General features: G+C 71.8%; 207 protein-coding genes and 3 pseudogenes (1 of these 210 running past the window's edge). 99 read left to right on the top strand and 111 right to left on the bottom strand.

From position 1 onward, the window contains the following. From AB0I79_RS11110 to AB0I79_RS11100, 3 genes are all read right to left on the bottom strand, one after another. On the bottom strand, nt 1–1,061 hold the 5' portion of the coding sequence (locus AB0I79_RS11110; RefSeq protein WP_357870261.1) for a ribonuclease J. The gene continues 625 nt to the left of window position 1, outside the view; 1,061 of the gene's 1,686 nt are visible here — the first part of the coding sequence; its start codon is at nt 1,059–1,061; its stop codon lies beyond the left edge, outside the window. A gap of 54 nt (nt 1,062–1,115) precedes the next feature. Next, nucleotides 1,116–2,033, bottom strand: coding sequence for a 4-hydroxy-tetrahydrodipicolinate synthase (dapA, locus tag AB0I79_RS11105; protein ID WP_357870258.1), 918 nt, complete (start codon nt 2,031–2,033; stop codon nt 1,116–1,118). 239 nt (nt 2,034–2,272) lie between these two features. After that, nucleotides 2,273–2,803, bottom strand: coding sequence for a GNAT family N-acetyltransferase (locus AB0I79_RS11100; protein ID WP_357870255.1), 531 nt, complete (start codon nt 2,801–2,803; stop codon nt 2,273–2,275). Nucleotides 2,804–3,778: 975 nt separating this feature from the next. On the opposite strand from AB0I79_RS11100, the gene AB0I79_RS11095 reads away from it, so the two are divergent. From AB0I79_RS11095 to AB0I79_RS11075, 5 genes are all read left to right on the top strand, one after another. Beyond that, a complete protein-coding gene (locus AB0I79_RS11095; protein ID WP_357870252.1) occupies nt 3,779–4,495 on the top strand; it encodes a GntR family transcriptional regulator in 717 nt (238 codons plus the stop codon). 398 nt (nt 4,496–4,893) lie between these two features. Next, on the top strand, nt 4,894–5,214 hold the full coding sequence (locus AB0I79_RS11090) for a hypothetical protein (RefSeq protein WP_357870250.1): 321 nt from the start codon (nt 4,894–4,896) through the stop codon (nt 5,212–5,214). A gap of 379 nt (nt 5,215–5,593) precedes the next feature. Further along, the gene (radC, locus tag AB0I79_RS11085) at nt 5,594–6,250 is read left to right on the top strand and encodes a DNA repair protein RadC (protein ID WP_357870247.1); all 657 of its coding nucleotides are present in this window, start codon (nt 5,594–5,596) and stop codon (nt 6,248–6,250) included. Nucleotides 6,251–7,937: 1,687 nt separating this feature from the next. After that, on the top strand, nt 7,938–8,426 hold the full coding sequence (locus AB0I79_RS11080; RefSeq protein WP_357870245.1) for a winged helix-turn-helix domain-containing protein: 489 nt from the start codon (nt 7,938–7,940) through the stop codon (nt 8,424–8,426). A gap of 40 nt (nt 8,427–8,466) precedes the next feature. Beyond that, nucleotides 8,467–8,943: a GntR family transcriptional regulator gene (locus tag AB0I79_RS11075; protein ID WP_357870242.1), complete on the top strand. Its 477-nt coding sequence runs from the start codon at nt 8,467–8,469 to the stop codon at nt 8,941–8,943. A 492-nt stretch (nt 8,944–9,435) separates the two neighbouring features. Here the strand turns inward: AB0I79_RS11075 and AB0I79_RS11070 are convergent, their stop codons facing one another. From AB0I79_RS11070 to AB0I79_RS11060, 3 genes are read right to left on the bottom strand one after another with little or no spacing between them, the layout of a single operon-like run. Then, nucleotides 9,436–9,849, bottom strand: coding sequence for an ASCH domain-containing protein (locus tag AB0I79_RS11070; protein WP_357870240.1), 414 nt, complete (start codon nt 9,847–9,849; stop codon nt 9,436–9,438). A 9-nt stretch (nt 9,850–9,858) separates the two neighbouring features. Then, nucleotides 9,859–10,881, bottom strand: coding sequence for a hypothetical protein (locus tag AB0I79_RS11065; protein ID WP_357870237.1), 1,023 nt, complete (start codon nt 10,879–10,881; stop codon nt 9,859–9,861). Nucleotides 10,882–10,927: 46 nt separating this feature from the next. After that, nucleotides 10,928–11,770, bottom strand: a complete 843-nt coding sequence (locus tag AB0I79_RS11060) for a DMT family transporter (protein WP_357871624.1) — start codon at nt 11,768–11,770, stop codon at nt 10,928–10,930. A gap of 379 nt (nt 11,771–12,149) precedes the next feature. Between AB0I79_RS11060 and AB0I79_RS11055 the strand changes: the two genes are divergently transcribed. Genes AB0I79_RS11055 through AB0I79_RS11030 form a run of 6 tightly spaced genes read left to right on the top strand, consistent with a single transcriptional unit; the run spans nt 12,150 to nt 17,400 of the window. Next, nucleotides 12,150–13,550 carry a PLP-dependent aminotransferase family protein gene (locus AB0I79_RS11055; RefSeq protein WP_357870235.1) on the top strand — a complete coding sequence of 467 codons (1,401 nt, stop codon included), beginning with the start codon at nt 12,150–12,152 and terminating at the stop codon, nt 13,548–13,550. 9 nt (nt 13,551–13,559) lie between these two features. Then, nucleotides 13,560–14,072 carry a CGNR zinc finger domain-containing protein gene (locus AB0I79_RS11050; RefSeq protein WP_357870232.1) on the top strand — a complete coding sequence of 171 codons (513 nt, stop codon included), beginning with the start codon at nt 13,560–13,562 and terminating at the stop codon, nt 14,070–14,072. 44 nt (nt 14,073–14,116) lie between these two features. Continuing rightward, nucleotides 14,117–14,725: a GNAT family N-acetyltransferase gene (locus AB0I79_RS11045; RefSeq protein ID WP_168018118.1), complete on the top strand. Its 609-nt coding sequence runs from the start codon at nt 14,117–14,119 to the stop codon at nt 14,723–14,725. A gap of 15 nt (nt 14,726–14,740) precedes the next feature. Next, entirely contained in the window at nt 14,741–15,616 is an 876-nt protein-coding gene (locus AB0I79_RS11040) for a 1,4-dihydroxy-2-naphthoate polyprenyltransferase (protein WP_357870229.1), read from the top strand. 9 nt (nt 15,617–15,625) lie between these two features. Beyond that, nucleotides 15,626–16,624, top strand: a complete 999-nt coding sequence (locus AB0I79_RS11035) for an adenosine deaminase (RefSeq protein WP_357870226.1) — start codon at nt 15,626–15,628, stop codon at nt 16,622–16,624. Between the two features lie 56 nt (nt 16,625–16,680). Then, on the top strand, nt 16,681–17,400 hold the full coding sequence (locus AB0I79_RS11030) for a GAF and ANTAR domain-containing protein (protein ID WP_357870224.1): 720 nt from the start codon (nt 16,681–16,683) through the stop codon (nt 17,398–17,400). Between the two features lie 147 nt (nt 17,401–17,547). On the opposite strand, the gene AB0I79_RS11025 is transcribed toward AB0I79_RS11030, so the two are convergent. The 6 genes from AB0I79_RS11025 to AB0I79_RS11000 all read right to left on the bottom strand — a co-directional run bounded on the left by AB0I79_RS11025 (nt 17,548) and on the right by AB0I79_RS11000 (nt 23,736). After that, nucleotides 17,548–18,027: a GNAT family N-acetyltransferase gene (locus tag AB0I79_RS11025; protein WP_357870221.1), complete on the bottom strand. Its 480-nt coding sequence runs from the start codon at nt 18,025–18,027 to the stop codon at nt 17,548–17,550. Between the two features lie 146 nt (nt 18,028–18,173). Continuing rightward, nucleotides 18,174–18,911 carry a 4-hydroxy-tetrahydrodipicolinate reductase gene (gene dapB / locus AB0I79_RS11020; protein ID WP_357870218.1) on the bottom strand — a complete coding sequence of 246 codons (738 nt, stop codon included), beginning with the start codon at nt 18,909–18,911 and terminating at the stop codon, nt 18,174–18,176. A 51-nt stretch (nt 18,912–18,962) separates the two neighbouring features. Next, on the bottom strand, nt 18,963–20,273 hold the full coding sequence (locus AB0I79_RS11015; RefSeq protein WP_357870215.1) for a pitrilysin family protein: 1,311 nt from the start codon (nt 20,271–20,273) through the stop codon (nt 18,963–18,965). Continuing rightward, a complete protein-coding gene (locus AB0I79_RS11010; protein ID WP_357870212.1) occupies nt 20,270–22,603 on the bottom strand; it encodes a polyribonucleotide nucleotidyltransferase in 2,334 nt (777 codons plus the stop codon). Before AB0I79_RS11010 ends, AB0I79_RS11015 begins: the two co-directional genes overlap by 4 nt. Nucleotides 22,604–22,900: 297 nt before the next feature. Beyond that, complete coding sequence (rpsO, locus tag AB0I79_RS11005) at nt 22,901–23,170, bottom strand: 30S ribosomal protein S15 (RefSeq protein WP_043640874.1); 270 nt, start codon at nt 23,168–23,170, stop codon at nt 22,901–22,903. Between the two features lie 158 nt (nt 23,171–23,328). Next, a complete protein-coding gene (locus AB0I79_RS11000; RefSeq protein WP_357870208.1) occupies nt 23,329–23,736 on the bottom strand; it encodes a VOC family protein in 408 nt (135 codons plus the stop codon). A 79-nt stretch (nt 23,737–23,815) separates the two neighbouring features. Between AB0I79_RS11000 and AB0I79_RS10995 the strand changes: the two genes are divergently transcribed. Continuing rightward, nucleotides 23,816–24,502, top strand: coding sequence for a TetR/AcrR family transcriptional regulator (locus AB0I79_RS10995; protein WP_357870206.1), 687 nt, complete (start codon nt 23,816–23,818; stop codon nt 24,500–24,502). Here AB0I79_RS10995 and AB0I79_RS10990 read toward each other — a convergent pair. After that, a complete protein-coding gene (locus AB0I79_RS10990) occupies nt 24,492–25,418 on the bottom strand; it encodes a bifunctional riboflavin kinase/FAD synthetase (protein WP_357870203.1) in 927 nt (308 codons plus the stop codon). The two genes, AB0I79_RS10995 and AB0I79_RS10990, sit on opposite strands and share 11 nt — an antisense overlap. Before the next feature lie 92 nt (nt 25,419–25,510). Between AB0I79_RS10990 and AB0I79_RS10985 the strand changes: the two genes are divergently transcribed. After that, nucleotides 25,511–26,530: an SAM-dependent methyltransferase gene (locus AB0I79_RS10985; RefSeq protein ID WP_357870200.1), complete on the top strand. Its 1,020-nt coding sequence runs from the start codon at nt 25,511–25,513 to the stop codon at nt 26,528–26,530. Between the two features lie 58 nt (nt 26,531–26,588). Here AB0I79_RS10985 and truB read toward each other — a convergent pair whose 3' ends face one another. The 8 genes from truB to rimP form a co-directional block, all read right to left on the bottom strand. After that, nucleotides 26,589–27,461 carry a tRNA pseudouridine(55) synthase TruB gene (gene truB / locus AB0I79_RS10980; protein ID WP_357870197.1) on the bottom strand — a complete coding sequence of 291 codons (873 nt, stop codon included), beginning with the start codon at nt 27,459–27,461 and terminating at the stop codon, nt 26,589–26,591. Continuing rightward, the gene (locus AB0I79_RS10975; RefSeq protein ID WP_357870195.1) at nt 27,462–28,502 is read right to left on the bottom strand and encodes a bifunctional oligoribonuclease/PAP phosphatase NrnA; all 1,041 of its coding nucleotides are present in this window, start codon (nt 28,500–28,502) and stop codon (nt 27,462–27,464) included. Next, complete coding sequence (rbfA, locus tag AB0I79_RS10970; RefSeq protein WP_357870192.1) at nt 28,499–28,957, bottom strand: 30S ribosome-binding factor RbfA; 459 nt, start codon at nt 28,955–28,957, stop codon at nt 28,499–28,501. Before rbfA ends, AB0I79_RS10975 begins: the two co-directional genes overlap by 4 nt. A gap of 42 nt (nt 28,958–28,999) precedes the next feature. Then, complete coding sequence (locus AB0I79_RS10965) at nt 29,000–29,296, bottom strand: DUF503 domain-containing protein (RefSeq protein WP_357870189.1); 297 nt, start codon at nt 29,294–29,296, stop codon at nt 29,000–29,002. Between the two features lie 117 nt (nt 29,297–29,413). After that, nucleotides 29,414–32,572 (bottom strand): translation initiation factor IF-2, encoded by a 3,159-nt coding sequence (gene infB / locus AB0I79_RS10960; RefSeq protein ID WP_357870186.1) that lies wholly within the window; start codon nt 32,570–32,572, stop codon nt 29,414–29,416. 112 nt (nt 32,573–32,684) lie between these two features. Continuing rightward, nucleotides 32,685–32,996, bottom strand: a complete 312-nt coding sequence (locus AB0I79_RS10955) for a YlxR family protein (protein ID WP_357870183.1) — start codon at nt 32,994–32,996, stop codon at nt 32,685–32,687. Next, the gene (nusA, locus tag AB0I79_RS10950) at nt 32,980–33,984 is read right to left on the bottom strand and encodes a transcription termination factor NusA (RefSeq protein WP_357870180.1); all 1,005 of its coding nucleotides are present in this window, start codon (nt 33,982–33,984) and stop codon (nt 32,980–32,982) included. Before nusA ends, AB0I79_RS10955 begins: the two co-directional genes overlap by 17 nt. A gap of 12 nt (nt 33,985–33,996) precedes the next feature. Then, complete coding sequence (gene rimP / locus AB0I79_RS10945) at nt 33,997–34,482, bottom strand: ribosome maturation factor RimP (protein WP_357870177.1); 486 nt, start codon at nt 34,480–34,482, stop codon at nt 33,997–33,999. A gap of 233 nt (nt 34,483–34,715) precedes the next feature. Here rimP and AB0I79_RS10940 point away from each other — a divergent pair, with 233 nt between their 5' ends. Beyond that, a complete protein-coding gene (locus AB0I79_RS10940) occupies nt 34,716–35,219 on the top strand; it encodes a hypothetical protein (RefSeq protein ID WP_357870174.1) in 504 nt (167 codons plus the stop codon). A gap of 23 nt (nt 35,220–35,242) precedes the next feature. Continuing rightward, complete coding sequence (locus AB0I79_RS10935; RefSeq protein ID WP_357870172.1) at nt 35,243–35,719, top strand: ferritin-like domain-containing protein; 477 nt, start codon at nt 35,243–35,245, stop codon at nt 35,717–35,719. 322 nt (nt 35,720–36,041) lie between these two features. Here the strand turns inward: AB0I79_RS10935 and AB0I79_RS10930 are convergent, their stop codons facing one another. Together AB0I79_RS10930 and AB0I79_RS10925 are read right to left on the bottom strand one after the other, a co-directional pair. Next, entirely contained in the window at nt 36,042–37,787 is a 1,746-nt protein-coding gene (locus AB0I79_RS10930) for a proline--tRNA ligase (protein WP_357870169.1), read from the bottom strand. Between the two features lie 104 nt (nt 37,788–37,891). Beyond that, nucleotides 37,892–38,563 (bottom strand): hypothetical protein, encoded by a 672-nt coding sequence (locus tag AB0I79_RS10925; protein WP_357870167.1) that lies wholly within the window; start codon nt 38,561–38,563, stop codon nt 37,892–37,894. Nucleotides 38,564–38,698: 135 nt separating this feature from the next. On the opposite strand from AB0I79_RS10925, the gene AB0I79_RS10920 reads away from it, so the two are divergent. After that, entirely contained in the window at nt 38,699–39,637 is a 939-nt protein-coding gene (locus tag AB0I79_RS10920) for an acyl-CoA dehydrogenase family protein (protein ID WP_357870165.1), read from the top strand. Between the two features lie 35 nt (nt 39,638–39,672). Here AB0I79_RS10920 and AB0I79_RS10915 read toward each other — a convergent pair whose 3' ends face one another. Next, on the bottom strand, nt 39,673–40,155 hold the full coding sequence (locus AB0I79_RS10915) for a hypothetical protein (RefSeq protein ID WP_357870162.1): 483 nt from the start codon (nt 40,153–40,155) through the stop codon (nt 39,673–39,675). A 94-nt stretch (nt 40,156–40,249) separates the two neighbouring features. On the opposite strand from AB0I79_RS10915, the gene AB0I79_RS10910 reads away from it, so the two are divergent. The 5 genes from AB0I79_RS10910 (at nt 40,250) to AB0I79_RS10890 (ending at nt 46,517) form a co-directional block, all read left to right on the top strand. Further along, nucleotides 40,250–41,320, top strand: coding sequence for an LLM class flavin-dependent oxidoreductase (locus AB0I79_RS10910; RefSeq protein ID WP_357870159.1), 1,071 nt, complete (start codon nt 40,250–40,252; stop codon nt 41,318–41,320). Beyond that, nucleotides 41,320–42,381, top strand: coding sequence for a hypothetical protein (locus tag AB0I79_RS10905; RefSeq protein WP_357870157.1), 1,062 nt, complete (start codon nt 41,320–41,322; stop codon nt 42,379–42,381). Before AB0I79_RS10910 ends, AB0I79_RS10905 begins: the two co-directional genes overlap by 1 nt. An 11-nt stretch (nt 42,382–42,392) precedes the next feature. Further along, entirely contained in the window at nt 42,393–43,901 is a 1,509-nt protein-coding gene (locus tag AB0I79_RS10900; RefSeq protein WP_357870154.1) for an AMP-binding protein, read from the top strand. A gap of 188 nt (nt 43,902–44,089) precedes the next feature. Next, nucleotides 44,090–45,391 (top strand): FAD-dependent oxidoreductase, encoded by a 1,302-nt coding sequence (locus AB0I79_RS10895; RefSeq protein WP_357870152.1) that lies wholly within the window; start codon nt 44,090–44,092, stop codon nt 45,389–45,391. After that, entirely contained in the window at nt 45,375–46,517 is a 1,143-nt protein-coding gene (locus AB0I79_RS10890) for an aldolase (protein WP_357870150.1), read from the top strand. The genes AB0I79_RS10895 and AB0I79_RS10890 overlap by 17 nt, the downstream gene beginning before the upstream one ends. Nucleotides 46,518–46,533: 16 nt before the next feature. Here the strand turns inward: AB0I79_RS10890 and AB0I79_RS10885 are convergent, their stop codons facing one another. From AB0I79_RS10885 to AB0I79_RS10855, 7 genes are all read right to left on the bottom strand, one after another. After that, on the bottom strand, nt 46,534–47,214 hold the full coding sequence (locus AB0I79_RS10885) for a copper homeostasis protein CutC (RefSeq protein ID WP_357870147.1): 681 nt from the start codon (nt 47,212–47,214) through the stop codon (nt 46,534–46,536). Between the two features lie 131 nt (nt 47,215–47,345). Next, the gene (locus tag AB0I79_RS10880) at nt 47,346–47,825 is read right to left on the bottom strand and encodes a peptidoglycan-binding protein (RefSeq protein WP_357870145.1); all 480 of its coding nucleotides are present in this window, start codon (nt 47,823–47,825) and stop codon (nt 47,346–47,348) included. Between the two features lie 269 nt (nt 47,826–48,094). After that, on the bottom strand, nt 48,095–48,310 hold the full coding sequence (locus tag AB0I79_RS10875; RefSeq protein WP_357870143.1) for a hypothetical protein: 216 nt from the start codon (nt 48,308–48,310) through the stop codon (nt 48,095–48,097). A 46-nt stretch (nt 48,311–48,356) separates the two neighbouring features. Further along, on the bottom strand, nt 48,357–49,574 hold the full coding sequence (locus AB0I79_RS10870; RefSeq protein WP_357870141.1) for a S8 family serine peptidase: 1,218 nt from the start codon (nt 49,572–49,574) through the stop codon (nt 48,357–48,359). 145 nt (nt 49,575–49,719) lie between these two features. Next, nucleotides 49,720–51,804 (bottom strand): NACHT domain-containing protein, encoded by a 2,085-nt coding sequence (locus tag AB0I79_RS10865; RefSeq protein ID WP_357870139.1) that lies wholly within the window; start codon nt 51,802–51,804, stop codon nt 49,720–49,722. Nucleotides 51,805–51,990: 186 nt separating this feature from the next. Next, nucleotides 51,991–53,226, bottom strand: a complete 1,236-nt coding sequence (locus AB0I79_RS10860; protein WP_357870136.1) for a YcaO-like family protein — start codon at nt 53,224–53,226, stop codon at nt 51,991–51,993. A 37-nt stretch (nt 53,227–53,263) separates the two neighbouring features. Then, a complete protein-coding gene (locus AB0I79_RS10855) occupies nt 53,264–53,386 on the bottom strand; it encodes a hypothetical protein (protein WP_357870134.1) in 123 nt (40 codons plus the stop codon). A gap of 284 nt (nt 53,387–53,670) precedes the next feature. Between AB0I79_RS10855 and AB0I79_RS10850 the strand changes: the two genes are divergently transcribed. After that, nucleotides 53,671–55,674, top strand: coding sequence for a serine protease (locus AB0I79_RS10850; RefSeq protein ID WP_357870131.1), 2,004 nt, complete (start codon nt 53,671–53,673; stop codon nt 55,672–55,674). A gap of 121 nt (nt 55,675–55,795) precedes the next feature. Here the strand turns inward: AB0I79_RS10850 and AB0I79_RS10845 are convergent, their stop codons facing one another. From AB0I79_RS10845 to AB0I79_RS10810, 8 genes are all read right to left on the bottom strand, one after another. Further along, nucleotides 55,796–57,508 (bottom strand): thiamine pyrophosphate-binding protein, encoded by a 1,713-nt coding sequence (locus AB0I79_RS10845; protein ID WP_357870129.1) that lies wholly within the window; start codon nt 57,506–57,508, stop codon nt 55,796–55,798. Beyond that, complete coding sequence (locus AB0I79_RS10840; protein WP_357870126.1) at nt 57,505–58,893, bottom strand: hypothetical protein; 1,389 nt, start codon at nt 58,891–58,893, stop codon at nt 57,505–57,507. Before AB0I79_RS10840 ends, AB0I79_RS10845 begins: the two co-directional genes overlap by 4 nt. A 14-nt stretch (nt 58,894–58,907) precedes the next feature. Then, nucleotides 58,908–61,823, bottom strand: a complete 2,916-nt coding sequence (locus tag AB0I79_RS10835; protein ID WP_357870123.1) for a peroxidase family protein — start codon at nt 61,821–61,823, stop codon at nt 58,908–58,910. A gap of 144 nt (nt 61,824–61,967) precedes the next feature. Further along, on the bottom strand, nt 61,968–62,942 hold the full coding sequence (locus tag AB0I79_RS10830; RefSeq protein WP_357870120.1) for a hypothetical protein: 975 nt from the start codon (nt 62,940–62,942) through the stop codon (nt 61,968–61,970). Between the two features lie 186 nt (nt 62,943–63,128). After that, nucleotides 63,129–63,731 (bottom strand): GNAT family N-acetyltransferase, encoded by a 603-nt coding sequence (locus AB0I79_RS10825; RefSeq protein ID WP_357870117.1) that lies wholly within the window; start codon nt 63,729–63,731, stop codon nt 63,129–63,131. 203 nt (nt 63,732–63,934) lie between these two features. Continuing rightward, on the bottom strand, nt 63,935–64,672 hold the full coding sequence (locus tag AB0I79_RS10820; RefSeq protein ID WP_080042121.1) for a GntR family transcriptional regulator: 738 nt from the start codon (nt 64,670–64,672) through the stop codon (nt 63,935–63,937). An 820-nt stretch (nt 64,673–65,492) separates the two neighbouring features. Further along, nucleotides 65,493–65,927: a zinc ribbon domain-containing protein gene (locus AB0I79_RS10815; RefSeq protein WP_357870114.1), complete on the bottom strand. Its 435-nt coding sequence runs from the start codon at nt 65,925–65,927 to the stop codon at nt 65,493–65,495. Next, nucleotides 65,927–67,090: an acetyl-CoA acetyltransferase gene (locus tag AB0I79_RS10810; protein ID WP_357870111.1), complete on the bottom strand. Its 1,164-nt coding sequence runs from the start codon at nt 67,088–67,090 to the stop codon at nt 65,927–65,929. The genes AB0I79_RS10815 and AB0I79_RS10810 overlap by 1 nt, the downstream gene beginning before the upstream one ends. Before the next feature lie 230 nt (nt 67,091–67,320). Between AB0I79_RS10810 and AB0I79_RS10805 the strand changes: the two genes are divergently transcribed. The 7 genes from AB0I79_RS10805 (at nt 67,321) to AB0I79_RS10775 (ending at nt 73,291) form a co-directional block, all read left to right on the top strand. Next, nucleotides 67,321–67,842 (top strand): flavin reductase family protein, encoded by a 522-nt coding sequence (locus tag AB0I79_RS10805; protein WP_357870108.1) that lies wholly within the window; start codon nt 67,321–67,323, stop codon nt 67,840–67,842. After that, nucleotides 67,829–68,998 carry an acyl-CoA dehydrogenase family protein gene (locus tag AB0I79_RS10800; RefSeq protein WP_357870105.1) on the top strand — a complete coding sequence of 390 codons (1,170 nt, stop codon included), beginning with the start codon at nt 67,829–67,831 and terminating at the stop codon, nt 68,996–68,998. Before AB0I79_RS10805 ends, AB0I79_RS10800 begins: the two co-directional genes overlap by 14 nt. Before the next feature lie 12 nt (nt 68,999–69,010). Next, nucleotides 69,011–69,784 (top strand): SDR family oxidoreductase, encoded by a 774-nt coding sequence (locus tag AB0I79_RS10795; protein ID WP_357870102.1) that lies wholly within the window; start codon nt 69,011–69,013, stop codon nt 69,782–69,784. A gap of 32 nt (nt 69,785–69,816) precedes the next feature. Continuing rightward, nucleotides 69,817–70,146, top strand: a complete 330-nt coding sequence (locus AB0I79_RS10790) for a PadR family transcriptional regulator (protein WP_357870099.1) — start codon at nt 69,817–69,819, stop codon at nt 70,144–70,146. Beyond that, on the top strand, nt 70,143–71,144 hold the full coding sequence (locus AB0I79_RS10785; protein ID WP_357870096.1) for a hypothetical protein: 1,002 nt from the start codon (nt 70,143–70,145) through the stop codon (nt 71,142–71,144). The genes AB0I79_RS10790 and AB0I79_RS10785 overlap by 4 nt, the downstream gene beginning before the upstream one ends. 64 nt (nt 71,145–71,208) lie before the next feature. Further along, nucleotides 71,209–72,504 carry a DUF2252 domain-containing protein gene (locus AB0I79_RS10780; protein ID WP_357870093.1) on the top strand — a complete coding sequence of 432 codons (1,296 nt, stop codon included), beginning with the start codon at nt 71,209–71,211 and terminating at the stop codon, nt 72,502–72,504. Nucleotides 72,505–72,544: 40 nt separating this feature from the next. Beyond that, the gene (locus tag AB0I79_RS10775; RefSeq protein WP_357870090.1) at nt 72,545–73,291 is read left to right on the top strand and encodes an SDR family oxidoreductase; all 747 of its coding nucleotides are present in this window, start codon (nt 72,545–72,547) and stop codon (nt 73,289–73,291) included. Here the strand turns inward: AB0I79_RS10775 and AB0I79_RS10770 are convergent, their stop codons facing one another. The 3 genes from AB0I79_RS10770 to AB0I79_RS10760 all read right to left on the bottom strand — a co-directional run bounded on the left by AB0I79_RS10770 (nt 73,292) and on the right by AB0I79_RS10760 (nt 74,809). Further along, on the bottom strand, nt 73,292–74,086 hold the full coding sequence (locus AB0I79_RS10770) for a hypothetical protein (protein ID WP_357870087.1): 795 nt from the start codon (nt 74,084–74,086) through the stop codon (nt 73,292–73,294). Nucleotides 74,087–74,222: 136 nt separating this feature from the next. Continuing rightward, nucleotides 74,223–74,480, bottom strand: a complete 258-nt coding sequence (locus tag AB0I79_RS10765) for a hypothetical protein (RefSeq protein ID WP_357870084.1) — start codon at nt 74,478–74,480, stop codon at nt 74,223–74,225. A 41-nt stretch (nt 74,481–74,521) separates the two neighbouring features. Further along, a complete protein-coding gene (locus tag AB0I79_RS10760; RefSeq protein WP_357870081.1) occupies nt 74,522–74,809 on the bottom strand; it encodes a hypothetical protein in 288 nt (95 codons plus the stop codon). Between the two features lie 212 nt (nt 74,810–75,021). On the opposite strand from AB0I79_RS10760, the gene AB0I79_RS10755 reads away from it, so the two are divergent. Next, nucleotides 75,022–75,675, top strand: coding sequence for an NIPSNAP family protein (locus tag AB0I79_RS10755; RefSeq protein ID WP_357870077.1), 654 nt, complete (start codon nt 75,022–75,024; stop codon nt 75,673–75,675). Between the two features lie 50 nt (nt 75,676–75,725). Here AB0I79_RS10755 and AB0I79_RS10750 read toward each other — a convergent pair whose 3' ends face one another. Continuing rightward, nucleotides 75,726–76,442: an SDR family oxidoreductase gene (locus tag AB0I79_RS10750; RefSeq protein WP_357870074.1), complete on the bottom strand. Its 717-nt coding sequence runs from the start codon at nt 76,440–76,442 to the stop codon at nt 75,726–75,728. Nucleotides 76,443–76,479: 37 nt separating this feature from the next. Here AB0I79_RS10750 and AB0I79_RS10745 point away from each other — a divergent pair, with 37 nt between their 5' ends. Genes AB0I79_RS10745 through AB0I79_RS10730 form a run of 4 tightly spaced genes read left to right on the top strand, consistent with a single transcriptional unit; the run spans nt 76,480 to nt 79,722 of the window. After that, nucleotides 76,480–77,208, top strand: a complete 729-nt coding sequence (locus AB0I79_RS10745; RefSeq protein ID WP_357870071.1) for an enoyl-CoA hydratase family protein — start codon at nt 76,480–76,482, stop codon at nt 77,206–77,208. Beyond that, nucleotides 77,205–77,972 (top strand): CoA-transferase, encoded by a 768-nt coding sequence (locus tag AB0I79_RS10740; protein ID WP_357870068.1) that lies wholly within the window; start codon nt 77,205–77,207, stop codon nt 77,970–77,972. Before AB0I79_RS10745 ends, AB0I79_RS10740 begins: the two co-directional genes overlap by 4 nt. Beyond that, the gene (locus tag AB0I79_RS10735; RefSeq protein ID WP_357870065.1) at nt 77,969–78,691 is read left to right on the top strand and encodes a CoA-transferase; all 723 of its coding nucleotides are present in this window, start codon (nt 77,969–77,971) and stop codon (nt 78,689–78,691) included. The genes AB0I79_RS10740 and AB0I79_RS10735 overlap by 4 nt, the downstream gene beginning before the upstream one ends. Next, the gene (locus AB0I79_RS10730; RefSeq protein ID WP_357870062.1) at nt 78,688–79,722 is read left to right on the top strand and encodes a nitronate monooxygenase; all 1,035 of its coding nucleotides are present in this window, start codon (nt 78,688–78,690) and stop codon (nt 79,720–79,722) included. Before AB0I79_RS10735 ends, AB0I79_RS10730 begins: the two co-directional genes overlap by 4 nt. Here AB0I79_RS10730 and AB0I79_RS10725 read toward each other — a convergent pair. Genes AB0I79_RS10725 through AB0I79_RS10710 form a run of 4 tightly spaced genes read right to left on the bottom strand, consistent with a single transcriptional unit; the run spans nt 79,709 to nt 84,421 of the window. After that, nucleotides 79,709–80,380, bottom strand: coding sequence for a pentapeptide repeat-containing protein (locus AB0I79_RS10725; protein WP_357870060.1), 672 nt, complete (start codon nt 80,378–80,380; stop codon nt 79,709–79,711). The genes AB0I79_RS10730 and AB0I79_RS10725 overlap by 14 nt on opposite strands. A gap of 3 nt (nt 80,381–80,383) precedes the next feature. Beyond that, entirely contained in the window at nt 80,384–81,862 is a 1,479-nt protein-coding gene (locus tag AB0I79_RS10720; protein ID WP_357870057.1) for a glycoside hydrolase family 3 N-terminal domain-containing protein, read from the bottom strand. A 26-nt stretch (nt 81,863–81,888) separates the two neighbouring features. Continuing rightward, nucleotides 81,889–83,253 (bottom strand): alkaline phosphatase D family protein, encoded by a 1,365-nt coding sequence (locus AB0I79_RS10715; protein WP_357870054.1) that lies wholly within the window; start codon nt 83,251–83,253, stop codon nt 81,889–81,891. Between the two features lie 4 nt (nt 83,254–83,257). Continuing rightward, nucleotides 83,258–84,421 carry an acetyl-CoA C-acetyltransferase gene (locus AB0I79_RS10710; protein ID WP_357870051.1) on the bottom strand — a complete coding sequence of 388 codons (1,164 nt, stop codon included), beginning with the start codon at nt 84,419–84,421 and terminating at the stop codon, nt 83,258–83,260. A 97-nt stretch (nt 84,422–84,518) separates the two neighbouring features. Here AB0I79_RS10710 and AB0I79_RS10705 point away from each other — a divergent pair, with 97 nt between their 5' ends. Continuing rightward, a complete protein-coding gene (locus tag AB0I79_RS10705; RefSeq protein ID WP_357870048.1) occupies nt 84,519–85,187 on the top strand; it encodes a TetR/AcrR family transcriptional regulator in 669 nt (222 codons plus the stop codon). Further along, nucleotides 85,184–85,864, top strand: coding sequence for a DNA alkylation repair protein (locus AB0I79_RS10700; RefSeq protein ID WP_357870046.1), 681 nt, complete (start codon nt 85,184–85,186; stop codon nt 85,862–85,864). The genes AB0I79_RS10705 and AB0I79_RS10700 overlap by 4 nt, the downstream gene beginning before the upstream one ends. Here AB0I79_RS10700 and AB0I79_RS10695 read toward each other — a convergent pair. Further along, the gene (locus AB0I79_RS10695) at nt 85,857–86,696 is read right to left on the bottom strand and encodes a LysR family transcriptional regulator (RefSeq protein WP_357871622.1); all 840 of its coding nucleotides are present in this window, start codon (nt 86,694–86,696) and stop codon (nt 85,857–85,859) included. The genes AB0I79_RS10700 and AB0I79_RS10695 overlap by 8 nt on opposite strands. A gap of 85 nt (nt 86,697–86,781) precedes the next feature. On the opposite strand from AB0I79_RS10695, the gene metE reads away from it, so the two are divergent. After that, a complete protein-coding gene (gene metE, locus AB0I79_RS10690) occupies nt 86,782–88,980 on the top strand; it encodes a 5-methyltetrahydropteroyltriglutamate--homocysteine S-methyltransferase (RefSeq protein WP_357870043.1) in 2,199 nt (732 codons plus the stop codon). Here the strand turns inward: metE and AB0I79_RS10685 are convergent. Further along, nucleotides 88,974–89,429 carry a MarR family transcriptional regulator gene (locus AB0I79_RS10685; RefSeq protein ID WP_357870040.1) on the bottom strand — a complete coding sequence of 152 codons (456 nt, stop codon included), beginning with the start codon at nt 89,427–89,429 and terminating at the stop codon, nt 88,974–88,976. The genes metE and AB0I79_RS10685 overlap by 7 nt on opposite strands. A gap of 98 nt (nt 89,430–89,527) precedes the next feature. Here AB0I79_RS10685 and AB0I79_RS10680 point away from each other — a divergent pair, with 98 nt between their 5' ends. Next, a complete protein-coding gene (locus AB0I79_RS10680; RefSeq protein WP_357870037.1) occupies nt 89,528–89,974 on the top strand; it encodes a nuclear transport factor 2 family protein in 447 nt (148 codons plus the stop codon). A 137-nt stretch (nt 89,975–90,111) separates the two neighbouring features. Here the strand turns inward: AB0I79_RS10680 and AB0I79_RS10675 are convergent, their stop codons facing one another. Next, nucleotides 90,112–90,870 (bottom strand): ABC transporter permease, encoded by a 759-nt coding sequence (locus AB0I79_RS10675; protein ID WP_357870035.1) that lies wholly within the window; start codon nt 90,868–90,870, stop codon nt 90,112–90,114. Then, nucleotides 90,867–91,829: an ATP-binding cassette domain-containing protein gene (locus AB0I79_RS10670; protein ID WP_357870032.1), complete on the bottom strand. Its 963-nt coding sequence runs from the start codon at nt 91,827–91,829 to the stop codon at nt 90,867–90,869. The genes AB0I79_RS10675 and AB0I79_RS10670 overlap by 4 nt, the downstream gene beginning before the upstream one ends. Before the next feature lie 215 nt (nt 91,830–92,044). Here AB0I79_RS10670 and AB0I79_RS10665 point away from each other — a divergent pair. The 3 genes and pseudogenes from AB0I79_RS10665 to AB0I79_RS10655 form a co-directional block, all read left to right on the top strand. Beyond that, nucleotides 92,045–92,242 (top strand): annotated as a pseudogene (locus AB0I79_RS10665) (helix-turn-helix domain-containing protein); the annotation flags it as partial. 69 nt (nt 92,243–92,311) lie between these two features. Continuing rightward, entirely contained in the window at nt 92,312–92,722 is a 411-nt protein-coding gene (locus tag AB0I79_RS10660; protein ID WP_357871619.1) for a MarR family transcriptional regulator, read from the top strand. 173 nt (nt 92,723–92,895) lie between these two features. Next, a complete protein-coding gene (locus AB0I79_RS10655) occupies nt 92,896–93,654 on the top strand; it encodes a hemerythrin domain-containing protein (RefSeq protein ID WP_357870029.1) in 759 nt (252 codons plus the stop codon). Nucleotides 93,655–94,054: 400 nt separating this feature from the next. On the opposite strand, the gene AB0I79_RS10650 is transcribed toward AB0I79_RS10655, so the two are convergent. Genes AB0I79_RS10650 through AB0I79_RS10625 form a run of 6 tightly spaced genes read right to left on the bottom strand, consistent with a single transcriptional unit; the run spans nt 94,055 to nt 99,820 of the window. Continuing rightward, nucleotides 94,055–94,909, bottom strand: coding sequence for a phosphotransferase (locus AB0I79_RS10650; protein WP_357870026.1), 855 nt, complete (start codon nt 94,907–94,909; stop codon nt 94,055–94,057). 37 nt (nt 94,910–94,946) lie between these two features. Next, nucleotides 94,947–95,861 carry a carbohydrate ABC transporter permease gene (locus AB0I79_RS10645; protein ID WP_357870024.1) on the bottom strand — a complete coding sequence of 305 codons (915 nt, stop codon included), beginning with the start codon at nt 95,859–95,861 and terminating at the stop codon, nt 94,947–94,949. A gap of 12 nt (nt 95,862–95,873) precedes the next feature. Then, on the bottom strand, nt 95,874–96,785 hold the full coding sequence (locus AB0I79_RS10640) for a sugar ABC transporter permease (protein ID WP_357870021.1): 912 nt from the start codon (nt 96,783–96,785) through the stop codon (nt 95,874–95,876). After that, nucleotides 96,785–98,197, bottom strand: a complete 1,413-nt coding sequence (ngcE, locus tag AB0I79_RS10635) for an N-acetylglucosamine/diacetylchitobiose ABC transporter substrate-binding protein (RefSeq protein ID WP_357870018.1) — start codon at nt 98,195–98,197, stop codon at nt 96,785–96,787. Before ngcE ends, AB0I79_RS10640 begins: the two co-directional genes overlap by 1 nt. Before the next feature lie 19 nt (nt 98,198–98,216). Beyond that, complete coding sequence (locus AB0I79_RS10630) at nt 98,217–98,951, bottom strand: SIS domain-containing protein (RefSeq protein ID WP_357870015.1); 735 nt, start codon at nt 98,949–98,951, stop codon at nt 98,217–98,219. Further along, nucleotides 98,948–99,820: a MurR/RpiR family transcriptional regulator gene (locus AB0I79_RS10625; RefSeq protein ID WP_357870011.1), complete on the bottom strand. Its 873-nt coding sequence runs from the start codon at nt 99,818–99,820 to the stop codon at nt 98,948–98,950. Before AB0I79_RS10625 ends, AB0I79_RS10630 begins: the two co-directional genes overlap by 4 nt. A gap of 79 nt (nt 99,821–99,899) precedes the next feature. Between AB0I79_RS10625 and AB0I79_RS10620 the strand changes: the two genes are divergently transcribed. Further along, complete coding sequence (locus AB0I79_RS10620; protein WP_357870007.1) at nt 99,900–100,907, top strand: BadF/BadG/BcrA/BcrD ATPase family protein; 1,008 nt, start codon at nt 99,900–99,902, stop codon at nt 100,905–100,907. Here the strand turns inward: AB0I79_RS10620 and AB0I79_RS10615 are convergent. Continuing rightward, nucleotides 100,860–101,537 (bottom strand): hypothetical protein, encoded by a 678-nt coding sequence (locus AB0I79_RS10615; RefSeq protein WP_357870005.1) that lies wholly within the window; start codon nt 101,535–101,537, stop codon nt 100,860–100,862. The genes AB0I79_RS10620 and AB0I79_RS10615 overlap by 48 nt on opposite strands. A 122-nt stretch (nt 101,538–101,659) precedes the next feature. Between AB0I79_RS10615 and AB0I79_RS10610 the strand changes: the two genes are divergently transcribed. Continuing rightward, entirely contained in the window at nt 101,660–102,136 is a 477-nt protein-coding gene (locus tag AB0I79_RS10610) for a GntR family transcriptional regulator (RefSeq protein WP_357870002.1), read from the top strand. A gap of 25 nt (nt 102,137–102,161) precedes the next feature. On the opposite strand, the gene AB0I79_RS10605 is transcribed toward AB0I79_RS10610, so the two are convergent. From AB0I79_RS10605 to AB0I79_RS10580, 6 genes are all read right to left on the bottom strand, one after another. Beyond that, nucleotides 102,162–102,980 carry a carbohydrate ABC transporter permease gene (locus tag AB0I79_RS10605; RefSeq protein ID WP_357869999.1) on the bottom strand — a complete coding sequence of 273 codons (819 nt, stop codon included), beginning with the start codon at nt 102,978–102,980 and terminating at the stop codon, nt 102,162–102,164. Next, nucleotides 102,977–103,855, bottom strand: coding sequence for a sugar ABC transporter permease (locus tag AB0I79_RS10600; RefSeq protein ID WP_357869996.1), 879 nt, complete (start codon nt 103,853–103,855; stop codon nt 102,977–102,979). The genes AB0I79_RS10605 and AB0I79_RS10600 overlap by 4 nt, the downstream gene beginning before the upstream one ends. Continuing rightward, complete coding sequence (locus tag AB0I79_RS10595; RefSeq protein WP_357869993.1) at nt 103,855–105,102, bottom strand: extracellular solute-binding protein; 1,248 nt, start codon at nt 105,100–105,102, stop codon at nt 103,855–103,857. The genes AB0I79_RS10600 and AB0I79_RS10595 overlap by 1 nt, the downstream gene beginning before the upstream one ends. A 56-nt stretch (nt 105,103–105,158) precedes the next feature. Continuing rightward, nucleotides 105,159–106,514: a cellulose binding domain-containing protein gene (locus AB0I79_RS10590; RefSeq protein WP_357869990.1), complete on the bottom strand. Its 1,356-nt coding sequence runs from the start codon at nt 106,512–106,514 to the stop codon at nt 105,159–105,161. Between the two features lie 77 nt (nt 106,515–106,591). Next, nucleotides 106,592–107,338, bottom strand: coding sequence for an SIS domain-containing protein (locus AB0I79_RS10585; protein ID WP_357869987.1), 747 nt, complete (start codon nt 107,336–107,338; stop codon nt 106,592–106,594). A 22-nt stretch (nt 107,339–107,360) separates the two neighbouring features. Next, nucleotides 107,361–108,227: a MurR/RpiR family transcriptional regulator gene (locus AB0I79_RS10580; RefSeq protein ID WP_357869984.1), complete on the bottom strand. Its 867-nt coding sequence runs from the start codon at nt 108,225–108,227 to the stop codon at nt 107,361–107,363. Between the two features lie 60 nt (nt 108,228–108,287). Between AB0I79_RS10580 and AB0I79_RS10575 the strand changes: the two genes are divergently transcribed. Further along, nucleotides 108,288–109,616 carry a BadF/BadG/BcrA/BcrD ATPase family protein gene (locus AB0I79_RS10575; RefSeq protein ID WP_357869981.1) on the top strand — a complete coding sequence of 443 codons (1,329 nt, stop codon included), beginning with the start codon at nt 108,288–108,290 and terminating at the stop codon, nt 109,614–109,616. A gap of 37 nt (nt 109,617–109,653) precedes the next feature. Here AB0I79_RS10575 and AB0I79_RS10570 read toward each other — a convergent pair whose 3' ends face one another. The 3 genes from AB0I79_RS10570 to AB0I79_RS10560 form a co-directional block, all read right to left on the bottom strand. Continuing rightward, nucleotides 109,654–110,517, bottom strand: a complete 864-nt coding sequence (locus AB0I79_RS10570) for a hypothetical protein (protein WP_357869978.1) — start codon at nt 110,515–110,517, stop codon at nt 109,654–109,656. Next, nucleotides 110,514–111,047, bottom strand: coding sequence for an RNA polymerase sigma factor (locus AB0I79_RS10565; RefSeq protein WP_357869975.1), 534 nt, complete (start codon nt 111,045–111,047; stop codon nt 110,514–110,516). The genes AB0I79_RS10570 and AB0I79_RS10565 overlap by 4 nt, the downstream gene beginning before the upstream one ends. 85 nt (nt 111,048–111,132) lie before the next feature. Continuing rightward, complete coding sequence (locus AB0I79_RS10560) at nt 111,133–112,203, bottom strand: acetyl-CoA acetyltransferase (protein WP_357869972.1); 1,071 nt, start codon at nt 112,201–112,203, stop codon at nt 111,133–111,135. A gap of 342 nt (nt 112,204–112,545) precedes the next feature. Between AB0I79_RS10560 and AB0I79_RS10555 the strand changes: the two genes are divergently transcribed. Together AB0I79_RS10555 and AB0I79_RS10550 are read left to right on the top strand one after the other, a co-directional pair. After that, nucleotides 112,546–113,394: a LysR family transcriptional regulator gene (locus AB0I79_RS10555; protein ID WP_357869969.1), complete on the top strand. Its 849-nt coding sequence runs from the start codon at nt 112,546–112,548 to the stop codon at nt 113,392–113,394. Between the two features lie 15 nt (nt 113,395–113,409). After that, nucleotides 113,410–114,030 (top strand): MerR family transcriptional regulator, encoded by a 621-nt coding sequence (locus tag AB0I79_RS10550; protein ID WP_357869966.1) that lies wholly within the window; start codon nt 113,410–113,412, stop codon nt 114,028–114,030. Nucleotides 114,031–114,116: 86 nt separating this feature from the next. Here AB0I79_RS10550 and AB0I79_RS10545 read toward each other — a convergent pair whose 3' ends face one another. Next, entirely contained in the window at nt 114,117–115,004 is an 888-nt protein-coding gene (locus AB0I79_RS10545; protein WP_357869963.1) for a hypothetical protein, read from the bottom strand. 74 nt (nt 115,005–115,078) lie between these two features. Between AB0I79_RS10545 and AB0I79_RS10540 the strand changes: the two genes are divergently transcribed. Continuing rightward, nucleotides 115,079–115,486, top strand: a complete 408-nt coding sequence (locus AB0I79_RS10540; protein WP_357869960.1) for a TIGR03668 family PPOX class F420-dependent oxidoreductase — start codon at nt 115,079–115,081, stop codon at nt 115,484–115,486. Here AB0I79_RS10540 and AB0I79_RS10535 read toward each other — a convergent pair. Beyond that, complete coding sequence (locus AB0I79_RS10535; protein WP_357869957.1) at nt 115,476–116,150, bottom strand: ThuA domain-containing protein; 675 nt, start codon at nt 116,148–116,150, stop codon at nt 115,476–115,478. The two genes, AB0I79_RS10540 and AB0I79_RS10535, sit on opposite strands and share 11 nt — an antisense overlap. An 89-nt stretch (nt 116,151–116,239) precedes the next feature. On the opposite strand from AB0I79_RS10535, the gene AB0I79_RS10530 reads away from it, so the two are divergent. Then, nucleotides 116,240–117,100, top strand: coding sequence for an RNA polymerase sigma-70 factor (locus AB0I79_RS10530; protein ID WP_357869954.1), 861 nt, complete (start codon nt 116,240–116,242; stop codon nt 117,098–117,100). A 23-nt stretch (nt 117,101–117,123) separates the two neighbouring features. Next, nucleotides 117,124–117,885: an SDR family oxidoreductase gene (locus AB0I79_RS10525; RefSeq protein ID WP_357869952.1), complete on the top strand. Its 762-nt coding sequence runs from the start codon at nt 117,124–117,126 to the stop codon at nt 117,883–117,885. Here AB0I79_RS10525 and AB0I79_RS10520 read toward each other — a convergent pair. Further along, on the bottom strand, nt 117,875–118,447 hold the full coding sequence (locus AB0I79_RS10520) for a TetR/AcrR family transcriptional regulator (RefSeq protein ID WP_357869949.1): 573 nt from the start codon (nt 118,445–118,447) through the stop codon (nt 117,875–117,877). The two genes, AB0I79_RS10525 and AB0I79_RS10520, sit on opposite strands and share 11 nt — an antisense overlap. Nucleotides 118,448–118,532: 85 nt before the next feature. Between AB0I79_RS10520 and AB0I79_RS10515 the strand changes: the two genes are divergently transcribed. The 4 genes from AB0I79_RS10515 (at nt 118,533) to AB0I79_RS10500 (ending at nt 124,386) form a co-directional block, all read left to right on the top strand. Next, nucleotides 118,533–120,182 (top strand): FAD-dependent oxidoreductase, encoded by a 1,650-nt coding sequence (locus AB0I79_RS10515; RefSeq protein WP_357869946.1) that lies wholly within the window; start codon nt 118,533–118,535, stop codon nt 120,180–120,182. Next, complete coding sequence (locus AB0I79_RS10510; protein WP_357869943.1) at nt 120,179–121,600, top strand: ATP-binding protein; 1,422 nt, start codon at nt 120,179–120,181, stop codon at nt 121,598–121,600. Before AB0I79_RS10515 ends, AB0I79_RS10510 begins: the two co-directional genes overlap by 4 nt. Nucleotides 121,601–121,688: 88 nt before the next feature. Continuing rightward, nucleotides 121,689–123,233: an AbgT family transporter gene (locus tag AB0I79_RS10505; protein WP_357869940.1), complete on the top strand. Its 1,545-nt coding sequence runs from the start codon at nt 121,689–121,691 to the stop codon at nt 123,231–123,233. A 19-nt stretch (nt 123,234–123,252) separates the two neighbouring features. Beyond that, complete coding sequence (locus AB0I79_RS10500; protein WP_357869937.1) at nt 123,253–124,386, top strand: M20 family metallopeptidase; 1,134 nt, start codon at nt 123,253–123,255, stop codon at nt 124,384–124,386. A 24-nt stretch (nt 124,387–124,410) separates the two neighbouring features. Here the strand turns inward: AB0I79_RS10500 and AB0I79_RS10495 are convergent, their stop codons facing one another. Continuing rightward, nucleotides 124,411–125,427 (bottom strand): ROK family transcriptional regulator, encoded by a 1,017-nt coding sequence (locus tag AB0I79_RS10495; protein ID WP_357869934.1) that lies wholly within the window; start codon nt 125,425–125,427, stop codon nt 124,411–124,413. A 75-nt stretch (nt 125,428–125,502) separates the two neighbouring features. Between AB0I79_RS10495 and AB0I79_RS10490 the strand changes: the two genes are divergently transcribed. Continuing rightward, nucleotides 125,503–126,690: an MFS transporter gene (locus AB0I79_RS10490; RefSeq protein ID WP_357869931.1), complete on the top strand. Its 1,188-nt coding sequence runs from the start codon at nt 125,503–125,505 to the stop codon at nt 126,688–126,690. A 3-nt stretch (nt 126,691–126,693) separates the two neighbouring features. Here AB0I79_RS10490 and cpt read toward each other — a convergent pair whose 3' ends face one another. Further along, nucleotides 126,694–127,224 (bottom strand): chloramphenicol phosphotransferase CPT, encoded by a 531-nt coding sequence (gene cpt, locus AB0I79_RS10485; RefSeq protein ID WP_357869928.1) that lies wholly within the window; start codon nt 127,222–127,224, stop codon nt 126,694–126,696. A 97-nt stretch (nt 127,225–127,321) separates the two neighbouring features. Between cpt and AB0I79_RS10480 the strand changes: the two genes are divergently transcribed. Beyond that, entirely contained in the window at nt 127,322–128,398 is a 1,077-nt protein-coding gene (locus AB0I79_RS10480) for an LLM class flavin-dependent oxidoreductase (protein WP_357869925.1), read from the top strand. Next, entirely contained in the window at nt 128,395–129,879 is a 1,485-nt protein-coding gene (locus tag AB0I79_RS10475; protein WP_357869922.1) for an AMP-binding protein, read from the top strand. Before AB0I79_RS10480 ends, AB0I79_RS10475 begins: the two co-directional genes overlap by 4 nt. Nucleotides 129,880–129,895: 16 nt before the next feature. Here AB0I79_RS10475 and AB0I79_RS10470 read toward each other — a convergent pair whose 3' ends face one another. Next, nucleotides 129,896–130,489 (bottom strand): TetR family transcriptional regulator, encoded by a 594-nt coding sequence (locus AB0I79_RS10470; protein ID WP_357869919.1) that lies wholly within the window; start codon nt 130,487–130,489, stop codon nt 129,896–129,898. Nucleotides 130,490–130,587: 98 nt separating this feature from the next. Here AB0I79_RS10470 and AB0I79_RS10465 point away from each other — a divergent pair, with 98 nt between their 5' ends. Beyond that, on the top strand, nt 130,588–131,727 hold the full coding sequence (locus tag AB0I79_RS10465) for a cytochrome P450 (RefSeq protein WP_357869917.1): 1,140 nt from the start codon (nt 130,588–130,590) through the stop codon (nt 131,725–131,727). 9 nt (nt 131,728–131,736) lie between these two features. On the opposite strand, the gene AB0I79_RS10460 is transcribed toward AB0I79_RS10465, so the two are convergent. Then, entirely contained in the window at nt 131,737–132,645 is a 909-nt protein-coding gene (locus tag AB0I79_RS10460; RefSeq protein WP_357869913.1) for a cyclase family protein, read from the bottom strand. 30 nt (nt 132,646–132,675) lie between these two features. On the opposite strand from AB0I79_RS10460, the gene AB0I79_RS10455 reads away from it, so the two are divergent. Further along, the gene (locus AB0I79_RS10455) at nt 132,676–133,974 is read left to right on the top strand and encodes a serine hydrolase domain-containing protein (RefSeq protein WP_357869910.1); all 1,299 of its coding nucleotides are present in this window, start codon (nt 132,676–132,678) and stop codon (nt 133,972–133,974) included. Nucleotides 133,975–133,986: 12 nt separating this feature from the next. Here AB0I79_RS10455 and AB0I79_RS10450 read toward each other — a convergent pair whose 3' ends face one another. Together AB0I79_RS10450 and AB0I79_RS10445 are read right to left on the bottom strand one after the other, a co-directional pair. After that, nucleotides 133,987–134,736 carry an SDR family NAD(P)-dependent oxidoreductase gene (locus tag AB0I79_RS10450; protein ID WP_357871616.1) on the bottom strand — a complete coding sequence of 250 codons (750 nt, stop codon included), beginning with the start codon at nt 134,734–134,736 and terminating at the stop codon, nt 133,987–133,989. Next, on the bottom strand, nt 134,736–135,329 hold the full coding sequence (locus AB0I79_RS10445) for an isochorismatase family cysteine hydrolase (protein WP_357869908.1): 594 nt from the start codon (nt 135,327–135,329) through the stop codon (nt 134,736–134,738). Before AB0I79_RS10445 ends, AB0I79_RS10450 begins: the two co-directional genes overlap by 1 nt. A 141-nt stretch (nt 135,330–135,470) precedes the next feature. Between AB0I79_RS10445 and AB0I79_RS10440 the strand changes: the two genes are divergently transcribed. The 8 genes from AB0I79_RS10440 (at nt 135,471) to AB0I79_RS10405 (ending at nt 146,183) form a co-directional block, all read left to right on the top strand. Continuing rightward, entirely contained in the window at nt 135,471–137,492 is a 2,022-nt protein-coding gene (locus AB0I79_RS10440) for a protein kinase (RefSeq protein WP_357869905.1), read from the top strand. Between the two features lie 283 nt (nt 137,493–137,775). Continuing rightward, nucleotides 137,776–138,138, top strand: a complete 363-nt coding sequence (locus AB0I79_RS10435; protein WP_357869902.1) for an OB-fold domain-containing protein — start codon at nt 137,776–137,778, stop codon at nt 138,136–138,138. Nucleotides 138,139–138,140: 2 nt separating this feature from the next. Beyond that, entirely contained in the window at nt 138,141–138,458 is a 318-nt protein-coding gene (locus tag AB0I79_RS10430; protein ID WP_357871614.1) for a VOC family protein, read from the top strand. Between the two features lie 21 nt (nt 138,459–138,479). Next, the gene (locus AB0I79_RS10425; protein WP_357869899.1) at nt 138,480–139,988 is read left to right on the top strand and encodes a class I adenylate-forming enzyme family protein; all 1,509 of its coding nucleotides are present in this window, start codon (nt 138,480–138,482) and stop codon (nt 139,986–139,988) included. Further along, nucleotides 139,985–142,324 (top strand): acetate--CoA ligase family protein, encoded by a 2,340-nt coding sequence (locus tag AB0I79_RS10420; protein ID WP_357869897.1) that lies wholly within the window; start codon nt 139,985–139,987, stop codon nt 142,322–142,324. The genes AB0I79_RS10425 and AB0I79_RS10420 overlap by 4 nt, the downstream gene beginning before the upstream one ends. After that, nucleotides 142,311–143,060, top strand: a complete 750-nt coding sequence (locus AB0I79_RS10415) for a glucose 1-dehydrogenase (protein ID WP_357869894.1) — start codon at nt 142,311–142,313, stop codon at nt 143,058–143,060. The genes AB0I79_RS10420 and AB0I79_RS10415 overlap by 14 nt, the downstream gene beginning before the upstream one ends. Before the next feature lie 262 nt (nt 143,061–143,322). Continuing rightward, a complete protein-coding gene (locus AB0I79_RS10410; protein WP_357869891.1) occupies nt 143,323–145,335 on the top strand; it encodes a CHAP domain-containing protein in 2,013 nt (670 codons plus the stop codon). 80 nt (nt 145,336–145,415) lie between these two features. Continuing rightward, nucleotides 145,416–146,183 carry a hypothetical protein gene (locus tag AB0I79_RS10405; protein ID WP_357869888.1) on the top strand — a complete coding sequence of 256 codons (768 nt, stop codon included), beginning with the start codon at nt 145,416–145,418 and terminating at the stop codon, nt 146,181–146,183. Here AB0I79_RS10405 and AB0I79_RS10400 read toward each other — a convergent pair. The 3 genes from AB0I79_RS10400 to AB0I79_RS10390 are packed head-to-tail and all read right to left on the bottom strand — an operon-like array spanning nt 146,167 to nt 149,020. Then, a complete protein-coding gene (locus tag AB0I79_RS10400) occupies nt 146,167–146,988 on the bottom strand; it encodes a TIGR03619 family F420-dependent LLM class oxidoreductase (RefSeq protein WP_357869885.1) in 822 nt (273 codons plus the stop codon). The two genes, AB0I79_RS10405 and AB0I79_RS10400, sit on opposite strands and share 17 nt — an antisense overlap. Continuing rightward, nucleotides 146,985–147,929 (bottom strand): acyl-CoA dehydrogenase family protein, encoded by a 945-nt coding sequence (locus AB0I79_RS10395; protein WP_357869882.1) that lies wholly within the window; start codon nt 147,927–147,929, stop codon nt 146,985–146,987. Before AB0I79_RS10395 ends, AB0I79_RS10400 begins: the two co-directional genes overlap by 4 nt. After that, nucleotides 147,926–149,020 (bottom strand): acyl-CoA dehydrogenase family protein, encoded by a 1,095-nt coding sequence (locus AB0I79_RS10390; protein WP_357869879.1) that lies wholly within the window; start codon nt 149,018–149,020, stop codon nt 147,926–147,928. The genes AB0I79_RS10395 and AB0I79_RS10390 overlap by 4 nt, the downstream gene beginning before the upstream one ends. Before the next feature lie 52 nt (nt 149,021–149,072). Between AB0I79_RS10390 and AB0I79_RS10385 the strand changes: the two genes are divergently transcribed. After that, a complete protein-coding gene (locus AB0I79_RS10385; protein WP_357869876.1) occupies nt 149,073–150,134 on the top strand; it encodes a helix-turn-helix domain-containing protein in 1,062 nt (353 codons plus the stop codon). Here AB0I79_RS10385 and AB0I79_RS10380 read toward each other — a convergent pair. Both AB0I79_RS10380 and AB0I79_RS10375 read right to left on the bottom strand, forming a co-directional pair. Continuing rightward, nucleotides 150,131–151,105 (bottom strand): alpha/beta hydrolase, encoded by a 975-nt coding sequence (locus AB0I79_RS10380; protein WP_357869874.1) that lies wholly within the window; start codon nt 151,103–151,105, stop codon nt 150,131–150,133. The genes AB0I79_RS10385 and AB0I79_RS10380 overlap by 4 nt on opposite strands. Nucleotides 151,106–151,183: 78 nt before the next feature. Then, entirely contained in the window at nt 151,184–151,852 is a 669-nt protein-coding gene (locus tag AB0I79_RS10375) for a type 1 glutamine amidotransferase domain-containing protein (protein ID WP_357869872.1), read from the bottom strand. 72 nt (nt 151,853–151,924) lie between these two features. Here AB0I79_RS10375 and AB0I79_RS10370 point away from each other — a divergent pair, with 72 nt between their 5' ends. Further along, on the top strand, nt 151,925–152,782 hold the full coding sequence (locus AB0I79_RS10370; RefSeq protein WP_357869870.1) for a LysR family transcriptional regulator: 858 nt from the start codon (nt 151,925–151,927) through the stop codon (nt 152,780–152,782). On the opposite strand, the gene AB0I79_RS10365 is transcribed toward AB0I79_RS10370, so the two are convergent. After that, a complete protein-coding gene (locus tag AB0I79_RS10365; protein WP_357869867.1) occupies nt 152,779–152,910 on the bottom strand; it encodes a hypothetical protein in 132 nt (43 codons plus the stop codon). The two genes, AB0I79_RS10370 and AB0I79_RS10365, sit on opposite strands and share 4 nt — an antisense overlap. On the opposite strand from AB0I79_RS10365, the gene AB0I79_RS10360 reads away from it, so the two are divergent. Beyond that, nucleotides 152,902–153,630 carry a dienelactone hydrolase family protein gene (locus AB0I79_RS10360; RefSeq protein ID WP_357869864.1) on the top strand — a complete coding sequence of 243 codons (729 nt, stop codon included), beginning with the start codon at nt 152,902–152,904 and terminating at the stop codon, nt 153,628–153,630. The two genes, AB0I79_RS10365 and AB0I79_RS10360, sit on opposite strands and share 9 nt — an antisense overlap. A gap of 13 nt (nt 153,631–153,643) precedes the next feature. Here AB0I79_RS10360 and AB0I79_RS10355 read toward each other — a convergent pair whose 3' ends face one another. Genes AB0I79_RS10355 through AB0I79_RS10345 form a run of 3 tightly spaced genes read right to left on the bottom strand, consistent with a single transcriptional unit; the run spans nt 153,644 to nt 158,219 of the window. Next, nucleotides 153,644–154,384, bottom strand: a complete 741-nt coding sequence (locus AB0I79_RS10355; RefSeq protein WP_357871611.1) for an ABC transporter ATP-binding protein — start codon at nt 154,382–154,384, stop codon at nt 153,644–153,646. A gap of 2 nt (nt 154,385–154,386) precedes the next feature. Then, nucleotides 154,387–156,978 (bottom strand): ATP-binding cassette domain-containing protein, encoded by a 2,592-nt coding sequence (locus AB0I79_RS10350; RefSeq protein WP_357869862.1) that lies wholly within the window; start codon nt 156,976–156,978, stop codon nt 154,387–154,389. Beyond that, a complete protein-coding gene (locus AB0I79_RS10345; protein ID WP_357869859.1) occupies nt 156,975–158,219 on the bottom strand; it encodes an ABC transporter substrate-binding protein in 1,245 nt (414 codons plus the stop codon). The genes AB0I79_RS10350 and AB0I79_RS10345 overlap by 4 nt, the downstream gene beginning before the upstream one ends. Nucleotides 158,220–158,481: 262 nt before the next feature. Between AB0I79_RS10345 and AB0I79_RS10340 the strand changes: the two genes are divergently transcribed. The 8 genes and pseudogenes from AB0I79_RS10340 to AB0I79_RS10305 all read left to right on the top strand — a co-directional run bounded on the left by AB0I79_RS10340 (nt 158,482) and on the right by AB0I79_RS10305 (nt 163,799). After that, entirely contained in the window at nt 158,482–159,570 is a 1,089-nt protein-coding gene (locus tag AB0I79_RS10340; RefSeq protein WP_357869856.1) for an alcohol dehydrogenase catalytic domain-containing protein, read from the top strand. A 286-nt stretch (nt 159,571–159,856) separates the two neighbouring features. Continuing rightward, complete coding sequence (locus tag AB0I79_RS10335; protein WP_357869853.1) at nt 159,857–160,753, top strand: hypothetical protein; 897 nt, start codon at nt 159,857–159,859, stop codon at nt 160,751–160,753. Between the two features lie 236 nt (nt 160,754–160,989). After that, nucleotides 160,990–161,115, top strand: a pseudogene (locus AB0I79_RS10330) (LLM class flavin-dependent oxidoreductase); the annotation flags it as partial. A 34-nt stretch (nt 161,116–161,149) separates the two neighbouring features. Continuing rightward, nucleotides 161,150–161,635: pseudogene (locus tag AB0I79_RS10325) on the top strand (LLM class flavin-dependent oxidoreductase); the annotation flags it as partial. 156 nt (nt 161,636–161,791) lie between these two features. Next, nucleotides 161,792–162,283, top strand: coding sequence for a cupin domain-containing protein (locus AB0I79_RS10320; RefSeq protein ID WP_357869851.1), 492 nt, complete (start codon nt 161,792–161,794; stop codon nt 162,281–162,283). Then, nucleotides 162,283–162,933, top strand: coding sequence for a metalloregulator ArsR/SmtB family transcription factor (locus tag AB0I79_RS10315; RefSeq protein WP_357869849.1), 651 nt, complete (start codon nt 162,283–162,285; stop codon nt 162,931–162,933). Before AB0I79_RS10320 ends, AB0I79_RS10315 begins: the two co-directional genes overlap by 1 nt. Before the next feature lie 44 nt (nt 162,934–162,977). Further along, nucleotides 162,978–163,301 (top strand): hypothetical protein, encoded by a 324-nt coding sequence (locus AB0I79_RS10310; RefSeq protein ID WP_357869846.1) that lies wholly within the window; start codon nt 162,978–162,980, stop codon nt 163,299–163,301. A 159-nt stretch (nt 163,302–163,460) separates the two neighbouring features. After that, the gene (locus AB0I79_RS10305) at nt 163,461–163,799 is read left to right on the top strand and encodes a hypothetical protein (protein ID WP_357869843.1); all 339 of its coding nucleotides are present in this window, start codon (nt 163,461–163,463) and stop codon (nt 163,797–163,799) included. Nucleotides 163,800–163,890: 91 nt separating this feature from the next. Here the strand turns inward: AB0I79_RS10305 and AB0I79_RS10300 are convergent, their stop codons facing one another. After that, nucleotides 163,891–166,116 (bottom strand): MMPL family transporter, encoded by a 2,226-nt coding sequence (locus AB0I79_RS10300; RefSeq protein WP_357869840.1) that lies wholly within the window; start codon nt 166,114–166,116, stop codon nt 163,891–163,893. A gap of 99 nt (nt 166,117–166,215) precedes the next feature. On the opposite strand from AB0I79_RS10300, the gene AB0I79_RS10295 reads away from it, so the two are divergent. From AB0I79_RS10295 to AB0I79_RS10285, 3 genes are all read left to right on the top strand, one after another. Then, complete coding sequence (locus AB0I79_RS10295; RefSeq protein WP_357869837.1) at nt 166,216–166,743, top strand: helix-turn-helix domain-containing protein; 528 nt, start codon at nt 166,216–166,218, stop codon at nt 166,741–166,743. Between the two features lie 58 nt (nt 166,744–166,801). Then, on the top strand, nt 166,802–168,052 hold the full coding sequence (locus tag AB0I79_RS10290; protein ID WP_357869834.1) for a Gfo/Idh/MocA family oxidoreductase: 1,251 nt from the start codon (nt 166,802–166,804) through the stop codon (nt 168,050–168,052). Nucleotides 168,053–168,132: 80 nt separating this feature from the next. Beyond that, nucleotides 168,133–170,118, top strand: coding sequence for a hypothetical protein (locus tag AB0I79_RS10285; RefSeq protein WP_357869832.1), 1,986 nt, complete (start codon nt 168,133–168,135; stop codon nt 170,116–170,118). On the opposite strand, the gene AB0I79_RS10280 is transcribed toward AB0I79_RS10285, so the two are convergent. Further along, the gene (locus tag AB0I79_RS10280) at nt 170,115–170,291 is read right to left on the bottom strand and encodes a hypothetical protein (protein ID WP_357869829.1); all 177 of its coding nucleotides are present in this window, start codon (nt 170,289–170,291) and stop codon (nt 170,115–170,117) included. The genes AB0I79_RS10285 and AB0I79_RS10280 overlap by 4 nt on opposite strands. A gap of 67 nt (nt 170,292–170,358) precedes the next feature. After that, nucleotides 170,359–171,291 (bottom strand): alpha/beta hydrolase, encoded by a 933-nt coding sequence (locus AB0I79_RS10275; protein WP_357869826.1) that lies wholly within the window; start codon nt 171,289–171,291, stop codon nt 170,359–170,361. Nucleotides 171,292–171,351: 60 nt separating this feature from the next. Between AB0I79_RS10275 and AB0I79_RS10270 the strand changes: the two genes are divergently transcribed. Continuing rightward, complete coding sequence (locus tag AB0I79_RS10270) at nt 171,352–172,389, top strand: helix-turn-helix domain-containing protein (protein ID WP_357869823.1); 1,038 nt, start codon at nt 171,352–171,354, stop codon at nt 172,387–172,389. Nucleotides 172,390–172,393: 4 nt separating this feature from the next. On the opposite strand, the gene AB0I79_RS10265 is transcribed toward AB0I79_RS10270, so the two are convergent. The 7 genes from AB0I79_RS10265 to AB0I79_RS10235 form a co-directional block, all read right to left on the bottom strand. Further along, nucleotides 172,394–173,398 (bottom strand): NAD(P)-dependent alcohol dehydrogenase, encoded by a 1,005-nt coding sequence (locus AB0I79_RS10265; RefSeq protein ID WP_357869820.1) that lies wholly within the window; start codon nt 173,396–173,398, stop codon nt 172,394–172,396. 57 nt (nt 173,399–173,455) lie between these two features. Next, nucleotides 173,456–174,661: an FAD-dependent oxidoreductase gene (locus tag AB0I79_RS10260; RefSeq protein ID WP_357869817.1), complete on the bottom strand. Its 1,206-nt coding sequence runs from the start codon at nt 174,659–174,661 to the stop codon at nt 173,456–173,458. 93 nt (nt 174,662–174,754) lie between these two features. Beyond that, nucleotides 174,755–175,699: an RNA polymerase sigma-70 factor gene (locus AB0I79_RS10255; protein ID WP_357869814.1), complete on the bottom strand. Its 945-nt coding sequence runs from the start codon at nt 175,697–175,699 to the stop codon at nt 174,755–174,757. 38 nt (nt 175,700–175,737) lie between these two features. Continuing rightward, nucleotides 175,738–175,950 (bottom strand): DUF6203 family protein, encoded by a 213-nt coding sequence (locus tag AB0I79_RS10250; RefSeq protein WP_357869811.1) that lies wholly within the window; start codon nt 175,948–175,950, stop codon nt 175,738–175,740. Between the two features lie 56 nt (nt 175,951–176,006). Then, a complete protein-coding gene (locus AB0I79_RS10245; protein WP_357869809.1) occupies nt 176,007–177,935 on the bottom strand; it encodes a PASTA domain-containing protein in 1,929 nt (642 codons plus the stop codon). Nucleotides 177,936–178,134: 199 nt separating this feature from the next. Then, nucleotides 178,135–179,604, bottom strand: coding sequence for a serine/threonine-protein kinase (locus tag AB0I79_RS10240; protein ID WP_357869807.1), 1,470 nt, complete (start codon nt 179,602–179,604; stop codon nt 178,135–178,137). A gap of 102 nt (nt 179,605–179,706) precedes the next feature. Beyond that, nucleotides 179,707–180,516, bottom strand: a complete 810-nt coding sequence (locus AB0I79_RS10235) for an LLM class F420-dependent oxidoreductase (RefSeq protein ID WP_357869804.1) — start codon at nt 180,514–180,516, stop codon at nt 179,707–179,709. Between the two features lie 89 nt (nt 180,517–180,605). Between AB0I79_RS10235 and AB0I79_RS10230 the strand changes: the two genes are divergently transcribed. Both AB0I79_RS10230 and AB0I79_RS10225 read left to right on the top strand, forming a co-directional pair. Further along, the gene (locus AB0I79_RS10230; RefSeq protein WP_357869801.1) at nt 180,606–181,853 is read left to right on the top strand and encodes an LLM class flavin-dependent oxidoreductase; all 1,248 of its coding nucleotides are present in this window, start codon (nt 180,606–180,608) and stop codon (nt 181,851–181,853) included. Continuing rightward, nucleotides 181,850–182,722, top strand: a complete 873-nt coding sequence (locus AB0I79_RS10225) for a TIGR03619 family F420-dependent LLM class oxidoreductase (RefSeq protein WP_357869798.1) — start codon at nt 181,850–181,852, stop codon at nt 182,720–182,722. The genes AB0I79_RS10230 and AB0I79_RS10225 overlap by 4 nt, the downstream gene beginning before the upstream one ends. 179 nt (nt 182,723–182,901) lie before the next feature. On the opposite strand, the gene AB0I79_RS10220 is transcribed toward AB0I79_RS10225, so the two are convergent. After that, entirely contained in the window at nt 182,902–183,867 is a 966-nt protein-coding gene (locus AB0I79_RS10220; protein ID WP_357869795.1) for a winged helix-turn-helix domain-containing protein, read from the bottom strand. A 114-nt stretch (nt 183,868–183,981) separates the two neighbouring features. Between AB0I79_RS10220 and AB0I79_RS10215 the strand changes: the two genes are divergently transcribed. The 3 genes from AB0I79_RS10215 to AB0I79_RS10205 all read left to right on the top strand — a co-directional run bounded on the left by AB0I79_RS10215 (nt 183,982) and on the right by AB0I79_RS10205 (nt 186,967). Then, a complete protein-coding gene (locus AB0I79_RS10215) occupies nt 183,982–184,794 on the top strand; it encodes a HipA family kinase (protein ID WP_357869792.1) in 813 nt (270 codons plus the stop codon). After that, nucleotides 184,791–185,168, top strand: coding sequence for a DUF3037 domain-containing protein (locus AB0I79_RS10210; RefSeq protein WP_357869789.1), 378 nt, complete (start codon nt 184,791–184,793; stop codon nt 185,166–185,168). Before AB0I79_RS10215 ends, AB0I79_RS10210 begins: the two co-directional genes overlap by 4 nt. Before the next feature lie 116 nt (nt 185,169–185,284). Beyond that, nucleotides 185,285–186,967 carry a SpoIIE family protein phosphatase gene (locus tag AB0I79_RS10205; RefSeq protein WP_357869786.1) on the top strand — a complete coding sequence of 561 codons (1,683 nt, stop codon included), beginning with the start codon at nt 185,285–185,287 and terminating at the stop codon, nt 186,965–186,967. 89 nt (nt 186,968–187,056) lie between these two features. Here AB0I79_RS10205 and AB0I79_RS10200 read toward each other — a convergent pair whose 3' ends face one another. The 3 genes from AB0I79_RS10200 to AB0I79_RS10190 all read right to left on the bottom strand — a co-directional run bounded on the left by AB0I79_RS10200 (nt 187,057) and on the right by AB0I79_RS10190 (nt 190,375). Next, the gene (locus AB0I79_RS10200) at nt 187,057–187,878 is read right to left on the bottom strand and encodes an NmrA family NAD(P)-binding protein (protein WP_357869783.1); all 822 of its coding nucleotides are present in this window, start codon (nt 187,876–187,878) and stop codon (nt 187,057–187,059) included. A gap of 10 nt (nt 187,879–187,888) precedes the next feature. Then, a complete protein-coding gene (locus AB0I79_RS10195) occupies nt 187,889–188,731 on the bottom strand; it encodes a GNAT family N-acetyltransferase (protein ID WP_357871608.1) in 843 nt (280 codons plus the stop codon). Nucleotides 188,732–188,803: 72 nt separating this feature from the next. Further along, nucleotides 188,804–190,375, bottom strand: a complete 1,572-nt coding sequence (locus AB0I79_RS10190; RefSeq protein WP_357869780.1) for an alpha/beta hydrolase — start codon at nt 190,373–190,375, stop codon at nt 188,804–188,806. Nucleotides 190,376–190,718: 343 nt separating this feature from the next. Here AB0I79_RS10190 and AB0I79_RS10185 point away from each other — a divergent pair, with 343 nt between their 5' ends. After that, entirely contained in the window at nt 190,719–192,887 is a 2,169-nt protein-coding gene (locus AB0I79_RS10185) for a fibronectin type III domain-containing protein (protein ID WP_357869777.1), read from the top strand. Between the two features lie 50 nt (nt 192,888–192,937). Here the strand turns inward: AB0I79_RS10185 and AB0I79_RS10180 are convergent, their stop codons facing one another. The 3 genes from AB0I79_RS10180 to dxr form a co-directional block, all read right to left on the bottom strand. Beyond that, nucleotides 192,938–194,506: an integrase gene (locus AB0I79_RS10180; RefSeq protein ID WP_357869775.1), complete on the bottom strand. Its 1,569-nt coding sequence runs from the start codon at nt 194,504–194,506 to the stop codon at nt 192,938–192,940. A 352-nt stretch (nt 194,507–194,858) separates the two neighbouring features. Continuing rightward, a complete protein-coding gene (gene ispG / locus AB0I79_RS10175) occupies nt 194,859–196,025 on the bottom strand; it encodes a flavodoxin-dependent (E)-4-hydroxy-3-methylbut-2-enyl-diphosphate synthase (RefSeq protein ID WP_357869773.1) in 1,167 nt (388 codons plus the stop codon). Nucleotides 196,026–196,064: 39 nt separating this feature from the next. After that, the gene (gene dxr, locus AB0I79_RS10170; protein ID WP_357869770.1) at nt 196,065–197,255 is read right to left on the bottom strand and encodes a 1-deoxy-D-xylulose-5-phosphate reductoisomerase; all 1,191 of its coding nucleotides are present in this window, start codon (nt 197,253–197,255) and stop codon (nt 196,065–196,067) included. 196 nt (nt 197,256–197,451) lie between these two features. On the opposite strand from dxr, the gene AB0I79_RS10165 reads away from it, so the two are divergent. Together AB0I79_RS10165 and AB0I79_RS10160 are read left to right on the top strand one after the other, a co-directional pair. Then, entirely contained in the window at nt 197,452–198,447 is a 996-nt protein-coding gene (locus AB0I79_RS10165) for a peptidase (protein WP_357869768.1), read from the top strand. Nucleotides 198,448–198,502: 55 nt separating this feature from the next. Next, nucleotides 198,503–199,594, top strand: coding sequence for a trypsin-like serine protease (locus AB0I79_RS10160; RefSeq protein WP_357869765.1), 1,092 nt, complete (start codon nt 198,503–198,505; stop codon nt 199,592–199,594). A gap of 130 nt (nt 199,595–199,724) precedes the next feature. On the opposite strand, the gene AB0I79_RS10155 is transcribed toward AB0I79_RS10160, so the two are convergent. Then, the gene (locus AB0I79_RS10155; RefSeq protein ID WP_357869762.1) at nt 199,725–201,152 is read right to left on the bottom strand and encodes an aldehyde dehydrogenase family protein; all 1,428 of its coding nucleotides are present in this window, start codon (nt 201,150–201,152) and stop codon (nt 199,725–199,727) included. Nucleotides 201,153–201,444: 292 nt separating this feature from the next. Between AB0I79_RS10155 and AB0I79_RS10150 the strand changes: the two genes are divergently transcribed. Then, nucleotides 201,445–202,071 carry a TetR/AcrR family transcriptional regulator gene (locus tag AB0I79_RS10150; protein WP_357869759.1) on the top strand — a complete coding sequence of 209 codons (627 nt, stop codon included), beginning with the start codon at nt 201,445–201,447 and terminating at the stop codon, nt 202,069–202,071. On the opposite strand, the gene AB0I79_RS10145 is transcribed toward AB0I79_RS10150, so the two are convergent. Next, nucleotides 202,028–203,752: a PucR family transcriptional regulator gene (locus AB0I79_RS10145; protein WP_357871605.1), complete on the bottom strand. Its 1,725-nt coding sequence runs from the start codon at nt 203,750–203,752 to the stop codon at nt 202,028–202,030. The two genes, AB0I79_RS10150 and AB0I79_RS10145, sit on opposite strands and share 44 nt — an antisense overlap. A 92-nt stretch (nt 203,753–203,844) precedes the next feature. On the opposite strand from AB0I79_RS10145, the gene gabT reads away from it, so the two are divergent. Then, nucleotides 203,845–205,173, top strand: a complete 1,329-nt coding sequence (gene gabT / locus AB0I79_RS10140; protein WP_357869756.1) for a 4-aminobutyrate--2-oxoglutarate transaminase — start codon at nt 203,845–203,847, stop codon at nt 205,171–205,173. A 203-nt stretch (nt 205,174–205,376) separates the two neighbouring features. Next, entirely contained in the window at nt 205,377–205,577 is a 201-nt protein-coding gene (locus tag AB0I79_RS10135) for a hypothetical protein (protein WP_357869753.1), read from the top strand. 135 nt (nt 205,578–205,712) lie between these two features. Here AB0I79_RS10135 and AB0I79_RS10130 read toward each other — a convergent pair whose 3' ends face one another. From AB0I79_RS10130 to AB0I79_RS10115, 4 genes are all read right to left on the bottom strand, one after another. Continuing rightward, complete coding sequence (locus AB0I79_RS10130; protein WP_357869750.1) at nt 205,713–206,873, bottom strand: hypothetical protein; 1,161 nt, start codon at nt 206,871–206,873, stop codon at nt 205,713–205,715. A 73-nt stretch (nt 206,874–206,946) separates the two neighbouring features. Next, nucleotides 206,947–208,455, bottom strand: coding sequence for a CoA-acylating methylmalonate-semialdehyde dehydrogenase (locus tag AB0I79_RS10125; RefSeq protein WP_357869747.1), 1,509 nt, complete (start codon nt 208,453–208,455; stop codon nt 206,947–206,949). After that, nucleotides 208,452–209,732: an aspartate aminotransferase family protein gene (locus AB0I79_RS10120; RefSeq protein WP_357869745.1), complete on the bottom strand. Its 1,281-nt coding sequence runs from the start codon at nt 209,730–209,732 to the stop codon at nt 208,452–208,454. The genes AB0I79_RS10125 and AB0I79_RS10120 overlap by 4 nt, the downstream gene beginning before the upstream one ends. 86 nt (nt 209,733–209,818) lie before the next feature. Next, entirely contained in the window at nt 209,819–211,267 is a 1,449-nt protein-coding gene (locus tag AB0I79_RS10115; protein ID WP_357869742.1) for an MFS transporter, read from the bottom strand. Between the two features lie 55 nt (nt 211,268–211,322). Here AB0I79_RS10115 and AB0I79_RS10110 point away from each other — a divergent pair, with 55 nt between their 5' ends. The 5 genes from AB0I79_RS10110 to AB0I79_RS10090 all read left to right on the top strand — a co-directional run bounded on the left by AB0I79_RS10110 (nt 211,323) and on the right by AB0I79_RS10090 (nt 216,827). After that, complete coding sequence (locus AB0I79_RS10110) at nt 211,323–212,024, top strand: TetR/AcrR family transcriptional regulator C-terminal domain-containing protein (RefSeq protein WP_357869739.1); 702 nt, start codon at nt 211,323–211,325, stop codon at nt 212,022–212,024. 13 nt (nt 212,025–212,037) lie between these two features. After that, the gene (locus tag AB0I79_RS10105; protein WP_357869736.1) at nt 212,038–213,666 is read left to right on the top strand and encodes an AMP-binding protein; all 1,629 of its coding nucleotides are present in this window, start codon (nt 212,038–212,040) and stop codon (nt 213,664–213,666) included. Between the two features lie 66 nt (nt 213,667–213,732). Next, nucleotides 213,733–215,349: a PucR family transcriptional regulator ligand-binding domain-containing protein gene (locus AB0I79_RS10100; protein WP_357869734.1), complete on the top strand. Its 1,617-nt coding sequence runs from the start codon at nt 213,733–213,735 to the stop codon at nt 215,347–215,349. Between the two features lie 18 nt (nt 215,350–215,367). After that, nucleotides 215,368–215,754, top strand: coding sequence for a cupin domain-containing protein (locus AB0I79_RS10095; protein WP_357869731.1), 387 nt, complete (start codon nt 215,368–215,370; stop codon nt 215,752–215,754). A gap of 41 nt (nt 215,755–215,795) precedes the next feature. After that, entirely contained in the window at nt 215,796–216,827 is a 1,032-nt protein-coding gene (locus AB0I79_RS10090; RefSeq protein WP_357869728.1) for a class I SAM-dependent methyltransferase, read from the top strand. On the opposite strand, the gene trpS is transcribed toward AB0I79_RS10090, so the two are convergent. Beyond that, complete coding sequence (gene trpS, locus AB0I79_RS10085) at nt 216,824–217,786, bottom strand: tryptophan--tRNA ligase (protein WP_357869724.1); 963 nt, start codon at nt 217,784–217,786, stop codon at nt 216,824–216,826. The genes AB0I79_RS10090 and trpS overlap by 4 nt on opposite strands. 262 nt (nt 217,787–218,048) lie before the next feature. Here trpS and AB0I79_RS10080 point away from each other — a divergent pair, with 262 nt between their 5' ends. Further along, nucleotides 218,049–219,518: a phosphodiester glycosidase family protein gene (locus AB0I79_RS10080; RefSeq protein WP_357869721.1), complete on the top strand. Its 1,470-nt coding sequence runs from the start codon at nt 218,049–218,051 to the stop codon at nt 219,516–219,518. 58 nt (nt 219,519–219,576) lie between these two features. On the opposite strand, the gene AB0I79_RS10075 is transcribed toward AB0I79_RS10080, so the two are convergent. Then, entirely contained in the window at nt 219,577–220,035 is a 459-nt protein-coding gene (locus AB0I79_RS10075) for an Lrp/AsnC family transcriptional regulator (RefSeq protein ID WP_357869718.1), read from the bottom strand. 98 nt (nt 220,036–220,133) lie between these two features. Between AB0I79_RS10075 and AB0I79_RS10070 the strand changes: the two genes are divergently transcribed. Next, nucleotides 220,134–220,763, top strand: a complete 630-nt coding sequence (locus AB0I79_RS10070) for a LysE family translocator (RefSeq protein ID WP_357869715.1) — start codon at nt 220,134–220,136, stop codon at nt 220,761–220,763. Nucleotides 220,764–220,926: 163 nt separating this feature from the next. On the opposite strand, the gene fxsT is transcribed toward AB0I79_RS10070, so the two are convergent. After that, entirely contained in the window at nt 220,927–223,929 is a 3,003-nt protein-coding gene (fxsT, locus tag AB0I79_RS10065) for an FxSxx-COOH system tetratricopeptide repeat protein (protein ID WP_357869712.1), read from the bottom strand. Nucleotides 223,930–224,921: the final 992 nt, after the last annotated feature.

Raw genomic sequence — 224,921 nt, 5'->3', positions numbered from 1 at the left:
ATGACCTTGTTGACCGCGGTCTCGTTGCCCGGCACCAGCGACGATGCCAGCAGGACGGTGTCGCCCTCGGCGATGCGGATCGGATGATCGCGGTTGGCCATCCTCGACAGCGCCGCCATCGGCTCGCCCTGGGAGCCGGTGCAGACCAGCACCACGTCCTGAGGCGGCCACTCCTCGATGTCGCGCGAGTCGACGATCAACTCCGGCGGCACCTTCAGGTAACCCAGGTCTCGGGCCACCCCCATGTTCCGCACCATGGAGCGGCCGACCAGGGCCACCTTGCGACCGTGCTTGGCTGCGGCGTCCATGACCTGCTGGATGCGGTGGACGTGCGAGGCGAAGCTCGCCACGATGACGCGCTGTTCGGAGGTGCGGATCACCTCGTCGATGACCGGCCCGATCTCCCGCTCGCTGGTGACGAATCCCGGCACCTCGGCGTTGGTGGAGTCGGACATCAGCAGGTCGACGCCCTCGGTGCCGAGCCTGGCGAAGCCGCCGAGGTCGGTGAGGCGGCCGTCGCTCGGCAACTGGTCCATCCGGAAGTCACCGGTGTGCAGGACTATGCCCGCCGGCGTCCGGATGGCGACAGCCAAGGCGTCGGGGATGGAGTGGTTGACCGCGAGGAACTCGCAGTCGAAAGGCCCGAATACGTGCCTTTCTCCCTCGACGACCTCGTGCTTGGTCGGTTGGATCCTGTGCTCGGTCAGCTTGGCCTCGATCAAGGCAAGCGTGAGCTTGGAGCCGATGAGCGGAATATCGCGCCGCTCGCGCAGAAGGTACGGCACCGCCCCGATATGGTCTTCGTGGGCGTGCGTCAGCACCACGGCTTCGATGTCGTCGAGCCGGTCCCTGATGTATTCGAAGTCGGGCAGGATGAGGTCGACACCCGGCTGGTCGGGCTCGGGGAACAGTACCCCGCAGTCGACGACCAGCAGGCGACCGTCATATTCGAAGACGGCCATGTTCCTGCCGATTTCCCCCAACCCGCCCAGCGCGACGATGCGCAGGCCGCCTTCAGGCAGCACCGGCGGGGGGCCAAGCTCAGGATGCGGATGGCTCATGCCTGGCCCCCACGGTCAGATCTTGTTCTCAAAACTCCCGGTTCCTCCCCGTTCCTATGCGTCTGTCAACTTCACCCCGCCGGCTACCAGGCAAGCACGCAGCTCGGCGATTTGCTTCTCTGTGGCGTCCACCAGTGGCAGCCGTACTGGACCGACCGGCAGCCCCACCATGCTCAACGCGGCCTTCGCCATGATCGCGCCGCCCGCACGCAGCATGATCCCGTCCACCACGGGGGCCACCTGGCTGTGTACGGCCAGGGCCTGGGCGACGTCTCCGTTCTTGTGCAGGTGGATCATGCGTGCCAGCTCGGCACCTACGACATGTCCGACGACGCTGACGAACCCGGCCGCGCCGAGAGAGAGCCAGGCCAGGTTGAGCAGGTCGTCGCCGGAGTAGAAGGCGAGATCGGTCGCGGCCATCACCTGGCTGGCTGCGAACAGATCGCCCTTGGCATCCTTCACGGCCACGATGCGCTCGTGCTGCGCCAGCCGGAGCAGGGTCTCGGTCTTGATCGGTACGCCGCTACGTCCGGGAATGTCGTACAGCATCACCGGAAGGTCGGTTGCATCGGCCACCGCGGTGAAGTGCTGGTACAGCCCCTCTTGCGGAGGCTTGTTGTAGTAAGGCGTCACCACCAGCAGGCCATGGGCACCGGCACGTGCCGCCTGCTTCGCGAGCTCGACGCTGTGGCGGGTGTCGTTGGTGCCGGCCCCGGCCACCACGGTCGCGCGGTCGCCGACCGCATCGAGGACGGCGCTGACGATGCGCTGCTTCTCCTCGTCCGAGGTGGTGGGCGACTCGCCGGTCGTCCCGTTGACGATCAGTCCGTCATTGCGCTGCTCGTCCACCAGATAGGTGGCAAGACGCCGCACAGCCACATAATCGACCTCGCCGTCGGATGTGAACGGCGTGACCATCGCGGTCAGCATACGGCCGAAGGGTGCGTCGGTGGTTCCAGTTGGCGATGCCATAGTGCGAACGCTACCTGGATTCGGAAATCCGTTGGACGTCGCCACCCCGCTTCGCCTGCCTGGAGCCGCTTTTTGCCCGCCTCCACCAGTCTCCGGATGCCCGGCCGGACCACACGAATCGACTCGCGTGAGCTGGATGGATCAAGCCGATGCGGGTGTCGTCGGCACGATGGGGCGTTCCGTTCCGGCTTCAGGGATGCCTCGCATGGCCCAAACGCCCGAATTCCTTATCGCCGAGGTCACATAAACACCACGGGTTCGACTCGCACGCAGCCGAGATCGGCTCGGCCGCCTCCGGAGCCATCGAGCGCCACCTGGCGATCCCGGTTAGCGCAGTTCGATCTGGTAACGGATGAAGCCACGGTTCTCCGCGACCTTGTCGTAGAGCTGCCGTGCCGTGCTGTTCGACTCATGGGTGTTCCAGTACACGCGCGAGCAGCCGCGCCCCCGGCCCAGTCGGCGACAGCCGCGATCAACGCGCGCCCGACACCCTTGCCCCGGACGTCCGGAGCGGCGAACAGATCTTGCAGGTAGCAGACATCGGTGTCGGGCGCGGAAGTGCTCCCGTGGGTCAGGAAGTGGGTGATGCCGACCAGCCGGCCGTCCAGCCTCGCCCCCAGAGCGTGCAAGCGGGTATCCGCCTGGAATTCCTGCCACGCCCGGTCGTACATTTCGTCCGGCTCGACGCGCTCGTAGAAGTCGATGTACGCGCGGAACAAGCCCTCCCATGCGTTCCGGTCAGCGGGGAGGAGCTTGCCGATGTCGATCATGTTGTCCTCTTGGTGGTGCATCCCGGCCCGACACGAGACAGGCCTGGACTTGTACGGAATGGCAAGGATCTGGTCTGGCGGGCGGGAGGAACGGGGTCGATGTCACAACTTAGGGAGGGGTGGCTGGACGAGGTACGGCCACTCGGCTGCGATATCGGGTGACCACTTGCGCGCCTCGCAGTGCCGGTGTTGGCCAGGGGCGTCGCATAGGGCAGAGGCATCAAGAGACGGGAGCTTGGTGTTGATCACAGGCGGTTTCCGACCGGGAACAGCGCGCCCAGGAAAGTGCTGCGATCCGATGATCGGATAGTGATCACGAGCGTTGTCACGCGACCGCAGCGGCCGCCCACAGTGGCGAGGCCAGGGCTACGCGACTGATGCGGAGGCATGGCGCCGCAAGGAGCGAGGCGACGGTACGGAAAACCGGCGGCGCCAGGGCAAAGCCGGAGCGCGTGGCACCACCAGGACGAGGCAACGACGCGGAAGCCCTCAGGACCACAGCGGGGGGTGACTGACGGGAGAGCGCGACAGGGCCAGGACGAGGCGACTGGCCGCAGCGCGTGGCGCCGCCGGGAAGCGGCGACGATGCGGAAGCCAGCAGGGCCAGAGCGGGGGTGACTGACGGGAGAGTGCGGCGGGGGGCCGGGGCGAAGCGGCTGGTGGCGGTGTGGTTCGCAGTTGAGGATGCTTCGGATTCCGAAGCGAACCGGGCCTCCGACCTGGGCCTTCGGAGCCGTCACAGGCGGCGGTCCAGGTGGGCGGCCGTGGAAGAGGTCGCCGATATGTGCTCGGGGGTACACACATCGACGACCTCTACCGGAGAATCGCCACCCCTTACATCGGCGTTACAAGGTTTCTCCGATAATTTTCCGCCATCGCAAAGTTGGGGCTCCAGCGGTCATCGATGACGGTCGGTTACCTGCCGAATACGGCAACATGGGGCAACGCCTCACACGAACCCCCAGGGATGGACTAGTGGCCACCTCAGATCCGGTCTACCTGCGTGTCGTCGAAGACATCCGGCGTCAGATCACCGACGGCACCCTTCCCCCCGGCGCGCCTATCCCCTCACGCGCGCAACTGACCCGCAAGTATCAGGTCGGCGAGACCGCCGCCCGCCACGCGCTACGCGTGCTCGCGGGCGAAGGCCTCATCATCGGCCGCGTGGGCTCGGGCCATTACGTCAGGGAACGCCCCGACCTAACACCGCTGCACCGATGGCGTTTTCTCGATCACCCTGCCCCGTTCGCCGCCGACCTGCAATCCCAAGGCAGGCGAGTGACATGGGACTGGCACAGCGAGCCCACCGAAGCAGGCCCCGACATCGGCAAACGGCTGCGGCTGCCCGAGTCGGCCACGCTGACCAAGACGCATTACGTCTTCCGCGGGGACGGCAGGCCGCTCCAACTCGCCACGTCCTATGAGCTGCGGGAGTTCACTCCTCACACGGAGGAGGAGCGGCGGAGCCTGGTGGCGCGCATGTACGCGCACGGCATAAAGATCACGGAGATCGTGGAGAGCGTTCACACTCGCATCCCCCGGCCGGTGGAGAGCGATGCGTTGGATCTGGCGGCGGGTGTGCACGTTCTGCATGTGGAACGTACTCATTGGGCGGGCGATCGACCGGTGGAGACCAGCGACATCGTGATCCCCGGCGACCGCTTCCGGATCATGTACAGCATGCCCGTCTAGGGCGGAAAGCTCCGGGTGAGCATCAACTTGCCCGGAGCTTCCCAGCCCGACGAATTCGTACCGTTCGGGGTGTGGAAACTGGCCGCTCAGGCTTGGTGATGTGTGCGCGGCCACCTCGTCACACCCGGCGCGTAGGACTCCGAGACCACCCGGGTCGCCGTTCAACGGCACACATCCTCACGGGATTTTCCGATGCGTCCAGCGACGTGCACCTTCACGAAACCGCCCCTGTCGCGCCGGGGGACGGGCACGTGACGGGGCCGCCCTCCTCTTCATGCACGAGTGGGCACGCCTGGTCAGGCCCCCATCGCGCACGACGACGAGCACACCCCCCCGGAGCCACCTCCTCTGGTGCACACACCGCGCCCCTCGCGGCGCCGTTCCGCACGATCGCGACGATGCCTTACCGCGACGCTTCTGCGGGAGAGATCCCGCTATGCCCGGCCGGCGTCGCCGAGACGATGACAGCGACCGATGGGATCGGCCAACATGCCATCGATTATGTGTGCGTGATTGTCGGAAGTGCGAACTACGAACCCCAGCACTCCTCGAAACCGCGCCTGGCGCGCGTATGCTCGCTCAACTGGCTGCGCCAGGAGCTCACGTACCTGCTGGGAGAGACCTACTGGCCCGCGACGCCGGCCCTCGCTCAGCCCGCCGCAGCCCGCCACAGCTCACGGCGCGCATCGCCCGCACCTGAGGCGCCTCGTTTGAACTGACCACCTGTGTTCGTCAGGTCACCAGGCCGCCGCGCTGATCCGCGCCTCCGCCAGACTTGGCATGCCTCGATCGGCCCCCTGCCGCACTGGCTCACGCGGCCGCCATGGTTTCGCGCTCCGCCGACCCACCGGCTTGCCGACCGGCCAGACATCATCGCGGAAGATTGCCGGAACATGACAATTCACCGACTACATCAGATATCTCTCCCTCTCTTTCTGCTGCCCTCTCCCGACTCAACACAAAGGGAGCACATAACGTCCTTTATGGCACTTCCGGAAATTAGTCATATACGACCGCAAAGAGACGAGCGAGTGCACCGCGAATCTGCAAGTCGAAGATTGTCGGTGCGCGTTGATACAACGGTTGCGGAGGTTGCCGATGCGAGTCAAAGACCTGTCCGAACGTGACCGGCCGCGCGAACGGCTCATGTCCAACGGTGCCGCCGCGCTGGCGGACCGGGAACTGCTGGCCGTGCTGCTCGGCTCGGGATTTCGTGGGGCGAGCGCCCTCGACCTGGCCACACAGGTGATCGAGACCTGTGGAGACCTCGATGGTCTCGGCCGTTCCGACCCGCACCGGTTACTCACCATGCGCGGCATCGGTCCCGCCAAGGCCGCTCGAGTTGCCGCGGCCTTCCATCTCGTACGCCGTGCGGAGGCCTGGCCCGAGCGGGAACGCATCACCAGCACGTCGGATCTGGCCCATGCGTGCGCTCCGCTGCTGCGCGACCGGAAGCACGAGCGGCTGGTCATGGTGGTGTGCGACACCCGCGGGCGGATCCTGAAGCGTGCGGTGCTGACCGAGGGCGGAAGCGATCACACCGTGATGCCCATCCGGGAGGTGATCACTGAAGTGCTCACCGCCGGCGGGGCGATGTTCGGCCTTGCCCACAATCACCCTGGCGGGTCCCTCGACCCCAGCCAGGAGGACCTGGAGGCGACGGCCAAGCTCCTCGAGGCCGCGCAGACGGTCGAGTTGCGGCTGCTCGATCACCTCATCATCGCGAACGAGTCCTGGAGGCGGATTCCCCTGTAAATCCATTCCATGGCGGATCATGAACGCAGCGACCTACAAAGGGCATCATCCCGCTTATAGCGCCGAACAGCAGTTTTCCAAGAGACGGCCATGAGAACCTAATGCCCGCGGGTAGGCCGTTACGGACGTCAGCCGGCCACAACTCGTCGTGACGTGGCCCCATGCCTCGTGGAAGCAAGGGGCCACGTCCATGGTCTCGCGCAGGTTCCGGGTGCAGCCCATGCCTTGTATCGAGGCTTGGGCAGGCGCGTCGCTCGGAGTTCTGCGCGAACGCAGGGTGCGTTGATCGTACTTACCCTGATCGTGCCGTCGCCAGCGGTGTCCGGTTCGCATAAGCGGTGGCATAGCGCGAACAGGACGTTCGACGCACCTTGTCGCCGGGCGGGAGGCGACACCCGTCCGGCGACAGCGCGTTCCCTCCTTCGCTAGGGAGTCTTCGGCGAAAGTCGGAGCCACCGGTTATGAAGCACTTCACTGAGTGGAGTGCGGGCGTCACAATGTTACGTGCGGCCATCGCGCTCGGTGTCCTCCAGAACTGCGTCTTCGGAGGACCGCGATGGCCGTCACCATTTCTCGTGGCTGAGTTTCTCTTCGCAGCATGCGCATGTCCCGGGCATGTCGATGACGTTCGGCGGTTTCGGGTAGCTTCACTTACCCCTTGATGACTCTGGCCGTCGGGGCAAATGCCTTGTTTGCAATACCAGGAAGTCTGCACGTCTGCAGTTACGCACACTTCGTGGTATTTGTGCCGCGTCGACCAATGACGGCGCATGTTTTTTCGTCATCCTGCTGGATCTGCTGCGCCGGACCCTCTGCAGGCAGCAGACTTAGGCCTGCGGCCGCCGCCATTCTCCTTCACCTGGAATCGTTGCTTGAAGGGGAGTGCGCGGTGGCCGCATCGGCACAGACCCGGTGGGGCTTGCCTGCGAGGGTGTGACCGGATCGGGCGCCTGTGGTAGCGGCACTGCAGGCGCCCGCGTCATTCACGGAAGTCGCGTGCACGGACACATGGTGACGGCCATCGCGCTTCCCTTCGAGGGCCTGGTCGAGATCGAAGAAGAAGCCAAACGATGGCCGCAGGATCGATTCTGACGCCTGGGACCAGGGTTGGCAGGGGAATGCGGCATCGGGGACTCCGACTTTCATGACGGCCCCTCCTTAGAGGTCGCAGCTCGTGAGAGGTCGCAACTCGTGCTCCTCGGTCGAGCCTGGGCTTGGGACGGGCGGGGCGCGGGCTTCGTGGAGGCCAGAGCTGGGAGGCGTGGAGCGCGGCGTGCGCGGCGGGGACAGCCCCGGCGCGGCGTGGGCAACATGGCGGCCAGAGCTGGGAGGCGTGGAGCGCGGCGTGGGCAACATGGCGGCCAGAGCCTGCAAGGCGTGGAGTGCAGGGAGCGTGGCGCGCGGCCTGCACGGCTTGTCGCCTGCGTGGCGTGGGCGATGTGGGCAGTGTGGGCGAAATGTGCGGCGTGGGGAGCGTTGAGGCCACCACGTGGCTGGCGCGGGGCACAACGTGGTGCAGGGCACTGGGGTCGGGTGTCGCGCGGTTTGCGCGGCAGGCGTGGCGTGTGCAGCGTGGATGCCATGATGTGGCTCGAGTGGAGCTGTGTGCGTGTCTGCTGGTCTATAGGCCGTGTCTAGACACTCGTTATGCGTGCAGGCGGGTGCGGGGTTCCTCTAGAATCCCGGCGTGCTACATCGCGAGGGCCCTGTGCCCCTCTACAAGCAGGTCGCCGATCTGGTCCGCGATCAGATCGCACGCGGTGAGCTCAAGGCCGGCGATCCCCTGCCCAGCGAGGCGACCTTCGAGAAGACGTACGAGATCGCCCGGACCACTGCCCGACGGGTCGCGCGGGACCTGCGGGCGCAGGGGCTGGTGTACACGATTCAGGGTGAGGGCTCATACGTGGGGTCGCTTGGAACGCCTCGGTCGCCCAGAAAGGTGCCCATTTATCAGAAGATCGCCGCAGAGGTCATCGAACGTATCCAGCGCGGCGAGATCCCGCCGAACAAGCCTATCCCCGGCGAGAAAGCGATGATGCGGCAATATGGCGTTGCAAAGGTAACCGCGCGGCAGGCTGTTGCTCATCTCAGGGAGTTGGGATGGGTGTTCACGGTGCCATATCGGGGCACATACGTAACCGACCGCGAAAAATGGCCCATAAATCCCGGCCCTTGATTTCCCTTCCTTTGACCACGCCGTTGGATATCCTTGGGGCGTGCTGAATCGCGAGGGCGACACCTACCTTTATCTCCAGATCAGTGAGGTCCTCAGATCACGTATCGCCGCAGAGCTCTCGCCGGGAGATCCCGTGATCAGCGAGGCGGAGATCCAGCGGGAGTTCAAGGTCGCGCGTACGACTGCGCGCCGGGCGATCCGGGTGCTGCGAAACCAAGGGCTGGTCCATACGCGGCAGGGAGAGGGAACGTTTGTCAACGCTCCCGGGCAGCCAGGGCCCTTGGGGCGGCAGGCGCCGTTCTACCGGCACATCGCCGGGGAAATCCGGGAGCGGATAAGGCGGCATGAGTTCGTTTCACGGCAGCAGATCCCGAGTGAGGTCGAGCTGGTGCGTGAGTACGGCGCTGCCCGCGAGACCGTGCGGCGCGCCATCGCGCTGCTGCGCGAGGAGGGGTGGGTGTACAGCATCCCGCATCGAGGGAGTTATGTCTCACCCGAGGAGCAATGGCCTGTTTGAGGCGGCTCGCGGCAAGGACTCAAATGCCGGGGCAAGGTTCTGTTCGTGAGAGCGGGGGGCCAAGGCCCTGCTCATGGGAGCGCGCGGAGGCACAGGCCCCGGTCGTGGGAGCGGGCGGGTGGGGGCCAAGGCCCTGCTCATGGGAGGGCGTGGAGGCCAAGGTCTCGGTCGTGGGAGCGCGCGGAGGCACAGGCCCCGGTCGTGGGAGCGCATGGGGGCACAGGTCCCGGTCGTGGGAGCGCGCGGAGGCCAAGGGCCCTTTGTGAGGGGGGCGGGCAGAGTTCCGCGAGCGGGAGCGGGCGGGGCGACGGTTCGGGGCGGCGACGGTGGCGGCCGTGGCGAGGTGAACTCGTTCCTGGACGGGTTCCGTTCGCGGGCCGGCCGGTGAGCTGCGGTGCGGGAGAGGTGGCGGCGGCGACGCTGGGTGTGCTCGATGCGCCGGATGGGTGATGGCGCCGGCGGTGTTGCGGTGCTGGTGGCGTGCCGCCGTGGTCACGGAGTTGTCGGGGTGGGTGGCACGAGGCGGAACCAGAGGCAGACCACCGTCGTGCTGTCCTCGACCTCGTACCCCAGCTCCGCCCAATAACGCCGATGCGTTTCCCGCCACTCAGCCGTTGATTTGTATCCCTCCCCCTCCGCCTCGGCGAACTCCCAGCCGACTTGCGCGAACGGCGTCAGCTCCACCCGGGTTATTTCTATTTCCGCCACCCGGGCACCGGCGTCGTCCACGAGGACGAGGTGTTCGCCGACGTGCTCCACTTCCTCGCCCTCGGGCTCGTAATCGAGCGGCAATATACCGGCCGTGGCTCTTTTCGCGCCCGACAGCGCCAGGTCGGTGAGCAAGGTACGGACCCTGCCGGGGGTGCCGAGTTCCAGAACCCTGAGTCCGTCGATGCGTGGCCACATGGTGCCATGTTAGAAGACCGGAATGATTTCCTCGGGGTCGATGAAGTCGACGGGCACACCCTCCAGATCCAGCTCGGGAATGGCCGGGAACGCGATCCCCCAGCGCTCCACGATGGCGCGGATGTGGGCCATCGCCACGCGCCAGTTCTCCGCCTGTTCCTCGTAGGAGAGCACGCCGAGGCCGGCCTGCCTGGCGTGGTCCATGAGGACGCGGTGGTTGTTCAGGAAGTACGGCGGAAGCTCCCAGAAGCCCTCGGGCGGCTCCCAGAGAATCATGCTGAGGAAGACGAAGCCGGCCCTGAGCTGGCGGGTGATGAGGGCACGGGTCTCGTCCGTGAGGCCCGGCCATTCGTTCTCGAGGATCGTCATGCAGATCTTCAGGTGGCGCGCCTCGTCGCGGCCGATGCGCTCGAACATCTTGCTGAAGACCGGATGCTCCGTGCCCGACGACATGCCCCTGAACAGGGTCGACGCGGCCATCTCGCCCATCATGAAGCTGGTGAACAGCACCGGGAGCGAGTATCTGCCGACGGCCGCGTTGTAACCGTTCCAGTAGCGGCCGCCGTTGTGGTAGAGCCAGCCGATGTTGTTGTGGGCGGCCGATTCGAGGTCGTCGGCCGGGGTCCAGTCGAGCGGGCCGCCCGGCCAGAGCTTGGCGATGGTGCGCTGGCAACATTCCTCGTGGTTCATCTCGTCACGGGTGATCGAGAAGAAGCACTTCCTGACCGGGTCCTCTTCGTGCTTCTCGAACGCCTGGATGGTGGCGCGGGCGAACACCGCCGGCCCCGAGGCGTCGAAGTTCGCCAGCACCGCGAACCAGTACATGATGCCCAGGCGCTGTTCCCTGGTGAAATCGTCCGGATCGAGGCCGTCCCAGGGCAGGTCGGCCGGGTTCCAGAGCTCGCGCTTGGACTTCTCGTAGATGGCGGCGAGCTTCTCCGTCTCCACGCGCCATTCCATCGGATAGATATTGGGCAGCGGGATCTCCGGCGCAGGCCAGAAGCCGCCCTCTGGGATCGTGAGGTCCGCCATGGTTGTGACACCTCCTCTGCCATCCTGCGGGGCGGCGTCACGGCTTTCAAGTACGGGCACGCTGGGTGACGGCCACGCACACCAGTACGGCCAGCGCCGCCACCACTGTCGACGGCCCGAACCGCTCGCCCATCAGCGCCCAGGCCCAGGTGAGGGTCAGGAGGGGCTGGGTGAGCTGGGTCTGGCCGGCTCTGGCGATCCCGCCCCTGGCGAGGCCCGCGTACCACGGAATGAAGCCGACGAACATGGAGATCACCGACACGTACGCGAAGCCCGCCGCGGCTTCGCCGGTGAGGGTGATCGGGGTGGTGAGGGCGAGGAACGCCGTGATGGGGACCGTCAGGGGGAGGGAGAGGACGAGGGCGTGGGAGATGACCCGCCAGCCCGGGGTGTGCCTGGCGAGGCGGCCGCCCTCCGTGTAGCCGATCGCCGCCGAGAGGAGGGCGCCGAGGAGGAGCAGGTCGGGCCAGGAGGGTTTGCCCTGGTGCTGGATGAGGGTGAAGGTGGTGATGGCGGCGGCGCCGGCCGTACAGGCTGCCCAGAAGAGGGGGCGCGGGCGCTCCGAGGCTCGCAGGACGGCGCAGACGGCCGTGGCGGCCGGGAGCAGGCCGACGATCACTGCTGAGTGGGCGGCGCTGGCGCCCAGGGCGAGGGCGAGGCTGCTGAAGACGGGGAAGCCGATGACCACGCCCAGGACGATCAGGGCGTAGGCGGGCCACTCCGATCTGGGCGGGAGGAGGGGGTGTCTGGCGGCTTTCAGGCAGATCAGGGCGATGGCGCCCGCGATGGTGGCGCGGCCCACGGCCACCAGCCACGGGTCGAAGCCTCGCATCGCGTACACAGTGGCGGGGATGGAGCCGGAGAACGCCAGGACGCCGAGGAACGCCAGACCTGTTCCCCCGCCGCCCGTGCCACGGTCGCGCCATACCCGAAGGCGTCCTCGGGGGGAGCGCACCTGCTCGCCCACCCGACGACTGCCATCCCGGGGCGCGCCGCCACGGAGATCGTTGTCGTGAAGGTGGCTGTCGCCACGCGCACCGCCGAGAAGGGCGCTGTCCTGAAGCTCGCCACCGACAGGGGCGCTGTTCCGTAGCGCGCCGCGGGAAAGCTCGCCACCGCGAACGTCGCCGTCCCCTAGCGCGCCACCGCGAGGGCTGATCGGCGCGTGGCGATGGTGGCCGTCTGGCTGGTGCTGCCGTCCGGGCTGGTAGCCGGTCTCCGGCGGGACCGCTACTCCCCCGACCTCAGTAGCGCTATTCTTACCTTTCATGGACAACGATAGCAGTATCGCCCAGATCGCCGCGATACTGCGCAAAGAGGCCGACCGCCTGGGCCCAGGCGCCCGCCTCCCCTCCAGCCGCGAGCTGATGCGCCGCCACAACGTCAGCCCCGTCACCGTCTCCAGAGCCATCGGCCAGCTCGCGGCCGAGGGCCGGGTCGTCACGAAGCCGGGCAGCGGAGCCTTCGTGACCCAACGGTCGAGCCACGCCCAGGACGCCCCCGACCTGTCCTGGCAGACCGTCGCCCTGGGCGACCGGGTGGTGGACGAGGGCCCCGTGTCGGCGCTGCTGGCATCGCCCCCCGAGGGTGTGGTGCCGCTGACCGGCGGATACCTGCGGCCGGGCCTGCGCCCGGACAAGCAGCTCGCCGCCGCCGCGGCGCGGGCCGTGCGGAGGCCGGACGCCTGGGCCATGTCGCCGCTGACGGGCCTGCGGGAGCTGCGGCGGTGGTTCGCGACGCAGGCGGGCAGCGACGTGACGGAGGCCGACGCGCTGGTCGTGAGCGGCGGCCAGGCGGCGCTCACGCACGCGTTCAGGGCGCTGGCGGCCCCGGGGACGCCCATCCTGGTCGAGACGCCCACGTACCCGGGCGCGCTGGCGGCGGCCAAGGCGGCCGGGCTGCGGGCCACGGCCGTGCCGATGGACCGCGAAGGCGTACGTCCCGACCTGCTGGCCGAGGCGTTCGCGGTCACCGGGGCGCGGGTGTTCTTCTGCCAGCCCACCCTGCACAACCCCACGGGCGCCACCCTGCCGCCGGAGCGCAGGAAGCAGGTGCTGGAGGTGGCCAGGGCGGCGGGGGCGTTCGTGGTGGAGGACGACTTCGCCCGGTACCTGACCCCGCAGCCGCCCCCGTCCCTGGCCTCGATGGACCGGCACGGCACCGTGGTGCACATCGTCTCGCTGACGAAGATCCTGTCGCCGAGCATGCGGGTGGCGGCCGTCATCGCCAGGGGGCCGGCCGCGCACCGGCTGCGGGCCGCCCAGCTCGTGGAGTCGTTCTTCGTGGCGCGGCCCCTGCAGGAGACGGCGCTGGAGTTCGTGGGGTCGCCGGCCTGGCGGCGGCATCTGGCGGCGGTGCACGCCGAGATCGCGACCCGCCGCGACGCGCTGGCGGCGGCCCTGGCCGAGCGCATGCCGGACGCCGAGCCGCACCTGCTGCCGGCGGGCGGGATGCACCTGTGGGTACGGCTGCCCGCCGGCGTGGACGAGGCCGCCCTGGTGGAGACCGCCAGGCGGAACGGGGTGCTGGTCAGCCCCGGCCGGCTGTACTACCCGTCGGAGCCGCCGGGGCCGCGGATCAGGGTGACGCACATGGCCGCCGCCCACGTGGCGGAGCTGCGGGAGGGCGTGCGGAGGCTCGCCGAGGCACTGGCGATCATCGGCCAGTAGAGTGACGGCATGCCGTTCCCCGCGGAGCTCGTACGAGACTTCGTGAACACCTTCGACGTCGAAGCGCAGTCGGACGAGCTGTCCTCCCCCGCCGAGCTGGCGGTGTGGCTGCGCGAGCGCGACCTCATCGGTCCTCGCGACCGCGCCACCGACGACGACCTGCAGACCGCGCACGCCCTGCGCGAGGGCCTGCGGGCCGCGCTCAGACGCGAGCGGGTGGACCTGCCGGACCTGCCGCTGCGGGTCGAGGTGCGGGAGGAGGGGCCCGAGCTGGTCCCGGCCGTGGACGGCGTGCGCGGCGGGCTGGCGCGGGTCGCGGCGGCGGCCCTGGGCGCGTCGTGGGACCGGCTCAAGGTGTGCGCGGAGGGAACCTGTCAGTGGGCGTTCATCGATCTGTCGAAGAACCGTTCCCGCTCGTGGTGTTCCATGCGGGTATGCGGCAACCGCACCAAGACACGGGCTTACCGGGCGAGGAAGCGGGGTTCGCGTCATCTACAAGGCTCAAACACCGATACGGTGTAACTCGTGCCTTGTGGCATGAACGGCAGGCGAAGGAGCGGGCCGAGATGGCAGACGTAGGCGTCCGGGCGGCCCGGCGCGAGGATGTTCTCCAGGTTGCGAATTGTCAGATCCGCGCCTGGCGCTACGGCTACCGGGATTTCCTCCCGGAAGGCCCACTCGAGCAGATGACCGGCGCGGCGGCTGAGAAGATGTGGCTGCGCCAGTGGGACGAGGCGATCGTCGCCCCGCCCAGCCCCATGCACCGGGTGCTGGTGGCGGTGGAGACCATCCTCGACACCGAGGGCTTTCCCGCCCTCGGCGCGGGCGGCAGCGCCGCCCTGGTCACACCGCGCGGCGGGGAGCGCGTGGTCGGGCTCGTCTCGCACGCGCCCGCCGAGGACCCCGATCTCGACCCCGGCCGGGTGGCGGAGATGCTGACGCTGCTGGTCGATCCCGACTTCGTCCGCCGGGGCCACGGCAGCCGCCTGCTCAACGCCACCGTCGACTACATGCGCGAGGACGGCTTCCGCCAGATCGTCACCTGGGTGTTCGCGGAGAACTACGCGATGCTCGGATTCCTGGAGTCGGCCGGCTGGGGCGAGGACATGGCCGAGCGCGTCCTCGACATGGGCCGTCCGGTCCGGATGATCAGGCTCACGACCGACATCAGCTAGAGGTAGAACGACAACATGGCAACTCCCGCCCAGTGGATCGCCGGAGCCCGCCCGCGCACGCTGCCCAACGCCGTCGTGCCCGTCATGGTGGGCACCGGCGTGGCGATCGGCGAAGGCGGCTTCGTGTGGTGGCGGGCGGTCCTGGCACTGCTCGTGGCGCTGTCGCTGCAGATCGGCGTCAACTACGCCAACGACTACAGCGACGGCATCCGCGGCACCGACGACCAGCGGGTCGGCCCGATGCGGCTGGTCGGCTCGCGCGTGGCCACGCCGCGCGAGGTGCTGACGGCGGCCCTGGCCTGCTTCGCGCTCGCCGCGGTGCTGGGCCTGGTCCTGGTGCTGGTCACGCAGGCGTGGTGGGTGCTGCTGGTGGGCGCGGCGGCGATCGCGGCCGCGTGGTTCTACACCGGCGGCAAGCACCCGTACGGTTACCGCGGCCTGGGCGAGGTGGCCGTGTTCGTGTTCTTCGGGGTCGTGCCCGTGGTCGGCACGGCGTACGTGCAGACGGAGCAGCTGAGCTGGGCGGCGCTGCTGGCCTCGGTCCCGGTGGGGCTGCTGTCGTGCTCGATGCTGGTGGTCAACAACCTGCGCGACGTCGGCACGGACGGCCGGTCGGGCAAGCGCACGCTGGCGGTGCTGCTGGGGGCCGAGCGCACTCGTACGCTGTACGTGGCCTGCCAGGTGGTGCCGTTCGCGGTGGCGCTGGCGATGGTGCCGATCACGCCGTGGGCGGCGCTGGTGCTGCTGGCCGCGCCGCTGGCGATCGCCCCCATCAGGGCGGTGCTGGGCAAGGCCGTGGGCCCGGCGCTGATCGCGGTGCTGCAGCAGACGGGCAAGCTGCAGATGGCCTACGGCACTCTCTTCGCGGTGGGCCTGGCGATCATCTTCTAGGGTGGGACGGTGAAGGATTTCATCGCCGGTCTGCCCAAGTGCGAGCTGCACCTGCACATCGAGGGCACGCTGGAGCCCGAGCTCAAGTTCGAGCTGGCCGCGCGCAACGGTCTGGAGCTGCCCTACGCGAGCGTGGCGGAGATGCGGGCCGCCTACACCTTCGACAGCCTGTCCTCCTTCCTCACGATCTACTACGAGGGCATGAAGGTGTTGCGCACCGAGCCCGACTTCTACGACCTCGCCATGGCCTACCTGCGCAAGGCCGCCGAGCAGAACGTGCGTTACGCGGAGATCTTCTTCGACCCGCAGGCGCACACGTCGCGCGGGGTGCCGTTCGACGTGGTGGTCAGGGGGCTGCGGCGGGCGCTGATGGACGCGCACGCGCAGCTCGGGGTGCGGGCCCAGCTCATCATGTGCTTCCTGCGCGACTTCCAGGCCGAGTACGCGATGGCGACGTTGCTGGAGTCGCTGCCGTACAGGGAGTGGATCGCCGGCGTCGGGCTCGACTCCGACGAGAAGGGCAACCCGCCGCGCAAGTTCGCGGCCGTCTACGAGCGGGCCAGGCAGGAGGGTTACCTGCTGACCATGCACTGCGACGTCGACCAGGACGACGCGATCGAGCACATCCGGCAGGCCATCGAGGAGATCGGCGTCGACCGGATCGACCACGGCGTCAACATCCTGGAGGACCAGCGGCTGGTCGAGGTGGTGCTGGCGCGCGGCACGGGGCTGACCTGCTGCCCGATCTCCAACGGCTTCGTCACCGAGTCGATGAAGGCCGAGGGCATCCGCAAGCTGATGGACCTGGGCGTGCGGGTGACGATCAACTCCGACGACCCGGCCTACTTCGACGGCTACGTGCAGGAGAACCTCCTCGCCCTGCAGGAGGCGCTCCAGCTCACCCGCGAGGAGCTGGCCCGGCTCCAGCGCAACGCCTTCGAGATCACCTGGCTGCCCAGGCACCTCAAGGATGCCTATCTGGCCGAGATCGACGCTTACATCTCGTGACGGCGTCGCCGAGCGGCTAGCCTGAAGGGAACCAGCAGCGATCGCGAGGGATCGTGGTGAACCGGCCGAGCATTCCGACGGACATCGAGGAGTTCGAACGGGCGCTCACTGACTGTGTCACCATCGCCGGGCAGGCGATGCCCGACTGCGCGATGGTCAGCATCGCCCTGTGCGGGGATGACGACATCCACACTGCCGCCTGCTCGCATGCGCGGGCCGAGCTGCTCGACGGGCTGCAGCAGGCCACCGGGCAGGGTCCGGTGCTCGACGCGATCGACACCGGGAGGCCGGTGACGGTCTCCGACCTGGCCGCCGACTCGCGGTGGCCGCGCTTCGCGGCCGGGGCTCCCGAGGTGCGCGGGGTGCACTGCGAGCCACTGGAGTACGAGGACGTGCTGCTCGGCGTGCTGACCGTCTACTCCGGCCGCGCCGCGGGGTTGCCCGAGGAGGCGTGGGTGGCCTTACGCATCACGGCCGCGCACGTTCCCGTGCTGTTCCGTACGGCGCTGGACGCGGCCCGCATGCGGGAGGTCGCGGTGCAGCTCAAGGAGGCGCTCACCACCCGCGCGATCATCGATCAGGCGCTCGGCATCGTCATGGCGCAGCGGCGGTGCACGGCGCGGGAGGCGTTCGAGACTCTCCGGCAGGTCTCCCAGGACAGGAACGTCAAGCTGCACCAGCTCGCGGCCTCCATCGTGGAGAAGGTCAGCGGCCGGCCGCCCCAGCGCTCCCGCTTCGAGGAACCGCCGCAACGTACCTCCAGCCGCAGGCCGTAATGGCCCCTGTGCCCGGCTCAGGGCGCCGCTGCGGGCCTCGCCCGCACTGTCGCGCCTGAATGCATGGACGGCCCAGGTGAGGGCCGCAGCGGGCAGCATGGAGTGAGTGGACCCGAGGAAGGGCCTGCCGCACGTGGTCCGGTGGTGTCACGGGGCGCGGTGCATGACGACGCGGGGCGCGACCTCGATCCCCAGGTCGCGCTCGTGCCGCACGAGCGCCCGCAGCTCCGGCCCCCACTCCGCCTCCCCCATCACGGAGAACCCGTGCCGCTCGTACCACGGCGCGTTCCAGGGCACATCGCGGAAGGTCGTCAGCGTCACGGCGGGAGCCCCGGCAGCTGCGGCGTGGTCGATCACGGCGGCCATCAGCCGCCCGCCGGCCCCCTGCCGCATGTTGTCCGGCCGCACGGCGAGCTGTTCCAGGTGAAGGTTCCCGTCCACCCACCCGACCAGCGCGAACCCGACCGGCGGCTCGCCCTCGACCAGCACCGCCCCGGGGTCGTCCACCTCTTCGATCTGCGTGGTGCCGGGCGGGAAGACGATACCCACCTGTTCGAACAGTCCATCGGCGGCCAGCTCGATGGCGATCAGCCCCGGCAGCTCGTTCTTCTCGGCCCATCGCACCATGGCGACACGATCTCACGTGCCGGGCGGATCCCGCCTCACGTTATTAGGGTTGATGATCGTAGGCCCGGCTGTGCGGAGCCGGGACCCTCTCCTCACGACGTGCCCACGCCCGCACGGGTGTGGGCGTGGGCACGTCGTGTGCGGCTTCAGAGGTCGAGCAGCGGCTCGAGGCCGACCGTGAGGCCGGGCAGCTCGCCCACCCTGCGCACGCCGAGCAGCACGCCCGGGGTGAACGCCGCCCTGCTCATCGTGTCGTGCCTGATCGTGAGGATCTCACCGTCGCCGCCGAGCAGCACCTCCTGGTGCGCGATCAGCCCGGACAGGCGCACCGCGTGCACGTGCACGCCGCCGACGTCGGCTCCGCGGGAGCCGTCGAGCGCGGTGGTGGTCGCGTCGGGCATGGCGTCGAGCCCCGCCTTGGCGCGGGCCTGCGACACCAGCTCGGCCGTGCGCCGGGCGGTGCCGGACGGCGCGTCTGCCTTGTTGGGGTGGTGCAGCTCCACGATCTCGACGGACTCGAAGTGCCGGGCCGCCTGCTGCGCGAAGTGCATCATGAGCACGGCCGCGATGCCGAAGTTGGGGGCGATCAGGCAGTTGGTGCCGGGGCTGCCGGCCAGCCAGCCGCGTACGGTCTCCAGGCGCCCCTCGTCGAACCCGGTCGTGCCCACCACGGGGTGGACACCGTGGCCGATGGCCCATTCGAGGTTGCCCATGACCACGTCGGGATGGGTGAAGTCGACCACCACCTCGGCGCCTGCCAGGCCCTCGATGGGGTCGTCCTTGTCGAGCGCGGCCACCAGCGCCATGTCGCCGGCCGCCTCGACCGCCTTGCACACCTCGACGCCCACGCGCCCCCGGGCGCCGAGCACACCTACCCTGATCACAGGCTGAGCCTATCGTGCTGCCGCACCGGCGGGCCCGGGCGGCAGCACGACTCAGCGGATGGCGTCGCTGAAATCCTTGTCGCCGTACGGCCCGATCACGGCCAGCGTGAGCGGCCGGTTGAGCACGTCGTGCGCGACCTCGGAGATCTCGTCGGGCGTGACGGACTCGATGCGTGCCAGCACCTCGTCCACCGACATGAGCTCGTCGTAGACCAGCTCGTTCTTGCCGATGCGGGACATGCGGGAGCCGGTGTCCTCCAGGCCGAGCACGAGCCCGCCCCGCATCTGGCCCTTGCCCCGCATGATCTCGTCGGCGCTGAGACCCTTGGCGACCACCCTGGACACCTCGTCCCGGCAGATCTTGAGCACGTCGTCGATCTTCGACGGCAGGCAGCCCACGTAGATGCCGAACTGCCCGGTGTCGGCGTAGGCCGAGGTGTAGCTGTAGGCGGAGTACGCCAGGCCGCGCTTCTCCCTGATCTCCTGGAAGAGCCTGGACGACATGCCGCCGCCCAGCGCCGCGTTGAGCACGCCGAGCGCGAACCTGCGCTCGTCCGTACGGGCCAGGCCGGTCGTGCCGAGCACCAGGTTGGCCTGCTCGGTGGGCCGGTCGAGCACCGCGACGCCGGAGCGCGACTCGGCGCCGGGGCCGCTGGTGCGCGGGGGCGCGAACTCGGCGGGGCCGCTCAGCGCGCCCGCCCGCTCGTACGCCCTGGCCACCAGCTCGACGACCTCCTCGTGCCGGACGTTGCCCGCGACGGACACGACCGTGGTGCGGGGCCGGTAGTAGCGGTGGTAGTACTCCGCGATCCGCTCCTGCCCGAGGGCGTTGATCGAATCGACCGTTCCCAGGATGGGCCGGCCGATCGGCGAGTCGCCGTAGAGCGCGGCGGCGAACTGCTCGTGCACCACGTCGGACGGGTCGTCGTCGTGCATGGCGATCTCTTCGAGGATCACGCCCCGCTCGGACTCGACGTCGTCCTCGGTCACCAGCGAGCTGGTCACCACGTCGGCGAGCACGTCGACCGCGATCGGCAGGTCCTCGTCGAGGACCCGCGCGTAGTAGCAGGTGTACTCCTTGGCGGTGAAGGCGTTGATCTCACCGCCGATGCCCTCGATCGAGGCGGAGATCTCCATCGCGTCCCGCGTGGGCGTGCCCTTGAACAGCAGGTGTTCGAGGAAATGGGTGGCCCCCATGTGCTCGGGGGCCTCGTCACGCGAGCCGATGCCGACCCACATGCCGACCGCGACGCTCCGCACGGTCGGCATGGTCTCGGTCACCACGCGCAGCCCACCCGGGAGGACGGTGCGCCTTACCACCCCGGCTCCGTCCTTGCCGGGGTGCAGCGTGGTCGTCGTCACGAGTTCCGGTCGTCTCCCTCGGAGGAGCCGCGGGTGCGCACGCGGGTGCGGGTGCGGCGGGGCCGCTCGGGCCTGTCCTCGTCGCCGGGGGCGGCGGACTCGGGCTGCTCGGAAGCCTCGGCCGGAGCCGTCTCTCCCGCGGCGGCCTTCTCCGCGGCCTCCTTCTCGATGACCTCGACGGGCACCAGGGAGAGCTTGCCGCGGCCGTCGATCTCGGCGATCTCGACCTGGATCTTCTCTCCGACGCTCATGACGTCCTCGACGTTCTCGATCCGCTTGCCGCCGTGCAGCTTGCGGATCTGGGAGACGTGCAGCAGGCCGTCCTTGCCGGGCATGAGCGAGATGAACGCGCCGAAGGCCGCGATCTTGACGACCGTGCCCAGGTAACGCTCGCCCACCTCAGGCATGTGCGGGTTGGCGATGGCGTTGATCGCCGAGCGGGCGGCCTCGGCGGAGGGCCCGTCGGTGGCGCCGATGTAGATCGTGCCGTCGTCCTCGATGGTGATCTCGGCGCCCGTGTCGTCCTGGATCTGGTTGATCATCTTGCCCTTCGGGCCGATGACCTCGCCGATCTTGTCGACCGGGACCTTGATGGTGATGATGCGCGGCGCCGTCGGGTTCATCTCCGCCGGGGAGTTGATGGCCTCCTGCATCACGTCGAGGATCGCCAGGCGGGCGCCCTTGGCCTGCTTGAGCGCGCCGGCCAGCACGCTGGCGGGGATGCCGTCGAGCTTGGTGTCGAGCTGCAGGGCGGTGATGACGTCCTTGGTGCCTGCGACCTTGAAGTCCATGTCGCCCATGGCGTCCTCGGCGCCGAGGATGTCGGTCAGGGTGACGTACGTGTCGCCCTCGCCGATCAGGCCCATCGCGATGCCCGCGACCATCTCCTTGAGCGGCACACCGGCGTCGAGCAGCGCCATCGTGGAGGCGCAGACCGAGCCCATCGAGGTGGAGCCGTTGGAGCCGAGGGCCTCGGAGACCTGCCGGATCGCGTACGGGAACTCCTCGCGCGTGGGCAGCACGGGGATCAGCGCCCGCTCGGCCAGCGCGCCGTGACCGATCTCGCGGCGCTTGGGCGAGCCCACCCGGCCGGTCTCACCGGTGGAGTAGGGCGGGAAGTTGTAGTTGTGCATGTAGCGCTTGGTCCGCTCGGGGTTGAGCGTGTCGATGACCTGCTCCATGCGCAGCATGTTCAGGGTCGTGATGCCGAGGATCTGGGTCTCGCCGCGCTCGAACAGCGCCGAGCCGTGCACCCGGGGCACCACGTGCACCTCGGCCGACAGGGCGCGGATGTCCTTGGTGCCGCGGCCGTCGATACGGATGCCCTCGTTGATGACCCGCTCACGCATGAGCTTCTTCATGACCGAGCGGAACGCGGCGCTGATCTCCTTCTCGCGCCCCTCGAACTCGGGCAGGAGCTTCTCGGCGGCCAGCGCCTTGACCTTCTCCAGCTCGTTCTCGCGCTCCTGCTTGCCGGCGATGGTCAGCGCGCCGGCCAGCTCGGTCTTGATCGCGGCCTCGACGGCGGCGTAGACGTCGTCCTGGTAGTCGAGGAAGACCGGGTACTCGGCCGTCTCCTTGGCCGCGACCCGCGCGATGCGCGACTGCGCCTCGCACAGCACCTTGATGAAGGGCTTGGCGGCCTCCAGGCCCTGCGCGACCGTCTCCTCGGTCGGCGCGACGGCGCCCTCGGCGACCAGCTTCAGCGTGTCCTTGGTGGACTCGGCCTCGACCATCATGATCGCGACGTCGCCGTCGTCGAGCACGCGGCCCGCCACGACCATGTCGAACGTGGCGCGCTCCAGCTCGGGGTGCGTCGGGAAGGCGACCCACTGGCCGTCGATCAGCGCCACCCGCACGCCGCCGATCGGCCCGGAGAAGGGCAGGCCGGCGAGCTGGGTGGACAGCGACGCGGCGTTGATGGCGACCACGTCGTAGAGGTGCTCGGGGTTGAGCGCCATGATCGTGGCGACGACCTGGATCTCGTTGCGCAGCCCCTTGACGAACGACGGGCGCAGCGGCCGGTCGATCAGGCGGCAGGTGAGGATGGCGTCCTCGGAGGGACGGCCCTCGCGCCGGAAGAACGAGCCGGGGATGCGGCCCGCGGCGTACATGCGCTCCTCGACGTCCACCGTCAGCGGGAAGAAGTCGAACTGTTCCTTCGGCGTCTTCGAGGCCGTCGTGGCCGAGAGCACCATCGTGTCGTTGTCGAGATAGGCGACGGCGGAACCCGCCGCCTGGCGCGCGAGACGACCGGTCTCGAACCGGATCGTACGCGTGCCGAAAGAGCCGTTGTCTATGACGGCTTCAGCAGTGTGGACACCCTCCACGGGGGACCTCCTTGTGGTCGGTCTCCCGCGCCCTTTTCTCACCGGCACCCTCGTTAGGTGCAGCGCCGGTCTTCGATCGAAGCGCCCGGTCAAGTGCGTTCTTACCGGAAGCCACTACCGAGGACCGGCCCGCAGGCGTCGCGGGTCGCATGGTGCTGAGCGGACGCGGGGGCTGTGTGTCTCGGAATATTAAGTTTTACGTCAGGCGCGGGGGCGATTCACGCCGCCACGCGTCCGACCGTATGGGGTCCTACCCCATATGAGAAGGGAGCGGCGCGGACGCCGCTCCCTTTCATGCTATCGGCGCAGGCCGAGCCGCTCGATGAGCGAACGGTAGCGCTGGATGTCGACCTTCTGCAGGTACTTCAGCAGGCGGCGCCGGCGACCGACGAGCAGCAGCAGACCACGACGGCTGTGGTGGTCGTGCTTGTGCGTCTTCAGGTGCTCGGTGAGCTCGCTGATGCGCTTGCTGAGCAGCGCGATCTGCACCTCGGGCGAACCGGTGTCGCCCTCGGTCGTCGCGTACTCGCTGATGATGGTCTTCTTGGCAGCGGTGTCGAGGGACACGGCTCTCCTTCAATCTACGGACACGCGCGAATGAGATTGGGAGCGCGAACGACCGTGCGTGCCTACAGTCGCCGCGTGAAGGCCGTCATGGGCAGCGCGCAGCGCCGCCGCTACAGAGCCGACATGCAAGGTTACCACCTCATGTCCAATGCGCGGACTCACGCCGAAACGTGGTCGCCCGCGAACTCGCCGGACGGCGGGATGGGCGTGATGACGTCCACCAGCACGCCGTTGGGGTCGGCGACGATGAAGTGGCGCTGCCCGAAGTCCTCGTCGCGCAGGGTCAGTTCGGGGACCAGCCCTTCGCCTCCCACCAGTCTGCCCCATTCCGCGTCCACGTCGTCCACCTCGAAGTTGAGCAGCAGGCCCGTGACCGGCCTGCGGTAGGCGGCGGGCAGGGTCGGGTGCGCGTGGTCGAGCAGGGCCAGCTCGTGGGGGCCGCGGCGCAGGCTCACGTACCAGTCGGCCTCGAACGTCACCTCGAACCCGAACAGCCGCACGTAGAAGTCCTTGGATTCGGCGACCTTGGCGGTGCAGATCACCGGATAGAAGCTGCTCAGCCGCATGCGCTCTCCTTTTCGCATACCAACGGTATGTGAAGGTAGGCTAGTTCGCCTACCATCGGTATGTCAAAGGGGGCGCGGGTTGAGCAGGGCCGAGCAGAAGGAACGCACCAGGCAGACGCTCGTGGCGACGAGCAGGCGGCTGTTCGCGTCCAGGGGTTACGCGGGGGTGGGCCTGGCGGAGATCGTGCGCGAGTCCGGAGTGACCAAGGGGGCCCTCTACCACCACTTCGAGGGCGGCAAGACGGCGCTGTTCCGCGCGGTGCTGGAGGAGGTGCAGCAGGAGGTGGCCGCGCGGGTGGTGGCCGCTGCGGAGGCGGCCGGCGACCCGTGGCAGCGGCTCAAGGCGGGCTGCGCGGCGTTCGTCGAGGCGAGCGCGGACCCGGAGGCGCAGCGCATCATGCTGATCGACGGCCCGGCGGTGCTGGGCTGGGCCGAGTGGCGCGCCATCGACGAGGCCGCCTCGGCTTCCCACCTGGCGGAGGCGCTGACGGAGCTGGTGGACGGCGGCGTGATCCCGCCCCGGCCGGTGGCGCCGCTCACCCGGCTGCTGTCGGGCGCGATGAACGAGGCGGCCCTGTGGCTGGCCCAGTCCACCGCCCCGGCCGACCTGCCCGACACGCTGTCCGCGCTGTCAGCCCTGCTGGAAGGGCTCCGGCCGGAAGGGCTCGGGCAGGAAGGGCTCGGGCAGGAAGGGCTCGGGCAGGAAGGGCTCGGGCAGGAAGGGCTCGGGCAGGAAGGGCTCGGGCAGGAAGGGCTCAGCTCGTGAGGCGGCGGGTCGCGGCCACGTCGGCGTGGATCTGGGCGATGAGCGCGTCGATCGAGTCGAAGCGCGTGTTGCCGCGCAGCCGCGCCGCGAACTCCACCGCCACGTGCACCCCGTACAGCTCCAGGTCATCACGGTCCAGCGCGTACGCCTCGACCGTGCGCGGCACCCCCTCGAACGTCGGGTTCGTGCCCACCGAGATCGCTGCCGGCCACCGCTCCCCCGCGTACACGGCGGGCAGGTTGGCCACCGGCACGCACTCCATCCATCCCGCGTAGACCCCGTCCGCCGGGATCGCGGTGTACTGCGGCGTCTCGACGTTCGCGGTGGGGAAGCCGAGCTGGCGCCCGCGCTGGTAGCCGCGCACGACCACGCCCTCCACCCGGTGCGGCCGGCCGAGCAGCTCCCTGGCCCGCGCCGCGTCCCCCTCGGCCAGCAGTTCCCGGATCAGGGTCGAGGAGACGCCGTCGAGGAGGGGCACGGCCTCCACCTCGAAGCCGTACACCTCGCCCAGCGTCCGCAAGGTCTCGACGTCGCCCTTGGCGCCCTGCCCGAACGCGAAGTTCTCCCCCACCACCACGACGGCGGCCCGCAGCCGCTCGGCCAGCACGCCGTGCGCGAACTCCTCGGGCGTCGAACGCGACAGCCCCAGCGTGAACTCCACCACGTCGACCTCGTCCACCCCGAGCCCCGCCAGCAGCTCGCTCCTGCGCCGCGCGCTGCCCAGCCGGTACGGATGCGACCCAGGCCGCACCACCTCGTCGGGATGCGGCTCGAACGTCACGGCCACGCTGCGCAGCCCCCGCTCACGGGCGACGGCCACGGCGCGCTCGACCACCCGCTGGTGCCCGCGGTGGACCCCGTCGTACACGCCGATGGTGACGACGGACCTCTCCGAACCCTGCACGCCAGGCCCCATTCGCTCGTCATGTGCTCGTCCAGGAACAACCCGTACAAGCCTGCCATGCGCCGCGGCCTTCCCTCCAATCGAGGGGACTATCATCGGGCATCATGCCTCGTTACGCGCTTCTGATCCTGCCTGCCTTCAACCGGGTCTACGGTGAGAGCTCCATCCGGCTGACCCGCCATGAGCTGGCCGTCTTCAGCGCGCGGGCCCTCGACGGCGAGATCCTGGGCAGCGAGGAGACGCGCATCGGCGGCGTGCCGTACGTGACGTTCGAGACGGCGAGCCCGCTGAGCGAGCCCGACGTCCACCTGCTGTCGAACCTGTCCTCCGTCTACGCGGTGTTCGGCCTCGAAGGCGACCTGCTCAGGCCCCTCGGCATGCGCTCGCGCGACAGGCTGAGCAGCGACCTGATCACGATCCAGAAGTACGCGGGCAAGACCAACGAGCACTTCACCAAGCTGCTGCTCAACGTCACCGCGCTGGCGGGCGACAAGGGGCTGGGCGACGGGCTGCAGGTGTTCGACCCGATGTGCGGCCGCGGCACCACCCTCAACCAGGCCCTCATGTACGGCTACGACGCCTACGGCATGGACGTGGACGGCAAGGACTTCGAGGCCTACACCGGCTTCATCAAGACCTGGCTGCGCAACAAGCGGCTCAAGCACACCGCCGAGACCGTGCCGGTGCGCCGCGAGCGTGCCCTGATCGGGCGGCGGCTCAACGTCACGTTCGGCCTGTCGAAGGAGGCCGTCAAGGCCGGCGACGTACAGCACCTGACCGTGGTGAACGCCGACACGCTCAGGAGCCGCGAGTTCTTCAAGCCGCGCTCGTTCGACGTCCTGGCCACCGACGCCCCCTACGGCGTCCAGCACGGCAGCAAGGGCGGCGCCGGCCTGTCCCGCAGCCCACTGGAGCTGCTGGCCGAGGCCGTGCCCGGCTGGGCCGAGCTGCTGCGCCCGGGTGGCGCCATGGGCATCGCCTGGAACACCTACGGCGGCAAGAGCACGGAGCTGGCCAGGATCCTCACGGACGCCGGCCTCCAGGTGATGGACTACCCCGACTTCGAGCACTGGGTGGACCAGGCGATCGTCCGCGACATCATCGTGGCCAGGAAGCCCGGCTAGCGCTCCCGACGCGCCGAGCCGGCCGGCTGGCCGCGGCCGGATACAGGGCCGGATACGGCTAACCGACGAAGACGGCGATGGGCTTGGCCACCCGGCCCTGCTCCTCCACCAGCGCCAGCAGTTCACCCTCCGGCCCGAACACCCCGATCGGCCCCGTGCCGAGCCCCGCGGACGGCAGCCGCCCGCCGTGCCCGATGACGCGGGCCTCCTCGGCCGTGACGTCCCTGCGCGGGAACGCGGCGGCGACGGCCTGCCCGATCGGCAGGATCACGCACTCCTCGGCGAGCTGCTCGATGCTCCTGGCCAGCGACAGGTCGTACGGCCCCACCCGGGTGCGCCGGAGGCTCGTCAGGTGGCCGCCGACCCCGAGCGCGGCGCCCAGGTCACGGGCCAGCGACCGGATGTAGGTGCCGCTGGAGCAGGTCACGACCGCGTCCACGTCCACGACGTCGCCGCCGGCCCGGATGTCGAGCACGTCGAACTGCCGCACCGTGACCGGCCTGGCCACCAGCGCGACCTCCTCGCCGGCGCGGGCCTTCTTGTAGGCCCGTTCGCCGTTCACCTTGATCGCGCTGACCTGCGGCGGGACCTGCATGATCTCTCCGGTCAGCGCCGCGACGCCCTTGTGGACCTCGGCCGCGGTGACGCCGGCCGCCGAGGCGGTGGCGACGACCTCGCCCTCGGCGTCGTCGGTGTTGGTGCTCACGCCGAGCCGGATCGTGGTCTCGTACACCTTCTCGGTCAGCGTCAGGTGCCCCAGCAGCCTGGTCGCCTTCTCCACGCCGACCACCAGCACGCCCGTCGCCATCGGGTCGAGCGTGCCCGCGTGCCCCACCCGGCGGGTGCCCGCGATGCGCCGCATCTTGGCCACCACGTCGTGGGAGGTCCACTCGCCGGGCTTGTCGACGATGATCAGACCGCTCTCGGCCATCTAGGAAACCCTCCGCAGCTCGCGCCGGAACTTCGCCATGGTCTCCTCCACGGTCTCGTACGAGGTGTAGCCGGCCGCGTTGTGATGTCCGCCGCCACCGAGCGCCGCGCACACGGCCGCCACGTCCACGGTGCCCTTGGACCTGGTCGAGACCTGCCAGTCGCCGTGGTCGTCCTCCTTGAGCACGACCGCCACCTCGGCCTCGTCGGCGCGGCGCACGATGTCGATGATGCCTTCGAGCTCGGAGTACGGCAGCCCGTACGCGGCCCGGTCCACCCGCGACACGTACGTCCACACCAGCTCGCCCTCCAGCGTCACCCGCTCCAGCGCGTGCGCCAGCACCTTGAGGTAGCCGAACGGCGAGCGGTCCCACAGCTCGCGGGCGATCTCGTCGGTACGCAGCCCGGTCGCCACGAGCCTGGCCGCCATCTGGTGCACGGCAGGCGTGGTCGAGGAGTACCGGAACGAGCCGGTGTCGGTCACCAGCCCCGCGTACAGGCAGGTGGCGATGTCGCGGTCGAGCCGCCCGCCGAGCCGGTGGACGAGCTGCTCGGCCAGCATGGCCGTGGCCGCCGCCTTGGCGTCGATCAGGTCGAGCGTGCCGAACCCCGTGTTCGACGGGTGGTGGTCCACCACGATGACCTCGCGCGCCGAGGCCGCGTTGGCGCCCAGCAGCCCCACCCGCTCGAACGTCGAGCAGTCGAACACGATCATCAGCTCGGGCGCGGGCGGATACTCCTCCGGCGGCACCAGCATCTCCTGCCCGGGCAGGAACCCCAGCAGCCTCGGCACCGCGAAATGCCGGTCGCCGAACGAGGCCACGACGCGCTTGCCCAACGAGCGCAGCACGAACGCCACGGCCAGCATCGACCCGAGCGCGTCGCCGTCGGGGTTCACGTGGCAGGCCAGCGCGATCTCGTCGTGCCGGCCGATCAGCCGCAACGCCCGATCCCACGAGGCCTCGGGGATCGGGCAGCCCTCCGCAGGAAGCCGCTCCAGGCTCGCCGGGCGGTCCGTCCTGTCGCGTACGTCGGGCGTCACGCCTGATCGTCCCTGACGACCTCGGAGTCTTCCTCCTCTTCGGGCTTGCGGTAGGGATCGGCCTCGCCGGCGTACGAGGCGGTCTGCGCCTGCCGCGCCACCTCGGCGTCGCGTGCCCTGGCGGCGTTGATCAGGTCGTCCAGGTGGCGCGCGTTGTCGGGCAGCGGGTCGTGCTTGAACGTCAGCGTCGGGGCGAACCGCACCCCGGTCTGGCGGCCCACCTCGGAGCGGATGATCCCCTTGGCGCTTTCGAGGGCGGCGGCGCTGTCGGCCCGCTCGGCTTCGGAGCCGAACACCGTGTAGAACACCGTGGCGTCGCGCAGGTCAGCGGTGACGCGCGTGTCGGTCACGGTGACGAAGCCCAGGCGTGGATCCTTGATCCGGCGCTCCAGCATCTCGGCGACGATCTGCTGGATGCGGTCGGCGAGCTTACGCGCTCGTGCGGCATCCACCATGTTTGCCCCCCTCATCCACGACCGGCGTGGCCGTGCAGTCGTTCAATCTTCGTCGTTGTAGAGCCGCTGCCGGGCCGACAGCAGCTCGATCTCGGGGCGGAAGGCCACCATGCGCTCGCAGGCGTCCAGCACCTCCTTGCAGTTACCCGAGGAGGCGGAGACCACCGCCACACCGACCTCCGCTCTGCGATGCAGATCGAGATGGCCGGTCTCAGCCACCGCGATGCTGGGATAACGGCGCTGCAGCTCGGCGATCAGCGGCCGTACGACAGAGCGCTTCTGCTTCAGCGATCTGACGTCGCCGAGCAGGATGTCCAGGGTCAGAGCACCCACATACATCGTTGGCAACCACCGCTTGACCTGGTGTCAGAGCACGACCGGCCTGCTGCGGTGGGAACCAGGCCAGGGCGTGCGAGAGGCGCCCGGCGGATGTCCCGCCGGGCGCCCGGCCGCGCGTCACACGCGCGGCTTCTCCCGCATCTCGAACGTCTCGATGACGTCGTCGATCCTGATGTCGTTGTAGCCGACACCGATACCGCACTCGAAGCCCTCGCGGACCTCGGTCGCGTCATCCTTGAAGCGACGCAGGGACGAGACGGTCAGGTTGTCCGCGATGACGACGCCGTCGCGGATGACCCTGGCCTTGCTGTTGCGGACGATCAGGCCGGAGCGGACCAGCGAACCGGCGACGTTGCCGATCTTCGGCACCTTGAAGACCTCGCGGACTTCGGCGGTGCCCATCTGGACCTCTTCGAACTCGGGCTTGAGCATGCCCTTGAGCGCCGCTTCGATCTCCTCGATCGCCTGGTAGATGACCGAGTAGTAGCGGATGTCGACGCCCTCGCGCTCGGCCAGGTCGCGTGCCCGGGGCTCGGGACGGACGTTGAAGCCGATGATGACCGCGTTGTCGTCGGCGACGGCCAGGTTGACGTCGTACTCGGTGATCGCGCCGACCGCGCGGTGCAGGACACGGAGCCTGACCTCGTCGCCGACATCGATCTTGAGCAGGGCGTCTTCCAGAGCCTCCACCGAACCGGACACGTCACCCTTGATGATGAGCTTGAGCTCGTCGACGCGGCCCTTCTCGAGGTCGCTGAACAGCTCCTCGAGGGTGCGGCGACGGCTCGACTTCGCCATGTCGGCGCTGCGCTTGCGCGCCGCGCGCTGCTGGGCGATCTGCCGGGCCATCCGGTCGTCGGTGACCACGATGAAGTTGTCACCGGCGCTCGGCACCGCGGTCAGACCCATCACCAGGACCGGACGCGACGGCGTGGCCTCCTCGACCGGCTCGCCGTTGTCGTCGAGCATCGCGCGGACGCGGCCGAAGGCCTCGCCACACACGATGGAGTCGCCGACGCGCAGCGTGCCGCGCTGGACCAGGACGGTCGCGACGGGGCCGCGGCCGCGGTCGAGGTGCGCCTCGATCGCGATGCCCTGGGCGTCCATCGTCGGGTTGGCGCGCAGGTCGAGCTCGGCGTCCGCGGTCAGCAGGATGGCCTCGAGGAGGTTGTCGATGCCCGTGCCGTTCTTCGCCGAGATGTCGACGAACAGCGTCGAGCCGCCGTACTCCTCCGCCACCAGGCCGTACTCGGTGAGCTGGGCCCGGACCTTGTTCGGGTCGGCGCCCTCCTTGTCGACCTTGTTGACCGCGACCACGACCGGCACCTCGGCCGCCTGGGCGTGGTTGAGCGCCTCGATCGTCTGCGGCTTCACACCGTCGTCGGCCGCGACCACCAGCACCGCGATGTCGGTGGACTTGGCGCCTCGGGCACGCATGGCGGTGAACGCCTCGTGACCCGGGGTGTCGATGAAGGTGATCTTCCGGTCTTCGCCCTCGTGCTCGGCGGCGACCTGGTAAGCGCCGATGTGCTGGGTGATGCCACCCGCCTCGCGCGCCACCACGTTGGTCTTGCGGATGGCGTCGAGCAGCTTGGTCTTACCGTGGTCGACGTGACCCATGACGGTCACGACCGGCGGACGCGCGGCCAGGTCGGCCTCGTCGCCGTCGTTCTCGCCGAACTCGATGTCGAAGGCCTCGAGAAGCTCGCGGTCCTCCTCCTCCGGGCTGACGACCTGGATGTCGTAGTCGAGCTCCTGGCCGAGGATCTGCAGCGTGTCCTCGCTCACCGACTGCGTCGCGGTCACCATCTCGCCCAGGTGCAGCATGATCTGCACGAGCGAGGCGGGGTTCGCGCCGATGCGGTCGGCGAAGTCGGACAGCGACGCGCCGCGCGGCAGGCGGATCGTCGCGCCGTTGCCGCGAGCGACCTGCACACCGCCGATCGCCGGCGCCGACATGTTGTCGAACTCCTGGCGCCTCTGACGCTTCGACTTGCGGCCACGCGCGGGACGGCCGCCGGGACGCCCGAAGGCTCCCGCGGTGCCGCCGCCACGGCCACGACCGCCGCCACCGGGACGGCCGCCGAAGCCACCGCCGCCGCCACCGGGACCACCGGTGCCGGTGCGCTGACCGGTGCCGCCGCCGCCACCCGGGCGACCGGCGAAACCGCCGCCACCACCGGGACGACCGCCGCCGCCACCACCAGGACGGCCACCGCCGCCACCGCCGGGACGACCGCCGCCGCCACCGCCACCCGGACGGCCACCGCCGCCGGGACCGGCAGGGCGACCCTGCGGCATCATCATCGGGTTGGGACGCGGGCCACCCGGACGGGGACCGCCCGCACCGCCACCGGCGCCGGGACCCGGACGCGGGCCGCCGGGCGGCGGGCCGGGACGCGGGCCTGGCGTGGGCCTGTCGCCACCGGGACGAGCCTGCGGCGGACGCGGCATCCCGCCGTCACGCGGCGGACCGTCACGACGCTCGCGCTGGCCGGGACCGCCGCCGTCGCCGCGGTTGCCGCCCGGACGCGGCGGACGGGACTGGCCCATGCCGCTGGCGTTGGACGAGAACGGGTTGTTGCCCGGACGCGGGCCACGCGGGCCCGGCCTCGGACCGGGGCCGGGACGCGGGCCGCCACCGGCCGGCGCGCCGGGGCGCGGCGCCTGCGTGGAACCACCGCGCTCGCCACGGTCACCGCGGTCACCACGGTCGCCGCGCTCACCACCGCGCTCGCCGCCGGCGGGGCCGGGACGAGGGCCGGGCTTGGGACCGGGACCCGGACGCGGGCCGCCACCGGCGGGGCCGGGACGCGGGCCAGGGGCCGCCGGACGAGCGGGCGCGCCGCTCTCGAAACGCGCCTGCGGGGCACCAGAGGTCTCACCGCGCGCAGCCTCGGGCTGCTGCGGCGCCTGGTGCGGCATCGGCACCGGCGGGCGCGGCTGGCCGCCGCCCGCGGGGCCGGGACGCGGACCGGGCTTGGGGCCCGGACGCGGTGGAACTGGAGCCGGCGCCTGGGCGCCGTTACCGGCCTGGCCTTCAGCCGGCCGGGGCGCAGCCCTCGGCGGCTGCGGCTTGTTGGACGGCTGACCGCCGCCCCTGGAGGGGCCACCCTTGGATGCCCCCAGCGCTTCGGTGAGCCTGCGGACCACCGGCGCCTCGATGGTGGAGGACGCCGAACGGACGAACTCCCCCATCTCTTGGAGCTTGGCCATGACGACCTTGCTCTCGACGCCGAACTCCTTAGCGAGCTCGTATACCCGGACCTTCGCCACTGCACTCCCTTACTCGGCCCGGGAGGCTGGCTGTGCCGTCCGGACCGTCGCTACCTTGACGTCTTCATCGCCGCGTGCTCATCAGGCGCTCATAGCAATCTGACTCCGCCCATCAACTCGGCGTCCTACATGACATTTCTTGGTCTCCCTCCAGGTGCGCTCGCACGGGCGAGCTGTCAAGCGGCCCCGGCACGCGGAACGCGCGCGGGAACGCTCGGCGCCGCTCGGCAAGCTCCAGACAGCTCAGGGACGGATGCAGCGATGCACCTCGCCCCGGGAGCCGTCCTCGCAGGTCAGGGACCACTTGGTCCTCGACCCGCACCAGACGGAGCAGCTCGGACTTAGCCTCGCGAGCCCTGCAGCCCACACAGGTGCGCTGCGGGACCGCTTGGCCACCATATTCCAGCTTACCGTGTTGACGCATCTACGGAACCGGCGGCGTCCTCGGCTTGGGTGTCAGGCCGGATGTCGATCCGCCATCCCGTGAGTCGCGCGGCAAGCCGGGCGTTCTGTCCCTCTTTGCCGATGGCCAGCGAGAGCTGGTAGTCGGGCACCGTGACCCGCGCGACACGACCTTCGAGGTCGAGAACCTCGACGTGGGAAACGCGCGCGGGCGACAGGGCATTCCCCACGAACTCGTCCGGCTCCTCCGACCAGTCGATGATGTCGATCTTCTCGCCGTGCAGCTCGGTCATCACGTTGCGGACGCGCGAGCCCATCGGCCCGATGCACGCGCCCTTGGCGTTCACGCCCTGCTTGCGCGACCTGACGGCGATCTTCGTCCGGTGGCCCGCCTCGCGCGCCACCGCCGCGATCTCCACGGTGCCGTCGGCGATCTCCGGCACCTCCAGCGCGAAGAGCTTCTTGACCAGCCCGGGATGCGTGCGCGAGAGGGTGACCGAGGGGCCCTTGTGGCCCTTCTTCACCTGCACCACGTAGGCGCGGATGCGCTCGCCGTGCACGTACTCCTCACCGGGCACCTGCTCGGCGTGGGGCAGCACGGCCTCGATCTTGCCCAGGTCGACCAGCACCACGCGCGGGTCCTTGCCCTGCTGGATCACGCCGGAGACCAGCTCGCCCTCGCGGCTGGCGAACTCACCGAAGTTGATCTCGTCCTCGGCGTCGCGCAACTGCTGCAGGATGACCTGCTTGGCGGTGGTCGCGGCGATCCTGCTGAAGTTGCTGGGCGTGTCGTCGTACTCCCTGACGACCTCGCCCTCCTCGTCGAGCTCGGCCGCCCAGATCGTGACGTGACCGCTACCGCGGTCGAGCTCCGCCCGCGCCTTGGAGGCCGCGCCGTCGGTGCGGAAGTACGCGATCAGCAGCGCGTCTTCGATCGCCTTGACGACCAGGTCGAAGGAGATGTCCTTCTCCCGCTCCAGGCTGCGCAGGACGCTCATGTCGATGTCCACGACGGCTCCCCCCTAGCCTTCGTCGCCGTCGACGTCGTCGAAGCGGCGGAATTCCACCTGCACCCTTCCGCGGGTGAGGTCCTCGTAACCAAGCCTGCGCGGCGCGCCCGAGACGTCGAGGTCGACGCCGCTCTCATCGGCGGCCGTGATGCGGCCCTCCACCACGGATCCGTCCTTCAGCTCCGCCTTCACCAGCCGCTTGGCCGCACGGCGCCAGTGGCGCGGCTCGGTGAGCGGGCGATCGACGCCCGGCGAGGACACCTCCAGCGTGTAAGCGGCCTGGCCCATCGCGTCGTCGTCGTCCAGCGCCGTGGAGACGGCCTGGCTCACATCGGCGACGTCGTCGAGGCTCACACCGCCGTCGCGATCGACGATCACGCGCAACAGCCGTCTCTTGCCCGCCTGGGTGACCGTGATGTCCTCCAGGTCGAGGCCCTCCGCGCTGACCACGGGCTCCAGGAGCTTCAGCAGGTGGTCGCGGGGTGATGCGCTGCCCATATCGACCTCCCCTATTGTCATGTCTCAGCCGGGCGGACCTCGCCTCTGGCTCTCCCGCCGTCTGGCCGCTCAGCCAGCGACGACAGTTGACACCCTATCCGTATGAGGGCACGGAAAGAGCGCCACTCGTCACGGTCGAATGGCGGAGCGTCGCCGGACGGCGATCCCGGGCACTGGCCGTACGATGCTACCGAGGCCCCACCGAGGCCGGTGACACCAGGAGGTTCGAGTCCGTGCGCGCGCGTCAGCTGTCCCGTCGGACCTTTCTGGCGGGCGGGGGAGCCTTGCTGGCGAGCGGGACGGCCGCGCTGACCGCCTGCACCGCCTCCGGGCCGCCGCAGCAGCCCGCCGCGCCCCCTTCCGACTCGCCCGAGACCGTCCTGCTGAAGGGTCTCATCGCGGAGAAGGAGCGCACGATCGCGCTCTACTCGTCGCTGATCGCCGGCGGGGCCGAGAAGCTGGCGCCGTTCCGCGACCGCCACCAGGCCCATCTGGACGAGCTGCGCAAGCACGTTCCCTCCGGTTCCGCGCCCCCCTCGCCCAGCCCGTCGCCCAGTTCGTCGCCCACGGCTTCGGCGGGCAAGGCGTCGCTGTCGCGGCTGCGCGAGCTCGAGCGCGAGGCCGCCGCCGAGCGGCCACGCCAGCTCGACGGCGTCTCGCCCGGGGTGGCCCAGCTCATCGCCAGCATCGGCGCGTGCGAGGCCGCCCACGCCATCGCCCTTCCGAGGTCCCTGTGAGGCCCCTGTGAGGTGCTTGTGAGGTGCTTGTGAGTTCCGCCGACGACATCGAGAAGCTGCGCAAGGCGCTGGCCGCCGAGCACGCGGCGCTGTTCGCGTACGGGCTGCTGGCGGCGCGCACGTCGGGGATGGTGCGGCGGCGGATGAGCGAGGCCTTCGAGGCGCACCGGGCGCACCGCGACCAGCTCCGCACGCTCATCACGGCGCGGGGCGGGCGGCCGGCCGAGCCCGACGCGTCGTACGCGCTGCCGTTCTTCCCCTCCAACGCGACGCTGGCCGTCAAGCTGGCGGTGCAACTGGAGAACGGGGTGGCGGCGGCCTACCTGGAGCTGGTGTCGGCGCAGGACCAGAAGCTGCGGGAGCATGCGGCGCTGGCCATGCAGGAGGCCGTGAAGCGGTCGTACGCGTTCCGGCCCGATCCGCCGGCGGCGTTCCCCGGCATGCCCGCCGCCGCGGCGTCACCGCCGGCCTCGCCCTCGGCGGGGCAGGCGGGCGGCTGACGCCCGCCCGGCGCGTCACCGTCCCGCCGTACTCCGGCTGGGTCCTTCTCGGAGGGAAGGCAGCGGGCAAAGCCGGCCTGCGGCGGCCGGACCGCCGTACCCGGGGCTGCGCCGGCCACACGGACCAGGGCCCTGCCCGTGGCGGCTGGGCCGCCCGAACCGCCCCTGGCATGCCTGTGACGGGCTGGGCTGCCCGGACCGACCAGGGCATGCCCATGGCGCGCTGGGTCGCCCGACCGGACCCCGGGGTGGCCCGTGGCGGGGCCTGGGCCGTCCGAACGGGTCAAGGCCGGGCCCCGGTCGGCGGAGGAGGGCTCCGCTCTCAGGCGTTGACGGCGGCCATGATGCGGTCGGCGGCCTCGGCGAGGGGGATCTCCGACTTCTCGCCGGAGACCCGGTCGCGCAGCTCCACGACGCCCTGCGACAGCCCGCGCCCGACGACCACGATCGTCGGCAGGCCGAGCAGCTCGGCGTCCTTGAACTTCACGCCGGGCGAGACCTGCGGCCGGTCGTCCACCAGGACCCGCAGGCCGCGCGACTCCAGCTCGGCCCCCAGCTCCAGGGCGGCCTCCACCTGGTTCTCCTTGCCGGTGCCGACGATGTGCACGTCGGCGGGCGCGACCTCGCGCGGCCACACCAGCCCCAGCTTGTCGTGGGCCTGCTCGGCGATGACCGCGACCGCGCGGGACACGCCGATGCCGTAGGAGCCCATGGTGATGCGGATGGGCTTGCCGTCGGGGCCGAGCGCGTCGAGGCCGGCGGCGTCGGCGTACTTGCGGCCGAGCTGGAAGATGTGGCCGATCTCGATGCCGCGGTCGATGGACAGCTCGGCGCCGCAGCGGGGGCAGGGGTCGCCGGCGCGCACCTCGGCGGCCTCGATGGTGCCGTCGGGGGTGAAGTCGCGGCCCGCGACCACGTTGGCGGCGTGCTTGCCGGGCTCGTTGGCGCCCGTGACCCAGGACGTGCCGTCGACGACGCGGGGGTCGACGAGGTAGCGGATGCCGAGCTCGCGCAGGATCTGCGGGCCGATGTAGCCGCGGACGAGGCCGGGGTGCTTGGCGAAGTCGGCGGCCTCGAAGATGGCGGGCTCGCCGGGCGCCAGCGACGCCTCCAGGCGCTTGAAGTCGACCTCGCGGTCGCCGGGCACGCCGACGATCAGGGTCTCGACCTTGTCGGAGCCCGGCGTGGTCACCTTGACGACGACGTTCTTGAGCGTGTCGGCGGCGGTGACGGACAGGCCGTGGTGCTCGTTGACGTACGACACCAGCGACTCGATGGTCGGGGTGTCGGGGGTGTCGAGCACCTGCAGCGCGGGCAGGTCGCCGGTCGGACGCGCGGCGGGGGCGGGCGTGACGACGGCCTCGGCGTTGGCCGCGTAACCGCAGGAGTGGCAGGCCACGAACGTGTCCTCGCCGGTGGGCGTGGGGGCCAGGAACTCCTCCGACGCGGAGCCGCCCATCGCGCCCGACGTCGCGAACACGATCTTGTACTTGATGCCGAGGCGGTCGAAGGTCCTGATGTAGGTCTCGCGGTGCTGCTCGTAGGAGCGCTTGAGGCCGTCGTCGTCGAGGTCGAAGGAGTAGGAGTCCTTCATCAGGAACTCGCGGCCCCGCAGGATGCCGGCCCTGGGCCGCGCCTCGTCGCGGTATTTGGTCTGGATTTGGTAAAGGGTGACCGGATAGTCCTTGTAGGAGGAGTATTCGCCCTTGACCATGTCGGTGAAGAGCTCCTCGTGCGTGGGACCGAGGAGGTAGTCGGCGCCCTTGCGGTCCTGCAGCCGGAAGAGGGTGTCGCCGTATTCCGTCCAGCGGCCGGTCGCCTCGTAGTATTCGCGGGGCAGCAGGGCGGGGAAGAGCACTTCCTGGCCGCCCATGCGGTTCATTTCCTCGCGGACGATCCTTGCGACGTTCTCCAGGACCATTTTGCCGAGGGGGAGCCAGGAGTAGATGCCGGGCGCGACCCGGCGGACGTAGCCGGCGCGGACGAGGAGCTTGTGGCTCGGCACTTCCGCGTCTGCCGGGTCGTCCCGCAGGGTGCGAAGAAACAACGACGACATGCGCAGCAACACGGCTACTCCTTGCTCGAACCCGGATGTGGAGGCCTGCAGAGGACTACAGAGGTCTACAGGCTATCGAGTCGGAGGAGCACCGCGCTCGGGCTTATTCCGGCGGCTCAGACGGCCAGCGGGATCCAGCCCGCGACGAAGGCGGCCAGGCAGACCGTGAACAGGCCGGCGAACACCGCCGACATCGCCAGCGCGCGCACCCGCCCGCGCGCGCTCCTGCGCAGCGCCAGCACCAGGGCCACGGACGCCAGGCCGACCACCATCGCGGGCCACGGCCAGAACGACTGCTCGCTGTCGATGAACCCGGGGGTCGCCCGGTCCACCACGTCGGCGATCAGCGCCGCGCCGACCGCGCCCGCCGCCACGTCGCCCCAGCCGTCCTGCCTGCGGGTGGCGTACGCCAGCAGGCCCAGGCCCACGAGCAGGGCGAGCGTCCAGTTGAGGCCGGCGGGACTGCCGCCGATCACGTCGAAGGCCTCGTCGCCGGTCAGCGCGCTCGCGCCCAGCGCGGAGACGAGCGTGGACACCGCCGCCAGGAACGTCGTCACCAGCGCCCATCCGAACCCCGACGCGGTGGCGCCGACGGTCAGCGAGAGGGCGAGATAGGCGTACGGGTCGTAGATCTGGCCGAGCCAGCCGGGGCCGTTTCCGGAAATGAGCATGCCGATCAGGCCGACGGCCAGTCCACCCAGGAAGGCCGCCACCAAATGGCGTTCGATGGCGCGCTGACGCCGGTCGTATTCGGCGAAGTCGGCGTAGTCGATGGTGATGTTGTTCATGTCCATTTCCCTGGTCAACCCCTCCCCCGGAATGGTCTGGGGATGACCACATCCAGATTATGTGACCCTACAAAAAAGGCAAATTTCGGTCATGTCCATACTAAAACAAGCAATCGCTTGGTTATAATCGGTCGCGTGTCACTCGCCGATGAGCTTCGCGCCGCCGTCCGCGACTATCTGGCCGGGCGTCCCGGCGCGTCGTGGCAGGCGTTCGCGCGGGACGTGGGGATCGCCGGGCTGCTCGTGCCCGGCAAGCACGGCGGAGCGGGATGCGGGCCCGCCGAGATGGCGGCCGTGGCGGAGGAGCTGGGGCGGGTCCTGTCACCCCACCCCTTCCTCCAGTCGGCGGTCATGGCGGTCGAGGCGGCCACGGCCTGCGGGGCGGACGAGCTGCTGGAGGCGCTGGCGGGCGGGGTGAGCGCGACCGTGGTGCTGCCGGGTGACGGGGAGCTGCGCCTCGACGGGGAGCGGCTCACGGGGGTGGCGCCGTACGCGCTGGAGGGGGAGCTGGTGCTGGTCTACGCCGGCGGCGCGCTGGTGGAGGCCGTGCCTTCGCGGCGGGTGAGGCACGTGACGATGGACGAGAGCCGGCCGTTGCAGCGGCTCGACTTCGACGGCGTCCCGGTGCGGCGGCTGGGCGACGGCGCGGGGTGGGCGCGCGTGCGGGACCTCGGGATCGCCGCGCTGGCGGCCGAGCAGGTGGGCGGGGCGCAGCGGTGCCTGGAGATGGCGGTGGAGCACGCCAAGCGGCGGCACCAGTTCGGGCGGCCGATCGGGGCGTTCCAGGCGATCAAGCACAAGCTGGCGGATCTGCTGCTGCTCGTGGAGTCGGCCAGGTCCGCGGCGGGGGCGGCGGCGGAGGACGCGGTGGCGGCGGCGGTCGCGGGGTCGTACTGCACGGAGGCGTATCTGGCGGTGGCCGGGGAGAACATCCAGGTGCACGGGGGGATCGGGATCACGTGGGAGCATCCCGCGCACCGGTACTTCAAGCGGGCCACCTCGGACGCGCAGCTCTTCGGGCCGCCGCAAGCCCATCGCGCCCGGCTCGCCACGCACGTCCTCGGCACGGGCTGAGGTCCGCACGCTTCCCGGGGCGGGCGGGGTGCGGGTCAGCCGCCGAGGAGTTCTTCCCAGGGGTGGCGGGTGTTGGTGCGGCGGGTGGTGTCGAGGGCTTCGGCCAGGCGCCAGAAGCCCGGACGGGCACGGACGGTGGCCCGCCCGATCGGGTCGATCGCGCGCAGCTCGAAGCGCACGCCCATCACGTCGAGCACCGCCGAGCCGCCGTCGCCCGGCCCGGCCTGGGTGACGAGGGAGCCGTCGTAGTCGGGGTCGCGGACCTGCTCGGCCAGCAGGGTGGCCACCTCCGACGCGTACGGCCCGTCGCGCCACTCGACGTGCCAGCTGTGGTCGGCCCCGCGCCACCACGTCAGGTCGCGGCACGACTCGATGAAGTCGGCCTCGGAGGCCAGCGCGGCCATCACCCGGCCGAACGCCTCGTACCGGCGGGCGCTGGTGAGCGAGAGTTCGCCGCCTTGGTCCGGAGACGCGCCGCTCTTCGGCCGCCGCAACGCGTGCTTTCGCTTCACAGGCATCCACTCTGATCGCCGCCGCGCCCTTCCCGCAAGTCTTTGCCGCTGATACGCTCTACCAAGCGAGCGCTTGGTTTCCTATTACGCCGGAGGCGCGATGACGTCGTCCCTACGGATCAGCCTGGGGTATGAGCTGGAGGTCCGCGGTCGCACCCGCGAGGTCGAGCAGCAGGCGTTCCAGAACGTGATCGACCAGGTCGTCCTGGGCGACCGGCTGGGCTGCGAGGCCGCCTGGTTCGTGGAGCACCACTTCACCAGGGGCTTCTCCCACTCCTCAGCACCCGACCTGGTCCTGGCCGCCATCTCGCAGCGCACCGAACGCATCCGCCTGGGGCTCGGGGTGGTGCTGCTGCCGTTCCAGTCCCCGATCCGTACGGCGGAACGCGTCGCCACGCTCGACATCCTGAGCAGCGGCCGGGTCGAGTTCGGCACGGGGCGGGGCGCGTCACCGCTGGAGTACCAGGCGTTCCAGCGGCCGTTCGAGAAGTCGCGGCAGATCTGGGAGGACTCGCTGGAGGCCACGCTGGCCATCTGGCAGGCCGACGGCGAGCCGGTCAGCCGGTCGAACGAGTTCTTCGAGATCCCCGACGTGGCCGTCTACCCGCGCCCGGCCCAGCGGCCGCACCCTCCGGTCTGGGTGGCCTCGACCTCCCTGGAGGGCTATCTCGCCGCCGCCAGGCACGGGTACAACCTGCTCGGCATGACCATGCTCAAGGGCATCGACGACGTCGCCGCCGACATCGCGAGATATCGGGAATGTCTGAGCGAGCATGGCTTCGACCCCGCCACCCGGCGCGTCGCGCTGATGATCCCCTGGTACGTCGCCCCCACCCGCGACGAGGCCAACGTCACGGCCGCCGATCCGGTTCTGTGGTACATCCGCCGCCAGGTCAACCTCGTCACCCCGCCCGACTACTACGACGCCCGCCACGCCACCCACCGCGTGCTCGGGCAGCTCGCCGCCGGGCTGCCGCCCGAGGAGGCCATGGCCACGCTCCGCGAGCACCTGATGGTCGTCGTGGACGACGTGGAGGGCTCACGCAAGGCCCTGGCCAGGATCGCCGAGGCGGGCGCGACGGACCTGATCATCCAGGCGCAGGTGGGCGGCCTGGCGCACGAGCGGGTGTGCGAGTCGATCTCCCTGTTCATGAAGGACGTGATGCGTTGATGGCGCGCTGGCTGACCCGGGACGACCTGGGGGCCGCGGCGGGCTCCGCCACCGGGCTGCTGCTGGTCTCCCCCGACGTGTCCAGCGTCTTCCCGCTGTCCCCCGAGGACCGTACGGCCGCGGCGGGGCTGACGGGGGCGGCGCTGCGGGAGTCGGGGGTCGGCGAGCGCGACCGCGTCGTGGTGGCCCTGGCGGAACCGGCCGGCGCGCTGTGGGCGTCGGCGGCGGCGGACGTGGCGCAGGCGGCGGCCTGCGTGGGCCCGCGCGGCCGGATGCGCCTGCACCACGCGCTGAGCGCGCTGAAGGCCACCACGCTGGTCGCGACCCCCACGGGCGCGATGGACCTGCTGGCCCGCCTGCACCTGGAGTTCCTGCTGGACCCGCTGGACCTCGGGCTCAGGACCATCGTGCTGACCGGCGAGATCGCCTCCAAGCGCACGCTCGGGCACCTGGCCGGCGAGTTCGGGGCCACGGTCACGGAGGTGCTGGCCAGCCCGTTCAGCGGTGGCGCGCTGGCCTGGCACGCGGCCGAGGACGATCCCCTCCGGCCGCTCGCGGACGGTGTGCTGGGGCTGGCGGCGCTGGACAAGGACGTCCCCGCCACGGCGGACGGGCCGGCCGAGCTGGTCGTCACCCCGTCCGCGCACTCGGCGCTCGGCGACGCCGTGCTCAGGACCGGGCTGGTCGCCAGGACCGCGGGAGGCGGGGACATCCCCGCGCCCGCCCACACGGTGGGCGAGCACGTGCTGGTCAGGGGCGTGTGGCTGGCGCTGCCGCGGATCGAGAGGGCGCTGTCGCGGATCGACGGCGTGGCGGGGTGGGAGCTGGCGGTCAGCCGGCAGGGGACGCTGGACACGGCGGCGCTCAAGGTCACGTTCGCCAGGCAGAGCCTGATCGGCAACCCCATGTGGAAGGGGCGGATCGAGCAGGCCGTCCGGGCGCTGACCCCCGTGTCGGTGACCGTGGAGATCGCCCAGGAGGTCTCCGAGACCCCCGTGCCCGGCACCGTGAACGACCTGCGCGGCCACCACCTCGGAAGGGACAGAGCGCTCATCACCTGAAGGGGCAGCCGATGGGATCGATGCCGGACTGGGGGACGCTCCCCCGCATGCTTCGTGACCAGGCCGAACGCCATCCCGACGAGCTCGTCGTGGCCAATCCCGCGGGCCCGCGGCTGACGCTGGCCGGGCTGCGCGAGGCGGCGTCCGGGGTCGCGCGCGGCCTCGTCGCACTCGGTGTGCGGCCGGGTGACCGGGTGGCGATGTGGGGGGTGAACTCGGCCCGCTGGGTGACCCACGCGTTCGGGATCTGGGACGCGGGGGCGGCGATCGTGCCGCTGTCGTCCCGGTGCAAGGGCATCGAGGCCGCCCAGCTCATCGAGAAGACGGGCGCGCAGGTGCTGATCGCCGAAAGCTCCCTGGCCGGGCTGCTGCCGCCGCTGCCCGGCCTGCGGCACGCCGTGCCCGAGGTGCCCGCCGCCGCGGAGGTGCCCGTGCGGGAGGCCGAGGAGCGGGCGCTCGCCGTACGGCCCGGCGACCTGTGCGAGATCATGTCCACCTCCGGCACCACCGGTACGCCCAAGGGCGTGATGATCGACCACTCCCAGGTGCTGCGCGGCTACTGGGACTGGTCGGAGATCGTCACGCTGGACGAGCACGACCGCTACCCGGTGATCGCGCCGTTCAGCCACGGGTTCGGCCTCAACGCCGGGCTCGTCGCCTGCGTGCTGCGCCGGGCCACGATGATCCCGGTCGCGGTCTTCACGCCGGACGCGCTGATGTCGCTGATCTCCGAGGAGCGGGTCACGGTGCTGGCCGGGCCGCCCACGCTGTTCCACCGGCTGCTGGACGAACTCGACCGCGGAGCCTGGGACGTGTCGTCGCTGCGGGTGGCCATCTGCGGGGCCGCCGCCGTGCCGGCCCGCCTGATCACGCGGCTGGTCGAGCGGGTCGGCCTGGAGCGCATGATCAACGCGTACGGGCTCATGGAGGGCACGGTCGTCTCCATGACCAGGGCGGGCGACCCCATCGACGTGATCGCGAACACCACCGGCAGGCCCGTGCCCGGCATCGAGGTGAAGGTGGTGGACGACGACGGCAAGCCGGTCGCGGCCGGCGAGCGCGGCGAGATCCTGCAGCGCGGCTACGGCGTGATGCGCGGCTACTGGGGCGAGCCCGCACGGACGGCCGAGGTGATCGACGCGGACGGCTGGCTGCACACCGGCGACGTCGGCGTGCTGGACGAGGCGGGCAACCTGGCCATCGTGGACCGCAAGAAGGACCTGTACATCGTCAACGGGTTCAACGTCTCCCCCGCCGAGGTCGAGTCGCTGCTGCTGCGGGAGGGCTCGCTGGCGCAGGCCGCGGTCGTGGGCGTGCCGGATCCGGTCTCCGGGGAGTCGGGGCTGGCCTACGTCGTGCCCCGCCCGGGGATGGCGGCCGATCCCGAGGCCCTGGCGGCGTGGGCGCGCGCCAACATGTCCGGCTACAAGGTGCCCAAGCGGATCGTCGTGGTGGACGCCCTGCCGACCAACGCCAACGGCAAGGTGGACAAGGTGGCCCTGCGCCATCGCCCGGCGTAGCGGAGTAGCGTGGAGGCACGCGCCTCCGCTCAGAAGCCGTCATGAGCGGTTACGTTGGCAGGAGCACCGATCATGCGGTATTCGCCGGGGACGGGTTCATCCGCACCGGCGACCGGGGATACATCGATCACACTGGCCGGTCGCGTCCAGTGGGGCGTGTCGCACGTGGACCGGCGTAGGGAGGCGGCGTGACGTTGCACGTGGCGGTCATCGGGTCGGGCCCTGCCGGGATCTACACGGCCGAGGCGCTGGTCAAGCAGTCGGCCGAGCCGGTCGAGGTCGATGTGATCGAGCGGTTGCCGACCCCGTACGGGCTGGTCCGGTACGGCGTGGCGCCCGACCACACCTCGATCAAGTCCATCGCGAACTACCTGCGCAAGGTGCTGGAGCTGCCCCAGGTGCGCTTCCTCGGCGGCGTCACGCTCGGCTCCGACGTGTCGGTCGAGGACCTGCTGGGCGTCTACGACGCGGTGGTCTACTGCACGGGCGCGATGGTCGACAGGAAGCTCGGCATCCCGGGCGAGGACCTGCCGGGCAGCGTGGCCGCGACCGACTTCGTGAACTGGTACTGCGGGCACCCCGACGTCGACCCCGGCCGGTTCACGCTCGACACCTCCGAGGTCGCCGTGATCGGGGTCGGGAACGTCGCCGTGGACGTCGTCCGCGTCCTGGCCAAGACCGCCGAGGAGCTGCGCGCCACCGACGTGCCGCACGAGGTGCTGCACCGGCTCGGCGAGAGCGAGGTGAAGGCCATCCACATGGTCGGGCGGCGCGGGCCCGAGCACGCCAAGTTCACCCTGAAGGAGCTGCGCGAGCTGGGCGAGCTGGTCAACGCCGACGTGTGCGTGCGCCCGGACGAGGCCGTCGTCCTGGGCGGCGACTTCCCGCGCCAGGTGCAGGGCAACATCAAGGTCCTGCAGGGGTGGGCGGACCGCGAGCCGGTGGGCCGCCCGCGCCGCCTCGACGTGCGCTTCTGGCTGCGGCCCGTCGAGATCCTCGGCACGGAGCGGGTGGAGGGGCTCAGGCTCGAGCGCACCCGGCTGTCGGAGGAGGGGCGCGTGGTCGGCACCGGCGAGTACGAGACGCTGCCGGTCGGCATGGTGCTGCGCTCGGTCGGCTACCAGAGCGTCCCGCTGCCCGGGGTGCCGTTCTCGGACCGGACCATGACCGTGCCGAACGAGGCCGGGCGAGTGCGCGATCGCGAATACGTCGCAGGCTGGCTCAAACGCGGGCCCACCGGGGTGATCGGCACCAACAAGTCCGACGCGGCGGAGACCGTCCGCACGCTGCTGGCCGACCTCGAGGGCGGCGCGCGCGTGGGGTCGGGCGGCATCGACCTGCTGCTGGCCGGGCGCGGGGTGCGGCCGATCACGTACGCGGAGTGGCTGGCCATCGAGGCGGCCGAGGCGGAGCTCGCCCAGTCGCTCAACCGTGGCGAACGCGTCAAGCTCGTCGGGCTGGAGGCCATGCTCCGTGCCTGCCGTCCCTGAGGGTTTCGCCGGGACGTACCGGCTGCAGCAGGCCCGCTACCCCGAGGCGCGTCCCGGCTGGCAGCCCGTCCACACCGTGTACGTGCCGGCCGACCGCTTCTCGGCCCGCACCGTCGCCGAGTGGGGCGAGCGGGCGCTGTCGCTGCTCAAGGCTCACCTGGCGGGCCCCGACGAGGTGGCCGAGGTCTTCGGCGTGCCCTCCGGGCTCGCCGCCGTCGTGCACGAGATGTTACTGCGCAAGTTGTCCACCGAGCCGGTCGAGGATCTGCGCGTCGACTTCGAGGACGGGTACGGCGTGCGGCCCGGCCCCGTCGAGGACGGCCACGTGAGGCAGGCCGTCGAGGCGGTCGCCGCGATGCACGCGGCCGGAGCGCTGCCCCGGCGGTGGGGTCCCCGGGTGAAGTCGTTCGCCGACGGGGATCCCGAGCGGTCGGTGCGCACGCTGCGCGGCTTCGTGACCGGGGTGGTGGAGCGGGCCGGTGAGCTGCCGGGCGGGTTCACGGTGACCTTTCCCAAGGTGCTGATGGAGGCCTACCTCGGGCAGTTCGCGGGCGTGCTGGCGGAGCTGGAGGCGGAGCTCGGGGTGCGACTGCGGTTCGAGATGCAGGTGGAGGCGCCGCAGACGCTGCCGTTCCTGCGCGGCGAGCTGAACGAGGCGCTGGGCGGGCGGCTGGCGGCGGCGCACTTCGGGGTCTTCGACTACACGGCCGCGCTGGGGCTGCCGCCGCACGAGCAGCGGCTCGACCATCCGGCCTGCGACCACGCGCGGCACGTCATGCAGACGGCGTTCGCGGGGACGGGGGTGGAGCTGTCGGACGGCTCGCTGGCCGCCTCGCCCGCCTCCGACCGCGCGGGGGACGTGCACGGGCTGTGGCGGCGGCACGCCGAGCTGGTCCGCCACTCGCTGCGGCACGGCTTCTACCAGGGGTGGGACATGCACCCGTCCCACCTGGTGAGCCGGTTCGCCACCGTCTACGCCTTCCACCTGGCCCGCTACGACTCCTACAGGGAGCGGGTGCTGGCCTGGGAGGAGCGGCGCTCGGCCGGGGGTGGCGTGATGGACGAGCCCGCCACGATCCGCACCCTGGCGGCCGCCCTGCGCCGCGCCGACATGGCCCTGCCGTGAACCTCAGGGAGGGTGGTCAGTCGCGCTCGACCAGGGCCCGCCACTGGCGTACCAGGCGCCACTCGACCGGGTCCGACCAGCTCGACCGCACGGCCGAGCCGACGTGGAAGGCGCGGATGCCGTAGTCGAGCAGGGCGGGCACGTGCGCGGGCCGCAGACCGCCACCGGCCAGCACGATCGAGCCGTCGCCGGCGTCGGCGCGCGCCTTGAGCACGGGCAGCCCGTCCCCCACGCCGGTGGGCGCGCCGGAGCTGAGCACGGTGGCCAGGTTCGGCAGCAGCCGCACGGCGCGCCAGGCCGCGTGGACGTCGGCGGCGTGGTCGACGGCGCGGTGGAACGTCCACGGCAGCGGCGAGACCGCGTGGATGAGCGCCTCGGTGGCGGTCAGGTCGACGGCTCCCGCGCCGTCGAGGAACCCGAACACGAACCCGGCCGCCCCGGCCTGCTTGAGGGCCTTGGCGTCGCGGCTGAGCCGCTCGACGACGTCGGGGTCGGCGGCGAAGCTCGCGTCGCAGCGCAGCATGACCATCTGGGGGAGCGGGCACTCGGCGGCGATCGCGGCGACCGTCTCCGGTGAGGGGGTCAGCCCGTCGGCCGCCATGTCGGCCACGACCTCGAGTCGGTCGGCTCCGCCTTGTTCGGCGGCGACGGCGTCGCGCACGTTGAGCGCGATCACCTCAAGGAGGGATCCGGTCATGGGGAGAGGTTATATGGCGCTTTGCGCCCTTGTGCCAGAAGGTTGACCCTGGCCCTCGGCCTGGGACCGACCCGAAGCGTCAGCGGGCCGGCACCCCTGGACGGGGGCACCGGCCGGCGTGGAGAAGGCGCCTACATGGCGGCTACCGGCGTCTTCTCCAGCCATGCCTCCTTCCACGTGTCCTCGTCGACCTTGCCGGTCACCGGCAGGCCCTCGAACTCCTGGAACTCCTTGCAGATCCGCTCCGTCTGGTCGCCGAAGTCGCCGTCGACCTTGAGCTCCGGCCAGCCGCGGTTGTTGACCTGCCGCTGCCACTTCCGGACGTCCTCGCCCGTGTCGCCCTTCTTCAGGATGCGGCCGGGCGTCGGCTGCGGCTTCGTGCTGCCGGCCTCCCAGGTGGCGTCCCACGTGGCCTTGTCGACGTCGCCGTTCGAGGTCAGGCCGTGCTCCATCTCGAAGTTGGCGCACAGACGCCTGCTCTCCTTGCCGTAGATGCCGTCGACCTCGATGTGCCAGCCACGGTTCCTGAGCTGTTGCTGCCACTTCTTGACGAGCTCGCGCCTGTCGTCCCCGATGTCCAGAGGAGGGGGACGGTATTCCGGAGCCTTCATGGCTACCTCCTGATGCCGATGAGGGTGGATCCCACGATCGTGGGCCGTCCATTTGTGCGGGCACCTTGTAGTGGTGCCCACGTCTCCAGGACATCACAGGAAATCCGGAAAGACGCCCTACCTAGATGCCTTTTGGGTAGCCTGTTTAGCACATTTGGGGTTAAAAACCTAAGCCCTTCAAAAAAGCGACAATACCCAATTTTCGGACAGGTGTCGGCAGGCAAGAGGGCGCGCCGGACAGCGGCCGGCGCGCCCTCCCGATGAACGGCCTACAGGTAGTAGTACACGTCCACCGTGCCGTCAGCGCAGTTGGAGAAGACAGCCTCTCCCGGGCCCTGCGCAGGCTCATAGTTGACGAACTGCGCAGCCTCGTCACGAGTCGGATAGTTGGTTACGTTCCAGATCTTTGTGGTCTGGTCCAGACCTTGTTCCCTTTTTGCATTGTTCGCCTGGGAACGCTTGTCGACAGCAGTGGTGAATGACATATACGGAACCTCTCCCTTTTCTTACATGAATGCGCGGGCCCGCCTTCTACGGAGCCCGCACCAGACCCACGCCCCGGTCGGCCACGTCGACGCCGGACGCCAGCGGGCTGACCGCGGCGCCGGCGAGCAGGCGCGCGGTGACCGTGGACGAGGCCGCCGGCAGCGGCGACTTCATCACGTCCTCCCACCACAGCGCCGCCACGCCCGCGACGTGCGGCGTGGCCATGCTCGTACCGCTCAGGGAGCGCAGGCCGCCCCCGCTCCGCGCGGAGACCACGCCCACCCCCGGGGCGCTGATCTGCGGGAAGGTATTGGAGAAGGGCGCGACGACCAGGCCGTTGCCCGTGGGTGACTGTGCCAGCGCGCCGACCGCGATGACGCCCTCCGCGGCGGCGGGCAGCGACACGGCGATCTCGAAATCCGGCCCGTGCTGGCGCTCGCTCTCGTTGCCGGCCGCCGCCACGACGACGGTGCCGGGGCCGACCGCCCCCCGGGCGGCCACCATCCGCATGAGCGCGTCGAAGAGCCGCAGGTTCGCCCGGTACGCCTCCAGGGCGAGCGATGTGGCGAACCTCGGCTGCCGTCCCATGTCCACCAGTCGCTGGACCATGCCGGGGAAGTCGAACCCCAGGGACATCGAGATCACCTGGGCGCCCTGGTGCAGCGCCCATTCCATGCCGCGCAGCAGCCCCTCGGTGTCGCCGCTCCCGTCGTCGGCGAGCACCTTGGCGATCAGCGCCCGGCTCACGCCGGGCGCGACGCCGATCCGCGTGCCCTCGACCGGCCGGCCGAAGATCGTGCCGGCGCAGTGCGTGCCGTGCCCCTGCTTGTCGCCCACGCCTGAGCCGCTGAAGTCCTCCTGGATGAGGGTCACCCCGGTAAAGGCGGGGTGGGTGGCGTCGATGCCGGTGTCGAGGACGGCCACGACGGTGTCCGCTCCCGTCCGCGTCGTGACGTCGGCGCCCACGGCCTTGACGCCCCACGTGGCCGCGGCGGCGGTCGCCTCGGCCTCCGCCCGCCCGTCGGCCCCGTCCTCGATCGGCTGGATGAGCGTGGTCGGCATGACCGGCGCCACCGCCCGCACCTCCGGGTCGCGTGACACGTCGCGCAGCTCGCGCTTGCCGAGCTCGACCACTTCCACGTGCGGTTCGCTGCCCACGCCGAGCGCCGGCGGCGGCATCGGACCGCCCGCCCGCGCCGACTCCAGCGGACTCGCTGTGCGCACGCCGCTCATGTCGCGCAACACGCTGTATCTCTCACCCATGGCCTTCAGCCCCCGCTCGACGCCGTCCTCCGGACGTGGCGCCGGTCCTCCGGCCCCAGGGGAACATGCCCCCGACCGGTTCCGCTGGTTGCCAAGCCACGCTGAAATGCCGCCCAACAGGGCACGCCCTTCCGCCACCCCCCGTTCAAGTGAGCGGGGTGGGCTCCCGGTGCCTGCTCTTCTTCGCCGCCAGCTCGCGGGCGAGGTGTTGCTGGAGCTCGACGTGCCGGAACTGGTAGTACGGCCCCTCCGTGCGCAGCAGGCCCAGGCGGTGGGCGTCGTCGAGGAAGTTCATCGCCCGCAGCGGCAGGCTGCCCCTGGTGGCCAGGCGGGGAACGGTCAGGTTGTAGGCGAGCCAGGCGTGGTGGCTGCCCAGCATGAGCCCGAACAGCAGCCCCAGCAGCCCGACGACGATGCCCATGCCCCAGCTGAGCTGTGCCTTCCACGCGATGGTCGCGCCGATCGCCCCGAGAACGAGCCCGCTCACGATGCGGATCACGGTCAGGTTGCGGTCGGCCTGCCAGGTCGAGCGCGGGGACCGCGCACTGGCGTCCGTGGCCGGACGCTCGACCCACCGCACGAGGCCGAACACGAAAATGAAGCCGATGCCTGACAGCAGCCCGACCTGTACGGCGGCCGCCACGCCGGCCGCCGTGCTGCGCATGAACACGGCGCCCGTCACCCAGCCGACGAGCGCCCCCAGGGCACCGAAGAGGAGCGCGGCACCCATCATCCGGACCAGATCAGACAGCCTGCCGCGCAGCCGGAAGTCCGCGTGCCCCGGTGCCTCGGTGAACCAGGAACCGGTCATGAACACGATCGCGAGCGTGGCCAGCACGCCGACCGCGGCACCGGCAATCAGATCGCCGCCCGCGAAGGCGAAGAGCCCGCATATCACCGCCCCGGCCCCGATGCCGCTCCACCACCGCACCGATCGGTTGGGGGCGTGGCGAGCCAGGTGCCACCATGCCAGGTCCCGCGTGTCCTCCTCGTTCTTCGCGAGCTGGCGGCACAGGTACGTCAGCCACCGGTTGACCTGCTCCGGCGTCCACGCGTGCTGCGGGCGGAAGAGCTGGGCCGGCGCGTCGGCCGGTGGACGCGTGCTGACCAGGGCGGGGATCAGCTCGTCGCACAGGTGGTCCTGCAACGCGGCGGCGCTGCCCCGCCCCAGCTGCAGCAGCGGCGCAGGATCCGCGCGCGTGGCGATGTAGGTGGCGCGGACCAGCCACAGCCCCAAGGACGTCGAGGTCACCTCGGCCAACGCGGGGGCGGTCCCCGTACGCAGCGAATCCAGCACCTCGGACCAGGCCGGCCGCGGCACCGAGGGCAGGCATGCCTGCAGGTAGTCGGCCGCGGCGGCGGGACACATGGGCTGCGGCTCGATGACCGCCGCGCCCCTGAGGACGTCGCCGAGCTCATCGACCGATTCGGCGAACTGCTCCGTACGGCAGGTGAGGATGAGCTGGTCGTTCTCGCACATCGAACGGTTCAGCGCGCGCAGCATGTCGATGCGGGCGTGTTCGGGCAGCTCGTCGAGCCCGTCGATCACGGGCAGCAGTTCGCCACGGGACACCAGCGCCTCGGGGATGCCGGGGCCGAGCGCTTCCGCGCGCAACGCTGGATAGTCCGTCGCCACACTCGATGCCAGCCAGTCCTGCACCCGTGGATGGACGCGGTCGTCCCAGCGGGCGGCCGACACCAGCACCGGCACGTGCTCCTCCGGCCGCCGCGTACGGAGCAGTTCGAGCACCAGTTCCACGGCCAACGTCGTCTTCCCCGTCCCCGGGCCTCCTAGGATGACCAGCCGCCTGCAGTCCAGGGCCCTGAAGTTGCGCGCCATGTCCTCGATGTGCATCCCCAGACCGGGGAAGGCCACGGTCCCCTTGGCGATGATCTCGGGACGATCGACGAGCTCACGCCGCTCGGTCGATCGCCAGGGCAACGGCATGGGCTCCGGATCGCACAGCGAGCGCAGGACCGGTTCCTCACGCCACTGCTGGGCCACCAGGCCGGCGAGGATGTCCTTCGCGGTGTCGATGTCGGCGGAGGTCGGCGCACGCCTGGGCGCACGGCTCGTACGCCACGAGGACCACAGCTGCACCAGGCCGTTCCCCAGCATGATCACGCTGCTGACCGCCGCGAGCATCTGGAGGAACGGCGCTGCCCCGCCGGACGCACCGGGCTGGTTCGCCGCGATGGTGACGAGCGCGAAGCCTACGGCCAAGAGCACGCCGCCCCAGAGGAGCGCCCACCCGGCCACACGATTCCGCTGCCAGGAATGACCAGACATAAGTCCATTATCTTCGCCATACAGCTAGAAATGGGACTGATAAATTCATGCCCGAGGTCGATTGATCGGAAAAACGAGCGGGGCAATTCAGCGAAATTCCCATCGCGCGGCAGCGATCCGGAAACATCACCACACGGGTGAAAGGCCATGGCGTGTCCCTCCCGCCGCCTCCCTGCCCCGGGGCCCGGGGACGACGAGGTTGCCGTCCGTGACGAGCATGAATCGCTCCAGGCCCGGCACCATCACGTGCACGGCGACCACACCTCCCGGCAGGGCGCGCACCGGCCGGGCGTAGGCCCTGAAGCCCCGTGCCGTCAGCGTCGCGGACACCGCCCGCAGTTGCGTGGCGGGCGTTCCCGGCACCGGCCCGGCGGCGGGAAAGGGCACCACGCGCGCCTGACGCAGGGCCTCGGTGAGCTCGAACCGCCCGCAGGCGGCCAGGGCCGGGTGCGCGTCCAGCGCGGCCGGATCGCGGCGGGCACCGCCTGCCAGCTCCTCGCCCAGCGTGGTCTGGACGAGCTCGGTGAGGGCGCGCCAGGCGGCATGGGCCGGGCTCAGCGAGGTGCCCGTGCCGCGCCGGTGCGGATGGCGGGAGCTGGGCGCCGTGTACGCCAGCATGGTCGGCACCCCGAGATCGCTGGTGATGTCCAGCAGGTGCACCGGGGATCCGGTCAGCTCCTCGGCCGCCGCGTGCGCCCGGGCGGCGTCGGGCGGCAGCGTCCCCGGGTCGATGAGCGTGGGCCGGAACCGGCGCCCGCCGAGGAAGGCCCGTACCAGCAGCAGGGACAGGGCGTCGCGCTCGATCGCCTCGTTGAGGGCGTGCAGCACCGCCTCTGCGGCGGTGACGCCGACGGCCGAGCCGCTGTTGCAGCTGTAGCGCATGAGGTGGGTGTAGTCGCTGTCGTCACCGGCCCGCTCGCGCAGGGGCGCGGCCTCCGTCTCCAGGTACCAGGGCGCGGACAGGAACAGCGGTACGAGCGCGTCGCCCGCGCCGGCGAGGGCGTGGTAACGCCGGCAGGCCATCCGGCGTCCGGGCATGGGGGCCAGCAGCGGCGCGCAGGCGTCCGAGCGCAGCGGCCCCGCGGCGATCGCGGCGGGGGCGGCGGGCTCCACGGCGCCCGGGTCGAATCCGGCGGGTCCCGTCAGGTGATGCTCGATGGCCTCGAAGAGCGCGCCCAGCCGAGCCTCGTCCGGGCCGCCCTTGCCCATCCCGCACGCGACCGGCGCTGGGCCCGCCCGGCTCACGAGCCCGCACCACCAGGCGGCCGGATCACGACCCCCGCCCACGTCGGCGAGCTCGGCCCGCAGGCCCAGCGCGGCAAGTGCCGCCACCGAGCGCCGTCCGGCCTCGGCGAGCGGCACCTCCCGCTCCGTCGGACAGCGCGCGGGACGGGCGGATCTACTCCTCGTCATCCCCGGCCGCCGCCGTCAGCTCCTCCAGACGGTCGAGCTCGGCCTCGGTGAGGTGCTGGCTGCGCCTGTCCAGGGATGCGACAGAGACGTAGTCGACGACGTTACCCATGAGGCTCCCCTTTCTCCTCGCTTCTCACGGTAGCCATGACCCGCCGGAAGACCAGAAAAGAAGAAATAAGCCATCTCAATGACATTTTTAATGACCTAACTTGACTTCCCGTGAGCGGCGGACACGGGCACCGGATGCCGAAAGATGGGTCAACAAGCGGTCAATTACCTGCCGGACATCTGGACGGCCACGCGACCCGGCGCACACATTCGAGATGAGATGCCTGCTTTATATGGGAGCGGCGGACGATTATGGAAATATCCACGGAAGTCAGCGAAAGCAGGGTGCGGCAGACCAGGGCCGCCGCCGAACGGTACCGCTGGAGCGGTGCCGAACGCGACGAGGCCTGGCGCAGGCACGAACGGGGCGAGGCCTTCCCCGACTCCCCGGAGATGCTGGCCGCCCGTACCGCCCGCCTCATCCAGCGCAACGGCCTCCCGGTCGAAGCCGCGCTGGAGGCCACCAGGACCGACGCCCTCGACCAGCCCCAGATGTACGAGCGCATCCTCGGGGTGGCCAAGGACCTGCAGTCGTGGAGTTTCCTGCCCCGCGGCGCGCGGGCCGCGCGCACGGTCGCCCGGATCTGCGTCGCCGAGAACGGCCGGGAGCTCCCGATCGGCACCGGGTTCCTGGTCTCCCCCCGGCTCCTGCTCACCAACCATCACGTGCTGCCCGACGCCACGGCGGCCGGCGCGGTGATCGTGGAGTTCGACGCCCAGGTCACCGTGGACAACATCCCCGAGGTCTCCCGGCGGTTCACCCTGGCTCCCGACGCGTTCTTCGTCGCCGACGCCGCCCTCGACTTCGCCCTCGTGCTCGTGAGCCCCGACGCCGACGGCCGCCAGGCCGGGCAGACGTTCGGCTGGAACCGGCTCAGTGTCCAGACGGGCAAGCTGGTCATCGGCGAGCCGGTCAACATCATCGGTCATCCCAGCGGCCGGTTGAAGGAGATCTCCATCCGGGAGAACCGGCTGGAGGCGCGCCTGGACGACTTCCTGCAGTACCAGACCGACACCGAGCCGGGCAGCTCCGGGTCCCCGGTGTTCAACGACCAGTGGGAGGTCACGGCGCTGCACCACAGCGGCGTGCCCAGAACCGACGACCAGGGACGTATCCTGCGCCGCGACGGGCAGCCCTGGCGGGAGGGAGACGGCGACGACGCCGTCGACTGGGTCTCCAACGAGGGCGTGCGGATCAGCGTCATCCTCAAGCACCTCGCCGCCCTGCCCCTGGACGAGGCCCGGCGGGCGTACCTGACGGAGATGGGGCCGGAGTCCGGCCTCGCGGACGCCACCGCCCCGCGGGCGGCCGTCACCGTCCCGCCGCCTGCCTCTCCGGTGGACGGGCTGGTCATCGAGACGGACGCGCGGAGCACGCCGCTCCGCGCCGGCGTGCCCGCCGCACCCGGCGCCTTCGGCGGGTCCAGGCACGTGGTCTTCCTCCATGGCCGCGGCCAGGAGGAGGAAGATCCCGAGCAGTTGCGCCGGTACTGGGCCGCCGGGCTGAACGGCGGGCTCACCCGGGCGGGGCTGGCCACGATCACGCCGGGTGACGTGTGCTTCCCCTTCTACGCCAGGCAGCTCCTGCTGGCCATGCAGCCGATGGAGGCCCTGTCGCGTTCACCGCGCGGAGCCGTCGAGGCGGTGGCGCCGGGCCCGGGCTCCACGCGGCAGCTGTACGAGCAGATGATCATCGAGGCGGCGGGCCGGGCCGGCATGCCGGGGGCACGGCCAGGGAGCAGGGAAGGGCTGGGCGACTCCGTGCGCCGCGGCCTGAGCTGGCTCGCCGACACCACCGACCTGGATCGGCTGCTCATCGCCGCGATCTTCGCGGACGTGGCCGCCTACCTCGACGACCGGCAGGTCCGCGAGGCCGTGCTGGGCTGCGTGCTCCAGGACATGCCGCGCACCGGCCGGCTGGTGCTGGTCAGCCACAGCCTCGGCACGGTGGTGGCCATGGACCTGCTCACCCGGCTCGACCCGGCGGTGGAGGTCGAGTTGCTCGTCACCGCGGGAAGCCCGCTCGGGCTCGACAGCGTGCACCGGCGCCTGCTCGCCGGCGGGCCGCACCGTCCTGACCGGGTGGCGCGCTGGTTCAACGCCTGGTGCCCCCTCGACCCGGTCGCCATCGGGTGCCCGCTGAGCGGCCACTGGGCCAGCGCTCCTGACGAGGTCGCCGTCGCCAATCCGGTGGGCAAGGCCCACGACATCGAGGAGTACCTCGCCCATCCCGAGGTGGCCCAGCCGATCGGGGCCGCGCTGGCCGCGGCGGTCCCGGCACCGGCCTGACGGACGGCGCGGAACGCTGGCACCACGTCGTGACGGCCTCCGCCTGGGAGCGGTGGCCGCGCACCTGCTGAGGCCGAGTCGAGCGCCTGAGGCACTGTCCCGCGCCTGAGGCCGGACTTCCTCAACCGGGGCCGCGCAGGCGGTCTTCGAGGGTCTCCACCAGGCCGGCGATCACTCCGTGGGGCGAGGGGCTGTAGTGCGGGATCGCCCACCGCGTGATCCTGGCGTCGATCACCGTGGGGCGGTCCGAGCCCAGCGCCGCCCGGAAGGCGTCCTCGAACTCCTCGATCGTCTCCACCCGGTACCCGTCCGCCCCGCACGCGCGGGCGTAGGCGGCGAAGTCCGGGTTCCGGAACTCGACCAGGCCGGTCTCCAGGTACTCCGAGAGCTGGTAGAGCTTGATCAGCTTGAACTCCTGGTCGTCGAAGATGATCCAGATGACGGGGATGCCGTGCTCGACGGCGGTCATCAGCTCGAAGCCGGACAACGAGTAGCACCCGTCGCCGCAGCCGACCACGACCGTACGATCGGGCTGGGCGACCTTCAGCCCGATCGCGCCGTTGACGTGCCCAGCCATCGGCCCGAACGAGCCGGCCTTGCGGAAGTTCTGGCCCTCCTCGACGTCCACGTAGTAGCCGAGCCACGCCAGATGGGCGCCCGCGTCGGCCAGGAGGACGGCGCGCGCCGGCAGCAGCCGGCCGATCGCCTGGGCGAGCTCCCCTGGGTGGATCTTGCCGGTCAGGTGGGTGATGTGCCTGGCCTCGTAGTCCTTGCCGGTCACCTCGGCGGCCGGTACGTCACCGACCTTCCGCTCCAGCGCCTCGGCCAGCGCGGCGACGGCCGGGCGCGCGTCGGACAGGAGCGTGTGGTCGGGCTTGTACGCCTTGCGGAACTCGATCTCGCTGATGTTCACGTGGATGAGCACCTTGCCGTCGAACAGGTCCCGGCGGTAGTTGAAGGTGGCGTGCTGGTTCAGGGAATTGCCGACGCACAGGACGACGTCGGCCTCCCGGAACGCCTTCCAGGCGCTCGCGTGACCGCTGTCGGAGAAGACTCCCAGCGCGAGGGGGTGCTTCTCCGACACGATCCCCTTGCCGTCGAGCGTGGTCAGCAGCGGGATCCGGAACCGTTCGATCAAGTGCCTGATCTGCGGGCCGGCGCCACTGCGGACCGCGCCGAACCCGGCGAGCACGACGATCCGCCGGCGCTCCCGCAGGGCGTCCGCTAGCACCGACGCGATCTCCTCGACGCGTGCCGGGTCGGGCGGTGCCGGCGCGGCGTCGAGCCGGACGGGCCGCGTTCTGCCGACCTCGACGCCGCGTTCGGTCAGGTCGAGGGGGACGTGGATGTGAACGGGGCCCGGCCGCCCCTCGAAGGCGATGTTGACGGCCTCCTCGAGCACGTCGAAGGTGTCGTCGGCGGATTCCAGCAGGAAGGACTTCTTGGTCGTGGCGGCGAACATGGCCTGGGAGTCGGGCGTCCCGCCGAGGCCGGAGGTCTCGTTCAGCGAGCCCCATCCCTGCCACTTCCTGGGCGCGTATCCCGAGACGGCCAGAACCGGGTAGGAGTCGGACATCGCCATGGCCAGCCCGGAGAACAGGTTGAACGCGCCGGGCCCGGCCGTGGCGAAGCAGAAGCCCAGCTTCCCGCTGAACATCGCATACCCGCAGGCCATGAAGGAGGCCGCCTGCTCGTGGCGGGTGATGATCGGCCGGATCCGCCGCGAGTGCTTCAGCGCCAGCATCAGGCCTGCCGCGTTCTCCCCCGCTCCCCCGAAGGCGGCCTCGACTCCGACGTCCTCCAGCCCGGCGACGATGGCCTCGTAGACCTTCATGGGCGCGTCCCCTCCGCGTGCCAGCGGGCGGCATGCCGCCGATGCGCGTCGGTCGTCCCGTTCGCGAAGAACCGCTCGTAGTACTCGGTCTCGACGTGATGGATCTGCAGCCAGATGCCGGGCACGTGGATGGCGTCGGCGTGGGCGGGGAAGCGGCCGTGCGTCCGGTGGATGTAGACGCAGACGTCCCGCGCGCAGTCGATCACCGCCTGCTCGTACGCGCTCGCCTCGGCCAGGTAACGCCGCCCGTAGTCACCCTTGTAGATGTGGGCGAAGGTCTTCTCGTCGGTGTAGATGCCGCCGGGGCCGAACTTCGCCCGCACGACGCTGTCCACGGCCGCCTCCATCGAGGGGAAGTTGGGCGGGCAGGCGGCCTTGATGAGCTGCTCCCCGTCCACCCGCAGGCCCACCGGGTGGGAGCGCAGTGCGGCGTACTTCGGCAGCGGCACGTGCCAGCGCAGGACGTCGGCGAGGCGGAAGCGCGGCGTGACGAAGTCGAAGCCGAGCATCCGGCCGTAGGCGCGGGAGAACTTCGGGTCGCCCAGCATGATCTGCGGGTGGATCGTGCCGTGGATCCAGGCGCCCAGCCCCATCGCGTCGGCGGCCAGCATCAGGTTCTGCACGAGCAGGTCCGCCTCGATCTGGGTCCGCATCGTCCCCATGGCGCCGAGCGGCACCTTGACGTCCGCGTTGAGGAATCCGTTCTTGACCCACTTGGCCACGCCCGCCAGGCGATAGAAGTTGCGGTCGTCGACGAACGCCGGCCTGGCCCCCTCCGGCTGGGTGAGCAGGAACATCAGGCAGTTGATGTACTGGTGGGAGAGGTCCACCACGGGCAGGAAGATCGTGGTGCCGGGGAGGTTGGACAGGAACCGGTTCGAGTCGAGGTAGGCGGGGAAGTCCCGCCGCCCCTCGGCCACGTCGAGCCGGCGGTCGAGGACCCGCACCTTGGCCTGGCGGGCCCGTTCGATCAGCGCTTCGGCGGTGAAGGGCAGGTCCGCGGCGGGCGGGAGCTTCCTCAGGTAGTACGTGCCGGTGTCGTTGATCATGAAGAAGTGGGTGCCCTGGGCGTTGTCGGGGCTGCCCGCGGTCCGGCCGGCCATGGTGAGGTTGGGCTTGGCCATGATGGGGTCGCCGTCCCGCGGATCCTCGAACGGCCGGTCAGGCATGGTCAGGCCGGAGCAGCCGGTGAGCGCGATGAGCAGCGCCTCCTCCAGCTCGGTCAGCGGCATCGGCGGGTGCGGTGACCGGTAGCTCATCGAACCCGCCGGGACGGACGCGCCACGGCTGACGCGGTGCGTGCGGCGTTTCCAGATGGTCTCCAGCAGCGGCCGGGACAGGAGCGCTTCCAGCCCTTCCTGCCTGGTGGCGGGCTTGACGTCCATGATCGGGCTCGCTTTCAGTCGTGCGTGACGCCGGTGTTCGCCTCGGGTCTGGCCGGGCGCCATGGCGCGAAGGCGCTCGTGGTACGGGGCAGGACCGCCGCCAGTTCGGGGCAGTGCCGCAGGATGACGCTCGTCATGCCGTTGCGGGCGATCCAGTCCATCCCCAGCGGGGTGTAGATCTCGGGCCTGAAGTCGACGGTGAGGAAGCGGTCGCTCTGCAACCGCCGGCTGGCCATGAGGATGAAGACGCGGAACGCCGTGTCGCTGAAGCCGAAGCGCTCGGGCGGGTTCTCCGCGAAGAGCCCGACCATCGTGTCGATGTCGTCGACCGAACGGTAGACGTCCCGCAGCCGGGCCAGGCAGTCGGGATCGGAGGTGAGGTCCTCGAAGCGCCGCAGGCGCGGCCGGTGCAGGCCGGCGCGGAAGTCGTTGTAACGCGGCACGGCGCGGCGGCGGGTGCGGACCAGGTCGACCACGGACAGGTCGATGATCTCGCCGTCCCGCTCGAACGCCTGCAGCGCACGCGGGAAGTTGCGCAGCGTGATGGCCCCGGGATGGGCGATGCCGAGCGAGTACAGCGAGTTCGCCAGGCCCGTCCGGCGCATGACCGGCTCGGTGGCGGCGCCCTGCACGTCGTTGAAGCCGAGGCTCTCCAGCCGCCGCCCGCTCCGGTGGTCGGCGAGCTCGTAGTCGTCCGGGATCAGCGGGTGCATGCGGTAGACGGTGACGAAGTCCTCGGTGAGCGAGTACGGCGCGCCGTGATGGTCGGGCAGGGTCCGCGGGATGCCGGTGAGCGCGTGCGTGTCGGCCAGCCACAGCCCGAGATGGGTCAGCCAGCTCTTCGGCGGCCCCTGCCAGTTGGCCGTCAGCCCGATGTCGATCAGTTCGGTGGCGAGGATGGCGGGGGTCCACTCCACTGTGTGGATCTTGGCGATGAGGGCGGAGACGACGAGCCTGGCCGTGTGGTACACGGACTCCTCGTCCATGCCGGGATACTCCTCGCGCAGGGCCCGGCACACGGCGTTGTGCTCGCGGGCGAAGAGCGTGTGCATGACGCTGAGCCCGAGCCACCAGTTGTCGCGGAAGCCCGTGATCGGGATGCCGTCCGGCCCCGGCACCAGGTGGCCGTCCTCCAGGTGCAGCGACGCGCCGCCGTCCGGCTCGCGCAGGGATCTGGCGACGGTCTCGTCGCCGCCGTAGACCTCCGAGCCGTCCCACCAGTGGGAGGCCGCGTTGGCGGACAGGATCGGCGGTCCCGTGCCGCCGGCCGGGCGCAGGTCGGCGTTCTCGGCGAAGCGCATCACGTGCTCGGGCGCGCCTCCCGGGGTGTTGGTCCACGTCATGCCGTACGGGAGCGGCACCTCGACGCTCGCCGTCCCGGTCGGGCAGCGCTCGTGGTTCACCCAGTCGTGCACCTGGAACTGGATCCAGGCGGCGGCGATCACGTTCAGCGACCGTGCCGGGATGAAGGTGTCGCGGTGGAGCAGTTCCCTGCTGACGATCACCGGGTTCGGCTCGTCGAACAGGTCCGGCCGGTAGACGGGCTGGAGGTTACGGCCGAAGGGCGAGCCGAGCGCTCCCATGGCGGGGTCGGACAGGTCGTTGTAGGTGCCGTCGTAGGTGCGCCTGACGAGCAGGCTGTCGTCGAGGGGCGGGGGCACCGGATGCGCCTGGGGCGGGGCCTGCCGCGTCCCGGTGTCGATCAGGTTGTCGCGGCGCAGCACCTGCCGGATGGTCGCGACGTTGAGCAGGCCGATCCAGGTCGGCAGCCTGTGCCAGGGGACGTACCGGTTGAGCAGGCCGAACGCGCCGCGCAGCAGGGTGCCGACGACGAGGTTGCGCCGCGGTGCGGGCGTGAGGAAGCGGCGGCCGCGGCGATGGGCGCTGCCGGCCTCGTAGGCGGCCTTGCGCGCGCGGTTCAGGTTGCCGAGGGGGCGGAACTCGTCGGTGGTGTTCCACGGGTCGAAGGCGAGCTGGTCGATGCGGGCCTCGGCGGCGCGCGCGGCCGCGGTGTCGAGATCCTGACGTGGGATCGTCAGCGTGGCGACGGGGACGACGGGCACGTCCGCGTCCGGCCAGTCGGCGGCGCCGTCCTCGATGGGTGTGAGGCGGGCGTCCTCGTAGCGCTGCACGCACAGGTCGAAGACGATGTCCCGCCTGGCCAGCCGGGCTGCGAGCTCGTGCGACAGGTAGTCGGCGTCCTCTCGCGGCGGAGAGGGCGCCGCCGGGGTCCCGGAGGCGGGCCGGAGCCGGTAGCGGACGGGGCCGGCCTCGCCCCAGAGGATGGAACCCCGGCTCCAGTACGTCTCCAGAGCGAGGCTGCGTACCTCGCGCCGGGTTCCGGCGAGCACGTTGCGCCGCATGCGGGCGGCGGTGGACCAGCCCAGGGCCCACGGCAGCCTGGCGTAGAGGGCCACGGCCTTGCGCAGGTTGGTGTTCGCGCCCGCCATGACCTGCGCGAACACCACGAACTCGCGTGCGTTGCCCGCGTGGGAGACCGGATGGTTCGTCATGAGGAGGTCGTGGGTCTCCTCCGCCCCCACCTGGATCCGCAGGGCCGCGCCCCGCAGGTCGGGGGCGGAGTCGGGCTGGCGGACGCCGCTCGCGTTCGACAACCGGACGATGACGGGATACTCGGCACCGGGCTGCGCGAATCCGGTCCGCAGGTCCTCGGGCAGGCCGTCGTGGAACCTCAAGGTGGCGTTCTCGACGCCGAGGATCGCCTTCGCGTGGAAGGCGCGGTCGATCCCGGGTGCGTGGCCACGCTCCTTGAGCTTGAGCTGGACCCGCATGAGATCGCGGGCGAGCTTGTCGAAGATCACCCGTTCCCTTTCAGGGGAACCTCCGACATATCGCTCGTACTGCTCGGCCACGGGCGATTCACGCATCGCCGGAGGCTCGCCGACAAGGTGTTCCTGCTGCTTGGCCATGCGCACTCCCCCGGGATGCGGCCGCGCCGGCCACGGGTGGCCGCGGCGCGAGAATCCTTGTCCGCTATTCCCCCGGCCAGACTGGACAATGCGCCCCTTTCCCCCAGCGCTGCCCATTCTTGGGAGAACGGCTATCTTCCCCGGTCAGTCGGCACGTTGCGGCTCGGCGGCCTGGTCCACGCCGCGCGAGGAGTCGCGCACGTTGCGGAGAACATGCTGGCCCTGCTCGTCCACCAGCCGGGTGATGAGCTGCTGCGCGGCGCCGAAGAGAGCCGCCCAGCCGAGGATCTGCGCGCTGGAGTCGAGATCGGTCAGCCCCGGGACGAAGCGCGCCTGGATCAGCATCAGCCCGATGACCGCCGACACCGCTCCGGCCGGGAGCTTCAACAGTGCCAGCACGATGGGAAGGGTGTAGGGGGCCGAGGTCCCGTGAATGTGGCGCAGGCCGATCGCGCCCACCAGCGCGGCCGCGGACAGGCCGACGAGCTCCACGATGGCGACGTCCCAGGTGGTCGGGGTGAGCCCGATGGGGCACGCGGGCCCGGCCTTGGGATCGTCGAAGCAGAGGTTGATCGCATGAGGGTGGAGGGCCCCCACCACGAACAGGGCCACGGCGACGACGGCCAGGACGAAGGTGGAGACCAGGATCGTGTTGCGGAAGCTGCGCAGCCGCACCTTCTCCTGCTGCGCCGCGATGTTGGCCGCCTGGAGCGTGATCACCGCCAGGGTACGGTCCTGCGGCGACAGCCTGCCGTCCTGGCCGCGAAGGCGCTCCTCCAGCTTGGCCCGGCGCGGGTCCTGCGGCCCCAGGTGCTGCAACGCCCGCGCCAGCACGTCGCTGCCCCACCACGGAAGCTCCGCTTCGGGCAGCAGTTTCAGCAGGGCCACCTCCACCTTGCCGATGTTCGCCCAGGTGCGGTCCACGGCGAGCCCGGACCAGGCGCCCGTCAGGCTGGCTCTGCCCGCCGCCGCCTCACGCGCCGCGTCGAGATGCCGCTGCGCGCCCCTGGCCTGCGCTGATCCGTCGCCGTAACCGTCCAGCTGGCTCTGCAGCTCGGCGATGTACGCCAACGCGCGCTGCCGCCACGAGAACGCCTTCTCACCGGCCACATCCTGCATCGCTGTGCATCTCTCCGCGTGCGAACCCGCTGTCTACCGACGAGTTGCCCGGTACGGCACGCGGAGGAACGATCACCTGTTCAACCACGGGGAAACCCGGGCCCGTTGTTGACCTTCCCGTCCTCCCGCGCCCGATGGCGGGCCCGGCCCCGCCGCGGGCGGGGCCGGGCCTCACCTGTACCGGATCTAGGCGCTGATCAGCTCGGCGACCGTGAGGTCGCGGAAGACCGTGGTCTGCACGTCCTCCGACCGGCGCTGGAAGAGCGCCCCCGACGATCGGTGCGGCAGGTCCACCGTGCGTACGTGGCGGAAGCCGCGGTTGCGGTAGTAGCCCTGCAGCCGCGGGTTGGCCTTGGCGCAGTCGAGGCGGACCCAGGGCAGGCCGGCCGAGAAGGCCGTGGCGCAGGCCCAGTCGAGCAGGGCGTCCCCGAGGCCGGAGCCCGACCAGGGACGGGCGACGGCCAGCTTGTGGATGTAGAGCGCCGCCCCCGGGTCGTCGGCGCGGGTCCAGAACTCGGGGTCCGCGTGGTCGTCGAGGGCGATGGTGGCCACCGGCGGGGCCGACGCATCGGGGTCGAGGTATCTGAGCTCGTCGTCCAGCAGGAACAGCACGCGTTCCTCGATGAGCGGCTCGATCCGCTCGGGGCCGAACCCTGCGCGGGGCCATTGCCGCACCCCCTGCGCGTGCAGCCACTCAGCGGTGTCCGCGAGCAGCGTGAGTACGCCGGGAAGGTCCGCGGGTTCCGCTCTGCGGAGGGAGAGCGGATGAAGCAGGGTGTTTGTGTGCATAGTAGTACCCTTCGTTGCGTTGGGTGTCCGCACCAGCGCATAGCGTGATGACGCAATGTCGCATAGGGGCGAAATGGGGCCTCAACCCGATATATATGGATAAATGGCGATTTAGGGGAGTATGCACGACTCCCCTAGGCCAGCGAGGCGGCTATTTCTCGCTGCGCCCGGCCGGCGGGATCACCCCTTCACCCACGAGCTCGTCAGCGGCGATCGAGCTCGTATCTGATCAGATGTTTGTCGGCTGGCAAAACCGACACGGCGACACGCACTGGCATGTCTGCCCCGTCGTACCCCACTCGGACATACACCATGACTGGCGTACCCAGCTCGAGTTGAAGGCGTTCGGCTTCCTCCTGGTTGGGCATGCGCGCCCAGATGTCGTCCACGACGCGGACCTGCGCATGGCCCAGCTCTTCCAGCACCCGGTTCGCCCCTCGCGCGATGTCTCCGGGCCTGGCGATCTCGGAGTCGGCAACCAGATCGCGGGGGAAGTAGGAATCGTTGGTGTTGTACGGCTGCCCGTCCACGAAACGCAGACGGCGTCTCACCACCGCCAATTCCCCGTCGGCCAGTTCCAGCCTGCTGGCGATCTCCTCGACGGGAGACACCGTCAGCACCTCGATGTACTGGCTGGGCGCCCGGCCTTCCTGCCCGACGGCGTAGGCGAACGCCTCGCGCAGTTCCCCGCTGGGTTGCGGCTCCAGCTCCCGCTGCGGATAGATCAGCAGCGGTCTGCGGTCCCTGACCACGGTGCCGCGCCGCGGCGTGCGCGTGACCAGCCCCTCATTGACGAGTTCGCCGAGGGCCAGCCTCACCGTGTTCCTGCTCACCCCATGGTCTTCCATGAGCTGCGCCTCGGTCGGCAGCTGTGCCCCGGGGCCGAGGACACCCGAGTAGATGGCTCGTCGCAACTCCGAAGCCACCTGCTGATACAGCACCGACCTTGCCACTTTCACCCCTTTTGTTCCAACAATTTAGACGATCTGGTTCTAGCAGGCCACAACCCCTTGACCGAACCGCCTCCCCCGGCCCATCATCCATTCGTTGGTACAAATCCATCTAAAGGCCGGTGAGGGGGTGAAGGCCAGTGTTGCCAGTCCGCACGGGTACGCCATACCTGCCCTGGCATGACCCTCGCGAAGCAACACGTTTACTGCGTTACGCGTTGACTCGCCACGGGTTAACCCACACCTACCAGAGCGTTGGCGATGGCATGCCCGCGCCATCGGTGCTGACTGAGCTGACCGTGTGCTGCGACGACGGATCCTTAGTCGGGAACAAGGAGGGTGGCGCCCCCGTCACGCATCACATCGATGACCCGGTTGGTGCAGCTCAACGCATCGCCGCACGTCGCCGGCGACAGGGGCCTTCGCGCTCCCCCATCGACTCCGTGTGCGAGCCAACGGTCTAGGACTCCATCCCTCGCCGGAGTCCTGGCGCCGTCGCACGCGGGGCAGGAAGCGCGTCCTGGCGGGTCCCCCACGCCCGCCAGGACGCGCTTTCCTCCGAGGACCGGCCACCGCCTACGGCCTCCATCTCCCGATGGGGGCTTTTCTCTGCTCGCGGGCGGGCCGCGCGACCTCCCGGCCACGCCCGCTGTCGGTTCCGTACCGCTCACGTCTGCCGCCAAGTCCGGGTCGTCCTCCTCGACGACGCCTGCTGCCCCAATCATCGGTCCTCGGAGACCGGCCCGGGGGCAGCTTCGTGATGGTGGGACTGGTGGGATTTACCGGTACCAATCGAATGTCCGGCACGAGGTCAGTCAGCGGAAGAATTTTCACCGGCCTGGCGGGGGATGCAAGTTTCCGGCATCCAGTCGAGCACGATCAACTCCTCGTCCACCTGCGTGAACACCCCGCGGACCCGCTCCCCCGCTTCCGGCGGCCGCTCCGCGCGCCAGTTCCCGTACACCAGACCGCCCGGTACGGCCTTCAAACGAACCATTACCACTAGGTATGGATCGCGCAGCCCCGGCACGAAGGGCCGGCGGTTGACGATCCAACTCTCAACCTTTCCCTCGGGCGCCACCTCCCGCCAGCGCCACCCTTCCGTACGGCAGGCCGCGCAGAACGCCCGCGGCGGGAACCGGAGAGTGCCGCAGGCGTCGCATTCCTGCACCGCGAACTCCCTCCTGGCCACCCGCTCCCACCACGCGCGCGAGTCACGGTCGGGCTCGGGATGGTAACCGGGCATCACGCCCTCCTCAGGATCAGAGCGGAGGTGGCGGGCAGGATGTAGCCGGGCTGCGCCGTGGAGAGCGCCACCTCGGCGCCCGGCACCTGGCGGTCCCCCGCCTCGCCCCTGAGCTGGGAGACCGCCTCGGCGATGTGGTTGATCCCGTGGACGTAGCCCTCCGACAGGAAACCTCCGTGCGTGTTGACCGGGAGCGCGCCGTCCAGCGCGGTGGCCCCCGAGGCCACGTACGGGCCGCCCTCGCCCTTGGGGCAGAAGCCGTAGTCCTCGAGCTGCACGATCACCGAGTACGTGAAGCAGTCGTACAGCTCGGCCACGTCGATGTCTCCCGGCCCGAGGCCCGCCTGCGCGTACAGGCGGGGCGCCAGGCCGGCGGCGGCCGTCACCGTGGGGTCGTCGCACGAGAGGTGGGAGGTGCCGCCGCCCCAGGCCGCGGCCGAGACGAGGACCGGGGGGCGGCGCAGGGAGCGGGCGCGCTCGGCCGTGGTGACGACCACGGCACAGGCGCCGTCCGTCTCCAGGCAGCAGTCCAGGAGGCGGAACGGCTCGGCGATCCACCGGCTGGCCAGGTAGTCGTCCAGGGTGATGGGGTCGCGCATGAGGGCGCGCGCGTTCTTGGCGGCGTTGGCCCGCTGGGCGACCGCCAGGGCGCCGAAGTGCTCGGCCCTGGTGCCGTAGCGCAGCATGTGGGCGCGGGCGTACATGGCGAACTGCTGGGGCGGGGCCACGTATCCGTAAGGCGCCTGGTACTGCACCTCGGGGCTCGCGGGCACGCCCCGCCCGGTGCCGCCCATGCGGAACTCCGAGCGCGCGTTGATGGCCCGGTAACAGACGACGGTCTCGGCCAGGCCGGCGGCCACGGCGAGCGCGGCCTGACCGACGACCGCGTGGGAGACGCTGCCGCCGCCGAACTGGTCGAGGTGCCAGGACAGGTCCGTCAGCCCGAGGGCGGGGCCGACCAGGGTGGGCGGGGCCGAGTCGCCGACCCGGTGGGTGGCCAGGCCGTCCACCTCGTCCGGCCTCAGCCCGGCGTCCTCCAGCGCGGCGAGCACGGCGCGGCAGGCCAGCGTGAGGGTGCTGACGCCGGAGTCCTTGGAGAAGGGCGTGTAACCGACCCCGGCGATGGCGGTGCGATCCGAGAATTCAAGCAAGCGCTTGGGCACATGCGTCACGGTAGGCAGGCTCTTTCCAGCCTGTCAACGCGGGTCCGGGAGTGCGACTTGACACCTTCTCCGCGTTCCCCCTACCGTCCAAGCAAGCGCTTGGTAAGATGAATCCAGTCGGCGGATCGAGGAGGCGGACCATGAGCACACACGCTGCCCGGCTCATCACGCCGGACGGCTGTCGCAGCCTTCCGACGCCCCATCAGCGCAGGATTCGCAACGGAGCCGCCATGCCGACGGGGCACTCGCACCCCAGCCAGAACGGCCATCTCGACAGCCGCCGCTTCCGGCAGGTGCTCGGCAGGTTCGCGACCGGCGTGGTGGCGATCACGGCCGTCGACCCCGACGACGGGCAGCCGTGCGGCCTGGCCGCCAACTCCTTCACCTCCGTCTCGCTCGACCCGCCCCTCGTGGCGTTCTGCGTCGCCTACACCAGCACGAGCTGGCCCAGGGTGCGCGGCGCCAAGGCGCTCACCGTGAACGTGCTGGCCGAGAACCAGCAGGCCGTGTGCGCGCAGCTGGCGACCAAGGGCGGCGACAAGTTCGCCGGCCTCGCCTGGACGGTCTCCCCCGGCGGCAGCCCCGTGCTCGAAGGCGCGCTGGCCTGGCTGGACTGCGCCGTCGAGGCCGAGCACCCGGCGGGCGACCACATGATCGTGGTGGCCCGGGTGATGCAGCTCGACACGCACGCCGAGGGTGGCCCGCTGGTGTTCTTCCGCGGCGGGTACGGGGGGTTCGTTGAGCCTTCGTGAGCAGGCGCGAGCCTGGCTGGAGGAGAACCTCGGCGGCCGGTTCGCCGCCGCCAGGGGGCTGGGCGGCCCCGGGCGCGAGCACGAGGCCGTCGAGCTGAGGCGGGCCTGGGAGCGCCACCTCGGCGAGCACGGATGGACCTGCCTGGGCTGGCCGCGGCGCTACGGCGGCCGCGCCGCCTCCATCGGCGACCAGGTCGCCTTCCACGAGGAGTACGCCAGAGCAGGCGCCCCCGCCCGGCTTGGCCTCATCGGCGAGGGCCTCATCGGCCCGACCATCCTCGAGTACGGCACCGACGACCAGAAGGAGCGGTTCCTGCCGCCCATCCAGCGGGGCGAGGAGCTGTGGTGCCAGGGCTACTCCGAGCCCGAGGCCGGCTCCGACCTGGCGAACGTCCAGACCAGGGCCCGCCTCGACGGCGGCGACTGGGTGATCACCGGCCAGAAGGTGTGGACGTCGCTCGCGCAGTGGGCCGACTGGTGCTTCGTGCTCTGCCGGACCGAGGAGGGCTCGCGGCGGCATCGCGGGCTGTCGTACCTGCTGGTTCCCATGCGGCAGCAGGGGGTCGAGGTCCGGCCGATCGTGCAGCTCACCGGCACCTCGGAGTTCAACGAGGTGTTCTTCGACGGCGCGCGCACCGCGGCGGGCAACATCCTCGGCGCCCCCGGCGAGGGGTGGCGGGTCGCCATGGCCACGCTCGGGTACGAGCGCGGCGTGTCCACGCTCGGGCAGCAGATCGGGTTCGGGCGGGAGCTGGCCGAGGTCGTCGAGACGGCCAGGCGCACCGGCGCGATCGACGACCCGGTGCTGCGCGACCGGCTCGTCAGATCGTGGCTGGAGCTGCGGATCATGCGGCTGAACGCGCTGCGCATGCTCCACCCCGGCTCCAGCTCCGGCCCCGGCGATGGCAGCGGCCCCGGCCCCGGCCCCGGCCCCGAGGCGTCGATCGCCAAGCTGTACTGGTCGGAGTGGCACCGCAGGCTGGGCGAGCTGGCGCAGGCCGTGCAGGGCAGGGCCGGGCTGGTCGCGGACGCGGGCGGCGGGCTCGGCGAGCTGCAGCGGCTCTACCTGTTCAGCCGGGCCGACACCATCTACGCCGGCTCCAGCGAGATCCAGCGCACCGTCATCGCCGAGCGCACCCTGGGCCTGCCCCGCTGATTGGAGCCGCCGATGCCACCGCCGTACCCGAAGGCCCACGGCCTGCTCGACGGCAAGGTCACGCTGGTCACGGCCGCGGCGGGGGCGGGCATCGGCTACGCCACGGCCAGGCGCTGCGCCGAGGAGGGCGCCACGATCGTCGTCTCGGACAGGCACGAGCGCCGCCTGGCCGCCGCCGCCGAGTCGCTGGCCGAGCTCACCGGCGTCAAGCCGCTCGCCGTCCCGTGCGACGTGACGTCGCAGGCGCAGGTGACGGCGCTGTTCGACGCGGTGATGGAGGCTCACGGGCGGCTGGACGTGCTGGTCAACAACGCCGGCCTCGGCGGCACGGCGCCGCTCGCCGAGATGACGGACGAGCAGTGGCACGCGGTCATCGACGTCACCTTGAACGGCACCATGCGCTGCACCAGGGCGGCGCTGCGGCACATGATCCCCCAGGGCCGCGGCGCCATCGTGAACAACGCCTCCGTGATCGGCTGGCGGGCCCAGCGCGGCCAGGCGCACTACGCGGCGGCCAAGGCCGGGGTGATGGCGCTGACCAGGTGCGTGGCGCTGGAGGTGGCCGAGCACGGGATCCGGGTCAACGCGGTGGCGCCGTCGCTGGCCGTGCATCCGTTCCTGGCGAAGGTGACCAGCGAGGAGCTGCTGGCGGAGCTGGCGGCCAAGGAGGCGTTCGGGCGCTCGGCCGAGCCGTGGGAGGTGGCGAACGTGATCGTCTTCCTGGCCGGCGACTACTCCTCGTACATGACGGGCGAGGTGGTGTCGGTTTCTTCCCAGCACCCCTGACGATATCTTGCGAGACAGGATATCGTGATCCTATGAATATGACGGAGCCCATGTTCCTGGCGCTGACCGCGCTGGTGGACGAGCCCCGGCACGGCTACGGGATCGTCCAGGAGGTCGATCGGCTGTCCGTGGGGCGCGTCCAGCTCAAGATCGGCACGCTCTACGGAGTGCTCGACCGGCTCTCCGCCGCCGGGCTGGTGGCGCTCGACCGGGAGGAGGCGCAGCAGGGGCGGCTGCGGCGCTACTACCGGCTGACGGACGAGGGGGCAGCGGCCCTGCGGGACGAGGCCGCCAGGATGGCCGCCACCGCCGAGACCGCCACCGCCCGCCTGCGCGCCAGGATGGCGGGAGGCGCCACATGAGCCTGCTCGAACGGCGGTATCGCTCCGTCCTGCGCCTGCTGCCCGCCTCCTACCGCGCCGAGCGCGAGGAGGAGATGGTGGACGCGTTCATGGAGATGTCCGGCGACGTGTCCGACGAGCTGAACCCGCGGCCCCGGTGGGGCGAGATCGCCAGCGTGCTGGCGCTCGCGTTGCGGTTGCGGTTCGGCGGCGCGGGCGCCGAGCCCCGGCTGTTCGCCTGGGGCGAGACCGTACGGCTCCTCGCCGTGCTCGGGCTGGCCTTCCACGCCATGGGCGGCGTCTACACGGGCGTGGAGCTGCTGCGCACGCTGGTCTTCCAGGTGGAGCCCGGCCTCGCGGGCGCGCCCGGCTCGTTCGAGCGGCTGGTGGCCGTCGTCGTCTCGCTCGCGTACCTCTGCTCGACGGTCGCGTTCGTCGCGATCATGCGTGGTCACGTCAGGACAGCCAAGATCACGGCTGTCGTCGGCGCGGCACCGGCGCTGGCCTACACGCTGATCCCGATGATCCTGGCCGGGCCGCTGATGGACCGGCCGCTGTCGGAGCCGGCCACCCTGGTGTTCACGGCGGTGCCGGTGATCGCGCTGCTGCTGGGCTTCCACAGCGACGCCACGCCGCGGCGCCGCCCGTGGGCGCTCGCCCTGTCGCCCCTGGCCGCCGGTCTGGCGGTGCTGGGCTGCACGTGGCTGCTGGTCGCGCTGCGGCTGCCCGACGCCGACTGGCTCTATCTGTGGCTCGATCTCGGCACGGCGATCCCGGTGTGGGCCACGGGCGCCGTGGTCGTGCTCACCCGCCGGAGCTCACCGCCGTGGGCGCTGGCGATGTCGGCCGCCGGGCTGCTCCTGCTGCTGATGCGGGTGCCGCTGCTCGGCAACCTGCCCGACGGCTCCGCGTGGCTGACGGTCTGCGCCCAGTGCGCGCTGCTGTGGAGCCTGGCCGTCGCGCTCGCCTGGGTGGGGGCGCGGAGCCTGCCGGCCGCGCGGCCGGCGCTCCAACCCTGACTCGCCCGGGTCAGGGAAAGATCGGGGTAGGCGGCAGGGGGATCCGGGATCTAGTGTCCGGGACATGGGCACACGCTCCTCCTTCCTGCTCGACGTCCTGATGACGGAGTTCGGCGAGTCGATCAAGCGAGACCCCGCGGCGTTCAGGCGGAAGTTCCGGAAGATGGCGGCCTCGCCGTTCGCCTTCTACCGGGGCAGCGCCTGCCTGTTCTACGCGGACATGGTGGGCACGTACGCCGACGGGTCCTACCTCAACGGCCCGACCAGCAGGGTCTGGATCCACGGCGACCTGCACGCGGAGAACTTCGGCACGTACATGAACGCCTCCGGCGAGCTGGTCTTCAACGTCAACGACTTCGACGAGGCGTACGTGGGCCCGTACACCTGGGACCTCAGGCGGTTCGCGGCCAGCGTGGCCCTGCTCGGGTACGCCAAGGCGCTGTCGGACGACTCGATCAGCATGCTCGTGACCGACTTCGCCGGCGCGTACCTGGTCGAGCTGGCTGCCGTCGCGGCAGGCGGGGACGACGCGATCGGCTCGCTCACGCTCGGCACCACCAGCGGGACGCTGCACCGGGTGCTGCAGCGCGCCCGGCTCAGCACCCGCGTGGCGCTGCTGGACTCCGAGACCGTGATCGACGACTACGACCGGCGCTTCGCGCTCATGGAGGGGCGCGAAGCGGTGGACGCGGCCACCAGGCGGGCGGTGCTGGACGCGTTCGCCGACTACCTGACCACGCTGCCCGTGACGGTCAACCCCGTCGAGCACGTGATCAAGGATGTGGCGCTGCGCAAGGGCGTGGGCATCGGGTCGGCGGGGCTGCCGTCGTACAACCTGCTGCTCGAAGGGCGCTCGCAGGCGCTGGAGAACGACGTCATCCTCTACATGAAGCAGGCGGCGGTGCCGGCGGTGGCGCGGCACGTCACCGACGAGAAGGTGGCCTCCTACTTCCGGCACCAGGGGCACCGCACGGCGGAGAGCCAGCGGGCGCTGCAGGCCTACGCCGACCCCTGGCTGGGCTACACCGCGCTGCACGGGGTGGGGCAGCTCGTGGCCGAGGTGTCGCCGTACTCCGCGGACCTGGACTGGGACGACGTCAACGAGCCGGACGAGCTGCGCTCGATCATCCAGGACCTGGGGCGGGCGGTGGCGCGCATGCACTCGGTGGCCGACGACGAGTCCAGCCACGATCTCGTGGACTTCTCGACGGAGGAGGCGATCGTGGCGGTGATCGGCGACGACAGGTCCGGCTTTATCGGGACGCTGGTGGAGTTCGCCCACCGGTACGGGGCCCAGGCCCGCGACGATCACCAGCGGTTCGTGGACCTGTTCCGCAACGGGCGGCTGCCTGGAGTCTGATCCTGGCAACCGACCGGTCGGTATGGCATGCTCCCAGAACATGAGTCTGTTCTCTGTGGAAGGCAAGACCGTCGTCGTCACGGGCGGGTCGCGTGGCATCGGGCGCATGATCGCCGCCGGGTTCATGGAGGCGGGGGCGACCGTCTACATCTCCGCCCGCAAGGCGGCCGAGGTCGAGAAGACGGCCGCCGAGCTGGGCTGCCTCGCCGTGCCCGCCGACCTGTCCACGCCCGAGGGGCTGGAGCGGCTGGTGTCGGCGGTGGACGGGCCCCTGCACGTGCTGGTGAACAACGCGGGCGCCACCTGGGGCGCCCCGCTGGAGGAGTATCCGGAGCACGCCTTCGACAAGCTCTGGAACATCAACGTCAAGGGCGTCTTCTACCTGACCCAGCGGTTCCTGCCGCGGCTGCGGCAGGCCGCCACCGCGGACGACCCGGCCCGGGTGATCAACGTGGGCTCCATCGACGGCATCAAGGTGCCCGCCCTGGAGAGCTTCGCCTACTCCTCGACGAAGTCCGCCGTGCACATGCTCACCCGGCACCTGGCCAAGCGCCTGGCCAAGGAGCACATCACGGTCAACGCCATCGCCCCCGGGCCCTTCGACTCGAAGATGATGGCGTTCGCGCTCGACGACCCCGCCACCCGGGAGGTCATCGCCTCCAACGTGCCCCTGGGCCGCATCGGCCGCCCCGAGGACATGGCGGGCGCCGCGATCTACCTGTCGTCGCGGGCGGGAGCGTACCTGACCGGCACGGTCATCCCGGTGGACGGCGGCATCTCCTGCTGATCAGAGCAGCTCGCGCAGCGCCGTCGCGAAGCGGGCCGCCGCCTGCGGCTCGTAGTTCAGGAAGAGGTACGGCTCGGTCAGCTCCGCCTCGATGACGGCGGGCCGCCCATCGGGAAGCCGGACCAGGTCGATCCTGGCGTAGAGAAGGCCATGGGGTATGGCGGTGAGCACCTTCTCGGCGAGTTCGACCTGGTCCGGGGCTGGGGTGCGGAGCTGGGCCCGCGCGTTGTCGGCCTCCGTCGCGCCGGCGGCGAGCATGGCGCTGCGGCGGACGGCGTGGCTGAGGCGGCCGTTGAAGTACAGCAGCGAGGTCTCGCCCTCCGACTCGACCATGTCGAGGTACGGCTGCACCATCGGCGTGCGCCCCGTGGCCTCCAGCTCCGCCGCCAGGCGCGCGGCCTCGGCGCGGCCGGTGGTCCTGGTGGTGTCGCGGGCACCGCCGGACACGGACGGCTTGACGACGTACTCGGGCCAGTCGGGCAGCTCCCGCGACGACCAGTGCGTGGGCACGATCGGCACGCCCAGGTCGCGCAGGTAGGTCTTGTCGGTGTTGGACTCGAGCACGGCGTACGGGTTCAGCAGCCTCGTGACGGACTCCACGCTCCGCGCCCAGGCGAGGAAATCGTCCCGCCTGAGGATGTAGTCCCAGACGGAGCGGACGACCACGGCGTCGTACGCGCTCCAGTCGACGGTCGCGTCGTCCCACCGCTCGACGCGCCCCTCGATGCCGGCCTCCCGCCAGGCGGCCAGCACCGGCTCGCGCTCGTCGTCCGTATCGAAATCCGCAAAGGTCACATAAGCACAAATAGCCACGCAGCGATATTAATGTGCCGCAAGCCGGGTCATTTCGGACCCGGCTTGCACGCGTCACGGGCGCGCCGCACTCCGGCGTTCAGCGGCGCCGCGCGCCCGCCCGATCAACCGGCCCCGATCAGTCGTGCACGTCGTCGACGACCGTGTCGCTGCCGTTGGTGGCCGTCACGGTGTTGCCGTTGACGTTGTTGACCCCGGTGGCGCCGTGGCCGCTGACGTTGGCGTTGAACACGTTGCCGAAGTTGTTGCCCGACTGCGAGGAGTCGCGGTTGGAGCTGGAGTTGCCGGCGTTGGTGTCGGCGTAGGCGGGGGCCGACAGCAGGGTCACGCTCGCCGCCGCGGCGACGACGCCGGTCATGCAGAGCCTCTTCATCATGTCGATGTCCTTTCCGAATGCTGAGCTCGGACGTCAGCCGGTCAGTCGAAGATGTACGTCACCGCGATCCCGCCGTTGGTGGCGGTCGTGGCGAAGCCGTTGACGTTGTTGACGTTGGTCGAGTGACCTTCGCCATGGTTACCGGCGAGGACGTCACCGAAGTTGTTGCCCGACTGGGACGAATCGCTGTTGCCACTCCGGTTGGCGGACCAGGTGTCACCGGTCAGGGGACCGGCCCAGTCGTCATCAGCGTGAGCGGGAACCGCAAGCAGTGCGCCACCGGCCACCGCCGCCAGCACGGCCGCGACGGCGCACACCTTTCTGATCACTTCTGCTCCTTCGCCAGTGGGGAAGCCCTCCAGACGGCGGCCGCCGGGCCCGGACGCACCAGCCACCCGTTGGGCTTTCCTTGACCTCAAGGGATCAAGGCCAGTGCGAGCATATAACGTCTCGTGGTCAAACGGTAGCGGTGCGTAGTCAGAATATAGTTCGGACCATACGCTGACAGGGGGTGTCAGTGACCCGCCCCTACCTTCGCCACATGATCTACGAGCTGCGGCGCTACACCATGCGGCCCGGACGGCGGGACACGTTGATCTCGCTGTTCGAGCGGGAGTTCATCGAGGCGCAGGAGGCCACCGGCATGCGCGTCACCGGGAGCTTCCGCGAGGTCGGCGAGCCGGACACCTTCCCCTGGCTGCGCGCCTTCCCCGACATGACCAGCAGGAAGAAGGCGCTGGAGACCTTCTACGGCGGCCCCGTGTGGCTGGCCAACCGCGACGCCGCCAACGCCACCATGACCGATTCCGACGACGTGCTGCTGCTGCGCCCGGCGGGGCCGGAGTTCCCCTCCTGGGAGCGGCCACCGGCCGGCGCGACTCCCCCGTCGTCACTCTACGTAGCCACCATCTACCACGTGGACGGGGACGACTTCGCCCAGCTCTTCCACCGTGAGGCCGTGCCCGCGCTGGCGGCGGCCGGGGTCACGCCGGTCGCCTGCCTGGAGACCGAGCACGCGGAGAACACCTTCCCGCGACTGCCCGTCAGGACCGGCGTGCAGGTGTTCGTGTGGTTCGCCCGGTTCGCGACGCCGGAGGAGGAGCGCGAGGTGGCGCTGCCCATGCTGGAGCCGCGCTTCACCGCGCCCCCGGAGCGGCTGCGGCTGCGGCCCACCGCCCGGTCGTCCCTGCGCTGACGGGGGGCTCAGACCAGGTGCCGCCCGGTCCTCCCCGCGCCGACGGGGGTTCAGACCAGGTGCCGCCAGGCCGGGACCTCGCCGCCGCCGTCCACCCGTACCTCGGCGCCGGTCACGTAGCCGGGCGCGGCCAGCCACAGGCACGCGGCTGCCACGTCGGCGGGCGTGGCCATGCGACCGGCCGGGATGGCCCGGCCGTCGAGGTCGGAGCGGCCGCCGTAGTGGTCCGCGGCGTCCCGGGTGGCGGCCAGGCCCACGACGACCGTGTTGACCCGTACCAGCGGGGCCCACTCCGCGGCCAGGCAGCGGGCCAGGTGGTGCAGGCCGGCCTTGGCGGCGCCGTACGCGGACGTGCCGGGCGAGGGGCGGGCGCCGCTCGCGCTGCCGATCATCACCACGGCCCCGCCCGAGGCGGCGAGCAGCGGGTACGCGCGCTGCGAGACCAGCAGCGGAGCCGTCAGGTTGAGCTCGATGACGCGGGCGTGCAGGCGCGGCGAGGTGCCCTCCACCGGGGCGTGCGGCGAGCCGCCCGCGTTGTTGACCACCACGTCGAGCCGGTCGAACCCGCCGATCAGCCGATCGACCTGCTCCGGGTCGCGCACGTCGGCCTGCACGAACCGGTGCCCGGGACGCTCGGGCCCGGTGCGGGCGCAGACGGTCACGTCGGCGCCCGCCGCGTGGAAGGCCGCGGCGATGCCGGCCCCGATGCCTCTCGTGCCCCCCGTCACCAGGACGGACTTGCCCGCGTAGTCGTAAGTCACGGTCACGGGTGCTACCGTACCAAGCAAGCGTTAGGGAGGTACATTGGGCATCTCACTGCGGGAAGGGCCGATCGCCGAAGTGGTCGTGGACGTGCCGCCGGTGAACGCGCTGCCGGTGCGGGCCTGGGAGGAGCTGGCCGGGGCGGTGCGGGCGGCCGGCGACGACCCCGCGACCAGGGTGGTCGTGCTGCGGGCCGAGGGGCGCGGCTTCAACGCCGGGGTGGACATCAAGGAGATGCGGGAGACCGCGGGCTTCACCGCCCTCGTCGGGGCCAACCGGGCGTGTTACGCGGCCTTCGCCGCCGTGTACGAGTGTGCGGTCCCCGTGATCGCGGCCGTGCACGGCTACTGCCTGGGCGGCGGCATCGGGCTGGCGGGAAACGCCGACATCGTGGTGGCCGCCGAGGCGGCCTACTTCGGGCTGCCCGAGGTGGACAGGGGTGCGCTGGGCGCGGCCACGCACCTGGCCCGGCTGGTGCCGCGGCACCTGGTGCGGGCGATGGTCTACACGTGCAGGAACGTCACCGCCGCCGAGCTGCACGCGTTCGGCTCGGTGCTGGAGGTGGTGCCGCAGGACAAGCTGCGGGAGACGGCCATGCAGGTGGCCGAGCAGATCGCGGCCAAGGACCCGTACGTGATCCGCCGCGCCAAGGAGTCGCTCAACGGCATCGACCCGGTCGACGTCAACCGCAGCTACCGTTTCGAGCAGGGCTTCACCTTCGAGCTGAACCTCATGGGCATCGGCGACGAGCACCGGGAGCGCTTCAGGTGACGAGCAAGGTGACGACGGCCGAGCGGGTGGCCGCCTCGGTGGAGAGCGGGATGACGGTCGGCATCGGCGGCTGGGGCTCGCGCCGCAAGCCGATGGCCCTCGTGCGGGCCCTCGTCGCGTCCCCGGCGCGCGAGCTCACGATCGTCTCGTACGGCGGCCCCGACGTCGGCATGCTCTGCGCGGCCGGGAAGGTGCGCAAGGTCGTGGCCCCGTTCGTCACGCTCGACTCCATCCCCCTGGAGCCCAACTTCAGGCGGGCCCGGCAGGCGGGCGAGATCGAGTTCGCCGAGTACGACGAGGGCATGTTCATGTTCGGGCTGCTGGCCGCGGCGCACCGGCTGCCGTTCCTGCCGACGCGGGCGGGGCTGGGCTCGGACGTGCTGCGGGTCAACCCGGAGCTGCGGACGGTGCGCTCGCCCTACGGGGACGGGGAGGAGCTGGTGGCGGTGCCCGCGCTGACCATGGACGTGGCGCTGGTGCACCTCAACCGGGCCGACGCCCGGGGCAACGCCCAGTACCTGGGGCCCGATCCGTACTTCGACGACCTGTACGCCAAGGCGGCCGGGCGGTGCTACGTCTCGTGCGAGCGGGTGGTGGACACGGCGGATCTGCTCAAGGAGGGGCCCGTGCAGTCGTTGCTGATCAGCCGGTCGATGGTGGCGGGCGTGGTGGAGGCGCCGGGCGGGGCCGGGTTCACCTCGTGCGAGCCGGACTACGGGCGTGACGAGGCGGCACAGCGGCGGTACGTGGAGGAAGCCTCGTGAGCAGGGCCGATGTCTGCGTGGTGGCGTGCGCGGAGGCGTTCAGGGGCGACGGGGAGATCCTGGCGGCCGGGATCGGCGGCGCGATCACGGTGCTGGCGGCGCGGCTGGCGCGGCTGACGTTCGAGCCGGACCTGCTCACGCACGACGGGGTCTGCCTGCTCACCGGCGACGTGCCGGCGCTCGGGCAGGCGCCCGAGGTGGTGGAGGGGTGGCTGCCGTTCCGCGAGCACCTGTGGCTGGTGCTGAACGGGCGGCGGCACGTCATGCTCGGGGCCGGCCAGATCGACCGGTACGGCAACACGAACATCTCCTGCATCGGCGACTGGGCGCGGCCCAAGGCGCAGCTGCTGGGCGTGCGCGGCGCGCCGGGCAACACCCGCTGCGATCCGACGAGCTACTGGATCCCCCGGCATTCGAGGCGGACGTTCGTCCCCGAGGTGGACATGGTGAGCGGGCTCGGCACGGACCGGGGCGCGTTCGAGCTGCGGCGGGTGGTGACGGATCTGGCCGTGCTGGACTTCGGGACGGCTGACGGGTCGATGCGGCTGGTGTCCGTGCATCCCGGGGTGAGCGTGGACGACGTGGTGGCGGCCACGGGCTTCGAGCTGGACACCGTTTCCGGAAATGTCCCCCAGACCCGGGAGCCGACCAGCGAGGAGCTGCGCGTCCTGGACCGCCTCGACCCCGGCCGCCTGCGCGACCGGGAGGTGCCGGCGTGAGGACCGCGCTGACCTCGCTCGTCGGATGCCGGCACCCGATCGTGCAGACCGGCATGGGGTACGTCGCGGGCGCCCGGCTGGCGGCGGCCACCTCGCAGGCGGGCGGGCTGGGCGTGATCGGCGCGGCCACCATGTCGGTGACCGAGATGCGGGCGGCGATCCGGCGGGTGAAGGAGCGCACGGACGCCCCGTTCGGCGTGAACCTGCGCGCCGACGCCGACGACGCCGCCGAGCGGGTGGAGGTGCTGGTCGCCGAGGGCGTGCGGGTGGCGTCGTTCGCGCTGGCGCCGCGGCGGGAGCTGATCGCCCGGCTCAAGGACGCCGGCGTCGTGGTCATCCCGTCGGTGGGGGCGCGGCGGCACGCGGAGAAGGTGGCCGGGTGGGGCGCGGACGCGGTGATCGTGCAGGGCGGCGAGGGCGGCGGGCACACCGGGCCGGTCGCGACCACGCTGCTGCTGCCGCAGGTGGTGGACGCGGTGGACATCCCGGTGGTCGCGGCGGGCGGCTTCTTCAACGGCCGGGGACTGGTGGCGGCGCTGGCGTACGGGGCCTGCGGGATCGCGATGGGCACCCGCTTCCTGCTGACCAGCGACTCGCCGGTGCCGGACGAGGTGAAGAAGTTCTACCTGGCGGCCCACGAGACGGTGGTGACCAGGAACGTGGACGGCGTGCCGCACCGGGTGCTGAGCACGCCGTTCGTGGCCTCGCTCGAACGCGCGCGGCTGGTCAGGGCGGTGGTGAACGGGGCTCGCTTCAAGCGCCTGTCGGGGCTGTCGTGGCGCTCGCTGCTCCGCGAGGGGCGGCGGATGCGGCGCGGGCGCGAGCTGACCTGGGCCCAGGTGCTCCAGGCGGCGAACACGCCGGTGCTGCTGCGGGCGGCCATGGTGGAGGGGCGGGTGGACCTGGGCGTGATGGCCTCGGGTCAGGTGGTGACGGTGCTCGACGACCTGCCGTCCTGCCGGGAGCTGATCGAGCGCGTCATGGCCGAGGCGGAGACGGCCCTGGCCCGCCTGCCCGTCACAGGACGGTGATGCCGCGGGTGGCGAGGATGGCGTTGGCCTGCGCCTGGTTGATGATCGCGCCCGCGAACGCGCGCAGCTTGTCGTCGTCGGGCTCCCCGAGGTCCGCCCCGCGCAGATCGGCCTTGGCGAACTTCGTGTTCAGCAGCCGGGTGCCGCGCAGCCGGCAGTCGCTCAGCGTGGCCTCGGTGAAGTCGCAGCCCGACAGGTCCGCGTCGTCGAAGCGCACGCCCTCGACGTGCTCCTTGCGCAGCGAGCAGCCCCCGAGGTTGGCCAGCGTCAGGTTGGAGCGGCTCAGCTTGAAGCCGGTGCCGCGCGACCCGGTGAGCGAGGCGCCGATCATGCGGCAGCCCGTGAACGACACGTCCGTCAGCAGCGCGCCCGCGAACTGCGCCGACGACAGGTCCACGTCCGTGAAGGCCGCGTCGATGAGGTCGGCGTCGTTGAACCTCGTGCGCATCCCGCCCCCGCCCCTGAACACCGCCCCGTCGAGGTCGGCCTTGCGGAAGTCGGTCTGCTCCAGCACGCACGACTCGAAGCGCGCGCCCGCCAGCGAGGCGCCCCACAGGTCGGTCTCCGTGAGGTCGCACTCGCGGAACACGTGGGCCTCCCCCGGCGGGAGCCGGTCGCCCAGCGCTTTGCGGGACAGGTCCTCGCCGTCGAAGTTCACGGGCTAGAGCCTACCGGTCAGCGCCTCCGCGGCCGCCTGCCCGCAGACGCCGGCCGACCCGTACGTGGCGATGTGCACGGCGCCCAAATCCGATCGGGCGGGCAGGCCCATCTCGACCACCACGGCGTCCGTGCGGGCGCTGAGCAGGTGCCGCAGGGCCTCGGACTGCCAGGCGTAGCGGTGCACGTCCCTGACCACCACGACGAGCGGCCGCCCGGCGGCCAGGCCGATCAGGCGCTCCAGCTCCGGCCCCGTGGCCTCGCCGGCGGACAGGCGGGCGACCTCGGTGCCGGGCAGCAGGCGGCCGAGCGGCTCGCCGACGCCCCACGGGGTGTTCCTGTCGATCGCCAGGTTCATCACCGGGGCCAGCTCCACCACGTACGGCGCCCCCTCGATGGGCAGCACGGGCGTGGTGGAGCGGCGGGTGACGCGGATCGCCCGGCGGGCCGCGGCCAGGCCGATCCGGCCGTCGGCGGGCGCCGGGCTGCCTGAGGAGGCGGCCCATGAGGCCAGCTCGCGGACCCTTCGAGCGGCGTCGGCCAGGCGCTCCTCGGGCAGCAGTCCTTCGGCCACCGCCGCCGCGATCGCGTCGCGGATCCCGGCGGCGGTGGCCTCGTCGGCACGCTCGCCGCCGACGCAGATCGCGTCCGCGCCGGCGGCGATGGCGCGGGCGGAGGCGCCCCCGATGCCGTACGCCCCCGACACCGCGGCCATCTCGATGCCGTCAGTGATGATCAGCCCGTCGAACCCGAGCTCCTCCCGCAGCAGCCCGGTCAGCACCTTGGGGCTGAGCGTGGCGGGCCGCTCGGCGTCGTAGGAGGGCACGAGCAGGTGCCCGGTCATGATGACCTTGACCCCCTCGTCGATCGCCTCGCGGAAAGGGTGCAGCGCGTCCTCGATCCCGCTCTCGGCGACGACGGGCACGCCGTGGTGGGAGTCGACGGCGGTGTCCCCGTGCCCGGGGAAGTGCTTGGCGCAGGCGGCCACCCCGGCCGACTGGAGCCCGCGCACGAACGCCCTGGCGTGCCGGGCGACCAGCGCCGGGTCGGCGCCGAACGCGCGCAGGCCGATGACCGGGTTGTCCGGGTTGGAGTTCACGTCGGCGGAGGGGGCGAAGTCGATCGTGATGCCGGCCCTGGCCAGGTCGCCCCCGAGGTCCCTGGCCAGCGACTCGGTGAGCGCCACGTCGTCCACGACACCCAGCGCGTACGCGCCGGGCCGGCTGCTGCCGGTCGCCACCTCCAGCCTGGTGACCTCGCCCGACTCCTCGTCGGTCCCGACCAGCACCGACGGGTTCTCCCGGCGCAGCGCCGCGGTGAGCTCGGCCACCTGGCCGGGGCCGGCGATGTTGCGCGAGAACAGCACGACGCCGGCCAGCCCGTCGCCGAGCCGGCGGCGCAGCCAGTCGGGGGGCGTGTGGCCGATGAAGCCGGGGAAGAGCACGGCGTCGGCAAGGCGAAGCAGGTCACCGCTCAGGGGCATGACCCGAAATCTAATAGGAAAGTTTCCTATTTGCTAGAGGTATTTTCTGATGTCAGCCCGCTCCCCTTCGTGACGAACTCCCCCACCGTACGCACCGGCGCCCCCTGGCGATCCACGAAGTCCACCGCGCGGAACGCCACCCGCAGCTCCTCGGGGCCGGCCGTGCACGACAGGTAACCGCGCCGCTCATCGAAGAACTTCAGGTGCGGGTTTGCCGCCAGCACGGCCGGCCCGTCGGTCTCCGGGGGCATGCTGGTGATCGAGCTGCCCACGAACTCGACCCCGACCGTGGCCGAATCCGGATCCAGGAAGTCGGCCTTCAGCTCGCCCGCCCAGGCGTTGTGCACGTCCCCGCTGAACACGGCCAGCCCCGGGGCGTTCACCCCCAGGATGCGCCCGCGCTGCGCCGGGTGGCCGTCCCAGGAGTCGGGGCGCAGGTTCGGGGCGGGGCCGGGCACGAAGCGGCGGGCGAAGAACAGCGGCTGCACCAGCACCCGCCACCTGACCGGGCTGGTGACCAGGCGCGAGACCAGCCACTGCTCCTGCGCGGCCCCGAGCATGGTGGAGGCGTCGCGGTACTGCCGCACGTCGAGCACCATGAAGTCCGCCACGGTCCCGTACGTGCGCCTGCGGTACATCTGCAGGCCTCCGTCCTCGGGGCGCACCCTGATCGGCTGGTTCTCGTAGTACGCCTGGTACGCCGCGCCCCTGCGGCGCAGGAACGCCGCCGACCCGTCGCCCCGGCCCCGGTAGTTGTCGAGCACCTCGTGGTCGTCCCAGGTCGGCACCCAGGGCGCGGCGGCGTGCGCGGCCTGCAGGTCGGGGTCGGTCTTGTAGCGGGCGTAGCGCTGGCGGTACTCGTGCAGCCGGCTCGTCTCGCCCGGCAGCGGCCCGAGCGCCCGCACGACGCGGGCCGACTGGCGCGACTCGTAGATGTAGTCGCCCACGTGGAAGACGACGTCGGGCCGCTCGTCCGCGAGATGCCGGTAGGCGGTGTAGAAGCCGTGCTCGTAACGCTGGCAGCCGGCCACCGCGAACCGCACGGGCCGCGCCGACTCGGGGTCGTCGGCCGTCCTGGTGCGCCCCACCGCGCTCTGCCGGCTGCCCGCCTTGAAGCGGTAGAAGTACTCGGTGCCCGCCCTGAGCCCGGCGACCCTGACGTGCACGCTGTGCGCCCAGACCGGCAGCGCCTGCTCGGTGCCCTGGCGCAGGCCACGCGTGAAGCGATCGTCCTCGGCGAGCTGCCAGCTCACCTCGACGGCCCTGGGCGCCATCCCGCCGGGCCGCCGGGGGTCGGTGCCGAGGGGGTCGGCGGCTAATCGGGTCCAGAGCACCACGCCGTCGGGCAGCGGCTCGCCGGAGGCGACGCCGAGGGTGAACGGGTTCGCCATACCTTCATGGTGCGGGAGCCAGGCGCTCGATGACGGTGACGTTCGCCTGTCCTCCGCCCTCGCACATGGTCTGCAGGCCGTACCTGCCGCCCGTGCGCTCCAGCTCGTGCAGCAGCTTGACCGCCAGCACGGCGCCGGTCGCGCCGAGCGGGTGGCCGAGCGCGATGGCGCCGCCGTTCGGGTTGACCCTGGCCGGGTCCGCGCCGGTCTCCTTGATCCAGGCCAGCACGACCGGGGCGAACGCCTCGTTGATCTCGATGGCGTCGAAGTCCTCGATGGACATGCCGGTCATGCCGAGCGCGTGCACGGTCGCCGGGATCGGGGCGGAGAGCATCATGATCGGGTCGCCGCCGCGTACCGACAGGTGGTGCACGCGGGCGCGCGGGGTCAGGCCGTGCTCGCGTACGGCACGGGGGGAGGCGATGAGCAGGGCGGCGGCGCCGTCGGAGATCTGGGAGGCCAGGGCGGCGGTCAGGGTGCCGCCGTCGGCGAGCGGCCTGAGCGCGGCCATCTTCTCGCGGGTGGTGTCCCTGCGCGGGCCCTCGTCGGTGGTGACGCCCTCGTAGGGGGCGATCTCGCGGCGGAAGTGCCCGGCGTCGATGGCGCGCAGCGCCCTGCGGTGCGACTCGTACGCGAACGCCTCCATCTCCTCCCGGGAGATGCCCCACCGGGCGGCGATCATCTCGGCGCCGGCGAACTGGGAGACCTCCTGGGTGCCGTACCGCTCCGTCCAGCCCTTGGAGCCGGAGAAGGGGCTGTCGTGGCCGAGCGGGCGGCCCGCGAGCATCGCGGAGGAGATGGGGATCATGCTCATGTTCTGCACGCCCCCGGCCACCACCAGGTCGTTCGTGCCGGACAGCACGGCCTGGGCGGCGAAGTGCAGCGCCTGCTGCGAGGAGCCGCACTGGCGGTCGATCGTGACGCCGGGCACCTCCTCCGGCAGCCCGGCGGCCAGCCAGCAGGTGCGGGCGACGTCCCCGGCCTGCGGGCCGATCGTGTCCACGCAGCCGAAGATCACGTCCTCGACGGCGGAGGGGTCGGCGTCGGCGCGGAACATCAGCTCCTTGAGCACGTGCGCGCCGAGGTCGGCGGGGTGGGCTCCGGCCAGGCCGCCGTTCCTGCGCCCCACGGGGGTGCGGACGGCGCCGACGATGTACGCCTCGCTCATCCACGCATCGTAGCAAGCGCTTGGTCTAGCCGGGAACGCCGTATGAGCAGGCGCAGTTAGGCGAACAAGCGATTGTCTGAGGGCCCATAATGGGAACGTGACCACGCGAAAGAACTCCGGCACGACCACCACCCCGGCGAAGCGCCAGCGCACGACCTCGTCGGGGTCGGCGTCCGAGCGCCGTGACCACCTCGTCAAGCTCGCCGCGGAGCTCTTCGCGCGCAAGGGCTTCCAAGCCACGACAGTACGCGAGATCGCTGACGAGGCCGGCATCCTCTCAGGAAGTCTCTACCACCACTTCGACTCCAAGGAGACGATCGTCGACGAGGTGCTGTCCACCTTCCTCGACGACCTGATCGCCCGCTACCGCGCCGCGCTCGAGTCCGGCTCCGACGCCCGCACGGTGCTGTCGGAGATGGTCCGCATCGGCTTCGGCACGCTGGAGCCGCACCGCGCCGCGATCACGGTGATGCAGAACGACTGGAACTACCTGCGCCAGTTCGAGCGCTTCAACTACCTCGTCAAGGCCGAGGACGAGGTCGAGCAGATCTGGGTCTCGCAGATCAAGGCCGGCCAGGCCGCCGGGCTGTTCAGGTCCGACGTCGACCCGAAGCTGACCTACCGGATGATCCGCGACACGATCTGGGTGGCGGTGCGCTGGTTCCGCCCCGGCGGCAGGCTCAACACCACGGCGCTGGCCGAGCACTACATCACGGTGCTCTTCGACGGGCTCGCGACGGGCGAGCGCACCACCCACAAGGGATGAGCCTCGGCAAGGCGGTGCGGCTGGCACTGCAGGAGGCGGCCGAGCCCGGCAAGGCCGAGGCCATGCAAACCTACATGAAGTCGACGATGCCGTTCCTGGGCGTGCAGGCCGTGCCCAGGCGCGCGGCGCTGCGGCGCGTCTTCGCCGGGCACCGGCTGGAGAGCGCGCCGGAGTGGCGGCGGGCGGTGCTGACGCTGTGGCGGGAGGCCGAGTACCGCGAGGAGCGTTACGCCGCCGTCGAGCTGTCCGGCTACCACCTGTACCGCGAGTTCCAGACCCTCTACACGGTGCCGATGTACGAGGAGATGATCGTCTCGGGCGCCTGGTGGGATCTGGTGGACGAGCTCGCCACGCACCGCGTCGGCGGGCTGCTCGCCGCCTACCCCGACACGATGCGCCCGCTCATGCTGGAGTGGGCGCACGACGGCGACCTGTGGAAGCGGCGCACCGCGATCCTGTGCCAGAACCGCTTCAAGTCGCGTACGGACACCGCGCTGCTGTACGCGTGCATCGAGCCCAGCCTGTCCGACAACGACTTCTTCGCCCGCAAGGCGATCGGGTGGGCGTTACGCGAATACGCCAAGACCAACCCCGGCGAGGTCGTCCGGTACGTCAAGGCGAAGGGCATCTCGGGGCTCAGCCGCCGTGAGGCGCTGAAGAACATCCCCGTCACCTAGTCCACAGGGCGTCCTGCACGGCCTGCACCAGGGCCATCAGCTCCGGGGTGACGCGCTCCCTCGACCACGCCAGCGCGTACGTGATGCGCAGGTCCCCCGCCTCCAGCGGCACGAACCGCACGTCGTCCCGCCTGATGGTCCTGGCCAGGAGCTGCGGGATGGGCAGCAGCCCGGCGCCCGCCGCCACCAGGTCGAGCGCGGCGCCGAAGTCGTCGTCGGCCACCAGCCGGGAGCGGCCCGGCAGCCCCGGCCAGGGGCGGGTGCCCGGGGCGAGGAGCACGTGGCCGCCCAGCTCGTCCGCCGTCACCCGGGGGCGCGAGTCCAGCCGGTGCCCGGCGGGGACGGCCAGGTGATCGACCGTGACGTGGAACCTGGCCGCCGTGACGAACTGCGCGGGCGCCGGCGTGGCCAGGATCGCCGCCGACACCTCCCCGTCCGACAGCGCCCGCGCCGCCGCGCTCCGGCCGGCCGCGCGCAGCTCCACCCCGATCGCCGGAGTGCGGCCCGCCAGCCGCCTGACGATCCGCGCCGCCAGCACACCCACGAGCGGTGGATAAGCCAGGTGAATGGTCGGCCTGGCCAGCCGGGCCGCCTCCGCGCCGAACGCCTCGACCGACTCGATCACCCGCTCGGCGTGCACGAGCAGCGCCTTGCCCTCCGCCGTGAGGCGCACCTCGCGGGCCGAGCGCTCGAAGAGCCTGGAGCCGGTGGCGCGTTCGAGGCGGGTGATGGCCTGGCTCATGGCGGGCTGGGACATCCCCAGGTCGGCGGCGGCGGCCGAGAAGCTGAGCCGTTCCGCGACCCTGGTGAAGCAGTGGATCTCCCTGAGCATAAGCAGCACCAATCCATGGTGCACGATCGGGCGGGCAGTCGGCACGATGCGAGCGACCTGAACGATCTCAAGGGAGCCTCAGAAGATGTCCTCATTGCCCTCATCGCCTTCATTGCGGTTCGCCGAGTCCACCGTGCTCGGATACCCGCGCATCGGGCCGCGGCGGGAGCTGAAGCGAGCGCTGGAGTCGTACTGGAGCGGGCGCTCGACCCGCGACGACCTCGACCGGGTGGGCGCCGAGCTGCGGGAGCGGACCTGGCGCCGGCTGGCGGAGCTCGGGCTCGACGGGCTGCCGTCGAACACCTTCTCCCTGTACGACCAGGTGCTGGACACGGCCGTGCTGCTCGGCGCGGTGCCCGAGCGCTACCGGGACGCCGCGGACCCCTACTTCGCGATGGCCCGGGGCACCGAGGGGCTGGCGCCGCTGCGGATGACGAAGTGGTTCGACACGAACTACCACTACATCGTGCCCGAGATCGGGCCCGGCACGGTGTTCAAGCTGGACGCGAGCAAGCCGCTGGGCGAGGTGCGGCAGGCGCGGGCGCTGGGGTTCGAGACGCGGCCCGTGGTGGTCGGGCCGGTGACGTTCCTGCTGCTGGGCTCGGCCCTGGACCGGTTGGACGAGGTGCTCGGCTGCTACGAGGAGCTGCTGGCCGCGCTGGCCGCAGAAGGGGTCGCGTGGGTGCAGCTCGACGAGCCGGCCCTGGTGGGCGACCGGACGCCCGAGGAGCTGGCCGCGGTGCGGGCGGCCTACGAGCGGCTGGGGTCGGCGGCGGCGCGGCCCGGATTGTTCGTGGCCTCGTACTTCGGCGAGCTCGGGGAGTCGCTGCCGGTGCTGGCCGGCACGCCGGTGGAGGCCATCGGGGTCGACCTCGTACGGGGCGGCGTCCCCGTGGCCGACCTGACGGGGAAGATCGTGGTGGCGGGCGTGGTGTCGGGGCGGGACGTGTGGCGGACCTCCCCCGGCCGCGCGCTGGCCGCCCTGGGTGCCGTACGGGCCGCGCAGGTCGTGGTGAGCACGTCGTGCTCGCTGCTGCACGTGCCCTACTCGCTGGCGGACGAGCCCGGCCTGGAGCCGGAGCTGAGGGGGCGGCTGGCGTTCGCGGAGGAGAAGGTGGCCGAGGTGGTGGCGCTGGCCTCCGCCCACGCCCTCGGCTCGGGACCCGACGCGCTGCTCGGGGACGACGAGCCGTCCGTGGCGCTGCTGCCGGAGCCCGGGCCGGCGCCGGCGCAGGAGCGTTCCCCGTACGCCGTCCGCGCCGCCGCCCAGGCCGGGCACCTGCGGCTGCCGCCGCTGCCGACCACCACCATCGGCTCGTTCCCGCAGACCGGCGAGCTGCGCGCGGCCCGCGCCGCGGTGGCCTCGGGCACGCTGTCGCAGGCCGACTACGAGCGGCGGGTCGAGGCGGAGATCGAGCGGGTGATCAGGGTCCAGGAGCGGCTCGGGCTCGACGTGCTCGTGCACGGGGAGCCGGAGCGCAACGACATGGTGCAGTACTTCGCCGAGCACCTCGACGGCTTCGCCGTCACCAGGAACGGCTGGGTGCAGTCGTACGGGTCGCGCTGCACCAGGCCGCCGATCCTGCACGGCGACGTCGGCCGCCCCGCGCCGATCACGGTGCGGTGGGCCGCGTACGCGCAGTCGCTGACGTCCCAGCCGGTCAAGGGCATGCTCACCGGGCCCGTCACGATCGTCGCCTGGTCGTTCGTGCGCAACGACCTGCCGCTGCGGGACGTCGTCCTCCAGGTGGCGGACGCGATCAGGCAGGAGGTGCGGGACCTGGAGGCGGCCGGGCTGTCGATCATCCAGGTGGACGAGCCCGCCCTGCGCGAGCTGCTGCCGCTGCGCCGAGCCGCGCAGGCCGAGTACCTGGAGTGGGCGGTGGCGGCCTACCGGCGGGCCACGTCGGGGGCGAGCGACCGCACCCAGATCCACACGCACCTGTGCTACTCGGACGCCGACCAGATCCTCGCCGCCATCGACGGCCTGGACGCCGACGTCACCACCATCGAGTCGGCCCGGTCGGGGGCGCGCATCCTGGGGGCGGTGTCGGCGTTCGGGCGGGGGCTCGGGCCCGGCGTGTACGACATCCACTCGCCCCGGGTGCCGTCCGCCGAGGAGGTGGAGTCGCTGCTGCGGCGGGCTCTTCAGGCGCTGCCGGTGGAGCGGGTCTGGGTCAACCCGGACTGCGGGCTGAAGACGCGTACGTACGAGGAGGTGGAGGCGTCGCTGGCCAACGTGGTGACGGCGACGCGCCGCCTGCGCTCAGCCCTGCCTCACTGAGGGGCGCCGTGGTGGTCGGCCACCCTGGTGAGCAGGCCGATGAGCTGCTCGCGTTCGGCCCTGGTCAGGGCCGCGAGCAGCTCGTCCTGCGCCCCGGAGAGCAGCCGGTCGAGCTCCGCGAGCTGCCGGACGCCCGCCGGCGTGACGGTGATCACGTTGCGCCGCCGGTCGTCCGGGTCGGGGCTGCGCTCGACCAGCCCCCGCTCGGCCAGCTCGTTGACGGTCGCCACGATGTCGCTGCGGTCGATGCCGGTACGCCGCCCCAGCGCGGCCTGGCTGGCGGGGCCGAACTCCTCCAGCGCGGCCAGCAGCGAGTAGTGGTACCGGCGCAACCCGGGCCCGGCGAGCGCCTGGTCGACGAGCCGGTTGGCGGACGTCGCGACCTGGTTGACCAGCCGGCTCGGCAGGACTCGCAGCCGGTGCGGGATCGGGTCCTCGGCTCTCTCCACGCGAGCAAAGGTACCAACTCCATTGGCGCGACCCACAATCCCCGTGTATCGTTAGTTCCATAAACATTGGCGCAACCAACGAAATTCGGGAGAGTCTCATGCCCGCCACCGCAACCGACCGCGCGGACGTCACCCAGCTCATCTACCGCCTCTACGCCTGCATGGACGAGGGGCGCTTCGCCGGCCTGTCATCCGTCTTCGCGGACGACATCAGCGTCCGCACCCCCGGCGGCCTCGCCATCGGCCGCGAGGCCGTCATCGCCCAGGCCTCCCGCAACCACGCCACCACCGAGCGGGTCCAGCACTTCGTCCACAACCCCCTCGTGGAGGTGGACGGCGACCACGCCACCGTCCGAGCGGACGTGATCGTGACCTTCACCCCCGACGACACGCCGGACGGCCGGACCGCCCCGGAGCCCCGCTACACCCTCAGCGAGCGCTTCCACTACGAGGCCATCCGCGGCTCCGAAGGCTGGCGCCTGTCACGCGTCGACGGCACCCCGGTGTGGGCTCACGGCACGAGCCCACTGGCCGCTCAGGCGTGACGCTCGAGGTACTCCTCGGCCGTCATCCCGAAGAGGAACTCGTCGTCATGGCGGCCGTTGGCGTAGCGGCTCCTGCGCCGGCGCCCCTCCTCCACGAACCCCAGCCGCCGGTGCAGGGCCAGCCGGTCGCGGAATGCTCACCGGTTGTAGAGCCTGCGTGCCCACAGGTATCCGGCCAGGGCGATGACCGCGCTCCAGACGGCCGCCTCCGCGAGGCTCTCGCCCGCCGGACGTCCGGCCAGCAGCGCGCGCAGGGTCTCGATGACGGGCGTGAACGGCTGGTGTTCGGCGAACCAGCGCAGAGCGGCCGGCATCGACTCGGTCGGGACGAAGCCGCTGCCGAGGAAGGGCAGCACCATCAGGGGCATCGACAGGTTGCTGGCCGTGGCCACGTTCTTGGTGACCATGGCGAGCGCCACCGACAGCCAGGTGATGGCGAAGGTGAACATGGCCAGCACGCCGACCACGCCGAGCCAGCCCAGCGCCGAGGCGGACGGGCGGAAGCCGACCAGCACGGCCACCAGGGTCACCACCGCGATCGCGATGAAGTTCTGCACCAGCGCGCCGAGCACGTGCCCGGTGAGCACCGAGACCCGGGCGATGGCCATGGTCTTGAACCGGGCGACGATGCCCTCGGTCATGTCGATGGCCACCGAGATCGCGGTCCCCTGCGCGGCCCCGGCGATCGTCGTGATCATGATGCCGGGCGCGAGGTAGCCGACGTAGGTCGCGCGGTCGCCGCCGATGCCCGCGCCCATGGCGCCGCCGAAGACGTAGACGAACAGCAGCAGGAACACCACGGGGACGGCGGTGTAGGTGAGGATCAGCGTGGGGTAACGCCAGATGTGCGTGACCTGGCGGCGCAGCATGGTCGCCGAGTCGGTGATCGCTCTCATCGGGTGGGCTCCTTGGTCAGGGCGAGGAAGACGTCGTCCAGGTCGGGGGTGTGCACCGTCATCTCGGCGACCTCGATGCCGTGGGTGTCCAGCCGGTCCAGGAGCTTTCGCAGCGTCTTGACGCCGCCGGCGCCGGGGACCTGGGCGGTGAGCGCGGCGTCGTCGTGCGAGGTGGCGCCGAGGTGGGGGACCGCCCTGCGGTAGCCGTCGGGGTCGGCGAAGCGCACGACGATGTGGCCGCCGGGGACCATGCGCTTGAGCTCCTCCGGGCTGCCCTGGGCCACCAGCCCGCCCTGGCTGAGCAGGGCGATGCGGTCGGCGAGCTCGTCGGCCTCCTCCAGGTACTGCGTGGTCAGGAAGATGGTCACGCCGTCCTGCTCGACCAGGTCCCTGACGATCTGCCACATGGTGCGGCGGCTGCGCGGGTCCAGGCCGGTGGTCGGCTCGTCGAGGAAGATGAGCTCGGGCGTGCCGACCAGGGTCATGGCCAGGTCGAGCCGGCGGCGCATGCCGCCGGAGTAGGTGGCCGCGGGCTTGCGTGCGGCGCCGGTGAGGTCGAAGCGGTCGAGCAGTTCGCGGACACGTGCCCGCCCTGAGGCGCGGCCGAGGTGGAGCAGGTCGGCCATGAGCCGCAGATTCTCCTCGCCGGTGAGGAAGCTGTCGACGGCGGAGAACTGGCCGGTGACGCCGATCGCGGCGCGCACCTTGTCCGGTTCTGTGGTCACGTCGTGCCCGGCCACCCGGATCTCGCCGGCGTCGGCCTTGATCAGGGTGGACAGGATCTGCACGGTCGTGGTCTTGCCCGCGCCGTTGGGGCCGAGCAGGGAGAAGGTCGTGCCCTTGGGGATGGCCAGGTCGATGCCGTCCAGGACGCGGTGCGAGCCGTACGACTTGCGCAGTCCCGTCACCGAGATGGCGGGGACGGCGCGGCCCTGGCTCGAGGTCTCGATGGTCCGCATCGCGCTCATCTCCAGTTCCAGGCGACGAGCGACATGGCCGGCTCTTCGCGACAGTACGCGTTTGACATGCCGTGAAAGCTACGTTGCGTTCAAAATTCCCGTCAACCGTAGAAGCGCGTTTTAACAGCTCAGAGCCTGTAAATTGATGCGTTGACGCTGCACCTGAACGCAAAGCCCCGTTGCAAGAAGATACCTGCGAACGCAACAATGAAGCCATGCCAGGAGGACGACTGACCCAACAGGACCGCCACCGCATCGCCGCCGGCCTCACAGAAGGACTCCCCTACGCCGAGATCGCCCGGCGGCTCGACCGATCGACCTCGACGATCAGCCGGGAGATCGGCCGCAACGGCGGCCCCGGCCGCTACCGGCCCGAGCAGGCGCACCGGGCGACCGAGCGGCGAGCACGGCGCGGCACGCCGACACCCCCGTCCGCGTCCCGAACGCCGGGCGCGGGCCAGGCGGAGGACGAGGTCATCGAGATGGCGGTCAGGATGGGGCTGCCGAAGATGATGGCGCGCGTGTTCATCGGCCTGCTCCTGTCCGAGGAGGGCCGGCTCACCGCGGCCGAGCTCTCGCGCAGGCTGAAGGTCAGCCCGGCGTCCGTCTCGATGGCCGTGCGCTACCTGATCCAGCAGGAGCTGATCAGGCGCGAGCGCGACGAGCGGCGGCGTCGCGACATCTACGTGATCGACGACGACACCTGGTACCACTCGATGACGACCGGCGCACGGCAGACGCTCGAAGCGGCGGAGGCCGCGAAGGCGGCGGCGAAGCTGTTCGGGGACGACACTCCCGTGGGACGCCGGCTGGCCCGGGGCGGGACGTTCCTGGAACACATCAGCCTGGACATGCTGCAGTCGACCGAGCGCTGGCGCGGCCTCCTGTCCTGATCAGCGGCCCGTCCGCAGGCCGACGGCCATCGGCGGTGCCACGATCCGGCCGGGCAGAGGTAAGCATTACCCCGGCTGTCGCGTCACATCACCGGCAGCCGGGCAGGCATCCGTGGTGATGCGGTCCAGCCGGCCCGCATCGGGACCGGTCAGGACCAATCGGGAAGCCGACGATGAGCAACGAAACACGTGACGACCGCGACACGCCGGGCGTGCGCCGCCGCGAGATGCTCGGCCTGCCCGTCGCCCTGGCCTGCGGCTCGGCGGCGCTGGCCGGGTGCGGCACCGCACGTCAAGCCAGCAGCGCCGCGACACCCACACCGTCCGCCCCCACCCCGGAACAGGCCGATGAGGTGCCGGTCACGCCGCCGGAGGACCTCATGCGCGAGCACGGCGTGCTCAAACGCGTCCTGCTGATCTACCGGGAGGGCATCCGCCGGATCAACTCCGGCGATCAGGTGCCCGCCCGGCCCCTGCACGCCGGCGCCGGCATCATCCGCACCTTCATCGAGCAGTACCACGAGCAACTCGAAGAGCGTTACGTCTTCCCGCGCCTGGTCAGGGCCGGCAAGCTGACCGACGTCGTCCCCGTCCTGATCCGCCAGCACCAGCGCGGACGCGTCCTGACCGGCCGCATCCTGGACGCCACCGCCACGCCCACCCCGCCGCAGGCTCGTCGCGGCCTGGCCGCCGACATGGCCGCCTTCGTCCGCATGTACGAGCCGCACGAGGCCCGCGAGGACACCGTGGTCTTTCCCGCCATGCGGGAGGTCATCCCGCCCAAGGAGTTCACCGAGATGGCCGAGACCTTCGAGGCCGAGGAGCACCGCCGGTTCGGCGCCGCGGGTTTCACCGGCGTCGTCGGGCAGGTGGCCGACATCGAGAAGACGCTCGGCATCTACGACCTGAACCAGTTCACGCCGCGCTTGTGACGAGCCCGCCGGGCCCGCTGGTGGCCGCCCTCAACGCCTGGCGTCGCGGATCGCGGCCTCGATCCTGATCAGGGCGCCGATGGCGGCGAGGGCCAGGAAGAACAGCACCCACAGCGGGTCCCGATCGCTGTTCAACTGGATCGCTGGATGCGTACCGGGCAACCCCGGGCGCGCGGGCGCAGCCTACGCCTGGATGAGCGCCTGAGCGGAGCGAAGACCTGCAGGGGTCGGGGCTTGCCCCGACTGGGGAAACGGCTGAGCCTCATGCGCGAAGCGCCGCTTGCGATGACCTTGCGCGCCGCAGGCGCGCCCCGGGAAGGACAGGCCGAGCGGAGGACCGCTCGGGGCGGGCACCGACGGGCGTCCGCCCCAACGGGCAACGGGGGGCGCGACGGCCCGCCTACTCCTCGAAGGTCCGGGGCAGGTGGGAGAGGGCGGCGTCGGCGTAGTGGCGGGGGCCGGTGCTCAGGCCGTACGCCAGGTCCTCGATCAGCGCGCAGCGCGCGTGGAAGCGGATCCTCGCCCGGTCTTCGGCGGTGACCGGGAAGTCGTAGTGGGTCAGGGTGCGGTCGAGGATGTCGGGGCCCAGGTCGCGGTAGATCAGGGCGAAGTCGTGGGCGGGGTCGGTGATCGCGGCGTCCGTCCAGTCGATGATGCCGGTGATCGTGCTGGTGCCCGGGTCCACCAGGACATGCTCGGCCCCCAGGTCGTTGTGGCAGAAGCGGAGGGAGCGGGGCTCGTCGGGTGGGGTTTCGTGGAGGAAGCGCTCCACGAGCGGGCGCTGGGCTTCGGGGACGTGCCGCTCGACGTCCCGGTAGTCGAGTTCGGCGTCCTGGAGGAGGGTGGGCGCCGGGTAGACGTCGAGGGGGGCGAGGTCGCGCATGGTGCCCGGGACGGCGCCGTGGATGGCGCTGAGGAAGGCGCCCAGCGGCTCCGCGAGGCGTGCCGGGTCGAGGTCGCCGTTCTGGTGCTGGTTGAGGGGGGTGCCGGGGAGTTTGCGGTACGCGATCGTGCCGGTCTCGTCGTCGGCGAAGACCACTTCGGGGACAGGGAGCGGGGACAGCTCTCTGACGGCCGCCAGGCGGGCGACCTCCTGCCGGCCGGCCTGGGGGTCCGCCACCTTGCTCCGCCGTACGAGCAGCTCGTCGTTGACCTCGTACACGAAGTTGTCGAGGCCGTGGCCGAGCCGGTTGATGGAGCGCACCCGGTAGCCGGGCAGGTGGCGGGCCAGCAACGCGCGGATGTCCCCAGTCACACTCCGCACCCTAAGCCGGAGATGTCCGGCATGCGAGCTATTTCAGGGCGCCGGCGGTGAGGCCGGACTGGATCTGGCGCTGGAAGACGGTGTAGACGACCAGCATCGGGAGGATGGCCAGGGTCAGGGCGGCGAACAGGGCCGCCCAGTCGGCGTCGTAGCCGGCCGCGGTGGAGATGTCGGCGATGCCCTGGGTGAGCACCCATTTCTCGCGGTCCTGCAGCAGGATCAGCGGCTTCTGGTACTGGTTCCACTGCCCCAGGATGTTGAAGATCGTGATGCTGATGATGCCCGGCTTGGCCATCGGCAACATGATCTGGAAGAACACCCGGGTGTGCGAGGCCCCGTCGACCATCGCCGCCTCCGCGACCCCCGTCGGCAGCGTACGGAAGAAGGCCGACAGGAAGAAGATCGTGAACGGCATCGAGTACGCGATGTAGACCAGGATCGTGCCGGCGTACGTGTTCAGCCCGATGAACGGCCCGATCACCGGCACCGAGCCCATGTTCTGCACCACGAAGAACAGCGGGCTCAGCGCCAGGAAGAACGGGAAGGCCATGCCCGCGACGAACAGCATGTAGATCACGCGGTTGCCGCGGAAGGGGTAACGCGCCAGCACGTACGCCGCCATCGAGCCGATCAGCATCGTGCCCAACGTGCTGAACGACACGATGATGACGCTGTTGATCATGTACTGGCCGATGCGTGCCTGCTCCCAGGCCCTGGCGAAGTTGTCCCAGTTCAGCGTGGACGGCAGCGACCACGCGGCGCCGAAGATCTCGTCCTCGCTCTTGACCGAGGCCAGGAAGGTCCAGATGATCGGCACCATCACCAGGAGGGTCCAGATCGCCAGCGTGAGGTGCGTCAGCACACCCAGCGGACCGAGGCGCCGCCTGCGCTCCTCGCGGGCGGCGCTCCTCGATGGCGCCCCGGCGGACGTCACTGGGGTCATCGTTGCCATCTCTCAGTACTCGATTCGTTCGCGCCGCGACAGGCGCAGCGATAGGATCGCGAAGCCCACCGTGAAGAGGAACATCACCACGCCGAGGGCGGAGGCGTATCCGAAACGGAAGTACCCGAAGGCGTTCCGGTAGATCTCGGCCGCCATGACCGTGGTCGACCAGTCGGGGCCGCCCTGCTGGAGGGTCATCACCCAGACGATCGCGAAGGCGTCCATGGCCAGGATGCCCAGGTAGACCCAGGCGACCTGCACGGTGTCCCACAGCAGCGGGAGCGTGATGCGGAAGAACAGGGTGAACCGGTTGGCCCCGTCGATCTGCGCGGCCTCGAACACGTCCCTCGGGATGCCCGCCAGGCCGGCCGAGAAGAGCACGACGTAGAAGCCGACGGCCTGCCAGACCAGGACGCCGAGCACCGACCAGAACGCGATGCCCGAGTCCGACAGGAAGCCGATCGGTTCGATGCCCAGCGCCATCAGCGGCCCGTTCAGCATGCCGCTGCCGTCGGGCCGGAACACCTGCTGGAACAGGACGGCCACGATCGTGACCGCGAGGACCTGCGGGAAGAAGAAGACCACCCGGTAGAAGGTGGACCCGCGGATCCCCGACACCCCCTTGCTGCCGCCCAGGTTCAACAGATAGGCGAAGAACAGGGCGATGACGATGGTGATCGCCGGCAACAACACCAGCAGGCCGATGTTGTGCGTGACGGCCTTCCAGAAGACGCTGTCCCCGAGCACCCGCTGGAAGTTCTCCAGGCCGATGAAGTTGGGCGTGGCGGTCACGCCGCGCCAGTCGGTCATCGCCATGTAGAACGCCTGGATGTTCGGCGAGATCACGTAGATGAGGTAGAGAATCACCGGGGCTGCCAGGAACGAGGCGATGAACAGCCCACGGCGATATCTGTTGAAGAGCATCAGCGCTGGTACTTCTTGATCGAGGAGTCCTTCTTGATCTCGTCGGCCTTCTTCTGCATGCGCTCGAGGTAGGCGTCAGGGGTCAGGCCGCCGGTCATGAGCTCGCCGGTGGCGGCCTTGGCCTCGTCGTTGAGGGGGCCGTACCAGCCGAAACCGCGGTAGTAGACGGTGTTGGCGCCCGCCGCCGCGACCGCCGCGGAGGCGCTGGTCACGCCGGACGAGATCGTCAGGCCCTCGCTGGCGCCCTTGACCACGGTGACCGTCTTGACCAGGGTGCTGAACTCGCCGGCCGCCTTCTTGGAGAGCATGGCCCGTAGGTACTCCATGCCCGCCTGCGGGTGGGCGCTCTTGGCGGAGACCATGAACTCCTCGCCCGGCTGGGTGTGCAGCGTGCCGTACGGCATCGCGTCGGAGCCCGTGATGTCCGGGATGGGGAACATCGCGTAGTCGAAGCCCTCGGGCGTGGTCGACTTCTGCTCGTTCTCCAGCCAGGAGCCGCTGGGGAGCATGGCGACCTGGTACTTGTTCTGCGCGGTCTGCGTCTGCACGTGGTCGAGGCCGGCGGTGCCCTGCAGGAGGTACTTGGCGCCCACCTCGGCCATGTTCTCGGCCGCGGTCTTGAGTGCCTCCTGCTTCCAGGCGCCGTCCTCGAGGTTGTCGAGGTTGACGAGCACCTCCTTGCCGCCGATCTTCGCGGCCATGGTGAGCAGCGGCTCGTAGGCGTACTGCGGGTGCTTGCCCGCGTAGGTGAAGGGCGCCATCTTGCCGGACTTCTTGATGGTCTCGCACAGGGCGAGGAACTCGTCCCAGGTCTTGGGGGTCTCCCAGCCGTTGTCCTTGAAGGCCTTCTGCGAGTACCAGATGCCGAAGATGTAGTTGACGTAGCCCAGGACGCTGAACTTGCCGTCGTAGGTGCCGATCTCGATGACGGACGGGTCGATGGTGTCGCGCACCTTGACGTTGGGGTCGTCCCAGGAGGGCGCGTCGAGCAGGGGGCTCAGGTCCTGGAGCTGGCCGTCCTGGGCCAGGGCGCCGAAGTCCATCTTGTTGGCGCCGGAGTTGTCGATGACCTCGGGCGGGTTGCCGCCGGCGAAGCGCGGCTGGAGGACCTTCGTGATCTCCTTGGTCGAGTTGTGCTTGACCTCGATGCCGGCGTACTTGCTCTTGAACAGCGGCTGGTGGATGTCGGTGGCGTACTGCTGGCCGAAGCCGCCGTCGAAGATCCACACCTCCAGCGGCTTCTTGGCGTCCACGCCGAACGGGTTGGCCGCGCTGGTCGCGGCCGGGGCCGCCGAGCTCGACGACGCGGGCGGGGCCGCCGGTGTCGCGCATGCGGCCAGCGCGCCCGCGACGGGCACGAGAGCCGCGCCGCGAAGGAGTTCGCGCCTGCTGATATGGGGGGTGTTAGCCATGGTGACTACTCCTGACCTTTCATTTTCCGCGTCTGATGCGCCCGGCGTAGCGGGTCTCCAGAGCCTGGTTGTGCTCGTCGCCGCCGGTCACGTTGGCCGACAGGTAGATGGGCGGTGTCTCGCCGAGCGCGACGAGCGCGTCCACCGCCTCGGTGACCACCAGTTGCGCCAGCAGCGCCGAGGTGATCGTGGAAACCGCACCGTAGCTGCCGCCGCCGGGCAGGTCGAGGATGGCGTCCCCGTACGGCGCGCCGTTGTCGAGCACGACGTCCGCCAGGTCGAGCAGCTTGCTGCCCGACGGGTGGCGGGAGGTCATGCGGGTGCTGTGCTCGACCGAGGTGATCGCGATCAGCGGGTGGCCGCGGTCCTTGACGATCTTGGCCAGCTCGACGACCGTGCCGTTCACGCCGGAGCTCGACACCAGCACGAACACGTCCTCGGGCGCGACCGGCGCCAGGTCGTAGATCTGCCGCGCGACCGCCGGGTCCCGTTCCAGCTCCGGGGTGAGCACGCTCGGCGGCTGCCCGCCGTACAGGACGAGGTCCCTGGGGCTCAGGCGGTTGCTCGGGACGAGGCCGCCCGCGCGCCCGGCGATCTCCATGGCGATGGCCTCGGAATGCCCTGAACCGAAAGCGTTTACCACGCCGCCCGCCCTGATGGACGTGACGAGCAGCGCGGCCGCCCGGCTCACCGGCTCCGCCTGGCTCTCCGCGACCTGGCGCGCCAGATCGAGGACCTTGGTTGCGTACGTCATGGGCCCCTCTCCACCCGATGGCTCTCCACGGCGCTGATCGTGCGCTCGAACGCCTCGTTCGTGCGCTCGTAGGTGCGTTGCGCGACCGCCACGTACACGGCGTCCAGCACGAACAGCTGCGAGTGCACGGCGGCCAGCCCGCCGAGCCTGAACGTGGTCTCCCTGCTCGCGGTGGTCAGCACCAGGTCGGCCAGCTCGGCGAGCGGCGAGCGGGCGAAGGAGGTGACGGCGACGGTGAGCGCGCCGTGGCTGCCGGCCTCGGCCAGCGCCTCCATGACCTCGCGCGTCCGTCCCCGGTGGCTGATGCCGATGGCCACGTCTCCGTCCTTCAGCAGCGCCGCCTCCGACAGCGCCACGTGCGCGTCGCCCGCGCTCCAGCCGGGGATGCCGATGCGGCGCAGCCGGCCTTCCAGCATGGTCGCGACGTTGCCGCTGGTGGAGACCCCTACCAGGAGGACGCGGGGCGCGGCCACGATGGCGTCGGCCACCTGGGCGACCACGTCGGGGTCGAGCCCGGCGGCGGTGTCCTGGATGAGCCTGGTGTCGGCGGCGGCCATCACCTCGATGGCGGCGTCGAGCGGGTCGTCGGGGCCGATCTCGTGCCCGACGCCCGCGCCCCAGCCCGCCTGCGCGGCCCTGCCCGTCTCGGTGGCCAGGGCCACGCGCAGCTCGGCGTACCCGGAGAACCCGAAGGCCCGGCAGAACCTGGTCACGGTGGCGGGCGAGCTGCCCGCCCGCTCGGCCAGCGCGATGATGGTCGACCGGGCCGCCTCGGCCGGGTCGCCGAGAATGACCTCGCCGACCCTGCGCAGGGCCTCCGGCAAACCGGGTAGTTCCGTTTCGACGCGCGCGAGCGCTCCTGAAGTCACGAATATTCCTTCCGAATACCCGGTCTTCTGGCGAAAATTATTCTTGCTTCTTGGTCGCGTCAACCCCCAGACTCGGACCGTGACGCAATCGCTAGTGGTCGGCGTCGATGCGGGCGCCACCTCCACGCGGGTCGCCGTGCACGCGCTGGACGGCACCCGGGTCGGGTACGCGCGGGCCGGGGCGGGCAATCCGACCGCCCACGGGCTCGGCAAGGCCGTGGCCTCCCTCGGGGAGGCGCTGACGGCGGCCCTCCCGCCCGGCGGCGGGCAGCGCGTGGTCGCGTCGATGGTCGGCATGGCGGGGGACGTCGCCGAGATGGTCCCCGAGCTGGCGCGGCTCTGGGCCGCGCACGGGATCGCACGGGGTCCGCGGTACGAGGGCGACCTGACCATCGCCTACGCCGCCGGCTCCGCCGAGCCCGACGGTTCGCTGCTGCTGTCCGGTACGGGCGCGGGCGCCGCCCGGATCGTGGGCTACGAACTGGCGCACACCGCCGACGCCATGGGCTGGCTGCTCGGCGACGTGGGCTCCGGCTTCTGGATCGGCCGGGAGGCCGCCAAGGCCGTGGTCGAGGCCATGGACCGGGGGCTGCCGGTCTCGTCCCTGCTCCCCGACGCGCCCGCCGAGCCTTCCGGCCCGCGGCGGGCGCCCGGCGGCGAGGGCCTGCTCCTCACCCTCGTCGGGCGGCACTTCCTCGGCGCCGAGCGGCCCGCCACGCCGCGCGCCGCCGGCGCCCGCATCGTCCGCCTGGCCCAGGCCGACCACATGCGGCTGGCCGCGCTGGCCGCGCTGGTGAGCCAGGCGGCCGAGGCAGGTGACCCGCTGGCGGTCAAGATCGCGCATGAGGCCGCCGACCACCTGGTGGCGACCCTGCGCCGGGTGCACGTGTCGGGGCCGGTGGTGCTCGCGGGCAGCGTGCTGACGAGCGACGGTCCCGTACGGGAGGCCGTGCTGGAGCTGCTGTCGGGCGAGACGGTCAGCACGGCGCGGGACGCGGCGGGCGCGGCGGCCTGGTTGTCGGCCCGACCCCTGCTGCCGTCATCCGAGGCCAGGGCCTTGCACCCGGCCTTCACCGCCGGCGCCTGACCGCTCGTTGTACCAGCGCCACTCGGCCAGCCGGGGGCGATCGGGGAGAGCGATGCGCCCGGTCGCCCACAGCAGCGCCTCCCACGCGTCCCGATCGATGATGACGTGCGGGAAGAGCCTCTTCAGCACCCGTTCGCAGGCGTCACCCGGCGGCGACCACTCCAGGCGCAGCCCCTGAGCGACGTCGTGGGTGTGCACGAGCGTCTCGACCACGCCCATCGCGGCGAAGCCCGCCGGATCAGCGGGCCCGAAGACGTGGTGGGCGACGGCGGCCGGATCGGCGGTGCGCGCCACGGACGCGAGCAGTCCACCGCACGCCTCCACGATGGCCAGCAGGCCGTCCGGGCCCGAGGAACGGTCGACGGCGAGGACCCTCGCCGGCCCGTCCTCCCGGTCGCGGATCTCCCGCCAGGGCAGGAACGAGGATGCCGGGGGCGTGGCGAGCCCGAACCTCGCGGCGTAGGTGAACAGGCAGCCGGCCAGGTGCTCGTACGTCTCCCAGCACGTCCATTCCAGCGTGCCCGCCCTGGCCTCCCACAACCGGGGGTCGCCGTGCCTGAGGGTGCCGATGGCCAGGGCGACGAGCCGGCGCACGTCCTCGCCGTCGACCGTGTCGTCTGCGCTGCGCATGGAGCGATCGTAATGGACGGCGACGACTGGTCGTCTGGTCTTGTCTTCATGTAGCGGGTGCTTCGTCTGAATAGATGATTTGATTTGAGCGCTCTTGCCCCGCCTTGGCCTATGTTTCTTACGTGCTCGACTACGAAGGGGACACCCACATCTACCTCCAGATCGCCGACATCCTCCGGGACCGGGTCGCCGGGCTCTCCGCCGGGCACCCGATACCGAGCGAGGCGGAGATCCAGGAGGAGTTCGGCGTGGCCAGGACCACCGCGCGGCGGGCGGTCCACGTGCTGCGCGAGGAGGGGCTGGTCTACACCGTCCAGGGAGAGGGTGCCTTCGTCGGGCCGTCGGCGGACGGGCCGCGCCTGAAGCGCAAGGAGCCGCTCTACCTGCAGATCTCCAGAGAGATCGCCGAGCAGATCAAGGCAGGCAAGTACCTGCCGCGACGGCCCATCCCGGGCGAGACGGCGCTGGTGAAGCAGTACGGCGTGGCGCGCGAGACGGTGCGGCGGGCCATGGCGGTCCTGCGCGAGCAGGGCTGGATCTACACCGTCGCCCAGCGCGGCAGCTACGTCTCCCCCAAGGAGTCATGGCCCCAGGCGTGAGCCTGGCCACCCCCTGGGGCATCCCTCACCCCTTGACCGCCCCCGCCGTCATCCCCGTCCCGACGTGGCGTTGCAGGAACAGGAAGAGCAGCAGTACCGGCAGGGCGAACAGGCTGGCGGCGGCCATGGTGGCGCCCCAGTCCGTGCCGAAGACGTCCCTGAAGGACGACAGCCACACCGGCAGCGTGCGCTTGTCCTGGTCCTTGATGATGAGCACGTTGACGAACGCGAACTCGTTCCAGGCCGTGATGAAGCCGAACAGGGAGGTGGCCATCAGGCCGGGCGCCAGGAGCGGGAAGACCACGCGCCGGAAGGCCACCAGGCGGCTGCAGCCGTCCACCTGGGCCGCCTCCTCCAGCTCCGGCGGGATCGCGGCCAGGAAGCCGCGCAGGGTGACGATGGTGAACGGTAGCGTGATCATGAAGTACACGCCGGTCAGCATGGCCAGCGAGTCCAGCAGGTCCGTGTCGCGGGCGATGATGAAGACCGGCACCAGCAGCGCCTCCCACGGCGCCATCTGCGCCGCGAAGACCGCCACCACGAACGCGCCCCGGCCCCGCCACCGCATCCGGGCCACCGCGAAGGACGCCATCAGCGCCACCAGCAGGGCGACCAGCACCGCGCCCGCGGTGACGAGCAGGCTGTTGCGCCAGTAGGTCCAGAAGTCCGGGGCGTTCACGGCGGTGACGAAGTGGTCGAGGGTGGGGTCGGCCGGCCAGAAGGTCGGGGTGTCCGACTGGATGTCGCGGGTGGGCTTGAAGGCGGTCAGGAACATCCAGTAGACCGGGAAGATCGTCACGATGAGGACCGCCACGGCCGAGGCGTTCAGCAGCAGTCGCTTCATGAGCGCACCATCCGGCGCAGGTTGGCGATCAGGGCGACGGCCAGGAGGATGACCGTCAGCATGGCGACCGCCGAGCCGAGGTCGTAGCGGTGCAGGACGCGGGCGACCTTGAACGCGTACACCGGCAGGGTGGTCGTGGCGCCGTCGGGGCCGCCCTGGCTGAGCACCCAGATCTGGGGGAAGCACTTGGCCACCCAGATCACCTCCAGCGAGGCGACGAGGGCGAAGAGCTGTCTGAGCATGGGGAACGTGACCTTCCAGAACACCTGCCAGCCGGTGCCGCCGTCGATCCTGGCCGATTCGAAGAGCTCCACGGGGATGGTGGTGAGCCCGGCGTAGAGGGTGAGCGCGGCGAACGGGACGGACTGCCACACGACGAGGATCACGAGCACGGCGAACGTCGCCGTGCCGTCCGCGAACCAGGTGTAGCCGCGGAAGGAGTCGAAGCCGAGCGTGACCAGCAGCCAGTTCACCACTCCCAGCTCCGACTGGAACAGCCACTGGAAGATGGTGGTGGCCGCGATGATCGGCGTGGCCCAGGCCAGGGCGAGGGCGCTCATCAGCGCCAGCCGGAGGCCGCGGCGCAGGCGCGGGAGCATCAGCGCGATCCCGGTGGCCAGCCCGACGATGAGGACCACGTTGATCGCGGTCCAGGCGAGGGTGCGTGCCAGCACCTGCCAGAACTCCTCGCCCGACAGCAGCTCGGCGTAGTTCTCCAGGCCGGCGAACGCGGCCCCGCCTCTGATCAGCTCACCCATGCGGAAGTGCTGGAACGAGATCACCGCCGCCTTGAGCAGCGGATAGAGCAGGAGGAAGGCCCCGCCTGCCACCGTGGGTGCGATGAGCAGGTAGGGCCAGGGGGAACGGGTCCGCATCAGGATCCGCTGTTCAGGGTCGTGGTGATCGACTCCGAGACCTTGCGTGCCTCCGCCGCCGGGTCGGCTCCGGTGAGGACGGCCGTCATGTACTGCTTGATGACGGCGGTGGCCTCGACGGCGGCCCAGTTGGGGGTGTTCGGGGTGGCGCGGCCGTTGGCGGCGGCCTCGGCCATGGCGGCGGTGCCCTCGTCGCCCGACAGCACTCCCGCCAGCGAGGTACGGTTCGGCACGAAGCTCATGGCCTTGGCCAGCTCCGTCTGGAACTGCTCGCCGGCCAGGGCCTTGACCAGCTCGTACGCCTCCTCCTGGCGCTGCGAGGCGGCCGGGATGATGAGGTCGGAGCCGCCCGTGAACACCGTGCCCGGCTTGTCGGCCGTCTTGCCCGGGATGGGGAAGAAGCCCATCTTGTCCTTGAGCTTCGCGTCCACCTCCAGGACGCGGGCGGCGACGCCGGGGACGGCGATGATCTGGGCGACCTTGCCCTGCGCGAACACCTCGTGCTGGGGCGGGTTCGCCTCGTCGGCGTCCTTGGGGCCCTTGCCGAGGGCCTGGAGCTGCTTGTAGAAGTCCATGCCGGCCAGGGCCTGGGGCGTGTCGAGGGCGCCCTTCCACTTGCCGCCCTCCTGGATCGCCAGGTCGCCGCCCTCGTCCCAGATGAAGCCGGCCAGGGCGTACCAGGTCTGGCCGGTGAGGTAGATGCCCTGATTGCCGTCCTTATTGAGCTTTTTCGTGACTTCCAGCCATTCGTCGCGAGTCGCCGGGGGTTTCGAGATGCCTGCCGAGGCGAACAGGTCCTTGTTGTAGACGACCACGCGGTTGGCGGCGTACCAGGGGATTCCGTACTGCTTGCCGTCGATGTTCCCCGGCTGGGCCAGGCCGGGCAGCCAGTCGGCGCCCTTCAGGTCGCCCACCTTGGCGGTCAGGTCGGTCACGCCGCCGCTGGCCGAGTACTGGGCGACCTGGGTGTTGCCCACCTCGATCACGTCGGGGGCGTCGGTGCTGGCCAGGGCCGCGGTGACGCGCTCGCCGATGCCGTCCCACGCCTGGATCTGGATGTCGAGGTCGATGCCCTGGTGCGCCCCCTCGTACTCGGTCTCGAACTTCTTCAGCAGGTCCTCGGTGACGCTGCCGTCCATGATCCAGACGGTCAGCTTGGCGGGGCCGCTCGCCTCGGGCTCCTCGGCCGGGGTGCCGCACGCGCTCAGCGTCAGCACGGCCGCCAGGGCCAGGATGCGGTGTTTCATGGCGTTCCTCTTCACGGGGGGTGCCCGCGCCCGCGCGGGCGGGCGCGGGGGTTCAGTCACGGGTTGGGGACGGTGTCCTTGAACGCGGTGCCTGCGGCACGCAGCGCGGCGACGCGGCTGAGCACGGTGGCGGGCGGGACGACCTCGTTCTTGCTGTGGTAGAGGTAGTCGACCTGCTGCCGGTACGTACGGGTCCCGGTCGCGCTCTGCAGATCGATGAACCACTGGTTGAACATGATCCACATCGGGGTCTCGGGATAGTAGATGTCACCGTGGTCGGCGAACAGGCGGCCGTCCACGTAGTACCTGATCCGGCCGCCCGAGACCTGGATGACCAGGTCGTGCCAGCCGGCGAAGCTCGTGCGCTCCTCGGTGTGGGTGTTGACGGCCTGCCACGGCTCGCCCTGGTAGGTCTCCCAGCTCGTGGCGTACAGGATGTTCGACGGCTCGCCCCAGCCGCCGTTCGGCAGGTACTCGAAGTCGAGCTCGCCGTAGTCGGGGTCCAGGTTGTAGCGCAGCGGGGTGATGGTGAAGAACGTCTGCACCACGTGCTCGCCGTCCGGGCCGCCGGTGGGGGCGTCGCTGAAGCGGACGCGGGCCGCGTACGTGCCCTCGTGGAACTTGCGGCTCGCGGTGGACAGCTCGGTCTGCACGGTGCCGGCGGCGATGCCGTTCGTCGAGGAGTCGAGCGTCAGCAGGCCGCCGGGGAACGAGACGGCCGAGGGCGACCAGGTGGCGCCGGGCACGCCGGGGCCGCCGGAGCTGGAACGGACGGTCCAGCCGCGCTGGGCGAGGCGCGGGTCGGTCGAGCTCGAGTAGGTGAAGTCGTCGAAGAGCTCGCCGGTGCCGCCCGGGGGGTTCGTCGGATCGGGGTCCGGGTCGGGGTCGGTGCCCGTGGGCTTGCCCCAGGCGAGCTGGCCGTTCACGTAGACGGCGATCTTGTCCCAGTTGGTGTAGGCGGTGTTCGGCCCGTAGGAGTAGTCGTCGCCCTGGGCGAACGTCTGCCAGTCGGCGCGGTGGAAGCGGAGCTGCATGTCGCTGGTGTTCTGGCCCGGGCTCAGGCTGCCTGAGGTGAAGCCCACCTCCAGGTACTGCTTGCCGCCTTCCTGCGGGGCGAACCGGCCGGTGATCGTGGCGCAGCCGACCACGGCCCAGGAGCAGGCGAAGCGGTAGGTCTCCGTGCCGGTGAGGTAGTAGCGGATCTTGACCTGGTTGAGCGGGACCGTGGTGGTGCCGTCGTTGAACAGGCGCAGCCACGGCTCGGCCTGGGCGGTGGTGGCGCCGGGGGCGCTGGTGCGGTACTGGAGGCGGACGGCCTGGTCGGCGCTGGCCGGGGCGGCGACCAGGGTCACCGCGACGAGGATGGCGGGGAGGGCTAAGGAGACGAGGAGTTTTCCGAAATTTCGTGACATGGGTGGGGTTCTCCTTGCAGGTTGTGCGGGCCCCCGAATGTCAGTGCATGCCGAAGAGAGCGGTGGTGCCGTACAGGTCAGGCGCCGCGGCGGATGCGGCCCGCGTACCGGGCCTCCAGGCGCAGGTTGTGCTCGTCGCCCTCGGGGACGTTGGCCGAGAGGTACACCGGTGGCACCTCACCGGCTTCGAGCAGGTTGCGTACCGTCTGCGTGACCACGAGCTGGGCCAGCAGCGCGGAGGTGATCGTGGAGACGGCCCCCGTCGCGCCTCCGCCGGGCAGGGGCAGGACGGCGTCGCCGTACGGGGCGTGGTTGTCCAGGACGACGTCGGCCAGGTCGGCGAGCTTGCGGCCCGAGGGGTGGCGGGGCGCGGCGGCTTCGCCGTGCGCGCGCGAGGTGATCGCGATCAGGTCGTGACCGCGCTCCTTGACGAGGGTGGCGAGCTCGACCACGACGCCGTTCACGCCGGAGTTGGAGATGATGACGAACAGGTCGTGCCGCTGGACGGGGGCCAGGTCGAGCAGGGTGCGGGCGATGGAGGGGTCGCGTTCGAGGTCGTAGCGGTCGAGCTCGGAGCGGGGCGCGTCGCCGTACAGGACGATGTCCCTGAGGGCGAGGCGGTTGGTGGGGACGAGGCCGCCGGCACGGCCGGCGATCTCCATCGCGACGGCCTCGGAGTGGCCGGAGCCGAACGCCTGGATGACGCCGCCGGCGGTCAGGGCCTTGGTGAACAGGTCGGCGGCGCGGGTGATCTCCGGGTCGTCCGGGATCGTCCGTACGAGACGGGCGATGTGGTCGGTGAAGTCGCTCGGATTGATCGTCATACCTTCCCTTCTGGTAGGCGGCTCAGTCCCCTGCGGGGAGGCGGTGGCCGGCCACCGCCCTGACGGTGACGTCGAACGCCTGCTTCGTGCGCTCGTAGGTGCGCTGGGCGACCGACACGTAGACGACGTCGAGCACCAGCAACTGCGAGTGGATCGCGGCGAACCCCTCCGACCGGAAGCTCGTCGCCCTGCTGGACGTGGTCAGGACCAGCTCGGCCACCTCGGCCAGCGGCGACCTCGGCTGCGAGGTGACGGCCACGGTGATCGCGCCGTGGCTGCCCGCCTCCGCCAGCACCTCGATGACCTCGCGGGTCCTACCGCTGTGGGAGATCCCGATCGCCACGTCGCCCTGGCCGAGCAGCGCCGCGTCGGTCAGCGCGCTGTGAGCGTCGGACCTGCTCCAGGTCGGTACGCGCATGCGCTGCAGCCGGTACTCCATCTCGCTGGCCACGGCGGCGCTGCTCGACACCCCGAACAGCAGCACCCGCCCCGCCCTGGCCACCGCCTGCGCGACCTTCTCCACCACGGCCAGGTCGAGCTGGTCGCGAGTCTCCTGGATCAGGCGGATGTCGTTGCCGGAGACGACGCCCAGCACCCGTTCGAGGCTGTCGTCGGGCAGGATCTCCTGGCCGATGTCGGTCTCCCAGGTCTGCTGGGCGACCCTGCCGGTCTCGGTGGCGATGGCCACGCGCAGCTCGGCGTAGCCGGCGAAGCCGAGGGCGCGGCAGAAGCGGGTGATGGTGGCCGTGGACGTCCCGCTCCGCTCGGCCAGGTCGACGATGGTCAGCCGGGCGGCTTCCGCGGGGCCTTCCATGATGGCGTCGGCCACCTTGCGCAGGGCCTCGGGCATGTCGGGCTGGTCGGCTCTGATGCGGTTGAGGAGTTCCACGCGGTGATAATTATGCTCAGGGGCTGGTGCCGTCAAGGCGGTTCGGCAATAATTTTTGACATGCGACTGGTTCTGGGTGTCGATGCCGGCGGCACGTCGTCGCGGGCGGCGCTGTTCACCGTGGCGGGCGAGCCGGTGCGGCGCGGGTGCGCGAGCGGGGCCAATCCGGGGGCGCTGGGGCGCGAGCCGGCCGCCGCAAACCTGGCGGCCGCCGTGCGGGCCGCTACGGGTGGGGTTGCTCCGGCGCAGGTGGAGGCCGTGGTGGTGGGGGTGGCGGGCAGTCCGGAGGCGTGTGCGGCGCTGGCGGATCAGGTCTTCGGCGAGGTGCTGCCCGGGGTCCCGGTGACGTCCGTGGGTGACATCGTGACCGCCTTCGCCGCCGGTACGGCTGCGGCGTCCGGGAGCGTGCTGATCTCGGGGACGGGGGCGATCGCGGCAAAAATTATCGACCATCGGGCGGTCGCCACCGCCGACGGGTTCGGGTGGCAGCTCGGGGACGAGGGCTCGGCCTTCTGGCTCGGCCGCGCCGCCGCCCGCGCCACCATCCGCGCCCTCGCGACAGCCGGTGGCGATGCGGCCGGATGCGATGCGCCCGGATGCGGCGCGGCCGGATGCGGCGCGGCCGGATGCGGCGCGGCCGGATGCGGCGCAGCCAGAGGCGATGCGGCCGGATGCGATGCGCCCGGATGCGGCGCGCCCGGATGCGATGCGGCCAGAGGCGATGCGGCCAGAGGCGGCGCGGCTCGATGCGGCGCGGCGACCGGTGACGGGCTTGTGGCGGGAGGCGGCGTGGCGGGCGGCAGCGGCGGGATGGTGGCGCTCGTGGTGCGGCACCTGCTGCCCGATGGGCTGGGCAGTGATCCGGTGGCGCGGCTGGCGGCGGCGGTGCACGCCCGGCCGCCGCTCGCGCTCGCCGAGCTGGCGCCGCTGGTCAGCCGGGCGGCCGCGGCGGGCGACCCGCAGGCGGTGAAGATCGTGCGCGAGGCCGCGGCCCGCCTGGTCGCGACCTTGCGCAGCGTGCACGGCTCCGGGCCGGTGGTGCTGGCCGGGAGCGTGCTCACCAGCGAGGGGCCGGTGCGGCAGGCCGTCATCGAGCTGCTGGCGAGCAGGACCGTCCGCGCGGCGAGCGACGCGGCCGAGGCGACGGGCACGACCGGCACGACCGGCACGACCGGCACGACCGGCACGCCCCGCACGACCGGCACGACCGGCACGACCGGCACGACCGGCATGATCCCCGCCACGGGCACGACCGACGGGACCAGCGGGACGGTCAGGATCGCGGTGGCCGGCGACGTGGCGGGGGCGGCGGCGTGGCTGGCCGCCCGCGCGGTGCTGTCCGCCGAGGAGGCCGAAGCCCTGCATCCGGCCTTCACCACCACCACGTGATCCCACCGCCGGGGCTCCGAAACCCTCGGGCCGATCGTCACCCGACCGGCGGCACCACGTCCCCGTAGACCGGGTTCTTCGGCAGGCGCTCCTCGGTGACCAGCAGCCGCACCACGCCGGCCGCCACCGACTCGGCCTCCCAGACGAACCAGTCGTCCCGGACCCCGGCCGAGCTGTCACCGGCCCGGACGGAATAGCCCTCGTAGTTCTCCCGGGGCCGGATCACCTGGAACACCGTCCGCACGCCCCGCCTGCGGGCCTCCTCGGTCAGCTCGCCCACGGTGCGCCCGCTGACCTTGACGCCCTCCAGCGGCTCGCCCTTGGCGGTGGCCCGCCCGGGAAGGTCGTACGCCTCCCCCGGCCTGGCCAGGCGCCCGAACTTGACCCACGCCCCGCCGCCGGACCCGACGGGCACCCTGATCACCAGGGCGCATCCGGCCCGCCCCGGCTCGCAGCCCTCGGGCTCGGTCGCGGTCGAGATGCGCGAGCCGGACCCGCCCATCTGCAGCATCCGCCCGGCCCGGCTCGGCGCGGTGGGCACGATCTGCACCTGGACGTCCAGCCCCACGGCCGCGAAACCCCGGGTGTACTTCTCGTGCTCGGCGTAGGGGTCCTTGATCCGGGCCACCCATTCGCCGCCTTCCTGCGTGATGTCCAGCTCAGCGCTGGCGTAGGACACCGTGGCGCCTCCCGTCACGTTGGCGAGGGTTACCCCTGCTGCCAGCGCCATGGCGGCGGCGACGCTCAGCAGGAGCCGCCTGGCGCCGCGACGCGGCCTGGCGGCCAGGGACTCGGGGCTCTCGGCGGTGATCGCCTCGAACAGCGCCCGCGCCCCCGCGCCGGACGCCTGACCGGACAGTTCCTCGTCCCGGATCCTGGCGAGGTTGCTCAGCTCGTTCATATGAACTCCACAGCGAAGCCGTCGGCCGTGATCCCGGCGCTGGACAGTGCCTTGGACAGGCGCTTGCGGGCGCGATGGAGGCGGATGCGCGCGGCGTTGCGCGAGCAGCCCAGGACCCGGGCGATCTCCCCGGGGTCCAGCCCCTCCCAGGCGACCAGCGAGATCAGCTCGCGGTCGTCATCGGGCAGTTCGCGCAGCGTGCGCGCGATCGCGCTCAGTTCGGCGCTGTGCTCGGGCGAGCGGGCGTACAGGTCGGCGACGTCGGTGTCGAGCCGCACGCTCCGGTGCCGGTGCCTGGCCAGGCCGCGGCGGTGGTTGGCCAGCACGTTCCGCGCGACGCCGTACAGCCAGAGCCTGGCCTCGCCGCCCGCCGGCAGCGCGTCGAAGCGGCGCCAGGCGATGGCGAACGTCTCGGCCACCACGTCCGCCGCATCCTCGGGGGACTCGCAGCGGCGTACGGCGTAGCCGAGTATGTGTTCGTACGTCTGTTTGTAGATGGCCTCGAACCGGTTCTTCCGGTCGTCATCCACGGGCGGTCCCCATGGTCGGCCTCCTCGGTCTCGGGGTTGGAACACCCCGTACATGTCGAGGGAACCATCAGCATTTCAGCCCATTTCACCGCACGAGCAGGGCCGCGCTCCCGTAGCTGCCGCCGAACCCCGTCACCAGCGCCACCTCGCCTCCCGAGCGCAGCTCGCGCACGGCCTGGGCCACGTTGTTCAGCCCGTGCACGTACCCCTCGGACAGCAGCCCGCCGTGCGGGTTCACCCAGGCGTGGCGGCGCTCCAGCAGGTACGCCCCCAGCTCCCCGCGCGCCACGAACCCGAAGTCCTCCAGCTGCCGGGGCACCAGCCACGAGTAGGCGTCGTACGGCAGCGCCACGTCCACGTCCTGCGGCCGCATGCCGGACGCCTCCCAGAGCATGGGGGCCACGTACGCCGAGAAGATCGCCGTGACGTCGGGCGCGCGGTCCATCGACGAGCAGCCGGGACCGCCCCCGCGTACCACCGCCCGCACGCGCGGCCCGTCCAGCACGCCGCTGACCAGCAGGGCGCACGCCCCGTCGGTCTCCTGGCAGCAGTCGGCCGTGCGCAGCGGGGTGCACACGTACGGCCTGGACAGGTAGTCGGCGAGGTCGAGCGGCTCGCGGCGCAGGGCCCGGGGGTTGGCCTTGGCGTTCTGCCTGGACTGGGCGACGACGGCGTGCAGGTGCTCGGCGGTGAGCCCGGTGTCGTGCAGGTAGCGGGTGGCGGCCAGGGCGAACAGCGGGATGGGGCCGGCCAGCCCGTACGTGTAGCGCTCCTGGGGGCCGGTGGAGACGGTGTTCATGCGCTTGCCCGAGCGGCCGTTGAGCGCCCGGTAGATGAGGATGTTGCGGGCCAGGCCGCTGTGGACGAGCATGGCCGCGTCGCCGAGGATCGAGGCCGCCTGGGTGCCGCCTCCGGCGATGTCGTTGTGCCAGCCGAGCCGCTCGACGCCGAGGGCCCTGGCGACCTGGACGACGGGCGCGGAGTCGTTCAGGTGGTAGCTGAGGACGGCGTCCACCTCGCGCGGCGTGATCCCGGCGTCCGCGCACGCGGCCCGGCACGCCTGCGTGGCCAGCTCCAGCTCGCTGCGGCCCGACTGCCTGCTCAGGGCCGTCATCCCGACCCCGGCCACGGCCGCGCGCCCCGCGAAGGGCTGCATGACCTCTCCTCCCGCCCCGGCGCGTTCCGGTCGCCCGCCACGCTAGCCCCGCCAGCACGTGCGGGCAAGCGCTTGCTTGGCATGGCCGCAACAGCACCCTCCCGGGCCACCCTTTCACCCCTCGGAATTTCGGGCGGCCACAAGGGCAGTATTTTCCACGCCGCGACATTTGCCAGACATCCGCGATTATTACCGCACAGCCAGTCTGACCTGCACAGAACACGGAATAGCCGGAAATATTCGCGCATCTAAGTGACTGGGCATCTTCACGGAAGCTAGCCCCTCTTGTAATACGGAGGTGTGATCTACCGATAGCTCATCATCATGACGCCGAGGTGAGCGATGGATTTGCGCTATGTCCGATATGCGATGGCGATCGCACGAGCAGGCAGCCTCCGCAGGGCCGCCGCCGCGCTGCACATCGCGCAGCCCACGCTGTCGGAGCAGCTCAGGGCGCTGGAGAGGGAGATCGGCGTCGAGCTGTTCAGCCGCTCGTCGAGCGGGGTGACGCTCACCGAGGCGGGCGAGGCGTTCCTGGCCCAGGCGACCGTCGCCCTCGACGCCTTCGAGCGTGCCGTGGCCGCCGCCAGGTGCACGGGCGGGACCACCCGCCTCGGCGTGGCCGACGGCCTGGCGGACGTCGCCGCCCGGCTGCTCTCCCAGCTCCACACCGGGCGCCTGCGCATGGCGCCCATGGGCACGGCCGAGCAGATCGTCTCGATCGCGGACGGCGCCCTGCAGGCGGGGCTCGGTTACGCGCCCGGCTCGCTGCCGCGCGGGGTGGGCCGCATGCTCATCCACCGCTTCCCGGTGCGCGCGCTGCTGCACCGCGAGCATCCCCTGGCGCAGTACGAGGCGCTGTCGCTGTCGGACCTGGCGGGCGAGCCGCTGCTCATGCCGGAGTCCGACGCCGTGGCCGGGGCCCGCCGGTTCCTGGAGGCCTTCGTACGCCAGCGCCTGCACCCCCGCCTGGGCCCGTCGGCGGCCGGTCACGACCTGGTCGTCAACATGGTGCAGGACGGCGCGGGTTACGCTTTGTGCGTGCGCGAGGGCACCACGGTGCCCGACAGCCTGGTGTTCGTCCCGATCAAGGAGGACGTGCCGCCGCTGGAGGTGGTCTTCCTCTGGAACCGCCAGGCCGACGTGCACGAGCTCGTGAGCGCGGCCCGGCATCTGGCACGCTCTGGATAGCTTTATTATCTAACGATGCGGATCTCCGAGCTCAGCGCCAAGTCCGGGGTGGCCATCCCCACGATCAAGTACTACCTGCGCGAAGGCATGCTCCACCAGGGCGAGCAGACGGCCGCGACCAGAGCCGAGTACGACGAGACGCACCTGCGCAGGCTCCGCCTGATCCGGGCCCTGCTCGACGTGGGCCGGCTCTCCGTGGCCTCGATCAAGAAGATCGTGGCCGCCGTCGAGGACGAGTCGCTGCCCGTTCACCAGATGCTGGGGACCGCTCACTGGGCGCTCAGCCCGGCCGTCGAGCCCGAGCCCGGTGAGGAGTGGCAGGCCGCCCGCGCCGAGGTGGACACGTTCGTCGCGGAGCTCGGGTGGGACGTCCATCCCGACGCGCCCACCCGTGACGAGCTGACCCAGACGCTGGTCAGGATGCGCCAGCTCGGCGTGCCCGTCCATCTGGCGCCGTACGGCGAGGTGGCGCGCAAGCTGGTGGCGGAGGTCGAGATGGGCAGCATCCCGTTCGACGGCCCGCGCGACGCCGCCGTGGAGGCGCTGGTGCTCGGCACCGTCCTGTACGGCAGGGCGCTCGACACGCTGCGCCGCATGGCCCAGGAGTCGGAGTCGGCCAGGCGCCTGGCCCGCTGACCAGAGCTCGCGACGCCTGACGAGCCCGGCGCCCGACGAGCCCGGCACCCGACGAGCCCGGCGTCCGGCCGGGCGGGAGCCCGGCCTCAGACGAGCCCGTTCGCCCGCAGGATCCGCACGGCGTTGACCGTGGCGGCGCCGCGCCACTCCAGCGACCCGGCCGGCGAGATCCGCGCGTAGTCCACGGTCCACCCACCGTCGTCCCGCTGCTCCCCCGCCAGCCGGACGAGGTCGGCCGCGATCACCGCGGGCTCGAACAGGTCGCGCACCGGCCGCCCGGGGAACGGCGCGAAGTCCAGCGGGCGCAGGGCCTCGTTCTCGGTGCCGCCCGCGACGGGCACCCGGCCGTCCTCGGGGATGCGTGCGGCGAGCCGCTTGAGCAGGTCGGCCGCGCGGGGGCTGGTGTCGTACACGGAGTCGAGGAAGCGCACCGCGAACAGCAGCACGTACGCGTGCGGCGGCTCCTCCAGCGCCTGGATCGCCTCGAAGCAGTAGCGCGTGGCCCTCTCCAGCCACGGGTGCGCGGCCACGGCCGGGTCGTGGGCGGCCACGCGGTGCGCGACGGCCGCGGTGATGGCGGTGATCTGCAGGGACGAGGTGGCCGCGTCGCCGCCCGACCACCAGGGGGCGGTGGCCGTGGAGAGCGTCAGCGGCAGCGAGAACGGCAGCCCGCCGTCGGGCAGCGTCACCGACTCCAGCCAGTCGCACAGCGCCGCGGCGTGCGGCGAGGTGACCGGGCCGGCCTCCTCGAACACCTCGAAGGCGTGCAGCGCCGCGCCCGGCTGGCTCTCGGGCGAGCGCAGGTCGGGCTCCAGCCCCCAGCCGTAGCCGCCGTCGGCGTTGCGGTAACCCTCCAGGGCCGCCAGCGCGCCGGCCGCGTCGCCCGCGCCGGTGAGCAGGTCGTAGCGGCGGCGGTCGAGGACCCGCCCGTGCCCGGCCAGGAAACCTGGAATCAGGGAAAGGTTCACGTTCATGCAGTCATCGTGCCCAGATCGGCGCCGGCCGGTCTTGTAGGTTCCGGACACGCCGGTGGTGCGACCATGGCGGCATGACGTGCGATCTCCAGCGGCTCGGCGCGCAGCAGGTGGCGCGGCTGGCCTGGGTCGGCCCCGACGGCGCGCCCCGCGTGGTGCCCATCACGTTCGCGCTGCTGGGTGCGAGGATCGTGACGGCGGTCGACCACAAGCCGAAGACCACGACGCGGCTCAAGCGGCTGAGCCACATCAGGGCCAACCCCGCCGTGAGCGTGCTCGCCGACCACTACGAGGACGACTGGACCCGGCTGTGGTGGGTGCGGGCCGACGGGCAGGCCGCCGTCCTGGAGCAGGGGGACGACCGCGAGCGGGCGCTCGACGCGCTGGTGGCCAAGTACGCGCAGTACCGCGAGCGCCGGCCCGCCGGCCCCGTCATCCTCGTCGAGGTGACCAGGTGGAGCGGCTGGTCTGCTACTCCGTGATCGTGACCGGCCGCTTGAGCAGCCACAGCGCCGCCCGCTGCAGCAGCGTCCGGTGGATCTCGTTGTCGTAGGAGCGCGTGTCGTGCCCCAGCGCGTCGTAGAGGACCCGTCCGCGCCGCACCGGCCGCGCCCAGATCAGCGGCTGGCCGTTCGAGGAGGCCAGCGGTTCGACGTCGGGCAGCACGTCGAGGTCGCTGTAGACCTCGTCCACCAGGTCGAAGTCGCGCAGCCCGTCGACCACCGGATGCCTGCCGTGCACCCGCACGCCGGTCCAGCCCAGCGGCGGGTGGTGGGACTTGGGCCAGGTCCAGCAGCCGCCCAGGACGCGCGGCCAGCCCTGCCAGTCGTCGAAGCAGATCGACGCCGAGTGCATGCACAGCAGCCCGCCGCCCCGGTCGAGGTGGTCGAGGAGGGTGGTGCGGGCCTGCGCCGGTAAGGCGAAGCGCCACTCGTCGCGCAGGTCGGCGAAGCGGTCCTGGGTCATCTGCCAGCGCAGCGCGTTGACGGTGATGAGCTGGACCTCCGACGGCTCGCTGAGCGCGCCCGCGATGTCCTCGGTGATCTCCGACTCGACCCCCACCTCGGCCAGCACGTCCGCGAGCGCGGCCGACGTGGCGGCGAAGTCATGGAACGGGCCTCCCGACAGGATCAGATTTCTCGCCACTTGCCCAGCTCATCATGGTTGCCGCTGGTTTTCTACCCGTTGGCCGGGAAACCAGCGCCCCGGGACGCCGCCCGCCTCGGGGACAGGGCATGATGCCGATCGTGGACGACTTCGAGGAGCACAGGCCGATGCTGCTCGGGCTGGCCTACCGCCTGCTCGGCAGCATGTGGGACGCCGAGGACGTGGTGCAGGAGGCGTGGCTGCGCTGGCAGGCCACCGACCACGCCGGGATCAGGGAGCCGCGGGCGTTCCTGGTGACCGTGGTCTCGCGGCTGGCGCTCGACCAGCTCCGCTCCGCGCGGGTCAAGCGGGAGGCCTACACCGGGCCGTGGCTGCCGGAGCCGGTCGAGACCGCGCAGGCGGGGCCGCTGGACACGGCGGAGCTGCGCGACACGGTGTCGTACGCGACGCTGCACATGATGGAGCGGCTCTCGCCGCCGGAGCGGGCGGTGTTCGTGCTGCGGGAGGCGTTCGAGCTGCCGTACGACGAGATCGCCGGGATCGTCGGCGTCTCGGTCGCGAACGCCCGGCAGCTGCACCACCGGGCCTCCGTGCGGCTGGCCGAGGGGCGTGACCGGTTCCGGCCGTCCAGCGAGGAGCACGCGGAGCTGCTGACGACGTTCATGCGGGCGGCCGGGGACGGCGACCTGGCCGCGCTCACCGAGCTGCTGCACGAGGACGTCGTGGCCTACAACGACGGCGGCGGCAAGGTCAGGGCGGCCCTGCGGCCGATCCTCGGACGGGACAAGGTCTCCTCGTTCCTGCTCGGGCTGGTGGCGCGCTACGACTTCAAGGAAGTGCGGATGATGGAGGTCAACGGCCTGCCCGCGGTCGCCACCCAGGTGGGCGGGCACCGGCAGCTCGTCATGATCGGCATCCGGGACGGCCGCATCAGCGAGATCTACGGCGTCCTGAACCCCGACAAGCTCGCACACGTGCCCCTGACCTGAGCGAACGATCTATAGTCGCCCCTATGGATCTCGGCATCTCTGGCAAGGTCGCACTCGTCACCGGAGGCAGCGCGGGCATCGGGCTCGCCGCCGCCAAGAGCCTGGCGCGGGAGGGCTGCGACGTGTGCGTCAGCGCCCGCGACCCGGAGAAGCTCGCGGACGCGGTGGTGGAGCTGCAGGAGTTCGGCAAGGTCGTGCACGCGGTGCTGGCCGACGTGGAGGACCCGGCCGCCGCCCGGCGGGTGGCCGAGGAGACGCGCGACGTGCTCGGGCCGGTCGACATCCTCGTCGCGAACGCCGGCGGGCCGCCGGCGGGCCGGTTCGACGCGGTCGGGCTGGACGACTGGGACGTGGCCGTCCAGCGCAACCTGCTCGGCACCGTACGCCTGGTGCACGCGGTGCTGCCGGAGATGCGCTCGCGCGGCTGGGGCCGGATCGTCACGATCACCAGCAGGTCGGCCAGGGAGGCGCTGGACAACCTGGCGCTGTCGAACGCCATGCGCTCCGCGGTGGCCGGCGTCGTGCGCACGCTGGCCCGCGAGGTGGGTCGCGACGGCGTACGGATCAACAACGTCATGCCCGGCCCCATCGAGACCGAGCGGCTGCGCGAGCTGTCGGGCGGTGACGAGGCGCTGCGCGAGCGGGGCGAGAGCGTGCCGGTGGGCCGCATCGGGCGGCCGGAGGAGGTGGGGGACGTGGTGGCGTTCCTGGCCAGCGAGCGGGCGTCGTTCGTGAACGGGGTCTCGCTGCTGGTGGACGGCGGGGAGAGCCGCGTCATCTCCTGAACAGCGTGTCGACGACCGTGGCGGCCCAGGTGGCGTCGTCGTCGGGCAGGTCCACGAAGTGCGCCAGGTTCGCCCGGTGGAAGCAGGCGCCCATCAGCAGGGACGCGGCGGCGCCCGGGTCGATGCCGGCCTCGATCCGGCCCGCCTGCCGCTCGGCCCGCAGGATCTCGGCCAGCGCCTGGATCGGCAGGTGCGGGCCGAGGTCGTTCTTGGCCAGCATGCTCCTGAACCCGGCCATGAGCGGCGGATCGCCCAGCACGCCTCCGGCGACGGCCGCGGCCCTGGTGTAGAACTCCACGGCCGTGCCCGTGAACTCGACGAGGTCGGCCCTGAGATCTCCCTGTCCCACGCCGAGCCGCAGCTTCGTCAGGGCAGGGCCGAGCGCGGGCATGCGCTCCAGCAGCACGGCGAGGAAGAGCTCCTCCTTGTTCGCGAAGTGCTTGTAGAGCAGCGCCTCGGAGCAGGAGGCCCGCTGGGCGATGCGTTTGGTGGTGGCCCCCGCGATGCCGAACTCGTGAATCGCCTGCTCAGCCGCGTCGAGGATGCGGTCGCGTGTGCCCATCCGCCCATGATATGAGCGCGTGCTCACCCACACGGGGGTACATGACATCCTCTGAGGAGGAAGACCTTGAAGAAGGGCGTGGGGCATGGACAAGCCGGTCATCGTGACGGTGGATGATGATCCAGGCGTCTCGCGGGCGGTCGCCCGCGACCTGAGGCGCCGTTACGGGCAGGAATACCGGATCGTGCGCGCGGAGACCGCCAGGGACGGCATCGACGCGGTGCGGGAGATGCGGTTGCGCGGCGACGAGGTGGCAGCGATCCTGGCCGACTACCGGATGCCGCAGATGAACGGCGTGCAGTTCCTCGAGGCCGCGATGGACCTGTATCCGTACGCGCGCCGCGTGCTGCTGACCGCCTACGCCGACACCGACGCGGCGATCCAGGCGATCAACGTCGTCGATCTGGACCATTACCTGCTCAAGCCGTGGGACCCGCCGGAGGAGAAGTTCTATCCGGTGATGGACGGGCAGCTCGACGCCTGGCTGCGCACCGACCGGGTGGAGCGGGCCGAGCTGCGGGTGGTGGGCGACCGGTGGTCGGCGCAGTCGTACCGGGTGCGTGACTTCCTGGCCCGCAACCACGTGCCGTACCAGTGGATGCTGGCGGAGGACCCGGAGGGCGCGCAGCTGGTGAAGGCGGCGGGCGAGGGTTGTCATCTGCCGCTGGTGGTGACGTCCGACGGCACCACGCTGGAGTCGCCCGACCAGGCGACGCTGGCCACCGCGGTGGGGCTGTCGACCACGCCGGCCACCGACTTCTACGACCTGATCGTGGTGGGCGGCGGCCCCGCCGGGCTGGGCGCGGCCGTGTACGGCGCCTCGGAGGGGCTGAACACCGTGCTGGTCGAGGCGTACTCCTCGGGCGGGCAGGCGGGCCAGAGCTCCAGGATCGAGAACTATCTGGGCTTCCCCGACGGCGTGTCCGGCCAGCAGCTCGCCGACAGGGCCCGCAGGCAGGCGCTGAAGTTCGGGGCGGAGCTGCTGACGGCGCGGAAGGTGACGAGCCTGGAGCCGCGCGGCCAGGCGCGGGTGATCGGGTTCAAGGACGGCGGGGAGATCGCGGCGCACGCGGTGATTCTGGCCACCGGCGTCACCTACCGGCGGCTGGAGGCGCCGGGGCTGGACGAGTTCGTGGGTCGCGGCGTCTTCTACGGCGCCGCGCTGACCGAGGCGCCGGCCTGCAAGAACACCGAGGTGTTCATCGTGGGCGCGGCCAACTCGGCGGGGCAGGCGGCCGTCTACCTGTCGGGATTCGCGAGCAAGGTTCACTTGTTGGTGAGGAGTGATGGTTTGGAGAAGTCCATGTCCTACTACCTCATCGAGCAGATCGCCGCGATCCCCAACATCGAGGTGCACCTGGAGACGCAGGTGGCCGGCGGGAGCGGTGAGGGGCACCTGGAGCGGCTGACGCTGTCCACGAAGGGCGAGGAGCGCACGGTGGACGCGCAGTGGCTGTTCGTGTTCATCGGGGCCGAGCCGTACACGTCGTGGCTGGGCGAGACGATCGAGCGGGACGCGCGCGGGTTCGTGCTGACCGGGCCCGACCTGGTGCAGGGCGGGCGGCGGCCGCGCAACTGGCCGCTGCGGCGCGAGCCGTACTTCCTGGAGACGAACGTGCCGGGGGTGCTGGCCGCGGGCGACGTGCGCGCCGAATCGATCAAGCGGGTGGCCTCCGCCGTCGGGGAGGGCGCGATGGCCGTCGCGCTCGTGCATCGGTACCTGGAGAAGCAATGATCGACATAGACGAGCTGCGCAAGCTCTTCCTCTTCGAGCGGTTGTCCGACGAGCAGCTCACCAAGCTGGCGATGAGCGGCGCGGTGCAGACCTACGCGCAGGACGAGGACATCGTCCGGCAGGGCGAGCCGGCCGAGTGCTTCGCGGTGCTGCTCGAAGGCGAGATCCAGATGATCAACGAGACGGTCAGCGCGGGCACCGTCGCCATGCCCCGCACGTCGCAGCCCGGCGTCTACGGCGGGGCCACCTCGGCCTACCTCGGTGACCGGGCGCCGCAGACCTACCAGCACACGCTGCGCGCCACCGCGCCCTCGCGGATGTTCATGCTGCCCGCCAGGAAGTTCGCCTACATCGTGGCCGAGTGGTTCCCGATGGCGATGCACCTGCTCGACGGGCTGCTGTCCGGCGGGCGCATGCAGCGGGAGATCATCGACCGGCGGCAGCGGCTGACCGCGCTCGGCACGATCACGGCCGGGCTCACGCACGAGCTCAACAACCCGGCGGCGGCGGCCGTGCGGGCGGTGAGCGAGCTGCGCTCGCTGATCAAGACCTCGCGTTTCCAGCTCGCCCAGCTCGCCGAGGACGGCATCCCGCCCGACAAGCTGCGCGCGCTGATCGAGGCGCAGGAGGCGTGCACGAGCAACCTGGGCCAGCCGGACAAGCGCTCGCCGCTGGAGATCTCCGACGCCGAGGACGAGCTGGGCGAGGCGCTGGAGGAGGTGGGCGTCGAGGACGCGTGGGAGCTGGCCCCGGCGCTGGTCAACGCCGGTTTCACCAGCGCGTACCTGCAGAAGATCCGCACCAAGGTGGGCGCGGAGCACACGCCGAAGGCGCTGCACTGGCTGGCCGAGGCCATCGAGATCTCGCAGATGCTCAACGAGGTGACCGAGGCGACCGAGCGCATCACGACGCTGATCCGCTCGGCCAAGCAGTACTCCCAGATGGACCGCGCCCCGTTCCAGCAGGTGAACGTGCACGAGCTGCTCGACAGCACGGTGGCGATCTTCCGCGGCAAGATCCCGCCGGGCATCAGCGTGGTCACCGACTACGACCGCACGCTGCCCGAGATCCCCTGCTACGCGGGCGAGCTCAACCAGGTCTGGACGAACCTCATCCACAACGCCCTCGACGCGATGGGGCAGGAGGGCACGCTGACCGTCCGCACCGCGTACGACGAGGACGAGGCGATCGTCGAGATCGGCGACACCGGCCCCGGCGTGCCCGAGGCGATCAAGGACCGCATCTTCGAGCCGTTCTTCACCACCAAGAGCGTGGGCGAGGGCACGGGCCTCGGCCTGGACATCTCCTACCGGATCGTGGCCGGCCGGCACGGCGGCGAGATCAAGGTGCGCTCGGTTCCCGGCGAGACCTGGTTCGAGGTACGGCTGCCGCTCCGGGAGCCGTCGGCCACCACCTGATCGCGCATCGTTACCGGTTCCGACTTGTCAGGACGTCTCCTGACCCCGTGTAATGGGTGACCGAAATGCGGGAAGGAGACGGCCCCCCATGAGCACGTCGGAGTCGGTGACGGGTTCGCGACCGCTGAACGTGCTGCTCGGGGTGCTCGGCGGCATCGAGCGGCTGGGCAACAAGCTGCCGCATCCGTTCTGGCTGTTCGTCATCCTGAGCGTGCTGCTGTCCCTGGTGAGCTGGGCGCTGGCGGCGGCCGGGGTGTCGGCGGTCAACCCGGCGACCGGCAAGACCGTCGCGGCCAGGAGCCTGCTGTCCGACGAGGGCGTGCGGATGATGGTCGGCGACGCGATCGACAACTACACCTCCTTCCCGCCGCTCGGCACGATCCTGGTCGTCATGCTCGGCGTCGCGGTGGCGGAGCGCTCGGGGCTGCTGGCCGCGGTGCTGCGCTCCGGGGTGTCGAGGGTGTCGCCGAAGTGGGTGACGTTCGCGCTGGCCTTCACCGGCATGGTGGCGCACGTGGCCTCCGACGCCGCGTACGTGGTGCTCATCCCGCTCGGCGCGCTGGCCTTCCGCGCGGTGGGGCGCAGCCCGATCCTCGGGATCGTGGTGGCGTTCGTGTCGATCTCGGCGGGGTACGACGCCAGCCCGCTGGTCACGCCGACGGACGCCATCCTGTCCGGGCTCACCACGGCCGCGGCGCACACCATCGACCCGGCCTACCTGGTCACGCCGCTGGCCAACTACTTCTTCTCGCTGGCCTCGTCCCTCGTGCTGGCCGCCGTGATCACGCTGGTGACCGAGCGGGTGCTGGCGCGGCGCGTCGAGTCGATGCCCGTCGACCCCGACGCCGACGAGGACGACCTCGGCTCGCTGACCCTGGGCGCCGGGGAGCGGCGCGGGCTGCGGGCCGCGCTCGTCACGCTCGTGGTGTTCGCCGTCGCGCTGGCGGCCGCGGTACTGCCCGCGGGCTCGCCGCTGCGCGGCGAGGGCGGCAGCATCGTGCAGTCGCCGCTGCTCACCTCGATCGCGGTCTTCCTCGGGCTGGCGTTCCTGGCCGTCGGCTGGGCGTACGGCAAGGCCGCCGGCACCGTCACCGGCAGCCGGGACATCCCGGCCTTCATGGCGCACGGCCTGCGGGAGATGGCGCCGATCCTGGTGCTGTTCTTCGCGATCTCGCAGTTCCTCGCCTACTTCAAGTGGACCGGCATCGGCGAGATCATCGCCATCGACGGGGCCGGCCTGCTGAGGTCGGCCGGGGTGAGCGGGCCCGTGGTGTTCCTCGGCATCCTGCTCGTGGTCACCGTCATCAACCTGGTGGTGACCAGCGGCTCGGCCCAGTGGGCGCTGGTCGGGCCGGTGTTCGTGCCGATGCTCATGCTGCTGGACATCCCGCCCGAGTACACCCAGGCGCTCTACCGCATCGCCGACTCGTGCACGAACGCGATCACGCCGATGAGCCCGTACTTCGTGATGGCGCTCGGCTTCCTCCAGCGCTACCGCCGCTCCGCCGGGATCGGCACGCTCGCCTCGATGACGATCCCGCTCGCGTTCACCCTGCTCGTCGTCTGGACGCTGCTGTTCTTCGTGTTCTGGGGGCTCGGCATCCCGCTCGGCCCCGGAGCGCCCGTCCCCTGACCATCGTGAAAGGAATCTCGTGTTGATCACCGACTGGGCCCGGCGGGCCCTGCCGGCCATGCTCGACGACCTCAGGGCCGTGGTGGAGGTGGAGACCCACAGCTACGACAAGGTCATGCTGGTCAGGGGGCTGCGCGAGATCCGCGCGCGGGCGGTCGGGCACCTGGGGACACCGGACGACGAGATCCTGCACGAGGGCGGCGGGCACGGCGACGTCCTGGAGCTCTACTACCGGGGCACCGCGCCGGGGACCGTGCTCCTGCTCAGCCACTACGACACGGTCTGGCCGACGGGCACGCTGGCGGGCTGGCCGTTCGCGGTGCTGGAGGGCAAGGCGACGGGGCCGGGCGTGTTCGACATGAAGACGGGGCTGGTGCAGTCCATCTGGGCGCTGCGCGGGCTGCGGGAGCTGGGGCTGCCGCATCCGGGCGTGCGGTTCCTGTTCAACGGCGACGAGGAGATCGGCAGCCCGGCCTCGCGCGAGCACATCGAGGCTGCCAGTGAGGACGCGCTGGCGACGCTGGTCTTCGAGGCGTCCATGGACGGGGCGCTGAAGACCGCGCGCAAGGGGGTGGGGCTGTTCAACGTGACCGTGACCGGGGTGGAGGCGCACGCGGGGCTGGATCCGTACGCGGGGGCCAGCGCCGTCCACGCGCTGGCCGGGATCGTCACCACGCTGGCGCGGGCGGGCTCGCGCGAGCGCGGCACCACCGTGAACGTCGGCCTGATCAGCGGCGGCACCGGGCGCAACGTCACCGCCGGGCGCGCCACGTGCGGCGTGGACGTGCGCGTCACGGATCCCGCGGAGATGGGGCGGATCGACGACGTCCTCGCGGCCCTGCGCGCCTCGGACCCGCGCATCAAGATCTGCGCAACCGGGGAGTGGAACCGGCCCCCGATGGTCCAGAACCCCGCCTCCCAGCAGCTGTTCAAGCAGGCCCAGGAGGTGGCGGCCGGCTTCGGCTGGCTGCTGGACGAGGCGGCCGTAGGCGGTGCCAGCGACGGCAACTTCGTCTCGGCGCTGGGACGGCCGGTGCTGGACGGCATGGGCGCGGTGGGCGACGGGGCGCACGCGCGGCACGAGCACGTGGTGATCGAGCACATCCCGGAGCGCACGGCGCTGACGATGGGCCTGATCACGGCGCTGGCCTGAAGCGGGGTGAGAGCGCTCTCACCCTCAGCCGAAAACGTGGTCGCGCGCCCGGTCGAGGGCCGTCAGCACGGCACCCTGGAGCACCGCGTTGCCCTCCACCGTGCTGGCACGCACCTCGGTCGGCGCGGGGGACAGCTCCCGTAGCCGCGCGGCCACCTCGGCGGCCAGCTCGTCGCCGCCTGCCTGTCCGGCCTCCCCGCCCAGCACGACGAGCCCGGGATCCAGGAGCGTGACGAACGCGAAGGCGCCCTTGGCCATGCGCGCGGCGAACTCCGCGCGGCCGAGCCTGCTCGCCACGCTCTCGGTGACCAGGTTGCAGAACGCGGTGCCGTCCACCTCAAGGAACCCGATCTCGCCGGCGCCGCCCGACACGCCCCGGCGCAGCCGCCCGCCGAGCACGACCGCCGCGCCCACGCCGTCGCCCACCCACATCAGCACGAAGTCCTCGGCCCCCTGCGCCGCGCCGGTGCGGAGCTCGGCGATGGCGGCCAGGTTCACCTCGTTCTCCAGGGTCACCGGCCCGCCGAGCCGCTCGCTCCAGGCTCCCACCAGCCCGGGGCGCCATCCGGGCACGTCGTTGGCCGACACCAGCTCGCCGTCACGCGGCGCCACCAGCCCGGGCGCGCCGACCACGACGTTGTCGATCGCGCGCTCCCCCGCCGCCTGCGCGACGACCTCGGCGACGAGCTCCACGAGATCGCCGCCGACCGGGCGCGTCCGGCTGCTCACCACCCGCCCGGTGATGTCGGCGATCGCCACGGAGATCGTCTCGCGTCGCAGGTCCACCCCCGCCACGTGGGCGCGCCCCGCCACCAGGCCGTACACCCGCGCGTTCGGCCCTCGCCGGTCCTCGCCCGACTCGCCCGTGACCTCGATCAGCCCGCCCTGCGTGAGGCGCTCGATCAGGTCGGACACGGTGGGCCTGGACAGCCCGGTCAGCTCGCGGAGCTGGGGCGCGGTGAGCGGGCCGCGTTCGAGCAGCAGGTCGAGCGCCAGGCGGTCGTTGATGGCGCGGGCCATGGCGGGGGTCGCGGTCTTCACGCCTCCCATAATAAGCAGGGAGCCTGCCTGAAAACCTCTTTTCATCAGGAAGCCTGCCTGATAGTTTTGCGACCCATGAGCCCTCATCGTGCGATCGCCATCGTGTTCGCCGTGCACGGTGCCGTGGCCGGCACCCTGTCCACCCGCCTGCCCTGGATCCAGGACCACCTCGCCCTCGATCCTGGCGCGCTCGGCATGGCGCTGCTCTGCCCGCCCATCGGCGCCTTCATCGGCATGCCCATGGCCGCCCGCGTGGCCTACCGCTTCGGCAGCCGCGGCGCCACCCGCGTGCTGATCGGGCTGTGGTGCGCGGCGCTGGCCCTGCCCGCGCTGTCACCGTCACCGCTCTGGCTGTCCGCCGCCCTGTTGCTGTTCGGGTTCGGCGCGGGCATGTCCGACATCACGATGAACGCCCACGCCGTCGCCCTCGAACGGCATCTCGGCCGCTCCGTCATGTCCGGGCTGCACGGCATGTGGGCGGTGGGCAGCCTGACCGGAGGCGGCGTCGGCACCCTGGCCGCGCAGGCCGGGATCGACGCCCGGGTCCACCTCGGCGTGGTCGCCGCCGTGCTGCTCGCCGTGGGCGGGGCGGCCGGGCGCGGCCTGCTCCGGGACGGCCGCTCCGAAGCCGCGTCCGCCGGCGCGCCCGCGCCGCGGCGCTTCGCCCTGCCCTCGCGGGCGATCCTGCCCCTCGGCCTGGTCGGCTTCTGCGCCGTCTTCGCCGAGGGCGCCAGCGCGAACTGGGCCGCCGTCTACCTCACGGCGGTCACCGACGCCGGCCCGGGTGTGGCCGCGGCGGGCTACACCGTCCTGATGCTCTGCATGGCCGGCATGCGGCTGGTCGGGGACCGGTTCATCCGGCTGCTCGGGCCCGTGACGGCCGTCCGCGCGGGCGGCGTCGTGGCGGCGCTCGGCGGCGTGCTGGTGGTCGCGGCCCGCACGCCCGCGCTCGGCATCGCCGGGTTCGCGCTGGTCGGGCTGGGAGTGGCGGTGGTCATGCCGCTGGTGCTGGCGGCGGCCGGCAACAGGGGGACGACCGCGAGCGAGGGCGTGACGGGGGTGGCCACGATCACGTACCTGTCGGGGATGGTCGCCCCGCCCATCACGGGGTGGATGGCGGACGGGCTGTCCTATCCGGCCGCGTTCTCGGTGATCACGGGTGTGGTGGTGGCGATGACGCTGCTCGCCCGCGTCGTAGGGCCCTCGGGCGGCGCGTCCCGGCAGCCTTCCGCCGAGGGCAGTCTCGTGGTGACGCGGGATTGAGCCCTACCCGACGTGCGCGGCGACGGCCCGCGCGCACTCCAGGGGCTCCTTGTCCGTGGTGTCCACCTCCACGTCGTAGCGCACGCCCTGGTGGACCACCTCGGCCTGCAGCTCGGCCATCCCCTGGGGCCGGTCGGCGCGGGCCAGCTCGCGCCGGGCGGCGACCGCGACGTCGCACCTGACGCCGACCCACAGGACGTCCAGGCCGGTCAGCGCCTTCTCCCACTCCTGCTGGGACGACGGCCCGCCGAGGAAGACGTCGTCGATGATGACCGGCGCGCCCGCGCGGGCCATCGCGGCGACCCCTTCCCGCCACGCCCGTTGCAGCTTGCGGAAGCCGGGCCCGACGTTCACCTCGCCGTCGGAGGCGATCTCGATGCCCGTGTCCGAGCTCTGCATGGCGGCGGGCATGGCGTCCACCAGGTCGTCGATGGAGATGCTGAGCCACGGCTCCGGCAGGACGGCCTGCAGGCTCCTGGCCATCGCCGACTTACCGGCGCTGGATCCGCCGTTCAGGACGATCACTTGGGTCACAGCGCCACGTTAGGGGCTCCGCCGGGTGGTGCGAAACAGCATTTCGGCTGATACGCTCCCAAGCGAGCGCTTGGTTTACCTGCTGAGGGGTTGCCGAATGAAGTTCTCGACCTTCCATCTCTTCCACCGGTTCGACGGGCAGAGCTTCAAGGACGTCTACGACTACCACCTGGAGCTCATCGAGCTGGCCGAGGAGCTGGGGTTCGACGGGGTACGGCTGGCCGAGCACCACTTCAGGGACTACGGGGTCGTGCCCAACCTGTTCACCATGCTGGCCCACGCCGCCGCCAGGACCTCCAGGATCAGGCTCGGCACCGGCATCGTCGTGCTGCCGCTGCACAACCCCGTGCACGTCGCCGAGGAGGCCGCCCAGGTCGACGTGCTGTCGGGCGGGCGCCTGGAGCTGGGGATCGGGCGGGGGTACCAGAGCTTCGAGTTCGAGGGGTTCGGGATCGACCTGGCGGAGGCGCGCGACCGGTTCAACGAGGCGCTGGAGGTGATCGTCGGGCTCTGGACGCAGGAGGTCTACCAGCACGAGGGGAAGTTCTACAGGACCGGCGCCGAGGTGTCGCTGGTGCCCAGGCCGTTGCAGAGCCCGCACCCGCCGGTGCACGTGGCGGCCGTCTCGCCCGAGACCGTGACCATGTACGCCGAGCGCGGCCTGCCCATCCTGGCCGATCCGGCGGCGCCGTTCAGGAAGGTCGTGCAGGCGGCCGAGACGTGGCGCGCGACGGCCGCGCAGGCCGGGCACACGGACGCCGCGGACCTGGTGGTGGCCCGCAGCGTGTACGTCGCCCCCACCCTGGAGCAGGCCCGCGCGGACCAGGAGCGGTTCGAGGCGTCGTTCGACCGCTCGCGCATCTTCAACGAGCGCAGCGCCCCCATCGACCCCAGGACCGGCAAGGCCGCCCAGGGCTTCGAGTACTACCAGGACCGTTACCTCAAGGGCGGCACGCTCTCCGCCGACTTCCGGTGGGAGCAGCTGGAGGTGATCGGGGACCCGGCGCGGGTGATCGAGCAGATCTCGCTGCTCAGGGACGCCGGGTTCGGCAACCTGCTGTGTGACTTCGGCAGCACCAGGCCGATGCCGCTGGAGGACATGAAGCGGGTCATGCGCTTCTTCGCCACCGAAGTCATGCCGGCCTTTGGAGCCTCTGAAGGAGACCGAAGATGATCCACAGCCTGTCCCTGTCAGACGTGCTCGCCGACCACGCCCGCAGCCGCCCCCAGGTGACGGCGGTGGTGGACGGGGAGCTGCGGCTCACCTATCCCGAGCTGGACGAGCGGGTGACCCGGCTGGCCGCGGCGCTGGAGCGGCTGGGGGTGTCCGCCGGCGACCGGGTGCTGTGGCTGGGGCAGAACGCGTACGCGGTGCTGGAGCTGCTGCTCGCCTGCTCCCGGCTGGGCGCGATCTGCTGCCCGGCGAACTGGCGGCAGTCGGCGGACGAGCTGCGCTTCGTGCTCTCCGACCTCACCCCCGCGGCCGTCTTCTGGGAGCCCTCCGAGACCGCCGAGCCGCTGCGCGACGCGGGCTGGATCCAGGCGGGCGAGGAGTACGAGCGCCTGATCGCCGAGGCGCCCGGGCGGGAGTTCCCCCAGGTCGCCGACACCGAACCGGTCCTCGCCCTCTACACGGCCGCCTTCGCGGGCCGCCCGAGCGCCGCCCTGCTCAGCAATGCCGCGCTCGTCGCGCACGCCACGTCGCTCCTGGTCGTACGCCAGATGGAGCCCGGCTTCACCTTCCTCAACAACGGGCCGCTCTTCCACGTCGGCACCATGATGTTCTGCCTGGCCACGCTGCAGATCGGCGGCACGAACGTGTTCACCCCCGCCTTCGACCCCGAGGAGGTGTGCCGGCTGATCGACGCCGAGCGGGTGACGCAGGCGTTCCTGTTCGGCGGGATGATCGACGCGGTCGCCAAGGCGAACGCGGGCGGCAAGTACGACCTGTCGTCGCTGCGGTTCGTCGCCCACTCCGCCGAGTGGGACGACATGATCACCGTGGACGACTCGCCCTGGTGCCGGTCCAAGATGGGCGGGTACGGGCAGACCGAGGTGGGCGGCATGCTCACGTTCCTGGGGCTGGCGGAGGGCGGGGCCGGGTTCGCCGGGCGGCCGTCGCCGCTGGTGCAGGTGCGGATCCTGGCTCCGGACGGCAGCGAGGTGCCGGTGGGCGAGACCGGGGAGATCTGCGCCCGCGGCAAGACCCTCTTTTCCGGATATTTCGCCCGGCCCGACTTAAATGCGGAAAAGACGGCGTACGGCTGGCACCACACCGGCGACCTCGGCCGGCGCGAGCCCGACGGCACCATCACCTTCATCGGCCCCAAGCTCCGGATGATCAAATCCGGGGCCGAGAACGTCTACCCGGCCGAGGTGGAGCGGGCGCTCAAGTCGCATCCCGCCGTGGCCGACGCCGCCGTCATCGGCGTCCCCGACCCCGGCTGGCACCAGGCGGTCAAGGCCGTCGTGGCACTGGAGCCCGAGGCCAAGGCCACGGAGGAGGAGCTGGTCGAGCACGTCAGGGGGCTGCTGGCGGCGTACAAGAAGCCGCGGCACGTGACGTTCGTGGACAGCATCCCCAAGCGCGGCTTCACCCCCGACTACGACGCCCTGGACGCCGCCCACGGCGGCGGCAACTACCCGGGCACCTGACCACGGGCCCCAACGCTCACGGGCGGGGCAGGGGCAGGCCCGCCTCCAGGTGCGCGAGGGCCTCGTCGAGCAAGGCCGGCCCGTCGATGTCGTGATCCTTCACCCAGTCGGCCCAGACGCCGATCATGACTCCCATGATCGCCCCCGTGATGTTGCGGATCCCCGGGTCGTCCGCCGGGCGGCCCTCCCGCGCCGCGAGCCGGTCCCGCAGGGTCGAGGCCACGCCGGTCACGTTGTGGATGCTCGCCGCCCACAGCTCGGGCACGGTGAGCATGAGCACCTCCCGCTCCAGGCTGTCGGCGCGCTCCTGCGGGGTCTGCGCCTCGGTCATGGCCCGCATGGCCATCCGCACGGCCCGCACGGGCGGCACGTCGGGCGGCACCTCGTCGAGCGCCTCCACGAAGGGCGGGAACTGGTCGACGATCACCAGGTCCTCCTTGGTGGCGAAGTAGCGGAAGACGGTGCTGGGCGCCACCTCCGCCGCCTCCGCGACCTGCTCGACCGTCGTGGCCGCGTAACCCTGCTCGCGGAACAGCCGCAGCGCCTCCTTCTGGATCAGCGCCCTCGTCTTGGCCTTCTTCCGCTCGCGCAGGCCCGGTCGATCACTCATGTCTCCGCATTCTCGGGGGTGCGGCGGCCCACGTCCACTTCCCGGAGTCCACCGCAAACCACTATACAACTCTCTTTTGAGAGTCTACTCTCAAAATTATGCGATTTCCTACGGACCGCGACCCGCGATGCCCCTTCGACCCGCCCGCCGAGCTGCGCGGCCTGCCCGCGATGAGCAGGCTGGAGTTCCCCGACGGCCATCTCGGCTGGCTGGCCACCACGGCCGAGGCGGCCAGGACCGTGCTCGGCGACCCCAGGTTCAGCGCGCGCCGGGAGCTCAAGCACGCCCCCGTCCGGTTCACCACGCCCGGCGAGACAGGACGCCCCGCGCCCCCGGGCTTCTTCGGCGCCATGGACCCGCCCGAGCACACCCGTTACCGCCGCCTGCTCACCGGCCAGTTCACGCTGCGCCGGATGCGCCTGCTGGAGCCGCGCGTCGCCCGCATCGCCGCCGACCATCTCGACGCCATGGCCGCGGCGGGACCGCCGGTGGATCTGGTGAGCGCCTACGCGCTGCCGATCCCGTCGATGGTCATCTGCGAGCTGCTCGGGGTGCCGTACGAGGATCACGAGTTCTTCCAGGACCGCAGCCTGCAGCTCCTCACGGCGGACGGCGACGTGGCCAAGGCGTCCGCCGACCTGGCGGCCTACCTGGGCGAGCTGGTGCGGCGCAAGCGCGCCGAGCCGGATGACGACCTGATCAGCGGGCTGACCGGCGACCTCACCGACGAGGAGCTGATCAACGTGTCGATGATCCTGCTCGTCGCGGGCCACGAGACGACCGCGAACATGCTGGCGCTCGGCGTGTTCGCGCTGCTGGAGTCGGGGCTCCCGTACGAGGAGGGCGCGGTCGAGGAGCTGCTGCGCTGGCTGGCGATCGTGCAGCACGGCGCGCCCAGCAGGGCCGCCAAGCAGGACGTGGAGGTGGCGGGCACGCTGGTGAGGAAGGGCGAGACCGTCGCGCTGTCCCTGCTGATGATCAACCGGGATCCCGGCCTGTTCGACCGGCCGGACGTGCTCGATCCGGGTCGCGAGGAGGCGCGCAGGCACCTGTCGTTCGGGCACGGCGTGCACCAGTGCCTCGGGCAGCAGCTCGCCAGGATGGAGCTGCGCATCGGCTACGGCGCGCTGTTCGAGCGCTTCCCCGGCCTCCGGCTGGCCGTCCCGGCGGCGCAGGTGCCGCTCAAGCAGGACAGCGTGGTGCACGGCGTCGCGTGCCTGCCGGTCGCCTGGGACTGAGAGGCCGGGTCACAAAATGGCGAGCGGGGTGAGCGGGCTCCCCGTGCCGCCCTCGATCCGCAGCGGCGCCGCCACGAACACGAACTCCGTGCGGCCCGCCGCCGCCAGCTCCTCCAGCCAGAGCATCTCGATGAGGTGGACGCCGTGCCGGTGGAGCAGCAGCAGATGCAGGTCGTCCTCGACCGGCTCCTCGGCCAGCCCGCGCGCGTCGAGCCCGCCGATGGCGGCGTTGTCCGAGGCCACGGCGGCCACGTCGTGCGCCGCCAGCCACCGCCCCGCCTCCGCCGACAGCCCTGGCTGGCCCGACCAGTACTCCTCGCGCGAGCGTTCCCACACCACCGGCCAGCCCGTACGGATGACCGCCACGTCCCCGGCCCGCGGCACGGCGATCTCCTCCAGCAGCGCGGCCGGGATCCGGTGGCCGGCGGGCAGGTGATCGAGGCCGAGCCGCCGCGGCACGTCGTACAGCACCCCCCTGGCCACCACCCCGCCCACGTGCTCGATCCCGCACCTGGTGGCCCCGTAGGAGCGGACCCTGGCGGCCGGGTGGCCGTTGTAGAGCTCGTCGCCGGACCACATGTGGCACAGCGCGTCCATGTGCGTGGTGGTGCCGTGGTGGGTGACGACCAGGGCGTCGTCGGCCACCCGCAGGCCGGCGCCGATCGGCCGGGCGCCGGCCGCGTAATCGCCGCCGTCCACGGACATGAAGTGCTGCGGCAGCGGCCGGCCCGGCAGGTGCGGCACCGTGCCGGGGGCGGGCGAGGAGGTGGCGCCCCTGATCGGCATGGCCAGGCTGAGCACCTCGCCGGTGACGGCGCTGCGCAGGGCGTCGAGCACGACGGACGGGGTGAGCAGGTTCAGGGTGCCACGCTGATCGTCTGGGCCGAATCGTCCCCAGTTGTTAGGCTCGGTGACCAAGTAAGCGCTCCCTTTCTCTGCGGAGGTCTGATGCACTGCGATCCTCGGTTCTCCCGCGTACGCGAGGTGTTCGAGCGGCATTTCGCCGACGGCGAGGAGCTGGGCGCGGCCTTCGCCGTCCACCTGGACGGCGAGCTGGTCGTGGACCTGTGGGACGGCGTCGCCGACCGGCACACCGGGCGGCCATGGGAGCGGGACACGCCCGCCTTCGCCTACTCCTGCACCAAGGCGGTCACCGCCGCCGTGCTGCTGCAGCTCGTGGAGCGGGGGCTGGTGGACGTCGCGGCGCCGGTCGCCGAGGTGTGGCCCGAGTTCGCGGCGGGCGGCAAGCAGGCGGTCACCGTCGAGCACCTCCTCAGCCACCAGGCCGGGCTGCCGGCGCTGGAGGAGCCGGTGCCGGTCGAGGAGTTCGAGGACCAGCCGGCCATCGCGGCCAGGCTCGCCGGTCAACGGCCGCTGTGGGAGCCAGGGTCGGCGCACGGGTACCACGCGCTGACGTACGGGTTCCTGGTGGGCGAGGTGGTCAGGCGGGTGACGGGCAAGTCGGTGGGCGAGCTGGCGTCGGCCGAGATCGCCGGGCCGCTGGGGCTGGAGCTGTGGGTGGGGGCGCCGGACTCGGTGATCGGGCGGGCGGCGCGGCTCACGGCCGGCGAGCGTACCCGGAACGACCGGCCCGCCACCACCGCCACCACCGCCACCGCCGTCACCGCCGTCACCGAGCCGACGCCCCCCGGCCCCGAGCCGGCGGGAGGCGAGGCTGCCGGAGCAGGAGGCGAGTCCGCCGGAACGGGAGATGAGGCCGTCGGCGCGGGAAGCCAGGCGGCGGGAGGCGGGCGGATGGCGAACGTGCTGGACGAGATGGCCAAGGCGGCGCTCGACCCGGACAGCCTGATGAACCGGGCGCTCGGCAACCCCGCCATCAACCTGCTCAAGGGCGGCGCGAACAACCCGGTGATCCTGCGGGCGGGCTGGCCGGCCGCCGGGATGGTCACCACCGCCCGGGGGCTGGCCGGGTTCTACCGCGCGCTGATCGCCGGCGAGATCCTGCGGCCCGCGACCCTCCAGGAGGCGCTGCGGCCCCGGGTGAACGGCCCCGACCGGGTCCTCCACCTCAACACCTCCTTCGGGCTCGGCTTCATGCGGCCGTCGATGACGTTCGTGGTGCCCTCGCGCAGCGCGTTCGGCCATTCGGGCGCCGGTGGCTCGATGGGGGTCGGCGACCCCGAGCGCGGCCTGGCCATCGGGTACGTGATGAACAGGATGGCCAACGCGATCTCCGGCAACCTGCGCGGGATGCGCCTGCTGCAGGCCGTCTACGACTCGTTGTGACCGCATGACCGTTCAGTGCATGGTCACGCCGCCGCTCACCGACAGGGTCTGTCCGGTGATGTACGCGGCGCGTTCCGTACACAGGTAGGCGACCAGCCCGGCGACGTCGGCGGGTGTCCCGAGGCGGCGCAGCGGGATGCCCCGCGCGATCCTGTCCACCAGCCCCGGCTCCGCCGCGGACACCCGGCGGAGCATGGGCGTGTCGGTCGGCCCCGGGCAGACCACGTTGGAGGTCACATGCGCCCTGGCGGCCTCGCGGGCGAGCGTCTTGGCCAGGCCGAACAGCCCCGCCTTCGTCGCCGCGTACGCCCCCTCGCCGCCGGAGCCGGCCCTGGCCCCGTCGGAGGAGACGAACACCAGCCGCCCCCACCCCCTGGCCATCATGCCGGGCAGGAGCAGCTTGGTCAGCAACATCGGCCCGCGCAGGTTGACCTGCCACATGAGCTCCCAGCCCGCGGGGTCGCTCTCGGTGAACGGCTCCACGATCGCCACCCCGGCGTTGTGCACGAGGATGTCCACCTCGCCCACCGCGTCCGCGAACTCCGTCACGGAAGCCGGTGAGGCCAGGTCCACGTGCATCGCCCGCTTCGCCGCGCCCGCCAGACCCACGTCCGGCGCCGGGTTCCCCACGCCTGTCAGCTCCACGTCGGCGATCACGACCTCGGCGCCGAGCGCGGTCAGGTCGGCGGCGATGGCCGCGCCGATCGCGCCCGCTCCCCCGGTCACCACCGCCGTGCGCCCGTCCAGGCGCAACCCGTCCATCATCGCTTCCACGCCTCGACCAGGTCGGCGGCGCTGGCCCGGGTGGCCAGCAGGCTGATCGTGTGCTTCAGCACGGCACGCGCGTACTCCTCCGGGATGCCCGCCACCGCGTCCGTGACGACGGTCACCCGGTAGCCCAGGTTCACCGCCTCCAGCGCCAGGCCGGGGATGCCCAGGTTGAGCGACACGCCGAGCGCGACGACGGACGTGACGCCCAGCGAGCGCAGCGTCATGTCGAGCGAGGTGCCGGTGAACGGCGAGAACCCGTGGTGGCGCCGGCTCTCCAGATCGGTGTCCTCGCGCAGCCCGGGCAGCACCTCGGTGGCGGGCGTGCCCTCCAGCATGTGCCGCGGGTCCTTGAGCAGGGAGACGATGAACGGGCAGTTGGCGGCGTGGGAGCCGGCCCGGTCGGGACGGAACGCGGCCGTGCAGTGGATCACGGGTAACCCGGCCTGCCGGGCCGCCTGGAGCAGGCGGGCGGCGTTGGCGGTGACGTCGTGGCGCGCGCACGCCTCCACCAGCTCCGGAAATTTCGTCAGATCGCCGACCACGCCCCGCTGCATCTCCATGACCAGCACCGCCACGCGCTCCACCGGCGACCTCCACGCTTCTTAGCCGAGCGCTTGCTTGGTATCCGGATCAGCATAACACCGGGTGAAATCTCCCGGCTCGTGACAACCGGAACCCCGGGTGAGACCGTCGAATTCAAGACGGCTGCCTTATGGGGGTAGGACTTGGTCCCTGGTTACCGTGAAGTGCGCCAGCTCGGCGCCGGCCGCACCGGCCGCGTCTTCCTCGCCACCTACCAGTCGACCGGCGCGTACGTGGCGATCAAGTACCTGAACGCCACCCTGCGCAGGGACGCCGAGTTCATGGACCGCTTCCGGTCGGACACCCCGCACCTCGTCGAGCTCGACCACCCCGACGTGGTCCGCCTGTACGAGTACGTCGAGACCCCCACCAGGGCCGCCGTGGTCATGGAGCTGGTGGACGGCGTGTCGCTGCGCACGCTGCTGGCCGAGCACGGCCGCGTCACCCCGGAGGCGGCGCTGGCCGTGCTCAAGAGCACCCTGCTGGCCCTGGCCGCCGCCCACGAGCGCGGCGTGCCGCACCGGGACGTCACGCCGGACAACATCCTGGTGCAGGCCGACGGCACCACCAAGCTGGGCGACTTCGGCGTCGTGGTGCACGCCGAGGAGCCCGGCGTGCCGGCCGGCACCCCCTGGTACATGTCGCCCGAGCTGTGGACGCGGGGCACGGCGGGGCCGCCGGCCGACCTGTACGCGGCGGCGTGCGTGCTGTTCGAGGCGGTCAGGGGACGGCCACCGTACGTGGCCGACAAGGCGGGCGGCGACGGCAGGCCGGACGTGGCGCACAGGACGAGCGCGTACGGCACACCGGACGTGGCACACAAGACGCGCGCGTACGGCACACCGGACGTGGCACACAGGACAGGCGGCGACGGCACGCCAGACGTGCCCGCGCTGCGCCGCAAGCACGTCGAGGAGCCGTTACCGCTGGAGGTCGCGCCCGACGCGCTGCGCGACCTGCTCAGACGGGGGCTGGCCAAGGATCCGGCGGACAGGTACGCCTCGGCCAGGCAGTTCGCGGCCGAGCTGGAGGAGGACGCGGTCGCCGGGTACGGCCCCGACTGGGAGAAGCGCGGGCGGCGACACCTGGCGGAACAGGCCACGCTGCTCGCCCTGCGCTTCCCGCTGGCCAGGACCGACACCCGCACCTCCGTCGCGGCCGGCCTGCGCGACCGGGTGCCCCGGCTGCCGCCGCAGCTCTGGGTGGCGGGCGCGACCGTGGTGGCCGCGCTGATCGCGATCCTGCTGTCCGGCGGCCACCTGCCCGCGGGGCCGGGCACGATCCTCATGCCGCCACCTCAGGCCCAGACCGAGACCCAGACCGAGGCCCAGACGGAGTCCCGGTCCCCCGAGCCCGACCCCACGACCCGAGCTCCCGGCTCGGCCACCCGCGCCACCACCCCGCCACCCGGCACCGCCACGCCTCCTCCGCCCACCCCTCAGGGCGGCACCACCGTGTCGCTCCCCGCCGTGCGGGCGGCCGGCATCGTCACCTGGAACGGCACCACGGGCTCGATCTCGGTCTCCGCGGACGGCACGGGCCCCGTGCGGCTGCTGATCGCGTACACGCGGCGGGACGGCGACGGCGGGGCCGCCAGGACGGTCCGGCGGGAGACCCGCACCCTGCGCGGGCGCACCTCGTACACCAGCGCGGTCTCGTACGCGCCCGGCGAGCCGGGGTGCGGCGAGCGGGTGCACCTCGGCCTCCTGGTGATGACGGAGCCCGCGGCGGCGAACGGGCCGCAGGTGAGCGAGGCCGCGGTGAACGGCCCCGCCTGCCCGGCGCCCCCGACGACCCGCTCCGCCACCCCGACCCCGCAGCCCACCACCTCCGCCACGGGCACCCCCACCCCGTCGCTCACGGACTCCCCGGCCGCACCCCCACCGGCCTCGGAAACCCCTGCCGCCCACCCTTCGGCCCCGGCCGCGCAACCCTCGAACGGCCCGGCCTCCCACCTTTCGGACGTCCCCACCGCGCAACCCTCGAACGCCCCGGCCTCCCGCCCTTCGGACGTCCCCACCACGCAACCCTCGAACGCCCCGGTCGCGCAGCCCTCTTCGGGCGCGCCCTCCGACGGCCCGCCCCGAGGGACGCTGCGCTTCTCTGAGGAGCCTTCGGCCACGCAGCTCCTGCCCGCCTCCCCGGAGCCACCCGCAACGCAGTGACAAGCGAGAAGGCGGAGCGACAGGCGGCAGGCGGCGGTGCAGCGGCACGTCGGAGCGTCGGGGCGACAGGCAGGGGCGCGTCGGAGCGGGGGCGCGACAGGCAGCGGAGCGAGAGGCGACGGAGCGACGGAGCGACGGGGCGGAGCGACGGGGCGGAGCGACGGGGCGGAGCGGCGGGGCGGAGCGGCGGGGCGGAGCGAACACAGGCGGTGGGTGACGGGGCGGTGAGGCTGGATCATCGCGGGCCTTGTCGGGCAACCAAGCGTGCGCTAGCTTGGCAGCGATGAGCGGTGACACCTCCCCCTACTGGGCCGCCTGCGCGCGCGGCGAGCTGGTCATCCAGCGCTGTACGGCCTGCGACCGCCACATCCACCTCCCCGAACCCGCCTGCCCCTGGTGCGGCGGCCAGGAACTGGTCTTCAAGCCGGCCTCCGGCGACGGCTTGGTGCACACGTACACGGTCGTGCACCGCTCGTTCGCCACCGGGTACCGCGGGCGCGAGCCGTACGTGATGGCCTGGGTGGACCTGCCGGAGGGGGTGCGGGCGTTCGGGCACGTGGTGGGGTGCCCGCCCGAGCAGGTACGCATCGGCCTGCCGGTACGCGTGACGTTCCGAGACGACCTGCCCCATTGGAGGCCCGCGTGAAGCTGGGCAACGTGCTGATCCCCGTCGCCGACCTGGATGAGGCGATCGCCTTCTACGGGTTGCCGGTGAAGTTCCGCGACGGCGACCGGTTCGCCGCGCTCGACGGGGGCGGGGTCACCGTGGCGCTGGCGGGCCCGGCCGAGCACGTCACCGACTCGGCCGCGCCGTCGTACAAGGTCGACGACGTCCCCGCGGCCGTGGAGCGGCTGGCGGCGCGCGGCGCCGAGGTGGTGCGGGCGCCCGAGGCGGGGCCGCACGAGACGCGGGCCGTGCTGCGCGATCCCTCGGGGAACGTCTTCGTGCTGTATTCGCCCCTCTGACCAGCCCCACGGGAGGCCCTCATGGCCCGATCACCCTACGGCAACTACGGCCACGCGATCCTGACCGCCGCAGCGCTGCGCACGCCCGACCGGGTGGCGCTGACGTACTGCGGCGAGCAGAGCTTCACCTACGACCAGCTCAACAGGAACGTCAACCGCCGCGCCCACGCCCTGCTCGCCGCCGGCATCGTGCCGGGCAGGCGGGTGGCGGCGCTGCTGAACGAGACCTTACGGGTGGCCGAGGTGTACCTGGCGCAGGCCAAGATCGGGGCGGTCACGGCGGCGCTGAACCCGTACTGGCCAGTGGAGACGCTGCGTGACGTGGTGGCGGCGGCGAAGTGCACGGCGTTCGTGTACGACGCGACGGTGGAATCGGTGGTGGAGCAGATCAGGTCGTCCCTGCCGGAGGTGACCGCCTGGATCCACGTGCGGGATCTGGAGGGAGCCGCCGAGGAGGAGCCGCCACTGGGCGCCTTCCACGACGACCCGCTCGCGCTCTACTTCACCTCGGGGACGACCGGGCTGCCCAAGGCCGTCGTGCACACGCACGCGTCGTCGCTGGCCACGGCGCAGATCTGGCTGGACGTGCCGCGCGGGCCCGACTCGGTGTTCGGGACGGGCGCCATCATCTGGGGCATCGGCTTCCCCGCCATCGTCGGACCCGCGCTCTACGCCGGGATGCGGCTGGTGCTGGAGCAGGACTGGGGCCCGGCGAACTTCCTGCGGGTCGTGCCCCGCGAACGGGTCACGCACCTGTCGCAGATCCCCTCGTTCTACTCGGCGCTGCTGGCCTCGCCCGACCACGAGGGCGTCGACCTGTCGTCGATCCAGGTGATCATGCTGGGCGGGGAGCCGCTGACCGCGACCATGCTGGACCGGATCAAGGCCAGGCTGCCGCAGGCGGGCGTGTACTCGTACTACGGGCAGACCGAGGCGCCGTACACGTGCATGGGCCGGGTGGACGACGGCTCGATCCCGCTGGGGTCCTCCGGCCGGGCCCGCACGGGGAACGCGGTGCGCGTCACCGACCCGCTGGGCCGGCCGGTGGTCGACGCGGTCGGCGAGATCAACCTGGCGGGGCCGCACCGGATGGCCGAGTACGACGGGCTGCCCGACAGGACGGCGGAGGTGCTGCGCGGCGAGTGGTACGTGGGCGGCGACCTCGGGACGCTGTCGGCCGACGGCGTGCTGCGGGTGCTCGGGCGGCGGGAGGACTCGATACTCAAGGGCGGGATCTGGACGCAACCGTCCGTGATCGAGGAGGCGGCGACCGCGCTGGACGGGGTGGCCGAGGCGGGCGCCGTCGGGGTGCCCGAGGGGGCGGCGGAGCAGCAGGTGCTGCTGGCCGTGGTGCCCAGGGCCGGGCACTCGCTGGACGCCTCCAAGCTGGCGCTGGCCCTGGCCGATCTCCTGCCCGCGCACCAGCGGCCCGATCACATCGTGGTGACCGACGAGCTGCCGCACTCCCAGGACGCGTCCGGCGGGCCGGGCAAGCTGCTGCGCAGGAAGATCCGCGAGCTGCTCGGGTGAGCGCGGACGAGGGTACGGGTGTACGCGAGGACACGGCTGCCGGCACGGGGGACGCGGGGCCGGGGCTGCCCGGGGACACGGCTGCCGGGGCCGTCACCCCGTACGAGCACGAGGTCAAGGCGCTGCTCGCGGAGGCCGGGGTGCCGGTGCCGCGCGGGGTCGTGGTGCGCGGGGACGACTTCCGGGCGGCTCGGGAGCTGGCCGGGCCGCTGGTGCTGAAGGCGTTCGGGCCGGGACTGACGCACAAGTCCGAGTCCGGGGGCGTGGTGCTGGGGCTGGCGTACGAGGAGCTCGGGGCCGCGGCGGCGGGGATGCGGGACCGGCTGGAGCCCGCCGGGTTCCTGGTGGAGGAGCAGGCCGAGGCCGGGGTCGAGCTGATCGTGGGGCTGGTGCGGGATCCGGCGTTCGGGCCGGTGCTGCTCGTCGGGCTGGGCGGGGTGTGGACGGAGGCGTTGCGGGACACGGCGCTGCGGCTCTGCCCGGTCACGGATGCGGACGTGCGGCGCGCGCTGGCGTCCCTGCGCGGGGCCGCGCTGCTGGACGGCTGGCGCGGCGGGCCGTCGGTGGACGTGGACGCGGTGGTCAAGGTCATCATGGCGGTGGGCGGGTCCGGGGGGTTGTGGGAGCGGCTGGAGCTGGGCGAGTTCGAGCTGAACCCGGTCATCGCGGGCCCTTCGGGGGCGATCGCGGTCGACGCCCGCCACCTCCCGGGCGAGGCGGTGGGCCGCTCCTCGGCCACAGCGCCCCACGCCACAGCGCCCAACGCCACGCAGGCGCCGACCACGGCGGTGCTCGCCACGGAGGCGCCGGCCACCGAGGCGCCGGCCACCGAGGCGCCGGCCATGGAGATGCCGGCCACGGAGGCGGTGGTCCGCGCGGGCGGCTTTCTGCCGCTCTTCGAGCCCAGGGCCGTGGCCGTCGTCGGGGCGTCCACGTCCCGGCCGAACTTCGGGAACATGTTCCTCGGCTTCTACCGCGACGCGGGCGTGCCGCTGGTGGCCGTGCATCCCACGGCGGCAGAGGTGGCCGGGGTGCCCGCCGTACCCTCGCTCGCGCACGCCGACGTGGACTACGCCCTGATCGCCGTGCCCGCCGAGCGCTGCGCCGAGGTCGTACGGCAGGCGCGCGGGGTGCCGTTCGTGCAGGTGATGAGCGGCGGGTTCGGCGAGGCGGGGCGGCAGGAGCTGGAGCGGGAGCTGGTCGCGGCGGCGCGGGCGGCCGGGACGCGGCTGCTCGGCCCCAACTGCATGGGCGTGTACTGCCCGAGGGGACGCCAGACGTTCGTCGGCGGCGGGATGGGCCCGGCGGGCACGGTCGCGCTGATCTCGCAGAGCGGCGGCCTGGCCGGTGAGGTGATCAAGGTCGGGGAGCGGCGGGGGCTGGCGTTCAGCCGGGTCGTCACCGTCGGGAACGCGGCCGACGTCACCCCGGCCGAGCTGCTGCGCTGGCTGGCGCGGGACGCGGAGACGCGGGCGATCGGGCTGTACCTGGAGGACCCGAGGGACGGCCGCGAGCTGTACGAGGCGCTACGGGCGGCGGGCAAGCCCGTGGTGCTGCTGGTCGGCGGGCGCAGCGGGCAGGGCCGGCGGGCCGCGGCCTCGCACACGGGCGGCCTGGTGAGCGACCGGCGGATCTGGGAGGCGGTGGCCGAGCAGACCGGGGCGACGCTGGTGTCCGGGCAGGACGACCTGATCGGGGTGCTGGCGTACTTCCAGGCCCACGGCACGCGGTTCGCGGCCGGAGAGCAGCCGCACGGCACGCGGGCCGCCGTCAGGAAGCAGGCGCACGGCACGCGGGCCGCCGTCAGGAAGCAGGCGCACGGCACACAGGCCGCCGGCGGGGAGCAGGTGCTGGTGGTGGGGCCGAGCGGGGGCGCGAGCGTGCTGGCCGCGGACGTGTTCGACCGGGCCGGGGTGCGGCTCGATCCGCTGCCGGGCGACCGCCTGGACGCGTTGCGCGGGCTCGGGGTGGTGGCGACGGGCAACCCGCTCGAGGTGCCCGTGGGGCCGCTGGGCAGGGCCGGGCTCGTGGCCGACGTGATCGACATGCTCGCGGGGCCGTACCGGGACGTGGTGGCGCACGTGAACGTGCAGGCCTTCTTCACGTACGGGAACGCCCCCGAGCCCCTGTACGACTACGCGCACGCGCTCGCCGCGGCCCAGGCCGCGCGCCCCGGTGTGCGGATCACCCTGGTCACCAGGAACGGCGAGTGCGCCCCGGCGGGCGTCGAGGACGAGGTCGGTCGGATCGCGGCGGCGGCGGGGATCCCCGTCTACCGCACCATGGAGGCGGCCGCCGTGGCCGTCGCGGCAGGAGGACGGCATGGGGCTGCTTGACGGCAAGGTGGCGCTGATCACCGGCGGGGCGCGGGGCATGGGGGCGGCGCACGTGCGGCTGTTCCTGGAGGAGGGCGCGCGGGTGGTGTTCGGGGACGTGCTGGACGAGGAGGGCAAGGCGCTGGCGGAGGAGACGGGCGCCACGTACCTGCGGCACGACGTGACGAGCCCCGAGGAGTGGGAGCGGGCCGTGGGGACGGCCGTGCAGATGTACGGCAAGCTCGACGTGCTGGTCAACAACGCCGGGATCCTGAAATTTCGCCGCATCCAGGACATGTCGCTTGACGACTTCGACCGCGTGATCAACGTGAACCTCAAGGGCACCTGGCTGGGCATCAAGTCGGCCATCGAGCCCATGAAGGCCGCCGGGCGCGGCTCGATCGTGAACATCTCCTCCATCGAGGGGTACGTCGGCGCCGAGGGGCTGTCGGCGTACTCGGCCTCGAAGTTCGGCGTGCGCGGCATCACGAAGTCGGCGGCGCGGGAGCTGGCCAGGTTCAAGATCCGGGTGAACTCGGTGCACCCCGGCGCGATCAACACCGCCATGGCGCTGGACCCGGACATCGTGGCCGAGGTGGACGCGGACGCGTTCGTGAAGTCCATGGTCATCAAGCGGTTCGCCAAGCCCGTGGAGGTGTCGCACGTGGTGGCGTTCCTGGCCTCGGACCGCGCCAGCTACTGCACGGGCAGCGAGGTGACAGTCGACGGAGGCCTGCTGACCGGCGCAGGGTACTGACACCTTACCCCAAGGTAGATCTTTTATGGTTAAACCGCCTAGCCTCGGACATTTCTGGCAACATCACTGACCTGCGGTTTCCAGTCCCGGAGAGGCACGGTCTCTCCTAGGACGTGCTCAACCTTGGGTTACGACTTGGTAACCTCACTCAGCACGGAAGACGACAGGCCTCCGGTTTTGTCACACCAGTCCCGGGTTCCCCTCCTTACCCGGTGCTGCGTGGATAAACCCGGTCTTGCCCGGAAGGTGCCCCCATACCTCCATGACGCCAGAGATGCAGAAGTACATCGAACTGCTCGAGAGCCAGCTCGGGTACTCGGAGAAGTCCGGGTCATACACCAAGTTCGGCGACTGGTACGGCAAGAACGTCGAGTTCGACGCCGACTACAGCTCGGCGCCGTGGTGCGACATGTACCTCTCGTGGGCCGCGCACAAGCTCGGCTACGAGGAGTGGATCGGGCAGTTCGCGTGGACGGTGGCGCACGCGAAGTGGTTCAAGGAGCAGGGGGCGTGGGGCAAGACGCCCAAGCCGGGCGCGTTCGTCTTCTACGACTGGAGCGGCTCCAACGACATCGACAACATCGACCACATCGGCATCGTGACGAGGGTCGAGGGCAACACGATCCACACGATCGAGGGCAACATCGACGGGGGCGTCGCCAAGCGCAAGGAGCGCGACACCAGCAAGGTGGTCGGGTACGGCTACCCCGAACGCGTCAAGGAGCGGCTCGACGAGGCGGCGGCGAAGAAGAAGGCCAAGGAGCAGGCCGCCGAGGTTGGCACGATCCAGATCCCCGAGGAGGCGCTCAGCTCGCTGATCCCCCGGGCGGAGGCGGGACGTTCCGCCCAGGCCCCCCTCGACTCGGGCCGGCTCCAGTCGCAGGATCCCACCCGGGAGCAGACGCCGTCCAAGGGACAGGTCGAGGGCCAGACCCCGGCCGAGGCCCAGGGCCGCACCCAGGACCAGCCCAGGAACGAGACCTCTCGCTCCACACCGGACGGGCGCTCGGACTCGGCATCCGCGCCGGCGGCGACCACGGCGCCGCGCTCCGGCTCGCACCAGACCTCCACCCAGCAGGGCCCGCAGGCCGGCGCCTCCTCCGCGCCCGGCACGGTCAAGAAGGGCAAGCACGCCAAGCCCGCCACGGCCGGCACCGAGGCCGCCACGGCCGAGCCGCTCCCGTCCCACGCCGACACCTCCGCCACCGGCCCGCTGCCCGCCATCGACTCCCCGACGCTGATCGGCTCGGCCCTGGTCGCCGCGCTCGCGCTGCTCGCCGTGGCCAAGACCCGCCGCCTGCGGCTGAGCCCGGCCACCGCCACGGCCGGCAAGCCGGCGCGCCCGTCCCGCGCCAAGGGCCGCCGCCGTCGCCGCGGGCCCGCGCCCGTGACGGCCGCCGCCGAGGCCACGACGGCCCAGCGCCTCGACGCCGCCGAGCGCCTCACCGCGGTGGAGCTCCAGGAGAACGCCGACCGCCTCGCCACGTCGGCCGCCCTGCGCTCCCTCAGCGCCTCGGACGCCGCTTCCGACGTCCTGAGCTCCGTGACGGCCTCGGACATCCGCCACCGCGCCACGTCCAGGGCCGGCTCCAGGGACGCCGTGCGCTCCGGCGGCGCCCGGCACCGCAAGCTGTCGCTTGACACCAGGCCGTTCGACCTGGCCACGGATGCGCCCCACCACCATCACGCCGCGGGTCACCCCAAGCGCCGCCACGACTCCGGCCACCACCGCCGCACCACCGGCGCGGCCCCGTTCACCCCCGCCTTCGACAACGAGCCCTACGAGCCGGACTTCGACCAGAGCAGCTTCGCGTTCACCGAGCACACGGCGCCGCTGGAGCGCATCACCTTCACCGACGAGACCGGCCCGCTGCAGCGCATCACCTTCACCGACGAAACAGGCCCGCTGGAGCGCATCGCCTTCACCGACGAGACCGGCCCCCTGCAGCGCATCACCCTCCCCGAGGCCACGGGTTCGGTGGAGGTCGTCCTCGACACGGGCCCGCTCCGGCGCTTCGTGGACACCAGCCCGTTCGAGCGCATCGTCATCCCGGGCGCGACCAGCACGTTCGACGCCTTCAGCCCGCCGCGGCGCAGGCGCGGCGACGTCCTCGACTCGCCCGGCCTCTCCTACCGGGGCCGGCGCAGGCGAGGCGCCGGCGCCGAGGAGCACCCCGCGTTCCCTGCCGACCTCCCGCTCAGGGGCCGCCGCCACCGCAGGACGCACGGGAAGGACGAGCAGCAGCTGGTCGGCGGGGGCCGCCATCGGGCCTGACCGGGAAGCGGGAACTCCCCTTCGGCGGCCGCCGTTGATCCGTCCAGCGACACGCCGACACAAGCCCCGTTGGGAGCCCCTTGCCACCGACCGCCGCACGCGCCGCCTCCTGCGGCCTGGCCTTCCTGCTGACCGCGGGATGCGCCGCCACAGCCTCCGAGGCACGACCGCCCGGTGACACGCCCACGCGGGCGGCGGCGCAGCGGGACACCGGCGCCGTCGACCACGCCCAGATCTGCGCCGGGCAGGCCACCCGGGTCAGGGCGGAGGACCAGCGCTGCGACGACCGCGAGAAGGACTACGCCTGGTACTACGTCCCCATGACGTCGGCGGTGCCCGCCGTCGGGGCGAAGGTGGCCTCCGGCATCCCCTACGCGCCGCCCCGCCGCACCTACAGGGCCTCGAGAAGGGGCGGCGAGGGGAAGGGCGTCCTCATCCTCGACGAGCAGGACCGCGTCAAGATCTGCGTGCAGGTGCGTACCCGCGTCCGCGTGCCCGACGAGCGCTGCGACGACCACCTCGACGGCTACGAGTGGTACTACCTGCTGATGGAGCGCCACGTGGCCGCGATCGGCAAGAAGGCCGAGCGCGGCACGTTCTTCCCGCCCGCCTCCGTGGAGACGTTCAGGGCGCGGCCCGGCGGCGGCAAGGGCAGCAAGGTCATGGTCCGGCCCGCCACCGATCCCCCGGAGACGGACGAGCCCGACGAGCCGGACCCCAGGCCGGCGCGGTCCGCCACGCCGGAGCCCTCCGTCACCACGGCGCGCCCCACGGCGAGACCCACGTCGAAGTCGCGGCGGTGCCGGACGATCAGGTCGGGCACGTCCACCTCTAGGACGTGCTCCTGACGCCGTACTCGTCGGCGAAGGCGGCCAGCCGGGACACCGCGTCCCTGCTGCGCGTCCAGGGCCGGACGATCAGCCGCTCCACCCCGAGCGCCGCCCAGTCGTCCACCTCGCCGGGCGAGGCCAGCTCGTACGCGTGCGCGGTCACCGCCGTCCCCGCCCCGAGCCGGGCGAGCTGCGGCTTGATCGACTCGATCGTGTGCGGCATGCTGATCCACCCGTCGCACAACGTGGCCGCCCGGCGCAGCGCCGCGGCCGACTCGCCGCCCGCGAGCACGGGCAGCCGCCGCTGCACCGGCTTGGGCTCGAAGGCGACCTCGGGAAAGGCGTAGAACCGCCCGGAGTGGGCGACCAGCGGCTCGCTCCAGAGCCGCCGGACCACCTCGATCGCCTCGTCCAGCCGGGCTCCCCTGGTCGCGAACGGCACTCCGGCCGCCTCCCACTCCCCCCGGTACCAGCCCGCGCCGACCCCGCAGATGGCCCGCCCGGACGAGACCACGTCCAGGGTGGCGAACGCGCGGGCCGACACGAACGGGTGGCGCAGCGCGAGGAGCTGCACGGCCGTGCCGAGCCGGACGCGGGTGGTGAAGGCGGCCAGCCAGCACAGGTACGCGGGCGCGTCGAAGAGCGGGGTCTGCGGCTTGATCCCCGGGTCCGAGGTGCCCGGGTAGACGGCCAGGGACAGGTCGGTGGCGAAGACGAGGTGCTCGGGCAGCCACACCGACTCGAACCCCAGCTCGTCGGCCGCCACCGCCACGTCCTTCCAGGCGGCGGGGTGCACCAGGCCGAGGGGGACGCCGAACTTCACGGGCGCCTCCCGGTGATCGCGGTCCGCAGGCGTTCGCGGTGGGCGGCCGTGGTGCCGTACGCGGCGGACAGCGACCAGGCGCGCGCGAGCCAGAACCGCAGGTCCAGCTCCTCGGTGTAGCCGATCGCGCCGTGAACCTGCAGTGCGACCCTGGCGGCCAGCGTGGCCGCCTCGCCGGCGGCGGCCTTGGCGGCGCTCGCGTCCCGCTCGGCGCTGTCCGACCCCACGGTCAGGGCCGCCCGGTACACCAGCGGCGCCGCGAACTCCACCGCCACGGCCACGTCGGCGAGCTGGTGCTTGACCGCCTGGAAGGAGCCGATCGGCGCGCCGAACTGGGTGCGCACGCGGGCGTAGCCGACGGTGACCGACAGCAGCTCCCTGGCGACGCCTACGAGCTGCGCGGCGGTGGCCACCGTGGCCCGCGCCAGCGCCGGCCCCACGGGCACGGGCAGGGGCTCGGACCGCGACCAGCCCACCTCGAACAGCGGGCGGCACGGGTCCACGCCGCGCCGGGGCACGAGCCGCACGTCCGGGCGCGAGATCACCCGCGCGCCGCCGTCCCGCACCACCACCAGCAGGTCGGCCAGGTCGGCGTCGGCCGCGTACGCCTGCCCCGGCGGCAGCACGCCGACGCACACCGCGCCGGAGCCCAGCTTGGGCACGTCGGCCAGCAGCGACGGCGCCACCACGGCGGTCTCGACGACCGGCCCAGGCAGGCACGCGCGCCCTGTCTCCTCCAGGGCGGGCAGCACGTCCACCAGCGCGAGCCCCAGCCCGTCGGCCGCCTCGGGCAGCAGCAGCCCGAAGAAGCCCAGCCCGGCGAGCTGCTCCCAGGCGGGCCGCCGCTGTGCCCGCAGCGAGCCGGGCGGGCAGTGCGTGCGCAGCACGTCGCGTACGGTCGCGGCCAGCGCGAGCTGATCGTCGCTGAAGCCGAAGTTCATCGCGGCAACCCCAGGACCCGCTCGGCGACGATGTTGCGCTGGATCTCGTTCGTGCCCGCGTAGATGGGCCCGGCCAGCGAGAACAGGAACCCGTCCAGCCAGCCCTCGGCGCGGTCCCCCAGCAGTTCCAGGGCCAGCGCGTGCATGCGGAGATCGAGCTCGGACCAGAAGATCTTCCCCATGCTGGCGGCGGGCCCGATCTCCTCCCCCGCCATGAGCCGCCGCGCGGTCCCGAACGTGTGCAACTGGTACGCCTCCGCCTCCACCCGGCACCTGGCGGCCCGGTCGGCGAGCGCCGGGTCGGCGCCGCGGGCGAGCTCGGCGAGCCGGTCGGCGGTGGCCAGGAAGCGGCCGGGGCTGCGCAGGGTCAGGCCGCGCTCGGAGGAGGTGGTGGCCATCGCGATCCGCCAGCCCTCGCCCACCTCGCCGAGCACCATCGAGTCCGGCGTGAACACGCCGTCGAAGCGCAGCTCGGCGAAGCCGGGCAGCCCGTCGAGCTGCGCGATCGGGCGGACGGCGACGTCGGCCATGGGGAACATGAAGTACGTCAGCCCCTTGTGCCGCGCCCCCGAGGTGCGGAAGAGGCCGAAGCCGTGCGTGGCGTAGGCGGCCCGGGAGCTCCACGTCTTGTGCCCGTACAGCCGCCAGCCGCCGGGGCAGGGCTCGGCGCGGGAGGTCAGGGCGGCCAGGTCGCTGCCGGCCTCGGGCTCGGACCACGCCTGCGCCCACACGTCGTCGCCCCTGGCCATCCTGGGCAGCCAGCGCTCGCGCTGCTCGGGGGTGCCGTAGCGGAGGAGGGAGGGGGCGAGCAGGAAGATGCCGTTCTGGGTGACGCGGGCGGGGCAGCCGGCGGCCCAGTACTCCTCCTCGAAGATCAGCCAGTCGATGAGGGAGGCGCCGCGCCCGCCGTACTCCTCGGGCCAGGAGACGGCGGACAGCCGCGCGCCCGCCAGCTCCGCCTCCCAGGCGCGGTGCGCCGCGAAGCCCTCGGCGGTGTCCATGGACGGGAGCGGCGGCGGCTTGTGCCTGGCCAGCCAGTCGCGAACCTCAAGCCGGAAGGCCCGCTCGGCCGGGGAGAAGTCGAGATCCACACATACCAACCTAGCGCACGCTTGGTATCACGGCCAGGCTAGTCTGGACCTCGTGCAGGGACTGCTGCTGCGGCTCTCCACGCTCGACGCCGACGCGGAGAGCGCGGTGCGCGTCATCGCCTACTTCGACTCGCTGGTGCGCGACCACGTGAGCGTGCCGGTGCTGCTCACGGCCACGGCCCGGCTGACGCAGTGCCCGGTCGGCCTGCTCGACGCCGCCACCGGCCGGCGCACCCGCGTCCGCGCCGACGGCTCGGTCGACACGCCTGCCGTCCCCTCCTCCGCGCGCGAGCTGAGCTCCGGCCTCGGGGCCGTCTGGATGGAACGCCAAGGCCCCGCGCACGGGCTCGACGAGATCGTGCTCGAACGGTACGCGGCGGCGGCCGAGGTCACCCTCGAACGCGCCGCCGCCCTCGCGCGCACGGCGAAGGACCCGGCCCTGGTCGAGCTGGCCCTGTCGGCCGAGACCGGCGAGACCGAGCGCGCCCGCGCCCTGCGCCTGCTCGGCCTCGACCCGGCCACGCCGCTGCAGGCCCTGGCCATCGCGCTGCCCGACCAGGGGCTGGCCGCGGGGTTGCGGGCGATGGGTCACCACGTGCGGGCCGCCACGATCGGTGACACCGAGGCCGTCCTGGTCACGACCACCCTTCAGGCCCGGCTGCCCGACACGTCCAGGGTCGGCATCGGCCCCGAGCTGCCCGGCGCGCGGGCGGCCGAGTCGTGGGCCGGCGCCCGCACCGCGCTGCGGTTCACCGGCCCGCACGACCGGGTGATGCGCTGGTCGGACCTGGGCGCGCTGGCGCTGTTCGCCGACCTGCCCGAGCAGGCGATCGCGGGCCTGCCCGACGTCCAGGCGATGTCCCGGCTGGGCGAGGAGTCGCGGCTCGCGGTGCGCGCCCTGTGCCTGGCAGGCTCGATCCGCGGCGCGGCCCAGGCCATCCACCTGCACCACAGCTCGCTGGCCGCCCGCATCGCCCGCGCGGAGTCCGCGCTGGGCTTCTCCCTGGGCGACCAGCCGGGCCGCATGCGCGCCCACCTGGCCCTGGCCCTCGTCCGGCTGCTGGCCAACCAGAACCCGGGCCAGAACCCGGGCCAGAGCCCGAGCCAGGGCTAGAGTCCGAACGCCCGCCTGAGCGCCGCCTCACGGGCCTGCCGCGCCCTGACGCTCAGCGCCGCCCCCGGCACCAGCATGTCGAACCCGTGGAAGGCCCCCGGATACAGGTGGAACTCGGTCGACACCCCGGCCTGCGCCAGCCGCAACGCGTAGCCGGCGCACTCGTCCCTGAACACCTCCAGCTCCCCCACATCCACGAACGCCGGCGGCAGCCCCGACAGGTCGGTGGCGCGGGCGGGCGCCGCGTACGCCGGCACGTCGTCGGTGCCGACGCGGTCGCCGAGCAGCGCCGTCCAGCCGAAGAGGTTGGCCTCCCTGTCCCACACCACGGCCTCGGCGAACTCGTGGCTGGACGGCGTGGTGTTGCGGTCGTCGAGCATCGGGCAGACGAGAAGCTGGAAGGCCACGTCGGGCCCGCCCCTGTCCCTGGCCAGCAGCACGGTCGCGGCGGCCAGCCCGCCGCCCGCGCTGGCCCCGCCCACGGCCAGCCTGCTCACGTCGATGCCCAGCTCCGCGGCGTTCTTGGCGGTCCAGACCAGGCCGGCGTAGCAGTCCTCGACGGGGGCCGGGTGCGGGTGCTCGGGCGCGAGGCGGTAGTCCACGGAGACCACGACCACGCCGAGCCGCTCGACGTACTCGATCATCGGCCCGTCGTCGCCCTCGGGCATGCCCATGATCATGCCGCCGCCGTGGATCCAGTAGAGCGCCGGCCGGTTCTCCCCGGGCTCCTCCGGCTGGTAGACGCGCACCCGGAGGTCGGGCGCCCCCTCGGGCCCCGGGACCGTGCGGTTCTCGATCGAGATCCGCGTGTCCGGCGCGGGCGCGGCCGCCATCATCGCGTTGATCTGCGCCCGCGCTCCGGGCAGGTCCGCGAACACGGCGGACATGTCACCGGGCGGCATCGGGAACTGGTCGATCCCGGCGCGCAGCTCCGGATCGAGGTTGGGGTGGGCCATGGGGTTCCCTTCCACGGGGACGATGGTGCTACCCCTTGATGGTCGAAGCCCGCACCCCGGAGCACAACCGCCATCCGGCGGCGATTACCCGTCTCAGACCCGCCGTTCGGCGAGCAGCTCGACGATCCGCTCGGCCAGGGGCGCGGCGCTGGCCGGGTTCTGCCCGGTGGCCAGGCGGCCGTCCACCACGACCCGGGCCTGCCAGTTCTCGCCGGGCTCGTGCTCGGCGCCCCGCGCGACCAGGGCGTCCGCCAGCAGGAACGGCACCACGCCCGCCACGCCGCGCACCTCCTCCTCGGCGTTGGTGAAGGCCGCCACCCGCTTGCCCGCCACCAGGTACGACCCGTCGGACAGCGTCAGGTTCACCAGCGCCGACGGGCCGTGGCAGACGGCCGCCACGACGCCGCCCCGCTCGTACACCTCGCGCCCGATCCTGATCACGTCGGGGTCGTCGGGGAAGTCCCACATGGTGCCGTGGCCGCCGGCGTAGAGCACGGCGTCGTAGCGGGAGGCGTCCACGTCGGCCAGGCGGGCGGTGTCGCGCTGCTCGGGCGAGGCGAGGAAGGCGACCTGGGCGGGGTCCGCAGGGTCGTAGCCGTCCTGGGGCGGCTCGCCGCCCTGCACGCTGGCGACGTCCACGTCGAAGCCGGCCTTGCGGAAGATCTCCCACGGGTGGGCGGCCTCGGGCACGTAGTACCCGGTCCGCTCCACGCCTCCGAGGTCGTCATGGCTGGTCAGAGCTATCAGTACGCGCTTGGTCATGCGTTCAGGATGCCTCCGGCGAGCCATCAGCAACAAATCACGAATCACGCTCCGAGCCATCAGAATAGTGATATGTCGCCTCTCTCGCTGGACCTGCTGCGCACCTTCCTCGCCGTCTACAGGACCGGCTCCATCACCGCCGCCGCCCAGACGCTCGGCCTGTCGCAGCCCGCCGTGACCGCGCAGGTCAAGACGCTGGAGTCGACGCTGGACCGGCCGCTGTTCGACCGCCTGCCGCGCGGGGTCGCGCCCACGCCCGCCGCCGACGAGCTGGCCCGCAGGGTCGCGCCGGGCCTCGACTCGCTGGACGAGGTGGTGGCCGCGGAGCTGCCCTCCGGCGAGGCCGTGCACCTGGGCGGGCCCGCCGAGTTCCTGAGCGAGGTGGTCATGCCGATGCTGGCCCCGCTCGTCCGGGACGGGCTGCGGCTGCGCGTCACGCTGGGGCTGTCCGACGACCTCCTGAACGACCTGGCCGCCGGACGGCTGGACCTCGTGCTGTCCACGATCCGGCCCAGGCTGCGCGGCGTGCAGGCCGATCCGGTGTACGACGAGGAGTTCCTGCTGGTCGCCGCGCCCGGCGTGGGGCCGTCGCCGGAGCCGCTGGTCGCCTACGCCGAGGACCTGCCGATCGTGCGCCGCTACTGGCGGACCGTGTTCGGCCGCCGCCCGTCGATGGCGGCCCAGGTCGTCATGCCGGACCTGCGTGGCGTGCTGAGCGCCGTCCGCGCGGGGATGGGCGTGTCGGTGCTGCCCGCGTACCTGTGCCGGCGCGACCTGGCGGCGGGCACGCTCGTGACGCTGGCCGAGCCCGAGGAGGCGCCGATCAACACCGGCTATCTCGCGGTACGCTCCGGCGCGCAGGCCAGGCCCGCCGTGGCCCGCGTACGCGAGCACCTGGTACGGGAGCTGCGCGCCGCCGCCTCCTTCTAGGCTCCCCAGGAGGCCAGCAGCCGCAGCGACTCCTCCGTGATGCCGTCGGGCCCGCGCACCCCGGCCTGGCCCTCCGCGTACCTGGATAGCCGGGACCGCCTGGGGGCATGCTGATGCGCATGTGCCATTCCACCGACAGCAGGCCGCCCGCACCGCCCGTCCAGGGCGAGGTGGCCTCACACGAGCAGATCGAACTGACCGCCGCCGACGGCAACCGTCTCCTGGCCTACCGGGCCGAGCCCGCCGAGCCGAACGGGCGCAGCATGGTCATCCTGCCCGACGTGCGCGGCCTGCATCCCTTCTACCGGGACCTGGCCCAGCGCTTCGCCGAGGCGGGGTTCCGCGCGATCGCGATCGACTACTTCGGCCGCACGGCGGGCCTGGGCGACCGCGGCGACGACTTCGACTTCATGACGCACGTCAAGCAGATCACCCTGGAGGGCGCGCGGGCAGACGCGCGGGCGGCGGCCGACGCGCTCGGCGGCCCGGTGTTCACGACGGGCTTCTGCATGGGCGGCGCCCTGTCCTGGTGGCTGGCCGCCGGAGGCAACGGCCTGTCGGGCGGCATCGGCTTCTACGGCGCGCTGCGCTTCATCGAGGAGCCGGACTCGGGGCCCGGCGCGCCGCTGCTCCTGCTGCGGGGCGGGGCCGACACGGTGTCCACGCCCGAGCAGTTCGCCGCGTACGAGGCCGCGCTCGACCGGGTGGGCACCGAGCACGAGACGCACGTCTACGAGGGGGCGCCGCACTCGTTCTTCGACCGGAGCTACGCCGAGTGGTCCGACGCCTGCCAGGACGCCTGGCGCCGCATCCTGTCGTTCACCGACCGGCACGCCCAGCCCGGGTAGCCAGCCCGAGCAGTCAGCCCAGGTAGGCGGCTCTGACGACCGGATTCTCCCGGATCTCGGCGGGCGTGCCGGTGGCGATGACCTTGCCGAGGTCCAGCACGACGATCCGGTCGCAGGTGTCCATCACGAACCCCATGTCGTGCTCGACCAGCAGCACGGTCGTGTCCAGCGCCCTGACGACCTCGCCCAGGCGGGCGCTCTGCCCGGCGTCCAGCCCCGAGGTGGGCTCGTCGAGCAGCAGCACGCGGGGCCGGTCGGCCAGGGCCCTGGCCAGCTCGACGAGGCGGCGCCGGCCGACGGGGAGCGCGGCGGCGTACGCGTCGCGCAGCTCGGCGAGCCCGCACAGCTCCAGCACCTCGGCCACCCGCTCCTGCCGCTCGCGCTCCAGGCGCCGCCGGGCCGGCCAGCCGACCAGGTCGGCGGCGAGCCCGCCTCCGCCGCCGTGCCAGTCGAGCGCGGCCAGCACGTTCTCGGCCACGGTGAGCCGGCCGAAGACCTGGGTGCGCTGGAACGTGCGGCGCAGCCCCGCCCTGGCCCGCCTGACCGCCGGCACCCCCGTCACGTCACGGCCGTCGAGGCGGACCCGGCCCTCGTTCGGCCTGCGCAGCCCCGACACCACGTCGAACAGCGTGGTCTTGCCGGCCCCGTTCGGCCCGATCACCCCGCACACCAGGCCGCGCCCGACCTCGAACGTCACCCCGTCCAGCGCCCTGACCCCGCCGAACGCCACCGACACGCCGTCCACGGCCAGCATGGTCACCGCACCCCCAGGTAGGCGGCGGTCAGCCGCTCGCTGTCCACCTCGGCCCGCGGGCCGCACCAGGTGACCCGGCCCAGCCGCATGAACGCCACCCGGTCGGCGATCGCCAGCGCCTCGGTGGCCTTCTCCTCGACGAGCAGCAGCGCGACCCCGCGCTCGCGCAGCTCGGCGAAGACGTCGAAGATCTGCCGCACCACCATCGGGGCCAGCCCGAGCGACGGCTCGTCGGCGATCAGCACGCGCGGCGGGCGCACCAGCGCGGGAGCGAGCGTGAGGAGCTGCTGCTCGCCGCCGGACAGGGCGCCGGCGAGCACGGTACGGCGCTCGGCGAGGTGCGGCAGGCGCGCGTAGACGGGCTCGGGGTCGGGCAGCCAGGTCCGCAGGTTCTCCTCCACGGTGAGGCCGGGGAAGACGCCCCTGCCCTCCGGCGCGAGCAGGATGCCGGCGCGGGCCCTGCGGTGGGCGGGCCAGGCGGTGACGTCCTCGCCGTCCAGCAGGATCCGGCCGGCGGTCACCGGCAGGTCGCCGGCCGCCGCCGCGCACGCGGTGGACTTCCCCGCGCCGTTGGCGCCGAGCAGCGCGACGACCTCGCCGGGGTTGACGTGCAGGTCCACGCCGCGCAGCACGGTCACGTCGGCGTACCCGGCGACGACCTGCTCCATGGCGAACAGCGCCGGCTCGCGCGTCTGCGCCGGCGGTTCCTGCGCGGGCGGCGGCTCACGGCGCCGCCGCAGCTCGGCGAGCTGGGTGAGCACCCCGTCGGGATGCTTGGCCAGGATCATGCCCCCGAGCCCGAACAGGATGGCGCCGACGTGCGCGGACACGTCCCAGGCGGCGAGCAGCTCGGGAACGGCGACCGCGATGAGCCCGCCCAGCACGGCGCCGCCGATGCGCCGCACCCCCTGCAGCACCACCACGGCCAGCCAGACGAACCCGGAGAACGCCGGCAGGTCGGTCGCCGTGATCGACCCCTTGGAGATCGCGAACAGCACCCCGCCGAGCCCGGCGACGGCCGACGCGAGCACGAACAGCGTGATCTTCGTCCGCGGCGCCGACAGCCCCGACGTCGTGGCCGCCGCCGGGGCCGACCGCACGGCCAGGATCGCCCGTCCCGAGGCCGACCGCTCCAGGTTCCGTACGAGCAGCGCCACCGCCCCGATCAGCAGGAGCAGCACCACCACCCGCACCCGCGCGTCGGAGGTGTCGGCGAACCCGAACCCCAGCGCCGGGATCGGCCACCCGATCGTCCCGTTGCTGAACGCGTCCACCTGGAACAGCACCTGATCGGCCAGCAGCGCCAGGGCGAGCGTGGCCAGCGTCAGCACCCGCCCGCCCAGCCGCAGCGCGGGCAGCGCCACCAGCATCCCCACGGCCGCGGCGGCCAGCACGCCCAGCAGGATCGCCACGAAGAACGGCAGCCCTGACGCGAACGCCCACCCGCAGGTCAGCGCCGCCATGGCGGCGAAGGCGGCCTGGGCCAGGTTCACCATGCCGCCGATCCCGGTCACCACCACGAACGAGCAGAAGATCAGCGCCAGCACCAGCCCCTGGGCCGCGACGCCGACGTAGTACTCGGACCCGGCGAACGCGAACACCACCAGCGCCGCCATCCCGACGGCCCACGGCAGCCTGCGCCGCCACGGCGGCAGCCCGGCCAGGTGATCGGGCGGCGGCACGTCCTCGGCCGCGCTGCCCGCCACCCGCTCGCGCGACCTGTTCAGCAGCACCAGCCCCGCGAACAGCAGGATCACCGGCACCGCCGTGCGCAGCCCCGTGACCTCTTCGAGGAAGTCGGTGTAGCCGGCGACCAGGTTCTGCACGACGCCGAGCGCGAGGCCCGCCGCGAACGTCCAGGGGATCGAGCGCAGCCGCCCGAACACCGCCGCCGTCGCCGAGGCGAACAGCAGCACCGTGTACGCGGTCGCGTCCAGCCCCAGCACCGACACCGCCAGCACCCCGGCCAGGCCGGCCAGCCCTGAGCCGAGCATCCAGGCCAGCGCCGAGGTGGCGTCCACGTCGATGCCCCGCAGCGTGGCCAGGCGCCGGCGGTCCACGGAGGCACGCATGCGCAGGCCGTACGGGGTGTGCCGGATGAACGCCCACAGCCCGGCCGCCGCCACCGCCGAGAAGCAGAACGTGATGAGCTGGTCGCTGTCCAGCCGCACGCCGAGCATGTCGAACGCCTGCGCCGGATGCGGCCCGACGCCGCGCGGCAGCGCGGTCGCGTCCGCCGGGGGCAGCCCGGCCAGGTCCACCACCAGCAGGCCGAGCGCGGGCAGCGCGATCGTGAGCCCGATGGTGGCCACGATCTGCGCGGTCTCCCCGGCCTGGGCGAGGCCCCTGAACATGGCCTTGTGCAGGGCGTGGCCGAGCGCGGGGGCGAAGAGCGCCACCGCCGCCAGTGCCGACAGCCACGCGGGCAGCCCGGCCTGGCCGAGCTGGTAGAACAGCAGGGCCGTCAGGAACCCGATGGCGCCGTGGGCGAAGTTGAACACGCCCGTGGCCGCGTACGAGAGGGTCAGGCCCGAGCCCATGATCGCGAAGACGGCCCCGGTGACCAGGCCGCTGAGCACGTAGTCCAGGATCATTTCAGCGGCACGTTGTCGAAGCACTTCATGCTCTTGGCCACCTGGAAGGCGCCGCCCTCCAGCTTGACCAGGGCGCCGCAGCCGTTCGGCTCGCTGTGGTCCTTCGGGTACTGGATGCGGCCGAAGCCCGGGTTCTCGTAGAGGTACGAGCCGTTGCCCGTGGTCAGGAACTTCTGCCTGGTCAGCTCCTTGCCGGTCTTGTTCAGCATGTCGAGGAAGATGTCGGCGGCCCAGTAGCCGATGGCCAGGTGCTGGGTGAGCTGGGTGCCGGGGGCGACCTTCTCGACGTCCGCCTTCAGCTTGGCGATCTCGGGGGCGGTGGACTCGAACGGCTCGAACATGGGCGCCGCGATCACGCCCTCCAGGGCCTGGGCGCTGGCCGGGTCCTTGAGGATGGCGACGTCGTAGCTGGTGGCGTCCGTCAGCACGCCCCGGTAGCCGGCCCGCTTGAGCGCCGCGTACAGGCCGACGTTGAACTTCGTGCCGGCGATCACGGAGACGACCACGTCAGGGGGGCCGCCGTCGTCGGACGTCATGATCTTGTTCACGTACGGCAGCCAGTCGGGCGGCGGGGCGGCGGCCGGCAGGCCGGAGTTCACGCCGGCCAGCTCGAAACCGGCGGCGGTGAACGACTGGGAGATGGTGGTGCCGCCGTACTTGCTGCCGCTGGAGTCGGAGGTCTGGACGTAGACGCTCTTGCCCTCGGCGCCGCCGAGCAGGTCGGCCATCTGCCTGCCCCACCAGGTCTGCGACCCGGCTCCCTGCTTGGGCGCCAGGCAGCCGTTGTAGCCGAAGCCCGTCTTCGTGCCGCACCACTGGGGGCCGGTCGCCCAGCCGAACCACGGCACGCCCTGCTGCTCCAGGAACGCGGCGCCGCCGAAGTTGGGCGCGTGCACGGGAACGAGGGCGAACACCTGGTCCTTCTGCACCAGCTTCTTGGCCGCCGCGTCGCCCTTGGCGGCATCCTGCCCGTCGTCCTCGGCGCCGAGGAACTCGATCTTCCGCCCGTGCACGCCGCCCTCGGCGTTGGCGCGCTCGAACCTGGCCTTCGCCCCGATCTCGGCGTCCTTGGTGGAGTAGCCGCTGGCGCTGGTCTTGGTCAGCACGCCGCCGACCCTGATCGTCGTGTCGGTGACGCCTGCCGTCGCGCCCTGGCCCTGTTGACTCCCCTGCTGCTGCGCCGCGCATCCGGCGGCGGCCAGCACCGCGACCACGAACGCCGCCGACTTCCTGCGCACCATGACGGCCTCCCACCGTGTCCGGCCACTTGACCGTTCACCCGCGCTCGCCCAGCCACCCACCCGGCCTGGCACCCACCCGACCTGGCACCGCACCCGATCCGGTGCCGGTCGATCCGGTGCCGCCCGACCCGGCGGTCACTCGGCCTAGCGCTCGCTTGGTTAGCGCGAGCGTAAGTTTCGATGCCATCCACGTCAACGGGGGTGATCGGATTTACCTAGCAACCGCTTGTTTGTCACCGGGGCCCCGGCTAGCGTGAGTCACATGCTGATGCGCGCCGCCGTGCTCACCGCGTTCCACGCCCCGATGGAGCTGCGCGAGGTCGAGATCGCCGACCCCGGCCCCGGCGAGGTCCGCGTACAGATCAAGGCGTCGGGCGTGTGCGGCTCCGACCTCAAGGCCATCGACGGCAAGAGCCCCGTGGTCAGCAGGCTCCCCTTCATCCTGGGCCACGAGAGCAGCGGCGTGGTGGAGTCGACCGGCGCGGGCGTCACAGCGCTCGAACCCGGCGACCACGTCATCATCGCCATGAACGGCCCCTGCGGCCGCTGCCGCCCCTGCGCCGCCGGCCGCTTCCACCTCTGCTCGGGCCCCGCCCGCCTGCCCACCATCATGGGCGGCCTGCCCCGGATCACGCTGGACGGCGAGGAGGTCCGCCGCTTCATCGGCATAGGCGCGTTCGCCGAGTACGCCGTCGTCCCCGAGCCCATGTGCGTGAAAATCACGAGATCCCTGCCCTTCGACGCCATGTGCCTCCTCGCCTGCGGCGTCATCACCGGCGTCGGCGCCGTCCTCAACGTCGCCCAGGTCCCGCCGGGCGCCACGGTCCTCGTGGTGGGCTGCGGCGGCGTCGGCCTCAACGTCATCCAGGGCGCGGTGCTCGCGGGCGCCACCACGATCATCGCCGCCGACGTGGCCGACCAGAAGCTCAAGCAGGCCGAACGCCTCGGCGCCACCCACACCCTCGTGGCCACCGACCTCCCCCACCAGGTCTCCGACCTCGTCAAGGGCGGCGTGGACTACGCCTTCGACGCCACAGGCGCCCCCGGCGTCCTGGCCCAGGCCTTCGCCTCCACCCAGCCGGGCGGCACCACCGTCATGGTCGGCAGCCCCCCGGCAGGCCACCCCATGACCCTGGACACCGGCCTGCTGTTCGCCTCCCGCCGCCTGATGGGCACCCAGGGCGGCGACGCCTCCCCCGCCCGCGACCTCCCGATGCTGGCCGCCCAGTACGTACGCGGCCGCCTGGACCTCGACGCCCTGATCTCGGAACGCCTCCCCCTCGACCACCTCAACGAGGCCGTGGCCCACGTCCGCCAGGGCACGGTGGCCCGCACCGTCATCACCTTCTGAAGGCGAGGTCCTCGCTCATCGCTCGGCCGTTCTTCCACACGATGGATCTGGGCCGGGGGCACCGTGGCGGAGTCCGAGGTCAAGGCCCTGGACGGGGCTGCATGAGCTGCCCCACCGAGGGGCGGCCGGCCGGGAGTCACGGTCTGCGACCTCCTCGGCCAGGCCGGTCACGACCTCTGGCAGCGCACCCACGTGCATGAACACGCCGCTCTTCGGGTCGATCACCGGTGCGCGGGGGAATTGCGTGCACATGACATGATCAGCGCTCATGAAGTGGAGACTGACGGTGGCAGGCGTGCTGGGCTTGGCAGCCGTACCGATGCCCGCCCAGGCCGCGGCGGCCGTCGACGTGGTCGCCGCCGTACAGCGCCTTCAGGCAGAGGGCCGTGCGGCGAAGATCTTCCAGTACACCGCAGCGGACTGGCCGTACGACCCCCGGTTCGCCGAGATGCCGCGCGGCTACTGCAAGGGAGGCAACGAGGATCCACGGCTGACAGGGACGACGCGACTGGGGCCGGGCGGAGTCATCGCCGCCGACATGACGCGGACGCTGGAATTCAGCAACTGCCGTCAGCAGTTCCTGCGGGACGACGCCGCGGGCGGTGACCGGCGGCAGACCGATCTCCTCAACGTCGGGTCGGGGTCGCACCGGGTACGCAGTGTCGGCGGCGTGCTCTACGGCGCGGGGCCGGCCTACGGCGGCAAGTCGTGGAGGAAGCTCGGCAGCGCACCTCACGGCGCGGCACTCTACGGTGATCAGATCATCGACGCCTTCGACCTGGGGACGCTCAAGGCCTTGGTCGCCTCCGCATCCATGAACAAAGCGGGCGGGACCGTTCACGATGCCAATGATCGCGCTGTCAAGAAGACCTGGAGCTACCGCGGCACGATCACCTTCAGCCGGCTGTTCAAGGTGTCAAAGCCCTTCCGGCACATGCTCGGCGGGCAGCTGAACCCCAAGTACGGTGGGATCACGATCCACTGGGGGATCGCGACCGACATGACCGGCAAGCCCATCGTGGTGCAGGCTGTCTGGCGGCCAGGCGAGGGGTTCCCGCTGCAGGCGGCGGCCGTGGCCACCCGGTTCAGCTGGGACGTGAACGTCTCCATCAAGGCCCCACGCGTCAGCGGGACGGCGCGGGATCCGTACGGGGACGACGTCATCGACCTCTTCAGGTCTTGACCGGGGCCGGCGCACGCCTCGAACCGCACACCCGTTCAAGCGCCGGGACTGTGGGCCGGGCCCACAGTCCCGGCGCTGAACAGGTGACAGGTCACTCGGGTCCTGTTGCCGCCTTCAGCCACAACCGACATTCACCTCGGACGGGTGCGAAGCCGGACGCGCCACCATGGCTGGGTATGCGTGGTGCATGACAGCAATCACGACCGACCGCTTCGCCGTCTCCGTACGCCGCGGCCTGCACCGAGCGCCTGCGCCTCGGCTGCGCCGTCTTCGTCAGCGTCGTGCACAGCCCGCTGCACCTGGCCAAGAGCCTCAGCACCCTCGACCAGCTCAGCAGGGGACGCCTGGAGGTGGGTTTCGGGCTGGGCTCCCGGAACCTGCTCGGGCCCTTTCGGCGTCTCTCCCGACGGGTTCGTGACGCGCTTCGCCGAGGGCATCGAGCTGATGAAGGCCTGCTGGAGCGAGCCGAAGGTGGCCTTCCACGGGCGGTTCTACCAGGTGGAGGCGGCCATGGAGCCGAAGGCGTACCAGAAGCCGCATCCGCCGGTCTGGATGGGCGGGCACCAGCCCGCCGCGATCAGGCGCGCGATCCGCTACGGCGACGGCTTCGTGGGCGCGGGCGGGGCCACGACGGCCGCTTTCGCCGAGCAGGTGCGGACGCTCAGGGCGGAGCTGGAGCGGGCCGGGCGTGACCCGGCGAGCTTCCGGGTCGCCAAGCGCGTCTACGTCTCGGTGGGCGCGACCGGCCGGATCGAGGGGCCGCTGTCGCGCATGTACGGCAACGCGGACATGGCCGTCAGCGGCCCGCCCGAAGCGTGCGCGCAGGGGCTGAGCGAGGTGCTGGGAGCCCGCGTCGGTTTCCACCCAGCCGTGCCTTCGTAGCCGATCGCGCACGGGTCGACCTCCCACCGGGGCGAAGTGCCGCACCCGAGCAGGCTCATGAGCGCACATAACACGACGGCGGTCCGCTTTCCCGGTCGCTTCACAACCCGGCCTCCCTATTCTAAGGTTCCTTAGGTTATTGGATGAGGAGGCATCATGTCTTACCCCGAACCCCGCTACTTCGCCGAGCACGGCGAGCACAGCGGCACCTTCGCCCTGGCCGACCGCGCTCCCGACCTCACGATCGGCACCAACACCCAGGTCCACTACCTGGCCACCGGCGGCACCACCAACGGCGCCTACGGCCTCTACCGCTGGGAGATGGGCCCCAAGCCCGGCGGCCCCGGCGCCCATTTCCACCGCACCATGACCGAGTCCTTCTACGTCCTGTCCGGCACCATCAGGCTCTTCAACGGCGAGAAGTGGGCCGAGGGCAGGCCGGGCGACTTCCTGTTCGTGCCCGAGGGCGGCGTGCACGCGTTCCGCAACGAGTCGGGCGAGCCGGCCACGATGCTCATCCTGTTCACCCCGGGCGCCCCGCGCGAGTCGTACTTCGAGGAGCTGGCCGCGATCGCCGAGAGCGGCAGGCAGCTCAGCCCGGAGGAGTGGACCGACGTGTACCTGCGGCACGACCAGTACATGGTCTGATGTTCCCGGAGGAGCCGATCTACGCGCAGCTCGCCCGCGTCGGCAAGGCGCTGGCGAGCCCGGTGCGGCTGCGCCTGCTGGACGTGCTCGACCAGCGTGAGCGCACGGTGGAGGAGCTGGCGCAGGCGGCCGGGATCCCGCTCAAGAACACCTCGGCCCAGCTCCAGCAGCTCCGCGCCGCGCACCTGGTGACCAGCAGGCGGGAGGGCACTCGGGTCTACTACCGGCTGGCCGACGAGGGGGTGTCGCGCTTCCTCGGCGACTTCCAGGCGTTCGCGCGCGGGCGGCTGGCCGACCTCCGCGACGCCGTGCGCGCCCGGCTCGGCAGCCTCGAAGGGGTGACCGCCGAGGAGCTGGCGGCCCGGCTGGAGGATCCCGGCACGATCGTCGTGGACGTGCGCCCGGCGGCCGACCACGCCGCCGGCCACGTGCCCGGGGCGATCTCGGTGCCCATGGAGGAGCTGCGCGGCCGGCTGGACGAGCTGCCCGCCGGCGCGCGGATCGTGGCGTACTGCGGCGGGCCGTACTGCGTGGTCTCCCCCGAGGCGGTACGGCTGCTGCGCGAGCACGGCTTCGACGCCCGCCCGCTCGACGGCGGCTTCCTCGGCTGGCGGCGCGGCGCGGCGGAAAATGGCTGGCACATTGAGTGATGGCCCCCTTACCGTGAGCAATGGAACTCATGGAAGGAGGCACGGTGCGCATCACACGAGCCACCACGGCCGGCCTGCTCGCGCTCCTGGTGCTGAGCGGCCTGGTCCCCGCCGGCGCCACGCAGGCGCAGGCCAGGCGCCTGTACGACTTCGGCGCGCAAGGCGTGATCATCTGGAGCGAGCCCCGGGCCGGGTCGGGCCGCAACGGGCTCGGCTACGCGGGGCAGGGGTTCGAGTCGGACCGCTCGGAGGAGCACGGGCTCTACCGCTGCGACCACTTCGAGAGCACGCTGTGGCATCACGGCACCAACGCGACCACCGGCATCGTCGGCTGGGTCCCCGCCTGCAACCTCGCCGACCCCGACTGACGGAGGCACCGCCGTGACTGCTGGAGGCACCGCCGTGGCCGACGGAGGCACCGCCGTAACTGTGGAAGGCATCGCCATGGTTGGCGGAGGCATCGCCGTAACTGTGGAAGGCATCACCGTGGCCAGCGGAGGCACCGCCGCGACCGATGGAGGCACGCCGTGACTGGCGCAGGCAAGCCGTTCATGATCCGCCTCGTTCCCGCCGCCGCTCTCGCCCTCACCGTGTCCGCCCCGCTCCCCGCCCACGCGGCCGGCACGGGCGCTCTGCCCCCGATCCTCCTGCCCACCTACACCTGCGATTCCGTCCGCGGTGACCCTGGCCGCACGGTGCTGTTCGGCAACTGCGCGGCCTCGCTGGGCGCCGTCACCAACGGCGACTTCACCGGCGAGGCGGTCGGTGTCGCCCGCCAGGTCCCGCTGAGGATCAAGTGCACGGGCGGCGGCACGGCCGACGTGCCCGGAGAGGTCGCCCTCCAGGACTGCACCCAGATCGGCTGACCACACCACCAACCCACACCACCAACCCACACCAGCCGACCACACCGGAATGACCGCACCCGGATGACCGCCCCCGGATGACCGCGCCGCTCTACACCCCGGCGGTGACCGGCTCCCGCCGCTCCACCTCCGCGGGCTCGTCCTCCTCGTGCCCCTCCACCGACAGGTTGGGCAGGATCCGGTCGAGCCACCGCGGGCACCACCAGTTGAGCCGCCCCAGCAGCACCATCGTGGCCGGCACCAGGAACCCGCGGATGATGGTGGCGTCCACCGCGATGGCCACGGCGAGCCCCACGCCGAACGTCTTCACCATGGCGTCCGGATAGGCGATGAACGCCACGAACACCGCCACCATGATCAAGGCGGCCGAGGTGATGACCCGCCCGGTGGAGCCCAGCCCCTCGGCGACCGCCTTCGCGTTGTTCCCGTGCCGCAGGTACGACTGCCGCACCGCCGTCAGCAGGAACACCTCGTAGTCCATCGACAACCCGAACAGCACCGCGAACAACATCAGCGGCACGTAGCTCTCGATCGGCACCGAGAAGAAGATCGTCTGCACGAACGAGGAGTTGACCGGCGGGTCCATGCCCACGAGCCCGCTGCCGAGCCCGATCGAGAACACCAGGGCCAGCGCCCCGAACGCCGCTCCCAGCGACACCAGGTTCATCACCGCCGCCTTGATCGCGACGATCGGCGCGCGGAAGGCCAGCAGCAGGAGCAGCGCGCTGAGCAGCACCACGACGCCGATGACCAGCGGGGTGCGCTCGTTCATGCGGTCGCCGGCGTCGGTCAGGCCGGCGACCTTGCCGCCGACGTGCACGTCGACCCCGGGCAGGGAGATGGCGCGGACGTCCCTGACCACCTGGGCGGAGCGTTCGTCGCTGGGCGCGTACTCGGGGATGGCCTGCATCAGCACCGAGCGGCCGGAGGTGTTGAGCTTGGGGTCGGACACGAACTTCACGCCGTCCACGTCCTCCACCTCACGGGCGAGGTCCTTCACCAGGGGGTCGTCGGCGTCGGGCACCTTGGCGGGCAGTTCGGCGACCACGATGAGCGGGCCGTTGAAGCCGGGGCCGAAGCCGGTGGCCATCAGCTCGTACGCGCGCCGCGGCTCGGAGCCCTGCGTGCCGTACCCCTCGTCGAGGGGGCCGAGCTGGAGCGCCAGCGCGGGGGCGGCGAGCGCGCCGAGCACGATGGTGCTGCCGATGAGGACCCGCCACGGGCGGCGGGCCACCCACGCGCCGAGTCCCGCCCACCCGGAGCCGGCGGCGTGGGATCCTCCCGCGCTGCGCAGGAGCGGGACCTTGAGCGAGTTGACGCGGTGGCCGAGCAGCCCGAGCAGGGCGGGGACGAGCGTGACCGAGGTGAGCACGGCGGCCACGACGGAGATGCCGGTGACCCAGCCGAGCGTGGCCAGCAGCGGGAACCCGGCCAGCAGCAGCGCGCTCAACGCGATGATCACGGTGCCGCCCGCGAACACGACGGCCCCGCCGGAGCTGGCCACGGTCCTGCGTACGGACTCCACCACCGGCACCCCTTCGGCGAGCAGGCGGCGGTGGCGGGACAGCAGGAACAGCGCGTAGTCGATGCCGACGCCGAGGCCGATCATCGTGGCCATGATGCCTGCCTGCTTGGGCATGTCCACGACCCACCCGAGCAGCCCGATGATGCCGAGCCCCGAGGCCACGCTGATCAGCGCGGCGAAGATGGGGACGGTGGCGGCGACGAGCGTGCCGAACGCGAACACGAGCACCAGCAGCGCGCAGACGATGCCGATGATCTCGCTCGGCCCCGTCTTGATCTCCTTGTCGGCGGGGGTCGAGCTGTCGGCCGGCACCACTTCGAGCCCGGCCTCCCGCGCCGGCTCCGCGGCCTTCGACAGCTCCTGGGTGGTCTGGGCGATCTTGTCGCTGTCGTTGCCCTCCAGACGGACGGTGATGAGGCCGATCTGCAGGTTGGAGGAGATGCCGCCGGCGCGGAACGGGGTCTCCACCTTGGTGACGTGCGGCATGGCGCGCAGCCGGTCCATGGCCCGCTCCACGGCCTTCTTGCGCTCGTCCTCGATGAGCGGCCCGTCGGCGGAGTAGAGGAGGAGCTGCACCGTGCCGCCGGCGGCGTAGCCGGTGCCGAAGCCCTCCTTCATGAGGTCGTGGGCGCGCTGCGCGTCGGTGCCGGGGATGCTGGCGTCGCTGTTCGTCGGGCTGGGGAAGGCGAGGCTACCGCCCATCAGGGCCGCGGCGGCGATCATCCAGGTGATCAGTACGATCCAACCGTGCCGCGCGCACCAGCCACCCAGCCGTCCCAGTAACCGCGTCATCGCTCAGCTCCCACTCGACGGCCGTCCTGTACGGTCGTACAGGACATACGATAAAACGGGAGTTGTCCGGAAGGCTCGCTCCCGCAGGGAAATGAGACGATGACCACATCATCCGACGACACCCGCACCCGGATCCTGGCGGCCGCCCGAGAGCTGTTCGCCGAGCGCGGCTACGCGGCCACCTCCCTGTCCGACATCGCCGCCGCGGTCGGGCTGACCAAGACCGCGGTCGCCTACCACTTCCATCCGAAGGACCGGCTGGCGCTGGAGCTGCTGTCCCCGGTGGCGGGCGACATGCTGGCGCTGCTCGACGCCCCGTACGCGAGCCGGGCCGAGTTCGTCGAGGCGCTGGTGGAGTTCGCGGTGCGCTACCGGTCGGTGATCCGGCTGTTCATGGAGGACCTGGCCGCGGACGACGCCACGACAGCGCCCGGTTCCGAACGCGACCAGATCGGCACGTTCCGGGACACCATCTACGCCAAGCTGGTCGGCGACGACCCCGGCCCCGAGATCAGGCTCAAGAGCTGGGCCCTGCTCGGCGCGCTGCAGTGGGGGGCGGTCAAGACCATGGACCTGCCGGAGGAGCAGGTCCGTGACGTCCTGCTGGAGATCGCCAGAGCCTTCTGAGGGCTTCCGTCCGGAATCCGGACGCCGGCAGGGGCGACATACGAAAAGGAGTGGACCCATGGGGGAGGCGACTCGGATGGTGACGCTCGCCGTGGTCGGGGCGGGTTCGAGGGGAACCTCCTACGCCCGCCACGCCGCTTCCACCGGCAGGGCCCGGGTGGTGGCGGTGGCCGATCCGCTGGGCAGCCGGCGCGACAGGTTCCCGGACGCCGTGCCGTACGCGGACTGGCGGGAGCTGGCCGCGCTGCCCCGGCAGGCGGACGCGGTGGTCGTCGCCACGCAGGACCGCGATCATGTCGAGCCCGCGGTGCGCTTCGCCGAGCTGGGTTACGACGTCCTGCTGGAGAAGCCGATGGCGGTCTCCGAGGACGACTGCCGCGCCATCGTGGCGGCGGCCGAGCGCTCGGGGGCGGTGTTCGCGGTGTGCCACGTGCTGCGCTACACGCCGTACACGCGGGCCTTGAAGGCGCTGCTCGACGCGGGGCGGATCGGTGAGATCGTCAGCGTCCAGCATCTGGAGCCGGTCGGGTGGTGGCACCAGGCCCACTCCTACGTGCGGGGGAACTGGCGGCGGGCCGACGAGGCCACGTTCATGCTGCTGGCCAAGTCGTGCCACGACCTCGACTGGCTGGTCCACCTGACGGGCAAGCGGGTCACGCGCGTCTCCTCGTTCGGCGGCCTGCACCACTTCCGGCCGGAGAACCGCCCGGAGGGCGCCGCGGACCGCTGCCTGGACTGCTCCGTCGAGCCCGGCTGCCCGTACTCGGCCACGCGCATCTACCTCCCGCTCGCCGGCGAGCACGTCTGGCCGCTGTCCGTGCTCACGGACGACGTCTCCGAGGCGGGGGTGCTGGAGGCGCTCAGGACCGGCCCGTACGGCAGGTGCGTGTACGCCTGCGACAACGACGTGGTCGACCACCAGGTCGTGAACCTGGAGTTCGAGGGCGGCACGACCGCGTCGTTCACCATGACCGGGTTCACGCCCGCGCTGCACCGGCAGACCCGGATCTTCGGCACCCGCGGCTCCATCGACGGCGACGGCGACCGCCTGACCGTCCACGACTTCGTCAACGGCCGCTCCTCCGTCGTCGACACCCGCCCGAGCGGGGACGGCACGGCCAGGGGCGGGCACGGGGGCGGCGACGCGGCGCTGGTGGAGGCGTTCCTGACGGCGGTCGCCACGCGGGACCGCGCGCCGATCCTCTCCTCGCCGGCCGAGAGCCTGCACAGCCACCTCATCGCCTGGGCCGCCGAACGGTCGCGGCTGACCGGCGAGACCGTCTCCCTGGGAGGACAGCCGGGGCACTGAAGTAGCGCAAGTAGCCCCATGAGCGGCACGGCACCCGGAATACTGAGGTACCAGACCTCGCCAACGGAGGGGAGCCGCGGTTGCGTACGTGGTTCGAACCCGAGGAGACGGAGGAGTACGAGGCGACCAGGAACGTCCTGATCAGGCGCTGTCTCACCTGGGCTGACGAACACGGCCGCCCCGCCGACGAGCTCCTGGTCGCCGCCGCCCTCGACGCCCGGCACCACAGCCGCGACGGCCGCCTCGCCTACTGGGACGAGCCCCAGATCAGGCGCTACCTGCTGGCCTGGGTCCCGAAATACGTCGTGACCCCCAGGGAGATCGTGGAGATCGCCCCGGAGATCCTCCGCACGTTCCTGCACTACCTCGCCGCCGCCGGCCTGCGCGACCCGCGGGGCGCCACGCCCGCGGCGGCGGACGACGCCATCACCCGCGCCCTGCCCGACTTCCGCAAGGCCCTCGACGACCCCTACCTCCAGGGGCTGGCCAAGTTCTGGGCCCAGACCGCCCTGGACCACGGCAACGACCTCGCCGGGCCGGGCGCGCTGCGGGACTTCAAGCTCGATCTCGACGCCGGCCGCATCCGCTACGACGAGGAGCTGCTCAACAAGCTCCTGGAGGCCCGCTTCACCCGGACGGAGCCGGACCTGGAGGAGGAGCGGGGCTTCCTCCAGCCGCCCGTCGAGCTGCCGGCGCCGGCGGACCTGGCTGCGGAAGCCGCCGGCAGCACGACGGCGCGGCGCCTCAGCACACTGGCCGGCTGGGCAGGCGAGGTGGGCCGCCCCCTCACCAGGCCGGGCAACCTCACGCTCGCCGACGCCCGCGAGCTGTCGGCCCTCCTGGGCACCGGCGAGGAGGCGCTCCAGGTCCGCAGCTCCGCCGACCTGCCGCGGCTCAGCCTGCTGCTGGCCTGGGCGGAGCGGCTGGGCCTGGTCCGCACCGGCAAGGGCCGCCTCCTCCAGGCGGCCGGGGCCGCCCCGCTCCTGCGCGACCCGGCGGCGCTGTGGGCGCGCGCCTTCGAAGCCCTTCCCGGCCTCGGCCCGTCGATCACGATGGGCGGCCATGCCGCCGTGCTCGGCCGCTGCTTCGACGAGGTCCTCCCCGCCGTGCTCGACGCCCTGTACGGCATGGACGACCTCCCCGTGGCCCGCCTGGCGGAGACGGTCTGGCTGGCCTGCCAGGAGCACGTGGTCATGGACAGCGCGCCGGAGCGGCTCAAGGACCTCTGGCGCCGCCAGAGCGCCCTCGACCTGGAGCGTGCCCTGGAGGTGCTGGCCGACCTGGGGGCCGTGGAGCTCACCCGCGGCCCCGCGGACGAGCTCCACTCCAGCGATCTGGACCACGACGACCAGGCGTTGCCGCAGGACGCGGTGGAACGCCTGCGCAGCCGCCTGGCCGAGCCCGACCTCCTGCTGGCCCGCCTCACCCCGCTGGCCCTGCGCTCCGTGCGCGAGCGCCTCCTGACGCAGGGCCGCGACGCCCCCCTGATCGGCGAGCTGGCCGCCTCCCCCGCGGCCGAGCTGCTCGGCGTCCTCACCCAGCACTACCCGCCCCGGGAGGCCGCCGTCGAGCTGAACGCCTGGCTCTCCCGCCCGGGCCAGGACGTCGAGGCGCTGCTGCAGGCGATCCGCGACTGCTCCTTCCGCACCCGGGCCGCCGCCATGCTCGCCGTGCTCGCGCAGGCCCTTCCCCAGGGCCGGGCCCTGGTCCGGCACCTGCGCCACGACCCCGTCCTCGCCCCCACCGCGCTGACCTTCCTGGTGGACGCGGGCGAGGTGGACCCGGCGGCGCTGGACCAGCGGGAGCACCTGCTGCTGGGCGCGGAGAACTTCCTGACCCTGCTGGAGCTCGGCGGGCCGGAGGCCCTCGTCGAGCAGCTCAGGTCGATGGCGGGCAACGACGCGTACGAGCTGGCGGCGGCGGCCCTGGACTCGGGCCACCACGACGTGGCCGGCCTGGCGGAGCTGCGCGAGCTGGTGGCGGAGCCCTTGCGCGAGCGCCCCCTGCGCCTCATCCCGGGCACGGGTACGGGCACCCGGCCCGCCCGCAGGAAGCGCCGGCCCTAGGAACCCTTCAGCAGGCCGAGGTCGCGCAGGCTCTCGGCGGACGCCACGATCGCCGGCTCGACGGCGCGCGGGCGCCGGCCGAGCTCGGGGGCCCGGTCGTTGTGGAGGACCGGCCGCGGCGGCTCCTCCCCCGGCGAATCGACGACGACGAGCTCGGTGCCGCCGCCGCGCATCAGGTCCCACGCGGGCCCGCTCGGCGATCGCCCGCAGGTCAGGAGACCATACCTCGAGCGCTTGAGGTCAAACGGCGAGCGCCCGGCGCAGCGCTCCCGCGAGCTCCTCGATCTGCCGCTGCGACACCTCCGCCGACACGATCGCCTGCGACCCGTGGAACGTGCCCGGCCACTGGTGCAGCTCGACGGACACGCCCGCCTGCAGCAGCCGCAGCGCGTACTCGATGGCCTCGTCGCGCAGCGGGTCGAACTCGGCGGTGGCGACGTAGGCCGGCGGCAGGCCGGACAGGTCCTCGGCCCGCGCCGGGGCGGCGTACGGGGTGGCGGGCCGCGAGCCCATGTAGTGCCGCCACGACGTGGCGAACTTGTCGCGGGTCATCCAGGGCGTGTCGGTGAAGTTCCGCTGGGACCAGGTCTGCTGACGGTCGTCGAGCCCTGGCTGGTGCAGGAGCTGGAAGCGGATCGGCGGCCCCTGCTCGTCGCGCGCCCGCAGCGCGACCCCGGCCGCGAGCCCCGCGCCGGCGCTGTGGCCTCCGACGGCGATGCGGGCCGGGTCCAGGCCGAGCTCGGCCGCGTGCTCGCTCGCCCAGGTCAGCACGGCGTAGGCGTCGTCCAGGGCGGCGGGGAAGGGGTGCTCGGGCGCCAGGCGGTACCCGACCGAGATCACCACCGCCCCGGAGAGGTCCGCGGCCCGGCTGGCCCACGGGTGCTCGGTGTCCAGGTCGCCCATGACGAACCCGCCGCCGTGCAGCCAGACGACGGCGCCCTGCGCCTGGCGCGGGCGGTAGATCCGTACCGGCACCTCGGGGTCGCCCGGCACCGTGCGGTCCTCGATCACCAGGTCCTGGACGCCCACCGGCGGCACCGCGCCGGCCAGCGCGGCGAGCTCCTTGCGGGCGGCGGCCGGGTCGGTCAGGTCGGCCGGCGGAAACAGCGGGATGAATGCTTCGAGTTCGGGATCCATGCCGGCCATCCTGCCGCCCGCCTCCTTTCCGATCATCCGCCAACTGTCGGGCCTTCGCCCCGGTTCGCGCGCCGATCGGCGCATATGCTCATGGTCATGGAGGCACTGGCCCTACGGCTGTCCCAACTGGACCGGCTGGCCGAAGGCGCGATCCGGGTCGTCATGTTCTACGACACGCTGATGCGGCGGCGGGTGGATCTCCCGGCGCTCGCCCGCGCCTCGGCGGTCCTGGCCGAGTGCGTGGCCGGCATCCGGCTGCACGGCACGGGTGAGGTGATCCGCATGACGCCCGGCGGCACGCGGGCGCCGTCCGGCCCGGCGCTGCCCGCGTCCACCACCACGGCGATCACGCTCGACGAGGAGGAGATCGGCACGGTGTGGCTGGAACGCCCCGGCACGCCGAACCCCCTCGACGAGCTGCTGCTGGACCGGCTCGCCATCGCCGCCGCGGGCGTCGTCGAGAGGTACGGCCCGGCCCGCACCACCATGGCCGACCCGGCCCTCGTCGAGCTGGCGATCAGCGCCGACACCGACGAGGCGGCCAGAGCGCGGGCGCTGCGGCTGCTGGGCTTCGCCGCCGGCCTGCCCGTCCGCGTCGTCGCCGTACGCTCGCCGCTGCCCCTCGACCAGGTCGGCGGCCTGATCTGCCCGGCCCGCCCGGTGAAGGCCGCGCAGCTCGGCGACACGGGCGTCATCCTGGCCACCACCGTGGACCGGTCCGGCTTCCCCGCGGGCGTGCACGCCGGCATCGGCGCCGCCGGGAACCCGCACCGGTCCTGGCGGCAGGCCGGCACCGCCCTGCGCTTCACCACCCCGCGCGAGCCCGTCATCCGCTACGACGACCTGGGCGCGCTGGCGCTCCTGGCCGAGATCCCGCAGGACGCCGCGCAGGACAACGCCGACGTGGCGGCGATCGCCCGCATGGCCGGCAACCCGGAGGACCTGGAGACCCTGGACGTCTACTGCGCCACCGGCTCCCTGCGCCGGGCCGCCGACCTCCTGCACCTGCACCACAGCAGCGTCGCCCGCCGGCTCGAACAGATCGGCAGGACCCTGGGCATCGAGCTCACCGAGCCCTCCGGGCTGACCAGGACCAGGCTCGCCCTGACCGCGTGGCGGCTGCTGCAGGCCTGACCGCTCAGGCGGGGCCCAGCTCGATGACGACCTTGCCGAACGGCGAGCCCTCCCGGTAGTGGCGGTAGGCGGCCGCCACGTCGGTGAAGACGCGGTCGATCACCGGTCGCAGCCCGTGGGCGGCGACGGCCGCGCACATGTCCTCCAGATCCGTGCGGTGGCCCGCGAAGACGCGGCGGAGCGTGGCCAGGCTGGAGGCGTACGCCTCGTGGGAGATCTCCAGGCGGTCGCTGGTGGCGTCGCGGGTGATGAGCACGACCACCTCGCCGTAGAGCGCGGCGGCCCGTACGGACTGGTCGACGGTGGCCGGGCCGGCCGTGTCCACCACCAGGTCCGCGCCCCGGCCGCCGGTCAGCTCGCGCACCCGCCCGCCCCAGTCCGGCGTGGCGGTGTAGTCGATCACGTGGTCGGCTCCCAGCGCCTTGAGCCGGCCGGCGTTGCCCGCGCGGGAGGTGGTGACGATCGCCTGGCAGCCCAGCAGCCGCGCGAACTGCACGGCGAACAACGACACGCTCCCCGTGCCCAGCGTCACCACCGTCCGGCCCGGCGGCACCTTCGCGCCGCCGGTCAGCGAGGTCCACGCGGTCAGCGCCGCGCACGGCAGCGTCGCCGCCTCCGCCCAGCTCAGGTGCTCCGGCACGGCCACCGCCGCCTGCTCGTCGAGCAGCGCGTACTCGGTCAGCATCCCGTCCAGGGTGCACCCGGGCTGATCCACCAGCTCGGGCCGCAGGCGGCCGTCGTGCCAGCGCGGCCAGTACGAGCCCATCACCCGGTCCCCCACCCGGAACCTCGTCACCCCCGGCCCCGCGGCGACCACCTCCCCCGCCCCGTCGCTCACCGGGATCACGCCCGGGCGGGCGGGCAGCGAGTAGGCGCCGTCCAGGATGAGCAGGTCACGCTTGTTGAGCGAGACCGCGTGCACACGGACCAGGACCTCACCCGGGCCCGGCTCGGGCACCGGCGCCTCCTCGGGCACGATCTCCGGCCGTTCCAGTCGATAGGTACGCATGCCGGAATCCTCCAGATGCGTACGGAGACCCGGCAATTCCCGGCAGGGAATCGTGCTCTACGCCGCCGCCCTGACGGCCGAGCCCGACGCGGTTCCTTCCCGCACGACCCGGCGGCGGCGGGCGGGCAGCCCGAACATCGGGTTGGCGACGCCCCAGGCGGCGCCCTTGCAGATCAGCTCCTTGTAGACGGCGGCCAGCCGGCCGGTCAGGGCCGCCGGCACGGCGCGGTCGTCGGCGGTGACGTACTGGATCAAGCCCTCCTTGCGGCCCAGCGAGATGCACTGGTTGAAGTAGCGCAGCGGCGCGTGCGGGAGCTTCCCGCCGGTCAGGCGGGCCGCGATCGCGTCGGCGGCCTGCCAGGCGGTGGGCAGACCCGAGGCGCACGACATCCGCAGCGGCTTGCCCCCCGGGCCCGCCACCAGGGCCGCGTCACCGATGGCGTACACGTCCGGGTGGGAGACCGAGCGCATGGTGTCGTCCACCACGATCTGGCCGGTGCCGCCGAGTTCCAGCGTGGTCGCCCCCGCGATCGGGTGGACCGCGAAGCCGGCCGTCCAGACGGTGACCGCCGCCGGGATGGTCTCGCCGCCGGCGGTGGTGAGGCGGTCGGGCCCGACGGCGGTGACAGCGGTGTGCTCGTGCACGGTGATCTTGAGCTTGCGCGTGACCTTCCGCAGGTGCTCGCGCCCCTTGGGGGAGAGCCAGTCGCCCAGGGCGTCACGGGCGACGAGGGCGACGTCGAGGTCCGGACGGGTCTCGGCGATCTCGGTCGCCGCCTCCACACCGGTGAGGCCGCCGCCGACGACGACCACGCTCTGCCCGGCGCCGAGGCGCTCCAGCCGCTCGCGCAGGCGGGTCGCCCCGGGGCGGCCGGCGATCTCGTAGGCGTGCTCGGCGGTCCCGGGGACGCCTTGGGGGTTCCAGGCGCTGCCGAGCGCGTAGACGAGCGTGTCGTAGGGGAGCTCCTCGGCCGCGTCCGCGCCGTGCACGTCCATGACGGTGACGATCTTGCGGTCGGCGTCGACGCCGGTGACCTTCGCCAGCCTCAGCTCGACACCCGTGCCCGCGAACATCTCGCTGAAGGGCCGCGGCTTGAGCTCCTGGCCGGTCGCGAGCTGGTGCATGCGGACGCGTTCCACGAAGTCGGGCTCGGCGTTGACGAGCGTGATGGCGACATCCTGGCGGTGGAGCCGCCTGGCGAGGCGGCCGGCGGCGAAGGCTCCGGTGTATCCGGCTCCGAGGACGACGATGCGGTGCTGCATTTCCTCGCTCCTGTCTTGCGCGGTTTCGCCCCTTGAACCGGGCGGCCCGCCGTTTCCTGACAGGAACGCGGTGTGAAGCGCGTCACACCGCGATCACAACGCCGTGAACAGGGGCTCCCCGTGATCGCCTGCCGCCCACTGCGCGCTCGCGCGGACGAGCTTGTCGGGGTTGACCTGGTTGCGGCACGCGGCGATGCCCTCGGCGGTGACCTCCAGGCACATGACGGCGACGACCCGGCCGTCCACCACGGCCACCACGGCGGGGTCGCCGTTGGCGGTCGTGACGTGGATCTCGGGTCTCCCGCCGACCATGGCCCGCTTGACCTCGGCGGGCTTGAACAGGCCCCGCAGGAACGTGGCGACCGCGACGGCGCCCTCGAACGCCTTGACCCGGGCCGGGATCTTCCCGCCACCGTCGCCGATCGCGATGGCGTCCTCGGTCAGCAGCCGCACCAGCGGCTCGGTACGGCCGCTGGTGGCGGCCGCCAGGAACTCCTCGACGATCCGCCGGGCGGCGGCCTCGTCGATCTCGGTGCGGGTCCTGCCGTCGGCGACGTGCTTCCTGGCCCGGTGGAAGATCTGCTGGCTGGCGGCCTCGGTGATGTCGAGGATCTCGGCGATCTCCCGGTGCGGGTAGTCGAACGCCTCCCGCAGCACGTACACCGCCCGCTCGTTCGGCGACAGGCGCTCCATCAGGGTGAGGACCGCGTACGAGACCGATTCGCGCTGCTCGGCGGTGTCGGCCGGCCCGAGCATCGGGTCGCCGGGGAGCAGCGGCTCGGGCAGCCACCGGCCGACATAGGTCTCGCGGCGCGCCCGCGCGGAGCCGAGCTGGTTGAGGCACAGGTTGGTGAGCACCTTCGTCAGCCATGCCTCGGGCACCTCGATGCGCTCGACGTCGGCGGCCTGCCAGCGCAGGAACGTCTCCTGCACGGCGTCCTCGGCCTCCGTGGCGGAGCCGAGCAGGCGGTAGGCGATGGCCTCCAGCCGCGGCCTGGAGGCGACGAACCGGTCGACGTCGTTCGCGGTCAAGGGCATGGCCCGATCATAGGCGGCGCCGGGATGACCGTCCCTGCCTACCTCCGCGAAGCGGTCCTCGACCGGCCCGGGCCACGGGCGGGCGAGGCGGTGCGGGAGCGGCGGCCTGCGCGTTCTGTCTCGTGCTCGGCCTCGTAGGCGTGGCGGCGTCTCCTGCGGCGGGCCAGGAACCAGCCGAGGACCAGGGCGGCCATGCCGAGCGGTGTTCCGGCCATGCGGCGGGCCAGCAGCAGCTTGAACAGCTTTCTCATACGCTCGCCACTGCCCGGGGCGGACCGGCGCACGCCTGCCCCGGGCAACGGGGATGTCAGTCGCCGGCGATGGGGCCGGTGGGGGTCTGGGCCGGCGGGGACTCGCCGGGGTCGGGCCCCGACTGCGGGGCGACGCCGGCCGTGATGGTGATCTGCGCGGCGGCTCCCGCGCAGGTCCCTGGTGAGAGGCTCTGGGCGAGGACGGTGCCGGCGCGGGACTCGTCCTCCACCATCTGCTCCTTCACCTGGACGGCCAGGCCGGCGGCGACGAGCTCGGCGCGGGCGTCCTCGCGCGCCCGCCCGACGACCGAGGGGACGCGGGTGCCGTTGCGGGCCACGGTGAGCGCCACCGGGGCGCCGCCCTGGACGCGGCTGCCCGCCTCGGGCCGGGTGGCGAGCACCTGGCCGTCCGGCTGCTCGGAGCAGGAGCGGGTGACGGCGCCCGGGCTGAGGCCGGCGCTGGTGAGGGCCGCCTGGGCGGCCTTGCGCTGCATGCCGGTCAGCTCCGGCACCGGCAGGCCCGCCGACACCTGGAGTGACACCTTGGTGCCCTGGTTCACGACCGTGCCGGGGGCCGGTCTGGCGGTCAGGACCTGGCCGATCCTCTGGGGCGCGTCGCGCTCGGTGACGGCGCCCGTGGTGAGGCCGGCGCGTTTGAGGGCCTTGGTGGCGGCCGCCTTGTCCAGGCCGATCAGGGAGGGGATGGCCACCGTCGCCGGGCGGGCCACCGCCGGCGGGTCGGTGGCGGACGCCTGGGGGCCCCGGGATCGTCGCTCGGGTCCGGTGTTCCGCGTCGCGGGTGGCTGGGTCGGCGGGGCCGAGGTGGGCGGCAGGGAGGTCAGCGGGCCGCCGCCTGCTTGCGGGGCCGGGGTGTCGGCGTCGTTCCCGGTCATCGTGGGGATGATCACGACGAGCAGCACGGCGGCGGTCGCCAGCAGGGCCGCGCAGACCGCGATGGCCGCTCTCGGCCAGCCCCGGCCTCGGGCCAGGTCCTCCTCCACCGTCGGCCCGGTGCCGAGGCGGGGGGCCGTGCCGCCGTACGGCTCCGGAGCGGCCGGTAAGTGGTCTCCGGCGGGCCGCGGGACGGAGGCGGCCGGGGGGAGGCGGTAGGCGCCGCCTGCCGCTCCGGTCGCTTCCGGCTCGGCCATCGGGGACCACGTGCCCGGTGGCTCGTCGCCGGATCGGTGCGTCTCGGGCGAGCGCTGCTCCGGGATCAGGGGCGGCGGCGCTCGCAGGATGTGCGGCGGGGGCGAGCGGAGCACCTCAGGCGGCACGCCCTCGGCCGACTCCCCCAGCAGCTCGAACAGCAACTCCCTGCTGCCGGGCCGGTTGCGGGCGTCCTTGTCCAGGCAGGCCGCCACCAGCGTGCGCAGCCGCCCGTCCAGCCGTCCCAGCTCGGGCGGGGCGGTGAGGATGCGGTGCAGCACCGGCGCCACCGAGTCCTGGCCGAACGGGGCCGTGGCGTTGGCGGCGAAGCACATCGTCGCGCCCCACGAGAAGACGTCGGCCGCGCCCGTGACCGCCGAGGCGGTGATCTGCTCGGGAGCCATGTACGCGGGCGTGCCCACCCCGCGCCCGCTCACCGTGGCCGCCGCGTCGAGGGCCTTGGCCAGGCCGAAGTCGATCACGCGGGGGCCGTCGGAGCCGAGCAGCACGTTCTGCGGCTTGAAGTCCCGGTGGACGATGCCCGCCCGGTGGATGGCCGCGAGCGCCGTCGCCGTGCTCACCGCCAGGCGCTCCAGCGCGCCGCCCTGCCGGGGGCCCGTGAGCGCGACCTCGCGGGCCAGCGAAGGGCCGTCCACGTACTCGCTCACGATGTACGGTCGCCCCTCGTCGAACCCGGCGTCGATCACCTGGGCCGTGCAGAACCTCGCCACGTGCTTGGCCAGCTCCACCTCCCGCAGGAACGCCGCCCGCTCGTCCCCCACGGGCCCGTGCAGGAGCTTGACCGCGTACGTCTCCCCGCCCCTCGAACCGAGGAACACAGCGCCCTGTCCACCTTCACCCAGGCGCCCGGATAGGACGTACTCCCCGAGTCGCTGTGGGTCCCCCGTTCTGAGCGGCTGCGCCGTTGGCACGGGCGCCTCCCCTCGCCGCCACCCTTTCTGCTCTCTACTGAAGGCAACGGGCCGCGAACAGTCAACGGTGCTCAGGCCAATCGCCGCCTGAACGTGACACAGCCGGTCAGGATGTACGCGCGACCTTGCCCGAATACGTCACTTCGTCCTCACCCTGCCGTGTGACCTTGATATCCATCTGGTTCACGTCCGAGGTGGGGAACATCCGCAGCGTCCCCGGATAGCACTCCTCGCCCTGAACCTGGTCGAGGGTGAACACCATGCCGCCGCCCGCCCGGCCGAGGCGGCCCGCGCAGTGCAGTTCGGCGCCCCAGCGCATCGCCCCGCCGGTGTCGCCGGTCAGGTGCAGCTCGACGGCGAAGACCCGGCCGGCGGCGAAGTGCTCGGCCGAGCCCGTCCACGTCCCCTCCAGGCCCTGCGCCGCCGTCCCGCGTACCCAGAGCAGGAACCCGGCCACGGCCATCGCCACCCCCGCCGCCACCACGGCCACCTGCCGGCGGCGGACCCGCCGCCGCGCCACGCCGTCCTCGGACGCGGCGGCCCGCTCGCGGGCCTTGGCCTCGGCGCGCGCCGCCATCAGCGGCGCGGTGATCGCGGGGAAGCTCGTCGTCGGATCGGGATCGGTGATCACGCCGGGCGCGGCCTCGGCCGCCCCCAGCCCCACCACAGCACTCAGCGAGCCCGTGCCGGACGGCCTGCGGGCGGGGCCGTCCGTCCTGCGGACCGCCTCGCCGACGGCCGCCATCGCCCCCGTGGACAGCACGTCGCCCTCGACCACGTCCTGCCCGAGCAGCAGCCGCAGCACCTCCTCGGCGTCCGGCCGCTCCCCCGGATCGGGAGCCAGGCAGGCCTCCACGATCTCCCGCAGCCGCCCGCTCAGCGACCCGAGATCGGGCTTGCCGTACAGAACGCGGGCCAGCACCTCCTGATGGGTGTCGGCCGTGTACGCGGGCCGCCCCGTAGCCGTGTAGGCGACGGTCAGCCCCCAGGCCCACATGTCGGCGGGCGGCCCGGCGGGCTCCCCCTTCATCCGCTCGGGAGCCATGTAGGCAGGCGTCCCCATGGGCAGGTGGGTCGTGGTGGTGGCGGTGTCCATCAGCCGCGACACGCCGAAGTCGATGACCCGGGGCCCGTCGATGCCGAGGAGCACGTTGCCCGGCTTGAAGTCCCGATGCACCACCCCGGCCCGGTGGATCGCCCCCAGGGCGGTGGCGGTGCCGATGGCCAGCCGTTCGAGGGAGCCGCCCTGCCTGGGCCCCTCCTCGACCACGAGCTCGCGCAGCGAGGGCCCGTCGACGTACTCGCTGACCAGGTACGGCCGGTCCCCGTCGAGGTCGGCGTCGAGGAGCTGGGCCGTGCAGAACGCCGCCACCTTCCTGACCGCCTCGACCTCGCCCAGGAACCGCCGTCTGGCGCCCGGATCACCGGAAAGGCTGGCATGCAGCAGTTTGACCGCGACAGGCGGCCCCTGCGGGGATTCGCCCAGGTAGACGACGCCTTGGCCGCCCTGACCGAGCCTGCGTGTCAGCCGGTACGCCCCCAACTGTTGTGGGTCATCGGCACGTAGCTCGGACATATCCTCCCATTATGCCGCCCGACCGGGGATGCGAGCGGCCCTCCTGCTCAGCAGCCATGGAAGACCTTCCCCGAATCGGCGGCCTCGCTCGCCTCTCACCTGTCAGAGCAGTGCCGCGTACTCGTCCAGCAGGGGCAGCACCACGTCCGCGGGCCCGCTCGGCAGGGTGGCCACCACCTGGGTGATCCCGAGCGAGGCGTAGTAGTCCAGCTTGTCCCGGGTGGGCCGGGTGCCGAAGGGGATCACCTCGCAGGCCTGCGGCCGGCCCGCCTTCTCGCAGGCCTCCCGCAGCGCCGGCAGCGCCGCCTTGATGCCGTGCCCGCCGATCGGCATCCAGCCGTCGGCGTACTCGGCCACCTGCGCGAACAGCTTCGGCCCCGGGGCCCCGCCCAGGTAGACGGGCGGCATCCGGAGGGGCTTGGGCCACGACCACGACGGCTCGACCCCCTCCACGGCGGCCACCTCGTCACGCCACAGCGCCTGCATGGCCAGCACGTTCCGCCTGGCGACCTCGCGGCGCCGCCCGTACGGGACACCGTGGTTCTCGATCTCCTCCACGTTCCACCCGAACCCGACCCCGACGACCAGCCGCCCGCCGGAGAGGTGGTCCAGGGACGCCAGGGCCTTGGCGGTGACGATGGGGTCGCGCTGGGCGGCGAGCAGGATGCCGGTCCCGACCCGCAGAGTGCCGGTCACCGCCGCCGCGTAGGAGAGGGCGACCAGGGGGTCGAGCGTGCGCTTGTACTCCTCGGGCAGCTCACCGCCGCCGGGGTAGGGGGTGCGCCGGGAGACGGGGATGTGGGTGTGCTCGGGCACGTACAGCGAGTCGAAGCCGCGCTCCTCGGCCGCCCTGGCCAGCTCGTGGACCGGCATGGCCAGATCTGTCGCGAACATCGTGACGCCGAGCCTCATATGACACTCCCCACAGCGAACCAAGCGATTGCTCGGTTAAGATTTCCAGAGTACCTTGCAGAAGACCATCCCGCGGAAAGAGGTCCACGGTGAAGTTTTCTATCTTCCTGAATCCCCAAATTCCAGGCTCTGGTTACGCCGCCGAGGAGAACGCCAGGGCCAAGCGCCCGATCGGGCGGGACACGGAGTCGTACCAGAGGCTGCTGCACGAGGTACGGGAGATAGCCGTCCACGCCGACCAGATCGGGTTCGACGCGCTGATGATGACCGAGCACCACTTCCACTCGGAAGGCATGGAGTTCTCGGTCAACCCGCTGATGTTCCTCACCGACCTGGCCGCCAGGACCGAGCGCATCCTGCTCGCGCCGCTCGGCCTCGTGCTGCCCGCGTGGGACCCGATCAGAGCCGCCGAGGACGTGGCCCTGCTCGACCAGTTCTGCAAGGGACGGCTGCGCCTGGGCGTGGCGCGGGGTTACCAGAACCGCTGGATGAACGTCCTGGGCCAGCGCTGGCACGCCGCCGCCGCCCGCTCCGACGGCTCGGCGTCCGACACGCGCAACTTCGACGTCTTCGGCGAGGTGCTGAAGATCATGAAGATGGCGTGGACGCAGGAGACGCTGCGCTACAAGTCGGACGTGCTCGACTACCAGGTGCCCTATCCGTACGACGGCATCGAGGGCTGGCCGGCACAGGAGTGGACCCGCACGTTCGGCGCCCCTGACGAGATGGACGAGAACGGCACCATCAGGGCCGTCTCCGTCTGCCCCAGGCCGTACCAGAACCCGCACCCCGAGCTGTGGCAGCCGTTCACGATCTCCGACCGGTCGGTCATCAGGGCCGCCCAGGAGGACATCCTGCCGTGGATGTTCACCCCCAACCCGGACGACCACGCCCAGAAGGCGAAGCTGTACCAGGAGGAGTCCGCCAAGCAGGGCCGCCACTACAAGCTGGGCGAGCACACCGGAATCCTGAAGATCGTCGGCATCGCCGACACCACCGACGAGGCCATCAACACCTTCGGCCGCAGCATCCCCAAGGACTTCGCCGCCTTCTTCGGCCCGTTCGGCTACCTGGAGGTGCTGCGCAAGAAGGAGGACGAGAAGCACAAGCCGATCTCCCCCGAGAAGGGCGACGCCAAGCGCATGAACGACGTCGAGATGGCCCTGTTCGGCACCCCCGACGACGTCAAGCGCGGCATCCAGCGCATGCTCGACCGCATGCCCGACCTGGAGTGGTTCGGCCTCTACATGCAGGGCCAGCAGGGCGTGCTGCCGCTCGACACGGTCAAGCGCAACCTCGAACTGTTCGCCACCAAGGTCGCACCGGAGTTCCGATGAGATTCTGGCTGGGGGCCTCGTTCGTCGACACCGGCCAGTTCGTGGAGCTGGCGCGGGCGGCCGAGCGGTGCGGGTTCGACACGCTCACGCTCTCCGACCACCTCTTCTACGCCGACTTCGCCTCGCCGTACCCGTACTCGAAGTCGGGCAGGCCCCGCTGGGACGCCGGCACGCACTGGCCGGACGTCTGGGTGACGATCGGCGCCATGGCCGCCGTCACCACCACCCTGCGCTTCTCCCCGAACGTGTACATCGCCCCGGCCCGCGACCTGTTCACCGTGGCCAAGCAGGTCTCCACGGCGGCGGTGCTGTCACACGACCGGGTGACGTTCGGGGTCGGGGTGGGCTGGTGCAAGGAGGAGTTCGTCGGCACCGGGCAGGACTTCCACACGCGTGGCCGCCGCCTGGACGGGATGCTGCCCGTCCTGCGCTCGTTGTGGGCGGGCGAGACGGTCACGCTCGACGGCCTGCCGCCGCTGTCGATCTCCCCCACCCCCGCCCGGCAGATCCCGATCTTCGTGGGCGGTGACAGCGAGGCGGCCCTGCGCCGCGCGGCCAGGCTGGGCGACGGCTGGATCGGCAACCGCATCTACACCGAGGAGCAGTTCGACGACGTCCTGGAAGCCCTGCGCCGCCATCTCGACGCCAACGGCAGATCCCTGGACGGCTTCGAGGTCATCGCCCCGCTCGCGGTGCTCCCCGACGCGGACACGTACCGGCGCTTCGAGGCCAAGGGCGTGACGGGCACGATGGCCGCCCCGTGGTGGCTGGCCACCCCCGAGGAGAAGTCGAGGTACGGCGAGGGCAGCCTCGACCTCAAGCTCGCCACCATGGAGCGCTTCGCCGAGGAGGTCATCGGGAAGATGTGAGCCCGATCACCGAAGGCCCGCCCCGGTAGGGCCCGCGCCCGGCCGGCCGCGATCAACCGTCCGCCCGCTCAGCCTTCCATACGTGAACGTATGGAAGGCTCCGCAGCGAGGGGTCCAGTATCGCGGCCCGGCCCTGAGCGCGGCCACCCTATGCACCTGGGCGCAAAGGGTGGACACGCCTACCGGCCCGCCGACAGCAGGTTCCGCCCCAGCGGGGTCATCACGTGCAGCACGGCCGTGCCGTGGCGATGCGTCTCGATCAGGCCGGCGTCGCGCAGCACCCGCGTGTGGCGGCTGACGGAGGCGGGCGAGGTCGCGGCCCGCTCGGCCAGTTGCGTGGTCGTCGCGCCGCCGTCGATGGCGGCCAGCACCGTGGCGCGGGTCGCGCCGAGCAGCGCGATCAGCGACTCCGTGCGGTTCGCCTCCCAGTGGGAGTGACAGTCGATCGGGTACACCAGCGTCGGCGGCAGGCCGGGGTCCGCCAGGGCGACGGGGACGCGCCTGCAGAAGTACGACGGGATCAGCAGCAGCCCGCGACCGCCGAGGTGCATGTCACGGTCGATGTCGTAGTCGACCTCGAGCAGCGGCGGCCGCCAGCGCATGAGCGGCGCCAGCCCGCGCAGCAGGCCGTCGGCGCCGCCTTCGGCCAGGTCGTCCCGCCGGCGTGACGCCTCGGCCGCGATGGCGGCGCCGATCGTGACGCGGTGGGGCTCGATGGCGATGGCGTGGTACGCCCGGAGCGTGGCCGCCAGGTTCATCAGCGTCGCCGTCTCCCCCTCGGCCAGCCGCCGGCCCCAGCCGGGCAGGGGCGACGTACGGGCCATCGTCTCCATCTCGCGGCGCAGCCGCGTGCGCGGGGTGCCGAGTATCGCCTGCAGGCCGGCGTCGAGCCCCTGCAGCCCTTCGACGGGCGTGATGAAGTCGGGGAAGTAGGGGCCGAACGGCGTCAGCGCCGCCACCACGCGCTCGTAGCGGTGCAGCAGGTGCCCCTCGCGCCGCATCCTCTCCAGCCAGGGGCGCAGGGTCGCCGGTGGAGCGGGGTCGGCGAGCCGATGCCTGCTGAACACCATCTCCCAGAAAGGATCGGCGGTCTCCGCCAGACGGGTGCGGCGTAAGTCGTCGCCGGTGAAGTGAATCCTGAGCATCGACCCCTCGATCCCCTCATCGGGGGCCCACTCTACGGTGGCGCACCACCATCCGACAGCCGTGCCCTCTTCGCCCCGATCAGGGCAGGCTGCCGGGGACGATAGCCTCGTTGCGTGCTGGAAAAGATCGCAGCGACCCGTTACGTCACCCCGCTGCGGGAGGGCGGGTCGCTGCCCGGCGTCGTCGAGGCCGACGACCTGGGCACGTACGTCGTGAAGTTCCGCGAGGCCGGCCAGGGCAGGCGCGTGCTGGTCGCCGAGATCGTCTGCGCCGAGCTGGGCCGCCGCCTCGGGTTCAGGACCCCGGAACTGAAGCTCATCGACCTCGACCCCCAGCTCGGCATCCGCGAGCCCGACGAGGAGGTGCAGGACCTGCTCAAGGCCAGCACCGGGCTCAACCTGGCGGTCGACTTCCTGCCGGGCGCGCTCGGCTTCGAGCCGCTGGCGTGGGCGGCGGATCCGCTGTTCGCGGCGCGGGTGGTGTGGTTCGACGGGCTCGTCCACAACATCGACAGGAGCTGGCGCAACCCGAACCTGCTGATCTGGCATCGCGACACCTGGCTGATCGATCACGGGGCCGCGCTCTGGTTCCACCACAACTGGCGCACCGCCGACCCCCAGCGGCCGTTCGACGCGGGCGACCACGTGCTCGCCCCGTACGCGGGCGACGTCGAGGCGGCGGGCACAGAGCTGGCCGGGAAGATCACGCGGGAGCTGCTGGAGAGCGTGACGGCGCTGGTGCCGGACGAGTGGCTGGACGGCGAGCCGGGCTTCGGCTCTCCAGGCGAGGTCCGCGAGGCCTACGTCGAGCATCTTCTCCAGCGGGCGCACGGGCCGCGCGAGTGGCTGAGGTTCCAGCAGCCCAAGGGCCAGAAGGCGGGCCCGGGGTCGGTCGGCGAGTTCTGGCGGGGAGGCGGCGCCCGGTGAGCAGGGACGTCTACGAGTACGCGGTGATCCGCGTGATGCCCAAGGTCGAGCGGGGCGAGCTGATCAACGCGGGCGTGCTGCTCTACTGCCAGCCCCGCGACTACCTGTGCGCCCGCGTCGAGCTGGACCCCGGCCGGTTGCGCGCCCTGGATCCGCAGGCCGACGTCGACGGGGTCAGCCGGGCGCTGGCCGCGTACGAGCTGGCCTGCGGGCCGGACTGCGGGCCGCTGGCGGGAGAGTCGCTCGGCGGCCGGTTCCGCTGGCTGACGGCGCCGCGCAGCACGATCGTGCAGGCGGGCCCGGTGCACGCCGGTCTGACCGCCGACCCCGGCACCGAGCTGGCTCGGCTCTTCGACAAGCTCGTCCGCCTCTAGGCCCACCGCTTCCGGCGCCGAGCCGGCCGGGCATTTCGCGAAGCTCGTCCACCTTCAGGCCCTTGACCAGCGGCGACGCTGGGTAGGAAGTGCGGAGAGGGGAAGGAGGGCCGGCCGTGGAGGACACCGGGCAGTCTGCCGTGCCACGCGCCTTCCAGCTCGAGGATCTCGCCCACGCGGGCACGTACGTGGTGGACGACCGCGGGCGGATCGTCGAGGTCAACCCGCAGGCGGAGCGGCTGCTGCGGCGCAGCGCGCCCGAGCTGCTGGGCCGCGACGCCCACGACCTGCTGCACCGGGGCGAGCGCGGCGAGCCGCTGCCGCGCAGCCGGTGCGTGATGAGGCAGCCCCTGCTCACCAGCGACTCCGCCCACGGCGAGGACGTGTGGCTGGAGCGGGGCGACGGCTCGCTCGTGCAGATCGCCTGGGTGGTCACCCCGTGCCGGGTCGGCGAGGCCGGGACGGGCGCCCTGGTGCTCTTCCACGAGATCGGCTCGGCCGGGCTCGGCGAGCGGCAGCGGGCGCGTCCCGCCCCGTCGATGTCGGAGCTCGACCGGCTGGCCCTGCTCGCGGAGACGACCACGACGCTCACCGCGAGCCTGGACGTGGGCGAGACGCTGCGCCAGCTCGTCCGCCTGGTGGTGCCGCTGCTGGCCGACTGGGCGGTGGTGGACCTGCTGACCGAGGAGGGCGAGGTGTCCCGCGCCGCCGTCGTGCACCACGAGAACGGCGTCCTGGCGCACCGCCCCGATCTGGAGCGGCCGATGCCGCCGCTGCCGCGCGAGTCCGCGATGCCGCTGGCACGGGCGCTGCGCGGCGTCACCGCGGCGCTGGTGGGCCCGGAGGACTACGAGGGGCCGCTCGATTCGCGGCTGGCGGCCGTCCAGCGGGAGCTGTTCGAGGCGACCGGCATCCGGTCGGCGTGCACCGCGCCGATCCGCGGCGTCCGCGACGTGGTCGGCGCGATGACCCTGGGGCGTTCGGAACAACCTCAGCCGTACAGCACCGACGACCTCCTGCTCGTCGAGGACATCGCCCGCCGGGCGGGGCTGGCGCTGGACAACGCCCGCCTGTACGAGCGGCAGCGCCGGGTCGCCGAGACCATGCAGCGCCACCTGCTTCCCCGGCTGCCGTCGGTGCCCGGCCTGGAGATGGGCGCGTGTTACGTGCCCGCGCCGCGCGCCTCGCAGGTCGGCGGCGACTGGTACGACGCGTTCGTGCTGTCCGACGGCGCCGCCGGGCTGGTGATCGGCGACGTGGTGGGCCACGACCTCGACGCCGCGTCCGGCATGGCGCAGGTCTGCAACATGCTGCGGGCCTACGCCGGTGAGCTGGAGGAGCCGCCCAGCGTGATCGTGGACCGGCTCGACCAGGCTGTGGCCCGCATGGCCGAGGCCACGATGGCCACCGTGGTCTTCGCCAGGGCCGAGCGCGCCGACGGTGCCTGGCAGTTTCGCTGGACCAACGCGGGGCACCCGCCGCCGCTGCTGGTCGAGGGCGACGGGCGCACCCGTTTCCTGGAGGAGGCGAGCGGCCTGCTGCTGGGCACCGGCTTCGCGCCGGTCCGCGAGGACGCCGTCATCGAGCTGCCGCCCCGCTCCACCGTGCTGCTCTACACCGACGGGCTGATCGAGTCGCCCAGCCGATCCCTGGACGAGGGTCTCGACCGGCTGCGGCAGCAGGCCGCGGCGCTGACCGGCCACCAACTCAGCGCCTACTGCGACCGGCTGCTCACCCGCGTCCGCCCCGCCGACAACGACGACGACGTCGCCCTGCTGACCCTGCGCATCCCCGGTTAGCGGAACTGCTCACCCGCCGTGTCTCCTGTCAACGGAACCGCTCACCCCGCACGCCCCCGATCAGCGGAGCTGCTCACCCGTGCCCTCGGTCAGCGGAACGCGTCGGCGTTGGCCGCCGCCCACTGCTCGAACGTGCGTGGCGGGCGGCCCGTGACCTGCTCGACCGTGGGCAGCACCGCCGACTCGTCCAGCTCGCCCCGCGCGAAGAAGCCGTAGAACGCCTCCGCGTACGCCTCCGGCATCCCGCCATCCAGCATCTCGGCCCTGGCCTCGGCGTCGGTCAGCCCCTCGAACCGCAGCCGCCTGCCCAGCGCCGCCCCGAGGACGGCCACCCGGTCGGCGGGCCGCAGCGCCCGCGGCCCCGTCAGCCCGTAGACCTGCCCGTCGTGCCCCTTCTCGAGCAGGGACGCGGCGGCCACGGCGGCGATGTCGAGAGGATCGACGGTCGCGACGGCGACGCCGGGCCAGGAGTCGCGTACGACGTCTCCTGACCTGAGCTGCCCGGCCCAGCGGAGCGTGTTCGACATGAACGTCCGCGGCCGCAGCACCGTCCACGGCACCCCCGACGCCCGCACCAGCGCCTCGGACTCCACGTGGTACTTCGAAACGGGATTGCCCAGGTCGGCGGCCTCCGCCGCGCTCGCCGACAGCAGCACCACGTGCTGGACCCCGGCCCGCGCCACGGCGGCCAGCGTCTCGTCCATCCGGTCGTACCCGGCCATCAGGAACACCCCGCGCACCCCGTCCAGGGCGCCGGCCACCGACTCGGGATCGTTCAGATCGCCCATGGCGAGCTCGGCGGGCAGCTCGACCTGGCGCCGCACCAGCGCCCGCACCGGCTCGCCCGCCTCCGCCAGCGTACGCACCAGCGCGCCGCCCGCGTTCCCCGTTGCACCCGTGACAAGGATCATGCCCGGGATGCTAGAACAATACGGACATGAAGGTGTCGATCTCCCGGAAGCCCACCTTCCGGTAGACCGCCCTGGCGGGGTGGTTGTAGTCGTTGACGTACAGCGAGACGACGGGCGCGAAGCAGCTCATCGCCGCCTCCACCACGGCGGCCATCCCCGCCACCGCGTACCCCCTGCCCCGCAGCTCGGGGGCCACCCAGACGCCCTGGATCTGGCAGGCGTGCGGCGTGACGGCCCCCACCTCGGCCTTGAACACGACCCGGCCGTCGTCGATCCGCGCGTACGAGCGCCCGATCCTGATCAGCTCGGCCACCCGCGTCCGGTAGAGGGCGCCGCCGTCACCGAGGTTCGGCGAGACGCCGACCTCCTCGGTGAACATCGCCACGCACGCCGGCAGCAGGACGTCGAACTCGTCGGGCCGCACCCGCCGCACCAGCGGGTCGGCCGACACGGGCGGCTTGCTGGAGGTCGCCATGACGGGCTGGGCCCAGCGGATCGCCCGCGCCCGCCCCCAGTACGGCTCCAGCCGCTCCCACAGCAGCGAGACGGCGTCGACCGGCCCCACGATGGACGAGCAGCGCCGCCCCTGCTTGCGCGCGCGGTCGGCGAAGGCGTGCACGGCCTCCGGGCCGGCGTTGACCGGCACCATGTTGGCGCCGGCGTAACAGAGTGACACAAGGCCACCGCGCGGCCCGAACCCCCACATCTGCCCGCCGAGCCGCGCCGGGTTGAGTCCGACGGCCCGCACCCGAGAGGACACGAAGACGTTGGCGACCGGATCGGAGTCCAGCAGGGCGAGAACCTCGTCCCGGTCGTTGTCGTCGAGCACGCGCGACGCCGATGTACGCAGCATCACATGGTCAGACTACGCGAAGGGTTACCGAATGCGGCATCCGGCGCTGCCCACGGTAACCCTTTCTTGACGTCAGCCGATGGGCAGCCTTTCGAGCACGCCCAGGAGCCCCAGCAAACCCGGAGGCTGCGGGCTGTTCGACGTCATGTGCGCGGCCGGGCGCGGCTCGGGCGTGGCGGCGCAGGTCGCGTCGCGGCGCGGCAGGGTGCCGTCCCGCAGGTACGCGGCCAGGTGCCCGTCCAGGCACTTGTTGCCCGACAGCGACACCCCGTGGTTGCCGCCGTGCTCCAGCACCATGCGGGAGCGGGGGAACAGCTTGGCCATCTGCAGGGCGCCCTGGTACGGGGTCGCCGCGTCGTAGCGGGACTGCAGCATGAGGAACGGCGGCAGCTTCGGCGAGGAGCGCACGTCCACCGGCTTGCCGCCCCGCACCGGCCAGAACGCGCAGGGGGCGTTGAACCAGGCGTTCGGCCAGGTCAGGAACGGCGCCTCGCGGTGCATCGCCCTCATGTCGGCCCGCCACTTGTCCCACTGGCGCGGCCAGCGGGCGTCGCGGCACTGGACGCTGAGGTAGATGGCGTAGCCGTTCTCGTCGGCCGCGTCGTTCTTGCCGTGCTTGGCGTAGATGTCGGTGAGGCCCTTGACGTCGCCCTGCCGGACGTAGTCGGACCAGGCCTGGGCGAACTGGGGCCAGACCTTGTCGCTGTAGCCGGCCACGGTGAAGGTGTCGTCGAGCTCGCTCGGCCCCACGATGCCTCCGGCCGGCTTCGCGCGCAGCCGGTCGCGCATCGCGTAGTAGGCGAAGGAGGTCTGCTTGAGCGTGGCGCCCAGCTTGTAGGCGTCGTGGTGCTTGGCGACCCAGGCCAGGAACTGGCGGTGCCGGCGTTCGAAGGCGCGGTCCTGCTTGAGGTTGGAGTCGTACCAGACGCCCGTGGGGTCGACGCTGCTGTCCATGACCATGCGCTTGACGCGGCTGGGGAAGAGGGTGGCGTAGACGGCGCCGAGGTAGGTGCCGTAGGAGTAGCCGAGGTAGCTGATCTTGTCCTCGCCGAGGGCGGCGCGGATGGTGTCCATGTCCCTGGCGGAGTTCTCGGTGGTGAGGTGCGGCAGCAGCCAGGCCCAGCGCTGGCCGCAGCGGGAGGCGTACTCGGCGGCCCTGGCGAGCAGCACCTTCTCCTCCGCCTTGCCGTGCGGCACCGCGTCCGGCCGCGGGGCCCTGTAGTACGTGGCGGGGTCCACGCAGTGCACGGCCGGCTCGCTGGCGCCGACGCCGCGCGGGTCGAACCCGACGACGTCGTACCGCCCGGCCACGTCGGCGGGCAAGGACGTGGCGACGTACTCGGTCAGGTCACGCCCCGACGACCCCGGTCCTCCGGGGTTGACCAGCAGCGTGCCCAGGTGGCCGGCGTCCCTGGAGACCTTGGCCTTGATCCGGTTGAGCGCGACCTTGATCGACTGCCCCATGGGATGGCGGTAGTCGAGCGGTACGCGTACGGTGGCGCATTCGAGGGCGGCCGAGGCCGTCTTCCCCGCCACCTTGGGACAGGCTTCCCACACCACAGGCGCCTTCCTGCCGGCCACCGCCGCCCCGTCCGCGCTCACGACCCCCGCGACGAGCACCACCAGCCCGGTGGCAACCCCCATTACCCGCTTCACTCGGCCCCCTTCCATGTCATAGGCCTTGCGATGCTCCCGCGAGCGACGGGCCGATGACTCTGGGTATGGGGAAATGCTTGCCGTTCTGTGATCTCGCCGTGGCAGTGCGTGACGACGCTCCGGCCGGAAAGTTTCGGGAAAGTGCACCCATCGGACCTCCAGCACTCTCCTTTCAGCTATTTTCCGATACTTTCGACAGCCTCACCGCCATAGACGCAGCACAGGACCACGAATATTCAGCCGCTTCCGAAATATTTCGGGAAGTCGTTGACATATTTCGACGAGCTTCCCAGACTGATCGCCAGCACCCCCACTCGGAAGGGAGAGCCCTGTGATCATCGGCTTGGCCCGCTCCAGCCTCGTCGCGCTGGCGGTGGCGACGACGCTCTCGATCACCGGAGCGATGACGGTTGCATCCACCGAGGCCGCCGCGGCGGCCGGAGTCGAGGACGAGGGCGCCGACTGCGCCGTGCCCGGCCTGCCCGACGCGGGCTCGTTACCCACCGTCTCCAGGCTCCCCGACCCCTTCACCAAGCTGAACGGCACCCGCATCGCCACCAGGGCCGACTGGCGATGCAGGCGGCAGGAGATCAAGAAGCTGGCGGAGAAGTTCGTCTACGGCGAGAAGCCGCCCAAGCCGTCCAGCGTCACGGGGACCGTCTCCAGGACCGGCATCAGCGTGAACGTCTCGCACAACGGCAGGAGCTCCAGCTTCTCGGCCAGCGTGGACCTGCCGAGCGGCACAGGGCCCTTCCCCGCCGTGGTCGTCCTGGGCGGGCTCGGCGCCGACACCGCCACGATCAAGGCGGCCGGCGCCGCCGTCATCAACTACGACCCCCTCGCGGTCGGCCGTGAGGGCACGCCGCGCAACAACAAGCAGGGCGCCTTCTACAGCGTCTACGGCGCCTCCAGCGGCACGGGCATCCTGGCCGCCTGGGCGTGGGGCGTGAGCCGGATCATCGACGTCATCGAGCAGTCGGGCGGCAGCATCCTGCGGGCGGACGCGACCGGCGTCACGGGCTGCTCCCGGTACGGCAAGGGCGCCTTCGTGGCCGGCGCCTTCGACCAGCGCATCGCGCTGACCATGCCCGTCGAGTCGGGCAGCGGCGGGGTGGCCGCGTTCCGCTCGATCCCCGGCGAGAGCGGCGCCCAGCCGCTGAGCAGCACCTACTCCGAGCAGCCATGGCTCGGCGACGCGTTCAGCTCCTTCACGGGCAGCCCGGGCAGGCTGCCGGTGGACACGCACTCGGTGGTGGGCATGATCGCGCCGCGTGGCCTGTTCATCATGGACAACCCGCACATCGACTGGCTCGCCGCCAGGTCCGCGAGCGTCGGGGCCCTGGGCGGCGCGGAGGTCTACAAGGCGCTCGGCGCCGGCGGCAACATCACGTACTGGTCGGCCGTCCAGGACGGCACCCACTGCGCCACCAGATCGGAATGGCGCGCCCCGCTCCAGCAGAACATCCAGCGATTCCTCCTGAACACCGGCAGCTACACCGGCTCCATGCGGATCGCCTCCAACAAGAGCGGCAACCTGGCCGAGTGGCGCGACTGGACGACCCCCACCCTCACCGACGGCGGCGGCGACACCACCGCCCCCAGCACCCCCGGCACCCCGGCCGCCTCCGGCATCACGGCCACCGGCGCCACCCTCACCTGGGCCGCCTCCACCGACCAGGGCGGCTCCGGCCTGGCCGGCTACGACGTCCACCACGAACAGGGCACCACCGACCCGCGGCTCGGCCAGACCACCACCAACTCGATCACCCTCACGGGGCTGACCGCGAACACCCAGTACCAGGTCTACGTACGGGCCCGCGACGGCGCGGGCAACCTGTCGGCGAACTCGCCGCCCGTCACCTTCACCACGACCGCCACCGGCGGCGACACCTCACCGCCCACGGCCCCGGCCGGCCTGGCCGCCTCGGCGACCACCTCCACAGGCACGACACTCACCTGGACGGCCTCCACGGACGACAACGGCGTCACGGGCTACGACATCCTGCGCGCCCCCGGCGCGACGGGCGGCACCTTCACCCAGGCCGGCACCTCGGCCACCCCCTCGTACACCGACACGGGCCTGACCCCGAACACCACCTACCGCTACCAGGTCCGGGCGCGCGACGCCGCGGGCAACGCCTCACCGGTCTCCAACACCGTCCAGATCACCACCCAGCCCGGCACGTCCACCGGCACCTGCACGGCCACCGGCACCGTACAGACGCAGTGGCCGACCGGCTACGTCATCCAGCCCCTCACGATCACCAACACCGGCACCTCGACCATCACGTCCTGGACGGTCACCTTCACCCTCCCCGCCGGCCACACCCTCTCCGGCTCCTGGAACGGCACCGTCACGACCAGCGGCCAGACCGTCACCATCAGGAACGCCGCCCACAACGGCACGATCGCCGCGGGCGCCGGCAACAGCAGCGCCGGCTTCCAGGTGACCCGGCCGAACGGCGACACCTCCGTCCCGTCCGGCTACACCTGCACCTGACAGCCATCACCTCCGGCCCGCCCATCCCCTTCCGGCATGGGCGGGCCCGCCTACTCGATCAGGTCGCAGAGCCCCGGCCCGAGCTCGTCGCCGACCATGCGCAGCGCGAGCTCGGCGCGGGAGGCGAGGACCAGAGGCGGCACCCCGGCCACCAGGTCGGCATGTGCGAGCCGGTCGAGCGCGGCTCCCACCAGCGGCGGGGTGACGCGCAAGGTCGCCTGGAGCGCCACCCCGCCGGTCGACCCGCCGTGCAGGATGATGTTGCGGCTGCGGTAGAGCCTGCGCAGCGAGATCTCGACATAGCGCCGCACCCGTCCGAGCACCTGCGCCCGGTCGGCCAGCAACGCACGCATGCGGGCAACTGCCGCGACATCGTTCGCCCTACGCCAGGAACGTTCGAGTGGCAGGGAGTGCCCGAGTTCCAGCTCGGCGGCGATCAATCGGGCACGTTCGCGGTTGGAGGCGCAACGGTCCAGCCGTTCAGCGAGGTCTCCCGTACCGGTCCGGCGGATGCGATGCGACAGCGCAGTCAGCTCGGCCCGTGGCCAGGAGCAGGCGACGAGCGCGGCGGCACGGGTCGCGGCAACCACGCGTTCACGTTCGTCAGGATCCCTGGCCTCGGTCAGCAAGGACTCCAGGGCGCTCCACCCTCCGGCGATCGCCGGAGCGAGCGGGCCATGATTCAGCGCTGAGGCGATCTCCAGCGCCTCATCGACGGCGCTTCGCCGTCGATCGCTCAGGTGCTGCGGATCGGCTCCCACCACGTAGAGTTGCCGTTCCGCGGCGAGGGAGAGAACCCGAGCGCCTCTGGCGGGCATCCGCAGCGGCATTGCGCTGCTGTGGTTGAGCACGACAGCCCGGTCGAACGGCGTGACCGCGCCAGCCCCGGCGAAGCGGGCGCGCGCCTGCAGGCGTTCGACGACATCCGTCACGATCTCCAGGGCCCGTTCGGCGTCTCTCGCCTCCACCTCGTAGGAAAGTGCACCGACGACACAGCCGCTCAGTTTCACACCGGCAGCGGCCATGAGCTCCTCGGCCTCCCGCGCTCCCACCCAATGGCTGAGGCCGACCGCCAGCTCTTCCCAGCCATGCAGATCAGCAAAGGGAACGACCACCTTCCAGCAGGTCGGTGGCACGGTGAGCAAGCCGGCCATCTCTTCGATCAGATCGGTGGCGGACAGACCGAGGCGACCGTCGCGGAGCCAGCGGTTGAGGCCGTCCATGCTGTATCCGATGTCGAGCAGATGAGCGGCAACCGCCCTGGCGACCTTCTCCGCCGGCGGCGGCCCGACGCCGGCCACGCACCCGGCCCACCGCTCGAGGTACCCGGGACGGCCGATGTCGATCAGGTGACGCAGCTTCCTGCGCCCCTCGCTGGCGATCGTGAGAGTGGTGCGCAGGCACCCTTGCAGCTCACGCCGGAACGTTGCGGAGCCGAGCGCCGGGTCCTCGCCGAACAGCCGCTCACCTTCATGCCGTTGCCAGTCGACGGACGCCTGGGAGAGCACGCGCCGATCCACCCATGTGCCTGCTTCGTACAGCTCCTCGAGAGCTAAGAAGCTGCTCACGTCCCAGAGACGGCGCGGCCAAGGCGTTCTGGCACTGCTGAAGTCCAGCATGCGTGTCACGACATGCCGGGAGTATGCGGAGGACGGGTCGCGTCCGGGGGAAGTGTTGTGCATCCTGCTGCCTCGGGCCGAGAGACGACATCGTCACGCAACGTGTCGAAGTAACGACTGTGAGCATAAGGAAGCGCCGTGACCTGTGTTGGGGGTATGCTGAAATCAGCCGCACAAGAAGGCACGCGAACTTGTCCGGGGCTACGGCCCCCCAGAGGGCGCGACCGATCAGGTCGCGCCCTCTGTTTTTCCCCTGGGCAGAGCTGACCGCCCGGCGTGCGCACCGGCCTCGGAGCGCGGTAGGACACCGGGTGTGGGCTCACGTACAGGCCCACACCCGCACAAACCAACCTCAGCCGACCGTGACCGTCGGGCCGGTGGTCTCGTCGTCGAGGTCGACCTCGACGCCCATCTCCTCGGCCAGCCGCAGCGCCTCTTCGATCAGCGTCTCGACGATCTGGGACTCGGGGACGGTCTTGATGACCTCGCCCTTGACGAAGATCTGCCCCTTGCCGTTCCCGGAGGCCACCCCGAGGTCTGCCTCGCGGGCCTCGCCGGGGCCGTTGACGACGCAGCCCATGACGGCCACCCGCAGCGGCACCTTCATGCCCTCCAGGCCCGCCTGGACCTGGTCGGCCAGGGTGTACACGTCGACCTGGGCCCGACCGCACGACGGGCAGGAGACGATCTCCAGGCCGCGCTCGCGCAGGCCGAGCGACTCCAGGATCTGGGCGCCGACCTTGACCTCCTCCACCGGAGGGGCCGACAGGGAGACGCGGATGGTGTCGCCGATGCCCTCCGCGAGCAGGGCGCCGAAGGCGACGGCGGATTTGATCGTGCCCTGGAAGGCCGGGCCGGCCTCCGTGACGCCGAGGTGGAGCGGGTAGTCGCACTGGGCGGCGAGCTGGCGGTAGGCGTTGATCATCACGACCGGGTCGTTGTGCTTGACCGAGATCTTGATGTCGCGGAAGCCGTGCTCCTCGAACAGGGAGCATTCCCACAGCGCCGACTCCACCAGCGCCTCGGGGGTGGCCTTGCCGTACTTCTCCAGCAGGCGCTTGTCGAGGGAGCCGGCGTTGACGCCGATGCGGATCGGGATGCCAGCGTCGGCCGCCGCACGGGCGATCTCGCCGACCTTATCGTCGAACTTCTTGATGTTTCCGGGGTTGACCCGGACAGCCGCGCAGCCCGCGTCGATCGCGGCGAAGACGTACTTCGGCTGGAAGTGGATGTCGGCGATCACCGGGATCTGCGACTTCTTGGCGATGATGGGCAGCGCGTCGGCGTCGTCCTGGGACGGCACGGCGACCCGGACGATCTGGCAGCCGGACGCGGTGAGCTCGGCGATCTGCTGCAAGGTGGCGTTGACGTCGGCGGTCACCGTCGTCGTCATCGACTGCACCGACACGGGGGCGTCGCCGCCCACAGGCACGCTGCCGACCATGATCTGGCGGGAGTGGCGCCGTTCGGCGAGCGGCTTGGGGCGCACCGTCGGGATGCCGAGAGCTACAGGAGACATTTCAACCCTTACTGTGACGACGCTATCCAGTCTAGGTAGCTAGCGGGACTGCCCGGCTGTGAGTTCGGCCGCACGGGCACGGGCCCAGGCATCGGCTGCCAGCACCTCTTCAACGGTGTCGGCGGGGGTGACCTGGTGCTCCTCGACGACCTTGGCCACGGTGTCGACGATGGACAGGAACGGCAGCCCCCGCTGGAGGAAGGCGTCGAGGCACACCTCGTTGGCGGCGTTGTAGACGGCGGGCGCGGTGCCGCCCTCCCCGCCCACGTGCCTGGCCAGCGCGACCGCGGGGAACGCCAGGTCGTCGAGCGGCTCGAACGTCCAGGTGTGCGCCTTGGTCCAGTCGATGGGCCGGGCGGCGCCGGGGACGCGCCCGGGGTGACCGAGCGCCAGGGCGATCGGCAACCGCATGTCGGGCGGGCTGGCCTGGGCGATGGTGGAGCCGTCGACGTACTCGACCATGCTGTGGATGATGGACTGGGGATGCACCACGACTTCGATGCGGTCGAAGCCGAGGTCGTAGAGAAGGTGCGCCTCGATCACCTCGAGACCCTTGTTGACTAGGTTCGCGGAGTTGATGGTGATGTAGGGGCCCATGGACCAGGTGGGGTGAGCCAGGGCCATCTCGGGCGTGACGCCGGCCATCTCCTCGCGCCTCATGCCCCTGAACGGCCCGCCGCTCGCGGTGATCACGAGCTGCTTGACGCACGAGGGGTCGTAGCCCTCGGGCCCGGCGGCCCACAGGCACTGCAGCACCGCCGAGTGCTCGGAGTCGACCGGGAGGATCTGCCCCGGCCGGGCCAGCCGCTTGACCAGCGGCCCGCCGATGATCAGCGACTCCTTGTTGGCCAGCGCAAGCGCCCTGCCCGCCTCCAGCGCGACGAGCGTGGAGGTCAGGCCGAGCGCGCCGGTGATGCCGTTGAGCACCACGTCGCACTGCCACCCCGCCACCTCGGCGACGCCCTCGGGGCCGCCCAGCACGGTGGGCTTGGCACCGTGCGCGGCCAGCGCCTCCTTCAGCGCCGGCACGGCCGACGCGTCGGCCACCGCCACCGCTTCGGCCGCGAACTCCGCCGCCTGCCTGGCCAGCAACTCGACCCTGCCGCCCCCCGCCGCCAGCGCGGTGACCTTGAAGCCGCCGGGGTTGGCGGCGATGACGTCGAGGGCCTGGGTGCCGATCGAGCCGGTGGAGCCGAGCACGACGACGGAGCGGAGGGTCTCTTCATGCACGTGTCCATTGTCCCCGCTGTGCGGCGCACTCCGGCACATGGGACCGGTCGTCCATAAATTCCCTCCTTATGTGACGCCCGAGAATCCAGTGAATTTATGACGGAATATCGTCATATCGGAATGCGCAAATCTTGAGAAATCTGGATATTGCTACGGCTACCTTCCAAGCTCACCGTCCGGTTTAGGGAGGTTCGTAATGCACCGCCGCTTCGCCGTGCTTTCCACCGCCGTCGTGCTCACCGTCGCCTTGGCACCCACCAGCACGGCCGACACCAGCACGGCCGACACCAGGGCGCCGCGCCCCAGGCCCGCCCAGCAGGGCGCCGCCGACACGGCCGCCGAGCGGCGGCAGGTGCTGACGTACTGGACCGAGAGCCGCATGGAGGCCGCCCAGCCGCTGAAGGCCCCGGCCCCGAAGGCGGGGACGGCGGGTGAGCCGGAGCGTGGTGCCCCGTCCACCGCCCCGTCCACCGCCCTGCCCACCCGTGAGCTGCAGGCGGCCAGAACCCCGGGCGAGGCGTGGACCGGCGGCGGCGCGGTGGCGCGCACGACCGGCCGGGTCTTCTTCACCACCCAGGGCGGACGCAACTCCTCCTGCTCGGGCACCGCCGTGACCAGCGCCAACAAGAGCGTGGTACTGACCGCCGGCCACTGCGTGAAGATGAGCGGCGCCTTCCACACGAACTGGGTCTTCGTGCCCGGCTACGACAGGGGCAGCCGCCCGTTCGGCACCTGGGCCGCGACCAGGCTGCTGACCACGCCGCAGTGGAACGCCAGGGAGGACGTCAACTTCGACGTCGCCGCCGCCGTGGTGGCGCCGCTCGACGGCAGGGCGCTGGTGGACGTCGTCGGCGGCCAGGGCGTGGCCTTCAACCAGCCCAGACGCCGGCAGATGTACGCCTTCGGCTACCCGGCGCTCGCCCCGTACGACGGCTCCAAGCTGATCCACTGCAGCGGCAGGGCGTTCGACGACTTCGTCGGGACCGGCGACCTCGGCCTGACCTGCAACATGACGGGCGGTTCGAGCGGCGGGCCATGGATGCTGAATTTCGCCGAGTCGACCGGGCTCGGCACCCTGAATTCGGTGAACAGCTTCAAATACAGCTTCGCCCCGAACTGGATGCTCGGCCCCTATTTCGGGAACGAGGCGCAGGCCGTCTACCAATCGGCACAAACGGCCAGCGTACTCTGAGGAATTTACCGAAAGTAGTCACAAGAACACATCTCGTGGTGCACACTCGGGGGACATGACCTTGAGCACCCCCCTGCTTGCGGCGGCCCCGCTCCTCGCGGGGCTGATCGGCCCCGCGCTCCTCGGCGCCGCACCCGCCCGCGAGCAGGCCGACCCATCGGCCGTCGTGCCAGCGCACACGGCCAAGCGGAGCGACATCGTCGAGCACGTCGCCGCCCGCAGCGCCGCCGACCACCGGCGCGTGCTCGACTACTGGACGCCCGAGCGCATGGCCAAGGCCCTGCCGATCGGCCTGCTCGACATCGTGACGGACGTGACGGACGGCGGCGACCTGCTGAGCGGCGTCACGGGTGGCGCGGGCGTACGCACCACCCCCGACCTGACGGGCAGGAAGGCCGACCTGACGCTGCCGCGCAAGCTGATGGGCTCGCACCACCTGGCCGCCGCCAGGCCCGACACCAGCACGATCGGCTCCCGCTGGATCACCGGCGGGCAGGTGGCCAGGACGACGGGCCGGGTCTTCCTGACCGTGGCGGGGGCCGACTTCGTCTGCTCGGCGAGCACCGTGAACAGCGCCAACAAGGACGTCGTGGTCACCGCCGGCCACTGCGTCAAGGACGGGGCCGGCGAGTGGGCGGCGAACTGGACGTTCGTCCCCGGGTACGGCACGAGCGGCCTGCGCCCGTACGGCCAGTACACCGCGCGCCGCATGTTCGTCGCCGGCCCCTGGTCCCGCAGCGGCGACGACAACTACGACGTCGGCATGGTGGCCCTGGCCCCCTCGCACGGCAGGCACGTGGCCGACGTGGTGGGCACGCAGAAGATCGCGTTCAACGCGGCGCGGGGCGGGCAGGCGTTCGGCTTCGGATACCCCGCCGACCCGCCGTACGACGGGGACCACCTGGTCTACTGCGCGGGCCGCCTGAAGAACGACCCGTACGGCCAGACCCGCGACCAGGGCCTCGGTTGCGACATGACGGCGGGCGCGAGCGGCGGGCCGTGGATGACCGGGTTCGACACGGCCAGCGGCAAGGGCACGATCACGTCGCTGAGCAGCTTCAAGTACAGCGACGACCAGCGCACGATGTACGGCCCGTACTTCGGCGACGCCGTCAAGGCGCTCTTCGAGACCGCACAACACGCCTGACCCGGCGGGGCGCCCTGTCCAGGACAGGACAGGACGGGGCGCCCCGCCCGGTTCTCAGCTCGTCCACCCTGCGCTCAGGCTCTCAGCTCGTCCGCCCGGCGCTCGGGCTCTCACAGCATCCGCCCGGCGCTCAGAGCGTCAGCCCGGTCAGCACCATGACCTTCTCGTAGGTGTAGTCCTCCATCGCCGAGTGCAGCCCCTCGCGCCCGATCCCCGAGTCCTTGACCCCGCCGTACGGCATCTGGTCGGCCCGGTACGAGGGCACGTCACCGATGATCACACCGCCCACCTCCAGCTCCCGGTTCGCCCGGAAGGCGGCGTCCAGCGAGCGGGTGAACACCCCGGCCTGCAGGCCGTACTTCGAGTCGTTGACCATCGCGTACGCCTCGCCGATCGAGCCCGCGGGCTGGAGGATCATGACGGGGCCGAAGACCTCCTCGCACGCCACCTTGGCGTCGTGCGGAACGCCGGCCAGCACCGTCGGGGCGATGGTCGCGCCCTGCCTGGTGCCGCCCGCCAGCACCTTCGCCCCGGCGGCGACGGCCTCCTGGACCCACTGCTCGACGCGCTCGGCCGCGGCCTCCGACACCAGCGGGCCCACCTGGGTCTTCTCGTCGGCGGGGTCGCCGGTGACGAGGGCGGAGACGGCGGGCAGCAGGCGCTCGACGAACGCGTCGTAGACGGGCTGCTCGACGATCACCCGCTGCACGGCGATGCAGCTCTGCCCGGCCTGGTAGTTGGAGAACAGGGCGATGCGCTGGGCCGCCCAGTCGAGGTCGGCGTCGGCCAGCACGACGGCCGCCGCGTTGCCGCCCAGCTCCAGCGTCACGTGCTTGCGCGGCACCTGGTCGGCGATGGCGTAGCCGACGGGCGCGGAGCCGGTGAACGACACGACGGGCAGCCTCGGGTCCTGGACCAGCGCGGAGGCGCGGTCGTTCTCGATCGGCAGCACCGAGAACATGCCCGCGGGCAGGTCCGTCTCGGCCAGGATCTCGCCGAGGAGCAGCGAGGACAGCGGCGTGGCGGGGGCGGGCTTGACGATGACGGGAGCGCCGACGGCGATGGCCGGCGCGACCTTGTGAGCGACCAGGTTCAGCGGGAAGTTGAACGGCGTGATCGCCAGGACGGGGCCCTTGGGCACGCGGGAGACGTACGCCAGGCGCCCGGCCGCGGCCGGCTCGGTGTCGAGCCGCTGCACGCCGCCGGACCAGCGGCGGGCCTCCTCGGCGGCGAAGCGGAACGTGGCCACCGCCCGCCCGACCTCGCCGCGGGCCCACATGATGGGCTTGCCGTTCTCGGCGGTGATCAGGTGGGCGATCTCGTCGGCCCGCTCGGCGATCCGGCGCGACACGTGGGCCAGGGCCTCGGCCCGCACGTGGACGGGCAGCGCGGCGGCCTGCGCGGCCACCGCGGAGGCGGCCGCGACGGCCTCCTCGACCTGGGCGTCGGTCGGCACGGAATGCCTGCCGACCGCGCGGCCGTCGTGGGGGTTGGTGACAGTGAGCTCGGTGTCCCCGGTCGCGGCGCGGCCGGCCAGCCAGAAGGTACGCACGTCCATGTCTCCGACGTTATGCCAAGGCATGGACCGGGGATTTACACCACGATGCACAACACTCCCACGAGGGCTCACCGTTAAGTACAAGCCCCGATGTATACCCATGATGTAACAGAAGTAGACCCAATTCGGGATGTTTACCATGCGGAGTGGTTTGAGCGATCTCCGCTATGGCTAAGTCATCGGGTGCGGGTCTCCAGCGCGGTGGGCCCCCGACTCAGAAAGGCGTGGGCCCCGTGACCGAACAGCGTGAGGTCACAAGGACGCAGAGCTCCTTGGCCACGAGGGAGGTCGCATGACCTCGGCGCCTCTGGGCCTGCAGGGCGCCTACCTCATGGGTGAGCGCGCCGGCCACGACGAGCTGCGCTCCCGCCTCCTCGACGTCGCGGTGAACCTGCTGCGGACCGACGGGCCCGACAGCCTCACCATGCGCCGGATCGCGGCGGAGGCAGGCTGCACGACGACCGTGATGTACACGATGTTCGGCAACCGGGAGGGCCTGGCGGAGGCGCTCTACCTGGAGGGGTTCGAGCGTTTCCGCCGCTTCCTGGAGGCGGTGCCGCAGCGCCGCAACCCGCTGGAGCAGCTCAACGCGCTCGGCCCCGCGTACCGGCAGGCGTGCCTGTCGGAGCCCGGCTACTACAGCCTGATGTTCGAGCGGGCGATCCCCGGCTTCGAGCCCAGCGAGCGCGCCAGGACACTGGCCCGCGCGGCGCTGAACATCCTCGACCGCGTCATCGCCGACTGCATCTCGGCCGGCTACCTCATCCCGACCCAGCCCCGCAAGATCGCCGACGCGCTGTGGGCGGCCGCGCAGGGGGCGATCTCCCTGGAGCGGGCCGGGCACCTGCGCGACGGGCGCACGTACGAGGCGGTGACTACGGCGACTGTCTGCTGCTACCTCGTGGAGAAGCAGGAATAGCGCCTCTCCTGGCCGCCTCCAGGGCCAGCCACAGCTCGGCGCGGGTGCCCGGGTCGTCGAGGTCGCGGCCCAGCAGCTCGGCGACGCGTCTCATCCGGTAGCGCAGGGTGTGGCGGTGCACGCCCAGCCTCTGCGCCGCCGCGTCCCAGTGGCCGTTGCTCTCGAGGTAGGCGCGCAGCGACTCGACCAGGTCGGCCCGGGAGCCGTACGCGGTCAGCGGCGCCAGGACCGCGGCCGAGAACGCCTGGGCGGCGGCCGGGTCGAGCAGCCCGAGCAGGCCCTGCCCGGCCAGCTCGGCGAACCTGACGACACGACCGGCGTTCCCCGCCCCGGCCGTTCCCCTGCTTCCACGGCCCGTGTCGTCCCGGCCGCGCGCCGCGTCCAGGGCGCGGCGAGCCTGGTCGAGCGCGTTGCGCAGGGCGCTTTCCGCATATCCGCAGGGCTGGCTGATCCCCACCGGCGCCTCGACGCTCGCCGCCGTCTCCTCCGCCGCGCTCTCGGCCGCGATCCCGATGGCGGCGCCCCCGGTAGCGGCGCCCCCCGCAGCGGCGCCACCGGTAACGGCGCCCCGGATTCCGGCGGTCTCGATGCCGGCAGGGCCCGGCAGCGCGGCGAAGCCTCGTGCCTCCAGGGCGTCCAGGGCGTCGGCGTCCGCGGCGAGCACCACCAGCGGCGCCTCGGGCAGCCGCCCGCCCAGCGCCGCCAGCACGGCGCGGGCTCGCTCGCCCTCCCCCGCCAGCAGCAGCTCCAGCACCGCGGTGCGGACGCGGCGTTCGGCGGCGAGCTGGGTCCTGCCCTGCTCCATGGCCAGCGTGAGCAGCGAGCCGGCCGCGTTGATCACCGTGTGGGTGACCGGGGTGAAGGCGTGCGGGGCGCCGACGGCGAAGAAGCCGCGCGGGCGCGTCCCGCCGCCGAGCGGCTGCACGACGATGTGCTCGCCGGGCCCGGACAGCGCCAGGCTGGCAGGCATCCGGTCGCCGCCACCCGCCCGTGGTCCACCACCTGCCCGTGACCCACCGCCCGCCCGTGACCCACCGCCCGCCTGCGCTCCACCACCCGCCCGCGCTTCACCGCCCGCGGCCTCCACGGGCTGCCCGCGGCGCCGGGCGAGCTCGGCCGTGACCGCGTCCGTGTTGGCGCCGCGCGTGGCGTGGCAGACCTCGCCCGGCTCGTCCAGCAGCGCGGCCCAGCCGCCAACCTCCCTGGCCAGCCGGTCGATGACGGAGTGCATGCCCTCCGGCCGCAGCGCCGCCCGCGTCAGCCGGCCCTGGGCGGCGAAGGCGCGGCTGATCTCCTCGTACTGCTCGGCCGCCAGCAGCTCGCTGACCGCCTTGCCGACCGCGATGAACGGGGTCTCGCGCGGCACCTCCAGCAGCGGCAGCCCGGCCGACTCCGCGGCCTCGACGAGGGCGGGCGGCACCTCCTCGTGCGAGACGCCGACGCCGAAGCCGAGCCCTGCCACGCCCCGGCGCACCAGGCGGGCCACATACCCCGTCAGGTCGCCTTCCATCCGCATGCCGGTGGTGAGCAGCAGCTCCCCGCCTTCGAGGTACGGTGTCGGATCCGCGAGCTCGCTGACCGCGACCCAGCGCACCGCGGCGTCCAGCACCCCTGGCCGCGTGGTCCCGGCGACCGGCCGGAGGTTCATGCGGCGCACGACGGTCTGCAGCGAAGGCGGCATGAGCGATTTGTCCATTCCGGCAAAGACGAGCACTCCCAGTGTGACATATCGACGTATCGGAGCTGATGGGAGCCCGCCGTACCGTCAGAGCCATGAGCATTCCCCAGGAGCGGCGCGTCGTGACCGCGATCCCAGGCCCCAAGTCCCAGGAGTTGCTGGCCCGCAAGCAGGCGGCCGTTCCGCCCGGCATCGGCACCACGCTGCCGGTCTTCGTCACCCGCGCCGGCGGCGGCGTGGTGGAGGACGCCGACGGGAACTCGCTGATCGACTTCGGCTCGGGCATCGCCGTGACGAACGTGGGCAACGCCGCCCCGAGGGTCGTCGAGCGCGTCCAGAAGCAGGTCGCGGACTTCACCCACACCTGCTTCATGGTCACCCCGTACGAGTCGTACGTGCAGGTCTGCGAGAGGCTCAACGAGCTGACGCCGGGCGACCACGACAAGCGCACGTTCCTGGTGAACTCGGGCGCCGAGGCGGTGGAGAACGCCGTCAAGATCGCCCGGCACGCGACCGGCCGCCAGGGCGTGGTGGTGTTCGACCACGGCTACCACGGCCGCACGCTGCTCACGATGACGCTGACGGCCAAGAACATGCCGTACAAGCAGGGGTTCGGCCCGTTCGCGCCGGAGGTGTACCGGGTGCCGCTGGCGTACCCGTTCCGCTGGCCGACCGGCCCCGAGAACTGCGCGGAGGAGGCCGCCGAGCAGGCCATCGATCTGATCACCAAGCAGATCGGCGCGCAGAACGTGGCGGCCGTGGTGATCGAGCCGATCGCGGGCGAGGGCGGGTTCATCGTGCCCGCGAGGGGGTTCCTGCCGCGGATCGCCGAGTTCTGCCGGGCGAACGGGATCGTGTTCGTGGCCGACGAGGTGCAGACGGGCTTCGCGCGGACCGGGACGCTGTTCGCCTGCGAGGACGAGGGCGTCGTGCCGGACATCATCACCACCGCCAAGGGCATCGCGGGCGGCCTGCCGCTGGCGGCGGTGACCGGGCGTGCGGAGATCATGGACAAGGTGCACGTCGGCGGCCTCGGCGGCACGTACGGCGGCAACCCGCTCGCCTGCGAGGCCGCGCTGGGCGTGCTGGAGACGATCGAGGCCGAGAACCTGGTCGCCAGGGCCCGCCGCATCGGCGAGATCATGCTGCCCCGGCTGGAGGCGCTCAAGGAGCGCTTCGACGTGATCGGCGACGTGCGCGGGCGCGGCGCGATGATCGCGATCGAGCTGGTCGAGCCCGGCACCAAGGAGCCGAACCCGACCGCCGTCCAGGAGGTCGTCAAGCGCTGCCACGCGGAGGGCCTGCTGGTGCTGACCGCCGGCACGTACGGCAACGTGCTGCGCTTCCTGCCCCCGCTGGTGATCCCCGAGCACCTGCTGGAGGAGGGGCTGGGGATCTTGGAGAAGGCGATCGCCGAACTCTGACGAAGACCAACGAAACGGGCATCCAGCTTGGGCTGGATGCCCGTTTTGTGGTGTAAACGGCCCCGTCCGGGTAGAGAATTCACCCTGACTTGACGCTCAGCTGGACGCTCACGGCCTCGGTCAGGGTTATAACGGTTCCGACATACGGTGGGGCGATGGCAGGGAGCGTGATGAACTGGGGTCCGACCAGAACGGCGCAGGATATGTTGACGTTCGACCCTGACGGCCTGACCTGGGCCCAGCGCGACGGCGACGCCTGCGTCGTCTGCCACAAGAGATGGCCGCGGCCGCGCGTGCGCGTGGGCCGCCTGCCCGATGACGCGCCCGTGCTGGCCTGCGCCGACTGCGCGGAGGCGCTCCTGCCCGCGCCCATGGCCACCGTCGTGGCCTTCCCGTCTCGCTAGCCGCTCCCCGCGCGCCTCAGCGACCCGAGCGGCGGCGAGACGCCCCGGGACAGGGGGGAAGGCCCGGGGCGCCTCTGGCGAGCCACGCCCAGCGGGGGATGGGCGGGCACGTGGCACGGCGTCGCCCGGGCCTGCTCACTTGAGGAGCTTGTCCCACCGATCGGCCCAGACGCGATAGTCAGTGCATTCCCCGTCCTCGGCCCGGCAATCCCCGGGCGGCCGCGTCGCGAACACCACGCGGTCGAGCCGCTTGGCGTCGCCCACCCCGTACGCCTCGCACATCGCCCTGGCCCGCTCCTTGCACGCCTTGGAGTTGGCCGGCGCCATGCCCACCCACGCCGCCGCGTCGCGCTGCGCGTTGGCCGCCGTCACCCAGTTGAGCCACCGGTAGGCGCAGGTGGTGTCGGGCACGTTCGCGCCCAGCATCCAGGAGTCGACCCAGCCGGTCGTCCGCGGCGTCGAGATGGGCTTGACCGCCATGCCGGCCTGCTGCAGGAGCAGGCGGTAGTACGGCGTGACCTGCGCGTAGTCGAGCGACCCGGTGGCGAAGCCCCTGACCAGGTCGACCGGGTTCTTCCAGTAGGTGCGGTCCTTGTTGCGCTCCAGCAGCGCCATCGCCTTGCCGAACTCGGCCTCGCTCAGCTCGTACGGCTCCTTGGCCGACCCCTCGGCCAGGGCCGCCTCGGCGATCGTCAGCGGGGTGTCCCTGAGCGCCGCCCGGTCGGAGGAGAACGCCTGCTCCAGCCCGCCGCCCCTGACCCTGGCCGAGTCGTGGACGAACTCGTGGTAGGCCCACAGGTACGGCACGCCGTACGCCTTGCCCGACACCGTGGTCATGTCGCGGAAGCGCTCGGTGAGGTCCTTGTAGTCGCTGACCTTGGCCGGGTCGATGGGCTGCACCTGCTTGGCCGCGATCAGGTCGGCGGCCAGCACGGGCCCGGCGGTGATCACGTCGTAGGGCCGCTGGGTGAGCCTGCCGGCCATCTCCTCGGCGGTCTGCACGGTGTCGAGCCGGGCGATGCGGCAGCCCGTCTCCTTCTCGAAGTCGCCCACCCAGTTGACCTTGGGGCTGACGCCCCCGTACTCGGCGTAGCCCCGGTAGGTGAGGATCTGCAGCGTGCCGTCGCTCTGCGTCGCGGTCGGCGTGGGTGTGGGGGTGAGTGTGGGTGTCGGCGTGACCTTGGCGGGCGGCCTGGCCATCGCGCTCGTCGCCGGCGCCGGGTCCGTCACCGCGGCCGTGCCGGCCACCAGTGCCGTGGCGGCGAGCGCCAGTGCGTACGTACGCCGACGATTCACGTTGCCCCCTTGTCCTGTCACGCTGGAGCTTACCGGTGACAGGACCTGGGGGGACGCCGCCCGCGGCCCGCGGTCACCCGTTCGTGGGGAAGCCCAGGTTCACGCCGCCGTGCGAGGGGTCGAGCCAGCGTGAGGTGACGACCTTGCCTCGGGTGTAGAAGTGCACGCCCTCGGTGCCGTGCACGTGCGTGTCGCCGAACAGGGAGGACTTCCAGCCGCCGAAGCTGTAGAAGGCCATCGGCACCGGGATCGGCACGTTGATGCCGATCATGCCGACCTCGACCTCGTTCTGGAAGCGGCGGGCCGCGCCGCCGTCGTTGGTGAAGATGGCGGTGCCGTTGCCGTACGCGCCGCCGTTGATCACCTCCAGGCCCTCCTCGTAGGAGCGGACCCGGACGATCGACAGCACGGGGCCGAAGATCTCCTCGGCGTGCGTACGCGAGCCGGCGGGCACGTGGTCGAGCACCGTCGGGCCGAGCCAGAAGCCGGGCGTCTCGGCGGCCTTGCCGCCGCCCAGGACGGGCGTCTCGCGGCCGTCCACGACCAGTTTGGCGCCCTCCTGGACGCCGAGGTCGAGGTAGGAGGCCACCTTGTCGCGGTGCGGCCCGGTGACCAGCGGCCCCATCTCGGACCTGGAGTCGTCGCCGGGGCCGACGGTCAGGCGGCCGACCCGCTCGACGATCTTCTCGACGAGCTCGTCGCCGATCGGCTCCACGGCGAGCACGACGGAGATCGCCATGCACCGCTCCCCCGCCGAGCCGAACCCCGCCGACACGGCCGAGTCGGCCACCAGGTCGAGATCGGCGTCGGGCAGCACCAGCATGTGGTTCTTGGCGCCGCCGAGCGCCTGGACCCGCTTGCCGTGCGCGGTGCCGGTCTCGTAGACGTACTGGGCGATGGGGGTGGAGCCGACGAACGACACGGCGCGCACGCCGGGGTGCTCCAGCAGCCGGTCCACGCTCACCTTGTCGCCCTGCACGACGTTGAACACGCCGTCGGGCAGCCCGGCCTCCTGCCAGAGCCTCGCCATGAGCAGCGAGGCCGACGGGTCCCGCTCGGACGGCTTGAGCACGAACGTGTTCCCGCACGCGATCGCGATGGGGAACATCCACATCGGCACCATCGCCGGGAAGTTGAACGGCGTGATCCCGGCCACCACGCCCAGCGGCTGCCTGATCGAGTAGGAGTCGACGCGGGTCGAGACGCCCTCGGAGTAGCCGCCCTTGAGCAGGTGCGGGATGCCGCAGGCGAACTCCACGACCTCCAGCCCGCGAGCCACCTCGCCGAGCGCGTCGGAGTGCACCTTGCCGTGCTCGGCGGAGATCAGCGCGGCCAGCTCGTCGCGGTGGGCGTACATCAGCTCGCGGAAGCGGAACAGCACGCCCGCCCGCTTGGTCAGCGACGCGTCCCGCCAGCCGGGGTAGGCCGCGGCGGCCGCCGCCACGGCGGCGTCCACGTCGGCGGCGGAGGCCAGCGCGACGGTGCCGCTCACCTCGCCGGTGGCGGGGTTGAAGAGCTCCGCGGTACGGGCGGCGTCGCCGTCCGCGAGGGCTCCGTTGATCCAGTGCTTGACGGACTTCACTGCGCTGCTGCCTCTGCGTCGATCGTTTCGAGGGCGGTGACGATGATGCCCAGGCCCTCGGTGGCCTCGTCCACCGAGAGCGTGAGGGGCGGGGCCATGCGGATGGCGGTGCCGTACAGGCCGCCCTTGCCCGCCAGCAGGCCGGCCCGCTTGGTCAGCTCCATGAACCGGGCGGCCTGGGCCGGGCTCTGCAGCTCGACGGCGAACATCAGACCCTTGCCGCGCACGTCCTGGACGACGGCCAGCCGCTCGGCGGCGGCCTTGAGCCCGCCGATGATGATCTCACCGGTCCGGGCGGCGTTGGCCTGGAGGTCGTGGTCGAGAACGTAGTCCAGGGTGGCGTTGGCGGCGGCCATGGAGATCGGGTTGCCGCCGAAGGTGGACAGGCCGACGGCGTGCGGCGCGTCCATGAGGTCGCCGCGCGCGACGACACCGCCGACCGCGAAGCCGTTCCCGAGCCCCTTGGCGAAGGTGATCATGTCGGGGGTCACGCCGTGGTTCTCGATGCCGAAGAACGCGCTGCCGGTCCGGCCCCAGCCGGTCTGCACCTCGTCCGAGATGAACAGGATGCCCTGCTCGTCCAGCACCTCCTTGTACGCCGCGAACAGCCCGTCGGGGGCCATCGTGAAGCCGCCCACACCCTGGATCGGCTCGGCGATCAGCGCCGCCACGTCGTTGGAGACGGAGGTGGCCAGCACGTGGCGCAGGTCGTCCACGCAGGCCCGGATGTAGTCGGCGTCCGACAGGCCCTTGAACTGGGTCAGGTGCCGGTCGGCGCCGTGCAGGAAGTGCACGTTGAGCGGGGAGAGCGAGTTGTTCTTCCAGGAGCGGTTGGAGGTGACGCTGATCGCGCCGAAGCTGCGCCCGTGGTAGCTCTGGCGCATGGCCAGCACCTGGTCGCTCCTGCGCGCGTACGTGGCCAGCAGCAGCGCGGTCTCGTTGGCCTCGGTGCCGGAGTTGGTGAAGAAGACCTTGGCGTCGGGGATGCCGGACAGGCGCGCGATCTTCTCGGCCAGCTCGATCTGGCCGCGCAGCAGGTACACGGTGCTGGTGTGGACCACGCCGGTGGCGAGCTGGCGCTCGACGGCCTCACGTACCTCGGGGATGTCGTACCCGATCATGTTGGTCAGGATCCCGGCGAAGAAGTCGAGGTAACTCTTGCCGTCAGCGTCGATGACACGGTTGCCCTTGCCGCTGACGATCTCGATGGGGTCGTTGTAGTTGAGGGCCAGCCAGTTCGGCATCACTGCCCGGTGGCGCGCGAGAAGCTCCGACATGTTACCGAGTATCCCTTTTCCGGCCAGGGGCTCCTACACGCAACATGTCGGAGGGGAGGTGACTTGGTTTACAGAGTGGAACCGTGTCAGACCTTCGCGAGCTCGGGGGAGGCGGCGGGCGCGGCCGGGCGCAGCACCGTGACGGCCAGCAGCGCCGCGGCGACGCAGAAGGCCGCGCCCACCCACGAGCCGAGGTGCATGGCGGAGGTGAAGGCCTGGTTGCCCGCCTCGGCGAAGCCCAGGGTGTGGGCGCCGCCGATCGACTCCCTGGCGGCGGCGGGCAGGCCGGCGGGCATCTCGGAGGTGTACCGGGTGGCCAGCACGCTGCCCAGGACGGCGATGCTGAGCGCCATGCCGACCTGCTGGACGGTGTCGTTGAGCGCGGAGCCGACGCCCGCGCGCTCGACGGGGATCGCCGCCATGAGCGAGGTGTAGGCGGCAGGGCCGGCCAGGCCGCCCCCGATGCCCATGATCACCAGTCCGGTGGCCAGCGGCAGGAAACCGGTCGTCGTCGCCATGACGGCGAAGCCGCCGGCCATCAGCAGCAGCCCGGCGCAGACCAGCACCCGGTTGCTGAGCTTCTTGCCGAGCCCGGCGCCCACGCCGTTGAAGATCGCGGCGGCCACCGCGTACGGCAGCATGGCCAGGCCGGCCTGCATCTCCCCGTACCCCAGCACGAACTGCAGGTACTGGGTGAGGATCAACATCACGGCGCCGGCGCCGAACGACATGAGCAGGATCGAGAACGACGCGCCGCTGAAGTTGCGGTTGGCGAACAGGAAGAGCGGCAACATCGGCTCCTTCTGGCGGCGCTCCCAGACCACGAACGCCACCAGGGCGACCACGGCCAGCGCGATGACGGGGATGTTCCACTCCCGCTCGATGATCACGTAGACGGCCGCGGTCAGGCCGACGATCGACAGCACCACGCCCACCGGGTCGATCTTCCTGCCCTCGCTGCGGGTCTCGGGCATGAGGACGACGGCGGCCACGACGGCGACCGCGGCGATGGGGATGTTCAGCAGGAAGACCGAGCCCCACCAGTAGTGCTCCAGCAGGAAGCCGCCCACGGTCGGCCCGGAGACCAGGCTGATCAGGGCCACCGCGCTCCAGGCGGCCATCGCCTTGCGCCGCTCCTCCTCGTCGAACACGGTCATCAGGATCGACAGCGTGGAGGGCATGACGAGCGCGCCGCCGACGCCCATGAGGCCGCGGGCGGCGATGAGCTGCCAGGGCTCGGTGACGAGCACGGCGAGCAGCGACGCGCCGCCGAAGAAGACCAGGCCGATGATGAGGAAGCGGCGGCGGCCGTACTTGTCGGACAGGCTGCCCGAGGTGAGCAGCAGGCCGGCGAAGGCCAGCACGTAGGCGTCGATGATCCACTGGATGTCGGACGGCGTCGCGCCCATCTCCTGGTTCAGCGAGGGGATCGCCAGGTTGAGCACGGTGTTGTCGATGCCCAGGACGAGGAGCGCCAGGCAGAGGACGGCGAGGATCCACCAGCGACGGGGGTCTCGTACAGTGTTCGAGTTCACTCGCACAGCGTACGACAACCCTCGAACACTGTGCGAGTGGATTTATCCTTGGTGCATGGCAGGCAAGACGTTCTCCTCGGTGTGGCTGCGCGAACCCCGCAAGGCCGCCAGTCCAGGCCGCACCCGGGAGGAGATCGTCAGGGCCGCCGTCGAGCTGCTCAACGAGGAAGGGCTGTCCGGGCTGAGCATGCGCAGGCTCGGCGCGAAGCTGAGCGCGGGCGCCACCAGCCTCTACTGGTACGTCGCCAACAAGGACGAGCTGCTTGAGCTGGTCTACGACGAGGTGTGGGGCGAGATGACGGTCCCCGACACCGACGAGGTGGGCTGGCGGGAGGCCGCCTCCGTCCTGGCCCACAGCATGCGCCAGGTGATCCTGAGTCACCCGTGGTCGGCCGACCTGATCGGCCGCCTGCCCGCGCTCGGCCCCAACGCGCTGCACGTGGCCAACGAGATGCGCAGGATGTTCAAGCAGGCCGGGTTCACCGGGCTGGACACCGACTACGCCATCGCCACGCTGACGGCCTTCATCTTCGGCATGACGATCCCCGAGATCGCCTGGGCCGCCAAGTCGGGCACCGAGCGGTTCGACGTCGAGCAGATGAAGTCGGCGGTCATCCAGGTCTCCGAGAGGTACCCGCACATGCGGGAGAGCTTCGAGATGACCGAGATGGAGGATCCGCGCGTCGTGCGGGAGGTCGCCTTCGACTTCGGGCTCGTGTCGGTGCTCGACGGTCTTGAGCGGCGGCTGCCGACGTAGCAGGATCCACGACATGAGCGATTTCCGTGCCGCCCGCGACTTCCTGCTCGGGGCCGACGCCGCCACCGCCCGCCGCGACTTCCGCTGGCCCGAGCTCGGCGCGTTCAACTGGGCGCTCGACTGGTTCGACGGCGTGCTGGCCGCCGAGACGCCCGGCGCCGTCGCTCTCAAGATCGTGGGCGAGAGCAGCGCCACCTACACCTTCGCCGAGCTGTCGGAGCGCTCGAACCAGGTCGCCAACTGGCTGCACGAGCAGGGGGTGCGCCGGGGCGACCGGGTCCTGCTGATGCTGGGCAACCAGGCCGAGCTGTGGGAGTCGCTGCTGGCCGTGATGAAGCTGGGCGCGGTCGTCATCCCCGCCACCACGCTGCTGACCGGCAAGGACATCGTGGAGCGGATCGAGCGCGGGCGCGTGTCCCACGTCATCGCCAACGCCGCCGACGCGGGCAAGTTCCCGGCCGGCGAGTACACGAAGATCGCCGTGGGCGACGCCTACAACTGGCTGCCCTTCCACGACGCCTACCACGCGCACGACCGTTTCACCCCCGACGAGCAGACCCGCGCGGGCGACACGCTGCTGCTCTACTTCACCTCCGGCACCACCTCGCAGCCGAAGCTGGTCGAGCACACCCACGCCTCCTACCCGGCCGGGCACCTGTCGACGATGTTCTGGATCGGGGTGCGGCCGGGCGACGTGCACCTGAACGTGTCCTCGCCGGGGTGGGCCAAGCACGCGTGGAGCAACGTGTTCGCCCCGTGGAACGCCGGGGCCACCGTGCTCGTCCACGACTACCGGCGCTTCTCCGCGCCCGCGCTGCTGGAGGTGCTGCGCGAGGAGCGGGTGACCACGTTCTGCGCGCCGCCGACGGTGTGGCGGATGCTCATCCAGGAGGACCTGGCCGCGTGGAAGCTGCCCCTGCGTACGGCCGTGGCCGCCGGCGAGCCACTGAACCCCGAGATCATCGACCAGGTGGCCAAGGCGTGGGGCATCACGATCAGGGACGGCTACGGCCAGACGGAGACGACGGCGCAGATCGGCAATGCCCCGGGCGAGGCGGTCAAGGCCGGCTCCATGGGGCTGCCGCTGCCCGGCTACGACGTCGTGCTGATCGACCCGATCACGGGCGAGCAGGGCAACGACGGCGAGATCTGCCTGCCGCTGGACGACCGCCGTCCCCTGGGCCTCATGTCCGGATATGTCGGGGGGTCGACGGAGGCCATGCGCGACGGCTTCTACCACACGGGCGACGTCGCCACCCGCGACGACGAGGGTTACATCACCTACGTGGGCAGGACCGACGACGTCTTCAAGGCCTCCGACTACCGCATCTCGCCGTTCGAGCTGGAGAGCGTGCTGCTGGAGCACGCCGCCGTCGCCGAGGCCGCCGTGGTGCCGGCGCCCGACCCGGTACGCCTGGCCGTGCCGAAGGCGTACGTGACACTCGCCCCGGGGTTCGAGCCGGGCGAGGAGACGGCCCGGTCGATCTTCGAGCACTGCCGCAGGGAGCTGGCCCCGTACAAGCGGGTGCGGCGGCTGGAGTTCGACGAGCTGCCCAAGACCATCTCGGGCAAGATTCGCCGCGTTGAGCTGCGCGTACGCGAGCCCCGCAAGGAGTACCGCGAGGAGGACCTGAATCCATGACAAGGGGAGCAATGTGTAAATTGACCCATGGCCGTTCTTACAGGCTGATCGGCTAGGCTCTGCCCCGTGTTGCCCACCATCGCCGACGTCCTCGCCCTGGAGACCGTGCGCCGGGGCAGCCCGCGCGTGGTCGCGGGCGCCGACCGGCTCGACACCAAGGTGCGGTGGGTGCACGTGGGCGAGATCGCCGACATCGCCCACCTGCTGCGCGGCGGGGAGCTGGTGCTCACCACGGGAGTGGCCCTGCCGGAGGACCCGGAGAAGCTCGCCGACTACATCGGCGAGCTCTCTTCCGTCGGGGCGTCCGGGCTGATCGTGGAGCTGGGCCGCAGGTTCGTCCGGGAGCTGCCGAGGGCCGTGGTCAACTCGGCCGAGGAGCACGGGTTCCCGGTCATCGTGCTGACCCGCGAGACGCCGTTCGTGCAGATCACCGAGTCGGTGCACGAGCGCATCATCGACATCCAGCTCGAGGAGCTGCGGGCCTCGGAGCAGTTGCACGAGGTCTTCACCGAGCTGTCGGTCGAAGGCGCCTCGCCGGCCGAGGTGCTGGCCCAGGTGGCACGCCTGTCGGGGCGTCCGGTGCTGCTGGAGAACCTGGCACACCAGGTGCTCGCCGCCGAGTCCGCCGGGCGCGACGCGGGGACCTTGCTGGCCGGGTGGGAGACCAGGTCGCGGACGGTGGCCCCGGCCGAGCGCACCGCGTACGACCCGGCCTCCGGCTGGCTGGTGACCACGGTGGGGGCGCGCGGGCAGGACTGGGGGCGGCTCATCCTGCTCTGCGACGCGGCGCCGTCGCCGCGCGACATGGTGCTGGCCGAGCGCGCCGCCACCACGCTCGCGCTGGGCCGCCTGCTGGAGCGCCACCAGGAGTCGCTCGAACGCCAGGCGCACGGCACGATCATCACCGGCATCCTGACCCACGCCTACGCCGACCCCGACGAGGCCGCCGCCCGCGCCCGCGCGGTGGGCGTGCCGCTCACGGGGCGCAAGCTGATCAGCGTGGTCATCCGGCCGACCGAGCACATCGACCAGGCCCTCGACGGGCAGGCGCAGCTCGGCGAGCTGGCCGAGGCGACCGCCGCCGCCTGCCGCGACGCCCGCCTGCCCGCCCTGGTGGGCGCGCTCGACCAGGAGCGGGTGGGGGTGCTGCTGCCGCTCCCGCCGCGCACCCAGGCGGAGCCCGCGCTCACCTCGCTGGCCGAGCGGCTGCGCGTGCTGTGGGGTCCCGGCTCGGCGTTCGTGCTGGCGGCGGGCTCGGTGGTGGAGTCGATCAGGGACGTACGCCGCAGCTTCCTGGAGGCCGAGCAGGTGGCGGACGTGGCGGTCCGCCAGCCGGACGGCCGCCCCTTCTACCGGCTGCCCGACCTGCGCCTGCGCGGCCTGCTGCACCTGCTGCGCGACGACGCCCGGCTGCAGACGTTCGCCGAGCGGGAGCTGGGCCCGCTGCTGGCCCACGACGCGCAGCGCGGCGGCGACCTGACCCGGATCCTGCGCGTCTACCTCGACTCGGGCCGCAACAAGGCCGTCGCGGCGCAGAAGGCCCACCTGTCCAGGCCCGCCTTCTACGACCGCCTGCGCCGCCTCGAACGCATCCTGGACACCGATCTGGACGACGTCGAGTCGTGCCTCTCGCTGCACGTGGCGCTGCTGGCGCTGGAGTCCTTCCGCCGGGAGAGCCGCTGATGTGCTGGAATGGGCGATATGTCTGATGTGCTGGTGCCCGACGTGGCCGACCTCAGCCGGATGCTCGCCACCGCGGGAGCCTTCTCCGTGCCCGTCCACGACGTACGGCTGACCCCCGACGAGCTCGACCCCGCGCAGATCGTCGCGGGCGATCCCGTCACCTCCTCCCTGGAGCTGGGGGACGGCCGGGGCATCTGGGAGATCACGCCGGGCGTCGTGACGGACGTGGAGAGCGACGAGATCTTCGTCGTGCTGTCGGGGCGCGCCACGATCGCCGTCGAGGGCGGCACCACGATCGAGGTGGGCCCCGGCGACGTGTGCCTGCTGGCCGAGGGTGCGAGAACCACCTGGATCGTGCACGAGACGCTGCGCAAGGTGTACCAGACCCGGGCGGGCACCGCGTAGGACGCGCGTCGACCGGCCTCGCGCGACCTACCGTCGCAAGTGTGCCCCTCTTCTTCAACGCTCTCGAAGCCGCGGCCCACCGGCTGTCGATCGTGCCTCCGATGTTCGACTACTTCGGCGCCATGGGCCTGCACGCGCTCGTCGCGGCGGCCAGGACGGGGATCTTCGACGCCCTGCGGGAGCGCCCGTCCACCGGCGGTGAGCTGGCCGCCGCGCTCAACCTCGACCCCCACGCGACCGGCGTGCTGTTACGCGCCCTGACCGGCCTCGGCTACCTGCGGGTCAGGCGCGGCCGCTACCGCCTGACCCGCACCGCTCGGCGCTGGCTCACCACCGCCTCGCCGACGTCGCTGCTGCCCGGCCTGGCCTTCTGGGAGCGCACGGCCTGCGTGATCTGGCCCGGCCTGGAGAAGGCGGTACGGAACGGCACGCCCGCCACGCCGTTCTACGCGTCGCTGGCGGCCGATCCCGAGCTGTCGCGCTCGTTCCACGCGTGGTCGGCGGCGGTGGCCGCCCGGCAGGCGCCGGCCACGGCGCGCAGCATCCCCGTGCCGCGCGGCGCCCGGCACGTGCTGGACGTGGGCGGCGGGCACGGCCTGTTCAGCCTGGCCCTGCTGCGCCGCCACCCCCGCCTGCGCGCCACCGTGATCGACCTGCCGGACGCGCTCGAAGCCGCCGCCGCCCACCCCCGGCTGACGTTGCGGGCCGGGTCGTTCCTGGAGGACGACCTGGGCGCCGGGTACGACGTCATCCTGCTGTTCAACATCATGCACGGGCTGAGCGACGAGGAGGCGGCCCCGCTGCTCCGGCGCCTGGCGGCGGCGCTCGAACCGGGCGGCGTGCTCGTGGTCGGCGACCAGTTCGGCGACAGCCACATGCCTGGCCGGGCCAGCCGCACCCTGCTGCGCCTGCTGGACCTGAACTACCTGGTCACGGTGGGCGGCAGGGTGCGCGGGCTGGACGAGACCGCGAGCCTGCTGCGGGCGGCCGGCTTCCACCGGATCCGCCACCGCCGCCCGCTCGGCTCCCCCACCACGGAGCTGGCGGTGGCCTGGAGCCCGGTCCGCCGCTAGAAACCCATCGCGGCCTGCACCTCCTCCAGCGTGCGGACCGCGCGCTCGCGGGCCCGCTCGTTCCCCTCGGCCACGATCTGCCTGACGTCGCCCTCGGTGAGCTCCGCGCGGCGCTTCCTGATCGGCCGCAGGAACTCGTTGACCGCCTCCGTGACCACCCGCTTGAGCGTGACGGCGCCGCCGTCGCCGATCTCCTCGGCCAGCTCGGCGGGCCGGCGATCCAGGCACAGCCCGGCCAGCGTGAGCAGGTTGGCCACCTCGGGCCTGCGCTCCTCGTCGAACGTGATCAGCCGCTCCGCGTCGGTGCGGGCCTTGCGGATGAGGGCGGCGGTCTCGTCCTCGGTGGCCGACAGCGCGATCGCGTTGCCGCGGCTCTTGCTCATCTTGCCGCCGTCGAGCCCCTTCAGCAGCGGCTGCGCGCCCATCATGGCCTCGGGCAGCGGGAAGACCTCGCCGTAACGCTCGTTGAAGCGGCGCGCCACCAGCCGGGCCACCTCCAGGTGCGGGAGCTGGTCCTTCCCGACGGGCACCAGCGTGCCCTTGCAGAACAGGATGTCGGCCGCCTGGTGCACCGGATAGGTGAACATCAGGCCGCTCACGGCCGACTGGGAGCTGTGCGCGATCTCGTCCTTCACCGTGGGGTTGCGCCGCAGCTCGGCCACCGACACCAGGCTCAGGAACGGCAGCAGGAGCTGGTTCAGCTCGGGGATCGCGCTGTGCTGGAAGATCGTGACCTTGGCGGGGTCGATGCCGACCGCCAGGTAGTCGAGCAGCAGCTCGGTCGTGTGCCGCCGGATCTCGCCCGGCAGGTCGCGGTCGGTGATCACCTGGTAGTCGGCGATCAGCACGTACATGGGGTGGAGGTCCTGCAGCCGGACCCGGTTGGCCAGCGAGCCGAAATAGTGGCCCAGATGCAGCGGCCCTGTCGGTCGGTCACCCGTCAGCACCACGTCGTTCATCAGGTCTCTCTCCTTCGGGATCATTGCCGTCCCGGAGAGGAACCCTTCGCTTCTGGGGGCCGTCTCAGGGACGGCCCACGCATGGGAAACTCAGCGGCCGTCTGCCGGCCGCCACCACATGCGCAAGCGGGTCATGCCTCATAGGCTACCCGGTTCTTGTGTCGATTCCGTAACCTCTTTACTCCTTTGGCGCGTTCGGCTGCCCCGGAGACCTTGATCTCGCCACTATGGTGCGGTCCCTTTTCCGCCCTCTGGAGAGTTCATGTCTCGACGCACCCTCGCCGGCGGCCTGGCCATAGCCGCGGCGCTCACCCTCACCGCGTTGCCCGCGACAGCGGAGCAGCAGTCGGTGCGGTTCCCGTCGGCGAAGTTCCCACTGGGCGCACGGCCCGTGCCGACCAAGACGATGACCGCCGTGGCGCAGGGCATCGACCTGTACGACGTGAAAGCCGGCACGTCCACCGACGGTTACACGGTGAGCATCCTGATGCCCAACGGCCGCGACGCCGGGTCGCGCACGGCGGCCGAGACCGTTGCCGCTGAGGTGGAGGCGGCCGGTGAGACGCCCAGCGTGCAGGAGGTGGTCCGGCCTGCCGTGGCCGACGCCCCTTCCCAGACCCTTTACATGGTCCGCGTCGGCCTGTGGCCGTTAAAGGACAAGAAGAAGGCCGACGAGATGGCCAAGAAGCTCAAGGACGCGGGCCTGAAGGTCAAGGTCGACTACCTCGGTGACGACGGGGTCAAGACCACCGGCCCGTGGAACGTCAAGGTCGCCCTGATCGACGTCAGGACGTTCCGCGGCTCGTACGCCGCCTCGCTCGGCGCCAGCGTCGCCAAGCGGGAGACCGTCTCGTCGATGGTCAAGGCCCGCAAGGCGCTGCTCGGCGTCAACGGCGGCTTCTTCAACATCCACACCTCCCCTGCGCTGCGCGGCGAGCCCCTCGGCGCGTCCGTCGTGGGCGGCAAGCTGCTCAGCGAGGCCGTGCCCGGCCGCTCCGCCGTCGTGCTGAAGGGCCGTACCGCGAAGATCACCGAGTTGCGGTCTACCGTGACCGCGATCTCGCAGGACGGCGAGAAGGTCGAGGTCAACGGCATCAACCGGGCCGCCACGACGGACGAGCTGCTGCTCTACACGGAGGAGTACGGCGCCAAGACACCCACCGGCGGGGTCGACGCCGTCATCGACGCGAGCAACAAGGTCGTCGGGCTGCGCGCCTCGGGCGGCGCGGTGACCGCCGGCATGCGGGTGCTGCACGGCAACGGCGTGGCCGCCGACTGGCTCAACGAGCACGCCTGGCAGGGCTGGAAGGTCGAGATCGACACCAAGCTCGTGGACCTGCGCACGAAGCGGGCGCTCCAGCTCACCCCTGAGCTGAACGTGGTCGCGGGCGGCGTCGGCCTCGTCCGCAACGGCAAGGTGAAGATCACCGCCAAGCTGGACGGGCACGACTCGATCAACATGATCCTGCGCCGCCACCCGCGCACGCTCCTCGGCACCACCCGCAACGGCAGCCTGATCCTGGCCACCATCGACGGGCGCCAGCCCGGGGTGACGGTGGGAGCCAACTTCGTGGAGGCGGCCCAGTTCATGCGCTGGCTGGGGGCCACGCAGGCGATCAACCTGGACGGCGGCGGCTCCACGGCCATGGTCGTCGGCAACAAGGTCGTCAACCGCCCCTCGGACGGCGCGGAGCGCGCCGTCGGCGACGCCCTGCTCGTCCTGCCTCAGTAATTAATCGGGCCCGGCGGGGACTCCAGCGAGTCCCCGCCCACCCGTGCGTGCCCGCCGATCAGCCCGTCACCGGCAGCCCGGTGTCCGCTTTCACGGCCTTCATCGCCAGGTGCGACGTCACCTGCGCCACCCCCGGCAGCCCGGACAGCGTCTCGGAGTAGAACCGCTCGTACGCCGCCAGATCCGCCACCGCCACCCGCAGCAGGAAGTCCGGATCCCCGAACAGCCGGTACGCCTCCACCACCTCCGGCATCCCCGACACCCGCCGCTCGAACTCGGCCACCGTGTCCTGATCCTCATACCTCATCACCACGGTGACGAACGCCTGGAACCCCCGCCCCACGGCGCCCCCGTCGAGCAGCGCCCGATACCCGCGGATCACCCCGCTCTCCTCCAGCTGCCGCACCCGCCGCAGGCACGGCGACGGCGTCAGCCCCACCCGGTCGGCCAGCTCGGTGTTGCTCAGCCGCCCGTCCCGCTGCAGCTCCTGGAGGATCCTGCGGTCAATCGCGTCCATGACGCAATATCCTGCCACGCACCGCCGCTGCCCGGCATGAATCCACCATCGTGTGCCACCCCTGCTCGGCTACCGTCGCAAGCAGGAGGAGATACATCATGGACACCGAGCTGCTGCTCCTGTTCCTGGGCATGGACCTGCTGCTGATCTGCACGCCGGGGCCGGACATGCTCTACGTGCTGGCCCGCTCCCTCGGCCAGGGCCGCAGGACCGGGCTGACGGCGGTGGCGGGGATCTGCTGCGGGTACGCCGTGCACACCGTCCTGGCCGCGGCGGGACTGGCCGCCGCCCTCCGTGCCGTGCCCGCCGCGCTGCCCGCGATGCGCTACGCCGGAGCGGCGTACCTGGTCTTCCTGGCCGTCAGGACGTTGCTGTCGCTGCGCTCCCGCGAGGCCAGGCCGCTCGGTGCGCCGTCCGCCGAGCCGCGCGGCAAGGTGCTGCGGCAGAGCACGCTCACGGCCCTGCTCAACCCGAAGGGCCTGCTGCTCTACCTGTCGCTGATGCCGCAGTTCATCTCGACCGGGACCGGTGTGCCGCTGGAGCTCCAGCTCACCGCGCTCGGCCTGCTGCACGTCGTGAACTGCGCCCTGCTCTACGGTCTCGTCGCGGTCGCCACGGCACAGGCGAGCACCGCCCTGACCGGCACCCCGAAGGCGGCACGCCGGATCTCGGCGGTCTCGGGCACGCTGCTGCTCGTGGTGGCCGCCGCCACCCTCGGCACCCACTGACCACCTCCTGATCCCGGCAGCGGCGGCCGACCAGCCTCCGCGCCACCGGCCGACCGGCCCCGCGCAGCCGGCCAGCCTCCGCACAGCCCACCAGCCTCCGCGCAGCCCGCCAACCTCCGCGCGGCCGACCGGCCTCGGCGCAGCCGGCCGGCCTCGGCGCCCGCTAGGCACGCTCGCGCCAGTAGGCGAGCTGCTCCCTGGTCGTGCGGGTCGCCGGATGGCCGGGGCCGAGCACCCTCTCCCTGATGGGCAGGAGGGCCGCGTACTGGTCGCGCGCCGCCGCCGGATCCCCCGCCTGCCCCGTCCAGTACGCCAGGTTGGCGCGGGCGGTCAGCGTGTCGGGGTGCTCGGGGCCGGAGACCCGCTCCCTGACAGGCAGCAGGGCCGTGTACGCGTCCCTGGCCGCCTCCGCGTCACCCAGCTCGCCGATCCACCGCGCCAGCTCGTGCCTGATCGTCAGCGTGTCGGGATGCTCGGGGCCGAGCACCCGCTCCCGTACGGCGAGCAGGCCCGCGTACTGCCCCCTGGCCGCCTCCGCGTCCCCCGCCTGCCCCGTCCAGTAGGCCAGGTTGTGCCAGGTGATCAGGGTGTCCGGGTGCTCGGGGCCGAGGATGCGTTCCCTGATGCGCAGGAGGCTCGCGCACTGGTCGCGGGCCGCCTCCGCGTCGCCCGCCTGGCCGGTCCAGTAGGCCAGGTTGTGCCGGGTGGTCAGGGTGTCGGGATGCTTGGGGCCCGAGGCGTGCTCGCGGCGGATGAGCAGCTCGGCGTACTGGTCGCGGGCGGAGACGGCGTCGCCCAGCTCGCCGGTCCAGCGCGCCAGCTCGTGACGGGTGATCAGGGTTGCGGGGTGCTGGGGGCCGAGGACGCGTTCCCTGGTGGGCAGGAGAGCCGCGTAGTGGTCGCGGGCCGCCGCCGGATCGCCCGCCTGGCCCGTCCACTGGGCGAGGTTCGCCCTGGCCATCAGGGTGTCCGGGTGATCGCGGCCCTGGACGCGTTCCCTGATCGGCAGCAGCGCCGCGTACTGGTCCCTGGCCTCCGCCGCGTCGCCCAGCTCGCCCGTCCAGCGCGCCAGCTCGTGCCTGATCGTCAGCGTGTCGGGGTGCTCGGGGCCGGACACGCGCTCGCGCACGACGAGCAGAGCCGCGTACTGGTCCCTGGCCGCCTGCGCCTCGCCCAGCTCGCCCGTCCACCGGGCCAGCTCGTGCCGGTTGATGAGCGTGGACGGATGCTCCGGGCCCTGGACGCGCTCGCGGATCGGCAGCAGCGCCGCGTACTGGTCGCGGGCCGCCGCCGGATCCCCCGCCTGCCCCGTCCACTGCGCCAGGTTCGCCCTGGCGGCCAGCGTGTCGGGGTGGTCGGGGCCCTGGACCCGTTCCCTGATGGGCACCAGATCGGCGTACATGTCCCGGGCCGCCGCCGCGTCGCCCAGCTCGCCCGTCCAGCGGGCCAGCTCGTGGCGGATGGTCAGCGTGTTCGGATGCTCGGGCCCCTGCACCCGCTCGCTCACCGGCAGCAGCTCGGCGTACTGGTCCCGGGCCGCCCTCGCGTCGCCCAACTCGCCCGTCCAGCGGGCCAGCTCGTGCCGGAGGGTGAGGGTGACCGGATGCTCGGCGCCCACCTGGCTCATCCGGATGGGCAGCAGCTCCGCGTACTGCCGGCGCGCCGCCGCCGCGTCGCCCAGCTCCCCCGTCCAGCGGGCCAGCTCGTGCCGGGCGGTCAGCGTGGACGGATGCTCGGCCCCCAGCTTCGCGGTCAGCGCGTCGCAGATCTCCCGGAACAACGACCTGGCCGTACGGTAGTCGCCGCTCGCCCCCAGGTACTGCGCGGTCTTGTCCATGCCCGGCGAGATCGGGGGCAGCGCGGCCAGGATGTGCGGCAGGAGCAGGGCGTACCGGGGCCAGGCCGTCACGCGGGTGGGCTCGTCGGGCAGCACCGACTCCAGGAGCACCGCGGCCGCGTCCCGCCACCGCCGCTGCTCGTGCGGCGCGAGCTGGTCGATGGTCACTGCCTGGACCAGGCGGTGCACCGACACCGTGCCCTCCACCGGCTGCCCGATCAGGCTGTGGCCGCGCAGGGCGCCGACGGCGGCGTTGATCGCGAGCGGGTCGCGCGGCAGCTCCTGCAGCACCGCCACCGCGCTCATCCAGGGGCGGAATTCCCGCACCAGCCGCACCCGCGAGCCCGGCAGCCGCCCGTACGCCCGCTGCCGCTGCACGTCGTCGGCGAACAGCTCCCGCGCCGTACGCCCTTCGAGCGGTGACAGCAGCAGGTGGTACGGGATGGCCTCGTGCGAGTAGCAGGCCAGCACCCGCAGCAACGCGATCGCCTGCCGGCTCGTGCCCGCCAGGTTCCTGAACGCGAGCTGCCACGTCGTGGTGATCCGCTCCTCGTACCCCCAGGCCTGCCCCTGCGCGAGCAGCCCGGCCCGCTGATCGTGAAGCAGGTCCAGGTACTCGCCCAGGGCCAGCCCCGTCTCCGCCATGAACGCCGCCGCCTGCTCAAGCGCCAGCGGCAGCGCGCCCAGCTCGGCCACCACGGCCGAGGCCGCCGCGGCGTCGTCCTGCCCCGACCGCGCCAGCACCAGCGCCACCGCCGGCTCCGGCTCCAGCACCGGCAGCTCCAGCCCCTGCTCGCGCGGCCAGGTCCCGGACCTGCTGGTGATCAGCACGTGCCCCGGCCCCGCTGGAGGCAGAAAAGGGCGCAGGGCATCAGCCTCCGGCGCGTTGTCGAAGATCAGCAGCCAGGGGTCGGTACGCGCCGCCAGCGCGGCATGCACCTGATCGACCGGGTCGGCGGCGTCCACGGTGTCCCTCAACCCCAGCAGCGCCGCCAGCCTGGCGAACGCGGCGGAGAGCACGGCCGGGTCGGCGGCGGGCAGTTGCCAGACGAGCTGGTAGTCCCGCAGGTGGCGATGGGCGTACTCCAGGACCACGCTGGTCTTCCCGACCCCGCCCAGCCCGTGCACGGCCACCACGCACGGCATGGTCCTGCCCCCGGCCAGCCGCGCCCGCAGCTCCGCCACCATCTCGTCCCGCCCGAGCAGGCGCGGTGGGCGAGGCGGGAGTTGCACCGGGCGGGTGGGGACCTGGGGGCGTGGCGGCAGCCGCACATCACCGACGACGTCCACGTGCCCGACATTCACGGCCGTGGCCCCGTCGCCGGTCATCGCCACTCCGGAATTGTCGCCTCCCACCTCAATGGAACGCTCCAACCGCCTGGCGCGTGACCCCCGCCATCTAGGGGTCCGCCCAGGCGGCGGGCCATCCTGCGCAGGAGACGAATCCGCCTGAGCAGGAGGGGAACCAGCCTGGACGGGAGGGGAACCAGCCTGGGCGGAAGTCGCCTCAGCCCGCCCGGAGGGCGAACCAGCTTGGGCGGCAGACGACCCGCCCTGAACGGGACGCGACCCGGTCTGGGCTGGAGGCGACCCGGTCTGGGCTGGAGGCCACCCGGCCTGAGCGGGAGGCCACCCGGCTTGCGCGGTGGGGGAACCGGGCGGCGCGGCGTCGCCTGTCAGGGCGGATGTGCCTGCCGGAGTGTCACCTGTCGCTCCGGATGACCCATCCTCGCCGGTCGCTACTGGCGGTCCCGCCAGTGTCGCAGCCTCCCCTGCCATGCCGGAGCCTCCCGCCAGGGCAGGTCCGGCCGACGCAGGTCCGGCCGGCTGGCCCATGCCACATCCGGCGAACCCGCCCTCGTGCGGCGACAACCTCGCGCTGATCCGGCGCCGCGCGATGACCAGCACAGCCGCCACGAACAGCCCGAACATCCCCAGGGAGACGCTGATCAGGCTGTCCTGCTCACCCAGCACCATTAACAACGACCCAGGCATCCCATACATGTCAGCGACAAAGTCCGTCACTCCCGCCGCCACCAAAGTGAGCGAAATCGGGGTAAGCGTCCAGACGAGGAGACTCGGTCGTCGGCGATTACGCCGACCGGGTCCAGGCGTGCGTCCTGAAGGGGAAGAAGCCGTCACTCTTCCAGAGTGACCCGGACCCCTGAGGGTCGCCACCGGAACTCCGTCATGCCCGGAAAGCACCCTATGCATGGGGAAATGAAAAGGGCCCCGACCAGTGCTGGTCGGGGCCCTCCCCTATAAAGATTGTCCGGCGGTGACCTACTCTCCCACACCCTCCCGAGTGCAGTACCATCGGC

The organism is Nonomuraea sp. NPDC050202 (assembly GCF_040656115.1).
In the GTDB taxonomy this organism is placed as follows: Bacteria; Actinomycetota; Actinomycetes; order Streptosporangiales; family Streptosporangiaceae; genus Nonomuraea.
The sequence above is the reverse complement of the archived record's forward strand: the minus strand, read 5'-3'. Positions and strand labels throughout refer to the sequence as shown.

Excerpts from the sequence above, each read along its gene's own strand:
- AB0I79_RS10270 (WP_357869823.1), top strand. The coding sequence starts at position 171,352 with ATGGAGGCACTGGCCCTACGGCTGTCCCAACTGGACCGGCTGGCCGAA.
- AB0I79_RS10675 (WP_357870035.1), bottom strand. The coding sequence starts at position 90,870 with ATGAGAGCGATCACCGACTCGGCGACCATGCTGCGCCGCCAGGTCACG.
- AB0I79_RS10515 (WP_357869946.1), top strand. The coding sequence starts at position 118,533 with ATGGACAAGCCGGTCATCGTGACGGTGGATGATGATCCAGGCGTCTCG.
- AB0I79_RS11090 (WP_357870250.1), top strand. The coding sequence starts at position 4,894 with ATGCCTTACCGCGACGCTTCTGCGGGAGAGATCCCGCTATGCCCGGCC.
- AB0I79_RS10600 (WP_357869996.1), bottom strand. The coding sequence starts at position 103,855 with ATGCGGACCCGTTCCCCCTGGCCCTACCTGCTCATCGCACCCACGGTG.
- AB0I79_RS10855 (WP_357870134.1), bottom strand. The coding sequence starts at position 53,386 with ATGGGTAACGTCGTCGACTACGTCTCTGTCGCATCCCTGGACAGGCGC.
- AB0I79_RS10540 (WP_357869960.1), top strand. The coding sequence starts at position 115,079 with ATGACGTGCGATCTCCAGCGGCTCGGCGCGCAGCAGGTGGCGCGGCTG.
- AB0I79_RS10075 (WP_357869718.1), bottom strand. The coding sequence starts at position 220,035 with ATGGACGCGATTGACCGCAGGATCCTCCAGGAGCTGCAGCGGGACGGG.
- AB0I79_RS10545 (WP_357869963.1), bottom strand. The coding sequence starts at position 115,004 with ATGAACGTGAACCTTTCCCTGATTCCAGGTTTCCTGGCCGGGCACGGG.
- AB0I79_RS10715 (WP_357870054.1), bottom strand. The coding sequence starts at position 83,253 with ATGGCGAACCCGTTCACCCTCGGCGTCGCCTCCGGCGAGCCGCTGCCC.
- AB0I79_RS10670 (WP_357870032.1), bottom strand. The coding sequence starts at position 91,829 with ATGCGGACCATCGAGACCTCGAGCCAGGGCCGCGCCGTCCCCGCCATC.
- AB0I79_RS10550 (WP_357869966.1), top strand. The coding sequence starts at position 113,410 with ATGCGGATCTCCGAGCTCAGCGCCAAGTCCGGGGTGGCCATCCCCACG.
- trpS (WP_357869724.1), bottom strand. The coding sequence starts at position 217,786 with ATGAACGACGTGGTGCTGACGGGTGACCGACCGACAGGGCCGCTGCAT.
- AB0I79_RS10575 (WP_357869981.1), top strand. The coding sequence starts at position 108,288 with ATGCGACTGGTTCTGGGTGTCGATGCCGGCGGCACGTCGTCGCGGGCG.
- AB0I79_RS10880 (WP_357870145.1), bottom strand. The coding sequence starts at position 47,825 with ATGAAGGCTCCGGAATACCGTCCCCCTCCTCTGGACATCGGGGACGAC.
- AB0I79_RS10755 (WP_357870077.1), top strand. The coding sequence starts at position 75,022 with ATGATCTACGAGCTGCGGCGCTACACCATGCGGCCCGGACGGCGGGAC.
- AB0I79_RS10480 (WP_357869925.1), top strand. The coding sequence starts at position 127,322 with ATGAAGTTCTCGACCTTCCATCTCTTCCACCGGTTCGACGGGCAGAGC.
- AB0I79_RS10630 (WP_357870015.1), bottom strand. The coding sequence starts at position 98,951 with ATGACGTACGCAACCAAGGTCCTCGATCTGGCGCGCCAGGTCGCGGAG.
- AB0I79_RS10250 (WP_357869811.1), bottom strand. The coding sequence starts at position 175,950 with ATGAGAAAGCTGTTCAAGCTGCTGCTGGCCCGCCGCATGGCCGGAACA.
- AB0I79_RS10870 (WP_357870141.1), bottom strand. The coding sequence starts at position 49,574 with ATGGGTGAGAGATACAGCGTGTTGCGCGACATGAGCGGCGTGCGCACA.
- AB0I79_RS10255 (WP_357869814.1), bottom strand. The coding sequence starts at position 175,699 with ATGCCCTTGACCGCGAACGACGTCGACCGGTTCGTCGCCTCCAGGCCG.
- AB0I79_RS10350 (WP_357869862.1), bottom strand. The coding sequence starts at position 156,978 with ATGATCCTGGACTACGTGCTCAGCGGCCTGGTCACCGGGGCCGTCTTC.
- rimP (WP_357870177.1), bottom strand. The coding sequence starts at position 34,482 with ATGGGCAGCGCATCACCCCGCGACCACCTGCTGAAGCTCCTGGAGCCC.
- AB0I79_RS11040 (WP_357870229.1), top strand. The coding sequence starts at position 14,741 with ATGGCAACTCCCGCCCAGTGGATCGCCGGAGCCCGCCCGCGCACGCTG.
- AB0I79_RS10295 (WP_357869837.1), top strand. The coding sequence starts at position 166,216 with ATGACCACATCATCCGACGACACCCGCACCCGGATCCTGGCGGCCGCC.
- AB0I79_RS10200 (WP_357869783.1), bottom strand. The coding sequence starts at position 187,878 with ATGATCCTTGTCACGGGTGCAACGGGGAACGCGGGCGGCGCGCTGGTG.
- AB0I79_RS10815 (WP_357870114.1), bottom strand. The coding sequence starts at position 65,927 with ATGCCCGGTTACCATCCCGAGCCCGACCGTGACTCGCGCGCGTGGTGG.
- AB0I79_RS10465 (WP_357869917.1), top strand. The coding sequence starts at position 130,588 with ATGCGATTTCCTACGGACCGCGACCCGCGATGCCCCTTCGACCCGCCC.
- AB0I79_RS10145 (WP_357871605.1), bottom strand. The coding sequence starts at position 203,752 with ATGCCGCCTTCGCTGCAGACCGTCGTGCGCCGCATGAACCTCCGGCCG.
- AB0I79_RS10785 (WP_357870096.1), top strand. The coding sequence starts at position 70,143 with ATGAGCCTGCTCGAACGGCGGTATCGCTCCGTCCTGCGCCTGCTGCCC.
- AB0I79_RS10265 (WP_357869820.1), bottom strand. The coding sequence starts at position 173,398 with ATGCGTACCTATCGACTGGAACGGCCGGAGATCGTGCCCGAGGAGGCG.
- AB0I79_RS10195 (WP_357871608.1), bottom strand. The coding sequence starts at position 188,731 with ATGCTGCGTACATCGGCGTCGCGCGTGCTCGACGACAACGACCGGGAC.
- AB0I79_RS10315 (WP_357869849.1), top strand. The coding sequence starts at position 162,283 with ATGTTCCCGGAGGAGCCGATCTACGCGCAGCTCGCCCGCGTCGGCAAG.
- rbfA (WP_357870192.1), bottom strand. The coding sequence starts at position 28,957 with ATGGTGGATGCCGCACGAGCGCGTAAGCTCGCCGACCGCATCCAGCAG.
- AB0I79_RS10095 (WP_357869731.1), top strand. The coding sequence starts at position 215,368 with ATGTCTGATGTGCTGGTGCCCGACGTGGCCGACCTCAGCCGGATGCTC.
- AB0I79_RS10490 (WP_357869931.1), top strand. The coding sequence starts at position 125,503 with ATGAGCCCTCATCGTGCGATCGCCATCGTGTTCGCCGTGCACGGTGCC.
- AB0I79_RS10415 (WP_357869894.1), top strand. The coding sequence starts at position 142,311 with ATGGGGCTGCTTGACGGCAAGGTGGCGCTGATCACCGGCGGGGCGCGG.
- AB0I79_RS10290 (WP_357869834.1), top strand. The coding sequence starts at position 166,802 with ATGGGGGAGGCGACTCGGATGGTGACGCTCGCCGTGGTCGGGGCGGGT.
- AB0I79_RS10790 (WP_357870099.1), top strand. The coding sequence starts at position 69,817 with ATGAATATGACGGAGCCCATGTTCCTGGCGCTGACCGCGCTGGTGGAC.
- AB0I79_RS10660 (WP_357871619.1), top strand. The coding sequence starts at position 92,312 with ATGGCGGTCAGGATGGGGCTGCCGAAGATGATGGCGCGCGTGTTCATC.
- AB0I79_RS11055 (WP_357870235.1), top strand. The coding sequence starts at position 12,150 with ATGGACAACGATAGCAGTATCGCCCAGATCGCCGCGATACTGCGCAAA.
- AB0I79_RS10070 (WP_357869715.1), top strand. The coding sequence starts at position 220,134 with ATGGACACCGAGCTGCTGCTCCTGTTCCTGGGCATGGACCTGCTGCTG.
- AB0I79_RS11050 (WP_357870232.1), top strand. The coding sequence starts at position 13,560 with ATGCCGTTCCCCGCGGAGCTCGTACGAGACTTCGTGAACACCTTCGAC.
- AB0I79_RS10365 (WP_357869867.1), bottom strand. The coding sequence starts at position 152,910 with ATGGCACATGCGCATCAGCATGCCCCCAGGCGGTCCCGGCTATCCAGG.
- AB0I79_RS10180 (WP_357869775.1), bottom strand. The coding sequence starts at position 194,506 with ATGCTGGACTTCAGCAGTGCCAGAACGCCTTGGCCGCGCCGTCTCTGG.
- AB0I79_RS10120 (WP_357869745.1), bottom strand. The coding sequence starts at position 209,732 with ATGTCGGAGCTTCTCGCGCGCCACCGGGCAGTGATGCCGAACTGGCTG.
- AB0I79_RS10840 (WP_357870126.1), bottom strand. The coding sequence starts at position 58,893 with ATGGACGTCAAGCCCGCCACCAGGCAGGAAGGGCTGGAAGCGCTCCTG.
- AB0I79_RS10885 (WP_357870147.1), bottom strand. The coding sequence starts at position 47,214 with ATGACCGGATCCCTCCTTGAGGTGATCGCGCTCAACGTGCGCGACGCC.
- AB0I79_RS11100 (WP_357870255.1), bottom strand. The coding sequence starts at position 2,803 with ATGATCGACATCGGCAAGCTCCTCCCCGCTGACCGGAACGCATGGGAG.
- AB0I79_RS10455 (WP_357869910.1), top strand. The coding sequence starts at position 132,676 with ATGCACTGCGATCCTCGGTTCTCCCGCGTACGCGAGGTGTTCGAGCGG.
- AB0I79_RS10355 (WP_357871611.1), bottom strand. The coding sequence starts at position 154,384 with ATGCTGGCCGTGGACGGCGTGTCGGTGGCGTTCGGCGGGGTCAGGGCG.
- AB0I79_RS10450 (WP_357871616.1), bottom strand. The coding sequence starts at position 134,736 with ATGGACGGGTTGCGCCTGGACGGGCGCACGGCGGTGGTGACCGGGGGA.
- AB0I79_RS10830 (WP_357870120.1), bottom strand. The coding sequence starts at position 62,942 with ATGCAGGATGTGGCCGGTGAGAAGGCGTTCTCGTGGCGGCAGCGCGCG.
- AB0I79_RS10645 (WP_357870024.1), bottom strand. The coding sequence starts at position 95,861 with ATGACCCCAGTGACGTCCGCCGGGGCGCCATCGAGGAGCGCCGCCCGC.
- ispG (WP_357869773.1), bottom strand. The coding sequence starts at position 196,025 with ATGTCTCCTGTAGCTCTCGGCATCCCGACGGTGCGCCCCAAGCCGCTC.
- AB0I79_RS10570 (WP_357869978.1), bottom strand. The coding sequence starts at position 110,517 with ATGAACGAGCTGAGCAACCTCGCCAGGATCCGGGACGAGGAACTGTCC.
- AB0I79_RS10410 (WP_357869891.1), top strand. The coding sequence starts at position 143,323 with ATGACGCCAGAGATGCAGAAGTACATCGAACTGCTCGAGAGCCAGCTC.
- AB0I79_RS10590 (WP_357869990.1), bottom strand. The coding sequence starts at position 106,514 with ATGTCACGAAATTTCGGAAAACTCCTCGTCTCCTTAGCCCTCCCCGCC.
- AB0I79_RS10695 (WP_357871622.1), bottom strand. The coding sequence starts at position 86,696 with ATGCTCAGGGAGATCCACTGCTTCACCAGGGTCGCGGAACGGCTCAGC.
- AB0I79_RS10555 (WP_357869969.1), top strand. The coding sequence starts at position 112,546 with ATGGATTTGCGCTATGTCCGATATGCGATGGCGATCGCACGAGCAGGC.
- AB0I79_RS10395 (WP_357869882.1), bottom strand. The coding sequence starts at position 147,929 with ATGAACTTCGGCTTCAGCGACGATCAGCTCGCGCTGGCCGCGACCGTA.
- AB0I79_RS10720 (WP_357870057.1), bottom strand. The coding sequence starts at position 81,862 with ATGCCCCTGAGCGGTGACCTGCTTCGCCTTGCCGACGCCGTGCTCTTC.
- AB0I79_RS10765 (WP_357870084.1), bottom strand. The coding sequence starts at position 74,480 with ATGATGAAGAGGCTCTGCATGACCGGCGTCGTCGCCGCGGCGGCGAGC.
- AB0I79_RS11000 (WP_357870208.1), bottom strand. The coding sequence starts at position 23,736 with ATGCGGCTGAGCAGCTTCTATCCGGTGATCTGCACCGCCAAGGTCGCC.
- AB0I79_RS10225 (WP_357869798.1), top strand. The coding sequence starts at position 181,850 with ATGAGATTCTGGCTGGGGGCCTCGTTCGTCGACACCGGCCAGTTCGTG.
- AB0I79_RS11070 (WP_357870240.1), bottom strand. The coding sequence starts at position 9,849 with ATGTGGCCACGCATCGACGGACTCAGGGTTCTGGAACTCGGCACCCCC.
- AB0I79_RS10775 (WP_357870090.1), top strand. The coding sequence starts at position 72,545 with ATGAGTCTGTTCTCTGTGGAAGGCAAGACCGTCGTCGTCACGGGCGGG.
- AB0I79_RS10235 (WP_357869804.1), bottom strand. The coding sequence starts at position 180,516 with ATGAGGCTCGGCGTCACGATGTTCGCGACAGATCTGGCCATGCCGGTC.
- dapA (WP_357870258.1), bottom strand. The coding sequence starts at position 2,033 with ATGGCATCGCCAACTGGAACCACCGACGCACCCTTCGGCCGTATGCTG.
- ngcE (WP_357870018.1), bottom strand. The coding sequence starts at position 98,197 with ATGGCTAACACCCCCCATATCAGCAGGCGCGAACTCCTTCGCGGCGCG.
- AB0I79_RS10435 (WP_357869902.1), top strand. The coding sequence starts at position 137,776 with ATGAGCGGTGACACCTCCCCCTACTGGGCCGCCTGCGCGCGCGGCGAG.
- AB0I79_RS10525 (WP_357869952.1), top strand. The coding sequence starts at position 117,124 with ATGGATCTCGGCATCTCTGGCAAGGTCGCACTCGTCACCGGAGGCAGC.
- AB0I79_RS10260 (WP_357869817.1), bottom strand. The coding sequence starts at position 174,661 with ATGCAGCACCGCATCGTCGTCCTCGGAGCCGGATACACCGGAGCCTTC.
- AB0I79_RS10845 (WP_357870129.1), bottom strand. The coding sequence starts at position 57,508 with ATGAAGGTCTACGAGGCCATCGTCGCCGGGCTGGAGGACGTCGGAGTC.
- AB0I79_RS10780 (WP_357870093.1), top strand. The coding sequence starts at position 71,209 with ATGGGCACACGCTCCTCCTTCCTGCTCGACGTCCTGATGACGGAGTTC.
- radC (WP_357870247.1), top strand. The coding sequence starts at position 5,594 with ATGCGAGTCAAAGACCTGTCCGAACGTGACCGGCCGCGCGAACGGCTC.
- AB0I79_RS10110 (WP_357869739.1), top strand. The coding sequence starts at position 211,323 with ATGGCAGGCAAGACGTTCTCCTCGGTGTGGCTGCGCGAACCCCGCAAG.
- AB0I79_RS10150 (WP_357869759.1), top strand. The coding sequence starts at position 201,445 with ATGACCTCGGCGCCTCTGGGCCTGCAGGGCGCCTACCTCATGGGTGAG.
- AB0I79_RS10640 (WP_357870021.1), bottom strand. The coding sequence starts at position 96,785 with ATGCTCTTCAACAGATATCGCCGTGGGCTGTTCATCGCCTCGTTCCTG.
- AB0I79_RS10605 (WP_357869999.1), bottom strand. The coding sequence starts at position 102,980 with ATGAAGCGACTGCTGCTGAACGCCTCGGCCGTGGCGGTCCTCATCGTG.
- AB0I79_RS10795 (WP_357870102.1), top strand. The coding sequence starts at position 69,011 with ATGCCACCGCCGTACCCGAAGGCCCACGGCCTGCTCGACGGCAAGGTC.
- AB0I79_RS10320 (WP_357869851.1), top strand. The coding sequence starts at position 161,792 with ATGTCTTACCCCGAACCCCGCTACTTCGCCGAGCACGGCGAGCACAGC.
- AB0I79_RS10805 (WP_357870108.1), top strand. The coding sequence starts at position 67,321 with ATGCCGACGGGGCACTCGCACCCCAGCCAGAACGGCCATCTCGACAGC.
- fxsT (WP_357869712.1), bottom strand. The coding sequence starts at position 223,929 with ATGACCGGCGACGGGGCCACGGCCGTGAATGTCGGGCACGTGGACGTC.
- AB0I79_RS10530 (WP_357869954.1), top strand. The coding sequence starts at position 116,240 with ATGATGCCGATCGTGGACGACTTCGAGGAGCACAGGCCGATGCTGCTC.
- AB0I79_RS10915 (WP_357870162.1), bottom strand. The coding sequence starts at position 40,155 with ATGCCTGTGAAGCGAAAGCACGCGTTGCGGCGGCCGAAGAGCGGCGCG.
- AB0I79_RS10680 (WP_357870037.1), top strand. The coding sequence starts at position 89,528 with ATGCCCGCCACCGCAACCGACCGCGCGGACGTCACCCAGCTCATCTAC.
- AB0I79_RS10510 (WP_357869943.1), top strand. The coding sequence starts at position 120,179 with ATGATCGACATAGACGAGCTGCGCAAGCTCTTCCTCTTCGAGCGGTTG.
- AB0I79_RS11065 (WP_357870237.1), bottom strand. The coding sequence starts at position 10,881 with ATGGCGGACCTCACGATCCCAGAGGGCGGCTTCTGGCCTGCGCCGGAG.
- AB0I79_RS10360 (WP_357869864.1), top strand. The coding sequence starts at position 152,902 with ATGTGCCATTCCACCGACAGCAGGCCGCCCGCACCGCCCGTCCAGGGC.
- AB0I79_RS10280 (WP_357869829.1), bottom strand. The coding sequence starts at position 170,291 with ATGCGCGGCGGCGGCACCGAGCTCGTCGTCGTCGATTCGCCGGGGGAG.
- AB0I79_RS10900 (WP_357870154.1), top strand. The coding sequence starts at position 42,393 with ATGGGATCGATGCCGGACTGGGGGACGCTCCCCCGCATGCTTCGTGAC.
- AB0I79_RS11045 (WP_168018118.1), top strand. The coding sequence starts at position 14,117 with ATGGCAGACGTAGGCGTCCGGGCGGCCCGGCGCGAGGATGTTCTCCAG.
- AB0I79_RS10875 (WP_357870143.1), bottom strand. The coding sequence starts at position 48,310 with ATGTCATTCACCACTGCTGTCGACAAGCGTTCCCAGGCGAACAATGCA.
- AB0I79_RS10985 (WP_357870200.1), top strand. The coding sequence starts at position 25,511 with ATGCCTCGTTACGCGCTTCTGATCCTGCCTGCCTTCAACCGGGTCTAC.
- AB0I79_RS10505 (WP_357869940.1), top strand. The coding sequence starts at position 121,689 with ATGAGCACGTCGGAGTCGGTGACGGGTTCGCGACCGCTGAACGTGCTG.
- AB0I79_RS10425 (WP_357869899.1), top strand. The coding sequence starts at position 138,480 with ATGGCCCGATCACCCTACGGCAACTACGGCCACGCGATCCTGACCGCC.
- AB0I79_RS10300 (WP_357869840.1), bottom strand. The coding sequence starts at position 166,116 with ATGACGCGGTTACTGGGACGGCTGGGTGGCTGGTGCGCGCGGCACGGT.
- AB0I79_RS10135 (WP_357869753.1), top strand. The coding sequence starts at position 205,377 with ATGTTGACGTTCGACCCTGACGGCCTGACCTGGGCCCAGCGCGACGGC.
- AB0I79_RS10835 (WP_357870123.1), bottom strand. The coding sequence starts at position 61,823 with ATGGCCAAGCAGCAGGAACACCTTGTCGGCGAGCCTCCGGCGATGCGT.
- AB0I79_RS10990 (WP_357870203.1), bottom strand. The coding sequence starts at position 25,418 with ATGGGGCCTGGCGTGCAGGGTTCGGAGAGGTCCGTCGTCACCATCGGC.
- AB0I79_RS10340 (WP_357869856.1), top strand. The coding sequence starts at position 158,482 with ATGCTGATGCGCGCCGCCGTGCTCACCGCGTTCCACGCCCCGATGGAG.
- AB0I79_RS10220 (WP_357869795.1), bottom strand. The coding sequence starts at position 183,867 with ATGCTCAGGATTCACTTCACCGGCGACGACTTACGCCGCACCCGTCTG.
- truB (WP_357870197.1), bottom strand. The coding sequence starts at position 27,461 with ATGGCCGAGAGCGGTCTGATCATCGTCGACAAGCCCGGCGAGTGGACC.
- AB0I79_RS10655 (WP_357870029.1), top strand. The coding sequence starts at position 92,896 with ATGAGCAACGAAACACGTGACGACCGCGACACGCCGGGCGTGCGCCGC.
- AB0I79_RS10825 (WP_357870117.1), bottom strand. The coding sequence starts at position 63,731 with ATGCACACAAACACCCTGCTTCATCCGCTCTCCCTCCGCAGAGCGGAA.
- AB0I79_RS11025 (WP_357870221.1), bottom strand. The coding sequence starts at position 18,027 with ATGGTGCGATGGGCCGAGAAGAACGAGCTGCCGGGGCTGATCGCCATC.
- AB0I79_RS10965 (WP_357870189.1), bottom strand. The coding sequence starts at position 29,296 with ATGTATGTGGGTGCTCTGACCCTGGACATCCTGCTCGGCGACGTCAGA.
- AB0I79_RS10155 (WP_357869762.1), bottom strand. The coding sequence starts at position 201,152 with ATGGACGTGCGTACCTTCTGGCTGGCCGGCCGCGCCGCGACCGGGGAC.
- AB0I79_RS10160 (WP_357869765.1), top strand. The coding sequence starts at position 198,503 with ATGACCTTGAGCACCCCCCTGCTTGCGGCGGCCCCGCTCCTCGCGGGG.
- AB0I79_RS10470 (WP_357869919.1), bottom strand. The coding sequence starts at position 130,489 with ATGAGTGATCGACCGGGCCTGCGCGAGCGGAAGAAGGCCAAGACGAGG.
- AB0I79_RS10910 (WP_357870159.1), top strand. The coding sequence starts at position 40,250 with ATGACGTCGTCCCTACGGATCAGCCTGGGGTATGAGCTGGAGGTCCGC.
- AB0I79_RS10615 (WP_357870005.1), bottom strand. The coding sequence starts at position 101,537 with ATGCGCAGCGCAGACGACACGGTCGACGGCGAGGACGTGCGCCGGCTC.
- AB0I79_RS10585 (WP_357869987.1), bottom strand. The coding sequence starts at position 107,338 with ATGACGATCAATCCGAGCGACTTCACCGACCACATCGCCCGTCTCGTA.
- AB0I79_RS10105 (WP_357869736.1), top strand. The coding sequence starts at position 212,038 with ATGAGCGATTTCCGTGCCGCCCGCGACTTCCTGCTCGGGGCCGACGCC.
- AB0I79_RS10560 (WP_357869972.1), bottom strand. The coding sequence starts at position 112,203 with ATGCAGCCCTTCGCGGGGCGCGCGGCCGTGGCCGGGGTCGGGATGACG.
- AB0I79_RS10165 (WP_357869768.1), top strand. The coding sequence starts at position 197,452 with ATGCACCGCCGCTTCGCCGTGCTTTCCACCGCCGTCGTGCTCACCGTC.
- AB0I79_RS10080 (WP_357869721.1), top strand. The coding sequence starts at position 218,049 with ATGTCTCGACGCACCCTCGCCGGCGGCCTGGCCATAGCCGCGGCGCTC.
- AB0I79_RS10190 (WP_357869780.1), bottom strand. The coding sequence starts at position 190,375 with ATGGGGGTTGCCACCGGGCTGGTGGTGCTCGTCGCGGGGGTCGTGAGC.
- AB0I79_RS10370 (WP_357869870.1), top strand. The coding sequence starts at position 151,925 with ATGTCGCCTCTCTCGCTGGACCTGCTGCGCACCTTCCTCGCCGTCTAC.
- AB0I79_RS10595 (WP_357869993.1), bottom strand. The coding sequence starts at position 105,102 with ATGAAACACCGCATCCTGGCCCTGGCGGCCGTGCTGACGCTGAGCGCG.
- AB0I79_RS10905 (WP_357870157.1), top strand. The coding sequence starts at position 41,320 with ATGGCGCGCTGGCTGACCCGGGACGACCTGGGGGCCGCGGCGGGCTCC.
- AB0I79_RS10275 (WP_357869826.1), bottom strand. The coding sequence starts at position 171,291 with ATGATCGGAAAGGAGGCGGGCGGCAGGATGGCCGGCATGGATCCCGAA.
- AB0I79_RS10955 (WP_357870183.1), bottom strand. The coding sequence starts at position 32,996 with ATGCGTCAACACGGTAAGCTGGAATATGGTGGCCAAGCGGTCCCGCAG.
- AB0I79_RS10375 (WP_357869872.1), bottom strand. The coding sequence starts at position 151,852 with ATGACCAAGCGCGTACTGATAGCTCTGACCAGCCATGACGACCTCGGA.
- metE (WP_357870043.1), top strand. The coding sequence starts at position 86,782 with ATGTCCTCATTGCCCTCATCGCCTTCATTGCGGTTCGCCGAGTCCACC.
- AB0I79_RS10345 (WP_357869859.1), bottom strand. The coding sequence starts at position 158,219 with ATGGTGCGCAGGAAGTCGGCGGCGTTCGTGGTCGCGGTGCTGGCCGCC.
- AB0I79_RS10520 (WP_357869949.1), bottom strand. The coding sequence starts at position 118,447 with ATGGGCACACGCGACCGCATCCTCGACGCGGCTGAGCAGGCGATTCAC.
- gabT (WP_357869756.1), top strand. The coding sequence starts at position 203,845 with ATGAGCATTCCCCAGGAGCGGCGCGTCGTGACCGCGATCCCAGGCCCC.
- AB0I79_RS10475 (WP_357869922.1), top strand. The coding sequence starts at position 128,395 with ATGATCCACAGCCTGTCCCTGTCAGACGTGCTCGCCGACCACGCCCGC.
- AB0I79_RS10925 (WP_357870167.1), bottom strand. The coding sequence starts at position 38,563 with ATGAACAACATCACCATCGACTACGCCGACTTCGCCGAATACGACCGG.
- AB0I79_RS10240 (WP_357869807.1), bottom strand. The coding sequence starts at position 179,604 with ATGTCCGAGCTACGTGCCGATGACCCACAACAGTTGGGGGCGTACCGG.
- AB0I79_RS10700 (WP_357870046.1), top strand. The coding sequence starts at position 85,184 with ATGAGCCTCGGCAAGGCGGTGCGGCTGGCACTGCAGGAGGCGGCCGAG.
- AB0I79_RS10710 (WP_357870051.1), bottom strand. The coding sequence starts at position 84,421 with ATGAGCGAGGCGTACATCGTCGGCGCCGTCCGCACCCCCGTGGGGCGC.